This is a genomic window from Streptomyces dysideae (genome assembly GCF_001514305.1).
Taxonomy (GTDB): Bacteria; Actinomycetota; Actinomycetes; order Streptomycetales; family Streptomycetaceae; genus Streptomyces; species Streptomyces dysideae.
On record NZ_KQ949076.1, the window covers coordinates 219,678 to 415,632 of the forward strand.

The 195,955-nt window shown below is 70.3% G+C and carries 165 protein-coding genes, 2 tRNA genes and 9 pseudogenes; 68 read left to right on the plus strand and 108 right to left on the minus strand.

Annotation, left to right across the window (positions count from 1 at the left end):
- Nucleotides 1–92: 92 nt before the first annotated feature.
- Nucleotides 93–1,373 (minus strand): RNA polymerase sigma factor, encoded by a 1,281-nt coding sequence (locus tag AQJ91_RS04300; RefSeq protein ID WP_067016498.1) that lies wholly within the window; start codon nt 1,371–1,373, stop codon nt 93–95.
- A 138-nt stretch (nt 1,374–1,511) separates the two neighbouring features.
- On the opposite strand from AQJ91_RS04300, the gene AQJ91_RS04305 reads away from it, so the two are divergent.
- On the plus strand, nt 1,512–1,718 hold the full coding sequence (locus AQJ91_RS04305; RefSeq protein WP_159054480.1) for a hypothetical protein: 207 nt from the start codon (nt 1,512–1,514) through the stop codon (nt 1,716–1,718).
- 6 nt (nt 1,719–1,724) lie between these two features.
- Here the strand turns inward: AQJ91_RS04305 and dnaG are convergent, their stop codons facing one another.
- The 4 genes from dnaG to AQJ91_RS04325 all read right to left on the minus strand — a co-directional run bounded on the left by dnaG (nt 1,725) and on the right by AQJ91_RS04325 (nt 7,434).
- Nucleotides 1,725–3,629, minus strand: coding sequence for a DNA primase (gene dnaG / locus AQJ91_RS04310; RefSeq protein WP_067016502.1), 1,905 nt, complete (start codon nt 3,627–3,629; stop codon nt 1,725–1,727).
- A gap of 148 nt (nt 3,630–3,777) precedes the next feature.
- Nucleotides 3,778–5,043: an NAD(P)/FAD-dependent oxidoreductase gene (locus AQJ91_RS04315; protein WP_067016504.1), complete on the minus strand. Its 1,266-nt coding sequence runs from the start codon at nt 5,041–5,043 to the stop codon at nt 3,778–3,780.
- Between the two features lie 135 nt (nt 5,044–5,178).
- A complete protein-coding gene (locus tag AQJ91_RS04320; protein ID WP_067016506.1) occupies nt 5,179–6,453 on the minus strand; it encodes a deoxyguanosinetriphosphate triphosphohydrolase in 1,275 nt (424 codons plus the stop codon).
- 174 nt (nt 6,454–6,627) lie between these two features.
- Nucleotides 6,628–7,434 (minus strand): sirohydrochlorin chelatase, encoded by an 807-nt coding sequence (locus tag AQJ91_RS04325; protein WP_067016508.1) that lies wholly within the window; start codon nt 7,432–7,434, stop codon nt 6,628–6,630.
- A gap of 315 nt (nt 7,435–7,749) precedes the next feature.
- On the opposite strand from AQJ91_RS04325, the gene AQJ91_RS04330 reads away from it, so the two are divergent.
- Nucleotides 7,750–8,436 carry a SanA/YdcF family protein gene (locus AQJ91_RS04330; protein WP_067016510.1) on the plus strand — a complete coding sequence of 229 codons (687 nt, stop codon included), beginning with the start codon at nt 7,750–7,752 and terminating at the stop codon, nt 8,434–8,436.
- Here AQJ91_RS04330 and AQJ91_RS04335 read toward each other — a convergent pair.
- The 3 genes from AQJ91_RS04335 to AQJ91_RS04345 are packed head-to-tail and all read right to left on the minus strand — an operon-like array spanning nt 8,423 to nt 12,000.
- Entirely contained in the window at nt 8,423–9,190 is a 768-nt protein-coding gene (locus AQJ91_RS04335; protein ID WP_067016511.1) for an enoyl-CoA hydratase-related protein, read from the minus strand. The genes AQJ91_RS04330 and AQJ91_RS04335 overlap by 14 nt on opposite strands.
- A gap of 21 nt (nt 9,191–9,211) precedes the next feature.
- Nucleotides 9,212–10,459, minus strand: coding sequence for a ferredoxin reductase domain-containing protein (locus AQJ91_RS04340; RefSeq protein ID WP_067016513.1), 1,248 nt, complete (start codon nt 10,457–10,459; stop codon nt 9,212–9,214).
- Nucleotides 10,456–12,000, minus strand: a complete 1,545-nt coding sequence (locus AQJ91_RS04345) for an amino acid adenylation domain-containing protein (protein ID WP_067016515.1) — start codon at nt 11,998–12,000, stop codon at nt 10,456–10,458. Before AQJ91_RS04345 ends, AQJ91_RS04340 begins: the two co-directional genes overlap by 4 nt.
- 417 nt (nt 12,001–12,417) lie before the next feature.
- On the opposite strand from AQJ91_RS04345, the gene AQJ91_RS04350 reads away from it, so the two are divergent.
- On the plus strand, nt 12,418–14,583 hold the full coding sequence (locus AQJ91_RS04350) for a molybdopterin oxidoreductase family protein (RefSeq protein ID WP_067016517.1): 2,166 nt from the start codon (nt 12,418–12,420) through the stop codon (nt 14,581–14,583).
- 155 nt (nt 14,584–14,738) lie between these two features.
- On the opposite strand, the gene AQJ91_RS04355 is transcribed toward AQJ91_RS04350, so the two are convergent.
- Nucleotides 14,739–15,158 (minus strand): gamma-glutamylcyclotransferase family protein, encoded by a 420-nt coding sequence (locus AQJ91_RS04355; RefSeq protein ID WP_067016519.1) that lies wholly within the window; start codon nt 15,156–15,158, stop codon nt 14,739–14,741.
- A gap of 207 nt (nt 15,159–15,365) precedes the next feature.
- Here AQJ91_RS04355 and AQJ91_RS04360 point away from each other — a divergent pair, with 207 nt between their 5' ends.
- Together AQJ91_RS04360 and AQJ91_RS57285 are read left to right on the plus strand one after the other, a co-directional pair.
- On the plus strand, nt 15,366–17,009 hold the full coding sequence (locus tag AQJ91_RS04360; protein WP_067016521.1) for a M4 family metallopeptidase: 1,644 nt from the start codon (nt 15,366–15,368) through the stop codon (nt 17,007–17,009).
- A gap of 100 nt (nt 17,010–17,109) precedes the next feature.
- Nucleotides 17,110–17,232 (plus strand): hypothetical protein, encoded by a 123-nt coding sequence (locus AQJ91_RS57285; protein ID WP_267891158.1) that lies wholly within the window; start codon nt 17,110–17,112, stop codon nt 17,230–17,232.
- Nucleotides 17,233–17,257: 25 nt separating this feature from the next.
- Here the strand turns inward: AQJ91_RS57285 and AQJ91_RS04365 are convergent, their stop codons facing one another.
- From AQJ91_RS04365 to AQJ91_RS57700, 3 genes and pseudogenes are all read right to left on the minus strand, one after another.
- Complete coding sequence (locus AQJ91_RS04365; RefSeq protein ID WP_067016523.1) at nt 17,258–17,500, minus strand: hypothetical protein; 243 nt, start codon at nt 17,498–17,500, stop codon at nt 17,258–17,260.
- Entirely contained in the window at nt 17,497–17,745 is a 249-nt protein-coding gene (locus AQJ91_RS04370) for a hypothetical protein (protein ID WP_067017200.1), read from the minus strand. The genes AQJ91_RS04365 and AQJ91_RS04370 overlap by 4 nt, the downstream gene beginning before the upstream one ends.
- Before the next feature lie 165 nt (nt 17,746–17,910).
- Nucleotides 17,911–18,096, minus strand: a pseudogene (locus AQJ91_RS57700) (ATP-binding protein); the annotation flags it as partial.
- Between the two features lie 300 nt (nt 18,097–18,396).
- Here AQJ91_RS57700 and AQJ91_RS04375 point away from each other — a divergent pair.
- Together AQJ91_RS04375 and AQJ91_RS04380 are read left to right on the plus strand one after the other, a co-directional pair.
- Nucleotides 18,397–19,284: a helix-turn-helix domain-containing protein gene (locus AQJ91_RS04375; protein WP_067016525.1), complete on the plus strand. Its 888-nt coding sequence runs from the start codon at nt 18,397–18,399 to the stop codon at nt 19,282–19,284.
- 3 nt (nt 19,285–19,287) lie between these two features.
- Complete coding sequence (locus AQJ91_RS04380) at nt 19,288–19,473, plus strand: DUF397 domain-containing protein (RefSeq protein ID WP_067016527.1); 186 nt, start codon at nt 19,288–19,290, stop codon at nt 19,471–19,473.
- A 296-nt stretch (nt 19,474–19,769) separates the two neighbouring features.
- Here the strand turns inward: AQJ91_RS04380 and AQJ91_RS04385 are convergent, their stop codons facing one another.
- Nucleotides 19,770–20,360, minus strand: a complete 591-nt coding sequence (locus AQJ91_RS04385; RefSeq protein WP_067016529.1) for an NADPH-dependent FMN reductase — start codon at nt 20,358–20,360, stop codon at nt 19,770–19,772.
- A gap of 280 nt (nt 20,361–20,640) precedes the next feature.
- Here AQJ91_RS04385 and AQJ91_RS04390 point away from each other — a divergent pair, with 280 nt between their 5' ends.
- Nucleotides 20,641–21,162 carry a hypothetical protein gene (locus AQJ91_RS04390; RefSeq protein WP_067016531.1) on the plus strand — a complete coding sequence of 174 codons (522 nt, stop codon included), beginning with the start codon at nt 20,641–20,643 and terminating at the stop codon, nt 21,160–21,162.
- 108 nt (nt 21,163–21,270) lie between these two features.
- The gene (locus AQJ91_RS04395) at nt 21,271–21,912 is read left to right on the plus strand and encodes a class F sortase (protein ID WP_067016533.1); all 642 of its coding nucleotides are present in this window, start codon (nt 21,271–21,273) and stop codon (nt 21,910–21,912) included.
- Nucleotides 21,913–21,928: 16 nt separating this feature from the next.
- On the opposite strand, the gene cpt is transcribed toward AQJ91_RS04395, so the two are convergent.
- Both cpt and AQJ91_RS04405 read right to left on the minus strand, forming a co-directional pair.
- Nucleotides 21,929–22,450 (minus strand): chloramphenicol phosphotransferase CPT, encoded by a 522-nt coding sequence (gene cpt / locus AQJ91_RS04400; RefSeq protein ID WP_199847842.1) that lies wholly within the window; start codon nt 22,448–22,450, stop codon nt 21,929–21,931.
- Nucleotides 22,451–22,493: 43 nt separating this feature from the next.
- Nucleotides 22,494–23,276: a sulfite exporter TauE/SafE family protein gene (locus tag AQJ91_RS04405; protein WP_067016535.1), complete on the minus strand. Its 783-nt coding sequence runs from the start codon at nt 23,274–23,276 to the stop codon at nt 22,494–22,496.
- Between the two features lie 278 nt (nt 23,277–23,554).
- On the opposite strand from AQJ91_RS04405, the gene AQJ91_RS04410 reads away from it, so the two are divergent.
- The 7 genes and pseudogenes from AQJ91_RS04410 to AQJ91_RS55150 form a co-directional block, all read left to right on the plus strand.
- A complete protein-coding gene (locus tag AQJ91_RS04410; protein WP_067016537.1) occupies nt 23,555–24,781 on the plus strand; it encodes an NAD(P)/FAD-dependent oxidoreductase in 1,227 nt (408 codons plus the stop codon).
- Nucleotides 24,781–27,387, plus strand: a complete 2,607-nt coding sequence (nirB, locus tag AQJ91_RS04415; protein ID WP_067016540.1) for a nitrite reductase large subunit NirB — start codon at nt 24,781–24,783, stop codon at nt 27,385–27,387. Before AQJ91_RS04410 ends, nirB begins: the two co-directional genes overlap by 1 nt.
- Nucleotides 27,384–27,734: a nitrite reductase small subunit NirD gene (nirD, locus tag AQJ91_RS04420; protein ID WP_067016542.1), complete on the plus strand. Its 351-nt coding sequence runs from the start codon at nt 27,384–27,386 to the stop codon at nt 27,732–27,734. Before nirB ends, nirD begins: the two co-directional genes overlap by 4 nt.
- A 271-nt stretch (nt 27,735–28,005) precedes the next feature.
- Nucleotides 28,006–28,440, plus strand: a complete 435-nt coding sequence (locus AQJ91_RS04425; protein ID WP_067016544.1) for a hypothetical protein — start codon at nt 28,006–28,008, stop codon at nt 28,438–28,440.
- A 10-nt stretch (nt 28,441–28,450) separates the two neighbouring features.
- A complete protein-coding gene (locus AQJ91_RS04430) occupies nt 28,451–29,035 on the plus strand; it encodes a TetR/AcrR family transcriptional regulator (RefSeq protein ID WP_067016546.1) in 585 nt (194 codons plus the stop codon).
- Nucleotides 29,036–29,105: 70 nt separating this feature from the next.
- Nucleotides 29,106–29,873, plus strand: a complete 768-nt coding sequence (locus AQJ91_RS04435) for an SDR family NAD(P)-dependent oxidoreductase (RefSeq protein ID WP_067016548.1) — start codon at nt 29,106–29,108, stop codon at nt 29,871–29,873.
- 276 nt (nt 29,874–30,149) lie between these two features.
- A pseudogene (locus tag AQJ91_RS55150) lies at nt 30,150–30,329 on the plus strand (Tn3 family transposase); the annotation flags it as partial.
- Nucleotides 30,330–30,363: 34 nt separating this feature from the next.
- On the opposite strand, the gene AQJ91_RS04440 reads toward AQJ91_RS55150, so the two are convergent.
- Together AQJ91_RS04440 and AQJ91_RS04445 are read right to left on the minus strand one after the other, a co-directional pair.
- Complete coding sequence (locus tag AQJ91_RS04440) at nt 30,364–31,701, minus strand: MFS transporter (RefSeq protein WP_067016550.1); 1,338 nt, start codon at nt 31,699–31,701, stop codon at nt 30,364–30,366.
- Nucleotides 31,698–32,363 (minus strand): ArsR/SmtB family transcription factor, encoded by a 666-nt coding sequence (locus AQJ91_RS04445; RefSeq protein WP_067016552.1) that lies wholly within the window; start codon nt 32,361–32,363, stop codon nt 31,698–31,700. The genes AQJ91_RS04440 and AQJ91_RS04445 overlap by 4 nt, the downstream gene beginning before the upstream one ends.
- Before the next feature lie 157 nt (nt 32,364–32,520).
- On the opposite strand from AQJ91_RS04445, the pseudogene AQJ91_RS55155 reads away from it, so the two are divergent.
- Together AQJ91_RS55155 and AQJ91_RS55160 are read left to right on the plus strand one after the other, a co-directional pair.
- Nucleotides 32,521–32,906: pseudogene (locus tag AQJ91_RS55155) on the plus strand (recombinase family protein); the annotation flags it as partial.
- Between the two features lie 81 nt (nt 32,907–32,987).
- Nucleotides 32,988–33,185 carry a helix-turn-helix domain-containing protein gene (locus AQJ91_RS55160; protein ID WP_234381830.1) on the plus strand — a complete coding sequence of 66 codons (198 nt, stop codon included), beginning with the start codon at nt 32,988–32,990 and terminating at the stop codon, nt 33,183–33,185.
- A 41-nt stretch (nt 33,186–33,226) separates the two neighbouring features.
- Here AQJ91_RS55160 and AQJ91_RS51815 read toward each other — a convergent pair whose 3' ends face one another.
- Nucleotides 33,227–33,799, minus strand: coding sequence for a hypothetical protein (locus tag AQJ91_RS51815; RefSeq protein ID WP_067016554.1), 573 nt, complete (start codon nt 33,797–33,799; stop codon nt 33,227–33,229).
- A 190-nt stretch (nt 33,800–33,989) separates the two neighbouring features.
- Here AQJ91_RS51815 and AQJ91_RS04460 point away from each other — a divergent pair, with 190 nt between their 5' ends.
- From AQJ91_RS04460 to AQJ91_RS53355, 4 genes are all read left to right on the plus strand, one after another.
- Nucleotides 33,990–35,147: an alkaline phosphatase PhoX gene (locus AQJ91_RS04460; protein ID WP_067016556.1), complete on the plus strand. Its 1,158-nt coding sequence runs from the start codon at nt 33,990–33,992 to the stop codon at nt 35,145–35,147.
- A 226-nt stretch (nt 35,148–35,373) separates the two neighbouring features.
- Nucleotides 35,374–36,693 carry a S8 family peptidase gene (locus AQJ91_RS04465; protein ID WP_234381800.1) on the plus strand — a complete coding sequence of 440 codons (1,320 nt, stop codon included), beginning with the start codon at nt 35,374–35,376 and terminating at the stop codon, nt 36,691–36,693.
- Nucleotides 36,690–36,938, plus strand: coding sequence for a hypothetical protein (locus AQJ91_RS04470; protein ID WP_067016558.1), 249 nt, complete (start codon nt 36,690–36,692; stop codon nt 36,936–36,938). The genes AQJ91_RS04465 and AQJ91_RS04470 overlap by 4 nt, the downstream gene beginning before the upstream one ends.
- 55 nt (nt 36,939–36,993) lie before the next feature.
- On the plus strand, nt 36,994–37,383 hold the full coding sequence (locus tag AQJ91_RS53355; RefSeq protein ID WP_159054481.1) for a hypothetical protein: 390 nt from the start codon (nt 36,994–36,996) through the stop codon (nt 37,381–37,383).
- 245 nt (nt 37,384–37,628) lie between these two features.
- Here the strand turns inward: AQJ91_RS53355 and ppdK are convergent, their stop codons facing one another.
- Nucleotides 37,629–40,415, minus strand: coding sequence for a pyruvate, phosphate dikinase (gene ppdK / locus AQJ91_RS04475; protein ID WP_407696822.1), 2,787 nt, complete (start codon nt 40,413–40,415; stop codon nt 37,629–37,631).
- Between the two features lie 351 nt (nt 40,416–40,766).
- Nucleotides 40,767–41,999: an ROK family protein gene (locus AQJ91_RS04480; RefSeq protein WP_067016563.1), complete on the minus strand. Its 1,233-nt coding sequence runs from the start codon at nt 41,997–41,999 to the stop codon at nt 40,767–40,769.
- A 284-nt stretch (nt 42,000–42,283) separates the two neighbouring features.
- Between AQJ91_RS04480 and AQJ91_RS04485 the strand changes: the two genes are divergently transcribed.
- The 3 genes from AQJ91_RS04485 to AQJ91_RS04495 all read left to right on the plus strand — a co-directional run bounded on the left by AQJ91_RS04485 (nt 42,284) and on the right by AQJ91_RS04495 (nt 47,631).
- Complete coding sequence (locus tag AQJ91_RS04485; protein ID WP_067016565.1) at nt 42,284–43,711, plus strand: MGH1-like glycoside hydrolase domain-containing protein; 1,428 nt, start codon at nt 42,284–42,286, stop codon at nt 43,709–43,711.
- Complete coding sequence (locus AQJ91_RS04490; RefSeq protein WP_067016567.1) at nt 43,708–45,645, plus strand: amylo-alpha-1,6-glucosidase; 1,938 nt, start codon at nt 43,708–43,710, stop codon at nt 45,643–45,645. Before AQJ91_RS04485 ends, AQJ91_RS04490 begins: the two co-directional genes overlap by 4 nt.
- A gap of 165 nt (nt 45,646–45,810) precedes the next feature.
- Nucleotides 45,811–47,631 carry an alkaline phosphatase family protein gene (locus AQJ91_RS04495; protein WP_067017206.1) on the plus strand — a complete coding sequence of 607 codons (1,821 nt, stop codon included), beginning with the start codon at nt 45,811–45,813 and terminating at the stop codon, nt 47,629–47,631.
- A gap of 37 nt (nt 47,632–47,668) precedes the next feature.
- Here AQJ91_RS04495 and dusB read toward each other — a convergent pair whose 3' ends face one another.
- On the minus strand, nt 47,669–48,838 hold the full coding sequence (gene dusB / locus AQJ91_RS04500) for a tRNA dihydrouridine synthase DusB (protein WP_067016569.1): 1,170 nt from the start codon (nt 48,836–48,838) through the stop codon (nt 47,669–47,671).
- A gap of 105 nt (nt 48,839–48,943) precedes the next feature.
- Between dusB and AQJ91_RS04505 the strand changes: the two genes are divergently transcribed.
- Nucleotides 48,944–50,389 carry an MFS transporter gene (locus AQJ91_RS04505; protein WP_067016570.1) on the plus strand — a complete coding sequence of 482 codons (1,446 nt, stop codon included), beginning with the start codon at nt 48,944–48,946 and terminating at the stop codon, nt 50,387–50,389.
- A gap of 82 nt (nt 50,390–50,471) precedes the next feature.
- Here AQJ91_RS04505 and AQJ91_RS04510 read toward each other — a convergent pair whose 3' ends face one another.
- Nucleotides 50,472–51,362 (minus strand): helix-turn-helix transcriptional regulator, encoded by an 891-nt coding sequence (locus AQJ91_RS04510; RefSeq protein WP_067016572.1) that lies wholly within the window; start codon nt 51,360–51,362, stop codon nt 50,472–50,474.
- Nucleotides 51,363–51,463: 101 nt separating this feature from the next.
- On the opposite strand from AQJ91_RS04510, the gene AQJ91_RS04515 reads away from it, so the two are divergent.
- The 3 genes from AQJ91_RS04515 (at nt 51,464) to AQJ91_RS04525 (ending at nt 53,605) form a co-directional block, all read left to right on the plus strand.
- A complete protein-coding gene (locus AQJ91_RS04515; protein WP_067016574.1) occupies nt 51,464–52,894 on the plus strand; it encodes an MFS transporter in 1,431 nt (476 codons plus the stop codon).
- A 113-nt stretch (nt 52,895–53,007) separates the two neighbouring features.
- Entirely contained in the window at nt 53,008–53,214 is a 207-nt protein-coding gene (locus AQJ91_RS04520) for a hypothetical protein (protein WP_067016576.1), read from the plus strand.
- A gap of 70 nt (nt 53,215–53,284) precedes the next feature.
- Nucleotides 53,285–53,605: a hypothetical protein gene (locus tag AQJ91_RS04525; protein ID WP_234381802.1), complete on the plus strand. Its 321-nt coding sequence runs from the start codon at nt 53,285–53,287 to the stop codon at nt 53,603–53,605.
- 12 nt (nt 53,606–53,617) lie between these two features.
- Here the strand turns inward: AQJ91_RS04525 and AQJ91_RS04530 are convergent, their stop codons facing one another.
- From AQJ91_RS04530 to AQJ91_RS04540, 3 genes are all read right to left on the minus strand, one after another.
- Nucleotides 53,618–54,208 carry a TetR/AcrR family transcriptional regulator gene (locus AQJ91_RS04530; RefSeq protein ID WP_067016579.1) on the minus strand — a complete coding sequence of 197 codons (591 nt, stop codon included), beginning with the start codon at nt 54,206–54,208 and terminating at the stop codon, nt 53,618–53,620.
- Nucleotides 54,209–54,234: 26 nt separating this feature from the next.
- Complete coding sequence (locus AQJ91_RS04535) at nt 54,235–55,251, minus strand: aldo/keto reductase (RefSeq protein ID WP_067016581.1); 1,017 nt, start codon at nt 55,249–55,251, stop codon at nt 54,235–54,237.
- Between the two features lie 69 nt (nt 55,252–55,320).
- On the minus strand, nt 55,321–55,932 hold the full coding sequence (locus AQJ91_RS04540) for a LysE family translocator (RefSeq protein WP_067016584.1): 612 nt from the start codon (nt 55,930–55,932) through the stop codon (nt 55,321–55,323).
- A gap of 356 nt (nt 55,933–56,288) precedes the next feature.
- On the opposite strand from AQJ91_RS04540, the gene AQJ91_RS04545 reads away from it, so the two are divergent.
- From AQJ91_RS04545 to AQJ91_RS57705, 3 genes are read left to right on the plus strand one after another with little or no spacing between them, the layout of a single operon-like run.
- Complete coding sequence (locus tag AQJ91_RS04545; RefSeq protein WP_067016586.1) at nt 56,289–56,843, plus strand: hypothetical protein; 555 nt, start codon at nt 56,289–56,291, stop codon at nt 56,841–56,843.
- Between the two features lie 43 nt (nt 56,844–56,886).
- Nucleotides 56,887–57,465 carry a GNAT family N-acetyltransferase gene (locus tag AQJ91_RS04550; RefSeq protein WP_067016588.1) on the plus strand — a complete coding sequence of 193 codons (579 nt, stop codon included), beginning with the start codon at nt 56,887–56,889 and terminating at the stop codon, nt 57,463–57,465.
- Entirely contained in the window at nt 57,462–58,193 is a 732-nt protein-coding gene (locus AQJ91_RS57705) for an ATP-binding cassette domain-containing protein (RefSeq protein WP_067016591.1), read from the plus strand. Before AQJ91_RS04550 ends, AQJ91_RS57705 begins: the two co-directional genes overlap by 4 nt.
- 228 nt (nt 58,194–58,421) lie before the next feature.
- Here AQJ91_RS57705 and AQJ91_RS04560 read toward each other — a convergent pair whose 3' ends face one another.
- Nucleotides 58,422–59,804, minus strand: a complete 1,383-nt coding sequence (locus tag AQJ91_RS04560; protein WP_067016593.1) for a glycine--tRNA ligase — start codon at nt 59,802–59,804, stop codon at nt 58,422–58,424.
- Between the two features lie 150 nt (nt 59,805–59,954).
- Between AQJ91_RS04560 and AQJ91_RS04565 the strand changes: the two genes are divergently transcribed.
- Genes AQJ91_RS04565 through AQJ91_RS04580 form a run of 4 tightly spaced genes read left to right on the plus strand, consistent with a single transcriptional unit; the run spans nt 59,955 to nt 63,071 of the window.
- On the plus strand, nt 59,955–60,914 hold the full coding sequence (locus AQJ91_RS04565; RefSeq protein WP_067016595.1) for a metal ABC transporter substrate-binding protein: 960 nt from the start codon (nt 59,955–59,957) through the stop codon (nt 60,912–60,914).
- Between the two features lie 17 nt (nt 60,915–60,931).
- Nucleotides 60,932–61,699, plus strand: coding sequence for a metal ABC transporter ATP-binding protein (locus AQJ91_RS04570; protein WP_067016597.1), 768 nt, complete (start codon nt 60,932–60,934; stop codon nt 61,697–61,699).
- Entirely contained in the window at nt 61,699–62,601 is a 903-nt protein-coding gene (locus AQJ91_RS04575; RefSeq protein WP_067016599.1) for a metal ABC transporter permease, read from the plus strand. The genes AQJ91_RS04570 and AQJ91_RS04575 overlap by 1 nt, the downstream gene beginning before the upstream one ends.
- 59 nt (nt 62,602–62,660) lie before the next feature.
- Nucleotides 62,661–63,071, plus strand: coding sequence for a Fur family transcriptional regulator (locus AQJ91_RS04580; protein WP_067016601.1), 411 nt, complete (start codon nt 62,661–62,663; stop codon nt 63,069–63,071).
- Nucleotides 63,072–63,200: 129 nt separating this feature from the next.
- Here the strand turns inward: AQJ91_RS04580 and AQJ91_RS04585 are convergent, their stop codons facing one another.
- The 7 genes from AQJ91_RS04585 to AQJ91_RS48745 all read right to left on the minus strand — a co-directional run bounded on the left by AQJ91_RS04585 (nt 63,201) and on the right by AQJ91_RS48745 (nt 66,721).
- Nucleotides 63,201–63,740 (minus strand): hypothetical protein, encoded by a 540-nt coding sequence (locus tag AQJ91_RS04585; protein ID WP_067016603.1) that lies wholly within the window; start codon nt 63,738–63,740, stop codon nt 63,201–63,203.
- A gap of 70 nt (nt 63,741–63,810) precedes the next feature.
- Nucleotides 63,811–64,644, minus strand: coding sequence for an isoprenyl transferase (locus tag AQJ91_RS04590; RefSeq protein ID WP_067016605.1), 834 nt, complete (start codon nt 64,642–64,644; stop codon nt 63,811–63,813).
- A gap of 49 nt (nt 64,645–64,693) precedes the next feature.
- The gene (recO, locus tag AQJ91_RS04595; protein ID WP_067016607.1) at nt 64,694–65,446 is read right to left on the minus strand and encodes a DNA repair protein RecO; all 753 of its coding nucleotides are present in this window, start codon (nt 65,444–65,446) and stop codon (nt 64,694–64,696) included.
- Nucleotides 65,443–65,574, minus strand: coding sequence for a recombination protein O N-terminal domain-containing protein (locus tag AQJ91_RS55165; RefSeq protein WP_234381803.1), 132 nt, complete (start codon nt 65,572–65,574; stop codon nt 65,443–65,445). Before AQJ91_RS55165 ends, recO begins: the two co-directional genes overlap by 4 nt.
- A 30-nt stretch (nt 65,575–65,604) precedes the next feature.
- Nucleotides 65,605–66,267, minus strand: a complete 663-nt coding sequence (locus tag AQJ91_RS04600) for a DUF1266 domain-containing protein (protein ID WP_067016610.1) — start codon at nt 66,265–66,267, stop codon at nt 65,605–65,607.
- Nucleotides 66,268–66,302: 35 nt separating this feature from the next.
- Complete coding sequence (locus AQJ91_RS55170) at nt 66,303–66,518, minus strand: hypothetical protein (RefSeq protein ID WP_079084669.1); 216 nt, start codon at nt 66,516–66,518, stop codon at nt 66,303–66,305.
- Nucleotides 66,515–66,721, minus strand: coding sequence for a hypothetical protein (locus AQJ91_RS48745; protein ID WP_079084711.1), 207 nt, complete (start codon nt 66,719–66,721; stop codon nt 66,515–66,517). Before AQJ91_RS48745 ends, AQJ91_RS55170 begins: the two co-directional genes overlap by 4 nt.
- Nucleotides 66,722–66,836: 115 nt before the next feature.
- Between AQJ91_RS48745 and AQJ91_RS04605 the strand changes: the two genes are divergently transcribed.
- Together AQJ91_RS04605 and AQJ91_RS04610 are read left to right on the plus strand one after the other, a co-directional pair.
- On the plus strand, nt 66,837–67,670 hold the full coding sequence (locus AQJ91_RS04605; RefSeq protein ID WP_067016613.1) for a helix-turn-helix domain-containing protein: 834 nt from the start codon (nt 66,837–66,839) through the stop codon (nt 67,668–67,670).
- Nucleotides 67,652–67,861, plus strand: a complete 210-nt coding sequence (locus tag AQJ91_RS04610; RefSeq protein WP_067016616.1) for a DUF397 domain-containing protein — start codon at nt 67,652–67,654, stop codon at nt 67,859–67,861. Before AQJ91_RS04605 ends, AQJ91_RS04610 begins: the two co-directional genes overlap by 19 nt.
- A 479-nt stretch (nt 67,862–68,340) precedes the next feature.
- Here the strand turns inward: AQJ91_RS04610 and AQJ91_RS04615 are convergent, their stop codons facing one another.
- Complete coding sequence (locus AQJ91_RS04615) at nt 68,341–68,526, minus strand: DUF1737 domain-containing protein (RefSeq protein WP_067016618.1); 186 nt, start codon at nt 68,524–68,526, stop codon at nt 68,341–68,343.
- A 698-nt stretch (nt 68,527–69,224) separates the two neighbouring features.
- Here AQJ91_RS04615 and AQJ91_RS58100 point away from each other — a divergent pair.
- Nucleotides 69,225–69,422 (plus strand): annotated as a pseudogene (locus AQJ91_RS58100) (M15 family metallopeptidase); the annotation flags it as partial.
- Between the two features lie 42 nt (nt 69,423–69,464).
- Here the strand turns inward: AQJ91_RS58100 and AQJ91_RS04620 are convergent.
- From AQJ91_RS04620 to AQJ91_RS04650, 7 genes are all read right to left on the minus strand, one after another.
- Complete coding sequence (locus tag AQJ91_RS04620; RefSeq protein ID WP_067016620.1) at nt 69,465–72,074, minus strand: type 1 periplasmic-binding domain-containing protein; 2,610 nt, start codon at nt 72,072–72,074, stop codon at nt 69,465–69,467.
- A gap of 111 nt (nt 72,075–72,185) precedes the next feature.
- On the minus strand, nt 72,186–73,172 hold the full coding sequence (locus tag AQJ91_RS04625) for a hypothetical protein (protein ID WP_234381805.1): 987 nt from the start codon (nt 73,170–73,172) through the stop codon (nt 72,186–72,188).
- An 86-nt stretch (nt 73,173–73,258) separates the two neighbouring features.
- Nucleotides 73,259–74,230, minus strand: a complete 972-nt coding sequence (locus AQJ91_RS04630; protein WP_067016624.1) for an SCO2521 family protein — start codon at nt 74,228–74,230, stop codon at nt 73,259–73,261.
- Between the two features lies 1 nt (nt 74,231).
- Nucleotides 74,232–75,215 (minus strand): SCO2522 family protein, encoded by a 984-nt coding sequence (locus tag AQJ91_RS04635; protein ID WP_067016626.1) that lies wholly within the window; start codon nt 75,213–75,215, stop codon nt 74,232–74,234.
- Nucleotides 75,212–76,129 carry an SCO2523 family variant P-loop protein gene (locus AQJ91_RS04640; RefSeq protein WP_067016627.1) on the minus strand — a complete coding sequence of 306 codons (918 nt, stop codon included), beginning with the start codon at nt 76,127–76,129 and terminating at the stop codon, nt 75,212–75,214. Before AQJ91_RS04640 ends, AQJ91_RS04635 begins: the two co-directional genes overlap by 4 nt.
- Before the next feature lie 4 nt (nt 76,130–76,133).
- Nucleotides 76,134–77,984 (minus strand): SCO2524 family protein, encoded by a 1,851-nt coding sequence (locus tag AQJ91_RS04645; protein WP_067016629.1) that lies wholly within the window; start codon nt 77,982–77,984, stop codon nt 76,134–76,136.
- Between the two features lie 115 nt (nt 77,985–78,099).
- Complete coding sequence (locus AQJ91_RS04650; protein ID WP_067016631.1) at nt 78,100–78,912, minus strand: SCO2525 family SAM-dependent methyltransferase; 813 nt, start codon at nt 78,910–78,912, stop codon at nt 78,100–78,102.
- Between the two features lie 262 nt (nt 78,913–79,174).
- On the opposite strand from AQJ91_RS04650, the gene AQJ91_RS04655 reads away from it, so the two are divergent.
- Nucleotides 79,175–79,693, plus strand: a complete 519-nt coding sequence (locus AQJ91_RS04655) for a GNAT family N-acetyltransferase (RefSeq protein WP_067016633.1) — start codon at nt 79,175–79,177, stop codon at nt 79,691–79,693.
- Between the two features lie 104 nt (nt 79,694–79,797).
- Nucleotides 79,798–81,279, plus strand: coding sequence for an alpha/beta hydrolase (locus tag AQJ91_RS04660; protein WP_067016635.1), 1,482 nt, complete (start codon nt 79,798–79,800; stop codon nt 81,277–81,279).
- Here the strand turns inward: AQJ91_RS04660 and AQJ91_RS55180 are convergent.
- Nucleotides 81,267–81,386 (minus strand): annotated as a pseudogene (locus AQJ91_RS55180) (abortive phage infection protein); the annotation flags it as partial. The gene AQJ91_RS04660 and the pseudogene AQJ91_RS55180 overlap by 13 nt on opposite strands.
- A gap of 253 nt (nt 81,387–81,639) precedes the next feature.
- Between AQJ91_RS55180 and bla the strand changes: the two are divergent.
- The gene (gene bla, locus AQJ91_RS04665; RefSeq protein ID WP_067016637.1) at nt 81,640–82,527 is read left to right on the plus strand and encodes a class A beta-lactamase; all 888 of its coding nucleotides are present in this window, start codon (nt 81,640–81,642) and stop codon (nt 82,525–82,527) included.
- On the opposite strand, the gene AQJ91_RS04670 is transcribed toward bla, so the two are convergent.
- On the minus strand, nt 82,520–82,960 hold the full coding sequence (locus AQJ91_RS04670; RefSeq protein ID WP_067016639.1) for a protein-tyrosine phosphatase family protein: 441 nt from the start codon (nt 82,958–82,960) through the stop codon (nt 82,520–82,522). The genes bla and AQJ91_RS04670 overlap by 8 nt on opposite strands.
- Nucleotides 82,961–83,041: 81 nt before the next feature.
- On the opposite strand from AQJ91_RS04670, the gene AQJ91_RS04675 reads away from it, so the two are divergent.
- Both AQJ91_RS04675 and AQJ91_RS04680 read left to right on the plus strand, forming a co-directional pair.
- Entirely contained in the window at nt 83,042–83,593 is a 552-nt protein-coding gene (locus AQJ91_RS04675) for a SigE family RNA polymerase sigma factor (RefSeq protein ID WP_067016641.1), read from the plus strand.
- Nucleotides 83,590–84,516 (plus strand): hypothetical protein, encoded by a 927-nt coding sequence (locus tag AQJ91_RS04680; RefSeq protein WP_067016643.1) that lies wholly within the window; start codon nt 83,590–83,592, stop codon nt 84,514–84,516. Before AQJ91_RS04675 ends, AQJ91_RS04680 begins: the two co-directional genes overlap by 4 nt.
- A gap of 61 nt (nt 84,517–84,577) precedes the next feature.
- Here AQJ91_RS04680 and AQJ91_RS04685 read toward each other — a convergent pair whose 3' ends face one another.
- Nucleotides 84,578–85,291, minus strand: coding sequence for a FadR/GntR family transcriptional regulator (locus AQJ91_RS04685; RefSeq protein WP_067016645.1), 714 nt, complete (start codon nt 85,289–85,291; stop codon nt 84,578–84,580).
- Between the two features lie 238 nt (nt 85,292–85,529).
- On the opposite strand from AQJ91_RS04685, the gene AQJ91_RS04690 reads away from it, so the two are divergent.
- The 5 genes from AQJ91_RS04690 to AQJ91_RS04710 are packed head-to-tail and all read left to right on the plus strand — an operon-like array spanning nt 85,530 to nt 92,054.
- Nucleotides 85,530–87,161, plus strand: coding sequence for an ABC transporter substrate-binding protein (locus AQJ91_RS04690; protein ID WP_067016647.1), 1,632 nt, complete (start codon nt 85,530–85,532; stop codon nt 87,159–87,161).
- A gap of 9 nt (nt 87,162–87,170) precedes the next feature.
- Complete coding sequence (locus AQJ91_RS04695) at nt 87,171–88,133, plus strand: ABC transporter permease (RefSeq protein WP_067016649.1); 963 nt, start codon at nt 87,171–87,173, stop codon at nt 88,131–88,133.
- Complete coding sequence (locus AQJ91_RS04700) at nt 88,130–90,100, plus strand: dipeptide/oligopeptide/nickel ABC transporter permease/ATP-binding protein (protein ID WP_067016651.1); 1,971 nt, start codon at nt 88,130–88,132, stop codon at nt 90,098–90,100. Before AQJ91_RS04695 ends, AQJ91_RS04700 begins: the two co-directional genes overlap by 4 nt.
- Entirely contained in the window at nt 90,097–91,122 is a 1,026-nt protein-coding gene (locus tag AQJ91_RS04705) for an oligopeptide/dipeptide ABC transporter ATP-binding protein (protein ID WP_067016653.1), read from the plus strand. The genes AQJ91_RS04700 and AQJ91_RS04705 overlap by 4 nt, the downstream gene beginning before the upstream one ends.
- Complete coding sequence (locus AQJ91_RS04710; RefSeq protein WP_067016655.1) at nt 91,119–92,054, plus strand: dihydrodipicolinate synthase family protein; 936 nt, start codon at nt 91,119–91,121, stop codon at nt 92,052–92,054. The genes AQJ91_RS04705 and AQJ91_RS04710 overlap by 4 nt, the downstream gene beginning before the upstream one ends.
- 53 nt (nt 92,055–92,107) lie before the next feature.
- On the opposite strand, the gene AQJ91_RS04715 is transcribed toward AQJ91_RS04710, so the two are convergent.
- From AQJ91_RS04715 to leuA, 5 genes are all read right to left on the minus strand, one after another.
- Nucleotides 92,108–92,770 (minus strand): response regulator, encoded by a 663-nt coding sequence (locus AQJ91_RS04715; protein WP_067016656.1) that lies wholly within the window; start codon nt 92,768–92,770, stop codon nt 92,108–92,110.
- A complete protein-coding gene (locus tag AQJ91_RS04720; RefSeq protein WP_079084712.1) occupies nt 92,767–93,993 on the minus strand; it encodes a sensor histidine kinase in 1,227 nt (408 codons plus the stop codon). Before AQJ91_RS04720 ends, AQJ91_RS04715 begins: the two co-directional genes overlap by 4 nt.
- A 68-nt stretch (nt 93,994–94,061) precedes the next feature.
- Complete coding sequence (locus AQJ91_RS04725; RefSeq protein ID WP_079084670.1) at nt 94,062–96,134, minus strand: MMPL family transporter; 2,073 nt, start codon at nt 96,132–96,134, stop codon at nt 94,062–94,064.
- Nucleotides 96,135–96,297: 163 nt separating this feature from the next.
- Nucleotides 96,298–96,993 carry a tellurite resistance TerB family protein gene (locus AQJ91_RS04730; RefSeq protein WP_067016659.1) on the minus strand — a complete coding sequence of 232 codons (696 nt, stop codon included), beginning with the start codon at nt 96,991–96,993 and terminating at the stop codon, nt 96,298–96,300.
- Nucleotides 96,994–97,177: 184 nt separating this feature from the next.
- On the minus strand, nt 97,178–98,899 hold the full coding sequence (leuA, locus tag AQJ91_RS04735; protein WP_067016661.1) for a 2-isopropylmalate synthase: 1,722 nt from the start codon (nt 98,897–98,899) through the stop codon (nt 97,178–97,180).
- Between the two features lie 318 nt (nt 98,900–99,217).
- On the opposite strand from leuA, the gene AQJ91_RS04740 reads away from it, so the two are divergent.
- From AQJ91_RS04740 to AQJ91_RS04755, 4 genes are all read left to right on the plus strand, one after another.
- Entirely contained in the window at nt 99,218–100,288 is a 1,071-nt protein-coding gene (locus tag AQJ91_RS04740) for a M4 family metallopeptidase (protein WP_067016663.1), read from the plus strand.
- 21 nt (nt 100,289–100,309) lie between these two features.
- Nucleotides 100,310–100,576 carry a protealysin inhibitor emfourin gene (locus tag AQJ91_RS04745; protein WP_067016665.1) on the plus strand — a complete coding sequence of 89 codons (267 nt, stop codon included), beginning with the start codon at nt 100,310–100,312 and terminating at the stop codon, nt 100,574–100,576.
- 69 nt (nt 100,577–100,645) lie between these two features.
- On the plus strand, nt 100,646–101,962 hold the full coding sequence (locus AQJ91_RS04750) for a GH1 family beta-glucosidase (protein ID WP_079084671.1): 1,317 nt from the start codon (nt 100,646–100,648) through the stop codon (nt 101,960–101,962).
- Nucleotides 101,959–103,221, plus strand: a complete 1,263-nt coding sequence (locus AQJ91_RS04755; RefSeq protein WP_067016670.1) for an MFS transporter — start codon at nt 101,959–101,961, stop codon at nt 103,219–103,221. Before AQJ91_RS04750 ends, AQJ91_RS04755 begins: the two co-directional genes overlap by 4 nt.
- A gap of 282 nt (nt 103,222–103,503) precedes the next feature.
- Here AQJ91_RS04755 and era read toward each other — a convergent pair whose 3' ends face one another.
- Complete coding sequence (era, locus tag AQJ91_RS04760) at nt 103,504–104,463, minus strand: GTPase Era (protein WP_199847845.1); 960 nt, start codon at nt 104,461–104,463, stop codon at nt 103,504–103,506.
- A gap of 216 nt (nt 104,464–104,679) precedes the next feature.
- Between era and AQJ91_RS04765 the strand changes: the two are divergent.
- Nucleotides 104,680–105,761 (plus strand): annotated as a pseudogene (locus AQJ91_RS04765) (ammonium transporter); the annotation flags it as partial.
- Nucleotides 105,758–106,096, plus strand: coding sequence for a P-II family nitrogen regulator (locus AQJ91_RS04770; protein ID WP_067016672.1), 339 nt, complete (start codon nt 105,758–105,760; stop codon nt 106,094–106,096). The pseudogene AQJ91_RS04765 and the gene AQJ91_RS04770, both read left to right, overlap by 4 nt.
- Before the next feature lie 39 nt (nt 106,097–106,135).
- Here the strand turns inward: AQJ91_RS04770 and AQJ91_RS04775 are convergent, their stop codons facing one another.
- The 8 genes from AQJ91_RS04775 to AQJ91_RS04810 form a co-directional block, all read right to left on the minus strand.
- Nucleotides 106,136–106,612, minus strand: a complete 477-nt coding sequence (locus AQJ91_RS04775; RefSeq protein WP_067016674.1) for a hypothetical protein — start codon at nt 106,610–106,612, stop codon at nt 106,136–106,138.
- 291 nt (nt 106,613–106,903) lie between these two features.
- The gene (locus AQJ91_RS04780; protein ID WP_067017209.1) at nt 106,904–107,257 is read right to left on the minus strand and encodes a cytidine deaminase; all 354 of its coding nucleotides are present in this window, start codon (nt 107,255–107,257) and stop codon (nt 106,904–106,906) included.
- Between the two features lie 22 nt (nt 107,258–107,279).
- On the minus strand, nt 107,280–107,639 hold the full coding sequence (locus AQJ91_RS04785) for an MmcQ/YjbR family DNA-binding protein (RefSeq protein WP_067016676.1): 360 nt from the start codon (nt 107,637–107,639) through the stop codon (nt 107,280–107,282).
- Nucleotides 107,636–108,946, minus strand: a complete 1,311-nt coding sequence (locus AQJ91_RS04790; protein ID WP_067016678.1) for a hemolysin family protein — start codon at nt 108,944–108,946, stop codon at nt 107,636–107,638. The genes AQJ91_RS04785 and AQJ91_RS04790 overlap by 4 nt, the downstream gene beginning before the upstream one ends.
- The gene (ybeY, locus tag AQJ91_RS04795; RefSeq protein WP_067016680.1) at nt 108,943–109,440 is read right to left on the minus strand and encodes an rRNA maturation RNase YbeY; all 498 of its coding nucleotides are present in this window, start codon (nt 109,438–109,440) and stop codon (nt 108,943–108,945) included. The genes AQJ91_RS04790 and ybeY overlap by 4 nt, the downstream gene beginning before the upstream one ends.
- 29 nt (nt 109,441–109,469) lie before the next feature.
- A complete protein-coding gene (locus tag AQJ91_RS04800) occupies nt 109,470–110,543 on the minus strand; it encodes a PhoH family protein (protein WP_067016682.1) in 1,074 nt (357 codons plus the stop codon).
- Between the two features lie 169 nt (nt 110,544–110,712).
- Nucleotides 110,713–111,852, minus strand: a complete 1,140-nt coding sequence (locus AQJ91_RS04805; RefSeq protein ID WP_067017210.1) for a carbohydrate kinase family protein — start codon at nt 111,850–111,852, stop codon at nt 110,713–110,715.
- Between the two features lie 120 nt (nt 111,853–111,972).
- On the minus strand, nt 111,973–113,262 hold the full coding sequence (locus AQJ91_RS04810; protein ID WP_067016684.1) for a glucarate dehydratase family protein: 1,290 nt from the start codon (nt 113,260–113,262) through the stop codon (nt 111,973–111,975).
- Between the two features lie 105 nt (nt 113,263–113,367).
- Between AQJ91_RS04810 and AQJ91_RS04815 the strand changes: the two genes are divergently transcribed.
- Nucleotides 113,368–114,150, plus strand: a complete 783-nt coding sequence (locus AQJ91_RS04815) for an IclR family transcriptional regulator (RefSeq protein WP_067016686.1) — start codon at nt 113,368–113,370, stop codon at nt 114,148–114,150.
- Between the two features lie 480 nt (nt 114,151–114,630).
- Here the strand turns inward: AQJ91_RS04815 and AQJ91_RS04820 are convergent, their stop codons facing one another.
- The 5 genes from AQJ91_RS04820 to AQJ91_RS04840 form a co-directional block, all read right to left on the minus strand.
- Nucleotides 114,631–115,623, minus strand: coding sequence for an adenosine deaminase (locus AQJ91_RS04820; RefSeq protein ID WP_067016688.1), 993 nt, complete (start codon nt 115,621–115,623; stop codon nt 114,631–114,633).
- A gap of 20 nt (nt 115,624–115,643) precedes the next feature.
- Nucleotides 115,644–116,552, minus strand: a complete 909-nt coding sequence (locus AQJ91_RS04825; RefSeq protein ID WP_067016690.1) for a ribonuclease Z — start codon at nt 116,550–116,552, stop codon at nt 115,644–115,646.
- Nucleotides 116,553–116,573: 21 nt separating this feature from the next.
- On the minus strand, nt 116,574–116,927 hold the full coding sequence (locus tag AQJ91_RS04830; protein WP_067016692.1) for a histidine triad nucleotide-binding protein: 354 nt from the start codon (nt 116,925–116,927) through the stop codon (nt 116,574–116,576).
- 279 nt (nt 116,928–117,206) lie between these two features.
- The gene (locus AQJ91_RS04835) at nt 117,207–120,419 is read right to left on the minus strand and encodes a S41 family peptidase (RefSeq protein WP_079084673.1); all 3,213 of its coding nucleotides are present in this window, start codon (nt 120,417–120,419) and stop codon (nt 117,207–117,209) included.
- A gap of 45 nt (nt 120,420–120,464) precedes the next feature.
- A complete protein-coding gene (locus tag AQJ91_RS04840; protein ID WP_067016696.1) occupies nt 120,465–121,022 on the minus strand; it encodes a hypothetical protein in 558 nt (185 codons plus the stop codon).
- 313 nt (nt 121,023–121,335) lie between these two features.
- On the opposite strand from AQJ91_RS04840, the gene AQJ91_RS04845 reads away from it, so the two are divergent.
- Nucleotides 121,336–121,686, plus strand: a complete 351-nt coding sequence (locus AQJ91_RS04845; protein WP_107122342.1) for a hypothetical protein — start codon at nt 121,336–121,338, stop codon at nt 121,684–121,686.
- A 308-nt stretch (nt 121,687–121,994) separates the two neighbouring features.
- Here AQJ91_RS04845 and AQJ91_RS04850 read toward each other — a convergent pair whose 3' ends face one another.
- The 4 genes from AQJ91_RS04850 to hrcA form a co-directional block, all read right to left on the minus strand.
- Nucleotides 121,995–122,744: a 16S rRNA (uracil(1498)-N(3))-methyltransferase gene (locus AQJ91_RS04850; protein WP_067016698.1), complete on the minus strand. Its 750-nt coding sequence runs from the start codon at nt 122,742–122,744 to the stop codon at nt 121,995–121,997.
- Entirely contained in the window at nt 122,741–123,826 is a 1,086-nt protein-coding gene (locus AQJ91_RS04855) for a nitronate monooxygenase (protein WP_067016700.1), read from the minus strand. The genes AQJ91_RS04850 and AQJ91_RS04855 overlap by 4 nt, the downstream gene beginning before the upstream one ends.
- 213 nt (nt 123,827–124,039) lie before the next feature.
- On the minus strand, nt 124,040–125,176 hold the full coding sequence (dnaJ, locus tag AQJ91_RS04860) for a molecular chaperone DnaJ (RefSeq protein WP_067016702.1): 1,137 nt from the start codon (nt 125,174–125,176) through the stop codon (nt 124,040–124,042).
- Nucleotides 125,177–126,193 carry a heat-inducible transcriptional repressor HrcA gene (hrcA, locus tag AQJ91_RS04865; RefSeq protein ID WP_067016705.1) on the minus strand — a complete coding sequence of 339 codons (1,017 nt, stop codon included), beginning with the start codon at nt 126,191–126,193 and terminating at the stop codon, nt 125,177–125,179. It lies immediately after the preceding gene.
- A 158-nt stretch (nt 126,194–126,351) separates the two neighbouring features.
- Between hrcA and AQJ91_RS04870 the strand changes: the two genes are divergently transcribed.
- Nucleotides 126,352–127,077 carry an MBL fold metallo-hydrolase gene (locus AQJ91_RS04870; RefSeq protein ID WP_067016707.1) on the plus strand — a complete coding sequence of 242 codons (726 nt, stop codon included), beginning with the start codon at nt 126,352–126,354 and terminating at the stop codon, nt 127,075–127,077.
- A 31-nt stretch (nt 127,078–127,108) separates the two neighbouring features.
- The gene (locus AQJ91_RS04875) at nt 127,109–127,924 is read left to right on the plus strand and encodes a DUF3097 domain-containing protein (RefSeq protein WP_067016709.1); all 816 of its coding nucleotides are present in this window, start codon (nt 127,109–127,111) and stop codon (nt 127,922–127,924) included.
- Here AQJ91_RS04875 and AQJ91_RS04880 read toward each other — a convergent pair.
- The 3 genes from AQJ91_RS04880 to AQJ91_RS04890 form a co-directional block, all read right to left on the minus strand.
- Nucleotides 127,902–128,480: a Uma2 family endonuclease gene (locus AQJ91_RS04880; protein ID WP_079084675.1), complete on the minus strand. Its 579-nt coding sequence runs from the start codon at nt 128,478–128,480 to the stop codon at nt 127,902–127,904. The genes AQJ91_RS04875 and AQJ91_RS04880 overlap by 23 nt on opposite strands.
- Nucleotides 128,481–128,580: 100 nt before the next feature.
- The gene (hemW, locus tag AQJ91_RS04885) at nt 128,581–129,813 is read right to left on the minus strand and encodes a radical SAM family heme chaperone HemW (protein ID WP_067017212.1); all 1,233 of its coding nucleotides are present in this window, start codon (nt 129,811–129,813) and stop codon (nt 128,581–128,583) included.
- 115 nt (nt 129,814–129,928) lie between these two features.
- On the minus strand, nt 129,929–131,896 hold the full coding sequence (locus AQJ91_RS04890) for an ATP-binding SpoIIE family protein phosphatase (protein WP_199847847.1): 1,968 nt from the start codon (nt 131,894–131,896) through the stop codon (nt 129,929–129,931).
- 102 nt (nt 131,897–131,998) lie between these two features.
- Between AQJ91_RS04890 and AQJ91_RS04900 the strand changes: the two are divergent.
- Nucleotides 131,999–133,309 (plus strand): annotated as a pseudogene (locus AQJ91_RS04900) (HAMP domain-containing protein); the annotation flags it as partial.
- Nucleotides 133,310–133,702: 393 nt separating this feature from the next.
- Here AQJ91_RS04900 and tnpA read toward each other — a convergent pair.
- Nucleotides 133,703–134,100 (minus strand): annotated as a pseudogene (gene tnpA / locus AQJ91_RS48775) (IS200/IS605 family transposase).
- A gap of 129 nt (nt 134,101–134,229) precedes the next feature.
- On the opposite strand from tnpA, the pseudogene AQJ91_RS48780 reads away from it, so the two are divergent.
- Nucleotides 134,230–134,532 (plus strand): annotated as a pseudogene (locus AQJ91_RS48780) (zinc ribbon domain-containing protein); the annotation flags it as partial.
- 373 nt (nt 134,533–134,905) lie between these two features.
- Here the strand turns inward: AQJ91_RS48780 and AQJ91_RS04905 are convergent.
- Entirely contained in the window at nt 134,906–136,780 is a 1,875-nt protein-coding gene (locus AQJ91_RS04905; RefSeq protein WP_067016719.1) for an AMP-dependent synthetase/ligase, read from the minus strand.
- Nucleotides 136,781–137,017: 237 nt separating this feature from the next.
- Nucleotides 137,018–138,886: a translation elongation factor 4 gene (gene lepA, locus AQJ91_RS04910; protein WP_067016721.1), complete on the minus strand. Its 1,869-nt coding sequence runs from the start codon at nt 138,884–138,886 to the stop codon at nt 137,018–137,020.
- A gap of 263 nt (nt 138,887–139,149) precedes the next feature.
- On the opposite strand from lepA, the gene rpsT reads away from it, so the two are divergent.
- Nucleotides 139,150–139,416, plus strand: a complete 267-nt coding sequence (rpsT, locus tag AQJ91_RS04915) for a 30S ribosomal protein S20 (protein ID WP_015660447.1) — start codon at nt 139,150–139,152, stop codon at nt 139,414–139,416.
- 206 nt (nt 139,417–139,622) lie between these two features.
- Here rpsT and AQJ91_RS04920 read toward each other — a convergent pair whose 3' ends face one another.
- The 9 genes from AQJ91_RS04920 to leuS all read right to left on the minus strand — a co-directional run bounded on the left by AQJ91_RS04920 (nt 139,623) and on the right by leuS (nt 150,949).
- On the minus strand, nt 139,623–140,018 hold the full coding sequence (locus AQJ91_RS04920; RefSeq protein ID WP_067016723.1) for a nuclear transport factor 2 family protein: 396 nt from the start codon (nt 140,016–140,018) through the stop codon (nt 139,623–139,625).
- Nucleotides 140,019–140,251: 233 nt separating this feature from the next.
- Nucleotides 140,252–141,241, minus strand: coding sequence for a DNA polymerase III subunit delta (holA, locus tag AQJ91_RS04925; protein ID WP_199847848.1), 990 nt, complete (start codon nt 141,239–141,241; stop codon nt 140,252–140,254).
- Nucleotides 141,242–141,318: 77 nt separating this feature from the next.
- Nucleotides 141,319–141,564 carry a hypothetical protein gene (locus AQJ91_RS04930; RefSeq protein WP_067016727.1) on the minus strand — a complete coding sequence of 82 codons (246 nt, stop codon included), beginning with the start codon at nt 141,562–141,564 and terminating at the stop codon, nt 141,319–141,321.
- Between the two features lie 62 nt (nt 141,565–141,626).
- Nucleotides 141,627–142,466 carry an arylamine N-acetyltransferase family protein gene (locus AQJ91_RS04935; protein ID WP_067016730.1) on the minus strand — a complete coding sequence of 280 codons (840 nt, stop codon included), beginning with the start codon at nt 142,464–142,466 and terminating at the stop codon, nt 141,627–141,629.
- Nucleotides 142,467–142,470: 4 nt separating this feature from the next.
- Nucleotides 142,471–145,077 (minus strand): ComEC/Rec2 family competence protein, encoded by a 2,607-nt coding sequence (locus AQJ91_RS04940; protein WP_067016732.1) that lies wholly within the window; start codon nt 145,075–145,077, stop codon nt 142,471–142,473.
- Nucleotides 145,074–146,093, minus strand: coding sequence for a ComEA family DNA-binding protein (locus tag AQJ91_RS04945; protein ID WP_107122344.1), 1,020 nt, complete (start codon nt 146,091–146,093; stop codon nt 145,074–145,076). Before AQJ91_RS04945 ends, AQJ91_RS04940 begins: the two co-directional genes overlap by 4 nt.
- Nucleotides 146,094–146,212: 119 nt before the next feature.
- On the minus strand, nt 146,213–147,058 hold the full coding sequence (locus AQJ91_RS04950; protein ID WP_067016736.1) for a DegV family protein: 846 nt from the start codon (nt 147,056–147,058) through the stop codon (nt 146,213–146,215).
- Between the two features lie 93 nt (nt 147,059–147,151).
- Nucleotides 147,152–147,916, minus strand: coding sequence for a hypothetical protein (locus AQJ91_RS04955; RefSeq protein WP_079084676.1), 765 nt, complete (start codon nt 147,914–147,916; stop codon nt 147,152–147,154).
- Between the two features lie 141 nt (nt 147,917–148,057).
- Nucleotides 148,058–150,949, minus strand: coding sequence for a leucine--tRNA ligase (gene leuS, locus AQJ91_RS04960; protein ID WP_067016738.1), 2,892 nt, complete (start codon nt 150,947–150,949; stop codon nt 148,058–148,060).
- Nucleotides 150,950–151,517: 568 nt separating this feature from the next.
- Here leuS and AQJ91_RS04965 point away from each other — a divergent pair.
- Nucleotides 151,518–152,726 (plus strand): ferric reductase-like transmembrane domain-containing protein, encoded by a 1,209-nt coding sequence (locus AQJ91_RS04965; protein WP_067017214.1) that lies wholly within the window; start codon nt 151,518–151,520, stop codon nt 152,724–152,726.
- Nucleotides 152,723–154,336: an NADH-quinone oxidoreductase subunit NuoF family protein gene (locus tag AQJ91_RS04970; RefSeq protein WP_067016739.1), complete on the plus strand. Its 1,614-nt coding sequence runs from the start codon at nt 152,723–152,725 to the stop codon at nt 154,334–154,336. The genes AQJ91_RS04965 and AQJ91_RS04970 overlap by 4 nt, the downstream gene beginning before the upstream one ends.
- Nucleotides 154,337–154,441: 105 nt before the next feature.
- On the opposite strand, the gene AQJ91_RS04975 is transcribed toward AQJ91_RS04970, so the two are convergent.
- From AQJ91_RS04975 to AQJ91_RS05010, 9 genes are all read right to left on the minus strand, one after another.
- Nucleotides 154,442–154,514: transfer RNA gene (locus tag AQJ91_RS04975), tRNA-Ala, on the minus strand.
- Between the two features lie 118 nt (nt 154,515–154,632).
- Entirely contained in the window at nt 154,633–154,866 is a 234-nt protein-coding gene (locus AQJ91_RS04980) for a hypothetical protein (RefSeq protein WP_003976229.1), read from the minus strand.
- A 388-nt stretch (nt 154,867–155,254) separates the two neighbouring features.
- Nucleotides 155,255–155,327: transfer RNA gene (locus AQJ91_RS04985), tRNA-Ala, on the minus strand.
- 118 nt (nt 155,328–155,445) lie between these two features.
- A complete protein-coding gene (locus AQJ91_RS04990) occupies nt 155,446–156,114 on the minus strand; it encodes a histidine phosphatase family protein (protein ID WP_067017215.1) in 669 nt (222 codons plus the stop codon).
- On the minus strand, nt 156,111–156,557 hold the full coding sequence (gene rsfS / locus AQJ91_RS04995; protein ID WP_067016741.1) for a ribosome silencing factor: 447 nt from the start codon (nt 156,555–156,557) through the stop codon (nt 156,111–156,113). The genes AQJ91_RS04990 and rsfS overlap by 4 nt, the downstream gene beginning before the upstream one ends.
- Before the next feature lie 98 nt (nt 156,558–156,655).
- On the minus strand, nt 156,656–158,419 hold the full coding sequence (locus tag AQJ91_RS05000) for an LCP family protein (RefSeq protein WP_067016743.1): 1,764 nt from the start codon (nt 158,417–158,419) through the stop codon (nt 156,656–156,658).
- Nucleotides 158,420–158,435: 16 nt separating this feature from the next.
- Nucleotides 158,436–159,131, minus strand: coding sequence for a nicotinate-nucleotide adenylyltransferase (nadD, locus tag AQJ91_RS05005; RefSeq protein WP_067016746.1), 696 nt, complete (start codon nt 159,129–159,131; stop codon nt 158,436–158,438).
- A gap of 82 nt (nt 159,132–159,213) precedes the next feature.
- Nucleotides 159,214–159,378 (minus strand): hypothetical protein, encoded by a 165-nt coding sequence (locus tag AQJ91_RS54315; RefSeq protein ID WP_199847849.1) that lies wholly within the window; start codon nt 159,376–159,378, stop codon nt 159,214–159,216.
- Nucleotides 159,379–159,529: 151 nt separating this feature from the next.
- Nucleotides 159,530–161,365 carry a hypothetical protein gene (locus tag AQJ91_RS05010; protein ID WP_067016748.1) on the minus strand — a complete coding sequence of 612 codons (1,836 nt, stop codon included), beginning with the start codon at nt 161,363–161,365 and terminating at the stop codon, nt 159,530–159,532.
- A gap of 378 nt (nt 161,366–161,743) precedes the next feature.
- On the opposite strand from AQJ91_RS05010, the gene AQJ91_RS05015 reads away from it, so the two are divergent.
- A complete protein-coding gene (locus AQJ91_RS05015; protein WP_079084678.1) occupies nt 161,744–162,886 on the plus strand; it encodes a M48 family metallopeptidase in 1,143 nt (380 codons plus the stop codon).
- A gap of 33 nt (nt 162,887–162,919) precedes the next feature.
- Here AQJ91_RS05015 and AQJ91_RS05020 read toward each other — a convergent pair whose 3' ends face one another.
- The 5 genes from AQJ91_RS05020 to proB all read right to left on the minus strand — a co-directional run bounded on the left by AQJ91_RS05020 (nt 162,920) and on the right by proB (nt 167,905).
- Nucleotides 162,920–163,990, minus strand: coding sequence for an SCO2583 family membrane protein (locus tag AQJ91_RS05020; protein ID WP_067016752.1), 1,071 nt, complete (start codon nt 163,988–163,990; stop codon nt 162,920–162,922).
- 111 nt (nt 163,991–164,101) lie between these two features.
- Complete coding sequence (locus AQJ91_RS05025; protein ID WP_067016753.1) at nt 164,102–164,680, minus strand: SCO2584 family spore wall biosynthesis protein; 579 nt, start codon at nt 164,678–164,680, stop codon at nt 164,102–164,104.
- 52 nt (nt 164,681–164,732) lie between these two features.
- A complete protein-coding gene (locus AQJ91_RS05030; protein WP_067016755.1) occupies nt 164,733–166,019 on the minus strand; it encodes a glutamate-5-semialdehyde dehydrogenase in 1,287 nt (428 codons plus the stop codon).
- Between the two features lie 72 nt (nt 166,020–166,091).
- Entirely contained in the window at nt 166,092–166,559 is a 468-nt protein-coding gene (locus AQJ91_RS05035) for a hypothetical protein (RefSeq protein WP_067016757.1), read from the minus strand.
- A gap of 218 nt (nt 166,560–166,777) precedes the next feature.
- On the minus strand, nt 166,778–167,905 hold the full coding sequence (proB, locus tag AQJ91_RS05040) for a glutamate 5-kinase (protein ID WP_079084680.1): 1,128 nt from the start codon (nt 167,903–167,905) through the stop codon (nt 166,778–166,780).
- Between the two features lie 183 nt (nt 167,906–168,088).
- Here proB and AQJ91_RS05045 point away from each other — a divergent pair, with 183 nt between their 5' ends.
- Nucleotides 168,089–169,492 (plus strand): polysaccharide pyruvyl transferase family protein, encoded by a 1,404-nt coding sequence (locus tag AQJ91_RS05045; RefSeq protein ID WP_067016761.1) that lies wholly within the window; start codon nt 168,089–168,091, stop codon nt 169,490–169,492.
- A 137-nt stretch (nt 169,493–169,629) separates the two neighbouring features.
- Nucleotides 169,630–171,723, plus strand: a complete 2,094-nt coding sequence (locus AQJ91_RS05050; RefSeq protein ID WP_067016763.1) for a hypothetical protein — start codon at nt 169,630–169,632, stop codon at nt 171,721–171,723.
- Here AQJ91_RS05050 and AQJ91_RS05055 read toward each other — a convergent pair.
- Together AQJ91_RS05055 and AQJ91_RS05060 are read right to left on the minus strand one after the other, a co-directional pair.
- On the minus strand, nt 171,701–171,889 hold the full coding sequence (locus AQJ91_RS05055) for a hypothetical protein (RefSeq protein WP_067016766.1): 189 nt from the start codon (nt 171,887–171,889) through the stop codon (nt 171,701–171,703). The two genes, AQJ91_RS05050 and AQJ91_RS05055, sit on opposite strands and share 23 nt — an antisense overlap.
- A gap of 116 nt (nt 171,890–172,005) precedes the next feature.
- Nucleotides 172,006–178,485 carry an RHS repeat domain-containing protein gene (locus AQJ91_RS05060; protein WP_079084681.1) on the minus strand — a complete coding sequence of 2,160 codons (6,480 nt, stop codon included), beginning with the start codon at nt 178,483–178,485 and terminating at the stop codon, nt 172,006–172,008.
- 224 nt (nt 178,486–178,709) lie between these two features.
- Between AQJ91_RS05060 and AQJ91_RS05065 the strand changes: the two genes are divergently transcribed.
- Nucleotides 178,710–179,969: a phospholipase D-like domain-containing protein gene (locus AQJ91_RS05065; protein WP_067016771.1), complete on the plus strand. Its 1,260-nt coding sequence runs from the start codon at nt 178,710–178,712 to the stop codon at nt 179,967–179,969.
- A gap of 53 nt (nt 179,970–180,022) precedes the next feature.
- Here AQJ91_RS05065 and AQJ91_RS05070 read toward each other — a convergent pair whose 3' ends face one another.
- The 10 genes from AQJ91_RS05070 to AQJ91_RS05115 all read right to left on the minus strand — a co-directional run.
- Nucleotides 180,023–181,231 carry a glycosyltransferase family 2 protein gene (locus AQJ91_RS05070; protein ID WP_067016773.1) on the minus strand — a complete coding sequence of 403 codons (1,209 nt, stop codon included), beginning with the start codon at nt 181,229–181,231 and terminating at the stop codon, nt 180,023–180,025.
- A 410-nt stretch (nt 181,232–181,641) separates the two neighbouring features.
- Nucleotides 181,642–183,768 carry a hypothetical protein gene (locus AQJ91_RS05075; RefSeq protein WP_067016775.1) on the minus strand — a complete coding sequence of 709 codons (2,127 nt, stop codon included), beginning with the start codon at nt 183,766–183,768 and terminating at the stop codon, nt 181,642–181,644.
- Nucleotides 183,769–183,914: 146 nt separating this feature from the next.
- Entirely contained in the window at nt 183,915–185,414 is a 1,500-nt protein-coding gene (locus AQJ91_RS05080; RefSeq protein ID WP_067016777.1) for a bifunctional cytidylyltransferase/SDR family oxidoreductase, read from the minus strand.
- A gap of 184 nt (nt 185,415–185,598) precedes the next feature.
- Complete coding sequence (locus AQJ91_RS05085; RefSeq protein ID WP_067016779.1) at nt 185,599–186,789, minus strand: hypothetical protein; 1,191 nt, start codon at nt 186,787–186,789, stop codon at nt 185,599–185,601.
- 82 nt (nt 186,790–186,871) lie between these two features.
- The gene (locus AQJ91_RS05090; RefSeq protein WP_067016781.1) at nt 186,872–188,410 is read right to left on the minus strand and encodes an alkaline phosphatase D family protein; all 1,539 of its coding nucleotides are present in this window, start codon (nt 188,408–188,410) and stop codon (nt 186,872–186,874) included.
- Between the two features lie 218 nt (nt 188,411–188,628).
- Complete coding sequence (locus AQJ91_RS05095) at nt 188,629–190,110, minus strand: FG-GAP-like repeat-containing protein (RefSeq protein ID WP_234381806.1); 1,482 nt, start codon at nt 190,108–190,110, stop codon at nt 188,629–188,631.
- 169 nt (nt 190,111–190,279) lie between these two features.
- Nucleotides 190,280–191,716, minus strand: coding sequence for a GTPase ObgE (obgE, locus tag AQJ91_RS05100; RefSeq protein WP_067016786.1), 1,437 nt, complete (start codon nt 191,714–191,716; stop codon nt 190,280–190,282).
- 104 nt (nt 191,717–191,820) lie between these two features.
- Nucleotides 191,821–192,075: a 50S ribosomal protein L27 gene (gene rpmA / locus AQJ91_RS05105; protein WP_067016788.1), complete on the minus strand. Its 255-nt coding sequence runs from the start codon at nt 192,073–192,075 to the stop codon at nt 191,821–191,823.
- Between the two features lie 14 nt (nt 192,076–192,089).
- Nucleotides 192,090–192,410 (minus strand): 50S ribosomal protein L21, encoded by a 321-nt coding sequence (gene rplU / locus AQJ91_RS05110; RefSeq protein WP_007449531.1) that lies wholly within the window; start codon nt 192,408–192,410, stop codon nt 192,090–192,092.
- 235 nt (nt 192,411–192,645) lie between these two features.
- Nucleotides 192,646–195,955: Rne/Rng family ribonuclease (locus AQJ91_RS05115; protein WP_067016790.1), on the minus strand; the 3,310-nt coding region annotated here is incomplete at its 5' end.

Below are 195,955 nucleotides of genomic sequence, written 5' to 3' on the forward strand. Positions count from 1 at the left end.
TACGCACCGGACGCCGCTCCTTGACGGGCGAACGTTGCCTGCCGGGGCACCAGCCGCTGGGGGGCCGCTCGTTTCAGGTGAGCGGCCCTTTCTCAGTCGAGGTAACCCCTCAGCTGGTCCGCGAAGGCGTGGTCCCTCAGCTTGTTCAACGTCTTCGACTCGATCTGGCGGATCCGTTCCCTCGTCACGCCGAAGATGCGGCCTATCTCCTCCAGCGTGCGCGGGCGGCCGTCCGCCAGGCCGTACCTCAGCTGTACGACCTTCCGCTCCCGCTCCCCCAGCGTCGACAGCACCGCCTCCAGATGCTCCCTGAGCAGCAGGAACGCCGCCGATTCCACAGGGCTCGCGGCGTCGCCGTCCTCTATGAGGTCACCCAGGGCCACGTCGTCCTCCTCGCCCACGGGGGCGTGCAGGGAGACGGGTTCCTGGGCCAGGCGCAGGACCTCGCTGACGCGCTCGGGCAGGAGGTCGAGGTGGGCGGCCACCTCCTCCGGCGTCGGTTCGTAGCCGCGCTCCTGGAGCATGCGGCGCTGGACGCGGACGACCCGGTTGATCAACTCGACGACGTGGACCGGCACTCGGATGGTGCGCGCCTGGTCGGCGAGGGCGCGGGACATGGCCTGGCGGATCCACCAGGTGGCGTACGTCGAGAACTTGTAGCCCCGGGCGTAGTCGAATTTCTCAACCGCCCTGATCAGGCCCAGGTTTCCCTCCTGGACGAGGTCGAGCATGGTCAGGCCGCGGCCCACGTACCTCTTCGCCACGGACACGACGAGCCGCAGGTTCGCCTCGATCAGGCGGCGCTTGGCCATCCGGCCCATGACGACCAGCCGGTCCAGGTCGAGCGCCAACTGGCTGTCCAGGTCGGGAGTGTTGCTGAGCTTCTCCTCGGCGAACAGGCCGGCCTCGACGCGGCGGGCGAGCTCGACCTCCTCGGCCGCCGTGAGGAGGGGGATGCGGCCGATCTCCCGCAGGTACTGGCGGAACAGATCGGACGAGGGGCCGCTGGTGTCGGGGCGGCTGCGGGCCGGTGGCACGGGCTCGGGGGCCTCCACGGCCTCGAGCGCCTCGGCGGGCGGGTCTTCGGGCTCCGCCTCGGGGTGGTGCGCGACGCGGCTCTGCGGTGGCACCGCGCCCAGGACGTCGGTCTCGGCCTCAGGCTCCGCGCCGTCCGTACTCTTGTCGGTCTGGGTGAGGGTCTGGGTCTGCACGGGGGCGACCTCCAGGGTGATCGCTGCTGAGGTGTGCGGCAGCGCTGCTTGGGGGGCGGAGTCGGCGGCCTTGCCGCTGTCCGTCCCGTACGCGATGAGCGGAACCGCGGGGGTGTGGGACCCGTGGGGGACGGATCGGCCGCGCTCCGAGGACTCAGGCACCGGAACCCAGTGTGGAGTACGACACATCGCCGCCACGAGGGGCGTGCGGTGACTTTTTGAGTCCGGTGCGTGACCGCATGGTTACCCTCGCGGGAAACCCGGATGCCCGGACCCGATCTGATCTGGCACGATCCGCGGGTGTCCGCTTCCTTGTACGAAACCCATGCGACGGTCCGCTGTGACGGTGACCGCGAGTCGGATCGGCTGCGCCGGTGGGCGGTGGCCGCCGGTCTCAAGCTGACGCACATCGTGCTGGCCCGCGGCAGGATGCGCGAGCAGCCCCGACGAGCGGGAGTACGCGGAGCGGCTGGTGCGGGGGTGACGCCGACGTTCGAGGGGCGCTGAGACGCCCTACAGCGCCGCCGCGCCGTGCTCCCGCAGGGCCTGGTCGTACTGCTGGAGGACCCACAGCTCGTTCTGTACGGCGGCCAGCTGGGCCGGGTCGCCATGGCTGCCGAGGCGGGCCAGCTGGCTCTGGACGTCCCGCACCCGGCGTTCGACGGCGCGGCGGCGGACGGTGACCAGCTGGGCGCCGGCGTACACCTCGTCCACCGTCTTGCGCATGATCGCCTCGACCGCCAGTTCCGTGACCATCGCGCGGACCGCGTTGTCGGGGGCCGCCTCGCGGACGCGGACCAGGTACTCCTGGGAGTCCTGCATGCCGTACTCCGCGCCGCCCGCGTCCAGGATGGTCTGGCGTACGGCGGCGTAGGGTTCGGCGGTGAACTCGTCGATGCCGTACGCGTCGAAGGCCGGGGAGACCAGCTCCGGGCGCTGGAGGGCGAGTTTGAGGAGCTCGCGCTCGGTGGCGTAGACGGGGTTGCGGAGGTTGAGGGCCGGGCCGGCGGCCATCGGGCGGGGGGCCGCGTCGTACTGCTGGGGGCCGCTGTTGCGAGTCGGGGCCGGGCCCTTTCCGCCGCGGTCCCTCGCCCAACGTGCCAGCTGGGCCACCCGCTTGACCACGAACTGGGTGTCGAGGATGCCGAGCATGCCCGCGAGCTGGACGGCGACCTCGTGCTGGGCGCCGCTGTTCTTGATGCGGGCGACGATGGGGGCGGCCTCGTCGAGGGCGGCGGCGCGGCCCGCCGGGGTGTCGAGGTCGTAGCGGACGACGATCTGGCGGAGCGCGAACTCGAAGAGCGGTGTGCGGGGTTCGACCAGGTCGGCGACCGCCTCGTCGCCCTTCGCGAGGCGCAGTTCGCACGGGTCCATGTTGTCCGGCGCGATCGCGATGTACGTCTCGGCGGCGAACTTCTGGTCGTCCTCGAAGGCGCGCAGGGCCGCCTTCTGGCCGGCCGCGTCGCCGTCGAAGGTGAAGATCACACGGGCCGAGCCGTTGTCCATCAGCAGCCGGCGGAGGATCTTGATGTGGTCGCCGCCGAAGGCCGTGCCGCAGGTCGCGATGGCCGTGGTGACGCCGGCGAGGTGGCAGGCCATGACGTCCGTGTAGCCCTCGACGACGACCGCGCGGCTGGACTTGGCGATGTCCTTCTTGGCGAGGTCGATGCCGTAGAGGACCTGGGACTTGCGGTAGATCGGCGTGTCGGGGGTGTTGAGGTACTTGGGGCCGTTGTCGGCCTCGTAGAGCTTGCGCGCGCCGAAGCCGACGACCTCGCCGCCGATGTCCCGGATCGGCCACATCAGGCGGCCCCGGAAGCGGTCGATGGGGCCGCGGCGGCCCTCCTGCGACAGGCCGGAGAGGGTCAGTTCCTTGTCGGTGAAGCCCTTGCCGCGGAGGTAGCGGGTGAGGTGGTCCCAGCCCTGGGGGCTGTAGCCGACGCCGAAGTGGACCGCGGCGGCCTGGTCGAAGCCGCGCTCGGCGAGGAAGATCCGGCCGGTGTCCGCCTCGGGGCTGGTGGCGAGCTGTTCGGCGTACCACTCGGCGGCGATCTTGTGGGCCTCGACCAGGCGGATGCGTTCGCCGCGCTGGTGGGCGGGGTTGTAGCCGCCCTCCTCGTAGCGCAGCGTGATGCCGGCCTGGGCGGCGAGGCGCTCGACCGCCTCGGAGAAGGAGAGGTGGTCGACCTTCATCACGAACGTGATGGTGTCGCCGCCCTCCTGGCAGCCGAAGCAGTGGAAGAACCCCTTGCTCGGGCTGACCTGGAAGGATGGTGACTTCTCGTCGTGGAAGGGGCACAGGCCCTTGAGGTTGCCGCCGCCCGCGTTGCGCAGCTGGAGGTACTCGGACACCACGGCGTCGATCGGGACCGCGTCCCGTACCGCCTTCACGTCCTCGTCGTTGATCCGTCCTGCCACGCGGTGATTCTACGGGGGCGGACTGACATAACTGGGGCGAGCTGCACGCCCCAGGGGCGCGGGACTGTATCGATATGCGGCTCCGCCGCGTGGGCGCGACCAGCCACGCACAGCCCGCACCCGCGAGACGACAGACCCCGGCAGGTGGTCAGGCGCCCAGGCTGTCCAACGGCACATGGGGGTCCGCCAGCGCCTCCGTATCCACCCGCACCCCACTCCGAATCAGCTGCTGGATGGGCTCTGTGACGTCCCACACATTCACGTTCATCCCGGCCAGCACCCGGTTCTCCTTCAGCCAGAACGCGACGAACTCCCGCTTCCCCGCGTCTCCCCGGATCACCACTTCGTCGTACGTCCCCGGCGGCGCCCACCCGCTGTACTCCATCCCCAGGTCGTACTGGTCGGAGAAGAAATAGGGCACACGGTCGTAGACGAGGTCCCGGCCGAGCATCGCGCGGGCCGCCGCCGGTCCGCCGTTGAGGGCGTTGGCCCAGTGTTCGACCCGCAGCCGGGTGCCGAAGAGGCCGTGCGGGAAGGACGCGACGTCGCCGGCGGCGTAGATGTCGGGGTCCGAGGTGCGCAGCTGTTCGTCGACCACCACGCCGGCGCCGCCCGCCCGGTCGGCGATCTCCAGGCCGGCCGCCTCCGCCAGCGCCGTCCGGGGCGCGGCCCCGATCGCCGCGAGGACGTCGTGGGCGGGATGTTCCTCGCCGTCGTCGGTGCGGGCGGCCAGCACCATGCCGTCCTGGCCGACGATCTCGGTGAGCCGTACGCCGAAGTGGAAGCGGACGCCGTGCCCGCGGTGCAGCTCGGCGAAGACATTGCCCAGCTCGGGGCCCAGGACGCCGTGCAGCGGGGTCGGCTCGGGCTCGACGACGGTGACCTCGGCGCCGTACTCGCGGGCCGCGGCCGCGACCTCCAGGCCGATCCAGCCGGCGCCGGCGATCACGATGTGGCCGTTGTCCCGGCCCAGCGCGGCGAGGACGCCCTTGAGGCGCTCGGCGTGTGCGAGGCGGCGCAGGTGGTGGACGCCGGCCAGGTCCGTGCCGGGGATGTCCAGGCGGCGCGGCTCGGCTCCGGTGGCCAGCAGCAGCTTGTCGTAGTGGACGACCGTGCCGTCCTCACCGAAGCGGACCGTCTTCGCCGTGCGGTCGATCGCGTCGACGGTCTGGCCGAGGTGCAGCTCGATGTCGTTGCGGGCGTACCAGGCGGGCTCGTGCACGAAGACGCTGTCGCGTTCCTCCTTGCCGAGCAGATAGCCCTTGGACAGGGGCGGGCGCTCGTACGGGTGGTCGCGCTCGTCGCAGATCAGTATCACCCGGCCCGTGAAGCCCTCCGCTCGGAGTGTCTCGGCCGCCTTCGCGCCGGCGAGTCCGCCTCCGACGATGACGAATGTCTGATCCGCGTCGACCACTTGATGCCTCCTCGTAAGGGTGCCGCCACATGCGAGCGTCCCGCACGCAGCGTGATGGGGGAAGAGGGAGTGGCCCGATCAGGCCACGGAGTGTCACATTCGGGTTCGTTTTACGTCACCCGCGCCCCTTCGGTCTCACGGGGTCTCCCTCAGCCGTGCGTGCAGTGAGCGTGCCGAGGCGTCCGTCAGGGACGCGATCTGGTCGACGAGCACGCGCTTGCGGGCGCGGTCGTCGGCGGCGCGGTCGAACAGGGCGCGGAACTGGGGGTCCAGGCCGTCGGGGGCGCGGGCGGTGAGGGCCTCGGCCAGTTCGGCGACGACGATCCGCTGGTCGGCGCGGAGCCGCTCCTGCTCGGCGCGCTGCATGACGTACCGGTCGGCGACGGCCTTGAGGACCGCGCACTCCAGACGGGTCTCGTGCGGTACGACCAGTTCGGCGCCGTACCTCGTCAGCCGGCCGGTGCCGTACGCCGCGCGCGTGGCGCCCTCGGCGGCGAGGCAGAAGCGGCCGATGAGCTGGCTGGTGGCGTCCTTAAGGCGGGCCTGGGCGACGGCCGTGCCGTCGTAGCCGTGCGGCCACCATTCCTGGGCGAGGAGCCGGTCGAGGGCGGCGGACAGTTCCGCCGGGTCGGTGTCCTCGGGCACGTAGCGGCCCAGGGCGGCCGCGAAGACCGACTGGCGTTCCGGTTCCGCGTGCAGGCAGTTGGGGTCGATGTGGCCGGCGTGCAGGCCGTCCTCGACGTCGTGCACGGAGTACGCCACGTCGTCGGACCAGTCCATGACCTGGGCCTCGAAGGTGGTGCGGGCGCCGGGGGCTTCCTTGCGGACCCAGTCGAAGACGGGGCGGTCGTCCTCGTAGACGCCGAACTTCGGGGACTTCGGGTCTGTGGGGTGGGCGCCTCGTGGCCACGGGTACTTGGTGGCGGCGTCCAGGGTGGCGCGGGTGAGGTTGAGGCCCACGGAGCGCTCCGGGGTGAACCGTTTGGGTTCGATGCGGGTGAGGAGCCTGAGGGACTGGGCGTTGCCCTCGAAGCCTCCGCAGTCCTCGGCGAATTCGTTGAGGGCCTGTTCGCCGTTGTGGCCGAAGGGGGGGTGGCCGAGGTCGTGGGAGAGGCAGGCCGCTTCTACCAGGTCGGGGTCGCAGCCGAGGGCTGCGCCCAGCTCTCGGCCTACCTGGGCGCACTCCAGGGAGTGGGTGAGGCGGGTGCGGGGGCTGGCGTCCCAGGCGGTGGCGCTGCGTTCGCCGGGTGTGACGACCTGGGTTTTGCCGGCGAGTCTTCTCAGGGCGGAGGAGTGGAGTACGCGGGCTCGGTCGCGTTGGAAGGCTGTGCGGCCTGGGCGTTTGTCCGGTTCGGGGGCCCATCGGTCTACTGATGCCGTGTCGTATGGGTGCGGTGCGTTGCCTTCCATGTCTCGACAGTAAGCGGCGGCAGTGACAATTGGGGGGCTGTGTTGCGCCTACTCGTCTGCCGGGTTCTGATCACGTGCGAGTGCGGGTTGTCCGTGGCTGGTCGCGCCCACGCGGCGGAGCCGCATATCGATTTAGCCCCGCGCCCCTCAGGTCAGAGCCCTCGCCCTGCGTTTTCAAGCCGAGGCCAGTTCCGGTGTTGTCGTGGCCGGGGTTGCTATCGCCTGGTCGTAACGGTGCAGGACCAGCCTTGCCATCGCCGCGTGCGTGCCCAGGGGGGCCGAGGCGATCCACGGGGCCGCCTCCGCGGATTCCGTTGCGAAGCGGCCGGGGGCCGTGAAGTAGGACGCCACCGCGATCCTGTGGCGGCCTCGGGCGGTCAGGGCGTGGATTGCGGACGGGACTGTGGGGGCGGCCGTGGTGGCGTAGGCGGGGACTACGGGGACGCCGAGGCGTTCCGCCAGGAGCTGGGCCGTGCGGCCCGTGTCCACCTTCGACGCGGGGTCTCGGGAGCCGGCCGCGGCGAGGACTACCGCGCTCACGCGGCGGGTGGCCTCGTCCATGCGGGTGCGCCAGCCGGCCTCGACCAGGCGGGCGTACAGGGTCTCCACGAGGAGGGGGTGCGGGCCCAGCGGGGCGGCCACGCGTGCGCGTACCTGGGTCTTGGCGGCCATCTCGGGGATGTCGCGCTTGACGTGGTAGCCGCGGCTGAGGAGGAGCGGGACCAGGACGGCCTCGCCGGTGCCCAGGGAGGCGAGGGTGTCGGGCAGCAGGGGCTCGTTGAGCTCGATGTGGCCCAGGTGGACGGGGAGGCCGGGGCGCAGTTCGCGGACCCGGTCGAGGAGCGTGCGTACGGTGCTCAGGGCACGCGGGTCGCGGCTTCCGTGGGCCACGACGACGAGCGCGGGCGGTTCGGGGCGGCGCCGGCCGTCGAGCGAAACGAAGCTGAGCTGGCTGGCGAGCTGGCTGCTGATCCGGTTCATGATGTGCGCCGTACTGTCGAGGTGGGCCCCCGGGAGCGGCTGCGCGCCGGGTCGGGGCGTGGTCTCTTCGCGAGGAGCTTCCGACTTACTCGTCGCCGTCATGAAGTGATGGTGGCGGGGGGAGGTTGCCACCCCGTTGCATGAGAATGACGGGGGTTTTCCGGGGGTTCACGGTGGGGTGCACGGGGTGTGTGAGGTGGCGTGACCTGCGGTTTCGTGGGCGTAGTGAAGCTGGTCACGTGGCCGGCGGCGAACCGCGCGGCTTTACGGCACGTCTCTGACTGTCGAGAGAGCCGACCCGGGAGGGACCGCCCCATGCGCCTACCCAAGCTGCGCAGACCGCGCCTGCCACGCACGCGTGCCGGACAGCGGCGGCTGGTGCAGGCCGTGATGGCGGGGTGTGTGCTGGCGCTGCTGCCGGCCACCTGGATGTACGTCGTGCCGGGTGACCGGCTGCGTACGGTGGACGATGTGCCCCGGACCGAGGTCGCGGTCGTCTTCGGTGCGGGTCTGTGGGCCGGGGAGCCGTCGCCGTATCTGGCCCATCGTCTGGACGCGGCGGCGAAGCTGTATCGCACGGGCAGGATCGAGGTCGTCCTGGTCACCGGCGACAACAGCCGCGAGGACTACGACGAGCCGGACGCGATGCGGGCCTATCTCACCCGGCAGGGCGTCCCGGACGCCCGCATCGTCAGTGACTACGCCGGTTTCGACACCTGGGACTCCTGTGTCCGTGCCAAGAAGATCTTCGGCGTCGACGAGGCGGTGCTGATCAGTCAGGGCTTCCACATCCGGCGGGCGGTCGCGCTGTGCCAGGAGGCGGGGGTGGCGTCGTACGGCGTCGGCGTCGACGCGAGGCACGACGCCACCTGGTACTACGGCGGCACCCGGGAGATCCTCGCGGCGGGCAAGGCGGCCCTGGACGCCGTCTTCGAGCCGGACCCCCGGTTCCTCGGACGGCAGGAACCGGGGGTCCGGGAGGCGCTGGCTAGCGGCCGGTGAAGCGCGGGGCGCGTTTCTCCAGGAACGCGCTCATGCCCTCCTTCTGGTCCTCCGTGGCGAACAGGGCGTGGAAGACCCGGCGTTCGAAGAGGATGCCGTCGCGCAGGCCGGTCTCCAGGGCCCGGTTCACGCACTCACGGGCGGCGGTGACCGCTGCCCGGCCGTACGAGGCGATGGTGGCGGCCGCTTCGAGGGCCTGGGGCAGCACTTGGTCGTCCGGGACGACTCGGGAGACAAGACCGCAGCTTCCGGCCTCCCGTGCGTCCATCGTGCGGCCGGTGAGGACCAGGTCCATCGCCTTCGCCTTGCCGACCAGCCGGGTCAGGCGCTGGGTGCCGCCGATCCCCGGGATCACGCCGAGCTTGATCTCCGGCTGGCCGAAGACCGCCGACTCGCCCGCGATGACGAGGTCGCACATCATGGCGAGTTCGCAGCCGCCGCCCAGCGCGTAGCCGTTGACGGCGGCGATCTTCGGCGTCCGGAGGCCGGCGAACTCCTCCCAGGCGGCGAAGTAGTCCTCGGCCGCCATGTCCGCCGCCGTCCGCCCCGCCATCTCCTTGATGTCGGCGCCCGCCGCGAACACCTTCTCCGACCCGGTGACGACGAAGCAGCCGACCTCGGGGTCCGCGTCCAACGGGAGCAGGGCGGCGAGGAGTTCGGCGAGCAGGTCGCCGCTGAGGGCGTTGCGGACGTGGGGGCGGTGCAGGCGTACCGTCACCACGCGGTCGTGGCGTTCGAGCTTCAGGTTGTTCATCTCACCCTCCAGAGCGCAGAGTTACGAGTCCCAGATCGCGCCGTACGCCGGAATCCCGCGCCGTTCCAGGCCGTGCACGACCTGCCAGGTCAGCTTCTTGTTGGAGATGCAGATGACCGCCTCGGCGCCGAAGTCCCGGTACGCCTCGTACGCCAGCCGCACCATGTCGGGTTTGCCGTGCCGGGAGGTGTCCCAGACGAGGGCGTGCGGCTGGACGGCGAGGATCTCGTCGACGAGTCCGTCGCCGTAGGTCGTCCGGGGGTCGCGGGTCGCCCAGACCAGCCGGGAGGGCACCTCGGCGGCGAGCAGATGGGGCAGACAGGGGCCGATGCCGCTGCCGGTCGCGACGTACACCACCTTCTTGAACAGGGTCTCGATGTTGGCGACGCCGGCCGTGGTGATGCCCTTGACCCACACCTTCGACGGCATGTCGTCGATGAACGACCCCGTCCAGTCCCCGGCGCGGGAGATCGTGAGCCGGAAGCCGGACTCGCCGGGGGACGGCACGTTGGCGAACGAGTGCCACTCCTTCAGCGGGCTGCGGCTGATCGCGGTCGAGGAGCCGGCGAAGGGGGTCTCGCCGTAGTTGAAGCGGGCCAGCACGACGTGCGGGGAGGGGCGTTCGACACGGACGTCCACCTTGCGCAGTCGCAGCCAGGGCAGGGCGACGCTGAAGGTGACGACCGCCAGTACGGACACCTCCGCGGCCCCGGGGGTGGAGAGGAGCGTGTGCGTCCAGAACAGGGCGAGGGCCGTCCAGCCGCCGATGCGGTGGATCTTCTCGAAGTGGTCGTGGTGACGGGAGCGGAAGGGGGGAAGGGCCGTGGTGATGATGACGGCGAGGAGGGCGATCAGGGTCCAACCGACGGCCATGAGCGGCCTGTTGGTCGTCCTGACCGTCAACGCCAGGAACCAGCCCGCCCCGGCCAGCGCCCCGCCCACGTGCAGCCCGCCGAAGTGGTACACCTTCCCCAGCGTCCAGCGGATCCGCAGCGGCCAGCGGGTCGACGGCCGAGTGGCCAGCCGGAAGAGGAAGTTGATGACGTACTGCTGGCGGGCGACGACGGCCAGGGCGAGGTTGGCGAGTGCCGCGTGGCCCAGGGTGGGCGTGGTCAGGGGCCAAGCGGCGTACAGGAACACCAGGTTGGCCAGCAGCACCAGCGCCGCCAGCCGGTTGTAGTGCATCAGACGCGGGTGTTTGAGCAGGCGGCGGGGGCCGGAGAGGAGCGGAGGAAGCTCGACGGCCTCCCGGTCGAGTGACGTGGTCATCGGGCCACCGCCTGAAGAGCCACCCGCTCCTCGGCCACCCGCTCCTCGACCATCCGCAGCAACGCCTGTTTGTCGATCTTGCCGCGGTCGGTCTCGGGGAGGAACGCGAGCGGGACGACCTCCGAGGGCACGCAGTAGTACGGCAGGGCGTCGGCGACGGCGTCGCGGGCGGTGTCCGGGTCGACGTCGGCCGGGCAGACGAAGGAGACGAGGGTGCGGGCGTCCCGTCTGAGGGTGACCGCGCGCCGGCAGCCGTCCACCGACTCCAGCACCGAGGACACGGAGTCGAGTTCGACGCGGAAGCCGCGCACCTTGACCTGGTCGTCGGTGCGGCCGAGGTGTTCGAGCTCGCCGCCGGGGGTCCAGCGGCCGAGGTCGCGGGTGCGGAACATGCGGTGGCCGGCGCCGAGGAAGGGATCGGGGGCGTAACGCTCGGCGTTGAGTTCGGCGTTGCCCAGGTATCCGGCCGAGACGCAGTCGCCGCCCGCCCACATCTCGCCGGCCTCGCCGATGGGGAGGGGACGGAGGTCGGCGTCGAGGACGTAGACGGTGTTGTTGGGGGTCGGGCGGCCGATGGTGAGGAGCGGGTCGGTGGGGCGGTGGCGGCGCATCGTGTTGACGATCGTCGTCTCGGTGGGCCCGCAGCAGTTGTGGAAGGCGGCGTGCCGTGCCCACAGGTCGGCGAGCGGGCGCGGGCAGGGCTCGCCGGCGACGGCGACCGTGTGGACGCGCGGACACAGCGCCGGGTCGATGCCGGACAGGACCGTCGGGGTCGCGATGATCACGTCCGCCGTGCGGGCCGCCGCGGCGATGTCCTTGCCGCGGATGACGAGGGTGCCGCCGTGGGTGAGGCAGCCGAGGATCTCCCAGGCGGCCATGTCGAAGGCGATGTTGAGGAGCTGGGCCACCCGGTCGCCGGGGCGGATGCCGAGGCCGCCGGGTTCGGTGAGGAGGATGTTGGCGACGTTGCGGTGGGTGACCTCGACGCCGTTGGGCCGGCCGGTGGTGCCGGAGGTGAACAGGACGTAGCAGCCGTCGTCCGGGGTGATCACCGGGTTCGGTGCCGGGGCGTACGGCAGCGGCTCGTCGAGGGTGATCAGGGTGTGGCCGTCGGGCAGCGGCACGCGGTGGGCGTGTTCGGCGACGGTGAGGACGACGCGGGTGCGGGCGGTGCGGACGACGTGGCCGAGCTGGGCCGGGGGTGCCAGGCCTACGTCCTGGGGGACGTAGGCGGCGCCCGCCTTCAGGATGCCGAGCAGGCCGACGAGCATCGGCAGGGAGCGGCGGACGAAGAGTCCGACGTGGTCACCGGGGCGTACGCCCTCGCGGGCCAGGCGGGCGGCGAGGGCGTCGGAGTGGCGGTCGAGGTCGCCGTAGGTGAGGTGCGTGCCCTGGTGTTCGGCGGCGACGGTGTGCGGGGCGGCCGCGGCCTGGCGGGCGACGGCGCGGTGGACGAGCGGGTCCGGGACGGGGACGGTGGGGCCGCGTCCGTAGGCCCAGAAGAGGTGCTGGTCGCGGGGGGTCAAGTGGCGCAGGGGCATGTTCGGGAGACCTCCTGGCGGGCTGTTTCGAATGACGGATTGCCACACGCGGCGGAGCCACGGATGGCTGCAGCCGGGATGAGCGGCGGGCATGCCCGGTATGTCGAACGCCGTGCGGAGTCATGCAGCGTCGTGCGGCGCCAACGCCATGTCCGAGGCGCGCGCCGTGCTTGACGTGCGCACGACTGTAGCCCCGGCTTTTCAACTCTCAACAAGGCGTGACCGGCCAACTACAGAACGAAATGAGCCACATGTGGCGTCTTTCACCACAGCGGCAACTTCCGCACCACCCGCGGCAACACAGATCGGGGCGCCTGCGCGCCTCACGGCGGCCGGGCGGCGACGGGGAGGTCACCGTCCCGGCCGCGTAACAGTGAGCCGTCCCGCGTGTAACACGCCGGAAGCACGCTGACTGGTATGCCGAACTCCGCGACGCCCACGCACTGCCCGTACTGCGCTCTGCAGTGCGGGATGAATCTGACGCCGGCCCCGGACGGGACCGTCGAGGTGACGGAGCGCACGGACTTCCCGGTGAACCGGGGCGCGCTGTGCGGCAAGGGCCGTACCGCACCCGCGGTGCTCTCGTCCCAGGTACGCCTGACCTCCCCGTTGGTGCGCTCCGGGGGCACGCTGGTGCCCGCCACCTGGGACGAGGCACTGGACCGTATCGCCGAGGGCCTCGGCCGCACGCGCAGGGAACATGGTCCGGACGCGTGCGGGGTCTTCGGCGGCGGCGGTCTGACGAACGAGAAGGCGTACACGCTCGGCAAGTTCGCGCGCGTGGTGCTGGGCACCTCACAGATCGACTACAACGGCCGCTTCTGCATGTCGTCGGCCGCGGCGGCCGGCATCAAGGCGTTCGGTCTCGACCGGGGGCTGCCCTTCCCGCTGGAGGACATCCCGAAGACGGGCTGCGTGATCCTGGTCGGGTCGAACCTCGCGGAGACCATGCCGCCGTCGCTCCGCTTCTTCCACGAGCTGCGGGAGAACGGCGGCAAGCTGATCGTCATCGACCCACGCCGCACGAAGACCGCCGAGCAGGCAGACCTGCACCTGGCCCCCCGCCCGGGCACCGACCTCGCGCTGGCCCTCGGTCTGCTGCACGTGGTCGTCGCCGAGGGGCGGGTCGACGAGGAGTACGTCGCCGAGCGCACGGCCGGCTGGGAGGACGCGCGGGCCGCGGCGATGGCGCACTGGCCGGAGTACGTGGAGCGGATCACCGGCGTGTCCGTGCCCCAACTCCGCGAGACGGTACGGATGTTCTGCGAGCCGGAGCACGCGATGGTGCTGACCGCACGCGGGCCCGAGCAGCAGTCCAAGGGCACGGACACGGTGGGCGCGTGGATCAACCTGTGCCTGGCGACGGGACGGGCGGGCCGGCCACTGAGCGGCTACGGCTGCCTCACCGGCCAGGGGAACGGGCAGGGCGGACGCGAACACGGCCAGAAGGCCGACCAGTTGCCCGGCTACCGCAAGCTGGACGACCCGGCGGCGCGGCGGCATGTGGCCGAGGTGTGGGGCGTGGACCCCGACTCGCTCCCCGGACCGGGACGGAGTGCGTACGAGCTGCTGGACGCGCTGGGCACGGACATCCGCTCGCTCCTGCTGATGGCGTCGAACCCGGTGGTGTCGGCGCCGCGTGCCGCACACATCGAGGAACGCATCAAGTCGCTCGACTTCCTTGCCGTTTGTGACGTGGTCCTGTCGGAGACGGCAGAGCTCGCGGATGTCGTACTCCCGGTGACGCAGTGGGCGGAGGAGACGGGGACGACGACCAGCCTGGAGGGCCGGGTGCTGCTGCGGCAGCGTGCGATCACCCCGCCGGAGGGCGTCCGCAGCGACCTGGAGGTCATGCACGAGCTGGCCGCGCGCCTGGGTGTGGAGAAGGGCTTCCCGACCGACGCCGAGGAGGTCTTCGAGGAGCTGCGCCGCGCGAGTGCGGGCGGGCCGGCGGACTACTCCGGGATCACGTACCGCAGGCTGGTGGCGGAGAACGGCGTGTTCTGGCCGTGTCCGGCGCCGGCCGCCGACGGCGAGGGTGAGGGCGAGTCCGAGGACGCCTCGCTGGATGTGGTGACCGGGGACGACTCGGTGCAGGACGACACCGTCGCCGGGCCCCACCCCGGCACCCCTCGCCTCTTCCTCGACCGGTTCGCCACGCCGGACGGCCGGGCCCGGTTCATCGCCGTGTCCCATCGGGCGGCGGCGGAGGAACCGGACGACGAGTACCCGGTACTGCTGACGACCGGCCGGGTCGTGTCCCAGTACCAGTCCGGCGCCCAGACCCGCCGCGTGGCCGAGCTGAACGCCGCCGCGCCTGGCCCGTTCGTCGAGCTGCACCCGCGACTGGCGGCACGGCTCGGAGCGGCGGAGGGTGACCCGGTGGCGGTGGTGTCCCGCCGAGGGCGTGCCGTGGCACCGGCCCGCATCACGACGGGCATCCGCCCCGACACGGTCTTCATGCCCTTCCACTGGCCGGGCGAGGGCCGCGCGAACACGCTGACCAACCCGGCGCTGGATCCTACGTCGCGGATGCCGGAGTTCAAGGTGTGTGCGGTGCGGGTGGAGGCGGTTGAGGGGTAGGCGCAGGCAGGGGCACAGGCAGAGGGGGGCGCAGGCAGAGAGGGCGGCGCAGGGGTCGGCTGGGGCTGTGATTGGCGGCTTTGTTACACCCCAGCCCCATCCTCCGACTCCGTGACCTGGCCCTTTACTTTCGCCCGGTGGAACACATCCGCCCATCACCCCCTGGCTGCCCAGTCGCCGCTCTCGATCAGCTTGCCGTGGGTGCGGAGGTGGGCGGCTACGGCGAGGGCGGAGACATACACCCAGGCGCGTACGGCGGTGCCGTCGGTGGCGCGGGTCACCTCGCGGGCGACGCGTTCGTAGAGGTTGTGGGGGTCGCCGGGGGCGTATTCCTCGAGCCGGTCGAGGGCGGCGAGCAGCTCGCCGTACCGCTCGGGGCGGGCGGTGACGAGGTCGCCGTGAACGGTGCCGTCGCCGGCCGGGGTCTCCACCGCGTACGGGTAGCCGGGGCCGTCGTAGAGCAACGCGCCGCTCAGCCGCGCCGGTTCCTCCGCCTGCGTACGGCCCCGCAGGAAGTGGTCGTGGTTGGGCTCGCCGGGGCGGAGGGTGCCGTAGACGAAGAAGGGCAGTCTCACTCGGCCGACTCCTCAGCGGCTTGAACAGGGCGGGCGGCCCGTGCGACCTGGCGCGCGGAGCCGACGGTACCGCGCACACAAGGATCACCGCCTTCGCAGAAACGGTTCCGCCCCCTCACACACCCCCACACGCCCTCTATGGACATGACATGTCCGGACGGCTTAGAACTCAGGGACCTCCCCCAACACCCCTCCCTGAGGAGTCCTATGAGTCGGATTCGGCACGTCCGAGCTTCCCGTCTCGCGACCGCCGGTGTCGCCGCCACCGCCGTCACCCTGCTGGCCGCCGCCCTCTCCCCCGGCGCCGGTGCGGACGACGGACCGACCGTGGCCGACGCGGTCGAGAACGCCGCGTCGGTGCTGGTGGCGCGGGCCGCGAGTCTCGGGCTGACCGCCGCGCAGGGCACCGCCGTCCGGGACGTCGTCGTGGACGCGGACGGCTCGCAGCATGTGCGGTACGACCGGACGTACCGTCAGCTCCCGGTTCTTGGCGGCGACTTCGTCGTGCACATGGCCGAGGACGGCACGTACCGGAGTGCCTCCCGCGCGACCAAGAGCTCCATATCGCTGGCCGGCGTGACGCCCAGGCTGTCCGCCCCCAAGGCCGCCGACCTCGCCGCCAACGCCCTGCGCGCCGCCAACCTCGGTGAGACCCTGAAGCGGCTCACCGCCGAGCCCGAGCTGGTCGTCGACGCCCTGCACGGCGCCCCGAGGCTGGCCTGGCGTACCAACGCCGTCGCCCAGGACTCCCTCGGAAACCCGGTCGCCCGGACCGTGCTCACGGACGCCCGCACCGGCACCCAGATCGACGCCTGGGACAGCATCGAGACGGCGTCGGGCGACGGGAAGTCGCTGTACGGCGGCACGGTGCCGCTGGAGACGACGGCGTCGGGATCGGCGTATCAGCTGAAGGACCCGACACGCGGGAACACGTACACGGGCGACGCCGAGAACAAGACCGACCTGTGCATCCTCGGCATCTGTCTGGACCGCGCCCCGTCGACCCAGTTCACCGACACCGACAACCACTGGGGCACCGGCACGACGACCGACCGTGCGACGGCGGCCGTGGACGCGCAGTACGGCACCGACGTGACGTGGGACTACTTCAAGAACGTCCACGGACGCAACGGCATCGCGGGCGACGGCAAGGGCTCCTACAACCGCGTGCACTACGGCACCGACTACAACAACGCCTTCTGGGACGACACTTGCTTCTGCATGACGTACGGCGACGGTGACGGGACGCAGCTCGGCCCGCTGGTGTCGCTGGACGTGGCGGGCCACGAGATGTCCCACGGCGTGACGTCCAAGACGGCCGCCCTCACCTACTCCGGCGAGTCCGGCGGCCTGAACGAGGCCACGTCCGACGTCTTCGGCACGCTGGTGGAGTTCTACGCCGGCAACTCGTCCGACGCCGGTGACTATCTCATCGGCGAGAAGATCGTCCGCTCCGGCTTCGGCCGGGACGCCCTGCGCTACATGGACAAGCCGTCGAAGGACGGCAACTCGGTGGACTGCTGGAGCGCGACGACGGGGACGCTGGACGTCCACTACTCGTCCGGCGTCGCCAACCACTTCGCGTACCTGCTGGCGGAGGGCAGCGGCTCGAGGACGGTGAACGGCGTCAGCTACAACTCGCCGACCTGCGACGGCTCTTCGGTGACCGGCATCGGCCGGGACAAGGTCGGCAAGATCTGGTACCGGGCCCTGACGGTCTACATGACGTCCTCGACGAACTACGCGGGCGCGCGTACGGCGACCTTGAACGCCGCGAAGGATCTGTACGGGGCCGGGAGCGCGGAGTACGGCGCGGTGGCGGCGGCGTGGAGTGCGGTGAACGTGGGCTGAAACAGGGGCCGGCCCGCGGTCGGAAAAGCGGTGGCAGCGGTCTCGTACGCCTGGATACGCTCCGCTGCCGCCCGCTACCCGATGGACCCGATGGAGCCCCATGCCGCCCGCCGCCAAGATGCACGCCGACGAGCTCGACATCGACGCCGCGCTGGTCGCCCGGCTCGTCGGCGAGCAGTTCCCGCGGTGGGCGGAGTGGAGTACAGGGGTGGCGGCGGGGTGACCCGTCTTTCGCAGGCGCAGGCTGCTCACAGTCCGGGGACGAGCCTGACCACGGTGACGGTCAGCACGGATCCCGAGACGTGATACTGCGCGATGGCCCCGAGCACCGTGGCCTCGCGCCGGTCGCGCTCTCCTCTGACGGCGGTCGAGCCGTGTCCGTACGGATCGCGTCCAATGGTCCGCTCCATGGCTTCCCTGAACGCCTCGCCGTTCCGCATCTTGGCCAAGGTGTCGTCGGCGGGCGGTGCGTAGCTGATGCGGTGGCTCAAGCGACGCCCCGCCTCTCGGCCTCGTCGGCAGCGAGGCGCTCCAGCAGCTTCTCGGCCTCCGGGTCGGGCACGGCCTCCAGCATCCAGTGCCGCATGACGGCGTGGATCTCGTGCACCCCGGCCTCGCTGATGGCCTGGTCGAACTCGTCACGCCGTTCCTCCGGGAGCGCCGCGCGGATGTCGGGGATGCTGTTGGGGACCTCGACCTCGACGCCGCCGACGAAGGTCTTCAACGGTTCGGCCACGGTCATCCTCCTTGGTGGCGGGGCTTCGATGACGTCACGGTAGTCGGCGGGTGCGGCCTGCCGTACGGCATCCAGCTCGCACCACACGGACTTGCCGACGGCCAGCTCGCTCACTCCCCATCGGTCGGCGACCTCACGCACGATGAGCAGGCCGCGCCCGAACATGTCGTCCGGTGTCGCGATGCGCGGGCTCGGCAGTAACTCGCCTTTCGGGTCGGAGACGGAGATGCGCACGGCGTCCTCGGTGAGGGTGAGTTCGACGCGGAAGAGGCGGTCGCGCAGGCTGCCGTGCAGTACGGCGTTGCCGCCCAGCTCCGAGACCAACAGGGCGGCGTCGGCGGCGAGTTCGGGGTGGACCCAGTCAGTGAGGAGTCGGTGGGCTCGGCGACGGGCGAGAGTGACGCTCTTGGGGAACGGGGTGTAGTCGAGCGGTCGTACTGGAGGGGAACCTCAGTCATATCGCTCACTTCCGGGCAGGGGCGAGCTGCGCCGTGTCCCAACCGGCGCCGCTCTGCGATCGGTTCACAACGCAAGGTAGTGGCCGTCCTGCGATCAATTCAACCTCTTCCCGGTAGATATCCACCGATCGTGTTTGCCAGCCCTGCCCTGCGCACAGCAGACTGGCCGCGACAGCACCGAAGGAGCGGCTAGGTGACAGCGAGTCAGGCACGGCAGGGCAACAGCACAACCAGCGTCCTGGGGCGCAGGCTCGGGGCCGAACTTCTCAGGCTGCGCACCTCGGCCGGCTTCACACAGCCGCAGGCCGCGAACGCCCTCTCCGCCTCAACGGCCAAGGTCGCCAAGATGGAGGGCGGATGGGTGCCCGTGCGCGACCCGGACATCCGGGCCCTGTGCGATCTCTATGGCATCCATGACCCCGCCGTCGTGAACAACCTCCTGGAACTGGCCGGCGTCGACCGTGAGCGCCGTAAGGCCAAGGGCTGGTGGGACGACTTCAACATCCCCGGTGTCATGCAGGAGTACGTCGCGCTGGAAAGCGCGGCGACAGGCATCAAGATCTGGCAGCCGGCATTCATTCCAGGGCTGCTTCAAACACCGGAGTACGTACGGACGTTGAGAGAGAGTCCGGCAACCGACGTAACCAAGGGCCCGGAGACGGACGAGGAGTTCATCGCCGCAAGACTCGCTCGCCGACGGCGTCTTTCCGACGCCCCACCGCTCTCACTGCGGGTGGTGATCTACGAGGCGGTTCTCCGCAACTTCCCCGGCGGTGCGGCGACAGCCGGAGGTCAGCTCGAAGAGCTCATGAAGATGGCCGACCTGCCCAACATCGACCTGCGGATTCTCCCGTTCGGCGCTGGTACGCACCCCGGCCTGAACGGCTCGTTCAACATCATCTCGTTCGCGGCCCCGGGCGCGATGGACGTCGTATACGTGGAGGCTCCCTTCGTCGAACGCTGGGTGGAGGGCGGCGAGGCTGCTGCGGCCTACAATGAGCTGTTCGAGCGGATCTCCGAGCTCACCCTTGATGAGCGGGAGTCGATGTCGTTCCTCGACAAGCTGCGCAAGGAACTGTGAGCCGTGCCTGAATTCAAGTACCGCAAGTCCAGTTACAGCAACGAAAAGGCCGAGTGCGTGGAGGTCGCCACCAACACCCCCACCACCATCGCCATACGCGACTCCAAGCACCCCACCGGCCCCTCCCTCCACCTCCACCCCACTACCTGGACCGTCTTCCAAACGGCCCTATTCAAAGGGCAGTTGTAGACCCCCGCCGCACAGACTCCACCCACGTGCCGTCCGCCAGGCCGCCAGGACACGGCGCTTGATCTCGGCGCACTGAGGGCTGGTGACGAGCGAGCGGGGCAGTGATCAGCGGTACAAGCCTGTCCGTCGGAATGTGCTCGACGTCGGCAAGCCGCAGCCTTTCCCCCATGCCAGCCTTCCTTCGGCACGCTCTGATCTCCGATACGGCTACGGCATTCGCCGCCCTGCCGGTCAATGCAGCGAAGCCGCAAAGAGGTCCCGCTCGACGCCGAATTGTCATATCTGCCACCGAAATGTCAACCCTCGTACGGCTGCCTCTCCTTCGCCTCCCGCAACGCCCGCCCCCACCACACCAGTTGGTCGATCATCGTCTTCGCCGCCGCGTCCGGCCCCGACGGGTCCTTCAGGCGGCCGGCGTCGTCGAAGCAGGCGTGTGCGCCGTGGAAGGAGACGGTGTCGCGGACGGTGACGGCGTGGAGTTCGGCGAAGACCTGGCGGAGGTGTTCCGAGGCGCGCAGGCCGCCGGAGACGCCGCCGTACGAGACGAGGGCGACCGGCTTGGCCTGCCATTCGGTGAAGTGCCAGTCGATGAGGTTCTTCAGGCCGGCGGGGAAGGAGTGGTTGTACTCGGGAGTGAGGACCACGAACGCGTCCGCGTCCGCGATCTTCGGGGTGACGGCGGACAGTTCGGCCCGCACCTCCGGGGTGGGGGCGAGGGACGTCGGCAGGTCGATCCCGGCCACGTCCACGACCTCGACGGTCAGGTCCTCCCGGTGCCGGATCCGGTCGAGGAGCCAGTCCGCGACCACCGGCCCGAAGCGGCCGTGGCGATTGCTGCCGATGACGAGGGTGACCTTCAGGGACTCGAGAGCGGTGTTCGTCTTCATGCGGGACAGCCTGATACCTCAATCATTGTTGAGGTCAAGCGGGACGGTCCCGAGCGTCGCGTCACCCGTTCACACTCCCGCCGTACGCCCTTCGGGTTCCCTTCCGCGACACGCCCGTACTACGCCACTGACCTGCCGAAAACCGTCTCCGTCCAGCTGCGCCGCGCCCCTGCCTGACACCCGTTCACCACATTTCTGACACGCCCTCAGGAAGCGCGTTCGGCCCGCTGCCACTTACCTCGGAAGGGCAGGGGACACCGAACAGCTCGAAGGAGCACCGATGCGCCGTACCGCCCGGCTGCTGACCGGCACCGCGCTCGCCGTCGCCACCGCGGGTGCGGTCGCCGTGCCCGCGTACGGCGGTGACGACGGCGGGCTCGCGGTGTTCCCGGCCTCGGTCGTGCCGGGCGGGCAGGTCACGGTGAACACGGTTGCCTGCGCGGACGGCGATACGGCGGCGGGCGATGCCAGCGCGGTGGGCGCCGGTTCCTTCACGGTAGCGCCGAGTACCCAGGGGCATGACGCGACCGGGCGGTTCAGGGTGCCACCGAGCGCGCATCCGGGGACGTACGAGATCGTCGCGACCTGCACCGAGGGCGGCCGGCGGGTCAACGGCGACCTGGTGGTCACGCTGACGTCCCAGCGCGGACAGGTGCATCCGAGAGGAAGTGTGAAGACGGGGGTCGGCGGCGCGCTTGGCCCCGACCCCGTGCAGACCGCGGCCGGCGTGGCGGCTCTCGCCGTCGCCGCCGCGGGCGGTACCTGGCTCCTGCACCGCCGGGCGAGAGGCGACGGGATCTGACGGACACCCTCCGCTGTCCGCCGGTACCGCATGTCCCCTTCCCCCTCCGGGTCCGATGCCCCTCGCGGCCCGGAGGGGGAACAGGGCCGACGCCCCCAGGGAGCTCGTGTGCGCAGTTACAGCACCCCCGGAAACGCCGTCATAGCGGCCGTCACCGTCGTGGCCCTCTGCTCCGGCGCGTGGCTGCTGCGCAACGGCGGCGAGACGCACGCACCGCCACAGCCGTCCCCCGCCCAGGCCCGCACCACCGGGCCTGCCGGTGAGCGGCCCGCCGCGCCCGCGCTGCCGCCCTCGCCGCCCGACCGCATCCGCATCCCGTCGATCCGCGTGAACGCCCCTCTGTCGGGCCTCGGCCTGACCCGCACCGGCAGCCTCGACGTGCCGCCCGCCGCACGGCCGAACCTCGCCGGCTGGTACGAGGCCGGCACCACCCCCGGCGAACGGGGCACCGCGATCGTCGCCGGCCATGTCGACAACGCCGACGGCCCCGCCGTCTTCTACCGCCTCGGCGCCCTGAAGAAGGGCGCCGCCATCGAGGTGGACCGCCAGGACGGCGGCACCGCCCGCTTCTCGGTCGACGCCGTCGAGGTGTACGACGCGAAGGACTTCCCCGACGAGAAGGTGTACGGCGCGGCACGGCGGCCCGAGCTGCGGGTGATCACCTGCGGCGGGGGGTATTCACGGGCGACCGGCTATCAGGGCAACGTCGTCGTCTTCGCGCACCTCACCGGCACCGGCACCGGCCGCTGAGCCGTGCGGCTCCTCGTCACCCCACGCGCTCCGCGATGGTCCGCGCACACATGAGCGCCTCCGCATGTGTGGTGTCCACCTCCACGTCGTAGACCACGCCCCGGTGCACCAGCTCCGCCTGCTTCTCGGCCATCCCCCGCACCCGGTCGCCGCGGGCGATCTCCCGGCCCGCGGCCACCTCGGCCTCGCAGCGGACGCCGGCCCAGAGCACGTCCAGTCCGGCGAGGACCTTGCGCCACCGTTCCTGGGTGGCCGCTCCACCGAGGAAGACGTCGTCGATGATCACCCGGGCGCCGGCGTGGGCCATCGCGGCGATTCCCGTCGCCCACGCCGCTTCCAGGGTCATGAAGTCCGCGCCGACGTTCACCGCGCCGTCCGGGGTGATCTCGATCCCGGTCCCCGCACCGGGCATCGCCTCGAGCAGTGAGTCGACCCCGAAGGCCAGCCAGGGCTCCGGCAGCACCTCCTGCAGACATCGCACGATCCCGGACTTGCCGGAGCTGGAGCCGCCGTTCAGCACGATCACCTGAGTCGTCACACGGGTCACGGTAGGGGGCCGTGCGACGGCTCCCCACTCGTTTTCACGCGAGCCACTGCTCGTACGCCAGGTTCGCCACCAGTGCGAACACCACCGTCAGCAGCACGATCCGGACGAAGCCGCTGCCCTTCTTCAGTGCCGTGTGGGCGCCGATCGTGCCGCCCGCGAGGTTGAACACGGCCATCAGGGCGGCCAACTGCCACAGGACCGTGCCCTGCCAGGCGAAGGTGGCGAGGGCGCCCGCGTTGGTACAGCAGTTGACGATCTTGGCGGTGGCGGAGGCGGTGACCAGGTCGAGGTGGAGGACGGCGGTCAGGGCGAGGACCAGGAAGGTGCCGGTGCCGGGGCCGATGAGGCCGTCGTAGAAGCCGATACCGAGGCCCGCGAGGCCGATCGCGGCGAGGGTCCGGCGGCGGGAGGCGGGGCCGGTCGCGGGAGCCGTGCCGAAGGCGGGGCGCAGGATCACGAAGGCGGCGACGGCCAGCAGGACCACCATGATCACGGGCTTCAGTACGTCCGTGCTCATACCGGCCGCGAAGAAGGCGCCCGCGGAGGAGCCGGCCAGCGCCGCGAGACCGATGCGTACGGCCAGACGGACGTCGACGGGCGCCTTACGGGCGTACGTCACCGCGGCGCCCGAGGTGCCGACGATCGCGACCGCCTTGTTGGTGCCGAGGGCGTACGCGGCCGGGGTGCTGGAGGGGAGGCCGAGCAGGAGGGCCGGGAGGAGCAGGAGGCCTCCGCCGCCGACCACGGCGTCGATCCAGCCGGCCGCGAAAGCCGCGAGGCACAGGACGACGACGGTGGTCAGCGATATATCGGGCATGATCGGGACCCTATGGAGGGGATAGGTGTCCTGTCCATCGAGATAGCGGGCTGTGGAGGTGTCCGCCCCCATCCCACGCGGTCGTAGACGATGGTGGCTGCACGGAAACCCGGGGTTCGGACGGCCTCACCCCCATCCCGCCGCATCCACCTCACACCCCGCCCCCACCTGGCCCTCCGAACCCTCACACCCCCGCCCGGCCCCCGCTGAGGGCAGCGTTCCCCGCGGGAAACAGACGTGATGCGGCCGGGTAACACCGGCACCGCACGCTCCTAGACATGACCTCGAATACGCGTGTGGTGGTGATCGGCGCCGGCCTCGCGGGCGTACGGCTCGCCCGGCGGCTCGGTGAGCTCGGTACGTCCGTGACGCTCATCGGCGAAGAGGAGCACCGCCCGTACAACAGGGTGCTCCTCGCCGAGGTGCTGGCCGGACGCTACAGCCCCGACGTGATCGCCCTCCCGGCGCCCGCGGAGCTGACACGCGCCCGGGTCACCGGCATCGACCGCGACGAGCGGACCGTCGAGTGCGCGGACGGATCGAAGATCACATACGACACGCTGGTCCTGGCCACCGGCTCCAACCCCGTGCTCCCGCCCCTGCGCGGACTGTTCAGCCCCGACCACGTGCTGCCCGAGGGCGTGCACGCGTTCCGGACGATGGACGACTGCCTGGGGCTGTCCAAGGCCGTGCGGCCGGGGATGCGGGCGGTCGTGATCGGTGGCGGGCTCCTCGGGGTCTCCGCGGCCCGGGCGCTCGCGATGCGCGGCGCGCAGGTCGTTCTCGCCCAGCAGTCCGAGCGGCTGATGGAGCGTCAGCTCGATCCGGCGGCCTCCAAGCTCGTGCTCCGGCACCTCAGGGAGCTCGGCGTCGAGGTCCACACCGAGTGCCGGGTGCGCGACGTGCGCTGCGTCAACGGCGCGGTCCGCTCGGTGGAGATGTCCGACGGATACGCCCTCGACGCCGACCTCGTGGTCCTGGCCTGCGGGGTCCACCCTCGTGTGGGCCTCGCGCAGATCGCGGGACTGGACGTCCGCAAGGGGATCGTCGTCGACGACGAACTGCGTACGTCCGACCCGCACATCCGGGCCGTCGGCGACTGCGCGCAGCACGACGGCACGGTGTACGGGCTCGCCGAACCGGCGCTCGAACAGGCCGACGCGCTGGCCGAGTTGCTGGCCGGTGACGCCAACGCCCGCTACACCGGCACCCGTTCGCTGACCCGGCTCACGCTCACCGGTCAGGGCGACCCTCTCGGAAGTTTCGACCTCGCCGCGTTCGGCGAGACGGAGGCCCGCCCCGGCGACGACGTCGTGCAGCTCGCCGACGCCACCCGCGGCACCTACCGCAAGGTCGTCGTCCGCGACGACCGCCTGGTCGGCGGGGTCCTCGTCGGCGAACTCGGCACTGTCGGCGCGCTGGCCCGTGCCTGGGAGGGAGCAGAGCCGCTCCCCTCCGACGGCGGCCCGTTGCTCCACCTGCTCACCAACGATGGAGGCTCCTGATGACCGCCACCGGGGCGAACCCCACGATCGTGCTCGTCGGCCATGGCATGGTCGGCCAGCGCTTCCTCGAAGCGCTCGCCGAGCGCGGCCTGACCGCCACGCACCGCGTGGTCGTGCTGTGCGAGGAGCCGCGTCCTGCGTACGACCGCGTCGCCCTCACCTCGTACTTCTCGGGCAAGACGCCCGAGGACCTCTCGATGACCGACATGGAGTTCATCAAGGACCACGGCATCGAGCTGTACGTCGGCGACCCGGCGGAGACGATCGACCGCGAGGCGAAGAAGGTGACCGCCCGGTCCGGTCTCGTCGTCGACTACGACGTTCTCGTGCTCGCCACCGGGTCCTACCCGTTCGTGCCGCCCGTCCCGAACAAGGACGCCGAGGGCTGCTTCGTCTACCGCACGATCGAGGACCTCCTCGCCATCGAGGAGTACGCGAAGGCGAAGGCGACGACCGGTGCCGTGGTCGGCGGCGGTCTGCTCGGGCTCGAGGCCGCGGGTGCGCTCAAGGGACTCGGACTCACCTCCCACATCGTGGAGTTCGCGCCGCGTCTGATGCCGGTGCAGGTCGACGAGGGCGGCGGCGCCGCGCTGCTGCGCACCATCGAGGACATGGGCCTGTCCGTCCACACGGGCGTGGGCACGCAGGAGATCATCACCGACGAGTCCGGCGCCGTCACCGGCATGAAGCTGTCCGACGGTTCCGAACTCGCCACCGACATGGTGGTGTTCAGCGCCGGTGTCCGCCCCCGCGACCAGCTGGCCCGCGACTGCGGCCTCACGGTCGGCGAGCGCGGCGGCATCAGCGTCGACGAGCAGTGCCGCACGGTGAGCGACCCGCACGTGTTCGCGATCGGCGAGTGCGCGCTGGCCGCCGACGGCCGGGTGTACGGCCTGGTCGCCCCCGGTTACGAGCAGGCCCAGACGGCCGCCGCGACCATCGCCGCCGACGAGGCCGCCTTCACCGGCGCCGACCTCTCCACCAAGCTCAAGCTGCTCGGCGTGGACGTCGCGTCCTTCGGCGACGCGCACGGCACCACCGACGACTGCCTCGACGTCGTCTACTCCGACTCCCGCGCCGGCCTGTACAAGAAGCTGGTCATCGGCCGCGACGGCACGCTGCTCGGCGGCATCCTGGTCGGCGACGCGGAGGCGTACGGCACGCTGCGCGCCTTCACCGGCTCGGTTCCGCCGGTCGCGCCGGAGGCCCTCGTCCTGCCCGCCGGTGCCGGGGCGCCGACACAGCTCGGCCCGTCCGCGCTGCCGGACGACGCGATCGTCTGCTCCTGCCACAACGTGTCCAAGGGCACGATCCGCGGCGCGGTCACCGACCACCAGTGCACGACCGTGCCCGAGGTGAAGAAGTGCACCAAGGCCGGTACGGGCTGCGGCAGTTGCGTCAAGGTGCTCGGCCAGCTGGTCACCGCCGAGCTGGAGGCCGGCGGCGTCGAGGTCGACAAGGGCCTGTGCGGCTGCTTCTCCCAGACCCGCGAGGAGCTCTACGAGATCGTCCTCGCCCTGCGCATCAACACCTACCAGGACCTCCTGGACCGCTACGGCCGTGACGGCGCCCGGGGCGGCGACGGCTGCGAGATCTGCAAGCCGACGGTCGGCTCGATCATCGCGTCCCTCGCCCCGACGATCGGCGCGAGCGGCTACGTCCTGGAGGGCGAGCAGGCGGCCCTGCAGGACAGCAACGACCACTTCCTCGCCAACCTCCAGAAGAACGGCTCGTACTCGGTCGTCCCGCGCATCCCCGGCGGTGAGATCACCCCCGAGGGCCTGATCGTGATCGGCGAGATCGCCCGCGACTTCGGCCTCTACACGAAGATCACCGGTGGCCAGCGAATCGACATGTTCGGCGCGCGGGTCGAGCAACTGCCCCTGATCTGGGCCCGGTTGGTGGACGCCGGCTTCGAGTCGGGCCACGCGTACGGCAAGGCGCTGCGTACGGTGAAGTCCTGCGTCGGCCAGACCTGGTGCCGCTATGGCGTCCAGGACTCGGTCCGGATGGCGATCGACCTGGAGCTGCGCTACCGGGGCCTGCGCTCCCCGCACAAGCTGAAGTCGGCGGTCTCCGGCTGCCAGCGCGAGTGCGCGGAGGCCCAGTCGAAGGACTTCGGCGTGATCGCCACCGCCAACGGCTGGAACCTGTACGTCGGCGGCAACGGCGGCGCCACCCCGCGCCACGCGGACCTGCTCGGCAAGGACCTCTCCGACGCCGAACTGATCCGTCTGATCGACCGCTTCCTGATGTTCTACATCCGTACGGCGGACCGTCTGGAGCGCACGAGCGTCTGGCTGGACCGGATCCCGGGCGGCCTGGACCACGTACGCGACGTGGTCGTGGAGGACTCCCTCGGCATCTGCGAGGAGCTGGAGTCCCTGATGGCCGCGCACGTCTCCAACTACCGCGACGAGTGGGCGGAGACCATCAACGACCCGGAGAAGCTCTCCCGTTTCGTCTCCTTCGTGAACGCGCCCGACACCCCCGACCCGGTCGTCGGCTTCATCCCCGAGCGCGACCAGATCAAGCCCGACCTGCCGCTGCTGTCCATCGGCATGCGCCCCGCTGAAGACGTCCTGGAAGGAAGCGCCCAGCGATGACCCTGGCACCCGAGACGACCGATCTGAAGGTCCAACTGCAGCTGGCGGACGGCTGGTTCACGGTCTGCGACCTGAACGCCCTGCTGCCGGGCCGCGGCGTGGCCGCGCTGCTCCCGGACGGCCGCCAGGTGGCCTTGTTCCGCGACCGCGCCGGCACCCTGTACGCCATCGACAACCGCGACCCGTTCTGCGGCGCGGCGGTCCTCTCCCGCGGCCTGACGGGCTCCCACCAGGGCCGCCCGTTCGTGGCCTCGCCGCTGCTGAAGCAGCGCTTCGACCTCCAGTCCGGGCAGTGCCTGGACGACGAGTCGGTGCGGGTCGCCACGTACGAGGTGCGCGCGGCCTGACCCTACGGCGGCGGGTCGGTTGGGACCACGCCGCCTACTCCCACGGGGTGGGAACGGCTACGTCCGTCGCCCACCCCGTCGTGCGTACAGGCCTGCGAACAGCGGCGGCGACCTGCGGCACGCCCGCCCGGTCCGACCACGCCGCAGGTGACGGGCTCCCTGTGCGCCCTCCCCGGCCCGCGCGCGCCCGCAACCGCCGTGTGCGGCCCCGTGTCCCTCAGGGCATCGGCCGCCCAGGCCAGGTCGTGGCCGACGGACATCGGGGGACACCATGAACGGCATCTCGCGCATCCCATCCCGCGCCACCGCTCTCGGCCTCGCGGCCCAGTTCACCGCGGCAACGGTCGCCACGACGACGGCATGCGGCGCGGACGGCAGGACGACCACCACGAAGAAGCCAGCGAGGGCGGCCACCGCCTCGGCCTCCCCGGCTTCGGGCCAGGCACTGGAGGGTGTGGAGGGCAAGGCGTACGGCTACAGCCCGTACGCGTGGACCACACGCCGGCCGAGCTCGATCGGCGTCTACGGAATCGACCTGCACGACCAGAGCTCCACCGTCGGCGGCACGGTGAAGATGGTCCTCTACCGGGACGGGGGCGTACCCGGCCCTCGACGTGACCACCAACACCTGGTCCAACAAGGTCCGTGTGTCGACCGGCTGCTCCCGCCGAGAATTGCCTTGACTGATCGTTCCAGAAATACCTAGGCTGCGTCACGTGGCCAGGACCAAGGAGTTCGATCCGGACGCCGCGCTGCAGTCGGCCCTGGAGCTGTTCTGGCAGCGCGGCTACGAGGCGACGTCGATGTCCGACCTCGTCGAGCACCTCGGCATCGGACGCGCCAGCATCTACGCGACCTTCGGCAACAAGCGCGAGTTGTATCTGAAGGCGCTGGAGCGCTACCAGCAGGGGCGGCTGCCAGAGATGCTGCGGAAGCTGTCCCAGCCAGGGCCCGCCCTGCCCGCCGTACGCGCGCTGGTCCGGAGTTACGCGACCGAAGCGGCCGCCGAGGAACTGCGCCGGAGCGGCTGTTTTGTCACCAACACGGCGGCCGAACTCGCTCCGCACGACCCGGCCGCCGCGCGGAGCGTCGAGCGCAACTGGGACCAGTTGGAGATCGTGCTGCACTCGGCACTGGTCCGCGCCCGAGCCCAGGGCGAACTGCCGGCCGGCCACGATCCGCTCACCCTCGCCCGCATGCTGCTGGTACTGCTGCAGGGCCTCAGAGTCGTCGGCAAGGCGTCGTCGGACCCGTCGCGGGTCCGGGACGCGGCGGAACAGGCGCTGGCGCTGCTCGACTGAACCGAAGGACGGGCGGCGCCTTTTTACTTGCCGCCATACTGAACCGATCGGTCAAGAATAAGAGGAGATCATGACCAGGACTCGCTTCATCGACAGGACCGCTCTCGTCACCGGCGCGGGCTCGGGGATAGGCCGTGCGATCGCTTTGGCGTTCGCCGCGGAAGGGGCTCAGGTCGTCGTGGCCGGGCGGCGGCAGGAACCGCTCGACGAGACGGTGGCCCTGATCGAGCAGGCGGGTGGTAAGGCCCTCGCCGTCACCGCCGACGTTTCTCGTGCCACCGACGTCCAGGCCGTCGTCGAGGCCACCGTGGAGCACTTCGGCTCGCTCGACGTGGCGGTGAACAACGCGGGCGTCTTCCGCGGCGGCAGCCCCCTGGCCGAGCTGTCCGAGGAGGACTGGCGCACCCAGCTCGACACCAACGTCACCGGCGTGTTCCTCGCTCTCCAGGCCGAGATCCGGCGGATGCGTACCCAGCCGGCCGGCGGCGCGATCGTGAACGTCGCCTCCACCTTCGGCGTGCACACCCGCCACCCCGGAGCCGCCGCGTACGCCGCCTCCAAGGCCGCCGTGTCCGTGCTCACCAGGGGTGCCGCCCTCGACCACATCCGCGACGGCGTCCGTATCAACGCGGTCAGCCCCGGTGCCGTCGACACCCCCATGTCGCTGCACCCCGGCGAGACGGAGGCCGACCGCGCCGAGCGCGCGCGGGCCACACTCCCTCTCGGCCGTATCTCGGCCACGGAGGAGGTGGCCGCCGCCGTCCTCTACCTGGCCTCGGACGCCGCCGCCTCGGTGGTGGGCACCGACCTGGTGGTGGACAGCGGGGCCACGGCCTGAGCGGTCACGCCTTCAGCTGGTCGTATGTCACCCGCTCAGCTGCTCGGGCGCAAACCTCTGGGCCCGCAGGTCTTCGTCGACGAGCTGCGCGAGCAGATGACCACCGAACTGACACTGCCGAACGACCGGCTGCCCAAGATGGACTGGCTGGACATCGCCGAGCGGAAGTCCGGGGCGATCCGGCTGACCCCGGCCGAGGCCCAGCCCGAGCCGCGCAACCTGCGCAGGATCAAGGGCGAGGTACAGGCGCCGGTGGGCATCGTGCCGCTCATTGACATGCTCAAGGAAGCCGTGCTGCGCACGGGCTGCCTGGACGCGGTCACCTCGGTCTCCGGCGGCGGCTCCCTCTCGGCGGAGGTCCTGACCGAGCGCCTGCTCCTGGCGATCTACGCCTATGGCACCAACACCGGGATCAAGGCCGTCGCCTCCGGCGACCACGGCCACACCGAGGACGAACTGAGCGTGATGGTCCACCTCCCTCCCGTAAACGTCATGTCGCTGCATTCGCACTGCCTTGTGAGGCGTCTTCCTTGGAATGCGGCTTCGGGACGCCGCGCCCACGCGTACGGTCCATCTCGCGCCATTCCGGCCGCAGTCCAGCCAGATTCGTGGTGAGGAAGTACGCGGCGCCACAGGCGAGCAGCACCGGCACGAGTCCGACAGCGGTCACCGCCGCCCCGGCGAGCAGCCCGCCGAGAGGGATGCCGGCCCAGGCCAGCGAGTCACCGAGGGCGTTGCCCCGGCCCAGCATCCGGCGCGGCACCCGCTCGACGAGGACGGCCCCCAGCACTGGGTTGACGAAGCCGGCACCGAACCCACTGACCGCGAAGACGGCCAGTACCACCCCCAACGGGGCATCGAAGGCGAGGATCAGGAACCTCGGTGCCCCGGCCAGCAGGAACCCGGTGAGAACCACCACCCGCCGCCGCAGCCGGTGCGCGACCACTGCGGCGATCAGGCTCCCGCCGACCGCCGCGGCCCCCATCACGCTGCCCATCAGGCCGATCGCGGTCGGCCCGTTGCCGGACTCCCTGGCCCAGACGGGTACGAGCACCGAGGTGAACGCCGCGTCCAGCAGGTTGGTGATGCCGACCATGACGATGACGGTGAGCAGCAGCGGCTCGCCGCGCAGGAAGGTGAAGCCTTCGCCGAACCGCCGCCAGTAACCCGGTTCCGTTCCCCCGGCCTGCGAGAGGGCTTCCTCGACCGCGTGCCCCATACCGCGAGGCAGGGCGAGTTTGATGATCACCGATCCGAGGGCGAAGCAGCCCGCGTTTACGGCGAGCCCGGTCAGGGGACCGAGCAGCGCCACCAGGGATCCGCCGGCCGCCAGGCCGACCGTGGAGGCGAGCCGCTCGGTCACACCGGCCAGACCGGTGGCCCGCTCCAGCGGCACCCGGCCGCGCTCGGCCGCTTCCGGGATCATCACTTCCTTGGCCAAATCGCCGGGTCCCCGGGCCGCGCCGATCAGAACGACCAGAACCAGCAGAAGGGGAAAGGAGAGCAGGTCCAGGGCGTGGAGCAGGGGAACCGCCGCGGCGGCGGTCGCGCTGGCCAGATCGGTGGTCCAGGAAACGGCCCGCGGGCCGATCCAGTCCACCAGCGGTCCGGTGAACGCCTTGACCACCACATAGGGAGTCATCTCACAGAAGGCGACCAGTCCGGTCTGGGTGGCGCTACCGGTTGTGACGAGGACGAACCAGGGCAGTGCCACAACGGAGATCCGCGTGCCGGTCAGCGACACGGCCATGGCCGCCAGCACCCCACCCAGCGGCCGTAAGGACCTCTTGCCGGGTATGCCGTCGGCCTCCGAGGCGTCGTCGGTCATGACGTCGGGCCTCCTTCCGCTTCCTGAGGGCCGGAAGGGAGCGACGACGCGGCAGGCGCATCCAGTTCGGGCAGGATCTGCGTGATCACGGCGACCCGTTCGGCTCCCTCGGGGGCACTTGCCGCCGTCTCCGGCGTGTCTCGCCGGTAGCGCGCGATGACTTCCGTCAACTCCCGGTACAGGGCGGCGGCTTCCTCGGGCGTGAGCCGCAGGGCCCAGTCGCTCATGTCGAAGGTGTTCCGCCATGCGCGGGGCATCGTCTGAAGCCCGTTCAGGGTCTGCTGTGTGCGCAGGGTGTAGATGGCGGCGACGGACTGCTGGTAGGCCAGTGCGGCCTCGGGCTCCCGTTCGGCCAGCTCCGGATCGTTGAACCAGGTAGTCCGGTGCACCGAACGCCACCAGCGCTCTCGCGCGTTGCCGCGTTCGGTGTCCTCCTCGACGAAACCGGCCGCGTCGAGCTGCCGGAGGTGGTAGCTGGCCGTACCAGAATTCACGCCCAGCCGCTCCGCGAGGCGGGTGGCCGTCGACGGGCCGTACTTCCGCAGCAGCCCGACCAACTGCACGCGCACCGGATGCGCCAGGGCACGCAGCCCCTTGGCATCCAGGACAACCGAGTCCTCTTCAACGTTCGGGCCATCCGGCCTCTCCACTGCATCAGCCATGCGGCACACGGTAGTCCGCAAAGAGTTCTTCGCAAAGAGACCTTCGCGAAGAACTCTTTGCGGTTCAGGTCGCTTGCGAGGTGCCGCTGCTCATTTACCGACCGATTCCTGGGCAAGATCGGGAAGCCGAGGTTCACGACTGGATCAGCGCTGGATCATGTACGTGAAACGGCGTCAGAAAGTCGGCGTGCGGACCGGCGATCTTGTGGGATACACGCGTGTGTCCACAAAGGGGCAGTTGCTCGACCGGCAGATCCACGCACTCACCGAAGCGGGATGCATCCGGATCTTCGCCGACAAGAAGTCAGGCAAGGACGCCGAACGGGGGGAACTGTGGGCCGCGCTCGACTACTTCCGGCCCGGGGACAACCTCGTCGTCCGGTCGCTCGACCGGCTCGGTCACTCCATCCAGGACCTCATCGCGATCGTCTCCGGCCTACGCAAGCGCGGCGTCGGCTTCACCTCGCTGCATGAGGCGCTCGACACCACCACCCCTGCGGGCGCCTGGTCTTCCACGTCTTCGCCGCCCTGGCCGAGTTCATCCGTGAACTCATCGTGCAGGGCACCAACGAGGGCCTGGATGCCGCCCGCGCCCGTGGGGCCCGCCTCGGACGCCCGCCGGCCATGACCGACGAACAGATCCGCCACGACCGCGACCTGCTCACCCGTCCGGAGAACACTGTCGCCTCGATCGCCAAGTTTCTCGGGGTGTCCCGCAACACGATCTACAAGTACGTGCCCGAGCTCAAGGGTGGCCGCCGCGCGCTCGCTGCCGCAACGGCCACGCCTGAGCTGCCCCGACCTGCACAGTCGACGGAGTAAGACCGCCGTTCGCGGCTGGTGACACGGTTCTTACCGGCGCGTCAGAGACGCAGGGAGGCACCTGCGCTGCCGGCTTGATGGGCCTGGGCGGCAGCGGCGTCCGCCCGGCTGAGTTCCCCGTAGGCGAGGGTGAGACACGCAGTGATGGCCAGCATCGCACCCGGGATCGTGAACATCGCGCGTTGGTCGCTCCTGACGATCGTCTCGTACTGGCTGCACGAGATCTCGATCCTCTTCCAGGGACGCTCGGAGCGGTCTTCCGCGTAGTACAGGCCGTTCCGGATCTGAGGCTCTGCCAGGTCAGCCGGACTGCCCATCACCGTTCCTCCCAGTACGGCGCCTGCGACGCCCAGTACCGCGAGCCCCGCCTGCACCCTGCCGGGAAGACACCGGACCGCGAGCCACATCGTGGACTTGTCCGCCTTGGCCAGGGCGCCTTGGACCAGGCCGACAATCATGAGGGGGACGGCGACCAGCAGGCCCAGCACCATCACGCCCGCCGCGGCGTCCTTCGACATCGACGCACCCGGCACGAACGTGAGCGCGGCGAGCGTCAGCAGGACGGTACTCGTCCCGGCCCCGATCCCCGCCCGCACCTTGTAGTTCCGCCTCATGCCGAGGAGCGTCGCACATCTCCCACTCCGGGTCATTGCCGTATCCCGGCAATGACCGGCGCCGGTCGCCGCCGTACGTCAACGAGTCACGGCTTGTCCATGCCCCGTCAACCACGTCCCCCTAGGGTCCGACACGCACAACCCCGCCTCCGACCCCGGCGGCGGGGCGGTCACGGCACCTGGAGCAGAAGTGGAACGTCGTACCTTCCTCCGTGCGACCGCCATCGGCGGCACCTCGGCCGTCCTCGGCGGAACCCTGTGGCGCGGCGCCGCGTACGCCGCCCCCGCCCAGCCCGGCACGGGCCCGTACGGGGCCCTCGGCTCGCCGGACGCCAACGGCATCAGACTCCCCAGCGGTTTCACCAGCCGGGTGATAGCCCGCTCCGGGCAGACAGTCACCGGCACGTCATACACCTGGCACAACGCACCCGACGGCGGCGCCTGTTACGCGGACGGCAGCGGCTGGATCTACGTCTCCAACTCGGAGATCAACCCCTCGGGCGGCGCGAGCGCGGTGAAGTTCTCGTCAACCGGCGCGATCACCTCGGCGTACCGCATCCTGTCCGGCACCCGGCAGAACTGCGCGGGCGGGAGGACCCCGTGGAACACCTGGCTGTCCTGCGAGGAGGTGGACCGCGGCTACGTCTACGAGACGGACCCGTGGGGCACGAACGCGGCGACGCGGCGCGCGGCGATGGGCCGCTTCAAGCACGAGGCCGCGGCGGCCGACCCCGTCCGCGAGGTCATCTACATGACGGAGGACGTGTCGGACGGCTGCTTCTACCGTTTCCGGCCGACGACCTGGGGCGACCTGTCGTCCGGCACCCTGGAGGTCCTGGTCGCCGGCACCGGCACCAGCGGCCCGGTGACCTGGGCGACGGTCCCCGACCCGACCGGCGCCACCGCCACCCGCAACCAGGTCTCCGGCGCCAAGCGCTTCACCGGCGGCGAGGGCTGCTACTACGCCGACGACACCTGCTGGTTCACGACGAAGGGCGACAACCGCGTCTGGCAGTACAACGCGGCGGCCCAGACCGTCGAACTCGCCTACGACGACTCCCTGGTGACGTCCGGCACCGCCCCGCTCACCGGCGTCGACAACGTCACGGGCTCGTCCTCCGGCGACCTGTTCGTCGCTGAGGACGGCGGCAACATGGAGATCTGCGTGATCACCCCGGACGACGTGGTGGCCCCGTTCCTGCGCATCGACGGCCAGTCCGGCTCGGAGATCACCGGGCCCGCCTTCTCCCCCGACGGGACGCGGCTGTACTTCTCCAGCCAGCGCGGCACCAGCGGGAGTTCGTCGGGCGGGATCACGTACGAGGTGAAGGGGCCGTTCCGCCCGTAACCCCTGATGGCGGCACTGTGTTGCGGGCCTCCGGACCCAGTGCAACGGTGTTCGAGGGGGCAACGCCGACGGCCTGGCAAGGGACCGCCTTGCAGGTCACGGCACCACGCGTCGATACACGACCGCACGGGCCCACCATCCCTGGCGCCTCCCCCTTCGTGAATCGACGCGCGTCCACGAAGGGGGGACGCACACAGAAAGCGGGAATTCAATGGCGAACGGACCCATGGACAGGCGCGCCTTCGGCGAGCAGCCCGATCGGCCCACTGGCCCCCTCACCGGCCAGCACTCGGAGTACACCGGTCGGTACGTGGTCCTGCTCGACCCGAGTAACCAGGAAAGCGGACTGAACGCACTGCGTTCCAACGCCGACATCGCGTCCGTCGAACGTGTCCGAGGATCAGAGACCGCGAACGTCGCCGAACTCCTCGAGCGCCCCGATGTCTCGGTGCTCTTCGAAGACCTCGCCGCCGTCGTCGTCGAGGTGCGGCCCGAGCAGCGTCACGCGCTGGTGACCTCGGCCGAGGCGGAGTCCTCGATCATCGCCGCCGAGCCGGAGCGCATGGTCTACGCCATGCCGATCACCGCCCCGCACCAGGCGCCGACCGAGTTCTTCCCGGCCTTCCGCAGCGACGAGGAAGTGGTCAGCCGCCACACCGAGGCCGAGATCGCCACCGGCCATGGCCCGGCCTGGCACGAGAAGGACTGGACCTGGGGCCTCCAGGCGATCCGGGCCAACCTGTCCCACCTGACCGGAAAGGGTGTGAAGATCGCCGTCCTCGACACCGGCGTGGACGCCGACCACCCGGACCTGGCCGGGCGCATCCCGGCGACGGTCTCCTTCGTGCCCAACGAGACCGCCGACGACGGCAACGGCCACGGCACGCACTGCATCGGCACCGCCGCCGGTTCGGCCCACCCCCGGCAGGGCCCCCGCTACGGCGTGGCGCCCGACGCGCAGATCCTCGCGGCCAAAGTGCTCAACAACGCGGGCAGCGGCAGCGACGGCCAGATCCTGGCGGCCATGGCCTGGGCCGTCTCCCAGGGCGCGAAGGTGATCTCCATGTCGCTCGGTGCCCGGGTCCGGCCGGGTGAGCTCTTCCCGCAGACGTACGAGATCCTGGCCCAGCGCGTGCTCAGGCACGGGACGGTGATCGTCGCCGCCGCGGGCAACGACAGTATGCGGCCGGGCTCCATCGTGCCCGTCAGCCGGCCTGCCAACTGCCCCTCCATCCTCGCGGTGGCCGCGCTCGACAAGGCGCTCAACCCGTCGTTCTTCTCCAACGGCGGCATCAACGACCAGGGCGGCGAGATCAACATCGCCGCGCCCGGCAGAGACGTGCACTCGGCCGCCCCTGACGGCGGGTACCGGGTTCTGAGCGGCACCAGCATGGCCACCCCGCACGCAGCGGGTGTCATCGCACTGCTCGCCCAGGCGAACCCCAACGCTTCCGCGGCCGAGCTCATGGCCAGTCTGAAGGCCAGCGCGTTCCCGATGGTGCAGCCCGTCAGGGACGTCGGCACGGGCCTGCTCCAGGCCCCGTGAGCGAGTCGTCCCAGTCCGAGCCGGTCGGGGTCGTCCTCGCGGTCGACCCCGACCGGTTCGCGGACGTGGTCGAGGCGTTGCGGCGGGCCGGGCTGACGGTCACGGGCGAGCAGCCGGTCCTGGGCACGCTCTCCGGCACCGTCCCGGAGGACCGGCTGCCGGCCCTGGAGGCGGTCGACGGCGTCGAAGCCGTGGACCGGGAGCGCACCATCCAACTCCCCCCGCCCGACTCCCCGATCCAGTGATCCCGTGAACGCCGGCCGGGCTACTCCCGCCAGCCCGCGGTGACCCGAAGTCACCATGCACCAGCACATCGCGCGGGCCTGCCGCCCCGGGGGCCGGCAGGTCCGCCGGCGTCGCGTGGATCCGGCGCAGCACCTCCCCGCGGGAACGGAGCACGTCCTCCGCGCGCCCGGCGTCGATGAGTTCCTGGCCGTGCACCCCGGGGACGAAGCCGAGCGTCAGGGTGCCTTCGCCGGCCCGGAGCAGTGGGGGCACGGGCACCTGCCCGCCACCCCGCAGCCCCCGCAACAAGGTCCGCTCGCGCGCGAGTCGGTCGGCGGCGTCGGGACCGTCGTACGTCTTTGCCGGAAGCGTGGGCGCGACCCCGTACGACACGCACGAGAGGACGGCACCCCGCACAAGGTGCCGCCCTCTCTTCGTGAGCCGGAACTGCCGCCGCGGTCGTGAGGGTCGGGTGACTCGACGGCAGTCCCGGGGTTCAGTGGCCGTAGGGCCTGGTGCCCCGGCAGGCAACGTTCGCCCGTCAAGGAGCGGCGTCCGGTGCGTGCTCTCGGCGTGCCGGGTAACAAGCCCTCGTACTGGACGTACTTGGGTTTGTGCCCGGTGCGGCGAGTGGGGGCACCTCCCACGCCCTTGGGCAGTGGGGGAGCGTACCGGGCGTCGCGACGGGGCGAATGTCGCCTGTTGGGGCACTAGCGGTGGTCGCTGCCCACCGACTGCGAGGCCGCACGCCCCGCCTCCAACCGCGCCACCGGGATCCGGAACGGCGAGCAGGAGACGTAGTCCAGACCCACCTCGTGGAAGAAGTGGACCGACTCCGGGTCACCGCCGTGCTCACCGCAGACGCCGAGCTTCAGGTCGGGGCGGGTGGCGCGGCCGGCCTCCGCGGCCAGCTTCACCAGCGAACCCACGCCGTCCTTGTCGATCGTCTCGAACGGGCTGACGCCGAAGATGCCCTTCTCCAGGTACGCCGTGAAGAAGCTCGCCTCCACGTCGTCCCGGCTGAAGCCCCACACCGTCTGGGTCAGGTCGTTCGTGCCGAAGCTGAAGAACTCCGCCGCCTCCGCGATCTGGCCCGCCGTCAGCGCGGCCCGCGGCAACTCGATCATCGTGCCGATCGCCAGCTTCAGTTCCGTACCCGTCGCCGCCTGGACCTCCGCGATGACCTGGTCGGCCTCCTCGCGGACGATCTCCAGCTCCTGGACCGTGCCCACCAGCGGGATCATGATCTCCGCTCGCGGGTCGCCCTTCGCCGACTTCCGCTCGGCCGCCGCCTCCGCGATCGCCCGTACCTGCATCGTGAACAGGCCCGGGATGACCAGGCCCAGGCGCACCCCGCGCAGGCCCAGCATCGGGTTCTGCTCGTGCAGCCGGTGCACCGCCTGGAGCAGGCGCAGCTCGTTCTCGTGCGGCTCCTGGCGGGACTCGGCCAGCGCCACGCGCACCGACAGCTCGGTGATGTCCGGCAGGAACTCGTGCAGCGGCGGGTCGAGGAGGCGGATGGTGACGGGCAGACCGTCCATCGCCGAGAAGAGCTCCACGAAGTCCTGCTTCTGGAGCGGGAGAAGCTCCTTCAGCGACTCCTCGCGCTCGGCCTCCGTGTCCGCCAGGATCAGGCGTTCCACCAGCTCACGGCGGTCGCCGAGGAACATGTGCTCCGTACGGCACAGGCCGATGCCCTGGGCGCCGAAGCGGCGGGCGCGCAGCGCGTCCTCGGCGTTGTCCGCGTTGGCGCGCACCCGCAGGCGGCGCTTGCGGTCGGCGAAGGCCATGATCCGGTGCACGGCCTCGACCAGTTCGTCGGCGTCGTGGGCGCCCGCGTGCATCCGGCCCTCGAAGTACTCCACGACGGGAGACGGGACGACCGGCACCTCGCCCAGGTACACCTTGCCGGACGACCCGTCGATGGAGATCAGGTCGCCCTCCTCCACCACATGCCCGCCCAGGACCGTCATCCGGCGCCGCTTGGTGTCGACCTCGAGCTCCTCGGCACCGCACACACAGGTCTTGCCCATGCCACGCGCCACCACGGCGGCGTGCGAGGTCTTGCCGCCGCGGCTGGTCAGGATGCCCTCCGCCGCGATCATGCCGTCGAGGTCGTCGGGGTTGGTCTCCCGGCGGACCAGGATGACCTTCTCGCCGGAACGCGACCACTTCACCGCGGTGTACGAGTCGAAGACCGCCTTGCCGACCGCCGCACCCGGCGACGCCGCGATGCCCCGGCCGACCTGCTCGACCTTCGCCTCGTCGTCGAAGCGCGGGAACATCAGCTGCGCGAGCTGGGCGCCGCTGACGCGCTGCAGCGCCTCGGCCTCGTCGATCAGGCCCTGGTCCACCAGCTGGGTGGCGATGCGGAAGGCCGCGCCCGCCGTGCGCTTGCCGACGCGGGTCTGGAGCATCCACAGCTGGCCGCGCTCGATGGTGAACTCGATGTCGCAGAGATCCTTGTAGTGGTTCTCCAGGGTCTCCATGATCTGCATCAGCTGGTCGTACGACTTCTTGTCGATCTTCTCCAGCTCCGCGAGCGGGACGGTGTTGCGGATGCCCGCGACCACGTCCTCGCCCTGGGCGTTCTGCAGGTAGTCGCCGTACACGCCCTGGTGGCCGGAGGCGGGGTCCCTCGTGAACGCCACACCCGTACCCGAGTCGGGGCCCAGGTTGCCGAACACCATCGAGCAGACGTTGACGGCCGTGCCCAGGTCGTGCGGGATGCGCTCCTGGCGGCGGTACAGCTTGGCGCGGTCGGTGTTCCAGGAGTCGAAGACCGCGTGGATGGCGAGGTCCATCTGCTCGCGCGGGTCCTGCGGGAAGTCCCGGCCTGCCTGGGTCTTGACGATCTTCTTGAACTTGGTGACGAGCTTCTTGAGGTCGGCCGCCTCCAGCTCGGTGTCGACCGTGACCTTCTTGGTCACCTTGGCCTGCTCCAGCGCCTCCTCGAAGAGGTCGCCGTCGACGCCGAGGACGGTCTTGCCGAACATCTGGATGAGGCGCCGGTAGGAGTCCCAGGCGAACCGGTCGTCGCCGGCCTGCTTGGCGAGGCCCTGCACGGACTTGTCGGAGAGGCCGATGTTCAGGACGGTGTCCATCATGCCGGGCATGGAGAACTTCGCGCCGGAGCGGACGGAGACGAGCAGCGGGTCGTCGGCCTGGCCGAGCTTCTTGCCCATGCGCTGCTCCAGCGCGTCGAGGTGCGCAGTCACCTCGTCACGCAGTGCCGCCGGCTCGTCGCCGCTGTCGAGGTAGACCTTGCAGGCCTCGGTGGTGATCGTGAAGCCCGGAGGAACCGGAAGGCCCAGGTTGGTCATCTCGGCGAGGTTCGCGCCCTTGCCGCCGAGGAGGTCCTTGAGGTCCTTGTTGCCCTCGGTGAAGTCGTAAACGAACTTTGTTTCTTCCGACACGGGTCCCAACTCCTCGAGGACGCGGTGGCTGCCCTGACGGCGAGGAACATACCCAGATCGAAGGCGTCTGGGTACGTCCACTTGTGCGTCATACGCCTGTAACCACTCGTCCGCCAGCGGATCAAAAGTCAAAGCTTGGCAAGCAGAGACCGGTGCATGTTTTCACTTCTTGAACGCATCACCGTCCACGGAAGCCAGGTGTCGCTCAGATGAGCAGCTATCAGCACGTATGATTTCGATCGATGAACGATCAAGGGGTGGCACTCAGTGCCACCCCTCCACGAAGTGCAGTCGCCCAAGATCCGCTCATCTGAGCGCACCCCTTATCAGGGGTGGCGAGAATCACGCTTCCACAGGCGCCGGGATTTCACCATGCGGACGGATGTCCGGACGGAAACAAAGACGTCATACGCGCCATACGCGCCATACGCGTCATACGCCGAGCGCCCGCAGCCGCTCCTCCACCCGCTCCGGCGCGTACAGATACTCGACGACCATCGCCCCGGCCCCCACCAGCCCGGCCCGCTCCCCGAGCCGCGAGGTCACCACGTCCAGATGAGCGGTCGAGCGCGGCAGCGCCCGCTGGTAGAGCAGCTCCCGTACGCCGGTGAGGAAGGGAGTTCCGGCCAGATCCCCGGCGATCATCAGCACACCCGGATTGAGCAGCGTCACGACCGTCGCGAGGACGTCCCCGACCTGCCGCCCGGCCTCCCGCGCCAGCGCGGCCGCCCCCGGATGCCCGGACGCCAGCAGGTCCCGCACATCTGAGCCGGACGCCGCCGGTACGCCCGTCTCCGCCAGCCGCCGGGCCACGGCGCCACCGCTCGCGACGGCGGCCAGACAACCGTAGGACCCGCACCGGCACAGCGCGTCGGCGCCCACCCGGATGTGCCCGATGTCGCCCGCGCCCCCGTCGACGCCCCGGAAGACCGAGCCGTCGACCACAACTCCGGCACCGATACCGGTGGACACCTTGACCAGCACGAACGCCGAGCAGTCGGGATACGCCGTGCGCTGTTCGCCGTACGCCATGAGGTTGGCGTCGTTGTCGACCAGGACCGGCACCTGGGCGGCCCCCGTGTGCTCGGTGAAGGCCCGGGCCAGGCGCCCCCGTATGTCGTAGCCGTCCCAGTCCGGCATGATCGGCGGCTGCACCACCCGGCCGGTCTCGCTGTCCACCGGCCCGGGCACGGCGATCCCGATGCCGCAGACCTCGTCGGCCCGGTGCCCCGCCTTCTCCAGCAGCTCGCCGAACCAGCGTCCCAGCTCACCGAGCACCGCATCCGGCCCGTCCTCGATGACCAGCGTGCCGCTGTGCTCGGCGAGGATCTCGCCGGTCAGGGACAGGACGGCGGCGCGGGCATGGCGGGTGTCGAGGTCGGCGGCGAGGACGACGGCATGGGCGTCGTCGAACTCCAGGGTGATGGAGGGGCGGCCGCCCAGCGGGGAGTCCACGGGACCGCCGGCGCCCTCGCGCAGCCAGCCCGCGCGGAAGAGGCGGTCCAGGCGCTGGCCGACGGTGGCGCGGGAGAGGCCGGTGGCCTGCTGGAGGGCACCACGGGTCGTCGCGTGTCCACTGCGCACCAGTTCGAGCAGCTCCCCGGCGCTGGCCTGACTGCTTCCTCTGGTGGTCCTGCCCGTCCTACTGCCCGGCCGTCCGGTCATGCGCACCCCCTTGTGTTTCTCAACCTTGCATTACATATTGAGTTTTGCGTGTTAAATAGACGTAACCCTACGGTAGCCAGTGCCGAACCGATCGGCCCGTCGTCTTCGGGGAGCCCTGAGTGGATCGCAGCGCCCAACTCACCGCCCGTCACTGGGAAGTCGTGGACCCCACACGCACCACGACCTCACCTCCCTTTTCCGGCCATGGTGAGGTAACGGGCCCCGGGGCCGTTGCATACGATCCGGCTGCGGCATCGCATTCACTGCACGTCAGGGCAGCCCAGGTGCTGGAGGGCAACTGGACGGGCACGTCGACGGTGCCCTCGCGTGGCCTGTATCCGCACCAGTGGTCGTGGGACTCGGCCTTCATCGCCATCGGGCTGCGCCATCTGTCGCCGTTGCGGGCGCAGACGGAGCTGGAGACGCTGCTCGGCGCCCAGTGGGGCGACGGGCGGATCCCGCACATCGTCTTCAACCCCTCCGTTCCGCTCGACGCGTACTTCCCGAGCCCCGACTTCTGGCGCTCCTCGACCGCGGGGCGCGCTGCGGGCGCCCCGCGCACCGTACAGACCTCGGGGATCGTGCAGCCACCGGTGCACGCGCTGGCCGCGTGGTTGGTGCACTGCGCGGACCCGGGACTGTCCCGGGCGCGCGGCTTCCTGACCCGGGTCTACCCGCGGTTGGCCGCCTGGCACCGCTATCTGCTGCACCGCCGCGACCTGGGCGGCGGCGGCCTGGCGTCGGTCGTGCACCCCTGGGAGCAGGGCATGGACAACAGCCCCTGCTGGGACGCCCCGCTCGCACGCATCACCCCGGCCCCGGCCCGCTCGTTCCGACGTGCCGACCTGGACCACGGGGCGGCGGAGGACCGGCCGACGGACCTGGACTACGGGCGGTACGTACGGCTGGCGGCGGACTACCGGGACGGCGACTACAGGGACGGGCTGGGCGGGGGTAAAGGAGCCGGGCTGGGCGGGGGTAAAGGAGCCGGGCTGGGCGGGGGTAAAGGAGCCGGGCTGGGCGGGGGAAATGGGGCCGGGGCGAGTGAGTTCGCGGTCGAGGACCCGGCCTTCAACGCCCTGCTCATCGCGTCGGAGCACGCGCTGGCGCGGATCGCGCAGGAGCTGGGGGCGCCCGGCACGGCTCGGCACGCGCGCGCGGAGCGTCTGACGGTGGCGCTGATCGAGCGCCTCTGGGACCCGGCGGAGGGCATGTTCTTCTGCCGGGACGTGGTCTCGGGGGACCTCATCCCCGAGCGCAGCGTCTCCGGCCTGATCCCGCTGCTACTGCCGACACTGCCCCGCGACCTCGCGTCGACGGTCGTACGGACGGCGTGCTCGGAGCACTTCGGTCTCGGCGACACCACCCGCCTCGTGCCCAGCTTCGACCTGCTCGGCGAGGCCTTCGACCCGCACCGCTACTGGCGGGGGCCGGCCTGGTTCAACACCAGTTGGCTGGTGGAGCGCGGACTGCGCACGCACGGCGAACAGGCCCGGGCCGACACGCTGCGGGACGCGGTGCTGGACATCGCCGACACCTCCGGGTTCGCGGAGTACGTCGACCCGTACACGGGCGAGGCCTGCGGGGCCACCGGCTTCAGCTGGACGGCGGCGCTCACGCTCGACCTGCTGCACAGCGACACGACGGTCAGCGACACAACGGTCATGGAAGTCACAACAGTCACGGCAAGCAAGGGAGGGGACCGGGGATGACGGACCGGCATCATCTGCTCGTGCACGGGGGGACGTTCGCCGCCGTGGGCGACGGCGGGGACATCAGCGGCGTCCGGGGCGGTACCTCCCCGGACGGGTTATTCGTACGGGACGCCCGGCATCTGAGCCGCTGGCAGCTGACCGTCGACGGCGCCGTGCCGGAGGCACTCGCGCCGGTCGCCGACGGTGACACCGCGCGCTGTGTACTCGTCCCGCGCGGAGGCCGCACGGAACCCCCCGCCTACACACTCTTCCGTGAACAGGCGGTCGGGGACGGCTCGTTCATCGAGTCCCTGCGGGTGACCAGCAACCGCCCGGTGCCGACGACAGTCCGCCTCGCGGTCACCGCCGACGCCGACTTCACGGACCAGTTCGAACTCCGCTCCGACTACCGCACCTACGCCAAGACCGGCGCCACCCGCTTCCGCCAAGTCCTCGACCATGGCGTGGAGTTCACGTACCAGCGCGGCGAGTGGCGGTCCTGTACGACGGTGACGGCCGAGCCCGCCCCCGACGGCGTCGAGGAGACCGGCACCGGCGCCCGCCGCATGGTGTGGACCCTGGACCTGGAACCGCACGGCACCGCGGAGCTGACGCTGCGCGTGATGGCCCGCCCGCACGGTGACAAACGGGCCCTCCGAGTCCCCCGCTCCCCCGCCGCCGTCAACGCCCAACTCCTCGCGATGGAGGGCGAGTTCGTGGAGGGCGTGGCCTTCCCGACCGGCTGGCCGGAACTGGCGGCGGCCTGCGCGCGCGGCCTGGCCGACCTGGCCTCGCTCCAGGTCCCGGCGAGGGGCTTGGACGGCGAGGAGGTGCGCGTACCGGCGGCGGGAGCCCCGTGGTTCCTGACCCTGCTGGGCCGCGACGCCCTCCTCACGTCATTGTTCGCCCTCCCCTACCGCCCCCAGCTGGCCGCCGCCACACTCCCCGCGCTCGCCGCGACGCAGGCGACGGAGACTGGCCCGGAGTCGGTCGCCCAGCCCGGCAAGATCGTGCACGAGGTGCGGCACGGCGAGCTGGCTCACTTCGGGCAGGTGCCGTACGGCCGCTACTACGGCTCGGTGGACGCGACGCCGCTGTTCCTGGTCCTCCTCGGTGCGTACGTCGAACACACGGGTGACACGGACCTGGCCCGCCGTCTGGAGCCCAACGCCCGTGCCGCGATCGGCTGGATGCTGGACCACGGCGGACTCACGTCCCGCGGCTACCTGGTCTACCGCGCCGACCAGGGCGGCCTGGCCAACCAGAACTGGAAGGACTCCCCCGGCGCCATCTGCTCGGCCGACGGCACCCGCCCCAACGGTCCGGTGATGGCGGCGGGGGCCCAGGGCTACGCGTACGACGCCCTGCGCCGCACGGCGTGGGTGGCGCGCACGGCCTGGAACGACGAGACCTACGCGGCCCTCCTGGAACAGGCGGCGGGCGACCTGCGCGACCGTTTCCAGCGGGACTTCTGGATGCCGGAGCACACCTTCCCCGCCCTCGCCCTCGACGGGGACGGCCGCCAGGTGGACGCGCTGGCCTCGGACGCCGGGCATCTGCTGTGGTCCGGGCTGCTGGACAAGGAGTACGGCGAGCTGGTCGGCCGGCGGCTGACGGAACCGGACTTCTTCTCGGGCTGGGGCGTACGGACGCTGGCCTCCGGCCAACCGGCCTACCACCCCCTCTCCTACCACCGCGGTTCGGTCTGGCCGCACGACAACGCCCTGATCACCCTGGGCCTGGCCCGCTACGGCCTGCACGACGAGGCCCGCACGGTCGCCCACGCGCTGGTCGACGCGGCGACGGCGACGGGCCACCGCTTGCCGGAGGTCCTGGCCGGGTACGGCCGCGACACCCACGCGGAGCCGGTGCCGTACCCGCACGCGTGCGTACGGGAATCCCGGTCGGCGGCTGCGCCGTTGGCGCTGCTCACGGCGGTGGGTGGGGCCTAGGGGGTGTTGGCCTGGCGTTTGTGTGGTGTTTGCCGAGCGCTGGGGCGGAGTGGCTGAACAAGGTCCGGAGGCTGGCCGTACGGGATGACGGCGGGCCTCCAGCCTCCCCAGCATGGCCCGCCACACCACTCCGCCAGGGGCTTCGCACGGAAGGACCTTCGGGTGCTGCCTGTCTTCACGCGCACACGTCAACTGCCCGGTACGAAAGACGAGCCGACGGCACCCACGAACGACGAACCCGCAGCCGCCGACGGCGAGGACGCCCCACAGGAGCCCCAGGGGCCACCGGCACCCGACGACGAAAGCAGCACCGGTGGTGCGGGTGGGAACAACCCGGCCGAAGGCGAAGCCGAGGCATGGAGGCGACACCTCCGCTGGACGGTCACCGCCCTGGCCGCCGTACTCGTATACGTCTGCCTCCAGATGCCGAACACCCTGGGCAACCTCAGGCTCCGGGAGTTCGTACGCCTCCCCGCGGAGGCCATCATCGGAGCGGCCGTTCTCCTCATCCTCCCGCGCCGCCCCCGCCTGATCGTGGCGGCGTTCTCGGGCGCGGCCCTGGGCGCCCTGACCGTCGTGAACGTCCTGGACCTCGGCTACAACGAGTACCTGGGCCGGCACTTCAACATCGTCCTGGACTGGGGCCTGCTGGACGACGCCCACTCCTACCTGGAGGACTCGCTGGGCGGCGGGACCACGCTCCTCCTCACCATCGGCGTCGTAGTCCTCGTGGTCCTCCTGATCGTGCTGGTCGCGCTGGCCATGGTCCTGCTGTCGAATCTCCTCGCCCGGTACAAACCCCGCGCCTCCAAGGGCGCGTTGGTCGCCGGCACCGTCTGGATCACCTGCTCGGCGTTCGGTCTGGAGGTCGCCGGGGTGCCGATCGCCGCGGACCACACCGCCGGCGTCCTCAAGGTGCAGGCGCACAGGGTGAAGGACACGCTGCGGGACGAGGCGGCGTTCGCGAAGGAGGCGAGGGCCGACAGCTTCGGCGCCACCCCGCCCGACCAACTACTCCCCGACCTGCGCGGCAAGGACGTCATCTTCACGTTCATCGAGAGCTACGGCCGCAGCGCGCTCACGGACCCGGTGATCGCACCCGGCGTGGAAAAGACCCTCGACACCAGCACCAAGGCCCTCACGGACGCCGGTTTCCACGCCAAGAGCGGCTGGCTGACGTCGGCGACATTCGGCGGCAGCAGCTGGCTCGGCCACTCGACCACCATGTCGGGCCTGTGGATCGACAACCAGCAGCGCTACCGCACGGTGATGTCCAGCGACCACCTCAGCCTGACGAAGGCGTTCCAGAAGACCGGCGCGTGGGACACGGTCGGGGTGATGCCGGGCGTGCAGAAGGGCTGGCCGGAGCAGGAGTTCTACGGCCTCGACAAGGTCTACAACGCCTTCCAACTCGGCTACCAGGGCCCGAAGTTCAGCTGGTCCACGATGCCCGACCAGTACGCCCTGGAGGCCTTCCAGCGCCAGGTCCACGGCAAGAAGCGCGACAAGCCCCTGATGTCGGAGATCATCCTGACCTCCAGCCACCAGCCCTGGGCGCCGCTCCCGAAGATGGTCGACTGGGACGACCTGGGCGACGGCTCGCTCTTCGGCCCGATCCAGAAGGCGGCCACCAAGCCGGCGGACATCATCGCCGACTCGACCCGCTCCAAGCAGGAGTACGGCAGGTCGGTCGAGTACTCGGTCACCAGCCTCACCCAGTGGCTGGAGCGCTACGGCACCGACGACACGGTCCTCGTCTTCCTCGGCGACCACCAGCCGATAGCCCGCGTCAGCGGCACGGACGCGAGCCGCGACGTCCCGATCTCGATCGTCGCGAAGGACCCGAAGGTCTTGGGCAAGACCACCAGTTGGAACTGGACGGACGGCCTACAACCCGCCCCCAACGCCCCCGTCTGGAAGATGAGCGCATTCCGCGACCGCTTCCTGACGGCATACGGCTCGACCCCGCATCCGTCGAAGGAGTAACCGGGCTCTGGGGCGGAGCCCTCAGCCGAGGCCCGCCTCAGCCGCCGGACGTGTCCAGCTCCGCGTCCTCGCCGACCCCCGCACAGTCGTACGGGTCCTTCAGCCAACCGTCCGGCAACACCACCCGGTTGTTCCCGGACGTACGCCCACGAGGCCCGTCCGCACCAACCGGCCAGGCCTGGTCGAGGTCCAACTCGTCCAAACCCGCCCGGAGTTCCTCAAGCGACGACGTGATCGCGAGCCGCTTACGCATCTCCGACCCGACCGCGAAACCCTTGAGGTACCAGGCGACATGCTTACGGAAGTCGATGACGCCACGCGCCTCGTCACCGATCCACTCCCCGAGAAGGGTGGCGTGCCGGACCATGATGTCGGCGACCTCGCGGAGCGTCGGCTTCAGGATGTCTTCCTCACGGCCCTCAAAGGCCGCCACCAGATCCGCGAACAGCCACGGCCGCCCCAGACAGCCACGCCCGACCACGACCCCGTCGCACCCGGTCTCCCGCACCATCCGCAACGCGTCCTGCGCCGACCAGATGTCACCGTTGCCAAGCACCGGAATCTCCGGGACGTGCTCCCTCAACCGCGCGATCGCGTCCCAGTCGGCCGTGCCGCCGTAGTGCTGGGCAGCCGTACGACCGTGCAGCGCGATGGCCGTGACGCCCTCCTCGACGGCGATCCGCCCGGCGTCGAGGAAGGTGATGTGGTCGTCGTCGATGCCCTTGCGCATCTTCATGGTCACGGGAAGCTCCCCGGCCCCACTCACCGCCTCCCGCAGAATCGCCCGCAGCAGATTCCGCTTGTACGGCAGCGCCGACCCGCCACCCTTCCGCGTCACCTTCGGCACCGGACACCCGAAGTTCAGGTCGATGTGATCGGCGAGGCCCTCCTCCGCGATCATGCGGACGGCCTTGCCGACGGTGGCCGGGTCGACGCCGTACAGCTGGATCGAACGCGGCTTCTCGGTCGCGTCGAAGTGGATCAGCTGCATGGTCTTCTCGTTGCGCTCGACCAGCGCCCGCGTCGTGATCATCTCGCTGACGAACAGCCCCTTGCCGCCACTGGCTCCATCCTTTGATTCGCCTCCGGCGAAGTGCCGGCACAGCGTGCGGAAGGGCGCGTTGGTGATCCCGGCCATGGGGGCCAGGACGACGGGCGGCTGGACGGTGTGCGGCCCGATCTGGAGGGGCGAAGCGGTCGTGGGCATCCACCCATTGTCGCGCACGGCGGCGAGTGCCCAGAATCCCGTCGCCGGGATCTTGGGGCAGTCATTAGTTAGACGCACTATCGAAATCGGCGTACGCTGGCCCGCATGCCCGAGCTCACCCCTCGCCGACGCCTGCTCGTGCTCTCGATCTGCTGCATGAGCCTGCTGATCGTGAGCCTCGACAACACCGTCCTGAACGTCGCCCTGCCCTCCATGCAGCGCGACCTCGACGCCGGCACCTCGGGCCTCCAGTGGACGATCGACGCGTACACGCTGGTGCTCGCCTCGCTGCTGATGCTGGCCGGCTCCACGGCTGACCGGATCGGCCGCAAGCGCGTCTTCATCGCGGGCCTGGTCGTCTTCACGATCGGCTCGGCCCTGTGCTCCGTCGCGCCGAACCTCGACGCGCTCGTCGCCTTCCGCATGGTGCAGGCGGTCGGCGGTTCGATGCTGAACCCGGTCGCGATGTCGATCATCACCAACACCTTCACCGACCCGCGCGAACGCGCCCGCGCGATCGGCGTGTGGGGTGCGGTGGTCGGCATCTCCATGGCGGCCGGCCCTCTGGTGGGCGGGCTGCTCGTCGACTCGGTCGGCTGGCGCGCGATCTTCTGGATCAACCTCCCGGTGGGGCTCACGGCGCTGCTGCTGACCCTGCGCCACGTCCCCGAGTCCCGCGCCCCCAAGGCCCGCCGCGCCGACCCCGTCGGGCAGATCCTCGTCATCGCGCTGTTCGGCTCCCTGACGTACGCGATCATCGAGGCACCGAACGCGGGGGTTGCCACGGTGGTTCCCTTCGCGGTCATCGCCTTCGGCGCGCTGGCGGGCCTCCTCTGCTACGAGCCTCGCCGTACCGAACCCCTCATCGACCTGCGCTTCTTCCGTTCCGCGCCGTTCAGTGGGGCCACGGTGATCGCGGTCAGCGGGTTCGCGGCGCTGGGTGGGTTCCTGTTCCTGTCGACGCTGTATCTGCAGAACGTCCGGGGCCTTGACGCGCTGCACGCCGGGCTGTGGATGCTGCCGATGGCCGCGCCTACGTTCCTGTGCGCGCCGTTGTCCGGGCGGCTGGTGGGGAGTCGGGGGCCGCGGGTCCCGTTGCTGATCGCCGGTAGTGCGATGACGGTGAGCGCGGGGTTGTTCGCCGCGTTCGAGGCCGAGACGTCGAACGTCACGTTGTTCCTCGGGTACACGCTCTTCGGTATCGGATTCGGGTTCGTGAACGCGCCCATCACGAATACGGCGGTTTCTGGTATGCCGCGGGCTCAGGCCGGGGTTGCGGCGGCTGTGGCTTCCACCAGTCGGCAGTTGGGGCAGACGCTGGGCGTGGCCGTGGTCGGTGCGGTGTTGGCTTCCGGGGTGGGGGCGTCGTCGTACAAGGAGGCGTTCGTGTCTGCCGCGCGGCCGGGGTGGTGGATCCTCACGGGGTGTGGGGTGGCGGTGCTTGTCGTGGGCGCGGTGACGAGCGGGGCTTGGGCTCGAAGGTCTGCTGAGCGGACTGCTGAGCGGCTGGAGTCGGTTGAGGTTCGCGAAGCCGCCGGGGTCAGCGCGTAGTTCGGCAGCTGCGGGTTGTGGGGGCTGATCGCGCCCACGCGGCGGAGCCACACATGTGCACAGCCCCGCGCCCCTGGGTTGGTCACCTCGCCTGCGCTATTTCGTTCAGCTTCTCCAGTCGTAGCCTCGACTCCTCGTCCGCGGGTACGTACGTGATCATGCGCGGCCCCACCTCCGGGCTCAGCCACAAGTCCGTATGGTCCAGCACGATCCGCCCCACATGTCGGTTGAGGAACTCCTTCCTCTTCGTGCGGTGGGCCACCACCTCATGCCGGTCCCAGGCCTCGCAGAACTCCTGGGACTCCGTACGCAGCCGCTTCAGCAGCATCTTCCAGGCGGGCTCTCCCAGGTGGCCGGCCATCGCGGCGCGGAAGCGGGCGGCCATGAGGCGTTGGGTCTCCTCCAAGTGCACGATCGACGCGCGCCAGTCGTCGTGCGTGTAGGAGAGGACCAGGCAGTTACGGTCCTCCGGCGGCACCGCGTCGAGGTCGCAGAGCAGGAGTCCGTACGTGCGGTTGTAGGCGAGGATGTCGTACCGGCTGTCCTGCAGGCAGGCCGGATACGGCTCCAGTTGTTCCAGTACGGACCGCATCGCCGGGTTGACCGACGGGCAGCTGGTCGCGGGGGTCGGGTCCACCGCGCCCGCCAGTTGGAAGAGGTGGGCGCGTTCGCCGGCGTCGAGGAGCAGGGTGCGGGCGAGGGCGTCCAGGACCTGGACGGAGACCTGGATGTCGCGGGCCTGCTCCAGCCACGTGTACCAGGTGACGCCGACCGCCGAGAGGTGGGCGACCTCCTCGCGGCGCAGGCCGGGGGTGCGGCGTCGGCGGCCGCGGGGCAGGCCGACCTGTTCCGGGGTGATGTGCTCGCGGCGGTGGCGCAGGAAGGCGGCGAGTTCGTGCCGCCGGACCGCCGCCACGGCCGTCCCGCGCGGGGGCACCGTCTCCTGTGCCGTCTCCTGGGCCATGGTCGTCATGCCTCCAGCCTGCCGCCGCCCGGACCCTGTTTCCAGGTAGTGCTTGTACCAGGATAAGAAGACTCTGGTACCAGTCTGGGAGCAGGCGCAGGCTCGTCTCTGTGAGCGAAACCATCCCCTCCTCAGTCAAGGCCCGGACCGCTGCCGCGTCACCCTCGCTGGGCGGCCTCGGACTGTTCACGGTGCTGCTGGCCGCGGCACTCCCACTCATCGACTTCTTCATCGTCAACGTCGCCCTGCCCACCATCGGCCAGGACCTCGCGGCGAGCGAGTCGGTCCTCGAACTCGTCGTCGCCGGTTACGGGTTGGCGTACGCCGTGCTGCTCGTCCTCGGGGGCCGGCTCGGCGACCTGTTCGGCCGGCGTCGGCTCTTCCTCGGCGGCATGGCGGCCTTCGGGCTGACCTCGCTGGCGTGCGGGCTGGCGCCGAGCGCCTGGACGCTGGTGGCGGCGCGGGTCGCGCAGGGCGCGGCGTCGGCGGCGATGCTGCCGCAGGTGCTGGCCACGATCCAGGCGGCGACCAGCGGGCCGCGGCGTGCGAAGGCCATGGGGCTGTACGGCGCCACCGCCGGGCTGTCGATGGTGGCGGGCCAGATCCTGGGCGGCGTACTGGTCGCCGCCGATGTCGCCGGCACCGGCTGGCGTTCGGTGTTCCTCGTGAACGTCCCTGTCGTCCTCGTCGGCCTGCTCCTCGCCGCCCGCGCCGTACCCGAGACCCGCTCGCAGAGCCCGGAGCCGGTCGACGGCCCCGGCACGGTACTACTCGGGTTGTCGCTGCTCACGCTCCTCGCGCCGCTCACCGAGGGGCGGGCGGCGGGGTGGCCGCTGTGGACGTGGCTGTCGCTGGCGGCGTTCCCGTTCGTGGCGGGGGCGTTCTACGCGGTGGAGCGCCGGGCGGACCGTCAGGGCCGTACGCCACTCGTACCGCCCAGCCTCTTCGCGCTCACGTCTCTGCGGCGCGGGCTGGTCATGATCGTGCCGTTCTCGATCGGCTTCAGCGGGTTCATGTTCGTGATCGCGGTGGCGTTGCAGGAGGGCGCGGGGCTCGGGCCGGTTCCGGCAGGGCTGGCGCTGGCACCGATGGCGGTCGTCTTCTTCTTCGTCTCGCTCGCTGGGCCGCGGCTGGTCGCCCGGTACGGCACGCGCGTCGTGACGGCCGGGGCGCTGATCCAGGGCGTGGGCGTGGCTCTGATCGCCCTCGCCGCGTGGCGCGTCTGGCCCGACCTCGGGCTCGTCGCGCTGCTCCCCGGGGCGGCGATCGCGGGTGGGGGCCAGGCGCTCCAGCTCCCGGTGATCTTCCGGATCGTTCTCGCCGAGGTACCGGCCGCGCGGGCGGGCGTGGGCAGCGGCGTGATGACCACCACACAACAGTCGTCCCTGGCGCTCGGTGTGGCCACTCTGGGCACCCTCTTCCTCTCCCTCACCACCTCGACGGGGATGCGGAACGCCCTGATCACGACGCTCGCCGTCCAACTCGTCGGCGTGGTCCTGACCGGTCTCCTGAGCCTGCGCCTGCCCCGGACCATCGGTTGAGCCCAGGCCACAGGTTGGACAACTCGCCGGGCCGGACTCCCTGTTGATGTTGGTCTTGCTGCACACTCCTTGCTGCGCGGGCAGACTCGATGTCCTCGGACGCTGGAGGCGTCATGCTGGAGATCAACACGAGCAAGGTGAGCCGCTGGGACCAGCACGGGCGGGAACACGTCGTCCACGTGCAGCGCACGGGCGTACAGCGCACGATCAGATGCGACACCTGCGGCTGGCGCAAGGGCGCGCAGTTCCTGCCGTGGCTGAAGGCGGAGGAACATCTGGCGGAGGCCCACCAGGCGACGGTGGACCCGACGGGTGCGTGACGGGCCCTGCCGCGCAGGTCAGGTGGGGGGGTTACGCTCCTCTGACTCCGACCTGGCAGAGGGGGTGACCGTGGAGGACTGGCCCGAGGGTCGCGCCGCCGATCCGGCCGCGGCGCGGGAGCGCTACACGTCCGACCTGCGCGCGTCACGCCGTGCGGTGCGGGTGGTCTGCGGCGCCGACACCGGCGACGCGCACACCGGCCTGGCGGTCGTGGTCGTCGCCCTTGTGGTCGTGTGGTCCTTCGAGGGCCCCGGCACCGGGGGCCCGGTGACCGGCGTCTTCGCCGCGCTGTACCTGCTGCTGGTCGGGGTCGGACGCCTGCGCGGCCACCGGCGTATGAACGCGTGGCGCTGGGCATATCTGGTGGGCTTCGGGTCCTGGGGCAGATGATCTGACGGCCTCCTAGGCCCGCAACCCCCGCACCACCAGATCCACCACCGCCGTGAACTCCCCCTCCACGCCGGGCTGTTCCCACTCCCGCGCGTAACCGGGGTCATGGAAGCGCCCCGTGGCCTGGAAGACGGCGCGCGCGGTCGCCGCGGGGTCGGCGGACGTGAAGGTGCCCGACTCCACCCCCGCCCGCACGATCTCCGTCAATTGGCCAGTCAGGTCATCGACGTGCTCGGCGACCGCCTCGCCGTTCTCCGCGGTCAGGACCATGTACGTGGCGAACAGTTCGGGGTCCCCCCCCGCCTTGCGGCGCTTGGCCTCGAAGAGGGCCGCGAGCCAGTCGCGCAGCCGGGACTCGGGGTCGCGGTCCGTCGCGGCGACGATGTCCGACAGCGCGTCCGACGTGCGGTCCAGCCACCGCTTGGTGACGGCCTCGCGCAGCGCAGCCTTCGTACGGAAGTGCCGGTAGACGCTCCCGTGGCTGACGCCGAGCGCACGGGCCACGTCCACCACGGTGGCCTTGGCCGGGCCGTGGCGGCGCAGCACCTCCTCGGTCGCTTCGAGGATGCGCTCGGCGGTCAGGATTTCGCTGGTCGCTGCCATGGAGGAGACCGTACCTGGCGGGCCGGTCAGCGCTCGCTGTCGAGGTGTGCCATCTGGGCTTCCGGGTAGCGCTCGCCCGCGGCCGCGTCGGCAGGCACCGCATCCTCGATGGCGGCCAGGTCGGCGGTGTCGAGGGTCACGTCGAGCGCGCCCAGCGCCTCGCCGAGGCGGTCCCGGCGGCGGGCGCCGACGAGCGGCACGATGTCCGTGTTGTGTCGCGGACCCTGCGACAGCACCCAGGCGATGGCGATCTGCGCGACGCTGACGCCCTTCTGTTCGGCGATCTTCCGCAGCGCCTCGACGAGGTCGAGGTTGTGCTGGAGGTTCTCGCCCTGGAAGCGCGGCGAGAAGGCGCGGAAGTCGTTGGCGCCGAGCTGCCGGTCCCGGCTGAAGTGGCCGGAGATCAGACCGCGGGAGAGGACGCCGTACGCCGTGATGGCGATGCCCAGCTCACGGGTGGTCGGCAGGATGGTCTCCTCGATGCCGCGCGAGATCAGCGAGTACTCGATCTGCAAGTCGGCGATGGGAGCGGTGGCGGCGGCCCGCCGGACGGTCTCGGCGCCGACCTCGCTGAGGCCGATGTGTCGGACGTACCCCTTCTCGACGAGCTCGGCGATCGCGCCGACGGTCTCCTCGATCGGTACGTCCGGGTCGACCCGGGCGATCCGGTACACGTCGATGTGGTCCACGCCGAGGCGCTGGAGCGAGTACGCGGCGAAGTTCTTCACGGCGCCCGGGCGTCCGTCGTACCCCGCCCACTCGCCGTCGGGCCCCCGCAGCGCCCCGAACTTCACGCTCACCAGCGCCTGTTCACGCCGGGCCGCGGGGGCCGACCGCAGCGCCTCGCCGATCAGTATCTCGTTGTGGCCCATGCCGTAGAAGTCACCGGTGTCCAGCAGTGTCACGCCCGCTTCCAGTGCGGCGTGGACGGTCGCGATGGACTCGGCCCGGTCGGTCTCGCCGTACAGCGCGGACATGCCCATGCAGCCGAGGCCGAGGGCGGAGACCTGGGGGCCGGTGGTTCCGAGGTTTCGTGTCTTCATGGCTCCACCGTGGCATGACAGCTGACAGATTTCAATATCTGTCAGCTGTCATTCGCCATCTGCCAGTCGTCACCTCTCGGCCGTCGCCAGCTTCGCTCCCAGCACCACGAACGACCCCGCGAAGCTCCGCCGCAGCCACGCCATCACCCGTGGCCGCGAGATCACGTGACTGCGCACCGAGGCCGCGAGTACCCCGTACGCGGCGAACACCACGAAGGTCGCCAGCATGAAGACCCCGCTCAGCACCAGCATCCGCACCAGCGCGTCCGGCTCGCCCGGACTCACGAACTGCGGCAGGAACGCGAAGAAGAAGATCGTCAGCTTCGGGTTGAGGATGTTGATCAGCACGCCCCGCACGATCACGCGGCCGACAGAGGCCGGCGCGCTGTCCCGCTCGACGGTGATCGTCTCCTTGTCCCGCACCGTCGCCCACGCCATGTAGAGGAGATAGGCGACACCGGCGTACTTGAGGACCTGGAAGGCGGCGGCACTGGCGTTCAGCAGCGCGGCCACGCCGGTGACGGTGGCCAACACGTGCGGCACGATCCCGAGCGTGCAGGCGAAGGCCGCGACCACGCTCGCGCGGCGGCCGCGGGACAGTCCGGCCGCCAGGGTGTAGACGACGCCGGTGCCGGGCGTCGCGACCACCACGAGGGTGGTGAGGAGGAAGGCGATGCTCATGCCCGTCACCCTTGTGCCGCCGCGTCCCCGGATACAGGGCCAATCGGCGGCCGGGATGCCGGACCAATCGGCTCCGCTGGACGCCCTTCCCCACCCCTCGGACACGGTCCCGTGCCCCTCGGCGTGTAGCCGGTTGACGCTGGGCGCCCCTATAACCTTTCAGGTTTTCGCCGGCGTGCTATCAGCAGACGCTGAGCGAGCCGTCACCGAGAGGGGTGACGCAGACGACGAGGCAGAAGGCCGACCGCGGCGTCTCGTCGTCCCATCGGCCCTGGACAAAGGCAGCCCGGCTGAGTGCCGCTGCCTGCGTTCGCAGCCGTGCCGGAACCCGCTTCGACGTCGGAAGGACCGCACCCATGATCGCGCTTATGGACCCTGAGGTGGGCACCGAGGCCCCCACCCTTGCTCTGGGCACACCCGCCCTCTCCCCCGCCACCGCGAAGGGCGGCCCGGGCATCGATAGCCGCAGGCCCGTGCACCGCCCCGTCACCTTGAAGGGCAGCCCCGGCATGGGTACCCGCAGGTCTGTCCGCTACCCCGCCACCGCGAAGGGCGGCCCGAGCGTCGGTACCCGCAGGTCTGTCCGCTACCCCGCCACCGCGAAGAGCGGACCGAGCGTCGATAGCCTTAGGCCCATGCGTCGCCCCGCCACGTTGAAGACCGGACCGAGCGTCGGCGGCCGCAGGCCCGTGCACCGCCCCGTCACCTTGAAGAGCGGCTCGGGCGTCGGTGGCCGCACCCGCAGGGCTGTCCGCCACCCCGCCACGCTGAAGACCGGCGGAGGTGGCATCGGCACCCGCAGGTCTGTCCGCTACCCGGTCATATCGATGGCGGGCATCAGTATCAAGGGGGGCGTCGGCGTTGGTGAGCGGTCCCGCAGGACCATTCCTGTCGGTCCGAACTGGCTCTAGCAGACGTCGGCTTCGGCTGGTGGCAGAGGACGGGAGGGAACGGATGGGGCGCCCGCCGATCACGGTGGAGCGGTGGGAGGGGCTGGAGTGCGCCGTGCAGCTCGACGTCGTGCTGCCGATGTACAAGGAGATCTGGGCCGAGCCGCCGTACTGCGAAGGCACGAAGGAGATCGCCGAGTTCCTGGACCGCTTTGCGCAGGAGGTCTTTCTTCCCCGCGCCCGCCTCGTCATCGCCCGCTGCGGCGACCTGCCCGTCGGCTACGCCTTCGGCTACCCCCTGCCGCCGGACACCGGCTGGTGGAAGGCGATGGACGAGGAGACGACCGCTCAGTTCGCGGCCGAGACCGGCGCGCGCACGCTGGGCATCGTCGAACTCGCGGTACGCACCGGATGGCGGCGGCAGGGAGTGGCCGCCCAGATGCACGCCCACCTCCTGGAGGGCCTGGGCGTCGAGCGCGTCACGCTGGCGATGCGACCCGACCCGGAAGCCGCACCGGCACACGCCGCCTACGCCGCGTGGGGCTACCGCCAGATCGGCCACTGGCAGCCGGCACACGATGAGCCCGTCTCCCACATCATGCTGCTGAACCTGCCCATGCCCGTGCACGGGGCCGGCCAGTGACCGGCAACGCGATCGGGAACGCGATCGGGATCCGGGAGCTGACCCGACGCTATCCGCGCAAGGGCCGGCCGGACCTGTGTGCGCTGGACCGGGTGTGCCTGGCCGTCGGGCCGGGCGAGGTGCACGGGCTGCTCGGCCCGAACGGCGCGGGCAAGACGACCTTGTGCCGCATTCTGGACTTCTGGCCCGGCCCGGTACAGGCCATCGCACAGACGATCCCGGCGACCCACGGGCTGTCCGCTCTGCTCCTGCTGGAAGCGGACGCGGGGCTCGGCCCGACGGCGTACGCGGCCGGACGTGCCGTGCTGGCCGGGGTGTGCTGGCTTGGGGTCACCCAGGCGCAGGCCGCGGACCTTCCCACGGTCACAGAGAAGACCGTGCAGGTCGCTGGCGCAAGCACCACGGGCTGCTCATACGCCAGCGGCTCGGTCACCACCACGCTCGTGTCCGCGGTGCTGCCGGTCGGGGAGAACGGGGTCGGGGTCGGCGTGGGCAGCTACCGGTGGTCGCTGAAGGTCATCGATGAATGCGCCGAGACCGGTCAGGCCAACCTGCGTGCCCGGTACAGCGCCTACGTCCCTGGCGCGGGCACCTACACCAGCGGCTGGTTCACCGTCGCCTCCTCCGGCACGCTGAACATCAGCACCGGCACAGCCCTGGGAGTGGAGTTCGCCGTCTGCGACTACACCCTCGCCGAAGGCAATCAGAACTGCGGCGCCGTCAACTGACCGTTCCTCGACGCTCTTCGCGCCGCCAACCCTCCGCCGGAGCGCCGCGTGCACGTCCTGGTGTGGAACGAAGTGCAGGACGGACCGGGAGTACGGCCACTGTTCGAGACGTCTGCGAGGAGACCGCCTTGCGTCCGGCTTCCTAACGAGGCAGAACTCGCGGGACTTCAGACACAACGGTGCCGGGCCCCAAGCGAACAGGGACCCGGCACCAAAGCGACTGGGACGTCAGCAGCCGATCAGGCGGCTCGCCAGGTAGCCCTCGATCTGGTCCAGCGACACCCGCTCCTGCTTCATCGAGTCCCGCTCGCGCACCGTCACGGCGTTGTCGTCCAGCGTGTCGAAGTCGACCGTCACACAGAACGGCGTACCGATCTCGTCCTGGCGGCGGTAGCGGCGGCCGATGGCGCCCGCGTCGTCGAACTCGATGTTCCAGTGCTGGCGCAGCGCCTGGGCGAGGCCCTTGGCCTTCGGGGACAGCTCGGGGTTGCGGGACAGGGGCAGGACCGCGACCTTCACCGGGGACAGGCGCGGGTCGAGGCGCAGCACCGTGCGCTTCTCCAGCTTGCCCTTGGCGTTGGGGGCCTCGTCCTCGACGTAGGCGTCGAGCAGGAACGCGAGCATCGCGCGGCCGACACCGGCGGCCGGCTCGATGACGTACGGCGTCCAGCGCTCGCCGGCCTCCTGGTCGAAGTAGGAGAGGTCCTGGCCGGAGGCCTTGCTGTGCGCGCCGAGGTCGTAGTCGGTGCGGTTGGCGACACCCTCCAGCTCGCCCCACTCGTTGCCGCCGAACTGGAAGCGGTACTCGATGTCGGCGGTGCGCTTGGAGTAGTGGGAGAGCTTCTCGGCCGGGTGGTCGTACCAGCGCATGTTCTCCTCACGCAGGCCGAGGCCGGTGTACCAGTTCCAGCGCTGCTCCATCCAGTACTCCTGCCACTTCTCGTCCTCGCCCGGCTTGACGAAGAACTCCATCTCCATCTGCTCGAACTCGCGGGTGCGGAAGATGAAGTTGCCGGGCGTGATCTCGTTGCGGAAGGACTTGCCCATCTGCGCGATGCCGAACGGCGGCTTGCGGCGCGAAGTGGTCTGCACCTGGGCGAAGTTGGTGAAGATGCCCTGCGCGGTCTCGGGGCGGAGGTAGGCGATGGAGCCGGAGTCCTGCGTCGGGCCGAGGTGCGTCGACAGCAGACCCGAGAACTGCTTGGGCTCGGTGAACTGGCCCTTGTTGCCGCAGTTGGGGCAGTTCACGTCCGCGAGGCCGTTCTCCGGCATGCGGTTGTGCTTGGCCTCGTAGGCCTCTTCGAGGTGGTCGGCGCGGAACCGCTTGTGGCAGGAGGTGCACTCGGTCAGCGGGTCCGTGAAGGTGGCGACGTGACCGGAGGCCACCCACACCTCGGGGGCCAGGATCACGGACGAGTCGATGCCGACCACGTCCTCGCGCGACGTCACCATGTAGCGCCACCACTGGCGCTTCAGGTTCTCCTTGAGCTCGACACCCAGCGGCCCGTAGTCCCAGGCGGCGCGCTGGCCGCCGTAGATCTCACTACAGGGGAATACGAAGCCACGGCGCTTGCTCAGGCTGACGATGGTGTCGATCTTGTCGGCGGCCACGGTGCTCTCTTCATTACGACGACGGGCGACGAAGCGAGACGCTTCAGAGCGAATGCTTCAGGGTACCGGCGGGGCCTCCCCCTCAACCAAATCGGTCCGTTACCAAGGCCTTGTTGACAACGGTTTCCATATTTGTTGAAAATGGCTTTCATGAACGTACGACGACAGCACATATCCAAGATCGCCATCGCGGCGGCCACCGCTCTCGGTCTCGGTGCCCTCTCCGCCTGCTCCTCCGACAGCGCGGCCGCAGGCAACTCGGACAAGTTCGACGTCGTCGCGTCGTTCTACCCGATGGCCTTCCTCGCCGAGCAGATCGGCGCTGACCATGTGAAGGTCACCAGCCTCACCAAGCCCGGCCAGGAGCCGCACGACCTGGAGATCAGCGCCAAGCAGACCGCGCAGCTCCAGGAGTCCGACGCGGTGCTCTACCTCAAGTCCCTCCAGCCGGCCGTCGACGAGGCGGTCACGCAGTCCGGCGTCAAGACCAAGATCGACGCGGCCACCCTCACCAAGCTCGAGGACCACGGCGACGTCGACGAGCACGGGCACGAGGGCGAGGAGGCGAACTCCGAGGAGGAGGAGCACGCCCTGGACCCGCACATCTGGCTCGACCCGGTGAAGTACGCCGAGGTCGCCAAGGGCGTCGGAGCGGCCTTCGAGAAGGCGGACCCGGACAACGCGGCCGACTACAAGAAGAACACGGACGCGCTGGTCAAGAAGCTCGACGACCTCAACACCCAGTTCACGGACGGCCTGAAGAACACCAAGTCCAGGGTCTTCTTCACCAACCACGCCGCCTTCGGCTACCTCGCCGAGCGCTACGGCCTGACCCAGGAGGCCATCTCCGGCCTCGACCCGGAGAGCGAGCCCAGCCCGGCCCGGATCAAGGAGCTCCAGGAGGAGGCCAAGGCCGACGGCGTCACCACGGTCTTCTATGAAACTCTTGTCTCCGACAAGACCGCGAAGACCCTCGCCAGTGACGCGGGCCTCAAGACGGACGTCCTCGACCCGCTCGAGGGCATCACCGAGAAGTCCAAGGGCGACAACTACTTGCAGGTCATGGAGTCCAACCTCAAGGCGCTGCAGAGCGCCCTGGGAACCAAGTGATCGTTACGGAGGACGTCATGGGCGAGCCCGTCATATCGCTGCGCGGCGTACGCGCCGAGCTGGGCTCGCGCCCCGTCCTGCGCGGCATCGACCTCACCGTGCGCCACGGTGAGGTCGTCGCGCTGCTCGGCGCGAACGGCTCCGGCAAGTCGACGGCCGTGCGCAGCGTCATCGGCCAGGTCCCGGTGAGCGACGGCGAGGTCGAGTTGTTCGGCACCCCGCGGGCCCGGTTCCGCGACTGGGCGCGGGTGGGCTACGTCCCGCAGCGCACCACGGCCGCGGGCGGTGTGCCGGCGACGGTGACCGAGATCGTGTCCTCCGGGCGCCTGTCCCGTGCCCGCTTCGGCATGCTCCGCAAGGCGGACCACGCGGCCGTACGCCGGGCCCTGGAGCTCGTCGGCATGACGGACCGCGCGAAGGACTCCGTCAACGCGCTGTCCGGCGGCCAGCACCAACGCGTCCTGATCGCCCGCGCGCTCGCCTCCGAACCCGAGCTGCTGATCATGGACGAGCCGATGGCGGGCGTCGACCTGGCCAGCCAGGAGGTGCTGGCCGAGACGCTCCGCGAGCAGGTCGCGGCCGGTACGACGGTCCTGCTCGTCCTGCACGAACTGGGCCCCCTGGAGCCGCTGATCAACCGGGCCGTCGTGCTGCGCGACGGCTGCGTGACGCACGACGGTCCGCCGCCCAAGGCCCTCGGCCAGCACGCGCTGCCCGGCCACGACCACGTACACCCGCACGCACCGGCGGGCGCCGAACCGATCCGCACGGGACTGCTGAGCTGATGGAATTCCTCGACTACGCCTTCATGCAGCGGGCCCTGCTCGCTGCCGTCCTGGTCGGCATCACCGCCCCCGCCGTCGGCATCTACCTCGTCCAGCGCCGCCAGGCCCTGATGGGCGACGGCATCGGCCATGTGGCGATGACGGGCGTCGGCCTCGGCTTCCTGCTGTCCTGGTCGCCGGTGTGGATGGCGACGCTCGTGTCGGTCCTCGGCGCCGTGCTCATGGAACTGATCCGCTGGTTCGGCCGCACCCGCGGCGACATCGCCCTCGCGATGCTCTTCTACGGCGGTATGGCCGGCGGCGTGATGTTCATCAACCTCGCGCCGACGGGCTCGAACGCCAACCTGACGTCGTACCTGTTCGGGTCGCTGTCGACGGTGAGCGAGTCGGACGTCACGGCGATCATCATCCTCGCGACCTTCGTGGTGCTGGTCACCCTCGGTCTGCGCCGCCAGCTGTTCGCGGTCAGCCAGGACGAGGAGTTCGCCCGGGTCACCGGCCTGCCGGTGCGCGCGCTGAACCTGCTGACGGCGATCACGGCCGCGGTGACGGTGACGGTCGCGATGCGCGTGGTCGGCCTGCTCCTGGTCTCGGCGCTCATGGTCGTACCCGTGGCGGCGGCGCAGCAGATGACCCGCAGCTTCGCGGCCACGTTCGCGATCGCGGTGGCCATCGGCGTCTCGGTGACGATCGGCGGTACGGTCACCTCGTACTACCAGGACGTGCCGCCCGGCGCGACGATCGTGCTGCTGACCATCGCGGCGTTCATCGTGCTGACGGCGCTGGCGACCCCGCTGGCCCGCCGCCGCGCGCGGGCACTGGCCGCGGCGCAGCCCGCCGGGGACCCCGCGGAATGCACGATTCCGGCCACCCGGGAGGGCGGCGGCAAGGTCGCCGTCTGACCGCGCACAGGCAGGGCTGGCACAATGGCCCGGCAAGTGCAGACGTGAGGAGGCAACCGGTGACGACCGCTGGACCGCCCGTCAAGGGCCGCGCGACCCGGCAGCGGGCCGCCGTGGCGGCGGCCCTGGACGAGGTCGACGAGTTCCGCAGTGCGCAGGAACTGCACGACATGCTGAAGCACAAGGGCGACTCGGTCGGGCTGACCACGGTGTACCGCACCCTGCAGTCCCTCGCCGACGCCGGCGAGGTCGACGTGCTGCGCACCTCCGACGGCGAGTCCGTCTACCGCCGCTGCTCGACCGGCGAACACCACCACCACCTCGTCTGCCGCGTCTGCGGCAAGGCCGTCGAGGTCGAGGGCCCGGCGGTGGAGAAGTGGGCGGAGGCCATCGCGGCGGAACACGGGTACGTGAACGTGGCACACACGGTGGAGATCTTCGGCACGTGCGCGGAGTGCGCGGCGCGTTGAGCCGGATTCCGTGCGGGTGAGTGGGGGTTCGCGTCCCTGGGGGCTGCCGCCCCCAGCCCCCCCCGCTTCGGCCCTGAACGGGCCTCGTCCTTCAAACGCCGGACGGGCTGAGTAAGTCAGCCCGGGCGGTCACACGTGGTGCAGGTGGCGGTCGAGCATCGTGCGCAGCCGGTCGAGGTCGGCCGGTTGGGCCGCCCCGCGCTTGACGAGCACCATCGCGCACCGTCCTCCCCGGTCGGGGCTGCGCAGGACGAAGACGCGGTCGGACTCGGCGTAGCTGCCGAAGTTCCCCCAGGTCTGGTGCACATCGGCGTGAGCGCCCGTGGCCCGTATTCCCTCGGCGTTCACCGTCACGCGGACCAGGCCCTGGTGCTGCTGCGCCTTCAGTGTCGTGCGGGCGGTGAAGTGCGGCGCGAAGTACAGGAGCACCGCGCACCCCACGAACATCAGCCCCGGCAGGAGAAAGTTCTCAGGGTGGCTCACATCCAGGACCAGGAGACCCAGGCCCAGAAGTCCGAAGACGGCGAGAAAGGCCGGTCGGTAGACAAGAGCGGCCACCCCTCGCGTGCGTACGAGGGTCCTGAGGCCTTCCACCAGGTCGGCGTGCTGGTGCTCGTACTCCAGCACGACCTGGTCCTCCCGCGGCTCAGCGGTCTGCTCCTCGATCACGGCCCCTCCTCGGTCCTTCGGTGACGAGCCGTGATCGTAGCCGCAGGGATCCGACAAGCGACCCGTGGGCCTACTCCTGCCTGCCCTCCATGGCCAGCAGCTCCTCGTTCGGGATCGCCCCGCCGAAGCGCCGGTCGCGCGACGCGAACTCCACGCAGGCGCGCCACAGGTCACGGCGGTCGAAGTCCGGCCACAGGACGTCCTGGAAGACCATCTCGGCGTAGGCGCTCTGCCAGAGAAGGTAGTTGGACGTGCGCTGCTCGCCGCTCGGGCGAAGGAACAGGTCGACGTCCGGCATGTCGGGGTAGTAGAGGTACTTCGCGAACGTCTTCTCGTTCACCTTCGACGGGTCGAGCCGGCCCGCCCGCACGTCCTCCGCCAGCGCCTGCGCCGCGTCGGCGATCTCCGCGCGGCCGCCGTAGTTCATGCAGAAGTAGAGCGTGAGGCGGTCGTTGTCCTTCGTCTGCTCCTGGGCGACCTGGAGCTCCTTCGCCACCGACTTCCACAGCTTGGGCATCCGGCCCACCCAGCGCACCCGGATCCCCAGCTCGTCCAACTGGTCACGGGTCTTGCGGATGAAGTCGCGGTTGAAGTTCATGAGGAAGCGCACCTCGTCGGGCGACCGCTTCCAGTTCTCCGTGGAGAAGGCGTACAGGGAGATCGCGCCGACCCCGATCTCGACCCCGCCCTGGAGCACGTCCAGCACGCACTCGGCGCCCACCTTGTGCCCCTCCGTGCGCGGCAGCCCCCGCTCCTTGGCCCAGCGGCCGTTCCCGTCCATGACGATCGCCACATGCTTGGGGACCAGTTCCCCGGGGAGCTTCGGTGCGCGGGCCCCGGACGGGTGCGGCTCCGGCGCCTTGTACTCCCGGCGCTGCCGCCCCAGAATCCCGCGTACGACCATGTGCTTCTCGTCTCCCTTGCTGTCCGCGCGAGCTTTCTACGCTTGCTGTCTACGCTTGCTTTTCCACGTACCGAAGTGAGCGCAGCCCGCGCTCCAGATGCCAGTGCAGGTAGGCGGACACCAGCCCGCTCCCCTCCCGGACGTACCGTGCCTCGCACGCGTCCGCGGTCTCCCAGTCTCCCGTAAGCAGCGCACCGAGCAGCTCCAGGGTCTGCGGCGAGGGTACGACGCTGCCGGCCACCCGGCAGTCGACGCAGACGGAGCCGCCGGAGGCCACCGAGAAGAACCGGTTCGGCCCCGGCATCCCGCACCTCGCGCAGTCGCTGAAGGTGGGCGCGTAGCCGTTGACGGCGAGGGAGCGCAGCAGGAAGGCGTCGAGGACGAGGTGCGGCGCGTGCTCCCCGTTGGCGAGGGTGCGCAGGGCGCCCACGAGCAGCAGGTACTGCTGCACGGCCGGCTCGCCCTCATGATCCGTGAACCGCTCCGCCGTCTCCAGCATGGCCGTCCCGGCGGTATACCGCGAGTAATCGGTCACGATCCCACTGCCGTACGGCGCGATGGTCTCGCTCTGCGTGCACAGCGGCAGCCCGCGCCCGATCAGCTCGCTCCCCCGCGCGAAGAACTGCACGTCGACGTGGGAGAAGGGTTCGAGGCGCGCCCCGAACTTGGACTTGGTGCGCCGTACACCGCGGGCGACGGCCCGTACCCGGCCGTGACCGCGCGTGAGCAGCGTGATGATCCGGTCCGCCTCACCGAGTTTCTGGGTCCGCAAGACGATGCCGTCGTCCCGGAAGAGACTCATCGCGCACCACCGCGGGTTTCCTGCCGGGGGTACGGGGGTCGCCCCCCGGGAGAGCACAGCATGATCCGGTCCGCCTCACCCAGCTTCTGGGTGCGCAGCACGATGCCGTCGTCGCGGAACAGACTCATGGACCCATTCTCCCGTACGCGCGCACGGGCTCAGCGCGCCCGGTCGGGAACGCGTATGGCGTCCCAGGGCGCGAGGTTCCACGGGCTGGATCGATTCGCCGGGTCGAGCAGCGACCGCAGATGCGCGTCGGCGAGGGCCTGCGGGGCGGGAAACCCGCCGTCCGGGCTGCCCTGGCTGCCCTGGCTCCCTTGGGTGGCCTGGGTCGCCCGGAGATCCCCCCGCCACACCTTCCGCCCCAGCAGATAGTGATCGGCGTACTCCCGCCAGGACCCGTACGTCCCCGCCACCGCCGGCACGATGTTCTTCAGCGCCGTCCATGCCTCCGCCTCGCTGAGCAGCCCGCACGCGAAACCCCGACGGGAGATGTCGACGTACAGCGCGGCGTCCCAGGCGAGCGGCGAGACGCCGGTGAGCCGGTACGCCCGCGCCCGGTAGCCACTGCGGGACAGCTCGTCGAGACGGCCGACCAGGGCGTCGCGCGAGGCGATGTCCCACTGGTCGGCCAGCCAGCGCCGGGCTGCCTCGTCGTCGATCCGCGTGAACGGGTACAGGGTCGTCCGCGAGGCGCTCCGGTCCCGGCTCACCGGGGCGCTCAGCGACACCATCCACAGCTGGTGCGCCGTGAGCGGGACCGGGTACCGGCGGGCGGCCCGCGGCCGTCTCCATCTCCCTGCGCTGCTCCACAAACCCATGCGCCCGCACCCTACTCAGGGCCGACGTCAGGTGGTCAAGGGACCTCTCCCCGGCTGCGTGCGTTGGCGTACGCCGTCGCCGCGCTCAGCCGCTCGGTCTGGGTGGCCCTGCGTACGGCACCCGGTTCGGCGTCCCATTCCTTCCCCCCTCCGTACGGTCTGAGCTGAACGTACGGTCCCTCATGCCCCATCACGATGCCCATCCTTCCGTTACAGGTGTCCACGACGTACGACCCGATGGGCGGCTTCACCGCAGCACCGCCGTGAGGTGCCGCACGACTTCCACGGAACACCGGCCCAATTCGACGAGCGGGCAAGGGGCTTCCCGCGCGAGACTCGCCGGGTCCAGCCGGAGTGTCGGGAGCTTAATTCCGGCCTGCACCAGTGCAGCCCGCAATTCCTTCACTGCTTCCTCCGCTTCTTCGACGCAGAGCGCCGAGTGCTGTGCCTTCACCACGATCCCCTCCTATTTGGGTTTCACTCTTCACATCTCCATGGTGACTTGTTGCGCCTAGACTCGGCAGGAGTCTGTGCTCTACAAGTGTGGGGCAGCGCAAAGGAGTTGATCCATGGCCAATGGTTCACGGCAGGCGGCGTGGGAGTTCTTCGGGGCTGAGCTGAAGCGGTGGCGGGAGGAGGCGGGGCTCACTCAGGTGCAACTGGGGGACCGTGTCTTCGTTTCCGGTGGGCATATCGGCCAATTCGAACAGACCATTCGGAAACCTCAGTTGGATGTGGCGCAGCGGATTGACGAGGTGCTACAAACCGCTGGTTTTTTCGAACGGCTTTGGCGAAAGCTCATCAAGGAGCAGCCGTATACGGAGTACTTCGCGCACGCGGTGGAGCTGGAGCGGTTGGCGACGGAGATCCTGCAGTTCGCGCCGACGGTGGTCCCGGGGCTTCTCCAGACGCCGCAATACGCTCGGGCGGTGTTCCTGGCGAGCAATCCGCTCGCCACCGACGAGTACATCGAGGAACTGGTCAGGGGACGCATCTATCGGGCGCGGATCCTCAAGGACGCTACACGGCCCGTGTATTGGGCGGTCCTCCACGAGACGGCCCTGCGCATCCCGGTCGGCGATGCGGGGGTCATGACGCGCCAACTGGATCACATCGCGGCTCTGATGCGGGAGCGCAAGGTGCTGGTGCAGGTGCTTCCGTTCGCGGCTGGGGCTCACCCGGAGATGGGCAAGATGATGATGCTCATGAAGTTCGAGGACGCTCCGCCAACCGTCTATACAGAAGGGATGCGTTCGGGGAGTCTGCTGGACGAACCGACGGTGGTGAGGCGGATCCAGGAGTCATACGATCTCATCAGGGCCGCCGCGTTGTCGCCGGAGGCGTCCCTGGCCCTGCTCGAGTCGGCAGCAGAGGACTACAGACGATGCGCGAGTACGACCTGAGCAACGCCCGCTGGCGCAAGAGCAGCCACAGCGGCGGCGACGGCGGGGAAGAGTGCATCGAGGTCGCCGACGGAGTCCCCGGCGTCATACCCGTCCGCGACAGCAAGCTCGCCGCCGACAGCCCTGTCCTCATCTTCCCGGCCTCGGCCTGGACCGCCTTCGTCACCTTCACCCACACCTCGGCCACCTGAACGGAGTTCATCCGTACCGTCGGGGCCGCCCGCTTCTTCGCCAGTGTCGTGCTTCCACGGCCCGAGTAAAGGGCGCTGCGCGTCGCCTTCGGCGATGGCCCTGCGGGCCACCCTTGACTCGGGCCGCTCCAGCACGGGTGAGAAGCGAGCGAGCGGCCCGGAAAGGCGGGTGACCGAGGCAAGTCGACCCCATCGGTTGGTCATGAGGTGCCCGGCGGAGGGGGCGCGGTCTCGCCTCGCCGGCACGTCGGGTGGGCTTGGCGGCGAAGAGTCGGTGGGTGGGGCGCGATAGCCCCGCACGGGCACACCGGGTGAGCTGGCGGCTCGCGGCGGGCGAGTGGGGCGTGTCGCCTACCCGCGTGCGCGGGAGACGCCAGACAGGGCAGGATGGCAACAAGGTAAGCCTCACAACTCACCCAACCCGTAAGGCCCTTCTCACGTCACGGGCCGATCACGACCACCGTTGCTCCCAAGACGGGCTATGGCAGTGCTGGCCAGACCAACGCCTGGGCGATGATGACGTTCTCACCGTTGAAGGTGATGGCGGGGCCTTCGTGCAGTTCGTAGCCAAGGCCGATCGCTTCGCTCACACGCTGGCAGAACGCGGGCTCGTCCGGGCCGGTCAAGACTCGGTAGATGGGCAATCCGTCTGGTGGTGTGCTCATGAGGAAAAGGATCTCAGGCTCCCCGCCAACCGAGCCGCCGGGCCAGCATGTCGCGCTCGGCGGTTCGTCGACCGGAGGCCGACTGAGGGGTGGGCTGGGCGGCGAGAGCGACCACTGCCCGCCCCAACCACCTCACCCATCCCACCTCAGAAGCAATTGGAGGATTTGGGTCACCACAGGGCCCTCCGACCAGGGCCTTTCCAGACCCGGCATGACACAAATCCTCCAATTACGTCGCGACTGGACTGCTCGCGCCCGCTCACGAACGCAGCCGGTCACCAAAACAGCGCCGGTCGCACCCGGCGTACCCCGATCACCACGCGCCCTCCACTCCCACTCACCACAAGCCGCCAAGCCGACCCGGCGTGCGCGGATCGGCCGACGCGCCTACCCACGAGCCGTCAGCCGCTGAGCCATCCCGGCGCACCCCCACCCCACCACCGGCCGCAAGCCGCCAAGCCCGCCCGGCGTGCAGGCGAGACGCGACCGCGCACCGCCAACCCCGGCCCACCCCACACCCAACAGCAGCCGCCAACTTGCCTCGGCCACCCGCTCTCCCCGGCCGCCCGCTCGCTTCTCACCCGCGCTGGAGCGGCCTGAGTCAAGGGGGGTCTTCGAATTTAAGCGGTGCGCGGGAAGCGCTGGCGCGGAGCGGTGACTCGCGAGGATGTGACACCCGGCGCTGAAGTGTCACGTCCTTGCTGGCGAAGGCCACAGCGGCAGGCACCTGCAAAGAGCCGCACCGCCTAACTTCGAAGACCCGTCAAGGGTGGCCCGCAGGGCCGTCGGCGCAGCCGACGCGAAGCGACGCGGCCCGCACCAACCGTCGCACCCTCGCCGCCGCGCTCGGCACGGCGGGCCTCGTCAACTACCCGACGGAGTGGTGGCACTGGTCGTACGGCGACCGCTGCGGGGCGCTGAAGCGTAGGAGCGGCGCGTCAGTTCTGGTTGGGGCCCGAGCAGGACGTGGACGGTTTGCTGTCCGGCCAGGCCAGGGCATCGAAGTGAACGCTCTTGGCCGCGGGGTCGAGGGAGACGATGGCAACCGCCTTGTTGTAGGGGTTGCTGTTGTTGTCGAGACAGACCACGCCGGTGGCGCCCGCGACAGCGCGGTCTCCGTAGATCAGAGGCCACTGCTTGGCGACGTCCTGAGGGCTGGGGCTCCCACCGACGTCGGACCGGTAGGCCCGCTTGATCGCGGACATGGCGAGGTACACCGAGTCGTGGGCGGTCATGGCCCGGGAGTCCGGCCAGTCGACACCGCCGCCCATGCGCGTGGCGAGTTCGTCGTTGAGGCCCTCCAGGACGGCCATCTCCTTCCCGGACGGCGCGTAGTACTTCTGCGCGGCGCCGGTCAGGCCGCCCTCCTTCCACTCCTCGGGGTGTCCCGCGGCCGAGTACTGCACCGTGATCCTGCGGTTCCTCGCGGCGTCGGTGCGGCCGAGTTCCTCCCAGTCCGCGTCGCTGAGCTGCGAGGAGACCGTCGAGGCACCGGACCCGGTGATGACCTTGTAGTTGCGGGAGCCGCAGGGGTTCACCGCCAACTGGTGCAGGAAGCTGCGCAGATGGAGGGGCCTGCCCGCGAAGTAGATGTTGGTCGCCCCCTGGTCGCACAGGAGGTCCACCATGTCCCGGAAGTCGTTGGCGACGTCCCCCAGTTCGTTCTGTCCCGGCGAGGTGAACTCCCGGTCCTTGGTCGCCGACGGCACGGCTTTCCGGAACGCGTCGGCGAGCGACTTGTTGTACTGGTCGCCGGGCCGGGTGTCCACCACAAGGACGGAGTCGTCCTTCGGTGTCCTGCTGTTGTGATTGATCAGCGCATTCGCCTGTTCCGAGTTGGTGGGGACGATGCGCGCCATGCCGGGATAGCGCTGCCGGCCGTCTTCGAAGCGCGTGTTTCCCATGTCGTCGGCGGTGAGGGGCCCACCGACCACGGGGACCTGCGCCTTGGTGAGTGCGGACAAAGCGAGGAAGGTGTCATCGACGCTGAGATTGAAGCCGGTGACGGCACGCAGCTTCTCCTTTGGGTCCTTCATCATGTCGATGAGCCGGTTCGTCACCTCCTCCCAGTGCTCGTACTCCCGGCCGGGGTTGGCCAGCACGAGCCGGATGCTCGGCCGCTGCTCGCGATGTCTCTCGTCGTGGTTGGCCTCCCACTGCGCGAGATAGGCCCCCTTGACCTCGTTCAGCACCTGCTCGGTCTCGGCCGGGTCGGCCGGCGTCATCGGCACCATGAACGCCACGGTCACGTACTTCCCCGACTGCTCCGCGGCCTCGTTCTCGTCCTTGATCTGCCGGGCGACCTTGGTGAGTTCGGGCAGGAACTCACCGCCCGAGCCGCCGTCGGTGACGCCGACGCACTGGCCGTCACGCAGGACGAGGTCCGGGTCCAGGGTCACGCCCTGACCGCAGGCCAGGCTGTCTCTTATGCCGGGAACGAACAACACGAGAGCGAACGTCATCAACCCGGCCAGCGCTACGGAGAGCACGCTGGTGACCGGTCCTCCGGGAACGAAGCGCAGCACGGGCGGCGTCGTACCGACCGCCGGCGGCGGATCGGGCAGCCGGAAGGCCCTGTTGCCCGTCAGCACCTCCGCGAGCACGCCGTCCCGGATCACGACCTTCTCGGCTATCCCCTCACCGGTGTGGGCCACCACCACGGGCCCGCTCCTGCGGGGTACCGCCTTGCCGCCGGCCTGATCGCCGCGCAGGTGCCGCAGCAGGTCACCGCCGGGCGTGCCCGGTTCCGCGTGCGGGATGAGCAGCAGCGGCATCCGCGACCGGTTCCACCGGCGTCCCTGGTGGTAGTAGGCGTCGATGTCCGCGAGGAACGCGTCGGTCAGCCACTGGTTCCACACGTCCTCGGTGTCGTTGCGCACCTGGCACAGGGCGAAGTACATCGCCTGCGGCGTGGGGGTTCGGGTCTTCTCCTGGAACCATTGGCGCGCGGGCCTGTGCACCCAGACATACCGGACCACCCACTCGAAGAGCGGTACGAGGGTCAGGGCGGCGAGGAAGGCCCCGGTGCCGTACAGGGTGGCCGCCGCGTGCAGTTTCTTCGCGACGGCCTGTCCCCTCAGCCGGTTCAACTCGACGAGCAGACCGCCCCGTTCGGCGTACGCGGCCTGCTCGCAGCGCTCCTGGAGCTGCTGGACCTCCTCCGCGCCGACGCCACCGGGCTGCCGCCACATCCGGTACGCCTGCTGCGTCATCCGGAACCGGCGGAACCGCAGGGGCCTCCGGCGTTTGCACATGCCGGGGAAGCTGTACCAGCGGGCCACGTCGTCCAGCAGTTCGGCCACGGAGGCGGCCCCGCGCACGTCGTCCGCGAGGGCGCCGGGATTGTTGACGGGCAGTTTGGTCTGGTACGCGGTGAAGCGTTTCATCAGGTCCTCGGCGTCCGCGGTGGCGCCGCCCCGCAGTTCCACCACCACGGGCACGGGCCGCTGCCCCCGCGCGCTGCGCCGACCCCACCACGTCCCGGCTCCGACCAGTTCGGCGACCGACTCCGCAAGGACGCCGGCCTCCCCCGACCATCTGGGCGCCATATCGCTCCTGCTCCCCGAGAGAATGCGCTTACCTCAATTGTTCGGGGAACCTACAGTTCCGTGCCCGACAGAAGTCGCCAATTCACGGAATGCACATATCGAGCGCCCGGTTCAGCCCGCCGCCGTCGCCTCCCACAGCACGGTGAAGCGGTTGATGCGTTCCTGGACGTGCTCGCGGGTCATCTTCAGCGTGGTCTTGGCGGGGACGACCCGGACGTCCGGCTCGGTCTCGTAGCACAGCTCGCCGTCGAAGATGATGAAGTCGTTCAGCGGGGTCACCTGGGCGTTGGGCTGCAGCTCCGACTGGACCGCTATACGCGCGTCGATACCGAACGTGCGCTGCCTCTCGCAGAGCAGTTCCAGGCTCGGGGTGACCTCGTCGAGGGTCTCCACGAGGAACAGGCGGCGGATCTCCACGCCCCGGTTCTTGATCGCGTCGGCCTGGACGGCGAGGTAGCGCTTGGCGGGCTCGCTGGTCCAGAAGTCGCGGTCGATGGTGGTGCTGGTGGCGTAGAGCGTGCGCTTGGCGCAGGTGGTGAGGTCCATCAGCCACTCGTGGTTCTCGCCGGCGCAGTCCGCGCTGCCGTTGCTGAGGCTCTCCATCAGCTGGGCGAGACGGGCCAGTTCCTCCTGCGCGAAGGTCTTCACGATGGCCGAGCCGTGCTCGCCGACCTGGGTGTACTTCTGGGCCAGCCGGGTCACCCCGTCGGAGCGGAGCACCGAACGGTCCACCTTGCTGAACAGCTCGGTCGCGGCGTTGATCTTGGCGAAGCTCTCGTCGACGGCCTGCCGCATCTCCAGGTGGTGGGTGGTGAGGCTGTCCCGCATCTCGCGGATGCGCCGCTTCTGGCCCGCCTCCATGTCCTCCAGCCGCTCACTGAACTCGATGAGGTACTGCACGATCAGTGCCGCGCAGCCGAGGACGATGGAGACGGTCCACTGCCACAGGTCGTTGTCGTCCTCGTTCAGGACGCTGGTCAGCAGGAGGCTGCCGCCCGCGACCAACGCCGAGACCAGTGTCTTGCGGAACAGTTTCGATATGCGCAGCTGTCCGTTCGGGCGCGGCTGCGGCGGTGCCGGTGCCGGTACGGTCCGCACGTCCCCTGTTGTGCCTGTTGTGCCTGTTGTCGCTCCGCTCATTTCGGTTTGTTCCCCCGTCGGGTATGTGGTGGTGCTGTCGCTCCTCAGCGTGTGCTGAGTGCCTGGTGCAGCAGCGGTATGGCCTGGACGGCCAGTTGGTCGCGGATACGCTGGACCAGGTTCCGCCACTGGCGCGTGAACCCCGGTTCCCGTTCCAGTACGTCCCACAGATGACCCAGCGTGCGGTCCACGTGTGCGCGCGGCATCCACAGATGCAGCAGGTGATCGACGGCCGGACGCAGTGCAAGTACGGCCGACGGGCCGTCGGCCGCGCCGAGCCGACTGTTGTCCAGCATGTGCACAACGGTCGTCAAAAGCCAGTCGTGCAGTGCCAGGTCCTCACACAGTCCCGCGACGGCCGCGGTCGGAGTATCCTCCGGCACCTTCAACTCCACGGTCCGCAGTCCGTCCTCGGCCAGCGTGAACCGTTCCAGGGAGGGCGCCTCGCCCGGCGGGACCCGTCGCGCCGCCCAACGCAGGTGTGTGCGGCGGGACTTGAAGGGCGCCTTGTGGTCGAGGAGGGGGTGGCGCAGGAGTTGCGCGAGCAGCCCCTCGGCGATCATCCCGAGGTCCAGTTCGCCGCGTCCGCCGCCACGCAACGCGCCTTCCGCCGCCGCCTGTTCGGGGAGCTTGCCGAACGACTCGACCAGGCCCGGCCGGACCAGGTAGTCGCCCCAGGGGCGGCGCAGGTCGGGTCCGGCGGCGGGGGCGCTGAAGTGGGCGGTGGCCTGGAGGACGCGGCCCTCGGTGAGTGCGGCGCGGGCGGCGACCGTGCCGACGGCGCGGACCTTGGCGCCGTTGGAGGTGGGCAGGCGGCAGTCGATGCCGGTGAGGACCTCGGGGGAAAGGGCGTAGAGATTGGGGCGTTCGGAGACCCGGACCTGTTCGTCGGCGCGCAGCCGCAGGAGTTGGGCGGCGGCCCGGCCGTCCAGGGGCTGGAAGGACGGCAGCAGACAGGTGCGCACCTCACCGCAGGCGAGGACGGGACGCGCCGACTGTCCGGAGGCCGTCGTCATCTCAAGTCCCCTCGGTCGTCAAGGAGTTGGTGGGCTCCTCGTAGAAGACGTAGGTGGCGCGCTGGGCGACCGCGGCCGGGACCTCGGCGCCTTCGCGGGCGGAGCGTTCGGCGACCTGCTTGAGGGCTCCGGAGTCGACGTCCACCTGGTCGAGGATGAGGCGGACGGCGTCCTCGACGGCGAGGAAGCGGTTCGGCATGAGGGTGCAGGTGCGGTAGGCGCTGAAGGGGGTTGCTGCGGGGTTGAGCTGGAGCAGGGGTGGCAGGCGGTCCCAGTCGGGCGGGAAGCCGGCGCCGTCCCAGGGGCGTGGGGTGAGCACGGGTTCGCCGAGGTGGCGTAGGAGGCCGAGGCGGGCCAGTTGCCATACGGCGGCCAGGAAGGGGCAGGACCACAGGCGCCGGCCGTCCTTCTCGGACCACAGCTCGGCGTCCATGAACACGGAGTGGTTGCGGGCCGCCGTCTCCTGGGGCGGCACCCAGGCCTTGGCGTCGGACAGGGCGCTCCGGGTGGCGGGCGTACGCTGCCCGTTGGCGAGCCAGCCGGTCTGGCTGACGGGCGGGCGGGAGCCGTAGCTGCCGGGCGGCGGCGACTCGACGAGACGGTGCATGACGGACTCGGCGAGCTCGATCCGGTCGGCGACCGCGCAGCCGGACTCGCGGGCCAGGTAGTCGATGACCAGGCCGGCCTTCTCGGCCTCCGCGAGGACGACGGGCACGAGTTCGGCGGGGGTGGAGAAGCGGGTGAAGTAGTCGTCGATGAGGAAACAGGTACTGATGCGGGGGCGTTTGCCGCCGGTGCGGCGGGCGGCGGAGGCGCGGGCGGCGTCCACCCAGATCCGTACCTCGGCGAAGTGTTCGCGCAGCCGTCCGGGGCCCGCCTCGAAGTCCTCCATGTAGAGGTGGCCCAGCTCCAGGGAGAGGTGGGACAGCGGCACGGACTGGGTGCGGGGCTCGGCGGTGGTCTCCCGGAACACGGTGTCTCTCACGCCTGCTCCCAGTACTTGTCGTCGGTGAGCCGGCCCGCGAGGTCGCTCAGCGCCCGCCAGGTCTCCATGGTGGCGATCTGGCTGTCGAGGACGTCCTCGTCGGTGATGAGCTGCTCGCGCCACTGCAGGACGGGTTCGAGGGGGACGGAGCCGAGGACCTGGCTGTAGCCGATGCCGAGGGTGGAGGCGAGCTGCTTGAGGTCCCGGTCGCAGGCCCGCATCCACGCCGACTGGGTGGCCGACACCTGTGACCACAGCGCCGATTCGGGGTCGGGTACGGCGGCCCGTACGAAGCGGATGGCGCCGCGCAGTGTGTCCTCGTCGTGGCCGCGGGCGACGCCGCCGGCGACGATGCCGCGCTTGCCGTAGACCAGTCCGGCGGCGGCCGCCACATGCTGGCGGGTCCAGCGGTGGAAGACCAGCCAGCGGGCGTCGACGCCGCTCAGCTCGCGCTGCGAGGTGGCCTCCAGGACCATGTCGACGGCGTAGCTGCGGCCGGCGCTGAGGTCGACGACGATCACGTCGAACTCGCTGTTGAGCCGCAGCAGCAGGTCCACGCAGCGGTGCAGGTTGTCGTCGGTGGTGGCGAACTCGCCGCCGCTGAGGTCGCCCGGCATCAGCACCAGCCGGCCGGATCCGGACGGCCGGTTGCGCAGCACGTGGTGCTCGGTGTCCGCCCAGACGTCGACCCGGACGGGTTCGCTGACCTCGCCGATAAGGTAGGCGTGCAGACCGCGGTCCTCGGCGGCCTGGCGGGCGTCGGGCACGTCGAAGACGGCGGTCGCGGTGGGTGAGCCGAAGTCGAAGTCCAGATAGCAGACGTCGTCCCCGGCCAGCGCCCGGTGGTAGGCCAGGTTGGCGCTGGTCACGGAGCGGCCCGTGCCTCCCTTGTCGGAGGCGGCGAAGATCAGCACCGTGTCACACTCCCCGGTCCGCGGCGTCGCGGGCCCGGGCGAGCGCGTCGAGCTGTCCCAGCACGTCGAGTGTCAACGCGTAGGCCGTACCCGGCTGTTCGTCCACGAGGCTGCGGGCGCGGCGCAACTTGACCTCGATGTTCCTGAGCTGCATGCCGTGCCGGCCGTCGTCCGTGGGCGCGGGTTCCATCTGTTCGTTGCCCAGGAGGTGGGCGGACTCACTGAGCAACGCGGTGGCCAGTTCGGAGAGTTCGAGGCTGCGGATCGGTGGCTGCCGGTACATCTGGTGGGCCTGCACCATCACCTCGGTGACCCGCTCGGTGATGCTCCAGGACACCGGCACCCGGCGCTTGCGGATGTCCGCCTCGGGGTAGACGGCGTGGACGTTGTCCCACAGGCCGACACCCTCGCCGTCCCGGATGCGGCGCCGCCACATGTGGTCGAAGATGTCCTCGGCGAGTCTGAGCAGCCGGTCGTGCGAGGCGAGGTTGCGGGACAGGGTGCACAGCTGGACGGTCCGCTTCAGCAACTGCGCCGAGAAGTCGGTCATGGACCACGTCAGGGGCGGGCCGATCCGCTCGCTGCCCTGCAACGGCAGGGCGACGCCCATGTTGTGCAGTTCGTGGACCACGGGGTCGTCGCGCGTCATCCGGCTGGTGATGCGGCCGCGTTCGGCGAGGCGTTCCATGACGCCGACGGTGCGGGTCAGGTCGTCGTCCGTGGCTCGGCGCCGCATCAGGTCGTGGACGAGGATGGCGGCGACGGACAGGGAGAAGTACTCGGACTCCAGTTTCTGTCCCGTCGTACGCCAGGGGATGTCCTCCAGGGGCCAGCGGTCGCTGTCGAAGCGGGCGATGCCGGACCAGTACTGCTGGGTCAGCTCCCAGCGCAGTCGGAGCGCCTCGGCGAGCTTCTGCTGTTCGGTGTTGAGCAGGCCGAGGGTGAGGGTGCGGTCGGAGAACAGGTCCTGGATGCCGTCGAGGGCGACCACGGTGAAGTACAGGTACGGCACCGCGTTGGCGACGCCTTCGGGCTGCGGTCCGACGGGTTCGCTGGTCTCGACCTCGGGCGCGTCCTTCACGAGGCTCCATGCCCAGCCGCACTCGAAGAGTTGGTTCTCGTCCTTGAGCCCTTCCTCGACGTCGATACCGAGGACCAGGCTCTCGATGATCGCGGCGCGCAGCGGACGGAAGCGGTTCTGGAACTTGGCCAGCACCTGTCGCTGCGAGGCCCGTCCCTGGCCGAGGAGTTCGGTGAGGGTGCGGCCCTGGGAGGAGTCGGTGTCGAAGACGTTGACGGTGAAGGAGCGCAGCAGGCTCACCATGGCGGCGGTGAGCCGGTTGCTGGTGGCGGCGCGCAGTTCGGCGATCGTCTCCTGGATGTCGCCGCGCCGGGTCTTGGACTCGTAGACCTTGAGAAAGCCGAGCGTGGCCAGGCAGAGGGTGACCGACATCGAGTACGAGTCGACCACACCTAACTGGCGCTGCTCCTCGGTGACGGCCGTGTCCGGGTCACGGGACCCGAAGTAGTAACCGCCCGCGAAGGAGGGTCCCTTGTCGGCGCCTGTGTGCGTACGCATGAACTCGGCGGCGGCCTGGACGAGGTTGGCCGGGAGCTCCAGTCGTCCGCCGGCCTTCCTCATCGCCTGCTGGACGTCGTCCTGGGTGGTGTCCGGGTCGTCCAGCCGGAACGCCTGGATCTCCGTGGCCGGATACAGCAGGCAGAGCAGCCGCTCCGCGTCGGCGACGCTGCTCTCGCCGCCCCAGGTGCCCCAGTCCCACTCTCCCGTGTCGAAGGACTGGCGGGCGATCGCCTGCCAGATGTCCAACAGATGTTGGCGTGGCTTGATCTGCATCCCATGCCCCTCACACAGGCCGCACTGCCGTCACTTGGGGAATCCCCCTGTTCTGTTGTGAAGCTGTTCTGTTGTGAAGCTGTTCTGTTGTGCAGATTTCCGGTTCCGGGAAGTTTCACAGACCACTCGGACGGCCCGGAATCCCCGGATCCGAATTACGGCGGCCGTAGGCGAGGATCATTCCCGAATACCCGTCGCGCACCGCCGCCGAGGATTTCAGCCGTTCCACCTTGAGGTCACTCGCGAACGGCTCGAGACTCGCGTACACGTCGGAATCTCCCACATCGCAGGCGGGGAAGAAACGCCCGCCCACCTCATACCCCTGGGAATGTTCCATGAAGGCGGCGGCGAAGGCGGCGTCGGGGGCGAGGGCGCGCATGAAGCACTCGACGCCCCGGGTGAACTCCTGGTGGGAGGAGGTCATCGACTCGGCGACGAAGAACATGGTCCCCACGGACCAGCGTCCCTCGTGCCGCGCCAGGTCGAAGATGTTGCCCTGCTCGACCCGGACGACTTTGGCGAACCGCTCGCGCGGGGCCATGCCGAGCCGGCTGTACCCCTCGTTCTCGCACAGCTCGTCCCAGAACGGGTCCCAGTTCTTCCCGTAGGCGCCGACCTGGCCGCGCAGGTACTCCACGTTGCTCGAGGACCGCTCGAAGAGCGTGATCTCGTCGCACCACGGCAGCATGGCGAGCGCGGGATAGAGATTGGCACCGGCACCCACGTCGATGCCCGGCACCGGTCCGGGGGGCTGCTCGCGGGAGGGCTCACTGAAATGATCGCCGAAATGATCCCGTACGATGTGCAGAATCTCCGCATCCTCCGCCTGCAGAGCACTGTAATTGTGATCAACGTAGGCGATCGGATCGAATGCGGACCATGGCACATCCGCATTGAGCTGGGCGTCCCCCGGCGATCTGAAGGTCATTCATCAACGGTACCAACGCCAGGGGCACGGTGGATCCCCCTTGCGCTGATGTGACAGAACAATTACGGCCACGGGGCGCACGGGGGGCGCATCGCGGCGAATGATTCCCGCGACCTGTTCCGGCCTTGAACGGCCGGATTGTCCCGCTCAAGATGGTCGGAACTCTGCCGAACACACCCGAAAGGCAGACAGCACGCGTCTCGCCCGTACCACCCGTACGAGTGGCAACGCACACTTGACTCCATCCCGCAGGGGGCGCCGCATGACGGCTTGTCCGGAGGAACGTTTCAGTGGCCGCACCGGCCAGGCGTACTACGCCGACCGTGCCGACCGGCCGTTGACGATGAGAGCCGCCGAGGAATCCGACCTGCCGGAACTGGTCCGGGTCGACCGCGAGGTCTTCCCCGAGGAGCCCTACCCCTACTTCGTCCTGCGCCAGTTCTTCGACCTCCACGCGGACCGCCTCCTGGTCCTGGACGACGGAGACACCCTGCACGGCTACGTCCTTTTCGTGACCACCTCGGACCACTACACCAGCTGGGTGATGAGCCTCGCGGTCTCCCCCGACCAGCGCGGCCGGGGCCTGGGCCGCCGCCTGATGCTGGAGGTGCTGCGGCGGCTGCGCGCGGAGGGGGTGCGGGAAGTGCGCCTGACGGTGGAACCGACGAACGCCGCGGCGATCATGCTGTACCGGTCGCTGGGCTTTTCGTCGGAGGACCAGGTGCGGAAGGACTACTTCGGGGAGGGGGAGGATCGGCTGGTTATGACGCTTGCGTTGTGAGAAGGATCAGGGGACCCCGAGGCATGGTGCTGGGGTAAACCCCCGGGAATTTAGGGCTGTTACCCGGATGTGACGCTCCGTGAGGTTCCGGCAGGCTGCTGCGCATGAAGCAGATCACGAAAAGCGCCGCCCTGATCGCCGCCGCCTCCGGAGTCGTCTTCGGGCTCGTCACGCCGCTCACCGCGTCCGCCGCCGACGCTCCCAAGTCGCTGAAATGGACCAAGTGCGAGGGCAGCGGGCTCGATCCCCGGCAGCGGTGCGCGACCGTCTCCGTACCGATGGACCACGCCGATCCGGGCGGCCGGAAGATCGACATCGCCATCTCCCGCGTGCCCAGCGAGAAGCCGTCCGCCCGCCGCGGCGCCCTGCTGATGATCCCCGGCGGGCCCGGCGGCGACAGCCTCAGCCACCCGTCCGTCGAAGGGGAGAAGCTGCCCCAGGAGGTGCGGGACGCCTACGACCTGATCGGGTTCGCCCCGCGCGGGATGGCGCCGTCCACCTCCGTCAGCTGCGATCTCGAGCCCGGCGACCTGGCCCGGACGAAGCTGCTCCCCTATCCCGCCGCGGACGGCTCAGTCGCCGGGAACATGGCCACCGCCCAGCGCGTGTCGGACACCTGCGCCCGCAACGGCGACGAGCTGATGCGCCACATCAACAGCGCCAACAACGCCCGCGACCTGGACCGCATCCGCGCGGCACTCGGCGAGCACAAGGTGTCCGCATGGGGCACCTCGTACGGCACCTATGTGGGCGCCATCTACGCCCAGCTGTTCCCGCACCGCACCGACCGCTGGGTGCTGGACAGCAATGACAACCCCGACCCGGTCAAGGTGGAGCGCGCCTGGCTCGCCGCGTTCGAGGTGGGCGTCGAGGACAACTTCCCGGAGTTCGCCAAGTGGGCCTCCGCGCCCGGCAACCCGGACCGGATCGCCGGCACGGCCGCCGAGGTGCGCCCCCTCTTCCTCCGTCTCGCCGCCCGCCTCGACCGCGAGCCGATCCCCTGGCCGGGCGCCAACCCGCCGGAGCTGAACGGCAACGAGCTGCGCCAGGTCATGCTGGACACCCTCTACGACCCCCGCAAGTACCCGACCCTCGCCAAGCTGATCCTGGCCGCACGGAAGGGCACCGTGCCGCCCGCTCCCCCGGCCCCGCCGAAGGCGGTTCTGCAGAACGTCACCGCGATCAGCGCCGCCACCATCTGCAACGACGCCGCCTGGCCGAAGTCGGCCGCCGCCTACCAGAAGGACGTCGACGAGAGCCGGGCGAAGTACCCGCTGACGGCCGGCATGCCGAGGAACGCGATGGTGTGCGCCGCCTGGCCGTGGACGCCGAAGGAGCCGCCGGTGCGGATCACCGACCGCGGCCCGTCCAACGTCCTGCTCATACAGAACGAACGCGACGTGGCCACCCCGCTGAGCGGCGCCCTGAAGCTGCGCGAGGCGCTCGGCCGGCGTGCCGTCATGGTCACCGTGAACTCCACGGGCCACGGCGCCTACCTGGACAACGGCAACGCCTGCGGCGACGCCACCGTCTCCCGCTTCCTGGCCACCGGACAGCGCCCCGCCCGGGACACCTACTGCGACTGACCGGTCCGGCACGCCCTGGCGTACCTCCGCGCCAGGGCGTGGAAGGCCTCCTTCGGCTCCCAGTGCCAGTCGGAACGCGGGTCGTCGGGGCGGTCCTTGATCGCCTTGGTCGGCGCTCATCCGGGCGGCCCCCGCCACCCGACGACCGCCGTCTCCGGCCAGGAACAGCGCCCGGTTGATGCCCTTGGTTGTCTCCATCCGGCCACTGTGGCGAGCGCGGGCCCGTACCGCCGTCCGCCGATGGTCTACGGCACCGCAACCAAGGAATGACGCAGGACGTCGATCACTGAAGAGATCGTCAACGGCCCACGAGCGAAGGAGAGCAAGATCTTAGGCTCCGCCAGGACCGCAAAGTCCTCCATGAACCGACGCGCGTTCCTCGCGACCGGCACCGCCGCCACCGCGGCCACGCTGCTCGCGACCACCCCCGCACACGCCACCACCAGCGACGGTGACCGCGGGGCCGCCGCCCGCCTGCGCGAGCTGGAGGCACAACACAGCGCCCGCCTGGGCGTGTTCGCGTACAACGCCGCCACGCGGCGGACCGTCCGGCACCGCGCCGACGAGCTCTTCCCGATGTGCTCGGTGTTCAAGACGCTGGCATCCGCGGTCGTCCTGCGCGACCTGGACCGGCACGGCGAGTTCCTGTCCCACCGCATCCACTACACGGAGGCCGACCTTCCGGAGAACGGCTCCGACCAGACCCGGAAGCACCTGGCCGACGGCATGACCGTCGCCGAGCTCTGCGAGGTCGCCATCACCTACAGCGACAACGGCGCCGCCAACCTCCTGCTGCGCGAACTCGGCGGCCCCACCGCCATCACCCGCTTCGCCCGCTCCCTCGGCGACCCGGTGACCCGTCTGGACCGCTGGGAGACGGAGCTCAACTCGGCCGAACCGTGGCGGATCACGGACACGACGAGCCCGTACGCGATCGCCCGCACCTACGGCCGTCTGGTCCTCGGCGACGCCCTGCCCCGCCACGACCGCGACCTGCTCACCCACTGGCTGCTGAACAACACGACCAGCGGCAGACGCTTCCGCGCGGGCCTGCCCACGTCCTGGACGCTCGCGGACAAGACGGGCTCGGGTTCCTACGGCACCGCCAACGACGTCGGCGTCACCTGGACCGACACCGGCACCCCGCTCGTTCTCGCCGTGCTGTCCACCAGGCCCGACCAGGACGCGGCCTGGGACGACGCCCTGGTCGCGGAGACGGCCGCGGTGCTCGCGGACGCCCTCAGCTGAACCGGCGTACGTACCGCCGCTGCCACGGCGTCTCCACCGCGTGCCGGTCGTAGTGGCGGCGGACGTAGGCCACGGCCTCCTCGGGCGGTACACCGTCCAGCACCGCCAGACAGGCCAGCGCCGTCCCCGTACGGCCCCGCCCGCCACCGCACGCGACCTCGACCCGCTCGACAGCGGCCCGCTCCCAGGTCTCCGCGAGCACCGCCCGGGCGGCCGCGCGGTCGGCCGGGAGGCGGAAGTCGGGCCAGCGGATCCAGCGGGACTCCCAGGGGACCTCGGGGGGCTTACTGCCGAGGAGGTAGAGGCCGTACGACGGAGATGTCGCGCCCGGTTGCAGGGGGCGTCGCAGGCCACGCCCCCGTACCAGTCGCCCCGAGGGCAGCCGGAGTACCCCGGCGGCCCGCTCGTCCCAGTGCCCCTCGCTACGCTCCACGAGCCCATTCGAACCTGGCCCCGCGTCCTGGGCAACCGATTCCGCCTCGGTGGTGGTCTGGAGGGCGAGGGAGGGTGCTTGATGCAGGCCGAACAAGAGGCCCAGTTCCAGGAATTCGTCAGGGCGCGGTGGTCCCACCTCGTGCGGACCGCCTATCTGCTCACCGGCGACGCGCACCACGCCGAGGACCTGGCGCAGACGGCGCTGGCGAAGGCGTACCGGTCCTGGCGGCGGGTGTCGCGGGCCGACAGTCCGGAGGCGTACGTCCGTCGGATGCTCGTCAGCTGCAACAGCGACCGGTTCCGCAAGCGGCGCGTCACGGAGTCACTGACCGCGGCGCCGCCGGAGCGGGCGGGGCGCGACGAGGCGTACTCGGGGGTGGAGGAGCGCGGCGCCCTGCTCGGCGCGCTGGCCCAGCTGCCGCCCGGACAGCGGGCGGTGGTCGTCATGCGCTACTGGGAGGACCTGTCCGAGGTGGAGGTCGCCGAGATGCTCGGCTGCTCCACCGGCACGGTCAAGAGCCAGGCGTCCAAGGGGCTGGCGAAGTTGCGTACATATCCGGGGCTGACGCAGGTCATGGGCGGACCTGAGCACAGCCGGGCGGCGGCGTCCGGGCAGGGAGGTACCAGGTGAACGACGAGCAGCGGCAAGAGGGCGGCACCGAGCGGGACTTCGAGGAGCGGCTGCGTGACCTGCTCTCCGAGGACGCGTACACGTTCAGCCCGCCGCCGGTGCCGTATCCGGCGATCCGCCGCCGGGGTGTGGTGGAGCGGCGGCGCCGGGTGGCCGCGGCCGGTGCGGTGCTGGTGACGCTGGCGGCGATGCCGGTCGGGGCGTACGCGCTGGGCGGGGGCGGTAAGGCCGGGAGCACGGCGACGACACCCACGCCGACGGTCAGCGCCCCGCAGTCCCCGACGCCGTCCCCGACCCCTTCGGGTCCCGCGCGGCCGGCCACCGACGGCCAGCTCCTCGACGGGATCACCTTCGCGCAGGCCGCGGACGGGCTGGAGAAGTGCCTGGAGTACGACCGGTCGGGCCCCAAGGGCTACGGCCGCCCCGACGCGGGGACGGCCGCCGACTTCCGGATCATCCTGGCGATGAACAGCACCGGCGACTCGAACGCGCCCGGCGACGGCATGTTCGTGGTCGCGGTGAAGGACGGGCCCGAGCTGTTCCGGGTGATCTGCCGGATCGCGGACGGCGAGGCCCAGGGCATCAACTCCGGTGGCGGCGACGCCGGTCCGCCCGATGTCGGCCCGGTCTTCGCCGACATCAACGGCGGCAAGCTCTACCAGCAGTCGTTCCTCGACCGGGGCAACTGGAAGCTGCCGTTCCGCTGGGGGGTCATCGGCTCGGTCGAGCCGTCGGTCGCCAAGGTGACCGTCTCCTACGGCGACTCCAGCAGTGAAGCCGCCCTGGACCACGGCTGGTTCGTGGCGTCCGGCGTGCTGAACCAACAGGTCACGCTGGCGCCGCGCATCAAGGGCTATGACGCCGACGGCAAGCTGGTCTACGACTCGGACGACGACAAGTACTACGAGAAGACCCTTCCGTAACAGCACTCCCGGCCGGGCGGGGGCGCCGCACAGGGGACGGCACCCCCGCCCGTAGCACCCCTCACCCCACCCCGCGGGACTCCTGCGCCGCGCGCGCCTCGATGCCGCGGAAGTGGACGGCCATCGCGCGCTGCGCGCCCTCGACGTCGCGGGCGCGCAGTGCGGTGACGATGTCGCGGTGGCGGCGGACGGTGACCTCGGGTGCCGGGTCGTCGGTCCAGCCGCGGGCGCCGGAGACGCGCCGGAAGACCGTCCAGAAGGCGCCGAGCAGCTGCGGGACGAGGGCGTTGCCGAGCGAGGCGTAGAGCAGCTCGTGGAACTCCCGGTCGAGTTCCGGGAAGGGCCGCCCGCCCTCGCCCACCGCCTCCATGCGGACGACCACCGCCTCCAGCCGGTCCAGCTCCGCCTCGGTGAGCGTCGCCGCGACCCGGCGGATCAGGCCCTCCTCCAGGACCTCGCGGATCTGCAGTATCTCGGCCAGCGCGCCGGTGTCGTCGTGCAGCTGGACCAGCGTCCGGAAGGTCAGCCCGTCGACGAGCGGGGTCAGTGAGGCCTGGCCGACATAGGTGCCGTAGCCGTGCCGGATCTCCACGATGTCGAGGGCCTGGAGCGCCTTGAGGGCCTCGCGGACGGAGTTGCGGCTGACGCCGAGGTCCTCCATGAGCTCCGCCTCGGTGGGCAGGGGCGCACCCGTCTGGAGCCTGCGGTCGAGGATCAGCTGCATGACCTCGCGCTGGATCCGACTGTTCCTGGGCTCCCCGGACATGCGCCGCATCGTACGCGCACCGGAGGTCCCACATCCCACGTCTGCCCCGATGCGGGTCCGATACGGGTCCGATACGGGTCCGATACGGGGTCAACTCGCGCCATTTCACAGCGCCATTGGTCCGACCTGTGGCAGATGCGTCATTCGTGTGAGATCCCTTGACCGCCCCCACGGCCCCTCCTATGGTCGCGCTGACCGTCAGGACGTAGGACGTCGTATCTCCTCACCACCCATCGCTGGAGGAACCGTGCGCGACGTGACCCACGACGTGCCGGCGCTGCACCGCCGGTCGTTCCTGAAGTACACCGGCGCGCTGAGCGCGGCCGCCGCCGTCTCCGCGTCGCTGTCGGCCTGTTCGTCCGGGCCGGAGTCCACCAATGACACCGGCGGCGGGGGCGGCGGCACCGACCGGACGCTGACCGCGGTGATCGGCTACGGCAACGACGGCAGCTGGGATCCCACCCAGACCGCGTCCGCGTTCGCCATGGCCGGCAACCACCACATCTACGAGGGCCTGCTGGACACCGACCCGATCTCCCGCGAGCCGTACGCGGCGCTCGCCACCCAGGTGCCGGCGGACCCGAACAGCACGTCGTGGAGGTTCACGCTACGGGCGGGCGCGAAGTTCCACGACGGCAAGCCGGTCGCCGCGGACGACGTGGTCTTCGTCTTCGACCGGATCCTGGACCCGAAGACCCAGACCCTCGCCAAGGGCTTCTTCGCGAGCTGGCTGAAGGAGGTCCGGAAGATCGACGCTCAGAACGTCGAGCTGGTCCTCAAGTTCCCTTTCCCCGACGGCATTTCACGCCTCACCCTCGCCAAGATCATGCCGAGGCACGTCTTCTCCCAGCCCGGCGCCTGGGACGACGCGATCAAGGGCAAGGCGATCGGCTCGGGGCCGTACCGGCAGACCGCGCACCACCCCAAGTCGAACACCACCTTCGAGGCGTTCACCGACTACAACGGCCCGCGCAAGCCCGCCTTCAGGAAGATGAACTGGCTGACGATCGTGGACGCCGCCCCACGCGTCGCCCGGATCTCCGGCGCGAGCGCGGGCGCGCAGATCTCCGACAACATCCCGTACGCCAACATCACCCAGCTCGAGAAGAGCGGGCTGACGGTCGCGGGCGGGGCCGGGATGAACAACCTCTTCCTGATGTTCAACACCAGGCACAAGCCCTTCGACGACGTGCGCGTCCGGCAGGCGCTGCACTACGCCATCGACACCGAGAAGATGGTGCAGGTGGCGCTGAAGGGCCACGGCAAGCCGTCGTCGTCCTTCCTCAACGAGAGCAACCCCGGCTACCGCCGCGCGAAGACGGTCTACGACTACGACCCGGACAGGGCGAAGGCGCTGCTGAAGGAGGCCGGAGTCACCGGCCTGAAGGTCAACATCCTCGCGGTGAACGTCAGTTGGATCGTCGACTGTCTGCCGACCATCAAGTCGTCCTGGGACGCGATCGGCGTACAGACGACGCTCGAGCCGCAGGAGACGACGGCCGTCTTCACCAAGATGGACCAGAAGCAGGACTACCAGGTCGTCGCCGCCGCCTCGAACCCCAACCAGTTCGGCCTCGACGCCGACCTGATCATGCACTACAACTACGGCCCCACCAACCTCTGGATGCAGTACACCCGCTGGGCCGACAACTCCGTGGCCGAACAACTCTTCAAGGACATGGACCAGGCGACGCGCGAACCGGACCCGGACCGGAAGAAGACGATGGTCCAGGACTACATCGACGTCGTCGCCGAACAGGCCGTGCTCTACCCGGTCGTCCACAACGAGCTGATCACGGCCTGGAACCCGAAGCTGCTCGCCGGGATAAGGGCACAGCCGTATCCCGGGATCAACCTGCTCCAAGCCAAGTGGTCGTAGGAGACGGGCGTGATCGCCGTAGCCAGGATCCTGGCCCGCCGCGTCGCGCTGCTCGTGCCGCTGATGCTCGGCATCGTGCTGTTCGTGTTCCTGGTGATGCGGTTCTCGGACGTCGACCCGGCGTCCGCGTTCTTCCAGGGCGCCAACCCGACGCCCCAGCAGCTGCACGACTTCCGCGAACAGAACGGCCTCCTCGACCCCCTCCCCGTCCGCTACGTCGACTTCGTCGCCGACCTGCTGCACGGCGACCTGGGCACCAGCGCCCTGACCCGGGCGCCGGTCCTCGACCAGGTCACCACCGCACTGCCGCTCACCCTCCAGCTCACCTTCCTGGGCCTCGGCATCGCGGTGGTCCTGTCGCTGCTGGGCGGCGTCACGGCGGCGATCCACCGCGACCGCCTCCCCGACCAGATCATCCGCGTCGTCTCACTGACCGGCGTGGCGACCCCCGGCTTCTGGCTGGCGCTGCTGATGATCCAGTACCTGGCGGTGGACCTCGGCTGGTTCCCGACCGGCGGCTACATCAACCCGGCGGACTCCTTCACGGGCTGGCTGAAGACGATGACGCTCCCCGCCTTCGCCCTCTCCCTGCCGGTCGCGGCACAGCTGACGCGGATCGTCCGGACGGCGGTGGTGGAGGAGCTGGACAAGGACTACGTCCGGACGGCGATCGGCAGCGGCCTGCCGCCCCGGGTGGTCGTGGGCCGCAACGTCCTCCGGAACGCCCTCATCAATCCCCTGACCGTGCTGGGCCTGCGCGTCGGGTATCTCCTCGGTGGCGCGGTGGTCATCGAGACGATCTTCTCCCTCCCCGGCATGGGGAAGCTGATGATCGACGCGGTGAAGAACGGCGACCCGGCCGTCGTCCAGGGCGTAGTCCTCACGACGGCGACGGGCTTCGTCGTCGTCAACCTCGTCATCGACGTCCTCTATCTGCTGGTCAACCCGCGACTGAGGGATGCGGCCACATGATCCTCACCCCCAAGCACCTCACCGAGGCACTCTCCCGCCCCGGCATCCGCCTGCGCGGCTGGCGCCGGCTGCCGCCCCTGTCGAAGATCGCCGTCTGCTTCCTGACCGTCGTGTTCCTGATGGCCCTGTTCGCCCCCCTCCTCGCCCCGGACGACCCACTCGACCAGCAGCCACCGGTCGACGGCACGGGCCGCCCCTCCGCCGAACACTGGATGGGCCAGGACAGCCTCGGCCGGGACATCCTCAGCAGACTGATGTACGGCGCGCGGTGGTCGCTGGCGATCGGACTGGGGGCGACGGCTCTCGCCCTCGTCGTCGGAGCCCTGCTCGGCGCTGTCGCGGCGACCTCCCGCAAGGCCGTCGACGAGACGCTGATGCGCTGCCTGGACGTGGTGATGGCGTTCCCGGGCATCGCGCTGGCCGCCGTACTGGTAGCCGTGTTCGGCGGCGGGATCACGGTGCTGATCTGCGCGATCGCGTTCCTGTTCACGCCGCCGGTGGCGCGGGTGGTCCGGGCGAACGTCCTGGACCAGTACGGCGAGGACTACGTCACGGCGGAACGGGTCGTCGGGGCCCGCACCCCGCACATCGTCATCAAGCACGTGGCCATCAACTGCGCGGCGCCCGTCCTGGTGTTCTGCACGGTGCAGGTGGCGGAGGCGATCGTCTTCGAGGCGTCGCTGTCCTTCATCGGCGCGGGGGTACGGCCCCCCGACCCGTCCTGGGGCAGTGTCATCGCGGACGGCAAGAACATGGTGCTGACGGGCGGCTGGTGGGCGACCGTCTTCCCCGGCCTGCTGATGCTGGTCACGGTCCTCTCCCTGAACATCCTCTCCGAGGGCGTCTCGGACGCGTGGGCGGCACCGTCGGCACGCGAGGTGGACGTACGGGAGGACGACGACCGCCTGGAGGCACCGGAGCCCGGCAGCGGACAGGTGCTGCGCCTGCCCGAACTGGCTGAGGCGGCGGCACGACTGCGGTCGCGGGCAAGACCGCTGCCGGAAGGCCAACCGGTCCTGGCGGTGGAGAACCTGGCCATCGGCTTCGAGGCCCGGCACAGCGGGGTCGACATCGTGGACGGGATCAGCTTCGAGGTACGGCCGGGCGAAGTAGTGGGCCTGGTGGGGGAATCGGGCTGCGGCAAGTCGCTGACGGCGTTGGCGGTGATGGGCCTGGAACCGAAGGGCGCCCGAATCCGCGGCCAAGTCCGCTTCAACCAACGTGACTTGCTGGCCGAGCCGATGCGCGTTAGGCGTCGGCTGCTCGGCCACGAGATGGCGATGATCTACCAGGACGCGCTGTCGTCCCTGAACCCGGCGATGACGATCCGGGCGCAGCTGAAGCAGGTGATACGCCGAGGAGGCCGCCGTACGGCTGTCGAACTGCTGACGATGGTCGGCCTCGCCCCCGACCGCACCCTGCGCAGCTACCCGCACGAACTCTCCGGCGGCCAGCGCCAACGCGTCCTGATCGCCATGGCCCTGTCCCGCGACCCGAAGCTGATCGTCGCCGACGAGCCGACGACCGCGCTGGACGTGACCGTGCAGGCGCAGATCATAGAGCTGCTGCTCAGGCTGCGGGCGGAGCTGGGCTTCGCGCTGATCCTCGTCTCGCACGACCTGGCACTGGTCGCGGACGTCACCGACCGGGTGGTGGTGATGTACGGCGGCCAGATCGTCGAGACGGGGGTGACCGCCGACCTGGTGGAGGCGCCGGCCCACCACTACACGCGGGGTCTGCTGGGCAGCGTGCTCTCGCTGGAGTCGGCGGAGGAACGGATGACGCAGATCAAGGGCGTCGTCCCGTCCCCCGCGGACTTCCCGGCGGGCTGCCGTTTCGCGGACCGCTGCCCGCCGGCGAGCGAGGTGTGCCGGACGACGGCCCCCGACCTGCTCGGCACCCGCACCCACACGGCCGCATGCCACCACCCGGCGGTCCACCTGGTCACGACGGAGGTCGCCCGGTGAGCGCACTGGTGGAACTGTCGGACGCGCACGTCGTCCACAAGGCCCGCACTGGCGGCCTGTTCATCCGGGACAAGGTCTACGCCCTGACCGGCGCCGACCTCACCATCGCCCCCGGCGAGACGGTCGGCGTGGTCGGCGAGTCGGGCTGCGGGAAGTCGACGCTGGCGAAGGTGCTGGTGGGTGTGCAGCGGCCGACTTCCGGGATGGTGGCCTTCGGGGGCCGGGACCTGTGGGCGATGCGACCGGCGGAGCGGCGGGCGGCGGTGGGCGGCAGCACGGGGATGATCTTCCAGGACCCGTCGACGGCACTGAACCGACGGCTGACGGTACGCCAGATACTGCGCGACCCGTTGGATGTGCACGACCGAGGCACGAGGTCACAACGGGAGGCTCGGGTAAGGGAGTTGACGTCGCTGGTGGGTCTGCCGCGCGCCCTCACGGACGCGCTGCCGGGCCAGCTGTCGGGCGGCCAGCGCCAACGAGTGGCCATCGCGAGGGCCTTGGCACTCGACCCCCGCCTGGTGGTGGCGGACGAGCCGACGAGCGCGCTGGACGTGTCGGTGCGCGCACAGATCCTCAACCTCCTCCTGGACCTGAAGGAACGGCTCGGGCTGGCGCTGGTGTTCGTGTCGCACGACATCCAGACGGTACGGCGGATGAGTGACCGGGTGATCACGATGTACCTGGGCCGGATCGTCGAGGAGTCCCCCGCCGCCGAGGTCACGGACCGCTCCCGGCACCCGTACACCCGGGCCCTGTTCTCCGCGACACCCGGTCTGCTGGACCCGATCGACCCGATCCCGCTGATCGGCCCGGTGCCGTCGGCGACGCGGCCGCCGAGCGGGTGCCCGTTCCGGACGAGGTGCTGGAAGGCGGACCAGGTCTGCGCGTCGTCGATGCCGGACTTCACGTCGGCTTCCGCCTCGCGGCACCGCTTCCGGTGTCACCATCCGGTGGAGGAGGAACAGTCCACCCGGGACCTCGTACGACAGAGCAGCAGCCACACCAGGGAGCCTTCATGACCTTGCCCGCCCCGCTGACCGGTGTCATCCCGCCCGTCTGCACGCCCCTGACACCGGAACGCGAGGTGGACGTCCCCTCGCTGCTCAGGCTCGTCGACCATCTGGTGGCGGGCGGGGTGCACGGGCTGTTCGTGCTGGGCACGTCGTCGGAGGCGGCGTATCTGACGGACCGGCAGCGGAGGGTGGTGGTGGAGTCGGTGACGGGGCATGTCGCCGGTCAGCTGCCCGTGCTGGCGGGGGTGATCGACATGACCACGCCGAGGGTGCTGGAGCATGTGGCGGCGGTGACATCGGCTGGGGCTGACGGGGTGGTGGCGACGGCACCCTTCTACACGAGCACGCATCCGTCCGAGATCGCCCGTCACTACCGTCTGATCGCGGGGGCGAGCCCGGTCCCGGTGGTGGCGTACGACCTGCCGGCGTCGGTGCACACGAAGCTCCCGGCGGACCTGGTCCTGGATCTGGCTGCCTCGGGCACCCTGGCCGGCCTGAAGGACTCCAGCGGCGACCTTGCCTCCTTCCGCGGGGTCGTCATGGGCGCCCGCGCCCGGTCCGACATCGCCGGGTTCAGCGTCCTGACCGGGTCCGAGGTGGTCACCGACGCGTCGCTGGCGTTGGGGGCGGATGGGGCGGTGCCCGGGTTGGCGAACGTCGATCCGGAGGGTTACGTCCGGCTGGACGCCCTGTGCCGGGCCGGGGACTGGGAGCGGGCGCGAGCCGAACAGGAGCGGCTGTGCAGCCTGTTCGGCATGGTGACGGTCGGCGACCCCACGCGGATGGGCGGCAGCTCGTCGGCGCTGGGCGCGTTCAAGGCGGCACTGCGTCTGCGGGGCGTCATCGACTGTCCGGTGACGGCGGAACCCCAGGTGCCGCTGTCGCCGGAGGAGGTGGAGCGGGTGGGGAAGTACTTGGCTGCGGCGGGGTTGCTGTAGTTGGGTTTCGCCCCCGCCGCCCCTACCCGTCCCAGGAGACAACGACCTGTCCGTCACATCGTCCCCGGTGTCACCATCCCCGACTCGTACGCCACGATGACCAACTGCGCCCGGTCCCGCACCCCCAGCTTCCCCATGATCCGGCTGACGTGCGTCTTCGCGGTGAGCGGGCTGAGCCCCAACGCCTCCGCGATCTCGGTGTTGTTGAGCCCACGCGCGACGAGCGCGAGCACCTGACTCTCCCGCTCCGACAGGCAGTCCGGGCCGCCGGCCGCCGGTATCGAGGGTGCGCGCAGAAACCGCGCGATCAGCCGTGCCGTCGGCCCCGGCGACAGCAGCGCGTCCCCCGCCGCCACCGTACGGATCGCGTCGAGGAGTTCGGCCGGCCGGGTGTCCTTCACCAGGAAGCCGGACGCGCCGGCACGCAGCGCCTCCACGATGTTCTCGTCCGTGTCGTACGTCGTGAGGACCAGCACCTTCACCCCGGCCAGGGCCTCGTCCGCCGCGATCAACCGGGTCGCCTCGATGCCGTCCAGGTCGGGCATGCGGATGTCCATCACCACGAGGTCGGCCCGTACGCTCCGGGCCAGCTCCACCGCCTCCCGGCCGGTCGCCGCCTCTCCCACGACCTCCATGTCCCGCGCCGACTCGACGAGCATCGCGAACGCGGCCCGTACGAGGGTCTGGTCGTCGGCGAGCAGTACGCGGATGGTCATCCGGCTCCTTGCGAACTCGAAACGGCAATCGGCAGTACGGCGGCCACTTCGAAGCCGCCCTCCGCCCGCGGTCCGGCGTCGAGTGTGCCACCCACGCTCCGCGCCCGCTCCCGCATCCCGACCAGCCCGAACCCGGACACGCCCCCGGTCTCCGGTCCCATGCCGTCGTCGGTCACCGACAGACGCAGGGCGCCGTCCTCCTCGTACAGGTCGACCCGTACATCCGGTTCGGGCCCGGCGTGCCGGACCACGTTCGTCAGCGCCTCCTGCACGATCCGGTACGCCGCCGCCCCCACGGCGGGCGGCGCCTCCCGTACCCGTACCGACTGCTCGACCCGCACCCCCGCCAGCCGCGCCGCCTCCACCAGGTCGGGCACCCCGTCCAGGCCGGGCAACGGCCCGCGCGCCTCCTCCCCCACGGCGCCCTGCTCGCGCAGCACCTCCAGCGTCGTCCGCAGTTCACCGCGCGCCGTACGGCAGGTCCCCGCGATGTCGTCCAGTGCCTTCGCCACTGTCTGCCGGTCGAGGCGTTCGGGGTCGGCGGCCAGTACGTGCGCGGCCACCGACGTCTGCACCCCGATCAGCGTGATGCTGTGCGCCAGCAGGTCGTGCAGGTCGCGGGCGATGCGCAGCCGCTCCTCGGCGACGCGGCGGCGGGCCTCCTCCTCGCGGGTGCGTTCGGCACGTTCGGCGCGTTCGACGAGGGAGGTGACGTACTGGCGGTAGTAGCGGATGTCGACGCCGCTGAAGAGCACGGCGAGGATCCAGCCGGAGATCCGCACCAGTTCGAGGGCCTGCTTGGTGTCGACGGTGAGCATGACGCTCACGGAGATGCCGAGTACGGTGGCGCCCACCAGGATCGTGCGCAGGGGGCGGCCGGTGACGGCGACCGTGTACAGCGCGACGAACGCCGCCGGGGTCGGGGCGTTGTGGTTGTTGTCGAGGGCGTGGTACGGCACGATCAGCGCCACCACGGCCGCGAGGACGAGCATCGGGTGGCGTCGCCGCCACACCAGCGGCACATGGGCGGCGATCAGCAGCGTCCACCCGAGCGCGTCCGGACGGTCTCCCCCACCGGTGAACAGCCCGATGCACACGGCACCGATGACGAGGACCAGGGCGAGCAGCGCGTCGTTGCGGGTGCCGTGCGGGGCGTTCCGGGGGTCGCGGTTGATCGCCGCGATGACCCGGTCGCGGAAGCGGGGGCGCGTGGTCTCCTGCACCGGCTCATCCTCCGCCACCCGGGCGCCCCTCCGGGAGGGGAGGGACGCCCTGACCGTGCGCGGGTTGCTCACACCGGCTCCGGCTGGCGTTCCCGCCGCTCCGGCTCCGGCGTACGCGACAGCCTGCCCGGCCACCACACCGTCCGCCGCAGCAGCACGCTCGCCGTGGTCACCAGGTACGTCCGGACGAGGAACGTGTCCAGCAGCACTCCGACCGCGATCACGAACCCGAGCTCGACCAGCCCCACCAGCGGCAGCGTCGTCAGCACCGCGAAGGTCGCGGCGAGGACGATGCCCGCGGAGGCGATGACGCCGCCCGTGGTACGCAGTGCCGTGAGCGCGGCCGCTTCCGGTTCGGCGCCGTTGAGGGACTCCTCACGCATCCGGTGCATCAGGAAGATGCCGTAGTCCACACCGAGGGCGACCAGGAAGACGAAGGACAGCAGCCCGAGCCCGGGGTCCGTGCCCTCGAAGCCCAGCACCGGGCCGAACACCAGCCCGCCGATCCCGAGCGCCGCGCCCCACACCGCGACCACCGCCACCAGCAGCATCAACGGTGCGACGAGGCTGCGCAGCAGTCCCACGAGGATGACGAACACGGCGGCCAGCACCAGCGGCACGATCACCACGCGGTCCCGGGACTCGCTGTCGGCGAGGTCGATCTGCTGGGCGCTGGGCCCGCCGACGTAGGTGCCGTCGAGTCCGTCGCGCAGGGCCTCGATGGTCCGCGTCTCGCCGGGCGTCTGGGGGGCGGCGGTCGCGAAGACGGAGATCTCCGTCCAGCCCCCGCCGCTGCGTCCGGCGGCCACCTCGGCGACCCCGTCCGTCGTCCGTGCCGTCTCCGCCACGGCGCCGGCCGTGTCCGTCGGGGCGATCACGGTGATCGGCTGGCTGCTGCGTTCGGGATACTCGCGGGCCAGCGTCTGCATCGCGGTGATCGACTCGGGTTGGTCGGTGAAGGAGTCCTCCTGGTCGAGGCCGCCGGGCAGGTTGAGCGTGCCGAGCGCGAGGGCGCCCAGCAGGACCGCGCCGCCCGCGAGGACGGCGGCGGGCCGGCGGGTCGCCGAGGACCCCATGGCGGCGAACAGCGACCGGCGGGCCTTGGGCGTGCTGCCGAAGGCGGGGATCACCGGCCAGAACACGCGCCGCCCGAGCAGCACCAGCACAGCCGGCAGCAGCGTCGTCATGGCGACCAGCGCGGCCAGCACGCCCACCATCCCCACCGGGCCCATGCCGCTGCTGCTGTTGAGGTCGGCGGCGAGCAGGCACAGCAGCCCGGCCGCGACCGTGCCGGAGGAGGCGAGGATCGCCGGTCCGCAGCCGCGCAGGGCGGTGCGCATGGCGTCGTACGGCCGTTCGTGGCACCGTAGCTCCTCGCGGTAGCGGGAGATGAGCAGCAGCGCGTAATCGGTGCCCGCGCCGAGGACGAGGATCGTCATCACGCCGCCGCTCTGGCCGGTGATGGTGACGTCGAAGAGTTCGTGCAGCCCGTATGCGGCGGCCATGGCCATGCCGGCGGCGACGCCCGCGACGGCGAGCGGCACCAGCCACAGGAACGGGCTGCGGTAGATGAGGATCAGCAGCACGGTGACGACGCCGAGTGTGGCGTACAGCAGGGTGCCGTCGATCGTCTCGAACACCTTGCCCATGTCGGTGTTGAGCGCGCCGGGCCCGCCGACCTCGACGCTCAGCCCGCCGCTGCCCTCGGTGATCTCCCGCACTCCGTCGACGAAGGCGTTCCGGGCCTCCTCGTCCTGGCCGGGTGAGGTGCTGGACACCGGGTACATCAGGGTGGTGCCGTCCTCGGACGGGATGCCCTTGGGCGTACCGGACAGCTCGTACGCGGTGCCGACCTCGGCGACCTGCTCCACCGCCGTCTGCCGGTCTCCGGCGGTCAGCCCGCCGTCCCGGTGGTACACGAGCACCAGGTCGGTCGACTCACCGCCGGGCAGCTCGTCCTGGATCCTGGCCACCTGGGTGGAGTCCGCGCTGTCGGGCAGATAGTCGACCGCGCGGTTCTGCTGCACGTCGCCGAACTTCCCGGCCAGCGGCCCGACCAGCACGAGCGCGGCCAGCCACAGGCCGACCACCATCCAGGGCACGGCGCGTCGTCGCCGTGCGGTTGTCCTTGTGCCGCCCATGGTGACGGGTCTCCCTCCGGTCGGGGCTGTCTGGATCGGTCTCCAGACTCCCGTCCTGAAGGCATCGAATCGTCGGGCGTGAGGTCGAGCCGGACGTTACTGCGGAGGGCGGCCCACGGGCTGGATTACTCCCCGGGGAGTACGAGTGGTCCTACGACGGCGCCTACGACGGTGTACGCGCCGCCACCAGCAACCGCGTCACGTCTTCCCCGCAGATGGTGAGCGCCGCGCCCACGGTCGTGAGGACCTCCCGCTCGGCCGGTGTGTACGGCCCGTCGGCCAGGGCGATGCGTGCGCCCTGGAGCAGGATCGATTCGCGGCCGGCGGGGGCGAGGTGCGGGGCCAGCGGGTCCAGGGCCTCGTGCAGCTCTATGGCGAGTCCGGCGCCGCAGGGCTCGCCGAAGACCCGGCCGGTGTCCGCGGCGAGCGCCTCGACCAGGGCGTCGAGCTGCTCCTCCGTGCAGTCGTCGAAGCCGGCCGCGCGGACCGCGCCCGCCGCCGTCTCCAGGGCCGGGCGGGCGCAGGGGCTGCCGGCGGCGAGGACCGCCAGGGCGACGGTGTGGACGGCGTCGCGGAGCATCGCCGAGAAGCGAGTGGTGGTGGGATGGTCGAGGACGTCGGTGCCGAAGTGGCGGCTGCACGCGGCGCACTCCACGACCGGGCCGGCCTCACCGCGCGGCAGCACGGGCACACCGAGGCAGGTGAAGCGGCGGCGGCCGGTCAGCCGCTGGTAGTTGCGGTCGCCTCCGCAGCCGGGGCAGAAGAACTCGCCGTCGCCGACCGGCGTCCACGCGATGCGCGTGCCGAGGAGGCGGGCACGCCTGTCGGCACGGCCGTTTCGTCCCCGTCCTGGCAGCACGTCGCACCTCCGTAACCACGCGGCAACATCGCCGCGCTTGCGTGATGTTAGCCACATTGTCGAGGTGGAGTCAGCACCCCGGAAGGGACCTTCCCGTGACCTCCACAGCTATTGGCTGGTATACGACGGAGCCCCGCCCACCCGGAAAAGGTGGACGGGGCTCTTAAACCGCCGGTCAGGCTGGTCAGCGAGCCGCCCGGTTGACGGCCGAGACGACCGCCTTCAGGGAGGCCCGGGTCGTGTTCGCGTCGATTCCGATGCCCCACAGGACCTTGTCGTCGATCGCGCATTCGATGTAGGAGGCGGCCTGCGCGGAGGCGCCCTCGCTCATCGTGTGCTCCTGGTAGTCCAGCAGCCGTACGTCGATCCCGATGGACTGCAGGGCGTCGAAGAAGGCCGAGATCGGACCATTGCCGGAGCCGGTCAGGACGGTGTCCGTGCCGTCGACCGAGGCCTCGACCTGGAGGGTGTCGACGCCGTCCGTGTCGGTGGTCGACTGGTTGTTCTTGACCTGGATGCGGCCCCACGGGTTGTCGGAGTTGGGCAGGTACTCGTCCCGGAAGGTCGCCCAGATGTCCTTCGGTGTGACCTCGCCGCCCTCGGCGTCCGTCTTCGCCTGGATGATCTTCGAGAACTCGATCTGCATCCGGCGCGGCAGGTCCAGCTTGTGGTCGTTCTTCAGGACGTACGCGATCCCGCCCTTGCCGGACTGCGAGTTGACCCGGATGACCGCCTCGTAGGAGCGGCCGACGTCCTTCGGGTCGATGGGCAGGTAGGGCACGGCCCACTCGATGTCGTCGACGGTGACGCCCTTGGCCTTGGCGTCGGCCTCCATGGTGTCGAAGCCCTTCTTGATGGCGTCCTGGTGGGAGCCGGAGAAGGACGTGTAGACCAGGTCGCCCACGTACGGGTGGCGCGGGTGGACCTCCATCTGGTTGCAGTACTCCCACGTACGACGGATCTCGTCGATGTCGGAGAAGTCGATCTGCGGGTCGACGCCCTGCGAGAACAGGTTCATGCCCAGGGTGACCAGGTCGACGTTGCCGGTGCGCTCGCCCTGCCCGAACAGACAGCCCTCGACGCGGTCGGCACCGGCCATCAGCGCCAGCTCGGCGGCGGCGACGGCCGTACCGCGGTCGTTGTGCGGGTGGACGGAGATGCAGACGTGCTCGCGGCGGGACAGGTTGCGGCCCATCCACTCGAAGCGGTCGGCGTGCGTGGACGGCGTCGAACGCTCCACGGTGGCGGGCAGGTTGAGGATGATCTCGCGGCCCGGTCCGGGCTGCCAGACGTCCATGACCGCCTCGCAGACCTCCAGCGCGAAGTCCAGTTCGGTGTCGGTGAAGATCTCGGGGCTGTACTGGTAGCCGAACTCCGTCTCGGGGCCCAGCAGCTTCTCGGCGTACTCCATGACCAGCCGCGTGCCGTCGACGGCGATCTGCTTGATCTGGTCCTTGGAGCCGCGGAAGACGACCCGGCGGAAGACCGGGGCGGTGGCGTTGTACAGGTGGACGGTGGCGCGCTTGGCGCCCTTCAGGGACTCCACCGTCCGCTCGATCAGGTCCTCGCGGGCCTGCGTCAGCACGGAGATCGTGACGTCGTCCGGGATCGCGCCGGGCTCCTCGACGATGGAGCGCACGAAGTCGAAGTCGGTCTGGCCGGAGGCCGGGAAGCCGACCTCGATCTCCTTGTAGCCCATCTTGACCAGCAGATCGAACATCGCGCGCTTACGGGCGGGCGACATGGGGTCGATCAGGGCCTGGTTGCCGTCGCGCAGGTCGGTGGAGAGCCAGCGGGGGGCGGTGGTGATCCGCTTGCCCGGCCAGGTGCGGTCCGGGATGTCGACCTGCTCGTAGCGGCCGTACTTGTGGATCGGCATGGAACTGGGCTGCTGGCGGTTCGCCATGATGCGGGGCTCCTCAGGATGTCCGGAAGGACGGCCGACGACGCAACGCCAAGCTCCGCGGGGAGGGGGTCGGCCTCGACTACAGGCCCTCGCCGCGGCAGCTAAGGAGGAGCAGCCCGAAACGCATGATGCACCGCATGCTAGTCGAGCTCCTCCGGATGCGGGGGGCCGTATCAGTATGCGGGACCGGCGGGATGAACGGGACAAAAAGTGCGCCATACCACTTCGTCACGGAGCGTGCGCTTCCTTGTCCCCACATTTCACCAATCATGGTGGCGGGTAGTGACAGCGCCATAACTCAGTGCAAGGGTGCCGGGCATGACGACCAACGGGGGCTTCGAGCCCGTCTTCTGCACCGTCGTACCGCCACACGTCCTCGACAAACTGGCCCGGAACGACGACCCCGCACTCTCCGGACCCGCCCGCCGCACCCTGATGCGCGACAGCGAACTGCGCGGCAAGCGCCGCGTCACCACCGAGTTCGCCCTCGCGGCGGCGCCGACGGCGAAGGCACCGTCGGACCAGCCGCTGCGCACCGTCTACGACGCCGAGCACCGCACCGCCCTGCCCGGCACCAAGGTGCGCGGCGAGGGCGAGGACCCGGGCCAGGACGCCACGGTCAACCGCGCCTTCTCCGGCCTCGGCGCCACCTTCGAGCTCTTCCTCAAGGCCTACGGCCGCCACTCCATCGACGGCGACGGCCTGCCCCTGGACGCCACCGTCCACTACGACGAGAACTACAACAACGCCTTCTGGAACGGCGAGCAGATGGTGTTCGGCGACGGTGACGGCGAGATCTTCCTCGACTTCACCATCCCGATCGACGTCATCGGCCACGAGCTCGCCCACGGCGTCACCCAGTACACGGCGAACCTCACCTACTACGGCCAGCCGGGCGCCCTCAACGAGTCGATGTCCGACGTCTTCGGCGCGCTCATCAAGCAGTACACGCTCGGCCAGACCGCCGCCGAGGCCGACTGGCTGATCGGCGCGGGCCTGCTCGCCCCCAGCGTCACCGGCAAGGCCCTGCGCTCCATGAAGGAACCGGGCAGCGCCTACGACGACGACGTCCTCGGCAAGGACCCGCAGCCCGCGACCATGGACGACTACGTCCGCACCGGCCGCGACAACGGCGGCGTCCACATCAACTCCGGCATCCCCAACCACGCGTTCTACCTCGCGGCCACCCAGCTCGGCGGCCACGCCTGGGAGAAGGCGGGCCAGATCTGGTACGACGTCCTGACCGGCGGCGAGCTCACGGACCGGGCCTTCTTCACCGACTTCGCCAAGCTGACCGTCAAGGCCGCGCGCGAGCGCTACGGCGACGGCGGCGAGGAGCTGCAGGCCGTGGAGAAGGCCTGGGAGCAGGTCGGGGTGCGGATTCTCTGACTCCGTACTAGACAGGAACCCATGCGTATTCAGGTGAGGCGCACGGGCGGATTCGCGGGCATCGACCGTCATGCCGAGGTCGACACATCGGGCCGGCCCGATGCCCAGGAGTGGCAGTCCCTGGCCGAACGCGCGTTCGCGTCCGGTCGGGGCACGCCCCCGGTCGGGGTTCCGGACGGCTTCAGCTACCAGATCACGGTGGACGGGAAGACGGTGTACTGCGCGGACCCCCGGCTCACGGAGGAGCAGCGGAAGCTGATCTCCAGGGTGCTGAAGGAAGGAGCGTGACCGGCGGATCAGGCCGGGTGTAACTGGTTGTTCACGCCTGCCCGTTGACTTCCGTTACCGCTGGTACGGATGATCCCGCGCATGGCGACGAACCCGATACCTCAGTTCCCGGCCGGCTTCCTGTGGGGCGTGTCCACCTCGGCCCATCAGATCGAAGGGGCCGTGGACGAACGCGAGCCCTCCGTCTGGGACGCCTTCACAGCCGAGCCGGGCCGGGTGAAGGACGGCTCCACGGCCGCGGTGGCCTGCGACCACTACCACCGCTACCCCGAGGACGTCGCCCTCCTGTCCGGCCTGGGCGTGACCGCGTACCGCTTCTCGGTCTCCTGGCCGAGGGTGCGTGCGGAAGGCGGCCTGGACTTCTACGACCGTCTGGTGGACGAGCTGTGCGCGGCGGGCATACGCCCGGTCCCCACCCTCTTCCACTGGGACCTGCCGCTGGACCTCGACTGGCTGGACCGCGACACGGCATCACGCTTCGCGGAGTACGCGTCGACGGTGGCCGAGCGCCTCGGCGACCGAGTGAAGAAGTGGATCACCCTCAACGAGCCCGCCGAACACACCCTGTTCGGCCATGCCCTGGGCGCGCACGCACCCGGGAAACAGCTGATGTTCGACGCGCTGCCGGTCGCCCACCACCAGCTCCTGGCCCACGGCCTGGCCGTACGGGCCCTGCGCGCGGCCGGCGCGACGGACATCGGCATCGCCAACTCACACGGCCCGACCTGGCCGGCCTCCCAGGAACCGGCGGACCTGGAGGCGGCGGGCTTCTACGACGTCCTGCTGAACCGCCTGTTCGCGGACCCGCTGCTGCTGGGCGAATACCCGGAGGGCATAGGCGAGTTGATGCCAGGCGATGTCGACTCCGACCTGAAGATCATCGCGGAACCCCTGGACTGGTACGGCATCAACTACTACGCGCCGACCCGCGTGGGCGCCCCCGAGGGCGCGGACATCGAGTTCGGCGGACTGACGATCCCCGCCGAACTCCCCTTCTCCGTAAGGCAGATCGAGGGCGTCCCGGTGACGGACTTCGGCTGGCCGGTGGTCCCCGAGGGCCTGACGGAACTGCTCACCACCTTCCGCGACCGCTACGGCGACCGCCTCCCGCCGGTCGTCATCACCGAGAACGGCTGCTCGTACGAGGGGATCGACGACCAGGACCGGATCGCCTACCTGGACGGCCACATCCGCGCCCTGCACCGGGCGGTGGAGGCGGGCGTGGACGTACGCGGCTACTTCGTCTGGTCGCTGCTCGACAACTTCGAGTGGGCGGAGGGGTACGCACGCCGGTTCGGCCTGGTGCACGTGGACTTCGAGACGCTGGAGAGGACTCCGAAGGCGTCGTACGGCTGGCTGCGGGACGTGCTCCGGGCCCAGGGATGACGGATGACGACAACGTCACCGTCGTTTCGGCTCTCGCTGAGCCCGTCGAACGGGTAGGCCGAGGCTGGACGGCGTCCCTCTCCCTCGCCAACGGGGCGATCTGGGTGGGCTGGTACGGCCCCCTGCAGATCCTGCTCGCCTCACAGGCCGAGAACTTCGCGCCCGGCACCGGCATGTCCAAGGAGACGCTGCTGGCGTGGGTGACCGGGGTGGGCGCCGTGGTGTCGCTGGTCGCGAACCCGGTGTTCGGCGCGCTGTCGGACCGTACGACAGCGCGCCGGGGCCGCCGGACGCCGTGGATCGTGGCCGGGGCGGCGGGCGGTGCGCTGTCGTTGCTGCTGCTCGGAGGCGCGGGCGGGCTGTGGACGATGGTGCTGGGCTGGTGCCTGGTCCAGCTGACGCTGAACGCGGCGTTCGCGGCGGTCACGGCGGCGGTGCCGGATCAGGTGCCGCGGCTCCAACGGGGTTCCGTGGGCGGCTGGTTGGGGGCGGCGCAGATCCTCGGGGTGGTCGGCGGGACGGGGCTCGCGACGGTGGCGGGCGGGGTGGGTGCCGGGTATGCGGCGTGCGCGGTGTTCACGGTGGTCGGGGTGCTGCCGTACGCCCTGCGCCACACGGACCTTCGTCTGGCACCGGCGGACCGCCCGGCGTGGTCCTGGCGGGGCTTCGCGGCCGGCTTCTGGCTGAGCCCGCGCCGGTATCCCGACCTGGGCTGGGCCTGGCTGACCCGCTTCCTGATCAACCTCAGCAACGCGCTGGTGCTGCTGTATCTCCTCTACTACCTCCGGGACCGCCTCCACTACGCCGATCCCGACGAGGGCGTGCTGATCCTGACGGCGGTGAACGGGGTGACGCTGCTGGCGACCGTCGTGGTCGCCGGCGTCTGGTCGGACCGGGTGGGCCGCCGCAAGCCGTTCGTGATCTGGTCGGGCGTGCTGATGGCGGGGGCGACGGGGGCGTTGGCCGTCTGGCAGACATGGCCCGGGGCGGTCGTCGCGGCGGCGGTGCTGGGCGTGGGGTTCGGGGTCTTCACGTCCGTCGACTTCGCACTGATGACGGACGTACTGCCGAAGGCACTGGACCGGGGGAAGGACCTGGGCGTCATCAACGTGGCGAACGCCTTGCCACAGGTGGCTGCGCCTGCTCTGGCCGCGCCGGTGGTGACGTATCTCGGCGGGTACCGGGTGCTGTATGTGGTGGCGGCGGTGATCGGGTTGGTGGGGGCGGGGTTGGTGGGGCGGATTCGGGGGGTTGACTGAGGGCTTTGCGCCCCCGCCGCCCCTACCCGTCCCATCCCCAGGGGCGCTGCCCCTTCGACCCCACTGGGGCTGCCGCCCCAGACCCCGCTCCGGCCCTGAAGGGGCCTTGTCCTCGAACGCCGGACGGGCTGAGAGATGCAGGGCGGCGGTGAGAGGGGCGAGGCCCCGTCCGAGTCGTCCACCCCTCTCCCGACAGTAAACGGGTGGTGGGTGGGCATAGGCCGGGGGTCCAGGGGCGGAGCCCCGGAGTGGGGGCAAAAGGGCGGAGCCCCTGGCCGCGGCTCAGAAGCCCAGCTTGCGCAGCTGCCTGGGGTCCCGCTGCCAGTCCTTCGCCACCTTCACATGCAGGTCCAGGAACACCGGCGTACCGAGCAACGCCTCGATCTGCTTACGCGACTTGATCCCGACCTCCTTCAACCGCTTGCCCTTGGGCCCGATGATGATGCCCTTCTGACTGGGCCGCTCGATGTAGACGAACGCGTGGATGTCGAGGAGCGGCTTGTCGGCGGGCCGGTCTTCGCGGGGCAGCATCTCCTCCACCACGACCGCGATGGAGTGCGGCAGCTCGTCGCGCACACCCTCGAGCGCGGCCTCCCGGATCAATTCCGCGATCATGACCTGCTCGGGCTCGTCGGTGAGGTCACCCTCCGGGTAGAGCGCCGGCCCCGCCGGCAGCAGCGGGACGAGAAGGTCGGCCAGCAGGTCGACCTGCTTGTCACCGACCGCCGAGACGGGCACGATCTCCGCCCACTCGAACCCCAGCTCCTTGCCGAGCTGATCGATCGCGATGAGCTGCTCGGCAAGCGTCTTACCGTCGACGAGGTCGGTCTTCGTGACGATCGCGATCTTCGGCGTCTTCTTGATGGACGCCAGTTCCTTCGCGATGAACCGGTCACCGGGACCGAGCTTCTCGTTCGCGGGCAGACAGAAGCCGATCACATCGACCTCGGCCCACGTCGTACGCACGACGTCGTTCAGGCGCTGCCCCAGCAGCGTGCGCGGCTTGTGCAGCCCAGGGGTGTCGACAAGGATCAGCTGCGCGTCCGGCCGGTGCACGATCCCCCGCACCGTGTGCCGGGTCGTCTGCGGCTGGTTCGCGGTGATCGCCACCTTCTGGCCGACCAGAGCGTTCGTAAGGGTGGACTTGCCCGCGTTGGGACGGCCCACGAAGCAGGCGAAGCCCGCGCGGTGGGTGGCCGCCGACGGCTCGGATGACTGGCTGCGAACGCTCATGGCGCCCATTCTCCCTGATCCACAGAGCCCCGCCGCACATCCGTCCATCCGTCCATCCGTCCATCCGTGACCACCCTGGCCACCCTGGCCACCGTGCCCATGTCGTCGCCGAAGGCGAGGGAGTAGCCGGCGGCCGGCGTTCTACGGCGGCATGGTCCGCACGAAGAGCGTCCTCAATGCTGATGCCACACCACGGTGACCAGGGCGATCGACAGGAAGCTCATCACCGGCCTCATCGGCGGCCTCGAACACGCCGGCATGAGCGGCCTCGGCCCGGAAAGCGTCCAGGGCACGGTCCCCACCCTGCGCTTCGCGACCTTCCAGCTCACCTTCGCGATCATCACGGCCGCGCTGATCAGCGGCGTGATCGCCGACCGGGCGAAGTTCGGGGCCTGGCTGGTCTTCGTCCCCGTATGGGCACTCCTCGTATACGCTCCCGTCGCCCACTGGACCTGGGGCCCCGGCGGCTGGATCCTCACCCACCTCGGCGCCCTCGACTTCGCCGGCGGCCTCCCCGTCGAGATCACCTCCGCGCCTCCGGTCCCGCCCTCGCCCTGGTCCTCGGCCCGCAGCTGGGGTTCAGGAAGGACGCGATGCGCCCGCACAACCTCCCCATGGTGATGCTCGGCGCCGGCCTGCTCTGGTTCGGCTGGTTCGGCTTCAACGCGGGCTCGGCCCTCGGCGCCCACGGCCTGGCCGCGGCGGCCTTCCTCAACACCCTGGCCGCAGGCTGCACGGGCCTCCTGGGCCGACTCTTCGTGGAGCAGAGCCGCGCCGGCCACCCCACCGCCCTCGGCGTCGCGTCCGGGGCGGTCGCGGGCCTGGTAGCCATCACCCCGTCCTGCGGCTCGGTCTCCCTGCTCGGCGCCCTGATCGTCGGCCTCACCACCGGTGCCGTCTGCTCGTACGCCGTCGGCTGGAAGTTCAACTACGACGACCCCCTGGACGTCGTCTGCGTTCACCTGGTCGGCGGCATCATCCTGCTGATCGGCGTCTTCGCGGTCGAGCCGATGACCGGCGGCACCGAGGGCCTCCTCCACGGCGGCGGCCTCGCCCAGCTCGGCAAGCAGCTGGTGGCGGTCGTGGCCGTGGCGGCGTACGCCTTCACCGTCACGTACGGCATCGGCAAGCTGATCGACAAGGCGATGGGCTTCCGCGCGGCCGAGGAGCAGGAGCACACCGGCCTGGACCTTACGGTGCACGCCGAGACCGCATACGATCACGGCGTCCTGGGCCACGGCGCCCCGGTCACCGCGTCCGTCGTCCCCTCCGCCCAGACAGAACAGAAGGTCAAAAGCCAGGCATGAAGCTCATCACCGCGATCGTCAAGCCGTACCGCCTCGACGAGGTCAAGACGGCACTCCAGGAGATCGGCGTCCACGGCCTGACCGTGACCGAGGCCAGCGGCTACGGCCGGCAGCGCGGCCACACCGAGGTGTACCGCGGCGCCGAGTACCAGGTCGACCTCGTCCCCAAGGTCCGGATCGAGGTCGTCGTCGAGGACGCCGACTCGGACGACGTCATCGACGCGATCGTGAAGGCCGCGCACACCGGCAAGATCGGCGACGGCAAGGTGTGGGCGCTGCCGGTCGACACGGTCGTACGGGTACGGACGGGCGAGCGCGGCCCCGACGCGCTGTAGGCGACACCGGGACCGCGCCCCTCACAGCCCTGGTGGGGCTCAGTCGAACACGAACGGGCCCGGCGACTGCGGCTCGGTCGCCGTGCACGTGATGGTGATGCCGAACACGGTCATCTGCAGCGAGCCCCCGAATGCCTCCAGGCTGTCCCCGGAGGCGACGGTCCCGGCGAGCGGACCGACGGTCACGGCGTCACCGGCGGCCATCGCCGGGTTCTCCGTGCCGGTGAAGGCGGTGGTGCCGCCGCCCGCCTTCACCAGGGTGAGCGTCGACGAGATCGAGTCCTCCGACAGCGCGATCGGCGCGGTGATCGCGGAGGAGTTGACGGTGATCGTGGCGGCGGTGCCGTTCTGCGTCGCGGTGAGCGTGGCCTCACCGCCGCCGAAGCTGCCGCAGTCGGCGTTGATCGTCGCGGCGCCCGGGGCGACGGCGAAAGCGGCCGGCGCGAACGCCAGCCCGGCGACCGCGAGGGCCCCCACCGCCAGTGCCGCACCTGTACTTGTGCGTGTGCCTCTCATCGGATCCGGTTCCCTTCCCATGTGGGGGAATTGCCATGCGGGGATGGACGGGAGATGCATCGACGGACCGCCGGGCGAGCGTGGTGCGGGACGCTGCCGTGGGGAGTGCGTGGGGGGTGAATCTGACGACCCGTCGGAACTACCGGTTCCATTGATACGCGAGGGACGGAGGACGGCAAGGGTGTTTTCCGGCCGCGTCTTGCCAACCAAGTCGGCCCACCCCTCTCCCGACAGTAAACGGGCGGCGGGTGGGCACAGGCCGGGGGTCTGGGGGCGGAGCCCAGGGAGACCTCAGCCAGCGGCAACAGTCAGCCGCACGACACCGTCAACCCCGGCCACCAGCACCGACGCCCCCACCCCACCCAGATCCCGCACGGCAGCCAAGTCCTCGCCAGAAACCGCGTCCGCCTCGGTAACCACCGCCGCCGCCTCCAACGACTTCGCCCCGGAAGCCACCGCCATGGCCACCGCGGTCCGCAGCGCACTCAGCTTCAGAGAGTCCAGATCCACGGTCCCGGCAACATACGTACGCCCGGTCTCGTCCCGTACGGCCGCCCCCTCGGGCACACCGTTGCGGGCCCGCGCGGAACGGGCCAGGGTGACGATCTTGCGGTCCTCGGGGTCAATCGCGCTGCTGTCGCTCATGACCTGAGGATACGTAGCGGCCTCAGGGACGGTCGAGGCGGAGCCGGTCCGCACGCGGCAGGCCGGCGACGACCAGGTCGTAGGAGTCCTCGACCAGCTCCCGGACCAGACCGTCCGGGAGTTCGCCGTCGACGGTGACCGTGTTCCAGTGACGCTTGTTCATGTGCCAGCCGGGGACGATCAGGCCCGGGTGCTCGCCGCGCAGCCGGATCGCGTCCTCCGGGCCGCACTTCAGGTTGACCGTGAGGGGCCGCGCGTCCAGGTTCGTCAGGGCGAACAGCTTGCCCTGGACCTTGAAGACGGAGGTCTCCGGGTTGAACGGGAAGTCCTCCACCACCGCGTTGAAGGACAGACAGAACGCGCGCAGATCCTGCGGGGTCACTCCGCCTTCGCCTCCTCCTCGGCCACCGGATCCACCGGGCCCAACGGCTCCACCAGTACGGTCACGATCTTGTTCCGGCGCCCGGCCGCCGCCTCCGCCGTCAGCCGCAGCTCCCGCCCGTCCGGGAGGCCGACCATGGACGACGCCCCGGCGATGGGAACCCGCCCCAGCGCCTTGGCCAGCAGCCCGCCCACGGTCTCCACGTCCTCGTCGTCGTACTCGTCGAGGCCGTACAGCTCACCGAGGTCGGTGATGTCGAGGCGGGCGGTGACGCGGTAGCGGTCGTCGCCCAGTTCCTCCACGGGCGGCAGTTCGCGGTCGTACTCGTCGGTGATCTCGCCGACGATCTCCTCGAGGATGTCCTCGATGGTGACGATGCCCGCGGTGCCGCCGTACTCGTCGATGACGACGGCGACGTGGTTGCGCTCCTGCTGCATCTCGCGCAGTAGATCGCCGGCGTTCTTGGTGTCCGGGACGAAGGCGGCGGGCCGCATGGCCGTGGACACCAGTTCGCTCTCCGCGTCCCGGCTGATGTGCGTCTTGCGGACCAGGTCCTTCAGATACACGATCCCGACGATGTCGTCCTCGCTCTCCCCGGTGACCGGGATGCGGGAGAACCCGGAGCGCAGGGCGAGGGTGAGCGCCTGGCGGATCGTCTTGTAGCGCTCGATGACGACCAGGTCGGTCCGCGGGACCATGACCTCCCGGACGAGCGTGTCGCCCAGCTCGAAGACCGAGTGCACCATGCGGCGCTCCTCGTCCTCGATGAGCGACTCCTTCTCGGCTAGGTCGACCAGCGCGCGCAGCTCCGCCTCGGAGGCGAACGGGCCCCGGCGGAAGCCCTTGCCGGGGGTCAGCGCGTTGCCGATGAGGATCAGCAGGGGTGGGATCGGGCCCATGATCCTGGCCAGCGGTACCAGCACGTACGCCGCTGCCGTGGCCGTGTTCAGCGGGTGCTGGCGGCCGATGGTGCGCGGGGAGACCCCGACGGCGACGTACGACACGAGGACCATGACGGCGATCGCCACCAGCAGCGCCTCGGCGGTGCCGTCGAACTCCTGCAGGCAGGCGTACGTGACCAGCGAGGCGGCGGCCATCTCGCAGACGACGCGGACCAGCAGCGCCACGTTCAGATAGCGCGTCGGATCGGCGGCGACCTGCGCGAGCTTGGCACTGCCGCGCCGCCCGGAACGTACGGCTTCCTCGGCGCGGAAGCTGGAGACGCGCGCCAGGCCCGCCTCCGCGCAGGCGGCGAGCCAGGCGACGACGACCAGGGCGATCGCGCCGGAGACGAGGGGGAGGCTCATGACACGGTCGGGGCCGGGGACGGGCCGGTCAGGCCCTTCTCCGCGCGCCAGCCGTCCACGATGGCGGCCTGCAGACCGAACATCTCGGCCTTCTCGTCGGGCTCCTCGTGGTCGTACCCGAGCAGGTGCAGCACGCCATGGACGGTGAGCAGCTGGAGCTCCTCGTCCATGGAGTGCTGCGTGGGCGCCTCGGTGCCCTGCTTGGCGGCGACCTCGGGGCAGAGCACGATGTCACCGAGGAGGCCCTGCGGGGGCTCGTCGTCGCCCTTCGACGGCGGACGGAGCTCGTCCATCGGGAAGGACATGACGTCCGTGGGCCCCGGCAGGTCCATCCACTGGATGTGCAGCTGCTCCATGGCGTCGGCGTCCACGACGATCACCGAGAGCTCGGAGAGCGGGTGGATGCGCATCCGCGCGAGTGCGTAGCGGGCGATGTCGAGGATCGCCTGCTCGTCGACCTCGGTTCCGGATTCGTTGTTGACGTCGATCGACATGGTTGTGCTGGGTCTCCCGCTTTAAATTGTTACAGCCCCTTGTGCCCGGCGCCCTTGCCCCGGCCGCCCTTGTGGGTGCCGTTCTCGGTGCCGTGCTGGCTGTCGTACACCTCGTACGCGTCGACGATACGGCCGACGAGCTTGTGCCGTACGACATCGTGGGACGACAGCCGGGAGAAGTGGACGTCGTCGAGGCCCTCGAGGATCTCCTGCACCTGCCGCAGACCGGACTTGGTGCCGTTCGGCAGGTCGACCTGCGTCACGTCACCGGTGATCACGATCTTCGAGTCGAAGCCGAGACGGGTGAGGAACATCTTCATCTGCTCGGGGCTGGTGTTCTGGGCCTCGTCCAGGATGATAAAAGCATCATTCAAGGTCCGTCCTCGCATGTATGCGAGGGGTGCGACCTCGATCGTCCCGGCCGCCATCAGCCTCGGGATCGAGTCCGGGTCGAGCATGTCGTGCAGCGCGTCGTACAGCGGGCGCAGGTAGGGGTCGATCTTCTCGTAGAGCGTGCCGGGCAGGAAGCCCAGCCGCTCTCCCGCCTCCACCGCGGGCCGGGTCAGGATGATGCGGTTGACCTGCTTGGACTGCAGGGCCTGCACCGCCTTCGCCATGGCGAGATAGGTCTTGCCGGTACCGGCGGGGCCGATACCGAAGACGATCGTGTGCTTGTCGATCGCGTCGACGTACCGCTTCTGGTTGAGGGTCTTGGGGCGGATCGTGCGGCCGCGCGAGGAGAGGATGTTCTGGGTGAGGACCTCGGCAGGGGTTTCCTGGCCGTCGCCCTCGCCGTTCTCACTCGCTCTGAGCATGGCGATCGAGCGTTCCACTGCGTCCTCCGTCATCGGCTGTCCGGTGCGGAGCACCAGCATCATCTCGTCGAACAGGCGCTGGATGAGGCCGACTTCGGCGGCATCGCCGACCGCGCTGACCTCATTGCCCCGGACATGGATGTCGGCCGCCGGGAAGGCCTTCTCGATCACGCGCAGCAGGGAGTCGCCGGACCCCAGCACGGTCACCATCGGGTGCTGGGCGGGGACGGTGAACTGTGCTCTCGCCTGCCCCTGCGCGGGTGTGTGAGCTGTGGGTGTCTGAGTCATGGGCCGGCTCGTAGCCTTGCTCGTCCTCCTCGATACGACGCGCCCGCCACATGGGCGGCCTGGCGATTTCCAGGGTACGCCGGGGGACTGACAACGCCGTAGGCCTTTTCGGCACGCCTTCCCGGGCACGCCCTGGCGGACACTCCCTGTCAGGCGACCGCCGGACCTGTCAGGCCGACCGCCGGAACCCGATCGTCGGCACCGCCCGCAGCCGCGGCCACTGTCCCGCCTGCTCCTCGGGCACCAGGCCCGCCAGGAACGCGTACCGCCGCAGCGCGGCCTGGTCCTGCCGCTGCAGTGACTGCACCTTGCGCCACCACGCCCCGATCTCGGACCAGCCGGGCGCCGACAGGGAGCCGCCGAACTCCTGGACGGAGAGGGCGGCGGTCAGGCCCGCGAAGGCGAGACGGTCGGCGAGGGGCCAGTCGGCCAGGGTGCCGGTGACGAAACCGGCCACGAAGACGTCCCCGGCGCCGGTCGGGTCGAGGGCCTCGACCTCGATCGCGGGCACCTCGGCCGTCTCGCCGGTCCGCCGGTCCACGGCGTACGCACCCTCCGCACCGAGGGTGACCACGGCGAGCGGTACGTGGTCGGTGAGGGCGTGGGCGGCGGCGCGGGGGCAGTCGGAGCCGGTGTAGCGCATCGCCTCCTCGGCGTTCGGCAGGAAGGCCTCGCAGTACTCCAGGTCGGCCAGGCCCGCCAGGTCCCAGGCGCCGGTGTCGTCCCAGCCGACGTCGCCGAAGATGCGGGCGCCCTTGCTCGCGGCCTGGGCGATCCAGGGGGCGCGCTTTCCGGGGGTGAGGGAGGCGATGGCGGCACGCGCGCGGGGCGGGCAGTCGGGGGCCGGCTCCTCCGGGGGCGGCTCGTGGCCGTGGGAGACCATCGTGCGCTCGCCCTCGTACGCCATGGAGACGGTGACCGGGGAGTGCCAGCCGGGGACCGTGCGGGACGGGGTGAGGTCGATGCCCTCGCCCTGTTCCAGGGTGTCCCAGCAGTAGTCGCCGTAGTGGTCGTCGCCGAAGGCCGCGGCGAGGGACGTCCTGAGGCCGAGGCGGGCCAGCGCGGTCGCCATGTTCGCGGCGCCACCGGGGCTCGCCCCCATGCCGCGGGCCCAGGACTCGGTCCCGCGCACCGGGGCGGAGTCGAGCCCGGTGAAGATGATGTCGAGGAAGACGGTGCCCGTGAGGTAGACGTCCCAGGGCGGTTCTCCGGGCGCGCGCAGGGCGGCCAGGGGGTCGACCTGGGCCCGGCCGTGCGGTACCCCTGCGACGGACGACGGTCTCTTTCCGGTGGACGCGGTGGACGCGATGGACGCGGTCACGATGGCGCTCCCTGACGTGGTGCGGATTGGGCCAGTCTGCACCACACCACTGACAACGGGCGCTGATCGCGTCGCAGCCGCCCGTCAAGGCGCCGTTGCCCAAGGCGCCTACCAGCGAGGCACCGTCGGTGTGACCCAGTCCGGTTCGGCGACGCGCATGGCCGCCGCGTCGTCCCGCTCGCGCAGCGAACCGTCGTCGTCCAGCCAGCGCCGGTGGAGGAACCGCAGCCGGTCCCGGTCGAGTTCGACGCCCAGGCCGGGCGCGTCCGGGACGGTGACCTTGCCGCCGTCGAACGTCAGCCGCTTCGTCAGCACGTCCTCCGACTGCCACGGGTAGTGCGAGTCGCAGGCGTGGTGGAGGTTGGGGACAGTGGCCGCCACGTGGGTCATGGCGGCCAGTGAGATCCCCAGGTGGGTGTTGGAGTGCATGGACACCCCGACGCCGAACGTCCGGCAGATCGCGGCGAGCTGCTGGGTGTTGCGCAGCCCTCCCCAGTAGTGGTGGTCGGAGAGGACGACCTGGACGGCGTCGCGCGTGAACGCCTCCTCGATCTCGGCGAAGGTCGTCACACACATGTTGGTGGCGAGCGGCACGTCGGTGCCGGCGGCGACCTCGGCCATGGCGGGCGTACCGAGCGCCGGGTCCTCCAGGTACTCGAGAACGTCCCCGAGTTCGTTGGCGACCTTCAGCGAAGTGGCCACGCTCCAGGCCCCGTTGGGGTCCAGTCGCAGTGGATGCCCGGGGAAGGCCGCCGCCAGTGCCCGTACGGCCGCGATCTCCTCGTCCGGCGGGAAGACGCCACCCTTGAGCTTGAAGGAGGTGAAGCCGTACCGCTCGGTGAACTTCCGGGCCTGCTCGACGATCCCGGCCGGGTCGACGGCGGCACCCCAGTCGTCCTTCTCGGCCGCCAGGCCCTCGGGATGGTCGGCCCACTTGTAGAAGAGGTACGCGCTGTACTCCACGGCGTCCCGCAGCTTGCCGCCGAGCAGCGCGTGCACGGGCAGGCCGAGCGCCTTGCCGAGGGCGTCGAGGCAGGCGACCTCGAACCCGGAGACGACGGACAGCCGCAGCTTGTCGGCGGTCTGGACACCGCGCAGCCCGCCGACGTCGACCTGCCCGGAGACCCGGGAGTCGTCGACGGCCACCTCGTCCGCGAGACTGAACAGCCCGTTCAGGTCGCTGACCTGACGTCCCTTCAGCCGCTCCGAGAAGGGCCGGGCCAGCTCCAGGTACTTGGTGTCGCCGTACGTCTCCCCGACGCCGGTGATCCCGTCCGCCGTGACGACCTCCACGATCAGGCGGGGGGTGTACGGCTGGTGCACGCCCTGGGTGTTCAGCAGCGGCGGGTCGGCGACGAGGATCGGGGTCAGCTGTATGTCAGCGATGGTGAGGTTCACAGGGCGGCCATCTCCACATGCAGACGTCATCCATGTATGAGGATGAAGGTTAGATACGCGAACCACCACCGTCAATGGCCCGTCACCCGCGCTTACGATCGGCACATGTCAGAGACAGGGGGCGTCCGCGAGGTGAAGTCCGCGGCCCGCACGGTCGAGTTGTTGGAGCTCCTCGCCGCGCGCGGCGACCGCCCGGCACGCCTTCAGGAGCTGGCCGACGAGCTGGACGTGCCGCGCAGCTCCATGTACGCGCTGCTCCAGACCCTGATCTCACGTGGCTGGGTCCGCACCGATGTCACCGGCTCCCTCTACGGCATCGGCATCCACGCCCTGCTCACCGGCACCAGCTACCTCGACTCCGACCCTCGCGTCCGGGTCGTACGCCCGTATCTCGACGAGGCGTCGGAGGCGCTGGGCGAGACGATCCACCTGGGCCGGCTGGACGGCCGGGACGTGGCGTATCTGGCGACGCGCGAGTCGCACGAGTACCTGCGCACGATCAGCCGGGTGGGCCGGCGCCTCCCCGCCCACGTCGGCGCCCTGGGCAAGGCACTCCTGGCCGAACACCCGGACGCCGACCTGCCCGAGGGCCCGTACGAGGCCCTCACCCCCAACTCCCACACCACCCGGGAGTCCCTGGCGGCAGACCTGGCGGAGATCCGGGCACGCGGCTACTCGATCGACCACGAGGAGGGCGTCCCCGGCATCATCGGCTTCGGCTTCGCGCTCCGCTACGACGATCCCGCACAGGACGCGATCAGCTGCTCGGTACCGGTGACCCGACTGACGCCGGCACACGAGGAGCGGATCGTGGCGGTGATGCGGGAGATCAGGACGAAGATCGAGACGACGGCACCTGCGGCGGGCGGGGCCGTGAGCTGGCGTTAGCGTCCGCGACGGACCTGCCTGGCCGGCCTGAGGCGGGCCACCGCCGAGGCTGGGCGGTGCTCGTCGGCTCAGCGTGGTCGCTCGGCGCGGCGCTCAGCCCGGCGGCCGGCCCGGCGGCCGCGTGGCGCTCAGCCCGGCGGCCGGCCCGGCGGCCGCGTGGCACTCCGCCCGGCGGCCGGGCGCTCCGCCCGGCGCTCCGCCCGGCGGTCGGCCCCGGCCCGGCGGTCGGCCCGGCGGTCGGCCCGGCGGTCGGCCCGGCGGTCGGCCCGGCGGTCGGCCCGGCGGTCGGCCCGGCGGTCGGCCCGGCGGTCGGCCCGGCGGTCGGCCCGGCGGTCGGCCCGGCGGTCGGCCCGGCGGTCGGCCCGGCGGTCGGCCCGGCGGTCGGCGCACGATACCGGTCGTGGCGATCCCGGTGGACGCGGACGCCCCCGCCGTGCCCGCCCGGCGGGCCTACGAGGCGGCGGGAGCCGCAGCGGGCGGTCAGCCGAACTCGTACGCCTCCACCTCGGCGAGATACCGCGCCCGCCGCTCCTCGTCGTGCTCCAGGAAGGACGCGAGGAACGAGTTGCAGGCCAGCTCACGCAACCGGTCCTCGCTCAGCCCCAGGGTCTGCCCTACGGCGTCGAAGTTGTCGCCGGCGTAGCCGCCGAAGTAGGCGGGGTCGTCGGAGTTGACCGTGCAGAGCAGCCCGGCGTCGAGCATGGCGGGCAGCGGGTGGTCGGCGAGGACGTCGACGGTACGCAGCCGGACGTTGGACAGCGGGCACAGGGTCAGCGGGATGCGCTCACGGACCAGACGGGCCACCAGCTCCTCGTCCTCCATGCAGCGCAGCCCGTGGTCGATACGCTCGACGCCGAGGACGTCCAGGGCCTCGGTGATGTACGCGGGCGGCCCCTCCTCACCGGCGTGCGCGACCCGGCGCAGACCGAGGGCGGCGGCGGCCTCGTACACCTCGCGGAACTTCACCGGCGGATGTCCGACCTCGGCCGAGTCGAGCCCGATGCCGACGATGCGGTCCAGGTAGGGCTTGGCGGCCTCCAGGGTCGCCATGGCCGAGTCGGCGGACTCGTCGCGCAGGAAGCAGAGGATGAGCTGGGTGCTGACCCCGTGGTTGTCCTCACTGCTCCCCAGCGCGCGCCACAGCCCCTCCACGACCGTGCCCATGCCGACGCCGCGCGCGAGGTGCGCCTGCGGGTCGAAGAAGATCTCCGCGTGCCGTACGCCCTGGGCGGCGGCGCGGGCGAGGTAGGCGTTCGCGAGGTCCTCGAAGTCCCGCTCGGTGCGCAGGACGGCCATGAGCTCGTAGTACAGGTTCAGGAAGGACTGCAGGTCCTCGAACCGGTACGCCTTGCGGAGCGCCTCGGTGTCGGCGTACGGCAGCTCGACGCCGTTGCGGGTGGCGAGCTCGAAGGCGAGTTCCGGCTCCAGGGTGCCTTCGATGTGGAGGTGCAGTTCTGCTTTGGGGAGGGACATCGCAGCATGGTACGAGGGTTCTACCGCCGTTTCGGAACCGGTACCCGCAGCAGATCGTGCGCCACCGTCAGCTCGCCCTCGAACCCGGCGGCCCGTGCCTGCCGCTCGAACTCGTCGGGTTCGGAGTAGCGCTGGCTGAAGTGGGTGAGCACGAGATGCCGTACGCCGGCGTCGCGCGCGACGGTGGCGGCCTGCCCGGCGGTGAGGTGCCCGTGCTCGACGGCGAGCTCGATGTCCGCGTCGAGGAAGGTCGACTCGATGACGAGCATGTCGCAGCCGTCGGCGAGGGCGTGCACGCCGTCGCAGAGCCGGGTGTCCATGACGAACGCGAACCGCTGGCCCCTGCGGGTCTCGCTGACGTCGTCGAGGGACACGCCGTCGAGAACGCCCTCGCGCTGGATCCGCCCGATGTCCGGGCCCTTGATGCCGTGGGCGGCGAGCCGTTCGGGCAGCATGCGGCGCCCGTCGGGCTCGACGAGCCGGTAGCCGTACGACTCGACGGGGTGGGACAGCTTGCGGGCCTCCAGCGTGTAGCTGCCGGTGACGGCGAGGACGCCGCCGTCTCCGGCGACCGGCGCCTGGGTGAGTTCGACGGTCTCGCGGTAGGCGGTGGCGTACCGGAGGCGGTCGAAGAAGCGCTGGCCGGAACGCGGGTAGTGGGCGGAGATCTCGTGCGGCACCTTGTCGAGGTTGATGCGCTGGATGACTCCCGCGAGGCCCAGCGAGTGGTCTCCGTGGAAATGCGTGACGCAGATCCGGTCGAGGTCGTGCGCGGCGGCGCCTGCGCGCACCATCTGCCGCTGCGTGCCCTCACCGGGGTCGAAGAGGATGCCCTCCCCGTCCCACCTGAGCAGGTAGCCGTTGTGGTTGCGGTGCCGGGTGGGGACCTGGCTGGCGGTGCCGAGGACCACCAATTCACGTACGGACACGGAGACTTACGTCCTTCGGAGTTACCCCGGGGGCCACTGCATGCCGCGGCCGCCGAGGACATGGGCGTGGGCGTGGAAGACGGTCTGGCCGGCGCCGGGCCCCGTGTTGAAGACGATCCGATAGCTCTCGAGCTTGTCCTCGTCGGCGACCGCCTCGGTCTCGCGCAGGATGTCCGCGGTGAGGGCGGGGTCGGCGGTGGCGAGTTCGGCGACGGTCGGGTAGTGCGCCTTGGGGATCACCAGGACGTGGGTCGGTGCCTGGGGGTTGATGTCCCGGAACGCGATGGTCGTCTCGGTCTCCCGCACGATCGTCGCCGGGACGTGCCCCGCGACGATCCTGCAGAACAGACAGTCGTCCTGCGGCTCCCCTGCCATGCGTGTGCCTCCTCACGCCGGATGATCCGTACGAGGGCATGCTAGTGCCCCAACAGGCGACATTCGCCCCGTCGCGACGCCCGGCACGCTCCCCCACTCGCCGCACCGGGCACAAACCCAAGTACGTCCAGTACGAGGGCTTGTACCCGGCACGCCGAGAGCACGCACCGGACGCCGCTCCTTGACGGGCGAACGTTGCCTGCCGGGGCACCAGCTATGCGGCCCTGGTCCGGGGGCGGAGCCCCCAGGGACGCGCACCCCCACGCACCCGCGCAGGACTCACAGCTCCGGCAACCCCGGCGCCACCTTCGCCCCCCGCTCCTCCAACCCCGCCAGCGCGATCCGGATCGCCTCGTCCAGCTGCGCGTCCCGCCCCGCCGCATAGTCCTGCGGCCGCTGCAGCACCTCCACATCCGGATCCACGCCGTGGTTCTCCACACCCCAGTCGTAACCCTCGAGCCAGATCGCGTACTTGGGCTGAGTGATCCGCGTGCCGTCGACCAGCCGGTACCGGTTGTCGATACCGATCACGCCACCCCACGTCCGCGTACCGACCACCGGCCCGATCCCCAGCGCCTTGATCGCCGCGTTGACGATGTCCCCGTCGGACCCGGAGAACTCGTTCGCGACGGCGACGACAGGCCCCCGAGGCGCGGCCTCCGGATAGCTGAACGGCCGCATGCCGCGCGGCACGCACCACCCGACGATCCGCCGGGCCAGCTTCTCGATGACGAGCTGGGAGGTGTGCCCGCCACGGTTCTCACGGACGTCGACGACCAGCCCGTCCCGCGCCACCTCCACCCGTAGGTCACGGTGGATCTGCGCCCACCCGGGCGCCTGCATGTCCGGCACATGCAGATAACCCAGCCGGCCACCGGACTGCGCATGGACGTACGCCCGCCGGTCGGCCACCCACGCGTGGTACCGCAACGGCTCCTCGTCCGCGATCGGCACCACGACCGCGTGCCGCAACTCCCCTCCCCCGGACGGCGAGATCGTCAGCTCCGTCGCCTTCCCCGCCGTGCCGACCAGCAGCGGCCCGGGCCCGGTCACCGAGTCCACCGGCACCCCGCCCACCGCGACGATCGCGTCCCCGGCCCGCACCGCGACCCCGGGCGCCGCCAGCGGAGCCCGGGCGTTCGGGTCGGACGTCTCCGACGGCAGGATCCGGTCGATGCGCCAACTGCCGTCCGTATGGCGGGAGATGTCGGCGCCCATCAGTCCCTGCCGGGCACCGCTGCCGTATCCCCCGCGGGGCGCGACGTACGCGTGCGAGGTGCCCAGCTCGCCCTGCACCTCGTACAGCAGGTCCACCAGGTCGTCGTGGGTGGCGATCCGGTCCAGCAGCGGCCGGTAGCGGTCGAGTACGCCGTCCCAGTCGACGCCGTTCATGTCCGGCCGCCAGTACTGGTCCCGCATGATGCGGCCGGTCTCCTCGTACATCTGCCGCCACTCGGCCGCCGGATCGACGGTCTGCCGTACGCGTCCCAGATCCACGGTGATGTTCGAGTCACTGTCGTCGTCGCTCGACGCGCGCCGGTCGCTCGGTACGACCTTCAGCTTGCTGTCGGTCCACAGCAGCACCCGCTTGCCGTCGCCGCTGACCTCGAAGTGGTCGGCGTCGGCTGCGAGATGCTCGACGCGCTGCTGGACGAGGTCGTAGCGCTCCAGCTCGGTCTTCGGGTCGGGGTCGTCCGGCGTGGCCCGGGAGGCACCGAGCGCCCCCCGCACAGGGTGGCGTAGCCACAGCACGCCGTCCTTCGCGGCCCGCAGGTTGCTGTACCGCGCCGCCTCCACCGGGAACGGCACGATCCGGTCGGCGAGCCCTTCGAGGTCTATGCGGGTCGTCGGGGTGCCCTCGCTGTCGGGGGTCTCGTCCTTGTCCGGCGCGTCGAAGGGGCGGCCGTGCCGCTGCGGTCCGAAGGGGGACGGGGTGGTGGCCGCGAGGGTGATCAGGTGCGGGCGGGAGCCCTCCACGAACGCCAGGTCGAAGGCGTGCTCGTCGTAGACCGGGTCGAAGGCACGCGTGGACAGGAACGCCAGGTGTTTGCCGTCCTGGGTGAAGGCGGGCGCGTAGTCCTGGAAGCGCAGCGGTGTCGCCTCGGTGACCGACAGGTCGGTGGTGTTGGCGAGCTTCAGCTGGCTCAGGGGTTCGGGGCCGGGGTGCGACCAGGCGAGCCAGGCCGAGTCGGGCGAGAAGACCAGGCCGGACACGTCGCCGTCCTCGCTGCGGTCGAGTTCGCGCACCTCGCCGGTCTCGCGCTCGACGAGCAGCACCCGCCCGTCGTGCGCGGCGACCGCGGCCCGGCTGCCGTCCGGCGCCATGGCGAGGTCGAGGACCCGGCCCAGCTGCCCGGCGGCCAGCCGGCGCGGGGTGGCGCCCGGGGCCAGTCCGGTGGTGGGCGCGAACTCCAGGGCGTCGTCACCCTCGGCGTCCGTCACCCACACCACCCAGTCCTCGCCCTCGGCGCGGAAGGTACGCGGCCGCCGGGCCCGTACGCCGGGTTCGGCGGCGAGCGCGCGGGTGGGGCCGGCGCGGTGGGTGACCCAGTGGACGGCGCCTCGGACGGAGACCGCGCTGCCGCGCGCGGTGTGGTCGGGGGACGCCGACCCGAACCAGCGGCCGGCGTTCACCGGGAACGGCTGCCGGTCGGTGCGCTGCCCGCCGAGCCGGATGTCGAGGCGGCGCGGCTCGGCCCCGTCGAGGTCGTCCAGCAGCCACAGTTCACCGGCGGAGACGTAGACGACCCGGCTGCCGTCGCTGGAGGCGTGCCGGGCGTAATACCCGTCGACGGGACTGTGCCGCCGTAGATCCGACCCGTCGGCGAGCGAGGAGTAGACGGCGCCGACGCCCTCGTGGTCGGAGAGGAACGCGATCCTCGCCCCGACCCACATGGGGTACTCGATGTTGCCGTCCAGCTCCTCATGCAGCCGTACGAAATCACCCTCGCCGGCCGGGTCGATCCACAGCTTCCCCGCCGTACCGCCCCGGTAGCGCTTCCACCGCGCCGCCTCCATGCTCATCGGCGCGGACAGCAGCACGGTGTGCGGGCCGTGGACGACGTCGCCTACGGGGCCGTACGGCAGGGTCGTGGCCGGGCCGCCGTCGAGTGGGACGGCGTGTGCCCAGGTGCGGCGCAGGGTGGCCTGGCCGTGGCTGGTGATCGCGAGGACCTGGCCCTCGGGGGTCCAGCCGCGTACCCGGGTCTGCCAACTGCCCCAGTGCGTCAGGCGCTTGGCGGGACCGCCGTCGACCGGCGCGATGTGCACCTCGGGGGCGCCGTCGCGGGTGGAGGTCCAGGCGACCGTCGTGCCGTCGGGTGCGATGCGGGGCAGGGTGACCGGCACGTTGTCGGCGCTGACCCGCCAGGCCCGTCCGCCGTCGAGTGGGGCGATCCACACATCGTCCTCGGCGGTGAAGGCGACCATCCCGCCGTGCAGATGCGGATACCGGACATACGAGGGAAACGGCGTCGTCGCAGGCTGTGTCACCCGATCACCCTACGCAGGGCGACCGTCCGTGGACAGGCGTTTGGATCACTTCCCCTCGGGCCAGCACTGCGGTTCCTCCTTGCAGTACACGGTCCTGGTGACGGTGACCGTGACGGTCGGGCCGGGTTGCTGACCGCCGTTACTGGCCGGCGGGTTGACCGGCGACGGGGTGCCGTCGCAGTCGCCGAGCCCCTCCACGTGGAACCACTCCTTGCCGTCGATCCTGGCGGTGAGGTCCCCGCGCACGCACTTGCCGTTCACGGCACGCGTGATCCTTCCGGTGACGGTGATGTCCTTGCCGTCGGTGGTCTCGCCCTCGCAGTCGACGTCGGCGACGCTGTTCTCGGTCGCCGAGGGTGTCGCGCGATTGCCGTAGGAGGCGGTGCAGGTCAGCCACTGCACGTCGGCCTTCTGCCGCTCCAGTTCCTTCGTCACGGCCTGGTCGGTCGTGAACGCCACCGACGCCGTGCTCAGACTGCCCGGCTCACAGGCGACGGCACCGCCGACGGCGGCCACCACGAGCCCGGCCGCACCCGCCACCCGCACTCCGCGCGGGCGAATCCAGTGATCCCGGCGACCCCAAAAGCGCATCAATGCCCCCATGGAGGGCACCCTGCCACTGTCCTCGCCGCCGCGGTAGAGGGCATACGGCCACTCGTTACTCTCACACGTCACCCTCGGGTGTCACCCAACAGCCCCTTCTCGGATGCCCGTTGACGACCTCGCGGATCCCTGCCGTGGTGCCCGCGCGGCGCACCTCGGACGACGCCGTTCAGGACGCCGTGGCCGACCCCGCCGCGGGACCGCCCGCGCCGCCAAGATCCAGGAGTCCTTCGCGGTCCGCCGCGAGAACGTCCGGCTGATCCCGGCGAAAAACCCGGGGACGAAGGGGTGTCCGGCTGCCTAGGGTGCCCGCATGGGTAACGACCGCAGGCTGCGCAGGCTCGTCGTGGACGAGCGGACCACATACAGGTGGAGCGTCCGGCACAAGCGCCAGGACGATGACGTGCCCCGCGACGTGCTGAACCTGTATCTCGACGGTGTGCGCACCCGGATCGTCTTCCGGCAGGGCGAGCGCGGCGCCGTCTCCGGCGGCTACTCGTACATCGGCTGCGTGTCGACCGGCCCCGGCAAGCTGCTCAACCTGCGCGAGCCCGGTGTGGTACGCGGTCTCCTCGACGAGGCGACGGCCCGCGGACTCCTGCCGGGGACCGCGGAGCTGGACGGCTGGGATTTGTTCGACGCCGTCCTCGACCGCGCGGGTTAGGGCCTGTCCGGCGGATCAGGTCGCAGGAACGTGGCGGCGACCGACGACAACGCGGCAGATGGGCGTGCCAGACCCCGCGTCTGCGGCATGATCCGCCGGACAGGCACTAGGGGGTGTTTCGAATGTCCTGTGCGGTGCCCGCGGTGTCCGGTGCGTGCTCTCGGCGTGCCGGACGAAAGCCCTCGTACTGGACGTACTTGGGCTTTTGGCCGGTGCGGCGAGTGGGGGCACCTCCCACGCCCTTAAGGCAGTGGGGGAGCGTGCCGGGCGCCGTGGGCGCTGTGCGGGACTTTCGAAACACCCCCTAGTCAGGACCACCGTCCGGTGCGGCCCAGGAGCAGTGCCGTCGCGGCCGTTCCGGCGGTGGAGGTGCGCAGGACCGTGCGGCCGAGGCGATACGCCTTCGCGCCGGCCTCCTCGAAGGCCGCCAACTCCTCTGGGGACACGCCCCCTTCAGGGCCGACGACCAGGACGATCTCGCCCTCGGTGGGGAGTTCGGCGGTGGCCAGCGGCTCGCTGCCGTAGTCGCGGTCCTCGTGCAGTACGGCGGCGAAGTCGGCCTTGGCGAGAAGTGCCGCGACCTGCTTGGTGGTCGCCGCGTCGGCGACCTCGGGGAAGCGGACCCGGCGGGACTGCTTGCCGGCCTCGCGGGCGGTGGCCCGCCATTTGGCGAGCGCCTTCAGGCCCCGGTCGCCCTTCCACTGGGTGATGCAGCGGGCCGCGGCCCACGGCACGATCGCGTCGACGCCGGTCTCGGTCATCGTCTCGACGGCCAGTTCACCGCGGTCGCCCTTGGGGAGGGCCTGGACGACGGTGATGCGAGGGGACTCCGCCGGTTCCTCGCGCACCTCGTGCAGCCGCACGACCAGCCGGTCCTTGCCCTCCGTGTCGGCCACCTCGCCCTCGGCCCAGCGGCCGGCACCGTCCGTGAGGACGACGCTCTCCCCGACCCGCAGCCGCTTGACGGAGACCGCGTGCCGCCCTTCGGGACCGTCGAGGACGAACCGGCCGCCCGCCCCCGCCGCGAAGTCCTCGACCACGAACACCGGTGCCGTCATCGGCCCGCACCGCCCTTGGGAAACGCCGACAACGCCGTCGTCGCCGCGTCGAGTTCGGCGGCCAGCACCTCCACCAGCTGCCCGGCGGCCAGTTCGCGCGCCATCCGGTGGCCCTGTCCCGACCACAGCGCCATGCCCTGCGCGTCACCGGACGCGGCGGCCTTCTTGCGCAGGGGCGAGGTGAGGTGGTGGACCTCGGGGTAGGCGGCGGGCGCGTAGGGGCCGTGCTCGCGCAGGAAGCGGTTGACCAGGCCACGGGCCGGGCGGCCGGAGAACGCGCGGGTCAACTCCGTGCGCACGAACAGGGGGTTGGTCAGCGCCTGCTTGTGCAGGGCGTTGGCGCCGGACTCGGACGTGGCGAGGAAGGCGGTGCCCAGCTGGGCCGCGCAGGCGCCCGCGGCGATCACGGCGGCGATCTGGCTGCCGCGCATGATGCCGCCGGCGGCGACGATCGGGATGCTCACGGTCTCCCGGACCTGGGCGACCAGCGACAGCAGCCCGATGCCGGTGCCGTCGGTCTCCGGGTTGTCCCGGTGGGTGCCCTGGTGGCCGCCGGCTTCCACGCCCTGCGCGATCACCGCGTCGGCGCCGGCCCGCTGCACGGCGAGGGCCTCGTCGGCGGTGGTCGCCGTGACCAGGGTGAAGGTTCCGGCACGGCGGAGGGAGTCCAGGACGTCCGGGTTCGGCACGCCGAAGTGGAAGGAGACCACCGGTACCGGGTTGTCGAGCAGAACGGCGAGCTTGGCGTCGTAGCCGTCGTCCCGGCCGCTGTCCGGGTCGCCGAGCTCGGTCTCGTACCAGGCGGCCTCGCCGGCCAGCTGATGGGCGTAGACATCGACCGCTGCCGCGTCGGCGTACTCCGGCTGCGGCATGAACAGGTTCACGCCGAAGGGACGGCTGGTGAGTCCCCGCAGCTGCTTGATCTCCTGGTACATGCCGTCGGCTGTCTTGTACCCGGCGGCGAGGAATCCGAGCCCCCCGGCCTCGGACACGGCGGCGGCGAGCTGCGGCACGGAGACGCCGCCCGCCATGGGAGCCTGCACGATCGGATGGGGGAAGAGATCGGTCAGCGCGGAGGACATGACGGCATGTTGTCACGTCCTCCGAACAAGTCCGAATCCGGCCTTCCGGCAGGCATACGCCACCAGCGGCGCCGAATTTCAGCGACCGCCAACGCCCGATATCAGCGACCGTTGAAGGCGTCCTTCAGCCGCGAGAAAAGCCCCTGCTGCCCGAGCTGGCCGTACCCACCCGGGGACCGACCCCCGGACCCCCAGCAGTCACCACAGCGCGCATCAACGCCCATTGAAAGCATCCTTCAGCCGCGAGAAAAGCCCCTGCTGCCCGGGCTGAAACTGACCCTGAGGCCTTTCCTCACCCCGCAGCTTGGCCAGCTCGCGCAGCAACCTCTCCTGCTCCGGGTCCAGCTTCGTCGGGGTCTGCACCTCGACGTGGACGATGAGGTCGCCTCGTCCGCCGCCCCGCAGATGCGTGACGCCACGGCCGTGCAGCGGGATCGACTGACCGGACTGGGTGCCCGGGCGGATGTCGACCTCCTCCAGGCCGTCGAGGGTCTCCAACGGGACCTTGGTGCCGAGGGACGCCGCCGTCATCGGGATCGTGACCGTGCAGTGCAGGTCGTCGCCGCGCCGCTGGAACATCGCGTGCGGCAGCTCGTGGATCTCGACGTACAGGTCACCGGCCGGACCGCCACCGGGCCCGACCTCGCCCTCGCCGGCGAGCTGGATGCGGGTGCCGTTGTCGACACCAGCGGGGATCTTGACGGTGAGGGTACGGCGGGACCGGACCCGTCCGTCGCCCGCGCACTCGGGGCACGGCGTCGGGACCACGGTTCCGAAGCCCTGACACTGCGGACAGGGCCGGGACGTCATGACCTGCCCCAGGAAGGACCGCGTCACCTGCGACACCTCACCGCGACCGCGGCACATGTCACACGTCTGAGCGGAGGTCCCCGGAGCCGCGCCCTCACCGTTGCAGGTGTTGCAGACGACGGCCGTGTCGACCTGGATGTCCTTCGTCGTGCCGAAGGCCGCCTCGTCGAGCTCGATCTCCAGCCGGATCATCGCGTCCTGGCCCCGGCGGGTGCGCGAGCGCGGCCCGCGCTGCGACGCCGTACCGAAGAACGCGTCCATGATGTCCGAGAAGTTCCCGAAGCCGCCCGCGCCGAAGCCGCCCGCGCCCGCGCCGCCCGCCTGCGAGAGGGGGTCGCCGCCGAGGTCGTAGACCTGCTTCTTCTGCGGGTCCGACAGCACCTCGTAAGCGGCGTTGATCTCCTTGAACCGCTCCTGGGTCTTCGGATCCGGGTTGACGTCCGGGTGCAGCTCGCGTGCGAGCCGCCGGAAGGCCTTCTTGATCTCTTCCTGCGACGCGTCGCGGCGCACGCCGAGAACGGCGTAATAGTCGGTGGCCACTTACGACTCCGCCAGGATCTGTCCGACGTACCGTGCCACTGCGCGTACCGCTCCCATCGTTCCCGGGTAATCCATGCGGGTCGGTCCGACCACGCCGAGCTTGGCGACTGCCTCGCCGCCCGAACCGTAGCCGACCGACACCACGGAAGTGGAGTTGAGTCCCTCATAGGCGTTCTCGTGCCCGATGCGCACGGTCATGCCCGAATCCCCCGCCTCGCCAAGGAGCTTGAGGAGCACGACCTGCTCCTCGAGGGCCTCCAGGACGGGCCGGATGGTGAGGGGGAAGTCATGTCCGAAGCGGGTCAGATTGGCGGTGCCGCCGATCATCAGCCGCTCCTCGTTCTCCTCGACGAGTGTCTCCAGCAGGGTGGAGAGCACGGCCGCGACGGTGCCGCGGTCCTCGAGGTCGAAGGCTTCGTGGAGGTCCTCGACGAGCCTCGGCACATCGGTGAAGCGCCGGCCCGTGATCCGGCTGTTGAGCCGGGCCCGCAGATCGGCGAGAGACGTTTCGCCGAACGGCGCCGGACAGTCGATCATCCGCTGCTCGACCCGCCCGGTGTCCGTGATCAGTACGAGCATCACGCGCGCCGGCGCGAGTGACAGCAGCTCGACATGCCGGACGGTGGACCGGGTGAGCGACGGATACTGCACGACGGCGACCTGCCGCGTGAGCTGGGCAAGCAGCCGAACCGTCCGCGCCACCACGTCGTCGAGATCGACGGCGCCTTCGAGGAAGTTCTGGATGGCACGCCGCTCCGGCGCGGTCATCGGCTTGACGCCGGCCAGCTTGTCCACGAACAGCCGGTAGCCCTTGTCGGTGGGGATGCGACCTGCGCTGGTGTGCGGCTGGGCGATGAACCCCTCGTCCTCCAGGGCGGCCATGTCGTTGCGGACCGTGGCCGGGGAGACGCCGAGGTTGTGCCGCTCGGTGAGGGCCTTCGACCCCACCGGCTCCTCGGTGCCGACATAGTCCTGGACGATGGCGCGCAGGACCTGGAGCCGTCGCTCACTCAGCATCGCGCTCACCTCCAGTAGTCGTCCCCTTGCGCTTGCCTGGCACTCAACGCTTCCGAGTGCCAGCCGTCCCCGGCCCAGTGTACGGCGGTGGGGTACGCCCCGGGCAAGGCAGCCTGCGATGCCGTGCCCGAAGACGGTGTCTTGGCTAGCGTCGCGGTATGACGGTGACTTGGGAAGAGCTGGGGTGGGAGCGGGTCGCGGCCGGGGTCGGGCGGTGCCGGCTGCCGGTGTGGGACTGCACGGCCGGGCTGATCGTCGGGGACGGCACGGCTCTGGTGATCGACGCGGGGTCGAGCCTCGGGGAGGGCGCTCGGTTGCGTACGCGGGCGCAGGAACTCACGGGTCACCGTGTGACTCATCTCGCGCTGACGCATCCGCACTTCGACCATGTTTTCGGGGCGGCGGCGTTCGCGGGGGCGGAGGTGTACGGCCCGGTCGGCATGGACACGGTGTTCGCGTACGAGCGGGACGCGCTGCGCGCGGACGCGGTACGGAACGGGCTGGACCCGGCCGCGGCGGACGAGGCGGTGGACGCCCTGGTCCTCCCCCGCCACCAGGTGAGCGGCGAGTGGACCCTCGACCTGGGCGGCGGCTGCCAGGTCCTCCTGGCGAACGTGGGCCCCGGCCACACCGCCCACGACCTGGCGGTCCTGGTGCCGGGCTCGCCCGAGGTGGTCTTCTGCGGCGACCTGGTGGAGGAGTCCGGCGAACCCCAGGCCGGCCCCGACGCCGTACCGTCCCACTGGCCGGCGGCCCTGGACCGCCTCCTCGACCTGGGCGGCGAGGACGCGCTGTACGTGCCTGGTCACGGAGCGGTGGTGGACGCGGCGTTCGTACGGCGTCAACGGGACGCCCTGGCAACCCGTTTCGGCGTGTCGCTCTGATGACCTCCGGGCTTCTCCTATCGTCATCCGAATGCGCCAGTACTCTCCGGACCTGACCCCGCCGTGGAAGAAGCCCAAGCCCGTCCCCGAGGTCCCGGCGGAGCCCGGTCTGGTGGTCGAGGAGCCGGGCACCGGGTTCTGCGGCGCGGTGATCCGCTGCGAGGCGGGCACGGTGACGCTGGAGGACCGTTTCGGCAAGCACCGGGTGTTCCCGCTGGAGCCGCGGGGCTTCCTGCTGGAGGGCAGGGTGGTGACGCTGGTCCGCCCCGCGTCGGGCGCCCCCGTACGCCCCACCCGCACCGCATCGGGCTCGGTGGCCGTCCCGACGGCACGCGCGCGCGTGGCCCGCGCCGGCCGCATCTATGTCGAGGGCCGCCATGACGCCGAGCTGGTCGAGAAGGTGTGGGGCGACGATCTGCGCGTCGAGGGCGTGGTCGTGGAGTACCTGGAGGGCGTCGACGACCTCCCGTCGATCGTGGCCGAATTCGCCCCCGGCCCCGACGCCCGTCTGGGCATCCTGGTGGACCACCTGGTACCGGGCACGAAGGAGTGGCGGATCGCCCAGTCGGTGACCAGCGAGCACGCCCTGGTCGTGGGCCACCCGTACATCGACGTCTGGGAGGCGGTGAAACCGTCGTCCCTGGGCATCCCGGGCTGGCCACGGGTCCCGCACGGCCAGGACTGGAAGACGGGGGTGTGCCGGGCGCTGGGGTGGCCGTCGGAGAACACCGGGGCGGTGTGGCAGGCGATTCTGAAGCGAGTGGGGTCTTACAAGGACCTGGAGCCGGAGTTGCTGGGGAGGGTTGAGGAGCTGATCGACTTCGTTACGGAAGTCGGTGACGCCTGACCCCGGTGAGGATCCCGAATTCGCTCGTGTCCAGTTCAATGCCGAGCAAGTCGAGCAGGACGGGGTCACCGAACTTCGTGATCCATTGCCCACGGTAGTCGGCCTGGTCTCCTTCACCGATGGGGTCGGTGAGTAGAACGCTGTGCGCCACGATCGGGTCGATGATCAGGTAGGCAGGGATTTTGCCTGCCGCGTAGATGGAACGCTTGATCCCGTAGTCCCGGTCGACGCTCGTCTTCGAGACCACCTCGACCACCAAAGTGACCAACTGGGACGGCACCAGATGGCCTGAGTCTGGAGCCACTCCCCGTTCCAGCACCACCAGGTCCGGAATGGGCTCGCTGGCCTCGTCAATGATGTCCACGTCCGTCGTCTGGAGCCGTTCCCAGCGCTTGCGCGGGATTTGGTCCTGAACGTCCACCACGATCCGGTTATGCACCAGATCGGGAGTGGCCATCATCACGATTTCCCCCCGGAGAAGCTCAACCTTGATGCCCTCGGGAGGCTCAAGCTCCTCGAAGTACTTGGTCATCCCACGCTCGTCCACAGCGGTCATCTCCGTGGCCCTCCACATCCGCCGCGTACTTTTGTCGGCAGCCTACGAACCAGGTTAGGGACCGAACCGGCGTTCCGCACCGATTCACTCGCCCGAGTGATCAGTCCACCAAATCCCTGACCACCGCATCCGCCAGCAACCGCCCTCGCAAGGTCAGCACCGCACGCTCCTCCCCATACGGCCCCTCCTGCAGCAGCCCCTCCCCCAGCGCCCTGCGCGCAGCCGCAAGCCCCTCAGCCCGCAGCAGATCAAGCGGCACCCCCTCCCGGAGCCGCAGCTCCAGCAGGATCCGTTCCACCCGGCGGTCCTCCTCCGTCAGGAGCTCCCGCCCGGCCCCCGGCGACCGCCCGCCCGCCAGCGCCGCCGCGTACGCCCCCGGATGCTTCACGTTCCACCATCGCACCCCGCCCACATGACTGTGCGCACCGGGCCCCGCACCCCACCAGTCGGCGCCCCGCCAGTACAGCTCGTTGTGGAGGCAGCGCCCGGCCTCCGAGGTCGCCCAGTTCGAGACCTCGTACCAGTCGAAGCCCGCCGCCGAGAGCAGCTCCTCCGCGATCAGGTACCGGTCGGCGTGCACGTCGTCGTCCGTCATCGGGACCTCTCCCCGCCGGATGCGCCGCGCCAGCTGCGTACCCTCCTCGACGATCAGCGCATACGCCGAGATGTGGTCGGGGCCGGCGCCCAGAGCCGCCCGCAGCGACTCCCGCCAGTCGTCGTCCGACTCCCCCGGCGTGCCATAGATCAGGTCGAGGTTCACGTGCTCGAACCCCGCCGCCCGCGCCTCCGCCACGCACTCCTCCGGCCGCCCCGGCGTGTGTGTACGGTCCAGCACGCGCAGCACATGCCGCTTCGCGCTCTGCATGCCGAAGGAGATCCGGTTGAAGCCGCCCTGCCGGAGGGTCGCCAGGTACGCCGGGTTCACCGACTCCGGGTTCGCCTCCGTCGTGATCTCCGCGTCCGGCGCCAGCCCGAACTCGTCGCGGACCGCACCGAGCATCCGTACGAGATCACCCGCCGCCAGCAGCGTCGGCGTACCGCCGCCCACGAACACCGTGCGGACGGGACGCGGGTCGTCGCCGAGCACCTTCCGCGCCAGGCGGATCTCGTCGATCACCGTGTCCGCGTAGTTGTCACGGGAGGCGAGGACACCGCCGGTGCCGCGCAGCTCGGTCGCCGTGTAGGTGTTGAAGTCGCAGTAGCCGCAGCGGGTCGCGCAGTACGGGACGTGCAGATAGAACCCGAGGGGTCGGCCGGCGGCCCCGGCGAGCGCGGGCGCGGGCAGTGCGCCGTCGTCGGGGACGGGCTCGCCGTCGGGGAGTGCGGAAGGCATGTGGTCCATTGTCCCGTACGTCCGTACGCATACCGGCCACGGACGGCCGGGCGTCGAAGCAGTGCGCGGCCGTGCCCCCGCCACTGCCGCCCCACCGCCCCCACCACCCCCTCCGCTACTCCGCCTGAAGCACCAGCAGCGCCAGATCGTCCTCGGGCGGCCTCTCGCCGAACTCGTGCACCAGCCGCCGGATCCGCTCCGCGATCAGGTCCGCGCTCAGCCCCGCGCACCCGGAGAGCGCGGCGGCGAGCCCGTCGCCGTCGTCGAACTGGCGGGAGCCGCAGCGCCGCTCGGTCACCCCGTCGGTCACGCACAGCAGGCTGTCGCCGGGCCGCAGCTCGAAGGTCTCGCTGGTGTACGTGGCGTCCTCGATGACGCCGAGCAGGGTCTGCGGCCGGGCCGGGGTGTGCACCTCGCCGCCCGCCCCGAGGAGCAGCGGCAGCGGGTGCCCGGCGGACGCCACGGTGCAGCGGACGCCGCCGTCGAAGGGGGTCAGCTCGCCGTAGAGGAGGGACAGGAAGCGGGTCTGCGGGCCGTCGCCGGGGCCGACCGGGCCGACCAGGGCGCGGGCGGCGGCGTCGGCGGCTTCCGTGGCGTCGTCGAGGAGCAGTTGGTTGAGGCGGTCGAGGACGTCGGCGGCGCGGTAGCCCTCGCGGGCGAGGAGACGCAGCCAGGGCCGGGCGATGCCGATCACGACGGCGGCCTCGGGGCCCTTGCCCTGGACGTCGCCGACGGCGAAGCACCAGCGGCCGTCGCCGGCCGGGAAGAGGTCGTAGAAGTCGCCGCTGGGGCCGCCCTTGTCGCACGGCTCGTAGACGAGGGCGCTGCGCACCCCGGGGATCTCGGCGACGGCGCCGGGCAGCAGGCCGCGCTGGAGGACGGCGCTGATGGTGGCCTGACGGGCGTACTGGCGGGCGGCGCCGATGGCGAGGGCGACCCGGCGGCCGAGGTCCTCGACGAGGCCGGTGACCTCGTCGGGGAAGCACAGCAGCCCGGCCCGCCCGATGACCAGCGTGCCCAGCGGTCTGCCGCCCGCGATCAGCCGGTACGCCAGCGCCGTGCCGAGCTCCTCTTCGGGCCACGGGTGGGCGACGGGGGTGGGCCGGGGCGGGCCGACGGGACGCGGCGGTTCCTTCTCCAGGGTGCGGCGCAGTTCCTCGATACGGGTCTCGCAGCTGTGCCAGACGCGGGCGAGGCGCGGCGCGGTCCCGCCGGCACCGTCGGAGGTCCAGCCACCGCGGCCGGTGACCTCGTCCTCCAGCCACACCGCGCACCAGTCGGCGAGGCGCGGCACGATCAGCTGGCCGACGAGGGCGGCGACCAGGTTCTCGTCGAGCTGGCCGGCGAGCAGGTCGGAGGCCTCGGCGAGGAAGGACAGGGCGCCGCGGTTGAGCCAGTCGCGGTCGCGGTCGGACCGTCGCGGCTCGGGGGCGAGTATCCCGGCGTCGCGCAGGCCCCGCTCCAGGGCGCGCTCTCCCGCGTACGCCTCCGTTTCGTCGCCGTCGGCTTCCGTGTCCTCGGCGGGCAGCCGCGCCCACACGGTCTTGGCGCCTCTGCGGTAGGTGACGCCCCAGGACTCGGCGAGCCGGGCGACCAGACGCAGGCCGCGCCCGTATTCCGGTGTCTCGTAGGCCGGTTCGGCCTCGCCGTCGCGCGGGGCCCGGGAGGGGTGGTGGTCGAGGACCTCGACGACCAGAGCGCCGGAATCCTCCAGATGGCAGGTGAGTTCGACGTCGGTGCCCGCGTGGACGACGGCGTTGGTGACGAGCTCGCTGACGACGACCAGCGCGTCCTCTTCGAGGCGGTCGGTGAGGTGTTCGGTGCCGGGGAGGTGTGACTCGGTCCACCGGGCGAGGGCGGCGCGCACCTGGGCGCGCGCGGCGCGGGGGTCCTGGGGGCTGCCGGGGAGGGCGGTATGCGCTTGCGCCCGCAAGGGTGCGTCGTGTCCGCGTGGCCCTGTGCGCGGGCGCGCAAGGCGGCCCCCGGGCTCCGCTTCCGCCCCCGTGCGCGGGCGTGCGCTGTCACGCGCAGGCGCCTCAGAGGCACGGGAAGCGGACTCCCGTCGCGTCGGAATGGCCCCCATGTCCAGCTCCCCGAGCAGTTCGGACGAATACACCTCAGTCGATGCGGACAGAGTGACAGACTGGCCACGCCCATAAGCACCGAGTTACCGAAGTGGGCCGCCATGAGTGAGAACAGTGCTACACGAGTGCTCGAAGACGGACAGAAACCGGAGCAAATCCGAGCATCGGAGCTGCGCCCTCTGCTCGCCGCGATGACGGCGGCCCGGGACGGTGACTTCCGGAAGATCCCCGGAGACGGGCCACGGCTTGGTGGGCGAGCTGACCGCCGTCTTCAACCAGATCCTGGACCGGAGCCTGCATTTCAACACCGAAGTGCAGCGGGTCAAGCGGGAGTTGGTGCGGCACGGCCGGCTCGACGAGCGGCTCTCGGCGAGCCCCGGGCAGGGCCACTGGACGTCCCGGGTCACCGATGTGAACCAGCTGCTCGACGCCCTGGTGGCCCCGGCGGCGAACGCGACGCGGGTGCTGGACGCGGTGGCCGGCGGCGATCTGACCCAGCGGGTCGATCTGCACGACGGCACCCGACAGTTACGCGGTGACCTGCGGCGCCTGGGCCGGACCGTGAACAAGATGGTCGACCAGCTCTCCCTGTTCACCGGCGAGGTCACCCGGGTCGCCCGCGAGGTCGGCACCGAGGGGCGGCTCGGCGGCCGGGCCAAGGTGCGGTTCTGTCGGGCAGTTGGCGGGATGTGACGGAGGCGGTCAACACCATGGCGTCCCGGCTGACCGCCCAGGTGCGGGACATCGCCGTGGTGACCACGTCGGTGGCCCGCGGCGACCTGACCCGCACGGTCACCGTCGAGGCGACCGGTGAGCTGCTCGAGCTGAAGCTGACGGTCAACACGATGGTGGACCAGCTCTCCGCCTTCGCGGACGAGGTCACGCGCGTGGCCCGCGAGGTCGGTACCGAGGGCCAGTTGGGTGGACGCGCCCAGGTGCGGGGCGTGTCCGGCGTCTGGAAGGACCTCACCGACAACGTCAACTACATGGCCGACAACCTGTCTTCACAGGTCAGGAACATCGCCCAGGTCACCACCGCCGTCGCCCACGGCGACCTCTCCAAGAAGATCGACGTGGACGCGCGCGGCGAGATCCTGGAGCTGAAGACCGCCATCAACACCATGGTCGACACGCTCTCCTCCTTCTCCTCCGAGGTGACCCGCGTCGCCCGCGAGGTCGGCTCCGAGGGCCAACTGGGCGGCCAGGCCCGGGTGGAGGGCGTGTACGGCACCTGGAAGCGGCTGACGACGAACGTGAACGCACTCGCGCTGAACCTGACCACCCAGGTCCGCGCGATCGCCGAGGTCGCCTCCGCGGTGGCCCAGGGCGACATGTCCCGCTCGATCACGGTCGAGGCGCGCGGCGAGGTCGCCGAGCTGAAGGACAACATCAACCTGCTGGTGGCCAACCTGCGCGAGACGACCCGCGCGAAGGACTGGCTGGAGTCCACCCTGGCCCGCCTCGCCGCGCTGATGCAGGGCCACCGCGACCTGATGGAGGTCGCCGACCTGATCCTGCGCGAGCTGACGCCGCTGGTGAACGCCCAGTACGGCGCGTTCTTCCTGGCCGACCCCGACGAGGACGGCGCCTCGCTCCGCACCACCGCTCCGGCGAAAGGGCTCGCGTTCATCGCCGGCTACCGGGATTCGTTCGCAGTGCATCGGGCTTCAGCCCGGTGGTGAAGCGAATCTTGTCGTGGCGACGCGGAGCGTCGCGGATTCCTGGTCGGCGGAGCCGGACGTCGCGTGTTCATCACCCGTGGCGCGGAGCGCCGCGATGGCCTTCCCGGCGGAGCGGGGTGATGCTCACACAGGCCGGTTCTGTTGCTCGATGTACTGCTTGACCACGGAGAGCGGGGCGCCGCCGACGGTTCCGGCGAAGTAGGACCCGGACCAGAGCTTGTTGGCCCGCCAGTAGTGCCGTACCAGGTCGGGGAACTCTCCCCCAGCCTTCGGCCGGGAGGTGCCCCCAGGCGCAGGCGACGGGAGGAGACACCCTTGAGGGAGTTGACCAGATTGGTGACGGCGACCTTGGGCGGGAAGTTCACCAGGAGGTGGACGTGGTTGTTCTCGCCGTTGAACTCCACCAGCTCGCACTCGAAGTCCCCGCACACCGACCGCATGATCTCCTCCATGCGCGTCAGATGAGCATCCGTGAACACCTTGTGCCGGAACCTGGTGACGAAGACCAAATGCACATGCATCACGAAAGCGGGTCTTCGAACTTGATGGGGGTGCGGCGATGACGGGCGGGCTCACCGGTCACGCTGTGTGAGGCAGTTGGGGTGAGGTTGCCCCGGACGCAAGAAGCCCGCGGGCCTTCGTGATCATGGCTGGAGTACAAGGCGGTCAGGTACGGGCGCACCCTGGTGAAGATCGGCAGGTTCGAGCCGACCTCCCAGACCTGTTCGGCCTGCGGCGTCAAGGACGGCCCCAAACCTCTCCACATCAGGGAGTGGACCTGCCCCGCGTGCGGCACGGTCCATGACCGGGACCACAATGCCGCGAAGAACGTGAAAACGGCCGCCGGACTGGCGGTCGCAGCCTGTGGAGCGCAGGTAGGACCAGGACTCGTCCTGGCACAGCGCGGCGAAGCAGGAAGCCACGGATTCTCCCCCCGACCCCGTGCCGCGTAGCGGCGCAGCAACGGACGAGAAGGCCAGAATCCTCGGGCTTCAGCCCGAGGAGCAAGTCAAGGGCCAAGGTCAACGTGTTCCTTGACCTGCACCGCAAGAGCCAGCAGTTGGAGCGCCTACTCGCCCAGGAACACGCAGACAACGAAGAGTTGAGCGCCCGCCTGGCGGCTTTGGAGGCCGACCTGGCGGAGGAGAACCCCCCGGGCCTGCCGACGCTGCGCACACAAGTGAGAGAGATACGCCAACTGATAAACAGGGGCCGAGGAATCCAACCCCAGAGGCGCGGGACTGCATCAACTTGCGGCTCCGCCGCGTGGGCGCGACAAGCCACAACGAACCCGCAGCCGCCAAGCAGTCCCCGCCACCCCTCCCCCTAGGCTTCGCGTGCCCCGGCGTACATCTCATCAATCAGATGCTTGTACTCCCGCTCAACAACAGGCCGCTTCAGCTTCAGACTCGGCGTGATCTCCCCATGCTCAACATCGAGGTCCCGAGGCAGCAACCGGAACTTCTTGATGGTCTGCCACCGCTGAAGCCCCTCATTGAGCTGCTTCACATACGCCTCGACCATCGCCACCGTCTCCGGCGCGGCGACAACCTCCGCGTACGGCTTCCCCCCGAGCCCGTTCTCCTCGGCCCAGCCGAGAATCGACACCTCGTCGAGCGCGATCAGCGCCGTGCAGAAGTTCCGGTCGGCCCCGTGCACCAGGATGTTGGACACGTACGGGCACACCGCCTTGAACTGCCCCTCGACCTCGGCAGGCGCGATGTACTTGCCGCCCGACGTCTTGATGAGGTCCTTCTTCCGGTCGGTGATCCGCAGATACCCGTCGGGCGACAGTTCCCCGATGTCCCCGGTGTGGAACCACCCGTCGGCCTCCAGCACCTCGGCCGTCTTCTCGGGCAGCCCGTGGTAGCCCTCCATGATCCCGGGCCCGCGCAGCAGGATCTCGCCGTCGTCGGCGATGCGCACCTCCGTACCGGGCAGCGGCTTGCCGACCGTGCCGGTGCGGTAGGCCTCACCCGGGTTCACGAACGACGCGGCCGAGGACTCCGTGAGCCCGTACCCCTCGAGGATGTGAATCCCGGCGCCGGAGAAGAAGTACCCGATCTCCGGAGACAGCGCGGCCGACCCGGACACGCACGCCCGCAGGTTGCCGCCGAACGCCTCCCGGATCTTGGCGTACACCAGCGCGTCCGCGACCTTGTGCTTGGCGCTCAGCGCGAAGGGCGCCGACGCCGTGCCGGTGCGCCGGAAGTTGTCCTGGGCGGCCTTGGCGTACTCGCGGGCGACCTCGGCGGCCCACTGGAAGATCTTGTACTTGGCGCCGCCGCCCGCCCGGGCCTTGGCGGCGACCCCGTTGTAGACCTTCTCGAAGATGCGCGGCACGGCGGCCATGTAGGTCGGCTGTACGACCGGCAGGTTCTCGATGATCTTGTCGACGCGGCCGTCGACGGCGGTGACGTGCCCGACCTCGATCTGCCCGGAGGTCAGCACCTTGCCGAAGACGTGCGCGAGCGGCAGCCACAGGTACTGCACGTCGTCGGCGCCGACCAGCCCGGTCGCGGCGATCGCCTTCGCCATGTACGACCAGTTGTCGTGCGGGAGGCGCACACCCTTGGGGCGGCCGGTGGTGCCGGAGGTGTAGATCAGCGTCGCGAGCTGGTCCTTGGTGATCGCGCCGACCCGCTCCCTGACCAGGTCGGGGTCCTTCTCCAGGCGGGCGGCGCCGCGGGCCTCCAGCTCGGTGAGGGTGAGCACCGAGTCGCTGCTCTCGACGCCGGCCGGGTCGATGACCACGACATGGGTGAGCGCGGGCAGCTCACCGAGCTTCTCCTGCGCCTTGGCGAGCTGGACCGCGTCCTCGGCGATCAGCACCCGGCTCTCGGAGTCGGCGAGGATGAACGCCGACTCGTCGGCGTTGGTCTGCGGATAGACGGTCGTGGTCGCGGCCCCGGCGCACATGATGCCGAGGTCGGCGAGGATCCACTCGAGCCGGGTCGAGGACGCGAGGGCCACCCGCTGCTCGGGCTGCACGCCCAGCTCGATGAGGCCGGCCGCGATGGCGTAGACCCGCTCGGCGGTCTGCGCCCAGTTCAGCGACTTCCAGTCGTCCGGACCCTGCCCGGAGGCGGGCGGAACGGGATAGCGGTACGCCTCGGCGTCCGGTGTGGCCGCCACGCGCTCCAGGAAGAGGGCCGCCACGGTCGGCGGGCGGTTCTCGATCAAAGTCTGTGTGTCGCTCACGACATCCTCCGGGGCCCGCGACAGTGCGGCTGGCTCAGGTTTGCGGCTGTTGTTTAACTCGCGAGTAACTATCGAGCAGAGATCAGAGTAGAGCGCGACCGGCCAGTGCGTAAGGGGCGGCGGACTGTCACTTCCTCCAGAGTGAGACCGTACGCACAAACAGGGGCCCGCCGCACTTTCGCACGGCGGGCCCCTGTTCTACCCGCTTTGGGAACGCACCCCCCCTGTTACCTGCGGTTACTTCTTGCCCTTGCCCGATCCCGCACTGTCATCGCTGCTCAGGACGGCGATGAAGGCCTCCTGCGGAACCTCCACGGAACCCACCATCTTCATCCGCTTCTTGCCTTCCTTCTGCTTCTCCAGCAGCTTGCGCTTACGGGAGATGTCGCCGCCGTAGCACTTGGCGAGGACGTCCTTGCGGATGGCGCGGATGGTCTCGCGGGCGATGACCCGGGAGCCGATGGCGGCCTGGATGGGCACCTCGAAGGCCTGCCGCGGGATGAGCTCGCGCAGCTTGGCGACGAGCCGCACACCGTAGGCGTACGCGGCGTCCTTGTGCGTGATCGCCGAGAAGGCGTCCACCTTGTCGCCGTGCAGCAGGATGTCGACCTTGACCAGGCTGGAGGTCTGCTCGCCGGTGGGCTCGTAGTCCAGCGAGGCGTAGCCGCGGGTCTTGGACTTCAGCTGGTCGAAGAAGTCGAAGACGATCTCCGCGAGCGGCAGGGTGTAACGGATCTCGACCCGGTCCTCGGAGAGGTAGTCCATGCCGAGCAGGACACCGCGCCGGGTCTGGCACAGCTCCATGATCGACCCGATGAACTCGGAGGGCGCGAGGATCGTGGCGCGTACGACCGGCTCGTACACCTCGCTGATCTTGCCCTCGGGGAACTCGCTCGGGTTGGTGACCGTGTGCTCGGTGCCGTCCTCCATCAGGACGCGGTAGACCACGTTCGGCGCGGTGGCGATGAGGTCGAGCCCGAACTCGCGCTCGAGCCGCTCGCGGATCACGTCGAGGTGCAGCAGTCCGAGGAAGCCGACGCGGAAACCGAAGCCGAGCGCGGCGGAGGTCTCCGGCTCGTAGACGAGCGCGGCGTCGTTGAGCTGGAGCTTGTCGAGGGCGTCGCGCAGCTCCGGGTAGTCGGATCCGTCCAGCGGATACAGACCCGAGAAGACCATCGGCTTGGGGTCCTTGTAACCGCCGAGCGCCTCGGTGGCCCCCTTGGCCTGGCTGGTGATGGTGTCACCGACCTTGGACTGGCGGACGTCCTTCACACCGGTGATGAGGTAGCCCACCTCACCGACGCCGAGCCCGTCGGCGGGCAGCATCTCCGGCGAGTTGGTGCCGATCTCCAGCAGCTCGTGCGTGGCGCCGGTGGACATCATCCGGATGCGCTCGCGCCGGCTGAGCTGGCCGTCGATGACACGGACGTACGTCACGACGCCGCGATACGAGTCGTAGACCGAGTCGAAGATCATCGCGCGGGCGGGGGCGTCGGCGACACCGACCGGCGCCGGAACCTCCCGGACGACCTTGTCGAGCAGCGCGTCGACACCGACACCGGTCTTGGCGGAGACCTTGAGAACGTCGTCGGGGTCGCAACCGATGAGGTTGGCGAGCTCCTCGGAGAACTTCTCCGGCTGGGCGGCCGGCAGGTCGATCTTGTTCAGTACGGGGATGATCTTGAGGTCGTTCTCCATCGCCAGGTAGAGGTTGGCGAGGGTCTGGGCCTCGATGCCCTGAGCGGCGTCGACGAGGAGCACGGTCCCCTCGCAGGCGGCGAGCGACCGCGAGACCTCGTAGGTGAAGTCGACGTGACCCGGGGTGTCGATCATGTTGAGGATGTGCGTGCTGCCGGGATCGTGGGTCGGAGCCCACGGCAGACGCACAGCCTGGGACTTGATCGTGATACCGCGCTCACGCTCGATGTCCATCCGGTCGAGGTACTGAGCACGCATCTGCCGCTGCTCGACCACACCGGTCAGTTGGAGCATCCGGTCGGCGAGTGTGGACTTGCCGTGGTCGATGTGCGCGATGATGCAGAAATTGCGGATCAGAGCCGGGTCGGTACGGCTCGGCTCGGGCACATGGTTAGGGGTCGCGGGCACGCAGGGTCCTGATTCTTGAGGTATCCGCAGGGTCAGCGGCTCGGGTCGGATCGATACGTAGGTTCCATGGTCCCACGGGCGGCGACCTGGAACCGGTCTGGGCCGTGACGGAGGGGCCCTGGAGACCGGTTTGGGGTGGCTGACCGGCCGCTGGTACCCTGGGTGGCTGTGTCTCATGCCCTCTCAGCGCGAGGCACACCTCAAGAAATCACCTGGTGCGGGACCTTCGCGGCCCCGTGCCTGAACCTGTAAAGGCTCAATTCGTGGCGAACATCAAGTCCCAGATCAAGCGGATCAAGACCAACGAGAAGGCCCGGCTGCGCAACAAGGCCGTCAAGTCCTCCCTGAAGACCGCGATCCGCAAGGCCCGTGAGGCCGCTGCCGCGGGTGACGTCGAGAAGGCCACCGAGTACCAGCGCGCTGCCGCGCGTCAGCTCGACAAGGCCGTCTCGAAGGGCGTCATCCACAAGAACCAGGCCGCCAACAAGAAGTCGGCGCTGGCGTCGAAGGTCGCGTCCCTCAAGGGCTGAACTCCTTCTTTGATCTGACCGCCGGACGGACCAGAGCGGGCCCTCTCTCATCCGCTCCCGCCCGGCACCCCCGGAGCCACGCGCGGCCTGCGTTCGCCACGCGGGCGTGGCCCCAGCAGCTTGATCCGAAGGCCCCGGCACCCCACCCTTCCCCAGGGCGGAAGCCGGGGCCTTCGGCATGACCAGGTGCCCGGAGTGTGCGATCCCTACGACCAGAATTCGTCGGCCGCTTCGATGTCGTCGACACACTCGTCGAGATCCGTGGCCTTGTCCCCGACGATCCGAAAGACGATGCATGCGTTCTGGTCGATGCGCTTGCCTTGGCGCTCGGCGCTGAAGTGGTGCAGAGCCACAGCGTGTCCTCGCCCGTCGACGAGAATGTTCCGCAGCTCGACGCGCAACGTCCCGCCCGTCTCCTCGAAGAGCCGGCCGTACATCTCGATGACCGCGTCCTGCCCCTTGTAGTCGCCCGAGAGCAGGCCACTGCCGGGCACGTGGTGTGTGACGTCCCCGGCCAACAAGGTCCGCAAGGTGTCCATGTCACCGCGGTTGAAGGCTTCGTATCCCTTGCGGACGAGCTCTGCGTGCGGGTGTTCAGCCATGACGATCGCCGCCTCTCCGTCATGTAGGCGATTACGGCTGATACACCTGATTCTCCTCTTCGCTGGAGGCACGGCTAGTGGATCAAGGGAGGGGGAGCACCAGGGCTTTCAAGCCCAGCCTCTTTCCCGACAGTGAACGGGTGGCGGGTGGGCACAGGCCGGGAGTCCAGGGGGCGGAGCCCCTGGGGGATGGGACGGGTAGGTGCGGCGGGGGGCGAACCCAGCCCGCCCCCTTACCCCCGCCCCCGCGACCGAGCCGCCCGAGCGATCGCCACCACAGCCTTCTCCAGGGCGTACTCGGGATCATCCCCCCCACCCTTCACCCCCGCATCCGCCTCAGCCACCGCCCGCAGCGCATCCGCAACCCCATCCGGCGTCCACCCCCGCATCTGCTGCCGCACCCGATCGATCTTCCACGGCGGCATCCCCAGCTCACGCGCCAGATCAGCCGGCCGCCCCCCACGAGCCGAAGACAGCTTCCCGATCGCCCGCACACCCTGCGCCAACGCACTGGTGATCATCACCGGCGCCACCCCGGTCGCCAGCGACCACCGCAACGCCTCCAACGCCTCCGCGGCCCGTCCCTCAACCGCCCGGTCGGCAACCGTGAAGCTCGAAGCCTCGGCGCGCCCGGTGTAGTACCGCCCGACGACGGCCTCGTCGATGGTCCCCTCGACATCGGCCACGAGCTGGGACACGGCGGACGCCAGTTCCCGCAGATCGCTCCCGATCGAGTCGACGAGCGCCTGACACGCCTCGGGCGTCGCGGACCGCCCCACGGCCCGGAACTCCCCCCGCACAAACGCCAGCCGATCCGCCGGCTTCGTCATCTTCGGGCACGCCACCTCCCGCGCTCCCGCCTTGCGCGCGGCATCGAGCAGCCCCTTGCCCTTGGCGCCGCCCGCGTGCAGCAGCACCAGGGTGATCTCCTCGGCCGGCGCCCCCAGATACGCCCTCACGTCCTTGATCGTGTCCGCCGAGAGATCCTGCGCATTGCGCACGACGACGACCTTCCGCTCCGCGAACAGCGACGGACTGGTCAGCTCGGCGAGCGTGCCGGGCTGCAACTGGTCCGGCGTCAGGTCCCGCACATCCGTGTCGGCGTCCGAGGCCCGCGCGGCGGCCACCACCTCCTGCACGGCACGGTCGAGCAGCAGCTCCTCCTGCCCCACGGCAAGCGTCAGCGGGGCAAGCAGGTCGTCATTCGCAGTCTTCCTGGCCATCGCGACAAGCATCCCACGGCCCACTGACAACGCCCGCCGTGCACCTCAACGCACCCCCTGCACGTGAGCTCACCGCCCTACGGCTCCTCCCGCCACCCGTCCCACTCCCCCACGAACTCGTCCAGCACCCCGGCATCGAGCCGGCCCTTCTCGTCCCGCAGCACCACCAGCCACTGCGCGTCCTCGGCATCATCCTCACCGGCCAGCGCATCCCGCACGAGCTGCGGCTCCTCGTCGATCGCGAACCGCTCCCGGAGCGCCTCGGCCACCTCCTCCGCTGCATCACGGTCGGGCAGCACCAGCACATGTCTCACATCACTCACGCCGCCATTTTCCGCTACCCCGGACCAGCCCCCGGCGGACCACCGTTCACGCTCATTCACTTTCATTCACCGCGGTCGGCACTCCGCACCACCGGCACCCGCTCCAGCTCGATCCCGAACCGCTCCCGATACACCCCGAGCACCTCCTCGTCCGTCCCCAGCTCCCACTCCTCCCGTGTCCCGTCAGCGGCCGTCACCTTGAGGTCACGCCCGCTCAACGTGACCCTCCCGCCTTCCTCCGTCACCCGCGAACACACCAACGACCGCGTGAAGTGCGAGGCCGGCGAGGTGCTGTGCCACCACGCCCCGGCCACGAAGTCGCCGAGCACCCGCGCCCGCCGCTCCAGTCGGTACTGCGGCTCACCGTCCCGGATCACATCCAGGTCCGCCGCCCCCACCGCGTCGTACCCGCCTCGCACCCCGGCAGCGTCCGGCCCCGCCTCGACAACCCGGAACACACCCCCGGGATCCACCTGCTCGCCCCGCGCCTCGAACGCCAGCGGGTAGTGACTGTGCGCCCCGAACCCGACGTCGGCCAGCCACTCGCCCCCGTCCACCGTCCGCACCCGCAGCGCGAGATGGTCGTACGGGATCCCGAGCAGCCCCCCGTCGCCGTACACCCGCGCCGCCAGCAGTGTGACGTCGAAGCCCAGCGCGGTGAGCAACGCCGCGAACGCGCCGTTCAGTTCGTAGCAGAACCCGCCCCGCCGTGCTCCCACCACCTTGTCCAGCAGCCGCTTCTCCTCCAGCACGATCTCCTCGCCCAGGTGGATCGACAGGTTCTCGAAGGGCACGGTCTGCAGATGGTGCAGCTGCAGTTCGCGCAGGACGTCGACGGTCGGCCACGCCGGGTGCTCGACCCCCAGGCGGCGCAGATAGGCATCAACCTCAGCGGAATCCATGCCCTCAGTCTCCCGCCACCCGCAGCCGACTGCCCGCACCCACGACCGCCAGCGCCCCGTCCCGGTCCGTCCGCAGCACCACCGCGCCCTGCGCCCGCAGCGCCGCGACCGTACTGGGAGCGGGATGTCCATACGAGTTGTCCTCCCCGCAGGAAATGAGCGCCAGCCGCGGAGCCGCCCGGCGTATGAGGTCCGGGTCCTGGTACGCCGAGCCGTGGTGGGCGACCTTGAGCACATCCACTCCGCCCAGCAGCGCCCCCGCCGGCGATCTCAACAGCGCCCGCTGGGCCGGGGGCTCGAGGTCCCCGAGCAGCAGGAGCCGCAGCCCGGCCGACCGGACGAGCAGGGTGACGCTGGCGTCGTTCGGCTCTTCCGGTTCCGGTGCCGGACCGAGACGGCCCGGCATCGGAGGCGGTGGCGGCCACACCACCTGCCAGGACAGCGCCCCGGTGCGCCGCTCCTCCCCGGCTACGGCACGCGTCGCCGGCACACCCCGGGCGGCCGCCTCCCTCCGTACGAACTCCACCTGGTCCACGGGCTCCTCGAACCCGGTCGTCTCGATCGCGCCCACCTCCCGCCCGCGCAGCACACCGGGCAGGCCCGCGACATGGTCGGCGTGGAAGTGAGTGAGCACGACCAGCGGGATCCTGGTGATGCCGAGCGTGCGCAGACAGCGGTCGACGAGCCTCGGGTCGGGTCCGGCGTCCACGACCACGCCCGTGCCGTCGCCCGCCGCGAGCACCGTCGCGTCGCCCTGCCCCACGTCGCACATCACGAACCGCCAGCCGGGCGGCGGCCACCCCGTGATCACCCTGGTCAGCGGCGGCGGCTGCACCACGGCCAGCGCCACCAGCACCGCGCAGACGGCACACCACCAGGGGTGCCGCAGCAGTCGCCGGCCCACCAGCAGCACGACCACCGTGACGACAGCCAGCAGCGCCGCTCCGGTCCAGCTGCCCGGCCAGTCCACTCCCCCGCCGGGCAGCGCCGCCCCGGTGCGGGCGACGTCCGCGATCCATCCCGCAGGCCAACTCGCGCCCCACGCCAGCGCCTTGGCCACCGGCATCGCCACCGGCGCGGTCGCCAGCGCCGCGAAGCCCAGCACCGTGGCCGGCGCGATCGCGAACTCCGCGAACAGATTGCACGGCACCGCCACCAGGCTCACCCGCGCCGACAGCACCGCGACGACCGGCGCGCACAGGGCCTGCGCCGCCGCCGCGGCCGCCAGCGCCTCCGCCAACCGCGGCGGCACCCGGCGCCGCCGCAACGCCGCACTCCAGCGGGGTGCGATGGTGAGCAGCGCGCCGGTGGCCAGGACGGAGAGCAGAAAGCCGTAACTGCGGGCCAGCCACGGGTCGTACAGCACCAGCAGCAGGACGGCCGTCGCCAGTGCCGGGATCAGTGACCTGCGGCGTCCGGTCGCGAGGGCGAGCAGCACGACGGCCCCGCAGGCCGCGGCCCGCAGCACACTCGGATCCGGTCGGCACACGACGACGAATGCGAGCGTCAGCACCCCGCCGAGCAGCGCGGTCGTCCGCAGGGAGAGACCGAGGCGGGGCGCGAGGCCACGGCGCTCGACCAGCTGGGCGCGGCCCGGCGGACCGATGAGGAGGGCGAGGATGATGGTGAGGTTGCTGCCGGAGACGGCCAGCGTGTGCGCGAGGTCGGTCTCCTTGAACGCCTCGTCCAGCTCCGGGGTGATCCGCGAGGTGTCGCCCACGACCAGCCCGGGCAGCAGCGCCCGCGCGTCCGCCGGCAACCCGTCGGTGGCCTCCCGCAGCCCCGCACGCAACCGTCCCGCGAACCGCTGCGCCCCCGTCGGCTCCCCCACCACCTCAGGCGCCGCCCGGTCCCGTACCCGCAGCACGGCCGTGATCCGATCACCGTCCCCCATCGCGGGCGCCAGCCGCGCGGACACCCGTAACCGCGTGGAGGGCAACAACCCGAGCCAGGGCGAACGCCCCCGCTCCTCACCGGCGCCCCGCGCCCCCACATCGACGATCACCAGCACCGGCGCCCGCGTCACCACGGCCGGCCGACCGGCCCCTTCCACCCGTCGCACGTCGGCATTGATCAGCACGGAGGTCGGCGCCACACGGTCCCCTCTGACCCGGGGCCGGGTGAGCCGGGGATCGGAGGTGACCTCGACCTCGGCAGTCACGGTGGCGTACTCCCGCGCCAGCCCGGGCACCGGCCCACGCCGCAGATCGGCCCCGTGCAGCCCGGCGGAGGCAGCGGCCGCGGCGACACAGAGCAGGACGGCGGCGACCGAGACCCGCGGCCAGGTGAGGCGCACGGCGACGGGACCGGGCACGGGGCCGCCGACCCGCCCGCCGCCACCAGCCGCCCCGTGTCGCCGCCGCATCAGCAACAGCACACCCGCCAGGACCAGGCACACGACCGTGACACCGGCGACCCGGTCCGGCGGGGCGTCCAGCGTCAGCGCCGCCGTCGCCCAGGCGGCGAGCGCGGGTGGGACGAGTCGGAGATCCGTGGGTCCTTCCTGCCGGGGATGGGCGGCGCCGAGCCGGGTCCCGGACGCGGCGTGCACGGCAGGGCGCACATGGTCGGCGGTCACGTCCTCGGGCGGGGTTACGGCGCCGCGCCTCATGGCCGTACGAGATTTCGCAGATCGGCGAAGCGGCGGTCGCCGATGCCATTGACTTCGCGCAGCTCGTCCACCGAACGGAAACCGCCGTGCTGTGTGCGGTAGTCGATGATGTGCTGCGCCAGCACCGGGCCGACGCCGGGCAGCGTGTCGAGCTGATCCACCGTGGCCGTGTTGAGCGAGACCGGCGCCGCGGGTGCCGCGCCCGCCACCGCGCCGGCCGAGCCGGGAACAGCGGCAGCGGCCGGACCGCCGACGATCACCTGCTCCCCGTCCACCAGGAACCGTGCCCGGTTGAGCGCCTCGGTGTTCGTGCCGGGCCGCACCCCACCAGCCGCGCGCAGGGCGTCGGCGACCCGCGAACCGGCCGGCAGACGATGGATGCCCGGATCGCGCACCTTGCCGCTGACGTCCACCACGATCTCCGCCCCGGCCGTACCCGCGGCCGCGGCATGGGGGACACCCGCCGCAGAGGCCCCCGGATCAACCGCCTGCTTCTCCTCGCCCCCTCCCAACGGAGCCGCGGCCCGCACCACCTCGGGCGCTGTCACGGGCTGAACACGGCCGGCCCAGAAGTGCTGCACGGCGAACCCGGCGGCGACGACGAGCACCACGGTGAGTGCGACCACACTTCGCCGCTCCAGCCCGCACCGCGCCTGCAGCCACACCGGCATCCGCTCCCGCAGAGCCATCCCGGCCCGTACCCGCCAGTCCCCCGCGGCAGCACGCCCCTCGGCACGGACGTCAGGCGCATCAAGATCTACGTCGGATTCCCTGTCGTCAGCATGCGGGGCATACCCATCCCCACCCGGCGGAGCATTCCCCGACTCCCGCCATTCCCCGGCGCGTTCGGCGAAAAGCACCTCCGCACGTCGGCGGAGCTCCTCGGCCGACGCATACCGCTGCCGGCTCCGGCTCCGGTCGTGCGGGCGACGATGACGGATACGGCCGTCGGAGCGGGGGCCACGGCCGGGGCCACTGGTAGCGGTCGCTGTGCGTGTGCGTGATCGAAGTGCCATGCGACGAGGATCGGGCACCTCGGCACGTTCGCGATGATCTTGCTCAAATCCCGTGGATCACTGCCCAGTTGTGGATAACTCCACCACTCACACGAGTGAATCGCCCGAGCCCGCCGTCGTCATCGCGGCGACACCACAACCCCCAACAACCCCGGCCCGGTATGCGCCCCGATCACCGCCCCGACCTCGCTCACATGAAGGTCGGCCAGCCCGGGCACCCGCGCCCGCAGCCGGTCCGCCAGCGCCGACGCCCGGTCGGGGGCGGCGAGATGGTGCACCGCGATGTCGACCTGCGCGCCGCCCGCCCGGTCGGCCACGATCTCCTCGAGGCGGGCGATCGCCTTGGACGCCGTCCGTACCTTCTCGAGGAGTTCGATCCGGCCGCCCTCCAGCTTGAGCAACGGCTTCACCGCGAGCGCGGAGCCCAGCAGGGCCTGCGCGGCGCCGATACGGCCGCCGCGGCGCAGATAGTCGAGGGTGTCGACGTAGAAGTAGGCGGACGTCCCGGCGGCCCGTTTCTCCGCGGCCGTCACCGCCTCGTCGACCGTGCCGCCCGTCTCCGCCGCCTCCGCCGCGGCGAGCGCACAGAATCCGAGCGCCATCGCGACCATCCCGGTGTCCACCACCCGCACCGGCACCGGCGCCTCGCGCGCCGCGAGGACCGCCGCGTCGTAGGTACCGGACAGTTCGGCGGACAGATGCAGGGAGACGATGCCGGTGGCGCCGGACTCGGCGACCGCGCGGTAGGTCTCCGCGAAGAGTTGGGGGCTGGGGCGGGACGTCGTGACGGGGCGTCGTTTCTGGAGTGCCTGGGCCAGGGAGCGGGTCGAGATCTCGGTGCCCTCTTCCAGCACCTGGTCACCGAGGACCACGGTCAGGGGCACCGATGTGATGCCGTGGCGCTCCATCGTCCGCGGCGGCAGGTAGGCCGTTGAATCGGTGACGATCGCGACATGGCGGGACATGAGCTGGAGGTTACCTGGCGTAGCGCCCGGACGGCAGCCCGGCCCCTGTCACCTGGGCGGCCGTGGCCGGATCAAAGCGTGCTCAGGGCGTGCTCAAGTCGTGCTCTCGGGGCGGGTCTTCTTCTGCCACGGATAGGTGGGCCGCGGGCCCGGCGGGTTGATGGCGGGCGGCGCCGGCTCGTCGGCCGTGTGCGCCCGGGGCGTCTCCGGCCAGGTCTGCTCGGTGCTGGCGTGCTCGGCGGCCGGGGCCTCGGGCCACGGGGGCGGAGTCGGCGTGGGCGTGGGCGTGGGCTCCGCGGTCTGCGCGGACTCCGCCGTCTGCCAGTGCCGCAGCGCGCCCGCCTCCATGTCGATCTGCGTGCTCAGCGAGTCCAGGTCGTCGTCCGCGAAGCGGCGGGCCCGGTCGCGGGCCGCCCAGCGCAGGGAGTCCGCCGACTGGGCGATGCGCTCGGTGCGCTCGCGCAGCCCGGGCAGCCGCTCGGCGAGGGTCGCCCGGTCCGGCTCGGACTCCAGGCGCCTGAGCTCGCCGTCCAGTTCGTGTCCGTGCGCGCTGAGCCGCTCGAAGAGGCCGAGGGACTCCTTGAGGGACTCGTCCTCGGCCACGCCCGCGTGCAGCGCGTCCTGGGTGGCCCGCATCGAGGTGCGCAGCTTCAGCCGCAGCTGGGCGATCTCGCCCGCGGGGCCGAGCTGGGCGAAGGACTTCGCCCTGAGGGTGTGGTCCTCGACCGTGCGGCGGGCCTGCGTGATCGTTCTGTCCACGCCGCGCTTGGCCGCGCCGACCACCTTCACGGTGGCGTACGCACCGAGCGCCAGGAAGAGGACAAAGAGCAGGGCGACTACCGCGAACAGTGCTTCCACAAGCTCCTCCTCCGACCGGCCACGGCCCGCTCCGCGCCCCTCTTCAACCGTAAACGCTACGGGCAGGCCCGGGGTTCCAGCAGAACCCCGAACCTGCCCGTAGGGGACTACCCCGAGGCATCCGCGCCCCGGGACCGGCGACTAGGCCGGAACGATGTTCACCAGCTTCGGCGCCCGCACGATCACCTTGCGGATCCCCGCTCCGTCCAGCGCCGCGACGACCTTCTCGTCGGCCAGCGCGACCTTCTCCAGCTCGTCCTCGGAGATGGCCGGCGAGACCTCCAGGCGGGCTTTGACCTTGCCCTTGATCTGCACGACGCAGGTCACGGTCTCGTCCACGACGTACGCCGGGTCGGCGACCGGGAAGTCCCGGTGGACAACCGAGTCGGTGTGGCCCAGCCTGCGCCACAGCTCCTCGGCGATGTGCGGGGCCAGCGGGGCGACCATCAGCACCAGCGACTCGGCGACCGGGCGCGGCACGGCGCCGCCCGTCTTGGTCAGGTGGTTGTTCAGCTCGGTGACCTTGGCGATGGCGGTGTTGAACCGCATGCCCTCCAGGTCCCCGCGCACGCCGTCGATCGCCTTGTGCAGGGCGCGCAGGGTGTCCTCGTCGATGTCGGCGTCCTCGACGACGGTGACCTCGCCGGTCGTCTCGTCGACGACGTTGCGCCACAGCCGCTGCAGCAGCCGGAACTGGCCGACCACCGCGCGCGTGTCCCACGGCCGGGACACGTCCAGCGGGCCCATGGCCATCTCGTACAGGCGCAGCGTGTCGGCCCCGTACTCGGCGCTGATCTCGTCCGGAGTGACCGCGTTCTTCAGGGACTTGCCCATCTTGCCCAGCAGCCGGGAGACCTTCTCGCCCTGGTAGTAGTACGCGCCGTCGCGCTCCTCCACCTCGGCGGCCGGCACCGCGATGCCACGGCTGTCGCGGTAGACGTAGGCCTGGATCATGCCCTGGTTGAACAGCTTGTGGAACGGCTCCACGGAGGAGACGTGCCCCAGGTCGAACAGGACCTTGGACCAGAAGCGCGCGTACAGCAGGTGCAGTACGGCGTGCTCGGCGCCGCCGACGTACAGGTCGACACCGCCGTGCGGCTGGCCCTCGCGCGGGCCCATCCAGTACTGCTCGATCTCGGGGGCGACCAGCTTCTCGCTGTTGTGCGGGTCCAGGTAGCGCAGCTCGTACCAGCAGGAACCGGCCCAGTTGGGCATGGTGTTGGTCTCGCGGCGGTACTTCTGCGGACCGCGGCCGTCGCCCAGGTCCAGCGTGACACTGACCCAGTCCTCGTTGCGGGACAGCGGCGTCTCGGGCTGGGTGTCGGCGTCGTCCGGGTCGAAGGTGCGCGGCGAGTAGTCCTCGACCTCGGGCAGCTCCAGCGGCAGCATCGACTCGGGCAGGGAGTGGGCGATGCCGTCCTCGTCGTAGACGATCGGGAAGGGCTCGCCCCAGTAGCGCTGGCGGCTGAACAGCCAGTCGCGCAGCCGGAAGTTGACGGTGCCCTCGCCGATGCCCTCGCGCTGCAGCCAGTCGGTGATGCGCGCCTTGGCGTCGGCGACGCCCAGGCCGTCCAGCGAGATGTCGTCGTTCGAGGAGTTGATGATCTTCGCGTCGTACGACGCGAAGGCGTCCTCCCACGTGGCCGTGTCGGTGCCGCGGCCGTCGGTCGGCTCGACGATGCAGTGGATCGGCAGTTCGAAGGCGCGCGCGAACTCGAAGTCGCGCTGGTCGCCCGCCGGGACGGCCATGATCGCGCCGGTGCCGTAGCCCATCAGGACGTAGTCGGCGATGAAGACGGGGATCTGGTCGCCGTTGACGGGGTTGGTGGCGTACGCGCCGATGAAGACGCCGGTCTTGTCCTTGGCCTCGGCCTGCCGCTCGACGTCGGACTTGGAGGCGGCCTGCGCGCGGTACGCGGCGACGGCCTCGGCCGGGGACGCGTGACCGCCGGTCCAGACGTCGTGGGTGCCCTCGGGCCAGGCGCCCGGGGTGAACTTGTCGACCAGCGGGTGCTCGGGGGCCAGCACCATGTAGGTCGCGCCGAACAGGGTGTCTGGGCGCGTCGTGAAGACGGTGATGCGCTCGCCGTCGATCGGGAAGTCGACGCGGGCGCCCTCGGAGCGGCCGATCCAGTTGCGCTGCTGCAGCTTGATGGCCTCGGGCCAGTCCAGCTCGTCCAGGTCGTCCAGCAGCCGGTCGGCGTAGGCGGTGATGCGCATGTTCCACTGGCGCAGCTTGGCCTTGAAGACCGGGTAGTTGCCGCGCTCGGATCGGCCGTCGGCGGTGACCTCTTCGTTGGCCAGCACGGTGCCCAGGCCGGGGCACCAGTTGACGGGCGCGTCGGAGGCGTACGCCAGACGGAAGTCGCCCAGGACGTCGGCGCGCTCGGCGGCGGTCAGCTCGTGCCACGCGCGCGTGTGGCCCGGTACGGCGCGCTCACCGGTCTCGAAGCGGGCGATCAGCTCGGAGATCGGGCGGGCCTTGCCGGCCTCGTCGTCGTACCAGGAGTTGAAGATCTGCAGGAAGATCCACTGGGTCCACTTGTAGTAGTCCGGGTCGATCGTGGCGAACGACCGGCGCTTGTCGTGACCCAGGCCCAGTCGGCGCAGCTGGGCCGTCATGTTCTCGATGTTGGCCTCGGTGGACACGCGCGGGTGCGTGCCGGTCTGCACGGCGTACTGTTCGGCGGGCAGGCCGAAGGCGTCGAAGCCCAGGGTGTGCAGGACGTTGTGGCCGGTCATCCGCTGGAAGCGGGCGAAGACGTCGGTGGCGATGTAGCCCAGGGGGTGGCCGACGTGCAGGCCCGCACCGGAGGGGTACGGGAACATGTCCATGATGAACTTCTTGGGCTTGGCGACCAGCGCGGGGTCGCCGGCCAGGTCACCGCTGGGGTTCGGTGCCGCGTAGGTGCCGTCGGCGTCCCAGAAGTCCTGCCAGCGTGCCTCGATCTCGGCCGCCATGGCGGCCGTGTAGCGGTGCGGCGCGGCATCCACCGACATGCCAGTGGTGGCAGCGGGGTTCGTCTCGCTCATGATCCTCAAAGCTCCATCGATCGTCATCTGCCAGCAGAAATGAAAAATCCCCTCGCACAGGAGGGGACGCCGCGCCGATTCCGACCAGCCGATTCAGTGGCTGACGGGACTGATCAGCGCGGCTCGCTAAGCAGAAGGCGTACGGCACGCATGGCGTTAGGGTACCGCAGCCGTTGAGCACGCCGCGACGCGCTTACGTATGCCTTATTGGCACCGGGTGCCGCACCCGCGGTCCCCGGGAGCTCGCCCGTCACACCTGACAGAAGCTGAACCAAGGTCAAAAGTTACTTCGCGTAACAGCCACTAAGGGACATCGCAGCAACCGCATTGTCCGTTGATAACAACGCAATAACTCAAACCTCGTACCCACCGGTATGGCGCCGCTTAGAGTGCGGCAGCGGGACCGCTTTCCCGAACCGTTCGGAGTTGCCCCCATGAACCCTCGTCCGCACAGCAGTTCGCCTCCCTGGCCCGATCCCCCGGCCTCCGGGACGACGAACGCTGACACTTTGCCGTCCATACCCTTCATCGTGATGTCGGGAGGCGTGTCGTGACGACGGACAGCACGATGGACGACTCGTTCCTGGAGTTCCTCAACTTCGGCGCCGGCGTCCTGTCACTCGTCAGCCTCACCTGCTCGGTGATCTGGGGACTCGTCGCCCAGGACCGGATGATCCTCAACATCCGCCAGCGGATCTCCGCGCAGGCCGTGCACCGGGTCACCGCCGTCGCCTCCATCGCGTTCCTGATCGTGCACATCGTGACCAAGCTGGCGCTGGACCACACCAGCTGGATCGCCGCGGTGATCCCGTTCGGCCTGCTCTTCACCGGCGGCGACCAGTTCACGGGCACCGCCTTCCTCATCGGCCTCGGTACCCTGGCCGCGATGCTCATGATCTTCGTCGGCGTCACCGGCGCGCTGCGCAACAGGTTCGCCTCCCCGGCGCCGGTCGCGGCCCGCTGGCGCGCGATGCACATGCTGGCCTACCCGGCGTGGTGCGCGGCGCTGATCCACGGCCTGTTCGCGGGCCGCCCTGCGAAGACGTTCTTCATGGTGTCGTACGAGCTGTGCGTGGTCGGGGTCGCCGCGGCCCTCGCCCTGCGCGCCGCACCGCGCCCCTTCAAACGCAGGGTCGCCGACCGGCTCGCCGCGATCATCGGCGCCGACGAGCAGGCGGGCCGCGAGGAGCTGGACGCCGGCCGCGCCAAGGCCGCCGCCGGGTCCGCGCTGCCGGGCTACGAGAGCCGGCGTCCGGCGAGGCCGTCGCGCGAGGAGTCGACCGGAAGCCTGCCCGGCATGCCGGCGCCCCCGGCCGCGGAGCCCGCGAACGGTTTCGCGGCCGCCTACCGGGCCGTCTCCCCCCCGCGCGTGCCACAGCAGCCGTCGTTCGCGCCCGACCAGACCGCGCGCATGGACCTGCCCCTGGACATGCAGCCCACGGAGGCGATCCCACGCGTCGACGGCCCCGGCAGCACCTCGGGCAGCTGGCCGATCCCGTCCCCGCCGCCGGTCGGCGAGGCGCCCCCGTCGGCCTACGACCCGCTCCAGGACACCGGATACAACATCCCGGCCTATGGCAATCCGGGCGCCGCGGGGTACGGCGGGAGTGATGTGTACGACACCGGTGAGTCGAACCCCCTCTACGGCACGTACAACCCCAACGACACGTACAACAGCGGTCCCGCCACTGAACCATCACCCGGTGATGCGTACGACTTCGACGCACCACCGGGTTCGGGCGAACCTTGGAACACGCCTTCCGGAGGCTATAGGTGAACGAGGCCCTGCCCGACGTACCCGAAGTCCGCGTGGTCGGCCTTCCCCAGCTCACGTCAGGCTTCGACCTTGTCGAAAGACTCGATCTGCCCATGCATCTGAAGGTGCACGGGCCGCTCGAACCGATGGGCGGCGAACAGCTCGCGAAGCTCGCCGAGAACATCAACCTGAAGGGCCGCGGCGGCGCGGGCTTCCCCTTCCACAAGAAGCTGCGCTCGGTCGCCGAGTCGGCGATCCGCCGCGGCGTACGGCCGGTCGTCGTCGTCAACGGCAGCGAGGACGAACCGGCCTGCCGCAAGGACACGGTGCTCATCAATCGTGCCCCGCATCTCATCCTGGACGGCGCCCTGCTGGCCGCCGAAGCTCTGGGTGCCCGCACGCTCGTGGTGGGGGTCACCCGTGAGTCGACGCAGCGCTCCATGGAGGCCGCGCTCGCCGAACGCGGCCTCAGCAACGGCCGCCGGTCGGCGCTACGCGCGCGCGTGCAGCGCAATCCCGTCCGTATGGTCACCGGAGCGGCCGCGTCGCTGATCCGCTCCATCGACGGCGGCCCGGCGATCCCGCCCGGCCGCAAGGTCAGCGCCTCGCAGAACGGCGTCGGCGGCGCACCCACCCTGCTGTCGAACGCCGAGACCTTCGCCCAACTGGCGATCGCCGCCCGCATCGGCCCGGAGCGCTACGGCAACACCGGCCTCTACGACGAGCCCGGCACCGTCATGCTCACGGTCTCCGGCGCGGTCGCCCGCCCGATGGTGATCGAGGTCCCCACGGGCGTGCCGCTGCGCTACGTCCTCCAGCTGGCCGGCGCCCCGCCCGTCCCGCAGGGCGTGCTGACCGGCGGCTACCACGGCAAGTGGATCGACGCGGCGACGGTCAACGAGGCGATCGTCTCGCGCAACTCGCTGGACGCGGTGGGCGGTGCGCTCGGCGCGGGCGCGATCCTGCCGATCACCCAGGAGACCTGCCCGCTGGGCGAGTCGCTGCGGGTGGCCCAGTGGCTGGCCGAGGAGAGCGCGGGACAGTGCGGTCCCTGCTACCTCGGTCTGCCGGCCGCAGCGCGCGGCCTGGAGGACATCCTCAACGGCGGCGGACCGGCCGCCCTGGAGGCGGTCAAGCAGGTCGCCAAGAACGTGAAACGGCGCGGCGCCTGCTCGCATCCGGACGGCTCCGCGATGTTCCTGGAGTCGACCATCAAGGCGTTCACCGACGACCTGGCCGCGCACGTCCTCGGCAACGGCTGCGGACGGCCCGTGGAGGGCGTTCTGCCGCTCTTCGAGGGCGGCAGGGCCCCTACGGGCATCCCCGGCGGCGCGGAGTCCGAGGAGAACGGTCCCAGCCGCCAGAAGATCTACGTCGACTGGACGCTGTGCCGGGGCCACGGCCTGTGCGCGGACATCCTCCCGGAGGTCTTCGAACTCGGCGCCGACGGCTTCCCGACCATGGCCCAGGCGCAGGTACCGCGCTATGCCGAGGCGAAGGCTCTACGCGCGGTGCGCCGCTGCCCGGCCCTCGCCCTGCGCATCGAGGAGGACACCCGCTCCCAGGCGCCGACCCGCAACAACCTGCCGGTCCTCTCCCAGGGCCGCGGCCGCCGCGCCCTGGGCCGCTGAGCACACCCCACGAAGGGGTCGCCCGGATCCGGGCGACCCCCGCACCTCAACAGCCTCTGAAAACGGGAAGATCCCCCGGATCGCATGATCCGGGGGATCTGACTGTGGAGCTAAGGAGAATTGAACTCCTGACCTCCTGCATGCCATGCAGGCGCTCTACCAACTGAGCTATAGCCCCTTGTGGTGTTCCGTTCGGTTTCCCTCGCGGCGACGCCAACATTACACGGTGGACCCGGTGCACCACCAAATCGTTTCCGCTCCGCCCGGATACAACCCACGATGTCCACTTTCAACCGTTAGGCGGTGACGAACGAGTAGAAGCGTTTGAGCGTGCAGTGTTCCTCGAGCAGCCGGCCGTAGATCGGCTCGCCCTCGAGTTCGCGGTACGTCTCGATCGGGTCGCCTTTTATGATCAGCGCCCGCGCGCATTCCTCGCACCAGTACTGGTAGTCGGGGTTCACCGGTTCCATGTCACGGACGATCGGCGTTCCGCTGCCGCACCAGTCGCACTTTCGCCTGTGTGCACCCATCGATCAGCTCCAGCTGTGGCCGCAGGCCGTGCACACGTAGGAAATTCCACCGTTGTCGCCGAGGACCTGGGCGACGCTGACGGAACCGCAGGAAGGGCAGCTGAGGCGGGTGACCGTATCCCGTGTCAACGCTGCTTCGAAGAGGTGACCGACCTCTCCGAGGATGCTCGCAGGCATCGCTACTCCCTCCCGTCGGGTCGCGCCCCCTTCCGGCCGTTTGATTCTGCCACGGCCGGGCCAATACGGTCAGCGACGCCTCAGTACCAGTCCGGACACGGCCGCCTCCCCAGAGGTATACGCCCCGCAGGCCCCAAGTGACTCAAGCCGGATGAGTGGAAACGAAAGATCCCGCCCCCCTGGGGACGGGATCTTGATCGATCGAGATCTGTGGAGCTAAGGAGAATTGAACTCCTGACCTCCTGCATGCCATGCAGGCGCTCTACCAACTGAGCTATAGCCCCTCGCGCCACGCGGCGGAGCCGCATGGTGTTTCGCCCCGCTCAGCGGGGCGAACAAGAAGAACTTTAGCCTGCGACCTGCCGGAAAGTGAAATCCGGGTCGGGCCGCACGGACGGGACGTCAGTCGTCGTCGCCGAGCACCGGCTCCGGCAGCGTGCCGGCGTTGTGCTCCAGCAGGCGCCAGCCGCGGGCGCCTTCGCCGAGGACGGACCAGCAGCAGTTGGAGAGGCCGCCGAGGCTCTCCCAGTGCTGGGCCTCCAGGCCGAGGAGACGGCCGATCGTGGTGCGGATCGTGCCGCCGTGACTGACCACGACGAGGGTGCCCTCGTCGGGCAGCTTCTCGGCGTGCCGGAGGACGACGGGGGCGGCGCGCTCGGCCACCTCGGTCTCCAGTTCGCCGCCGCCGCGGCGGACCGGCTCGCCGCGCTTCCACGCGGCGTACTCGTCGCCGTGCCGGGCGATGATCTCGTCGTGCGTCAGCCCCTGCCAGACGCCCGCGTAGGTCTCGCGCAGTCCCTCGTCGTGGGTCACCTGCAGGCCGGTGAGCTGGGCGAGCTCGGCGGCCGTGTCGGCGGCGCGCTGGAGGTCGGAGGCGACGATCGCGTCGGGCCGAAGGGAGACGAGCAGCCGGGCGGCGCGGCGGGCCTGGGAGACGCCGGCCTCGGTGAGGGCGACGTCCGTGGTGCCCTGGAAGCGGCGCTCCACGTTCCAGGAGGTCTGCCCGTGCCGCCACAGGATGACGCGGCGCCCCCGGGGCTTGGCGGCGGTCACCTCACCGGTGCTGCTCATCGCCACTCACCGCCCAGGTCCGCCGCCTCCTCCGCGGCCCGCAGCTTGGCGTGCTCCGCGGCCTTGCCGCGGGTTGCCTTGGCGTCGGCGGGCAGCTCGAGCTCGGGGCAGTCCTTCCACAGCCGCTCCAGGGCGTAGAAGACGCGTTCCTCGCTGTGCTGGACGTGGACGACGATGTCGACGTAGTCGAGCAGGACCCAGCGGGCCTCGCGGTCGCCCTCGCGGCGCACCGGCTTGGCGCCGAGCTCCTGCTGCAGCCGCTCCTCGATCTCGTCGACGATCGACTTGACCTGACGGTCGTTGGGCGCGGAGGCCAGCAGGAAGGCGTCCGTGATCGACAGCACGTCGCTGACGTCGTAGGCGATGATGTCGTGCGCGAGCTTGTCGGCGGCCGCCTGCGCGGCGGAGTGGATGAGCTCGAGAGAGCGGTCAGTGGCGGTCACTACACGGCTTTCGGTCGGCGGTCACTTGACACCAAGGGTCTCACGGCCCGACGAGGGCACCCCACGTGCTGGACGGCGCACGGGGGTGCCGCCTCCGGCTAGGACGCGGAGGGCGCGGAGGGCTCATAGTTCCGGCCGAGGATCACGGAGACGTCCGCGTTGCCGGAGACCTTGCCCTTGGTGACGGAGCCGGTGGGCAGGCCCAGGGTCTTGGCGACCTCGGTGGCGTTCTCCTTGTCGGCGGCGTCGGCGTATACGACCTTGGAGGTGGCCGAGGCCCCGGACGCCGTACCGCCCTCCAGGAAGGTGAAGCCGCCGTTGAGGAGGATCACGCGGGCCTTCTCGGTGTTGTCCTTGACGCCGCTGGCGTTCTGAACGGAGACGCGGACGGCGGCGTCCTTGTCGGGGCTCTTCGCGGTGCCGCCGAGGACGTCCTTGACCACGCTGTCACTGGCCTCGGCGGTCAGTGTGCCGTCGGTCTGGACGGGCAGCAGGGCCGTCTTGTAGTCGCCGCCCTTGGCGAGGTCGGCGAGCTTGGCGAGGAAGGTGCCGAGGTCGTTGTCGGTCAGTGAGGGGTCGAGGATCTGCTGCAGCGTCTGCACGGTGACGGTCGCGCCCTGGGCGTCGGAGGACAGCTTGCGCAGCACGCCCTGCATGACCTGCCCGAACCGCTGCAGCTGGGCGTTCTGGGCCTCGCCGGAGGCACGGTAGGTGGCGTAGGCGACGGCGGTCTTGCCGCTGAGCGTCTGGGCCTCGCCCTTGCGTACGAGGGGCGCGGCGCCCTTGGACTCGGCGGCCGGGTCGGGCACGTCGGCGTTGGTGTCGACGTCGATGTTGCCGACGAGGTCGACGAGGTTCTGCAGGTAGGGGGTGTCCAGGCGCCAGGTGCCCTGGATGTCGGTGCCGAGGACCGTGTCGAGCGCGTCGCGGGTGCCGGAGGAGCCGTCGTCCTCGACCGACTTGGCGAGGGTGGTCGTGGAGCCGTCGTCGGCCGTCAGGGCGAGCGAGTTGGGCAGCAGGACGGTGGTGCCCTGCTTGGTGGTGGTGTTCTCGACGAGCAGGGCGGTGGAGGTGGCGCCGGTCTTGGTGTTGTGCAGGTGGACGACGACCACGTCGCGGTTCTGGGCGCCCACGGCGGTCGCGGTGCCCGCCTTCTCGTCGGACGACGACAGGCCGGGCAGCTTCCCGGCGTACCAGAGGCAGCCCACGCCGCCGACCGCGGTCAGCGCCAGGACCACGACCAGGGCGATGAGCCGGCTGCGGGCGCGGCGCTTGGCCTCCTCGCGGCGCTCGGTGCGGTTCTCGGTGAAGTTCAGCCAGTCGATGACGTCCTCGGAGTCACCGTCGGGATCCTCGACGAAGGCGAACTGCTCGGTGCGGTAGTCCCGATCGGGCCGGTCCTGGGGCTCCGGTTCCCCGGCCGGGCCGGCCTGCTGCGGGATGTGGACGGTCTGCTCGGCGGCGCGGGGCCGGACACGGGGCTGTTGGCCGCCGACCGCGGTCTGCCCGTAGGGGTCGTAAGGGGCCGCGGGTCCGCCGGTGCGGTGCGTGCCGGTGCCGGTCGCGTACGGGTCGTAGGAGGGGGAGGGCGGCTGCTGACCGGTGTCGTAGGGAGGGACGGGCTCCTGGCGGCCGGTGTGACCGGTGTTGTACGGGTCGTACTGCGGGGCCGGCTGCTGCTGGCCGGTCGCGTACGGGTCGTAGCCGTATCCCTGCTGTGCGTAGGGGTCGTAGGGCTGCTGCTGGGGGGGCCGCTGCTGCGCGACCTGCCGGTACACGGGCCGGCCGTACTCGTCGTAGCCGACGAGCTCGTACGGGTCGTCGTGATGGCCGTCGTACCCCGCGTCGTATCGGTCGTTCACCGGTGCCCCTCTCGGCTCACTCGCCGCGGTACAGCTCGCGCTTGTCGATGTAGCGCACGACTCCGTCCGGCACCAGATACCAGACGGGGTCGCCCTTGGCGACTCTCGCACGGCAGTCTGTGGAGGAAATGGCCAGAGCGGGAACCTCGACGAGCGAGACGCCGCCCTCCGGGAGCCCGGGGTCCGTCAGATGGTGTCCGGGACGGGTGACCCCGATGAAGTGCGCGAGGGAGAACAGTTCCTCCGAGTCCCGCCAGGTGAGGATCTGGCCGAGGGCATCGGCGCCGGTGATGAAGAAGAGGTCCGTGTCCGGATTGAGCGCGCGCAGGTCGCGCAGGGTGTCCACGGTGTAGGTCGGGCCGCCGCGGTCGATGTCGATGCGGCTGACCGAGAACTGCGGGTTCTCGGCGGTCGCGATGACCGTCATCAGATAGCGGTCCTCGGCCGGGGAGACCTTGCGGTGGGTCTTCTGCCACGGCTGGCCGGTGGGCACGAAGACCACCTCGTCGAGGTGGAACTGCGCGGCGACCTCGCTGGCCGCGACGAGGTGCCCGTGGTGGATCGGATCGAACGTTCCGCCCATGACGCCGAGCCGGCGCTTGCCGGGGTTCGACGAGCCGTTGCCCGGGGCTATCGCCGTGCGGGGTTCCGTGCCGTGGCTCGGGCCGGGCGCCTCATTCGCCGGACCGGTAGGCATGTCCTGCTCTCCCATGCGTGCAGACCCTACCGGCCCGGCCCGTGGGCTCCGGCCCCCAGACCCCCGGGGGACGCCCCGGGGCGGGCCCGTGCCGGGTTCAGCGGTCGCGGTTGAAGCGGGTGGTGACCCACAGCAGGAGCATCAGGATGACGAAGGCGGCGCCGCCGGTCAGCAGCGGGCTGAGGCTCTCGTGGTTGCCGCCGTGCTCCTCGCCCTCGGCGGCGAGGGTGACCAACTGGGCAGCGGTGCTGTGGAAGCTCATCTTCGGCAGGACCTATCCGGTGTGGGCGGGATAAAGATGTCGGCCCATGGTAAGCGGGCGGCTCGGCGCCGATCACGCCGACTCCGCCGTCGAGGGAACTCGGAGGCTGGTTCAGGAACTCGGAGGAGTCGTCCTTCTGCTTGTACCGTTCCTAAGTTGGTTGGCCAAGGTTGGCCGTATCGGGCATTCCGAACAGTGTGAGCTGGTCGTGGATGCTGGGCCCCCGAACGGTGGTGGGGCCTGGGGGCGGGTGCTTTCCGGGTGGGCGCGCTCGCGTCTGACGCACCACGTGGGTGCTGCGTGAGGTCCGGCCCGGAGCTGCCTGCTCCGTACGGTCCGGGATGTGGTGACTCGGCGCTTCGGGGGCGGTGGTCCCGGTGCGATCCTCTGGTCGCACGGCTCCTGCCTCGGTCCGCCGTGAGGCGGTGGTGGCGGGGGTTTGGCGGGGTCCGTCATTCCTGCGCCGGGCCGTACAGCCCAGACCGCGTCTGCCGACGACCACCGCAGCGGCATGATGCCCCGTGATGGTGGTCGAAACGGAAGAAGTCTGCTGTTCTTTGAGGGAGTTCAGCCAGTGCTGGGCGCCCCACCTGCTCGAATACGCCGGATCGACCGCGATGACGGACAGTCCGGCGTGGTGGGCCATCCTGGAAAGCCGGTCGCGCAACTTCGCCGTCGGGATCCCCGCCACGGTGCGGCGGAAGGCTTTCCCGCGCCGGCCCCGGCCCAGTTTCTCCCGCCCGGTGGCGCGGGCGTCGGCGAAGTCAAGGTTCTCGATCACCAGGGCCGCGCAGCCCTGCCTCTGGGCGAGGTGGAGCAGGTGTGAGATCGCCTCGCGCAGCCGGGCGTCCCGGGTGGTGGCGGGCAGCCCGGCCAGCTCCAACGGGATCGTGTGGGGTGTGCTGACGGGGTTGCCGCACGAGTCCAGGATCCAGGCGGCCAGGTGATCGGCGTTCACGTCCACCGCGAGCACCGGGTGCTGCCGCAGGGCCTGAAGGGTGGGGACGGGAACTGTCTGGCCCTTGGCCGCGGTGGACCAGGAGGCGTCCAGGTACCAGCGCCCGCGCTCGGGGTCATAGGTGATGTCGTAGCGCACCGAGGCACCTGAGGCGATCCGGTCCGCCCACTGCCCGCCCCGGTGGGGGAAGAGGGCCGTCGCGTCCAGGACGTACCGTCCGCGCGGCGCGTTTACGTGCGCCTCGCGCAGGGGTTCGGGCAGCACCAGGGCTATCCGACCGCAGGTGGGGTCGATGCTGATGGTGTAGTTCCCGAACGGCGCCCCTGCCTCTCCGTCGGCGGTGAGAAACATCCGACGCGCCGACCACACCTCCCCCCAACCCTCCATCTGCGCCCGCCAGTCAGCCTCGCTCAGCGGCTTGGGGGCGGTGGCGCTGTCGTAGAGATGGTGGCGGGAATTGAGCAGGCGGCGTCCGCCCCGGGTGATGCGCACCCGGCCACTCTCGCGCTCCCGCAAGGCCCGGCGCAGCTCGCCCTCAAGGATCTGCAACCGTTGCTGCTTGGCCCGCCGCTCGGCGTCATCCGCATACCCGCGTACCAGCCGTCGCCCCTGGCGCACCCGGGCGCCCGGCGCGACAGCCAGCCGGGAGGCGATCGTGGAGATGGCCTGGCGCAGAGATCCGATATGGGCGTTCAACGCCCGTCGGTCCAGCTGGTACTGATCCTCCGAAGTACGGGTGATGGCTCCGGCCCAGCGGGAGGAGGACTGGGCGGTCAACGCCTTCTTCCGCTGGGCCCGCCGGTTGCGGGCGGCGGGCACGTTCCCCATCTGCACCCGCGCCGCCAAGTCCGCACCGGCCAGCGCCCCCAGATGGGTCCCCACCGCGCGCAGCACCGCTACGTCGGCGGGCGAAACGTGCAGGCGAGTCCGGATCCGGCACCCCGAGGGCGGGGCGACGACGAACGGAGCGGACACCGCACGCAACGGGCGCAACTCCCGCCCCTTGCCGCCCAGCATCCGCTTCACCATCGCCCTACACCCCCCACCTCACCTGTGATGATCTCTACGGGCCGAAGCTAGCTCCCGCCCCACACCCCCGGAAAGCACATGACAGCGACTGACGAACAATTGATCCACACCGTGAGGAAATGACCGCAAATGATCGCAACCACGCGGTCAGCACACAGCCCAGCACCATCACGATCAGTATGACCCGGAGCAGATTTCCCGGTCCTTGTCGCTCGGCCGCGCTCGCGGCTTCGGTGAGCCAGGCGGCAGCGGGGTTGTGCTCCATGGCGTGGGATTCCTTCGCTGTACTGCCCGTCCACGGTATCTCCGCCTAGGCTGGGCTCTGCTTCGGGGGCGCAAAGGGCCGCACAAGAGTCCGCAAAGGGCCACAACACGCACATGGGGGAAGACATGTCCGACGACGGCCACGAGCACAACGGGCACGAGAACGTGCCGAGCAGGCAGCGCAGGCGCTTCCCGGGGATCTCCTCGCGTGCGTACGAGCACCCGGCCGACCGGTCCGCGCTGGTGGCGCTGCGCAAGCTGAGCGGTTTCGACACGGTGTTCAAGGCGCTGAGCGGTCTGCTGCCCGAGCGGAGCCTCAGGCTGCTTTTCCTGTCCGACTCGGTCCGGGTGTCGGACCAGCAGTTCGCGCACCTCAACGACATGCTGCGGGACGCCTGCCACATCCTGGACCTGGAGAAGGTCCCGCCGATGTACGTCAACCAGGATCCGCAGCCGAACGCTATGTGCATCGGTCTGGACGAGCCGATCATCGTGGTCACCACGGGCCTGGTCGAGCTGCTCGACGAGGAGGAGATGCGGGCGGTCGTCGGACACGAGGTGGGGCACGCGCTGTCCGGCCACTCCGTCTACCGTACGATCCTGCTCTTCCTGACCAGCCTCGCCCTCCGGGTCGCCTGGATCCCGCTGGGCAACATCGCGATCATGGCGATCGTGACGGCGCTGCGGGAGTGGTTCCGCAAGTCGGAGCTGTCCGCGGACCGGGCGGGGCTGCTGGTCGGGCAGGACCTGACGGCGTCCATGCGGGGCCTGATGAAGATCGCGGGCGGCAACCATCTGCACGAGATGAACGTGGACGCGTTCCTGCAGCAGGCCGAGGAGTACGAGGCGGGCGGCGACCTGCGCGACTCGGTGCTGAAGATTCTGAACGTCCTGCCCCGTTCCCACCCCTTCACCACGGTCCGCGCGGCCGAGCTGAAGAAGTGGGCCGAGTCCCGTGACTTCCAGCGGATCATGGACGGTCACTACCCGCGGCGCACCGAGGATAAGGACACGTCGGTCACGGACTCGTTCCGCGAGTCGGCGTCGCACTACGCCACCCACGTGAAGGGCTCCAAGGACCCCCTGATGAAGCTGGTCAGCGACATCGCGGGCGGCGCGGGTGACCTGGGCGGCCGGGTACGACGAGGCTTCGGCGGCTTCACAGGCACCGCGACCTCCACACCGAAGCCCCAACCGCCGACCCCCGACCCGGACGACCCGGACGACACGGACGACCACCACCGGGACGACACCTGACGAAGGGCGACCTCGGTCGCCTCCTCCCGCCGCTCACACCCTCGGCTCTGCACTCGTCGACAGTGAGCCGCACAGGGCCGTTGCGCTGCCCGTGGCGTACGGGTCGGTGCCTGCTGGGACGCCGGTTTTCGCGGTCTGGCCGGACAGCAGGGGGCGTAGGCGGTTGGTCGCGTCGTCGGTGCAGGAGAGAGGGCCTGCCTGGACGTACGAGACGATCAGCTGGGCCTGGCGGAGGCGGAGGTCGTCTCGGTCGAAGCGGAAGTGGAGTTCGCGGCGGACCGTGAAGAGGGACGCCTCGGCCTTGGCGTCGGAGCCGGCCGGGCGCAGCGCGTACACGAACGTGTGGTCGGCGGTGACCTCGAGGGTGGAGGAGTCGGTCTCGGCGGCCTGCAGGGTGCCCTGGACACGGATCTTCCGGTCGGCCAGTTCGACGCTGTCCGGGTCGAAGCGGACCAGCCAGCCGGTCGGCGCGTGGCGGCCGTCGGCGGTGGGATGGGCGAAGCTCTCGTCGAACTGGTCGAGCTGGTCGGGGTCGAGAAGGACACGCACGGGGCGGACCTGGCCGCCGACGACCACCTCGGGGTAGAGCGAGGAGCGGACGATGTAGTCCTTGGCGGTGGTCAGGGCGGTCACGACCTGGCCGTCCGAGAAGTGCGCGGTGCGTCGGGAGGCGGGCAGCGGGATACCCTCCGCGCCTACGCGGAACTGGGCGGCGGGGCTGTTCTTGTACAGCTGGTCGGTGTCTGTCGTGCCGGGCACCTCGTCCTGGGGGGCGAGCGGGATGACCGTCATCCGCAAGGGCTCGACGGGCTGCCGGGCGGCCGGGGACTGGTAGGGGTTCCGTACGCCCATGTAGATCGCCGTACCGAAGGCCAGGGAGATCAGCAGGACGAGAACCAGTGCCTGCCGGGACAGGCCCCGGCGCAGGGGTGGGCGGCGGCGTACGGCGGGGGCGTGGTCGGCGATGCGCTCCTGTGCGGAGAACTCCTGGAGGCGGGCAGCGCGGACGAACGACTCGTCGAAGACGACGGATCGGTACTCGTCCTCGCCACCTCCGGGGCCGCCCTCGGGTGTGCCCTCAGGTGGGTCTCCAGGCCCTCCCATATCTTCAGAGTAGGTCTCCGGAAGCTTCGGTAAACGCCGTGGTACACGACAAGTTCTGACAGGTTCTCACCAAGACCGTCCGTGGCCTGCCAGGACCGTGCGGGGCGCCGTTCAGGGTGTGCGCGGGACCGCCGAGACGGCCGGCTGGGAATAGTCGGCGGAAGCGGAGGGGGCCGCGCCGTTGCCCTGTTCGACGCCGGTGGAGGCGGACGGCAGCGGGACCTGGTCGCGGTTGTTCGAGGACGCGCCCCGGTAGACCGCCGTGAAGGCCAGCGCGACCATGCCGACCCCCATCACGAGGGCGAGCATCCAGGCGACGGGCCGGTGCCAGCGGACCCGCTTGCCGTACGTCCCCGGCGCGCCGTAACGGCCGTCGACGATGTCGGTGTCGTCCAGGTCGTCGAGGTCCGGGTCATGGCCGAAACCGCCATGGTCGTCGGGGCCGTAGCCGTCCTCGTAGCGCTCGCCCCGGCCGTGGGCCCGGTGGGCTTCCGCCTCGGAGGCCTCGGCTCTCGCCTGGGCGGCGGCAAGGAGGCGATCGACGGCGGTCGGCTCGTGCACCGCGGCCGCCCGCACGAAGGCCTCGTCGAAGACCACGGAGGCGAACTCTTCGTCCGACACCCCGCGGTCGTGGTCGTCGTCGGGCTCCCAGCCGTCAGGGGACGGCGTGCCCCCCACGTCCTCCGGCACGGATCCAGAGTAGTCCTGGGGGGTCAATTTGGGCAGACGGTACGGAAATTCATCACCGCCGAATATGCCCGTCCCCCGTGACGATGTACTTCGTGCTGGTCAGCTCCGGCAGGCCCATCGGCCCCCGGGCGTGCAGCTTCTGGGTCGAGATGCCGATCTCCGCGCCGAAGCCGAACTGGCCGCCGTCCGTGAAGCGGGTGGAGGCGTTCACCGCGACCGTGGTGGAGTCGACCAGTTGGGTGAAACGGCGGGCGGCCTGCTGGGAGTTGGTGACGATGGCCTCGGTGTGGCCGGACGTCCACAGGCGGATGTGTTCGACGGCCTTCTCCAGCGAGTCCACCACGGCGGCGGCGATGTCGTAGGACAGGTACTCCGCCTCCCAGTCCTCCGCCGTCGCCTCCACGACGGTCGCCGTGGAGTCCTTGGCGTACGCCATCACCCGCTCGTCGGCGTGCACGGTCACCCCGGCGGCCGCGAGGGCGTCCAGGGCGCGCGGCAGGAACTCGGGAGCGGTGTCCTGGTGGACGAGGAGGGTCTCGGCGGCGTTGCAGACGCTGACGCGCTGGGCCTTGGAGTTGATCAGGATGTCGATGGCCATGTCGATGTCGGCGTGGGCGTCGACGTAGACGTGGCAGTTGCCGGTGCCGGTCTCGATGACCGGGACCGTGGACTCGGAGACGACCGTCTGGATCAGCGAGGCGCCGCCGCGCGGGATCAGTACGTCGACCAGGCCGCGGGCCCGCATCAGCTCGCGGACGCTCTCGCGGCTCTCGCCGGGCACCAGCTGGACGGCGTCGGCGGGCAGGCCGGCCCCGCCGACCGCGTCGCGGATCACGCGGACGAGGGCGCTGTTCGAGGCATACGCCGAGCCCGAGCCGCGGAGCAGGACCGCGTTGCCGGACTTCAGGCAGAGCGCGGCGGCGTCCACGGTGACGTTCGGGCGGGCCTCGTAGATGATGCCGACCACGCCGAGCGGGACGCGGACCTGGCGCAGGTCGATGCCGTTCGGGAGGGTCGAGCCGCGGACGACCTCGCCGACCGGGTCGGGCAGGGCGACGACGTCCCGGACGTCGGATGCGATGGCCCTTACACGCTCCGGCGTGAGGGTCAGCCGGTCGATGATCGACTCGCTGGTGCCGGCCTCGCGGGCCTTGGCGATGTCCTTGGCGTTGGCCTCGACGATCTCGCTCGTACGGACCTCCAGGGCGTCCGCGATGGCGAGCAGCGCGTCGTCCTTCTCGGCCCGCGGGAGCGGGGCGAGGTCGGCTGCGGCGGCCTTGGCACGGTAGGCGGCCTGGGTGACCGGGGACATGGAGTCGTACGGCGAAAGCGTGGTCATGAGGGAAGGGTAGTGCGCTTCCGAGGCCCGTCCATCGCTCGTTCCAAACCCCGAGACAAGCCCACAGGGCACTCAAAAGGGATGGACACCCACCGGAGTCGCCGGGGGCGGGCCGTATCCCTCCGCGATGCGCTGGTGGTAGGTCTCGCGGTCGATGACCTCCAGGCCGACGATCTCCCAGGGCGGCAGCCCGGAGGTCCGGCGGTGCTCGCCCCACAGGCGCAGGGCGACGGCGGCCGCGTCGTGCAGGTCGCGGGCCTCTTCCCAGTAGCGGATCTCGGCGTGGTCGCAGGCGTAGCGGCTGGTCAGCAGGAAGGGGTGGTCGTGGGCGAGCTGTTCCAGGGCGCGCCGCACCTCCTTCAGCGGGGCCTCGGCGCCGGAGACGGTAAGGGTGACGTGCCACAGGCGGGGCAGGTCCTCGGGCTGCTCGCCCTCGTACCGGTCGCCGGCCGAGACGCTGGTCAGGGCACGCTCCTCGCCGGGCCGACGGGAGGATCCCGCGCCCGCACCACCGCGGGACGCTGCCGCCCCAGGGCGCACTCGTCTCACGACGGCCTCCTTCACGCAACGGTCGAGCAGTGCTCGGCGGAAAGTGTCCCTGAGACAAAGTTGAACAGGCCGCAAGGGCTCATGGGGCGATTTTGCGGAACGTCCACCTCAGGACGACGCCGCGGACGGGGCGTTCGCCCCGTTTTCGGGTACGGCAGGGGCTCGTGTACACAGAAACTGCACACGAGCCCGTGGCGTGGCCGGCCTGTTCAGGGGTGCAGGATCACCAGATCGTCCCGGTGGACGACCTCGCGCTCGTACTCCGCGCCCAGCTCCCGCGCCAGTTCGCGGGTCGAGCGGCCGAGCAGCTGAGGGATCTCCTTGGCGTCGAAGTTGACGAGCCCGCGGGCGACCGCGCGGCCGGTGCCGTCGCGGAGCTCGACGGGGTCGCCCGCGCTGAACTCGCCCTCGACGGCGGCGATTCCGGCGGGCAGCAGCGACATGCGGCGCTCGACGACCGCGCGGACCGCACCGTCGTCCAGGGTCAGCGACCCCTGCGGGGTGGACGCGTGCTGCAGCCACAGCAGCCGGTCGGCGGAGCGCTTGCCGGTGGCGTGGAAGTAGGTGCCGGTGTCGCCGCCGTGCAGAGCGTCGGCCGCGTGGATCGCGCTGGTCAGCACCACGGGGATGCCGGCGGCGGCGGCGATCCGGGCCGCCTCGACCTTGGTGACCATGCCGCCGGTGCCGACGCCGGCCTTGCCCGCGCTGCCGATCTCGACGTGCGCGAGGTCCTCGAGCCCCCTTACCTCCACTATCCGCGAAGTGCCGGGCCTGCTGGGGTCGCCGTCGTACACGCCGTCGATGTCGGACAGCAGCACCAGCAGGTCGGCGCGGACGAGGTGGGCGACGAGGGCGGCGAGCCGGTCGTTGTCGCCGAAGCGGATCTCGTCCGTGGCGACGGTGTCGTTCTCGTTGACGACCGGGAGGGCGCCCATGGCGAGGAGCTTGTCGAGGGTGCGGGAGGCGTTGCGGTGGTGGGCGCGGCGGCTCATGTCGTCGGAGGTGAGCAGGACCTGGCCGACGCGGACGCCGTAGCGGGCGAAGGAGGCGGTGTAGCGGGCGACGAGCAGGCCCTGGCCGACGCTGGCGGCGGCCTGCTGGCGGGCGAGGTCCTTGGGGCGGCGGCGCAGGCCCAGCGGGGCGAGGCCGGCCGCGATGGCACCGGAGGAGACGAGGACGATCTCCTTCTCGCCCCCGCTGCGGCTCTTGGCGAGGACGTCGACGAGGGCGTCGACGCGGTCGGCGTCCAGGCCGCCCGACGCGGTGGTGAGCGACGAGGAACCCACCTTGACGACGATCCTGCGGGCCTCGGTCACGCCCTGCCTTGCGCCTGCCACTTGCTTTCCGTCCCCTCGCACGTCGACTGCCAGGCAATCTACGCGAAGCGGGATCGGCGCCGCGCACCGGTCCAGCCTCCGGACAGGCGGAGCGTGACCATTTGCTCACGTTTTGCATACGGCAAAAAGGTTGCACTGGTTGCCTCTAGAAATTAAAGACCAGGCAAACCTAATGTGCCGTTTGTGCCATCGAACGTTCACCGCGCGAAGCGGATCCTCCTGAGGTCGGGGAAGAGCCCCTACGATGTCGTCCCCGTGGAGGAAGCCCTCCACCGTGACGTCATCGCCACCAACTCCGGCAACCTGATCTTCAGTGACGCCGCCCACAAGATCCTCGAGACCCCGGACACCAAGGTCGTCTCGAACGGTATCCGGACCAATCTGGGCGCGGCGGAGCGGATCAACGAGAAGTACGACGCGTTCGTCGTGCCGCTCGCCAACGCCTTCCGGCCGTCGTTCGAACCGCAGTTGAAGCGGCTGACGCGGCTCATCAAGCAGCTCAGGATCCCCGTGGTCGTGCTGGGTGTCGGCGCGCAGGCCGGGCTGGACTACGATCCGGCGCGGTTGAAGCCGATGGAGCCGGCCGTGCGGGACTTCGTCTCGGCGGTGCTCGACCGCAGCGCCTCGATCGGGGTGCGGGGCGAGTTCACCGAGAAGTACCTCAGGGACCTGGGGTACCAGGACGTCGAGCTGATCGGCTGCCCCTCGATGTTCCTGTACGGCAAGGAACTCCCCGTGGCGAAGCGGGCGCCGGCCCTGACGGCCGAGTCCCGGATCGCGGTCAACGGCTCGCACAACGCGGTCCAGAAGCAGGGCCTGGCCCAGGTCATCGACCGCGCCCACGCGCGCTATCCGTACCTGCGTTACATCGGCCAGAACCTCAGCGACGCACGGCAGTTGCACTGGCGGGACCTGTCGGACCCGAACGGCCTGGTGACGGAGATGCCGACGCACCCCGGCCATCCGATGTACCGGGAGGACAAGGTCCGCGTCTACGTCGACCCGGTCACCTGGATCGACGATCTGCGGGAGTTCGACTTCTCGTTCGGTTCCCGTATCCACGGCAACATCGCGGCGCTGCTGGCGGGCACACCTGCGACCGTGCTGTGCGGAGACTCGCGGACGCTGGAGCTGTGCCGCTACTTCGACATCCCGCACCGCCGGATCGACAAGCTGCCGGAGGACCTGGACCCGGCCTCGCTGTACGAGGAGGCCGACTTCGGGGCGCTGACCGGCGGCCACCAGGAGCGGTTCGAGCGATTCACGGCGTTCCTGGACCGCAACGGGCTGGAGAACACGTTCACGCACGGCGACAGCGGCGCCGCCTTCGACCAGCGCATGCGGTCGCTGGCCTTCCCGGCGGGCATCCGCCCGTGGAACGAGGCCGACGTCGACTCGCTCACCACCCGGTTCGGCTGGCTGCAGAGCCGTATCACCGAACTGTCCACGGACAACGACCGGTTGAAGCGGGAACTGGCCCGCGCCGGCAAGGCGGACGCGGTGGCCACGACGCCGTCCGTCTACCGGCGGGCCCGGCGCGCGGTGGGGCGGCCGATCCGGAAGGCGTTGCAGTCGGGACGGCAGTAGACCGGAGGTCACTCCCAGGGCCGGGCGGCGACAACACCCGCGGTCAGTGCGCCCCACCACGGACACGCGCGTGTCGTCCGGAGGTGGGCGCGCGTTAACCCGGGCGCACGCCCTGCGCCGACCTTGGAGTGACCGCAATGCCCCTACCCCTCTCCCGCCGCCGGATCACGATCCGAGTCCCCCTCCGCCAGATCCCCCGGATCCCGGCGAGAGCGCTCGTCGCCGCCCTCCTGGCCGTCGCCTTCGTCGCCCAGGCCGCGGCGGCCCTCCGTCCGCACATCCCGCTACTGCTCGCCGCGACCACCGCGTCCCTCGCCGCCGAGGGGGTCCTGTACCGCTGGCAGCGCGGCATGCTGTCGGTGTTCGCCAAGTCGCACGCGGACATCACCGTGCGGCATGTGCTGCGTGACCTGCTGCTGGTGGTGGCGCTGCTGCGGCTCGGCGAGCAGGACCGGGAGACGGCGTACGCCCCGCTCGTCGCCGCGCTGCTCGTGTTCTACGCGCTGCACTGCGCGATCCAGGCCGTCTCCGTCCTGGTCCGCCGCACCCGCACCCTGCCGGTGGTGACCCGCAACATCGACGCCTCCACGCTGCGTCTCTCCCCGGCCCCGCCCGTGCTGCTGCGCCGCCCCGGCGACCGGCTGCCGGCCTTCGGCCTGCCCGCCACGGCCGGACTGCTGGCCACGGCGGCCACCGACGACCCGCGATGCGCGGCCCTCGGCCTCGCGCTGTCCCTGGGGCTCGCGCTGCTGGGCCTGTACGACCTCCTGGTACGGCTGCTGCCGAGCCGTCGTCCGGCGGGCGAGCGGGAGGTGCTGGCGTGGCTGGACGCGTGGCTGGCGGAGTACCGGCCGACGGTCGGGCTGTACTTCTCCGGCACCAAGGACTCGGTGTACCAGGCGAACATGTGGCTGGAGCCCATCGCCGCGCTCGACGGGCGGCCGCTGATCGTGCTGCGCGAGCGGTTCATGGTGCCGAAGATCGCGGCGACGGACATCCCGGTGCTGTGTCTGCCGAAGGTCTCCACCCTGATGCGTCTCGAGCAGTCCACGCTCCAGGTCCTCATCCACCCGTCGAACTCCGGCAAGACGTCCCAGGTGCTGCGCATCCCCACGATCAGGCACACCTTCGTCAACCACGGCGAGAGCGACAAGCTGTCGTCCTGCAACCCGTACGCGAAGGCCTACGACGAGGTGTGGGTGGCCGGTGCGGCGGCGCGCGAGCGGTATGCGCTGGCCGAGGTGGGCGTCGAGGACAAGGACGTGGTGGAGGTCGGGCGTCCGCAGCTGGAGGCCGTACGGCCGTACGCGGGCCCGCCGACGGGTGCGTACACCACAGTCCTCTACGCCCCGACCTGGGAGGGCTGGGACGGCAACCCCGGGAACACGTCGGTGATCGAAGCAGGCGCGAACCTCGTACGGGCGCTGCTCGCGGATCCGGGCGTACGGGTGCTGTACAAGCCGCATCCGCTGACGGGGTCGGTGGATGCGCGGGCGGGCGAGGCGGATCTGCGGATCCGGGAGTTGATCCGTGCGGCGAACCGGGAGCGGACCGGCCCCCGCCCCCCGGCCGGCGACGAACTCGCCAATCGCACAAAGGAGTTGGACCGCCTCACCACGACCGCCATGCGTGCGAGCGCCGACCAGGTCGAGCGGATGCTGCTCCAGTCGGCGCCGGAACCGGGCCGCGCGGAAGCGGTGGCCCGCGCGACGGCCGCCTGGGAGGAGGCGTACTGGGCATCGCTGCCGGAGTGGGAGCACCAGGTCGTCACGGACGCCCGGCCCGCCCTGTATGACTGCTTCAACCGGGCCGACCTGCTGATCAGTGACGTGTCCAGCGTGATCAGTGACTTCCTGGCCAGCGAGAAGCCGTACGCGGTGGCCAACACCAGCGGACTGGCCGAGGACGTGTTCCGCAAGGCCTTCCCGACCGTGCGCGCGGGGACCGTGCTGACGCCGGACGCGGCCGGGGTGCCGGAGCTGCTGGACGCGGTGCGGCACCCCGAGAAGGACGAACTGGTTCAGGCTCGGGCGGAGTTGAAGCGACACCTGCTGGGGCCGGACGAGCCGACGTCGCAGGTGCGCTTCAACGAGGCCGTACAGACGCTGTGTTCGGCGGCCCGGGAACACCAGGTGCGGATGGCGGAGCGGCTGGCGGTGGAGATCCCCGGACAGCGTCAGGACGACGACGCCGAGACGGCATCCCGCCTCACCGGCCGGTCCTCCGGTTGATCACGAGCACGAGCGCGGGAATCAGCACCAGCAGGACCAGGACGTGCAGTCTCTCCGGGAGCAGGAAGAGCGCGACCACGGTGAGCACGAAAGCGATGGACACGACCGCGATCAGAAAGCCCGCGCCGCCTTTGAACAGCTTTCTGATGACCTCGAGGAACGTCACATCTCACTCCCACGCACGGAGCAGGCAACTACGCACCACTCATAGGTAAGTCAAGCTACCACGCCTGCACAGCGGGGCGGAGTGTCGTTGATTCGCACCCCGCCCCGCTGCGGAAATCAGGGGAATTTCGTGCCGAATCCCATGTGATTCCTCACTATTTGGACGTGGTCTCCCTGATTCCAGAACCGCCCGCCGTTACGTATCGCGTTGTAGGGGATATCACCGACCCTCAGATACTTGCTGGTGGAACCCAGCATCAAGGCGCCCTTGCCGACGAATCCTCCTCCCACAGCCCCGACCGTGAAGCCGTACACGCCCTCGGTGACGGCTCCTTCCACGGTGTGTTCACCCTCACTGACGCCGTACGCGGCCACGTTTCCGGCCGCGCCTATGGCACCCGCGATCAGGATGCCGCCTGCCCCCGCGCAGACTCCGGCCGTCGCTGCGATACATGCTCCTGCCGCGACTGCGGCCGTGACGTAGATCGCCCCCTTCGCCAGCGTCCGCCAGTCCTTCCACCAGGGCTTGTCCTCGCCGCCCTTCGCCTGGTCCATACAGGCACCGGCGGGCTTTCCCTCCGCCAGGCATGAGTGGAAGGAGACGATCTGTTTGCCGTCGTCCTCACTCGCGTTGCTGATCCAGGAATGGACCTCGTACGGCGTCATGTACTGGCTTCCGCGATATCCGAGGTCCTTGGCAAGCCAGTTGTACACCTCCTTGGTAACCGCCTTCTTGTGCGGAGCGCCGGTGACGATCGACCCGTCGCCGACCGCGGTCCCCTTGGTGTAATCGACAGTCCCGGTTTTCGGGTCGTAGCCGACGGAGTCCTGGACTTCCTTCGGGCAGTCCCTCAGGGAGTAGAGACACGGATCGCCGTTGTGCGGCTCGAAACCGCTCGGGTCGCTGTAGGCCACCGGGTTGTTGACCGAATAGCTGTAGGCATTGAGCTGCTGCGGCGAGTACGGCTTGGCGATCTCGTCGGCGCTGAGGAATCGGGCCAGACTCGGGTCGTACATCCGGGCGCCGAGCATCGAAAGACCGGTGGAGTCGTCCTCGGGCTGTCCGAGATAGCCCCGGTCGATGGTGGACGGCAGGTTCTCCGTGGTTCCGCGCTGCTTGCCGAACGGCGTGTAGCGACGTCGCGTGACCACGCCTCCGACCGCGGTGACCATGAGCTGTGTCGAGGCCTGGCTGTCGCCGAGGAGCCAGGTCAGTGCGCCGTCGGAACTGCTGTCGGCGGTGCGGACCGCGAGGCTGGTGCCCTCGGCGCTGTAGTAGCGGCTGGCTCGGGCGGCGGCGGTGCCCGCCTTGCGGAGTTCGTGTCCGTCGAGGTAGAGCACCGTCTCGTCGGGTGCGCTGCGCAGCATCGCGTTGCCCGCGCTGTCGTAGACGTACGACGTGGTGTCGCTGCCCGTCTTCACCGAAGTGACGCGGTGCAGCGCCGACCAGGCCAGCGTCGAGGAGACGCCGCCCACCGTCCGCGAGGTCAGCTGGCCCGCGTCGTCGTAACCGTAGGAGTCGGTGCTCGACCCTGTGACCACGCTGGTGGCCGCGTGCGGGCGGGCCGTGTCCGGGGTGTACGTGGACTCGTCGGCGCTGTAGCCCGGGTAGTGGTAGTCGTGCGTGACCGCGGCGGCCGACGCGGAGGCCTTCTCGGTCAGTGCCTGCAGGTTGCCCATCTTGTCGTAGGCGTACTGCTGCTGGTACGGGTCCGGACCGGCGAAGTCCGAGGCCGGAGTGGTGCCGCAGCTGGTGGCCGCCTGGGTCCAGGCGCCGGTGAGCCTCCTCAGGTCGTCATAGGTGAAGCACTGCTGCTGCCCGGTGACGTTCTCACGCAGTGCGGTGATGTCTCCATTGTTGTTGCGGGTGTAGGTGTCGTCCTGCACCTTCGTGGTCGTGCCGCCGGTCAGCGTGCTGGCGGTGACGTTCTTCAGCCAGCCCGTCCCGTTGGCGTCGTCGTAGGTGAAGGTCCGGCTCATGCTGGTGTCGGTGCCGGAGCCGCCGAGCGAGCGGGAGATGATCCGGCCGTAGTCGTCGTAGCCGACGCCGTTGAGGTAGGTGCTGAGGCCGCTGGACACCTTGGTGAGGCGTCCCTGGCCGGAGTAGGCCGTGGTCACGGTCTCGGCGGGCAGCCCTCCCATGGCCGGGTAGGTCACCGAGGTCACGTGGTCTGCCAGGTCGTACCCGTAGCCGAACGTGTAGGTGCCGCTCAGTCCTGCGCCCACACCGGCGCCGGGGACGGTCACCGTCTTGCCGGTGACCCGGCCTCGCTTGTCGTACCCGACGATCTTGGAAACGTACGCGTTGCCGGCCGTGTCGTACGAGGTGGTCGACGTGGCCAGTCCCTTGGCACCAGTGACCGCTGTGCCGTTGTCGTTGTCGTAGGCGGTCCGGGTCAGCACGGTGGATCCCTGCGACACGGTCGTGGGCCGCTGCAACGCGTCGTAGCCGTAGGTCAGTACGGTGTTGTTGCCGTCGATGGACGTGACCATGCTGCCGTTCGCGTCGTAGGTGACGCTCGACTTCCCGGTGTCCGGGTCCGTGGTGGTGAGCCGGTCACCCGCGAAGTTGTAGGTGTGGTGGGTGGTGTTGCCGTTGGCGTCGTGGACGTACTTCAGCTTCCCGCTGCGGGTGTACTCGTACGTCGTCGCGTTCGACTGTGCTCCCACATGCTCGACGACCTTGACCGTCTGTCCGTAGACGTCGGTGTAGGCCTCGGTGGGCTGACCGATCGCCGGGGTCACCGTGGTCAGGTCCGCACCGTTGTAGCTGGTGGAGACCTTGCCCACGGCCTGCGCGGTGCCGTTGGCCAGGTACTGGCTGAGTGTGGTACGGCCCGCCCAGTCCACCTGGAAGTCCGTGTACGACGGAAGGGCGGAGACGAGCGGGTTGACCACCTTGGAGCCCGCGGTGGCGGAGTTGTAGAACGGCTGAGAGGTGCCTGCCACGTTCCCGGAGGAGTCGTAGCGCGTGACGGCGACGGTCATGCCGGTGCCGGACGGCGCCGGGATCTGCTTCTCCAGGGCGCGGCCCAGACCGTCGGCATAGGCGTGCGAAACCGCGTACGTGGTGCCGCTCAGCAGTTCCTTCGTGGTGTCCTTGAGGGGGGCACCCGTCGCCTGATAGGGCACCGCCGCCGATGCGTTCTGCATGGGCAGGGTGTAGTCGAAGGTCATGGACGCCGTGCCGGACGGGTAGTTGGCGGACTCGGTCGGCTTGAAGACCTTGGAGATCCGGCCCACGGCGTCGTAGACGACCTGGGTCGTGTTGCCGTTGGCCTCCACCGACTTCCAGGGCTGGCCCCAGAAGCGGGAGTAGTACTCGGTCGAGGTCAACGCCGTGCCCGGCCCCGTGCCGTCCGGATCCGAGGTCGTCGTGACCACTCCGCTGACCGGCCACGAGGTGGCCGGGTTGTAGGCCGTCGTGGTCGCGTTGTTCTTGCCGTCGTACGTCTTGAGGTATCGCCCGGCGCCGTCGAAGTCGGCCCGTGTCACACGGGCGTTGGCCACATTGGCGTCCGTGTACACCCGTACCTCGGTCGCGTTCCCGTCCACCAAAGCGGTGTTGTTGTCGTCCCAGGTGGTCGCGCCGTCGTAGTAGGTGGCCGTGCGCCGGTCCAGGTGGGCGAACGGCGTGCCCGCCGTCTTGTCGTTCTGCACCGTCGTACAGCCGGCGTTGTAGTGCCGGTCGTCGTCCTTGTACACCATCCAGCGGATCGTGCCGGTGGCATCGTTGGGCATGTCCGACGTGTTGTAGGCGCGGCCGTACTCGGTGCAGTGGTTGTCCGAGACGCTGCTCTCGCCCCAGTCGTCGACCCGCATCGGCAGGCCGAAGGTGGTGGAGGCCGGCTCGTTGTCGTCGTACTCGGTCTCGATGATGTGCTCGCGCCACGTGGACAGGTCCGCGTCGGTGGAGTCGTACGCCTTCTCCAGCGTGCGGGTCTTCTTCTCGCGGACGAAGCGGGCGTCCGGGAGGCCGGTGTACTGGGCGGTGTTGTGCACCCAGTACTCGTGCCACTCGCGCTTCTGCGACTTCCCGTCGCTGTCACGCGTCGAGGTCTCCAGCGTCTGGCCGGACAGCCAGGCGTAGTCCGTCCACTCGGTGCCCTGGGAGTCGGTGACCTTCACCGAACGGGTCTGGGACGCGTCGGTCTTGGAGGTGCGGTCGCCGTCCAGGCCTCGGTAGAGCCAGTGGTACGTGGAGTGCTGGTTGGAGTTGGCGCCGGTGGTGACGAGTACCTTGCCGTAGCCGCGCCACACCGACCAGGTCTCGTCCTCGTCCTTCACCAGCGGGTTCGCGGTGAACGTCCAGCCGGGCGCGCCGTCGTACTCGTACGTGGTGGTCATGGCCGGATCGCCCTCGTCGTACGTGCCCGGGTCGACCCTCACCTGTTTGACGACGAACTTCTTGAACCAGCCGGTGCGTGGTTCGGTCTCCCCCTCGGGGGTCCACTTCTGCCAGAAGCACTCGAAGTTGTTGCTGGACTGGGAGGGCAGGTTGTTCGCGTCGCACTGGCGGTCGATCGCGCCGCCGTCGTCCGTGGAGTGTCCGTACGTCACGTCGACCGTGGTGCCCGTGTCGGTGACCACCTGCTCGACCCGGCGGAAGTTGAGCGCGCCGGTGCCTACCAGGTTGTCCTGCCAGGCGCCGTCGAAGTTGATGGCGGGCAGGGTGATGTCGTCACCGGAGTAGCCGCGGCGCTGTATGTAGTCGAGCCAGAGCTGGCCCCCGACCTCGCCCTCGGGGTTCATCATCGCGTACCGCATCTGGTACTGCATGACGGTGTCCCACTCGGACGCGTTGTTGTCCCGGACCTGGGTGACGATGTCCCACAGCAGGTCGCGCTGGAAGAACGTCGGGTAGTACGTGTTGCCGGCGCAGGCGTAGTCGTCCGCGGAGCCGTCGCAGATCAGGTCCGTCGGGACGTCGGGGTAGGAGTCCGGGGAGGAGTCGATCGTGGGGCAGCTCGCCGCGGTGTTGTCCAGCGGGTTCGGCTCCTGCGTCCGCTCCTTGCAGCGGTTGAGGTGCTGGAAGACGACCCGGGCGGGCAACTGGGCGCCGGAGATCTGCGAGGACCAGCCATACTCGATGCGCTTGAGGTAGGAAGCCGCGTCGTACCTGCGGGCCTTGTCGGCGGCGGCGACCGAGCGGTAGTAGTTGGTCTCCTTGTCGTAGAAGTAGGAGGTCTCGACCTCGTTGGGGTCCACGACCCGGTCGAGGTTCCACTTCCAGGCCTGGTTGCAGTACGTCGGCTGACCACCGTCGTAGCAGGGCTCGCCCGCGTCGTCACCGATCACCGGGACGGTGAGCACCGAGCGGGTGGCCAGGCTGGTGTCGCGCTCGGAGCGGCCCCATCCGAAGTAGTAGCGCGTACCGTCCTGCTTGGTGATGACCCAGAACTCGTTGTTGTTGTCGGGGTTGTTGGGGTTGCCGTTGAGCTTCTGGATCTTCCATCCTTTGTCGTCCTTCATGTGGAAGGAACCGGTGCCGGTGTTGTCCTGGATCAGCTCGGAGCTCTCGCCGCCGAGGGTGATCTGGTAGACGGCGCCGTTGGGATCGTTCGTGGAGTTGGGCGAGTCCCAGCACAGGTCGCCCCACTGCTGGCCCTGGGCGGGACCGTGGCCGTCTTCGATGCAGTTCTTGTACTTGCGCTCGATGTGGCCGACGTTGAGGTCCCAGCCCATGCCGACCCAGGAGGCCTGGTTGTTGGAGGCCGAGGTACGGCCGTCGATGGACTGGGAGTTGTAGGTCAGGGCCACTTCCGGGGCGGTGCCGACCGGTGGCTTCGGAACCTCGATCGGCACGCTGTAGGTGAAGGCACCCGAGCCGAGCGAGACGTTCCACTTGCCGGACTGGTTGGTAGGGGTGGCCCGGTAGTCGCCCTTGTCCGAGGAGGAGCCACTGGTCAGCGCGTAGGTGACCGCTTCGGCGGCGAGCAGCGAGTTCGCCGCGTCCGGTGCCGCCTCGACCGTGGCGGTGAGGGTCTGCTTCTCGGTGTCGTTGCGGGCGGCCACCACGGTGCCCTGACGACAGGACGGCTCGTCCGGCATGGTGGCGGCGCAGGCGGGCAGCCGCGTCAGCTGGAGCCGGTCGGCGAAGCTGCCGCCGTAGGCATGGGCGAAGCCCGCATAGTCGATGCGAACCTCGACCGGTCCGGCGGTGGCGGAACCATCGGCGCGGTGTACGCGCAGGCCGAGCCCGACGCCGCCGAACGGCTGCACCTTCTCGCGGTCCAGTACCTCGACGGAGACCCGGCCGGGACCGCCCACGACCAGGGAGCGGGCCGGGTCCTTCGCGGCCCGCACGGCGACGGCCGCGGACTCGGCGCCTGAAGGCTTCGCCTTCCTGGGCGCGGAATCCGCGGCCGGTACGTCCACGGTGGCCCTTCCGGCCTTCGGCCAGACCACCTTCGGAGTCTTCGTCACTCCCTCTTCGACCCGCTGCGGCACGGCTTCGCCGAGCGGTCTGGCCGGTACCTCCGGCCGCTTGCCCGACGGCAGCGCGAGCGCCGTCGACGCGAAGGACACCACGGCCAGCAGCGCGGCCAGCAGCGCCTTCACAAGGATCAGAGACAGTCTTCGGCGACCGGGCTTCATGTCCCACCCCGTTAGATGATCATGCCAGAGGAACGGACCAATGACATCCGAACCCCACCTGGGTGGCGGGAGTCTAACCACGGGTGAAGCGCACGGACTAGATCAACAAAGGGGACATAAAGGGGTCATCAACGGTCACTTCTGTTCACTCGTCCGTTTCTCTGGCAACATCCGCTCGTCAGGCATCAGTTCGATCTCCGACAACGGGGGGCTCGATGCATCTCATGTCCCGTCACAGATCCGGCCGTCTCGCCGCCGTCCTCGTCTCGCTCTCGCTCGCGGCAGGACTCCAACTGGGCCTCGCGAGCGACGCTTCCGCCACCGTCACCTCCGGCCCGGTCTTCAACAACCCGACCGGCACCGTGGCCGAACAGCAGGCGATACGCTCTCAACTGCTCGACTACATAGGTCAGTCGCCGGCCGACTCCTCCATCAAGGCCTCCGTCTACCACCTCTGGGACGCGGAGCTGGCCCAGGCCCTGGCGGACGCGCACGCCCGCGGCGTCGACGTCCAGATGATGCTGGACGAGAGCAGCGTCAGCAGCAATCCCAGCAATCCGTCGTACGGCATCCTGAGCAACGCGCTCGGCACCACCACCACCCAGAGCTCGTTCGTCGGCCTCTGCCCGGTCAAGAAGTCCTGCCTGGGCGATCCGTCCCTGGGCAACTCCATCAACCACAACAAGTTCTGGCTGTTCTCACAGCTCGACGGCGCGTACAACGTGGTGGTGCAGACGTCGTCGAACATGACGCCGTCCAGCTACAGCCGGTTCTGGAACGACGCGTACGTGGTCGCCAACAACTCGGCCGTCTACACCGCGTACCGTAACTACTTCGGCAAACTGGTCGGTCAGGACTGGGAGAACTGGGCCTACAGCTACACCACCAGCAGCCCGTACAAGGTGTACTTCTACCCGCGTCCCGCGACCGACCCGTCACCGGGCGACACCATCACCGGCGTCCTCGACAACGTCACCTGCACGTACACCGAGAACGGCACCAGCAAGAGCACCAAGGTGCGGGTCGGAATGTTCAAGCTCACCCGGCTGGCAGTGGCCAGGAAACTCGTCGAACTCAAGCAGAACGGCTGCTCGGTCGACATCGTCTACTCGGTCACCGACAGCGGCTCCTCCAGTGGAACCTGGGAAACCCTGCACGCCTCCGGCGGCCCCACCCTGCGCTGCTACAACTGGGACGACGACAACGACTCTACGACCGCCTCGCGCATCATCCACTCCAAGTACCTGCTGATCGAGGGCAAGTACAACGGAACCACCGGCCAGAAGGTCCTGTGGACCGGCAGCCACAACTACTCCGGCCCGGCCCTGACCAAGAACGACGAAGCGCTGATGAAGGTCGACAGCAACACCGCCCACGACGCCTACGTCGCCAACTTCACCACGGTGAAGGCGGCGGCGGTCCCCGGGACCGCCGACAACACCAACGCCTGCAAGGGCGTCACGGGCACGACCGGGGGCGGCTGACACGGCGCCCGGCTCCAGGTCTGCCGGGGCGGGCCGTGCCCCGGGGGCCTGATTCAGGCCGCCGCCCGGACCTCGCGGGATGCCAGCACCCGCCGCATCTTCCGCACCGCCCGCCGCAGGAACGAGTCGGCGCCGCCCTCCCGGTACCCCGGAAAGGCGCGGGCCTCGCGCGGTGCGGCGAGGTAGACCTCGTCGGGTAACCCCGCCGCCGCGTCCCGGAAGTGCGGGTAGGCGAGATAGAGCCGGCGGCCCTTCTTCTCCAGGAGGGCCGCCGGCTGCTTCTTCGCCTTGACGAACTCCACTACGGGCAGCAGGAGTTCGGGGCGCTGTAAGGCCACCAGCTGGAGACGCAGCCGCTCGTGGACCTTGAGGCGGCGGGCGACACCCCGCGTCCAGTAGGCGTCGGTGAGCGGCTCGGCCAGCTCGAACTTGCGCCGCCTGACCTCCTCGCCGTCCTTGAGGTACTTGGGCCCGAACTGCGGCAGCAGCGTGATGAGAAAGGGGCGGACCATGAGCGTGTCCCGCCGCTCCCCCGCGGGCACGTGCTCGGCGATCAGGTTCATCAGGGCGCGTGCGGAGTCGAAGCGCAGGGCGTAACCGCCGCTCTTCGTCACGTGCTTGCCGTCGTCGCGGCCGACCAGGTAGTAGCAGGTGTAGTCGGCGATCACGGAGACGCCGTCGGCCCGCAGATACGCCTCCATCGTGAACAGCGCGTCCTCGCCGGTCCACAACGACTCGTCGAACCGCATGCCGTGACGGTCCAGCAGCTCACGGCGGAACAGCTTCTGCGCGCTCAGCGTGAACTTGATGTTCGACGAGAAGACGTCGGTACGGTCCACCGTCTTGCCCCACATCGACTTCGGCGCCGTGCGGTTGACGCCCTCGATCCGGCCCAGCACGACGTCGGTGCCGTTGCGTTCGGCCATCGCAACCATGCGTTCCAGGGCCTCGGGGCCCAGCCGGTCGTCGGCGTCCAGGAAGAACACGTACCGCCCGGCCGCCTTGCTGAGGCCGACGTTGCGCGGGCCGCTGGGCCCGCCGGAGTTCTCCTGCCGGATCACGGCCACCGGCATGGGAGCGCGGGCCGCGAACTCCTCCAGGAACGCTCCCGTGCCGTCCGTGGACCCGTCGTCCACCGCGATGACCTCGATGCGCGTCGGATCGATGGTCTGTGCCTCGACGGATGCCAGGCACTCGATCAGATACGGCATCGCTTCGTACGCCCCGATGATCACAGTCACATCAGGCTGCGTGGCGGTCACGTTTCCCCCTTGTCGACGGGATATTTCCCCCGTATCGCCTCATTCGCTACCTAGTAGACGGACGACCCGAGCAACCGGTTGCCTCGAACCCGTGAATAAGTGATCCAGATCACACAGCGAACGGACATGAGCCAACATCAGGCGGGCACGGTAAGACGGGTCTTCGAAGTTAAGCGGTGCGCGAGAAGCGCTGGCGCGGAGCGGTGACTCGCGAGGATGTGACAACCGGCGCTGAAGTGTCACATCCTCGCTGGCGAAGGCCACAGAGGCAGGCACCGGCAAAGAGCCGCACCGCCTAACTTCGAAGACCCGGTAAGACGCTCCCCAAAACGCGGTGCGGCCCCCGGAGATCGCTCCCCGGGGGCCGCACCAATGAACTTGACGAGCGGTCAGCACGCCCTAGAACACCCTCACGCCGTCACGTCGTCCGAATCCTCGGCCGCCGTCACCCGCTGCCCGGGCACGACCGCCAGCTCGACCTCCTCGGCCTCCTCGGCCCCCTCGACCTCGTCGACGGCTCCGGCCGCCGCCGGTGACTCCTGGCCGGCGTTGCGCGTCTCGGCCTTGAGCGCGAGGCCGGCCACCGCGGTGTTGAACTGGACGAGGGACGTCGGCTCATCGGGACCCAGCAGGTACCGCTTGAGCTCCTTGCGGTCCCCCGCCAGCGGGTCCGCCGACGGGTCCCGTACGGCGTCCAGCAGGCCGCCCAGCTCGGCCGCGCCGTTGGACAGGATCACGGCGGCGCGCACCGCGGTGTTCTGCCGCTTGAACTCCTCGACGCCCAGCTCGGCCGAGTCCGTCACCGCGTACGGCTTGCCGCTGGCGATGAAGTCGGAGACCACGCTGGAGATGTCGGAGACCATCGCGTCGGAGACGTTGAAGCAGTCGTACAGGCGCGGCTCGGCGCCGGTGATGACGCGGTGCTCCCAGGTGGGGAAGGAGCGCCAGTAAGCGTCGTTCCACTCGTTGCGAAGCCGGCCGATCTCCTCGTGCTTGGCGACGTCGACCAGACCGTCGCGGGTGGCCTCGGCCTCGTCACCCTTGTCGCCCGCCTTGCCGGACAGCTCGGCCAGGCGGGCCTCGATACGGGTCAGTTCGGCCTTGGCCTGCGCCTGGGCGGCGGCGTCGGGCTTGAAACGTGCGTCGGTGACACGCTCGGCGGCGGCCTGCTCGACCAGGGCGACGATCCGGCGGTGTGCGGCGCCGGCCTCCTTGCTGACGGTGCCGGTGAAGGGGTGCGGCTTGTACAGGACGCGGACCGGCGGGTCGGCCTGCACCAGCTGCCGCACGATGTTCTCGCCGGCGAGGACGATCGAGGTGTTGCCGGGGTTGCCGTCCCAGCCCTCCCAGGTCGGCGCGTAGAGCACGGTGGGGCTGTGTCCATCTGCGGCTCCGCCGCGGGGCCCCTCCGGCACGCCCTGCCAGGTCTGGATCGGCGCCAGCTGCGGGCGGCCGACCTCCACGATGTCGTCGTCGCGGACGCCGACGTCGGCGATGGCGTACCGGTCGCGGCCCGCGCGTCCGGCGGTCCACACCTCGTCGTAGACCTTGCTGAACGGGTTGACGCTGGCCAGCTTGTCGCTGTCGCCGTGGCCGATGAAGACGTGCTTCATGGTCGGGACGCGCAGCAGGTGGATGTTCTTGCCGACGTTCGCGGCGTACAGCGCGACACGCACCGTGGACAGGTCCATGTTCATCAGGTGCACCCCTCCGGGCACGCAGATGACGGGGACCGTGGTGGGCGCCATGTTGTTCAGGATGGCGCGCTCACGCAGGATGATCAGCGGCTTGGAGTCCAGCTGCTCCATGGTCTCCAGCCACATGTTGACCTGGTACGCGGAGTCCTTGGAGCCGGAGAAGTACAGCACCGTCTCGGGCCGGTACCCGGCCAGCCAGTCGTCCACGGCGGCCAGCACGGTCTCCGCGTTCGGCGGGGTCTTGCGGCCCCGGACGTACGGCATGAGTGCGAGGACGTACAGGCTGCTCAGGGCGATGGTGACGCCGATCCCGACGAACCCGGCGACGGCGGACTCGGTGGCCGCGGAGACCAGGATGCCGACGACGGCCGCGAGGTCGAGGTGGAGCATCTTCTCGGCGGAGCGGCTGAGCAGCCCGCGCGCCGGGGCGTCCGGGATGCGGATGCGCGAGGCCAGGTCGACGTTGCGGGTGGCGACCGGCATCCGGCGGCGGTTGCGGATCAGGGTGACCAGCGCGCCGTGCGGGGCCTGGAGGCCGTAGAAGGCGATGAAGCAGGCGATCGCCCCGTAGTAGATCAGGTCGTCCGCGAGGGCGAGGCGGGCCAGCAGCAGGATGAGGAGCAGCTGCCGGATCAGGAAGCGGATCGACAGACCGGCCCGCACCTTGCTCAGGCGGTTGACGAGATAGCTGCTTCTGCGGTGCAGATAGTGGTCCGCCAGGTACGTCACGGCGGCCGCGGCCGCGAAGGCGGTGACGCTCGGGACGAGCGCGGCCAGCATGAGCGCCGGGTAGCCCAGCAGCATGAGGGCCGCCGCGGCCAGCTCGGCCGCGCTGCCCACCCGGGCGACGCGAATAGCGGTGGATATCACGGAGAAACCTGCTCTGGGGAGGGGCCGGTCTGAGGAGCGAAGACTCAGGCCCCTGTGAATTCTTCGTGAATGAAGAATCGCAGAGGCCTGAATTCCGTAAGGCTATTAACTGTTGATTATGCCACGCCGTCCTGGCGGTCCAGGACACTGGCCAGTGCCGCCTCGAAACCGGACGCCTGGCCCGCGGAGGCCGTCGGGTCCTGCTGGCGCACGTCGATGACATGGCCGGTCAGCTCGGACAGCAGCACGTCCAGCGAGGTGCGGGCGACCGCCTCCGAGGACAGCAGCGTGCCCGAGGGCTCCTGGCCGAAGGCCTTGGTGCGCATCGGGGTGGCGGTGCGCTCCGGGTTGATGCAGTTGACGCGGATGCCCTCACCGGCCCACTCGTCGGACAGGGCCTGGGTGAGGTTCACCATGGCGGCCTTGGTCGAGGAGTACAGGCTGTACTCGGCGCGGCCGCGGGTGTAGCTGCTGGAGGTGTACAGCAGCAACTGGCCCTTGGTCTCGGCGAGGTACTTGTACGAGGAGCGCGCGATCTGCACCGGGGCGAGGTAGTTGACCTTCAGCGCCTCCTCGATGGTGGCGTTGTCGGTCTCGGCGAGCTTGCCGATGCGCAGCACACCGGCGGTGTTGACGACGTAGTCGATGCGGCCGGTCTCGGCGTACGCCTTGGACAGCGCGTCGTCGACCTCCTCCGGGTTCTCGACGTGCGTGCCGGTGGTGGAGCGGCCCAGCGCGTACACCGTGGCGCCGTAGGACCCGGCGAGTTCGGCGATGTCCTTGCCGATGCCGTACGAGCCGCCGAAGACGACGATGGTCTTGCCGGTCAGCAGCTCGCGGTAGGCCTCCTCGGAGACCTGCTCGGGCGCGGCGGTGGAGGCCAGCTGGAACAGCTTGTCGGCGATGAAGACGTCGACGGGCTGGGTGACCTTCATGTTGTACTCGTCGCCCGCGACGACGTGGATCGGCACGTCCGGCAGGTACTTGAGCACGACCGAGCAGTCGTCCGTCGCCTGGAAGTTGGGGTCACCGGCCGCGACCTCGTAGGCGCGGCGGATCGTGGACAGCTTGAAGGCCTGCGGGGTCTGGCCGCGGCGCAGCCTGGAGCGGTCCGGGATCTCGGTGATGAACTCGCCGTCGCCGCCGTGCGTGCGGGTCACGATGATGGTGTCCGCGGACGGGATGGCGACGTCGACGGCCTGGTAGCGCTCCAGCGCGGTCACGCAGTCGTCGATGACGCGCTGTGACAGCAGGGGGCGTACGGCGTCGTGGAACAGGACCTTGCGGTCCTCGCCCTCTGCCAGGCCCTCACCGAGGGCGGCGATGGCGCGCTCGGTGGTTTCGTTGCGGGTGGCGCCGCCCTCGATGATCTTCGTGACCTTCTGGAAACCGGCCTTGGCGACGATCTTCTCGATGTCCGGAACGTAGCCCGGCGCCATCAGGACGATGACGTCGTCGATCGAGTCGGCGTTCTCGAAGGTGGTCAGGGTGTGCTCGATGACTGCCTTGCCGGCGATCTTCAGCAGCTGCTTGGGGATCGAGAGACCCACGCGCTGGCCGGTGCCACCGGCCAGGATCACTGCGGTGGTACGGGGCTTGGCTATGTGCTGGGACACAGGTGACCTACCTTGGGGCGACAGGGAACTTGGAAATGGTCCCACTTGTGGTTACCGCAGTGCAAGGTGAGCGCCGCCCACCGCATATGTGCGCGCAACCTGTCATTCACCTTGCACTCCTGGTGATTGACGGAGAGCCTCCGTACACACTCGTGGAATTGCTGTGAGTAACTGCACAGCTCTCTCAGCGCCGCCGCAGCCTCTTCAGACAACGGTGGCACAGCACCTTCACCAGTTCCTTGGACGATGTCTGGTGCACCGTACGCGTCTTGGCCGACGCGGTGTGCCGGATCGGCGCGGCGGCGGCCGCGGCGAGCGCCCCGTACAATGCGTGAGCGGCCACCTCGGGGGCGATGACCGGCTTCGCGGCCGTCCGCTCCGGCGGCTTCGGTACGGCGGACAGCAGCGTGGGATCGCCGAGGACCCGGACGCCCATCGTCCCGATCCGGCCGGCCATCTCGGCGCCGATCTCGGCGGCGGCCTCGACGGCCCACTGTGGGGTGGAAATCTTCACGTCGTCGGGACCGGGGGTGCACGCGTTCTTCATATGCATCACGGCGCCGTATCGGACGAGCTGCGAATAAAGCTCTTCCGGGAGTTCGCTGGCGCGGAATTCCTTATTAAGATTCCGCAGCATTTCGGTCTCGGCCAGAGTAAGGGATCGATTCGCCGTGTCCGGAACGGGCTGCAGGAGATCTGCGGGCAGTCCGAGAAGCGCCTCGAAGGTGCGCATCAGGCCGCCCTTGTCGCGGTCGTCGACCACCACGACGGTGACCCGCTCCGGTCCGGCCACCCGGGCCCATCGCTCCACCAGCCGGTCGTGCCGGTGCCGACGCCAGAAGCTGGGGTTGGGCTTCTCGTACGGCGGCTTCTTGAGCATGTGCCGCAGCCAGTCCTCGTAGCCCATGCGCAGGCCGTTCTGCACGTACTGCTGCCACTGCGAGGGCATGATCCGCGCGAGCGGGCGCAGGGTGACCAGGACGTGCACGCGGTCGCCGCCGAGCTGCTCGACGATCCGCCCGATGGTCTCGTCGTCGGGGGCGTCGGCGAAGAACTCGCTGCTGATCACCGAGGTGCGCCCGCCGGTGGCGTGCACCTGGTCGAGCAGCCGCTCCCAGTGCCGCTCGGTCGGCTCCGTGTTGCCCATCATGCCGGGGCGGGCGCAGGCGGCCAGCACCGCTTCCATGGGGTGGCGGGTGGTGGCCGGGAAGTCCACGCCGTGCCGGGCCATCTCCTCCTTGGCGGCGAACAGCGCGCCCTGGATGGAGGTGGTCCCGGTCTTGTGCGGGCCGATGTGCAGCAGCCGGGTCCCGGCGGGCAGCGGAGTGAGCGCTCCCGTCACCGGAACCTCATCTCTCGTACAGTCCGTCTCCATGGTCAAGGGACGGTAATAGACGTTCCTGAGACTGGGCTGAGAGAGGCCCGGGACGGTGATGAGTCCCAGGCCCCGGCAGGTGTCACACGAGTTCCACGCCCGGCCTGCCCGCCTCCACCCGCAACCGGGCCAGCGTGCTCGGCGTCGACGTCTGCTGCCGCACCGTGTCGACGATCCTGACCTGCGCGTCGATGCCGTCGCGGTCGATGTCGAAGAGATGGTAGCCGCGGTGGGCGTCGATCAGCTTCCAGTGCGGGTTGTCCGGGATGCGCGGGTCCCACTCGGCGTGGAAGGCGGCCTGGTCCTGGTCGCCGTTGGCGGCGATGGACGTGCCGACGAACTCGGCGCCGACGACCGCGGAGTCGGGGTCGGCGAAGTCGTCCTTGAGGTCGCTGATCATCGTCAGATGGCGGTCGCCGGTGAACACGACCGGGTTGCGGACATGCTTCAACTCGTCCATGAGGGCGTTGCGTTCGGCCTGGTAGCCGTCCCAGGCGTCGTAGAACCAGAGCTTGCCGGGGCCGACCTGGAGATCGGTCTCGGCCATCATGATCTGCGAGCCGACCAGGTTCCAGCGGGCCGGCGAGTCGTGCAGCCCGTCGACCAGCCACTGACGCTGCTCGGCGCCGAGCATGGTGCGCGCGGGGTCGTTGGCGCCCTCGGGGGTGGTCGCCTGGTCGGTGCGGAACTGCCGGGTGTCCAGCACGCTGAGCCGGGCCAGCCGGCCGAACTCCAGGCGGCGGTACATCTGGATGTGCGGGCCGTTCGGGATCGCGCTCGCCCGGACCGGCATGTGCTCGTAGTACGCCTGGTAGGCCGCGGTGAGCCGGGCCACGAAGGCGTCGTGCGGCTGCTTGCCGGGGTCCTGGGGGATGTCGCCGGCGAAGTCGTTGTCAACCTCGTGGTCGTCGAAGGTGACCACGAAGGGCGCGTTCGCGTGCATCGCCGCGAGGTCCGGGTCGGTGCGGTACTGGGCGTGGCGGTTGCGGTACTGGACCAGGCTGTACGGCTCCCCGGTGCCCTCGTGGCGGCGCAGGGCGGTCGCCGAGGGCGAGGACTCGTAGATGTAGTCGCCGACGAACAGCACGAAGTCGGGGTCCTGGGCCAGCATGTCGGCGTACGGCGTGAAGTAGCCGTGCTGCCAGTTCTGGCAGGACGCCAGCGCCATCCGCAGCCGGCCGCCCTGGGGCGCGGTGCGGGTGCGGCCGGTGCGGGAGATCTGGCCGGCGGTGCGGAAGCGGTACCAGTACGTACGGCCCGGGCGCAGGCCGCGTACGTCGACGTGCACACTGTGGCCGAGCTCGGGCCGGGCCTGGGCCGTGCCGCGGCGCACGGGCTTTCTGAACCGCTCGTCCTCCGCGAGCTCCCACTGCACCGGCACCACGCCGTCCGGCATGCCGCCGCCGTTGAGGGGGTCCGGGGCGAGCCGGGTCCACAGCACGACGCCGTCGGGCAGCGGGTCGCCGGAGGCGACGCCGAGGCTGAACACGCCGTCGGGCAGCGTCACCTCGGCCGCCCGGGCGGTACTCGGCAGCCACAGCTGGGCGGAGGCCGCGGCACCGAGCACGGCGGCACCGGCGGTCAGAAAACGACGGCGGTCGGGCGAAACTGCTCCGGTCATCGGCGAACTCCCCTGTCTCGCTGGCCTCTTGGACACACGACGGACACAGAAAGCTCACGCTCCGGGGCGGTCCGTCCGCTGAACGGCGCCCTTCACGTGCATGACAAATGGGCAGACAAAGGGAGACCCGTTGCGGCTCGGGAACAACACGACGAACGTGATCTTGCCGTAACAGGTCTCACAGGGCGGTCAAATGACGGCGCCTCAGTAGTTGTGTCTCAGTAGTTGAACCCCGACCCGAGCTTGGCGTTGGCGGCGACGGTGCCGAGGGTGCCCGCACCGAAGGTGAAGGAGCCCGTCGGGGTGATCCCGGACGACGTGGACCTGAACACCCACACCGATCCGGCCTTCGCGTTCTCCCCCGGTGCGCCCACGGCGAGTTCGGCCCGGCCGTCGCGGTCGGCGTCCACCAGGCGGGTGGCGGCGCCGAAGCCGTCGAACGTCTCCGCCGTGCCCGGCACCCCGGTGGTGTCCTGGCTGTACCCCTTGGCGCCGGTGCCGGTCAGGCCGGTCGCGCTGCCGCGCAGCACGATCACGCTGCCGGCGTCGGTCTTGCCGTCGAAGTCCTCCCCGGGCACGCCCGCGGAGACGTCGTCGTAGCCGTCGCCGTTGACGTCGGCGACCGAGACGTCGGCGCCGAAGTCGTCGCCCAGTTCGGCGACGCCCGGGACTCCGGAGCTGCCCTGGTTGACGTACGTCGGCTTCGTGCCGTCGGGCCCGTTCGCAGTGCCTGGCACGACGGCGACGCGGCCGCCCTTGGCGAGCGGGGTGTCGAGGTCGCTGTCCATGCCGTCGAAGCGGCCCACGACGATGTCGTCGTAGCCGTCGCCGTTCACGTCACCGAGGTCGACGGACTCGCCGCCCTGCAGCGCATAGCCGTTGGAGCCGAGGACAACCTTCCGCTCGCCGAGCCCGGCCGCGCCACCCAGCCAGTACACGACCCGGCGGGCGTCGTACTCGTCGCCGTCGTGCGCGGTCCCGACGACATCGGCGTAGCCGTCGCCGTTCACATCACCGGAGGCCAGGTCCATGAAGCGGGGGTCGGACTCGTAGTCCGGGATGACCTGCTCCCCGCCGTTCGTGGCCCCGTCCCGGCCGAAGGGGCCCTTGACGACGCGCAGGTTGATGCTGCCCTGGATGGCGGCCAGGTCCGTCGCCCCGTCGCCGTCGACATCGCCGACCGTGAGCTGCCCGTCCGAGCCGAGCTGGTGGTACGACGCCTTGCCGGTGGCCAGCGAGGACCCGCCCGACAGCCCTTTCGGCCCTCCCCAGACGACTTGCACGTAACCGGAGTTGACGCCGCCGGAGAGCGTGTCCTCGCCGCTCACGCCGACGACGAGGTCCGCGTACCCGTCCCCGTCCATGTCGCCGGTGGCCAGCGCGCTGCCGAACAGGTCGTCCGTCTCGACGCTGCCCGGGATGCCGGCGGTGTTCTGGTTGAACACCTGTCTGGACGTGGTGTTCAGCCCGCTCGCCGACCCGTACAGCACGGCGACGTACCCGGCCTTCGTCTCCCCACCGACGGTCGCCTCGGGCGCCGCGACGGCGAGGTCGGAGTAGCCGTCGCCGTTGAAGTCGTCCTTCAGCTCGGCGGTGGCCGCCTGGGCATCGGCCATCGGCACCGCCGTGACACTCGCGCCGAGCAGGGCGATCGCGACCACGACGGTACGCCGCATTCTGTGCGCAGCAGGCAGGGGCACGTCGACTCCGTCTGTCGGAGGGGCGGTTGACGGCGGAGAGGTCCAGGAGAAATTCCAAGATCCTCATCCGCACTGCCCAGTACGACTCACCGAGACGACGGTTGGTTGCCCTGCCGTACGCCGCGGCTTTCCCTGCCGTCAAAGCGATGAACGCACGCCAGGCTCAGGCCTAGAACGGCTCGAAGTCGTCGAACTCCTGCGTCGCCTCGTCCCGCTCGGCCTGCCGTTCCCGTCGGCGCTGCGCGGCGGGCCGCGGTGCCTCGAACCGGTGGTCCTCGCCGCGTCGCCCGAGCATCTCGGCCCCGGCCATCGCGGTCGGCTCCCAGTCGAAGACGACGGCGTTGTCCTCGGGTCCGATGGCGACGCCGTCGCCGGACCGGGCACCGGTCTTCATCAACTCGTCTTCCACACCGAGGCGGTTGAGGCGGTCCGCGAGATAGCCGACGGCCTCGTCGTTGCTGAAGTCGGTCTGCCGCACCCAGCGCTCCGGCTTCTCGCCGCGCACCCGGTACAGCCCGTCCTCCTCGCGCGTCACGGTGAAGCCCGCGTCGTCGACGGCCTTCGGCCGGATGACGATCCGCGTGGCCTCTTCCTTCGGCTTCGCGGCCCGCGACTTCCCGACCAGGTCGGCCAGCGCGAACGACAGCTCCTTGAGCCCCATGTGCGCCACGGCGGACACCTCGAAGACCCGGTATCCGCGCGCCTCCAGGTCCGGCCGCACCATTTCGGCGAGGTCCTTGCCGTCCGGTACGTCGATCTTGTTGAGGACGACGATCCGCGGCCGGTTGTCCAGCCCGCCGTACTCCCGCAGCTCCGCCTCGATGATGTCCAGGTCGGAGACGGGGTCACGGTCGGACTCCAGCGTCGCCGTGTCCAGCACGTGCACGAGCACACTGCACCGCTCCACGTGCCGCAGGAACTCCAGCCCCAGCCCCTTGCCCTGGCTGGCGCCCGGAATCAGCCCCGGCACATCGGCGATGGTGTACACGGTGTCGCCCGCGGTCACCACGCCGAGGTTCGGCACGAGGGTCGTGAAGGGGTAGTCGGCGATCTTCGGCTTGGCGGCCGACAGTACGGAGATCAGCGAGGACTTGCCCGCGCTCGGGTACCCCACGAGCGCCACGTCGGCGACGGTCTTCAGCTCCAGGACGATGTCCTGCAGATCCCCGGGCTCACCGAGCAGTGCGAAGCCGGGAGCCTTGCGGCGGGCGGAGGCGAGGGCCGCGTTGCCGAGCCCGCCCCGGCCGCCCTGCGCGGCGACGAACGACGTGCCGTGTCCGACCAGGTCCGCGAGGACGTTGCCGACCTTGTCGAGGACCACCGTGCCGTCCGGCACCGGCAGGACCAGGTCCTGGCCGTCCTTGCCGGAGCGGTTGCCACCCTCGCCGGGCTTGCCGTTGGTGGCCTTGCGGTGCGGGGAGTGGTGGTAGTCGAGCAGCGTGGTGACGGACTGGTCGACGGTCAGGATGACGTCGCCGCCCCGTCCGCCGTTGCCGCCGTCGGGTCCGCCCAGCGGCTTGAACTTCTCACGGTGGACGGAGGCACAGCCGTGGCCTCCGTTACCCGCGGCGACATGCAGCTCGACGCGGTCCACGAAGGTGGTCATGGGATGTGCCTCCAGTTACGTACGGGGTTGTCTGTGATCCAACACGCGAAAGGCGGACCCGCTTCCCGTGAGGGAAGTGAGGTCCGCCTCGCGAAAGTTTCCGATCAGGCGACCGGAACGATGTTCACGACCTTGCGGCCACGGCTGGTGCCGAACTCCACCGCACCGGCCTGCAGCGCGAACAGCGTGTCGTCGCCGCCACGGCCGACGCCCGCACCGGGGTGGAAGTGGGTACCGCGCTGGCGGACCAGGATCTCGCCCGCGTTGACGACCTGACCGCCGTAGCGCTTCACGCCGAGGCGCTGAGCGTTGGAGTCACGACCGTTACGGGTGGACGATGCGCCCTTCTTGTGTGCCATCTCTCCTCAGTCCCTTACTTCGCAGCCGCGGGGATCTCAGTGACCTTGATCGCCGTGTACTGCTGGCGGTGGCCCTGACGACGGCGGTAGCCGGTCTTGTTCTTGTAGCGCAGAATGTCGATCTTCTGGCCCTTGTGGTGGTCCACGACCTCGGCCTGGACCTTGATGCCGGCCAGCACCCACGGGTCGCTGGTCACAGCGTCGCCGTCGACAACGAGCAGGGTCGAGAGCTCGACCGTGTCGCCAACCTGGGCAGTGGAAATCTTGTCAACCTCAACGATGTCGCCGACAGCAACCTTGTGCTGGCGACCACCGCTGCGCACGATGGCGTACACGCGGATCTCACTCTCTCGCTCGAGAAACGGCACCCCCGAAGTCCAGCCACCCGGCACGCGGGCGGCCTCTCCGGAACACCCAGTGCTCTGGAGGAAGAGGTTTACGGGGATGTGGCGTGTCAGTGGACACGCCGACGGTCAAGGTTACGGGGCTGCGGCCGAAAGGGTCAAACCAGGCCGGGCCCCACGGGTGTGCGGCCGATCACGTGGACCCGGCCGCACCCCCGCGTACTGCTCAGCCCTCGTCGGTGGAGGCTGACACCGACGACAGCGTCTGCTGCGCCGCCGCGGTCTTCTTCGACGACGCCTTGGCAGGCGCAGTGGCCGTCTTGGCGGCGGTCTTCTTGGCGGCGGTCTTCTTGGCGGCCGCCTTCTTCGCCGTCGCCTTCTTCGCAACCGTCTTCTTGGCCGCGGTCTTCTTGGTGGCGGCCTTCTTCGCCGTCGCCTTCTTGGCCGTCTTACGGGCCGTCTTCCTGGCCGGAGCGGCCTCCTCGGCGGCCTCCTGCTCGGCCGGCGCCTCCTCCGCCGCAGCCGACGGGACGACCACGACGGCCGCGTCCTCGGACGCGGTCGGCGCGGTGGCCTTGCGCACCGCACGACGCCGCGGACGGGCCGGGGCGGCGCTCTCGGCGACCGGCTCGGCGACCGGCTCGGCCGGAGCCTCCTCGGCCTTCGGCTCGGGCGCGGCGGGCGGGGCCTCGCTGACAGTCACCACGGCGGCCTCGGCCCCTGCCGGGGATCCGGCGGGCGCGGTCGCCTTGCGGGTCGCACGGCGGCGCGTACGGCCCTTCGGCGCGGCCTCCTCGGCGGTGGGAGCCTCGACGACCGCGTCCTCGACGGCGGCCGGCTCGGCCTTCGCCTCGGCGGCGGACTCCGGCTGCACCGGGCGCGCGATCTCCTCCGCGACCGTCACGTCCTGAGCCGTCGGCACCTCGGCCTTCGCCTCTTCGCGCTTGGGCGCACCGGCCGGAGCCGACGCCCTCCGGCCGGCCCGGCGCCGCGAACGGCCCCGTCCCACAGCGGCCTCGGCCTCGGCGACGCTGCTGTACAGCTCCTCGTCCGGGGCGAAGGCGGGCTCGGTCAGCGCGACCGGCTCGGCGACCTCGGCGGCGACCTCGGCCTCGGTCTCCGCCTCCTGCTCGACGATCTCGACCGCGGCCTCGTGGACGTGCTCGGCACCGGCACGCGCGCGCTTCTTGCGCTTGCCGCCGCCACCGACGGCGGTCGGCTGCTCCATGTGCACGATGACACCGCGCCCGTTGCAGTGGACGCAGGTCTCGGAGAAGGACTCCAGCAGCCCCTGGCCGACCCGCTTGCGCGTCATCTGGACCAGGCCGAGCGAGGTCACCTCGGCGACCTGGTGCTTCGTACGGTCGCGGCCCAGGCACTCCAGCAGGCGCCGCAGCACCAGGTCCCGGTTGGACTCCAGGACCATGTCGATGAAGTCGATGACGATGATGCCGCCGAGGTCGCGCAACCGGAGCTGGCGCACGATCTCCTCGGCCGCCTCCAGGTTGTTCCTGGTGACCGTCTCCTCGAGGTTGCCGCCCTGACCGGTGAACTTGCCGGTGTTGACGTCGACGACGACCATCGCCTCGGTCCGGTCGATCACCAGCGAGCCGCCGCTGGGCAGCCAGACCTTGCGGTCCAGCGCCTTGGCGAGCTGCTCGTCGATCCGGTACGTGGCGAAGACGTCGACCTCGGAGGTCCACTTCTGCAGCCGCTCGGCGAGGTCGGGCGCGACGTGCGCGACGTAGCCGTAGATGGTCTCCCACGCGTCGTCACCGCTGACGATGACCTTGGAGAAGTCCTCGTTGAAGATGTCGCGGACGACCCGGACGGTCATGTCCGGCTCGCCGTACAGCAGCGACGGCGCGTTCGAGCCGCCGCCGTTCTTCGACTTCTTCTGGATGTCCTCCCACTGCGCCTGCAACCGTTCGACATCGCGGCGCAGCTCGTCCTCGCTGGCGCCCTCGGCGGCGGTGCGCACGATGACGCCCGCGTCCTCGGGGACGATCTTCTTGAGGATGGTCTTCAGCCGGGCCCGCTCGGTGTCGGGCAGCTTGCGGCTGATGCCGGTCATGGAGCCCTCGGGGACGTACACGAGGTAGCGGCCCGGCAGGGACACCTGGCTGGTCAGTCGCGCGCCCTTGTGCCCGATCGGGTCCTTGGTGACCTGGACGAGCACGGACTGGCCGGACTTGAGGGCGGACTCGATGCGGCGCGGCCCGTTGGCCATGCCGAGCGCCTCGAAGTTGACCTCACCGGCGTACAGGACGGCGTTGCGGCCCTTGCCGATGTCGATGAAGGCGGCCTCCATCGACGGCAGCACGTTCTGGACCTTGCCCAGGTAGACGTTGCCGACGTACGAGGTCGACTGCTCCTTGTTGACGTAGTGCTCGACGAGCACGCCGTCCTCGAGGACGCCGATCTGCGTACGGTCGCCGTACTGGCGGACGACCATCACACGCTCGACGGCCTCACGGCGGGCCAGGAACTCGGCCTCGGTGATGATCGGCACGCGTCGGCGGCCCTGCTCACGGCCCTCGCGGCGGCGCTGCTTCTTGGCCTCCAGGCGGGTCGAGCCCTTAATGGACTGGACCTCGTCGGACGGCTCGGCGGCCTTGCGGGGCTCGCGGACCTTGACGACGGTGCGCTCGGGGTCGGTCTCGGCGGGCTCGGCGTCCACGGAGGTGTCACCGGCGCGACGACGACGGCGCCGGCGGCGCCGGCTGCTGGTGGAGCCGTCGCCGGACTCCTCGCGCTCGTCGGCGTCCTCGACGTCCTCCTCGACCTGCTCGGCGGTGTCCTCGGCGTCCTGCACGGCCTGCTCGGCGGCGGTCCCCTCCAGCTCGCCGCCCTCGGCGTCCGCGGACTCGCCCCGGCGGCGACGACGGCCACCGCGACGGCGGCGGCGGCGCGACCCGGTCTCCTCGGCGTCCTCGCCCTCGGCGGAGTCCTCTGCCTCCTCGGCCTCCTCCGGTTCCTCCTCCTCGACGACGGTCTCGACGGCCTTGGCCTCGGGCTCCTCCTCGAAGGCGGCACCCCGACGTCGGCGGCGGCGCCGGGCACCAGCCTGCTCCTCCGGGATCGCCTCGGCCTCGGCCTCGGGCTCGGGCTGCGGCTCGGCGGCGGCTTCGGCGGCGGCCCGCTCCGGGGTCTGGAACGTCGGCTCGGTGAACACGGGCGCCTGGAAGACGGCGACGGAAGGGCGCGCCGGCCGACGCGGGCCCTCGGGCTCCTCGGCCTCGGCGGCCGACGCCTCGGCGGGCGCGGGCGCGGAGAACCCGGTGGCGGCCCGACGGACGGCCCGACGCCGCGCACGACGCGGGGCGGCCTCCTCGGTCACCTCGTCTGCGGGGACCTCAGCGGAGGTCTCTCCGGCGGTCTCGACCGGCTCGTTCTCCTCAGCGGCGCTCACCGATGCCTCCACGCTCTCGGGCGCCCCGGCGGGCGCGGACACTCGGCGCGTGGCACGCCGACGCGCACGACGCGGGGCGGCCTCCTCGGCCACCTCGTCGGACGGGGCCTGCTCCACCTCGGCG

What these genes read in the sequence shown, in the direction of transcription:
- obgE (WP_067016786.1), bottom strand. Translation starts at nt 191,716, where the DNA reads ATGACCACCTTCGTGGACCGCGTCGAGCTGCATGTCGCCGCGGGTAAC.
- AQJ91_RS04780 (WP_067017209.1), bottom strand. Translation starts at nt 107,257, where the DNA reads ATGAGCGACAGCAGCGCGATTGACCCCGAGGACCGCAAGATCGTCACC.
- AQJ91_RS55160 (WP_234381830.1), top strand. Translation starts at nt 32,988, where the DNA reads ATGACCGACGAACAGATCCGCCACGACCGCGACCTGCTCACCCGTCCG.
- AQJ91_RS04870 (WP_067016707.1), top strand. Translation starts at nt 126,352, where the DNA reads ATGACGGTGACTTGGGAAGAGCTGGGGTGGGAGCGGGTCGCGGCCGGG.
- AQJ91_RS04520 (WP_067016576.1), top strand. Translation starts at nt 53,008, where the DNA reads ATGCTGGAGATCAACACGAGCAAGGTGAGCCGCTGGGACCAGCACGGG.
- AQJ91_RS04325 (WP_067016508.1), bottom strand. Translation starts at nt 7,434, where the DNA reads ATGAACCGGATCAGCAGCCAGCTCGCCAGCCAGCTCAGCTTCGTTTCG.
- AQJ91_RS05020 (WP_067016752.1), bottom strand. Translation starts at nt 163,990, where the DNA reads ATGGGAGGGCCTGGAGACCCACCTGAGGGCACACCCGAGGGCGGCCCC.
- AQJ91_RS04535 (WP_067016581.1), bottom strand. Translation starts at nt 55,251, where the DNA reads ATGAAGACACGAAACCTCGGAACCACCGGCCCCCAGGTCTCCGCCCTC.
- hemW (WP_067017212.1), bottom strand. Translation starts at nt 129,813, where the DNA reads ATGCCTTCCGCACTCCCCGACGGCGAGCCCGTCCCCGACGACGGCGCA.
- AQJ91_RS04940 (WP_067016732.1), bottom strand. Translation starts at nt 145,077, where the DNA reads ATGAGGCGCGGCGCCGTAACCCCGCCCGAGGACGTGACCGCCGACCAT.
- nadD (WP_067016746.1), bottom strand. Translation starts at nt 159,131, where the DNA reads ATGGGAGAGCAGGACATGCCTACCGGTCCGGCGAATGAGGCGCCCGGC.
- AQJ91_RS05010 (WP_067016748.1), bottom strand. Translation starts at nt 161,365, where the DNA reads ATGGTGAAGCGGATGCTGGGCGGCAAGGGGCGGGAGTTGCGCCCGTTG.
- AQJ91_RS04935 (WP_067016730.1), bottom strand. Translation starts at nt 142,466, where the DNA reads ATGGATTCCGCTGAGGTTGATGCCTATCTGCGCCGCCTGGGGGTCGAG.
- AQJ91_RS51815 (WP_067016554.1), bottom strand. Translation starts at nt 33,799, where the DNA reads ATGAGGCGGAACTACAAGGTGCGGGCGGGGATCGGGGCCGGGACGAGT.
- hrcA (WP_067016705.1), bottom strand. Translation starts at nt 126,193, where the DNA reads ATGCTGAGTGAGCGACGGCTCCAGGTCCTGCGCGCCATCGTCCAGGAC.
- AQJ91_RS05065 (WP_067016771.1), top strand. Translation starts at nt 178,710, where the DNA reads ATGTCCCGTCACAGATCCGGCCGTCTCGCCGCCGTCCTCGTCTCGCTC.
- AQJ91_RS04740 (WP_067016663.1), top strand. Translation starts at nt 99,218, where the DNA reads ATGACGACCAACGGGGGCTTCGAGCCCGTCTTCTGCACCGTCGTACCG.
- AQJ91_RS04710 (WP_067016655.1), top strand. Translation starts at nt 91,119, where the DNA reads ATGACCTTGCCCGCCCCGCTGACCGGTGTCATCCCGCCCGTCTGCACG.
- AQJ91_RS04675 (WP_067016641.1), top strand. Translation starts at nt 83,042, where the DNA reads ATGCAGGCCGAACAAGAGGCCCAGTTCCAGGAATTCGTCAGGGCGCGG.
- AQJ91_RS04620 (WP_067016620.1), bottom strand. Translation starts at nt 72,074, where the DNA reads ATGGCGCCCAGATGGTCGGGGGAGGCCGGCGTCCTTGCGGAGTCGGTC.
- AQJ91_RS54315 (WP_199847849.1), bottom strand. Translation starts at nt 159,378, where the DNA reads ATGAGCTTCCACAGCACCGCTGCCCAGTTGGTCACCCTCGCCGCCGAG.
- AQJ91_RS04715 (WP_067016656.1), bottom strand. Translation starts at nt 92,770, where the DNA reads ATGACCATCCGCGTACTGCTCGCCGACGACCAGACCCTCGTACGGGCC.
- AQJ91_RS04890 (WP_199847847.1), bottom strand. Translation starts at nt 131,896, where the DNA reads ATGGGGGCCATTCCGACGCGACGGGAGTCCGCTTCCCGTGCCTCTGAG.
- leuA (WP_067016661.1), bottom strand. Translation starts at nt 98,899, where the DNA reads ATGGCGAACCGCCAGCAGCCCAGTTCCATGCCGATCCACAAGTACGGC.
- AQJ91_RS04540 (WP_067016584.1), bottom strand. Translation starts at nt 55,932, where the DNA reads ATGAGCATCGCCTTCCTCCTCACCACCCTCGTGGTGGTCGCGACGCCC.
- AQJ91_RS04950 (WP_067016736.1), bottom strand. Translation starts at nt 147,058, where the DNA reads ATGTCCCGCCATGTCGCGATCGTCACCGATTCAACGGCCTACCTGCCG.
- AQJ91_RS04320 (WP_067016506.1), bottom strand. Translation starts at nt 6,453, where the DNA reads ATGGAAGGCAACGCACCGCACCCATACGACACGGCATCAGTAGACCGA.
- AQJ91_RS04410 (WP_067016537.1), top strand. Translation starts at nt 23,555, where the DNA reads ATGACCTCGAATACGCGTGTGGTGGTGATCGGCGCCGGCCTCGCGGGC.
- AQJ91_RS04505 (WP_067016570.1), top strand. Translation starts at nt 48,944, where the DNA reads ATGCCCGAGCTCACCCCTCGCCGACGCCTGCTCGTGCTCTCGATCTGC.
- AQJ91_RS04360 (WP_067016521.1), top strand. Translation starts at nt 15,366, where the DNA reads ATGAGTCGGATTCGGCACGTCCGAGCTTCCCGTCTCGCGACCGCCGGT.
- AQJ91_RS04920 (WP_067016723.1), bottom strand. Translation starts at nt 140,018, where the DNA reads ATGGCTGAACACCCGCACGCAGAGCTCGTCCGCAAGGGATACGAAGCC.
- AQJ91_RS04830 (WP_067016692.1), bottom strand. Translation starts at nt 116,927, where the DNA reads ATGGCAGGGGAGCCGCAGGACGACTGTCTGTTCTGCAGGATCGTCGCG.
- AQJ91_RS04630 (WP_067016624.1), bottom strand. Translation starts at nt 74,230, where the DNA reads ATGACGACGGCCTCCGGACAGTCGGCGCGTCCCGTCCTCGCCTGCGGT.
- AQJ91_RS04390 (WP_067016531.1), top strand. Translation starts at nt 20,641, where the DNA reads ATGCGCCGTACCGCCCGGCTGCTGACCGGCACCGCGCTCGCCGTCGCC.
- AQJ91_RS05050 (WP_067016763.1), top strand. Translation starts at nt 169,630, where the DNA reads ATGCCCCTACCCCTCTCCCGCCGCCGGATCACGATCCGAGTCCCCCTC.
- AQJ91_RS04510 (WP_067016572.1), bottom strand. Translation starts at nt 51,362, where the DNA reads ATGACGACCATGGCCCAGGAGACGGCACAGGAGACGGTGCCCCCGCGC.
- AQJ91_RS04745 (WP_067016665.1), top strand. Translation starts at nt 100,310, where the DNA reads ATGCGTATTCAGGTGAGGCGCACGGGCGGATTCGCGGGCATCGACCGT.
- AQJ91_RS04570 (WP_067016597.1), top strand. Translation starts at nt 60,932, where the DNA reads ATGGGCGAGCCCGTCATATCGCTGCGCGGCGTACGCGCCGAGCTGGGC.
- AQJ91_RS04545 (WP_067016586.1), top strand. Translation starts at nt 56,289, where the DNA reads ATGATCGCGCTTATGGACCCTGAGGTGGGCACCGAGGCCCCCACCCTT.
- AQJ91_RS04445 (WP_067016552.1), bottom strand. Translation starts at nt 32,363, where the DNA reads ATGGCTGATGCAGTGGAGAGGCCGGATGGCCCGAACGTTGAAGAGGAC.
- AQJ91_RS04790 (WP_067016678.1), bottom strand. Translation starts at nt 108,946, where the DNA reads ATGAGCCTCCCCCTCGTCTCCGGCGCGATCGCCCTGGTCGTCGTCGCC.
- AQJ91_RS04350 (WP_067016517.1), top strand. Translation starts at nt 12,418, where the DNA reads ATGCCGAACTCCGCGACGCCCACGCACTGCCCGTACTGCGCTCTGCAG.
- AQJ91_RS57285 (WP_267891158.1), top strand. Translation starts at nt 17,110, where the DNA reads ATGCCGCCCGCCGCCAAGATGCACGCCGACGAGCTCGACATCGACGCC.
- AQJ91_RS04685 (WP_067016645.1), bottom strand. Translation starts at nt 85,291, where the DNA reads ATGCGGCGCATGTCCGGGGAGCCCAGGAACAGTCGGATCCAGCGCGAG.
- AQJ91_RS04660 (WP_067016635.1), top strand. Translation starts at nt 79,798, where the DNA reads ATGAAGCAGATCACGAAAAGCGCCGCCCTGATCGCCGCCGCCTCCGGA.
- AQJ91_RS04335 (WP_067016511.1), bottom strand. Translation starts at nt 9,190, where the DNA reads ATGAACAACCTGAAGCTCGAACGCCACGACCGCGTGGTGACGGTACGC.
- AQJ91_RS04590 (WP_067016605.1), bottom strand. Translation starts at nt 64,644, where the DNA reads ATGGTCGTACGCGGGATTCTGGGGCGGCAGCGCCGGGAGTACAAGGCG.
- AQJ91_RS04425 (WP_067016544.1), top strand. Translation starts at nt 28,006, where the DNA reads ATGAACGGCATCTCGCGCATCCCATCCCGCGCCACCGCTCTCGGCCTC.
- AQJ91_RS04550 (WP_067016588.1), top strand. Translation starts at nt 56,887, where the DNA reads ATGGGGCGCCCGCCGATCACGGTGGAGCGGTGGGAGGGGCTGGAGTGC.
- AQJ91_RS04610 (WP_067016616.1), top strand. Translation starts at nt 67,652, where the DNA reads ATGCGCGAGTACGACCTGAGCAACGCCCGCTGGCGCAAGAGCAGCCAC.
- ybeY (WP_067016680.1), bottom strand. Translation starts at nt 109,440, where the DNA reads ATGTCGATCGACGTCAACAACGAATCCGGAACCGAGGTCGACGAGCAG.
- AQJ91_RS04330 (WP_067016510.1), top strand. Translation starts at nt 7,750, where the DNA reads ATGCGCCTACCCAAGCTGCGCAGACCGCGCCTGCCACGCACGCGTGCC.
- AQJ91_RS04755 (WP_067016670.1), top strand. Translation starts at nt 101,959, where the DNA reads ATGACGGATGACGACAACGTCACCGTCGTTTCGGCTCTCGCTGAGCCC.
- AQJ91_RS04855 (WP_067016700.1), bottom strand. Translation starts at nt 123,826, where the DNA reads ATGTCCTCCGCGCTGACCGATCTCTTCCCCCATCCGATCGTGCAGGCT.
- AQJ91_RS04440 (WP_067016550.1), bottom strand. Translation starts at nt 31,701, where the DNA reads ATGACCGACGACGCCTCGGAGGCCGACGGCATACCCGGCAAGAGGTCC.
- AQJ91_RS04575 (WP_067016599.1), top strand. Translation starts at nt 61,699, where the DNA reads ATGGAATTCCTCGACTACGCCTTCATGCAGCGGGCCCTGCTCGCTGCC.
- AQJ91_RS53355 (WP_159054481.1), top strand. Translation starts at nt 36,994, where the DNA reads ATGCACCAGCACATCGCGCGGGCCTGCCGCCCCGGGGGCCGGCAGGTC.
- holA (WP_199847848.1), bottom strand. Translation starts at nt 141,241, where the DNA reads ATGGCCAGGAAGACTGCGAATGACGACCTGCTTGCCCCGCTGACGCTT.
- AQJ91_RS04750 (WP_079084671.1), top strand. Translation starts at nt 100,646, where the DNA reads ATGATCCCGCGCATGGCGACGAACCCGATACCTCAGTTCCCGGCCGGC.
- nirB (WP_067016540.1), top strand. Translation starts at nt 24,781, where the DNA reads ATGACCGCCACCGGGGCGAACCCCACGATCGTGCTCGTCGGCCATGGC.
- AQJ91_RS04820 (WP_067016688.1), bottom strand. Translation starts at nt 115,623, where the DNA reads ATGTCCCTCCCCAAAGCAGAACTGCACCTCCACATCGAAGGCACCCTG.
- AQJ91_RS04815 (WP_067016686.1), top strand. Translation starts at nt 113,368, where the DNA reads ATGTCAGAGACAGGGGGCGTCCGCGAGGTGAAGTCCGCGGCCCGCACG.
- AQJ91_RS04725 (WP_079084670.1), bottom strand. Translation starts at nt 96,134, where the DNA reads ATGGGCGGCACAAGGACAACCGCACGGCGACGACGCGCCGTGCCCTGG.
- AQJ91_RS04650 (WP_067016631.1), bottom strand. Translation starts at nt 78,912, where the DNA reads ATGACCTTCAGATCGCCGGGGGACGCCCAGCTCAATGCGGATGTGCCA.
- AQJ91_RS04605 (WP_067016613.1), top strand. Translation starts at nt 66,837, where the DNA reads ATGGCCAATGGTTCACGGCAGGCGGCGTGGGAGTTCTTCGGGGCTGAG.
- era (WP_199847845.1), bottom strand. Translation starts at nt 104,463, where the DNA reads ATGGGCGCCATGAGCGTTCGCAGCCAGTCATCCGAGCCGTCGGCGGCC.
- recO (WP_067016607.1), bottom strand. Translation starts at nt 65,446, where the DNA reads ATGAGTCTCTTCCGGGACGACGGCATCGTCTTGCGGACCCAGAAACTC.
- AQJ91_RS04345 (WP_067016515.1), bottom strand. Translation starts at nt 12,000, where the DNA reads ATGCCCCTGCGCCACTTGACCCCCCGCGACCAGCACCTCTTCTGGGCC.
- AQJ91_RS04645 (WP_067016629.1), bottom strand. Translation starts at nt 77,984, where the DNA reads ATGCAGATCAAGCCACGCCAACATCTGTTGGACATCTGGCAGGCGATC.
- nirD (WP_067016542.1), top strand. Translation starts at nt 27,384, where the DNA reads ATGACCCTGGCACCCGAGACGACCGATCTGAAGGTCCAACTGCAGCTG.
- AQJ91_RS04340 (WP_067016513.1), bottom strand. Translation starts at nt 10,459, where the DNA reads ATGACCACGTCACTCGACCGGGAGGCCGTCGAGCTTCCTCCGCTCCTC.
- AQJ91_RS05015 (WP_079084678.1), top strand. Translation starts at nt 161,744, where the DNA reads ATGGGGGAAGACATGTCCGACGACGGCCACGAGCACAACGGGCACGAG.
- AQJ91_RS04875 (WP_067016709.1), top strand. Translation starts at nt 127,109, where the DNA reads ATGCGCCAGTACTCTCCGGACCTGACCCCGCCGTGGAAGAAGCCCAAG.
- AQJ91_RS04530 (WP_067016579.1), bottom strand. Translation starts at nt 54,208, where the DNA reads ATGGCAGCGACCAGCGAAATCCTGACCGCCGAGCGCATCCTCGAAGCG.
- AQJ91_RS04990 (WP_067017215.1), bottom strand. Translation starts at nt 156,114, where the DNA reads ATGAGCAGCACCGGTGAGGTGACCGCCGCCAAGCCCCGGGGGCGCCGC.
- AQJ91_RS04385 (WP_067016529.1), bottom strand. Translation starts at nt 20,360, where the DNA reads ATGAAGACGAACACCGCTCTCGAGTCCCTGAAGGTCACCCTCGTCATC.
- AQJ91_RS04405 (WP_067016535.1), bottom strand. Translation starts at nt 23,276, where the DNA reads ATGCCCGATATATCGCTGACCACCGTCGTCGTCCTGTGCCTCGCGGCT.
- dusB (WP_067016569.1), bottom strand. Translation starts at nt 48,838, where the DNA reads ATGCCCACGACCGCTTCGCCCCTCCAGATCGGGCCGCACACCGTCCAG.
- AQJ91_RS04480 (WP_067016563.1), bottom strand. Translation starts at nt 41,999, where the DNA reads ATGACCGGACGGCCGGGCAGTAGGACGGGCAGGACCACCAGAGGAAGC.
- bla (WP_067016637.1), top strand. Translation starts at nt 81,640, where the DNA reads ATGAACCGACGCGCGTTCCTCGCGACCGGCACCGCCGCCACCGCGGCC.
- AQJ91_RS04435 (WP_067016548.1), top strand. Translation starts at nt 29,106, where the DNA reads ATGACCAGGACTCGCTTCATCGACAGGACCGCTCTCGTCACCGGCGCG.
- AQJ91_RS04490 (WP_067016567.1), top strand. Translation starts at nt 43,708, where the DNA reads ATGACGGACCGGCATCATCTGCTCGTGCACGGGGGGACGTTCGCCGCC.
- AQJ91_RS05090 (WP_067016781.1), bottom strand. Translation starts at nt 188,410, where the DNA reads ATGACCGGAGCAGTTTCGCCCGACCGCCGTCGTTTTCTGACCGCCGGT.
- AQJ91_RS04770 (WP_067016672.1), top strand. Translation starts at nt 105,758, where the DNA reads ATGAAGCTCATCACCGCGATCGTCAAGCCGTACCGCCTCGACGAGGTC.
- leuS (WP_067016738.1), bottom strand. Translation starts at nt 150,949, where the DNA reads ATGAGCGAGACGAACCCCGCTGCCACCACTGGCATGTCGGTGGATGCC.
- AQJ91_RS04850 (WP_067016698.1), bottom strand. Translation starts at nt 122,744, where the DNA reads ATGACGGCACCGGTGTTCGTGGTCGAGGACTTCGCGGCGGGGGCGGGC.
- AQJ91_RS04465 (WP_234381800.1), top strand. Translation starts at nt 35,374, where the DNA reads ATGGACAGGCGCGCCTTCGGCGAGCAGCCCGATCGGCCCACTGGCCCC.
- AQJ91_RS04565 (WP_067016595.1), top strand. Translation starts at nt 59,955, where the DNA reads ATGAACGTACGACGACAGCACATATCCAAGATCGCCATCGCGGCGGCC.
- AQJ91_RS04880 (WP_079084675.1), bottom strand. Translation starts at nt 128,480, where the DNA reads ATGACCGCTGTGGACGAGCGTGGGATGACCAAGTACTTCGAGGAGCTT.
- AQJ91_RS04775 (WP_067016674.1), bottom strand. Translation starts at nt 106,612, where the DNA reads ATGAGAGGCACACGCACAAGTACAGGTGCGGCACTGGCGGTGGGGGCC.
- AQJ91_RS04600 (WP_067016610.1), bottom strand. Translation starts at nt 66,267, where the DNA reads ATGGGTTTGTGGAGCAGCGCAGGGAGATGGAGACGGCCGCGGGCCGCC.
- AQJ91_RS04700 (WP_067016651.1), top strand. Translation starts at nt 88,130, where the DNA reads ATGATCCTCACCCCCAAGCACCTCACCGAGGCACTCTCCCGCCCCGGC.
- AQJ91_RS04615 (WP_067016618.1), bottom strand. Translation starts at nt 68,526, where the DNA reads ATGAGCACACCACCAGACGGATTGCCCATCTACCGAGTCTTGACCGGC.
- AQJ91_RS04980 (WP_003976229.1), bottom strand. Translation starts at nt 154,866, where the DNA reads ATGGGTGCACACAGGCGAAAGTGCGACTGGTGCGGCAGCGGAACGCCG.
- AQJ91_RS04840 (WP_067016696.1), bottom strand. Translation starts at nt 121,022, where the DNA reads ATGGGGGCATTGATGCGCTTTTGGGGTCGCCGGGATCACTGGATTCGC.
- AQJ91_RS04800 (WP_067016682.1), bottom strand. Translation starts at nt 110,543, where the DNA reads ATGACTCAGACACCCACAGCTCACACACCCGCGCAGGGGCAGGCGAGA.
- AQJ91_RS05060 (WP_079084681.1), bottom strand. Translation starts at nt 178,485, where the DNA reads ATGAAGCCCGGTCGCCGAAGACTGTCTCTGATCCTTGTGAAGGCGCTG.
- AQJ91_RS04845 (WP_107122342.1), top strand. Translation starts at nt 121,336, where the DNA reads ATGGGTAACGACCGCAGGCTGCGCAGGCTCGTCGTGGACGAGCGGACC.
- AQJ91_RS05030 (WP_067016755.1), bottom strand. Translation starts at nt 166,019, where the DNA reads ATGACCACGCTTTCGCCGTACGACTCCATGTCCCCGGTCACCCAGGCC.
- AQJ91_RS55165 (WP_234381803.1), bottom strand. Translation starts at nt 65,574, where the DNA reads ATGAGTCTGTTCCGCGACGACGGCATCGTGCTGCGCACCCAGAAGCTG.
- rpmA (WP_067016788.1), bottom strand. Translation starts at nt 192,075, where the DNA reads ATGGCACACAAGAAGGGCGCATCGTCCACCCGTAACGGTCGTGACTCC.
- AQJ91_RS05085 (WP_067016779.1), bottom strand. Translation starts at nt 186,789, where the DNA reads ATGGAGACGGACTGTACGAGAGATGAGGTTCCGGTGACGGGAGCGCTC.
- AQJ91_RS04655 (WP_067016633.1), top strand. Translation starts at nt 79,175, where the DNA reads ATGACGGCTTGTCCGGAGGAACGTTTCAGTGGCCGCACCGGCCAGGCG.
- AQJ91_RS04965 (WP_067017214.1), top strand. Translation starts at nt 151,518, where the DNA reads ATGGACGACTCGTTCCTGGAGTTCCTCAACTTCGGCGCCGGCGTCCTG.
- AQJ91_RS04945 (WP_107122344.1), bottom strand. Translation starts at nt 146,093, where the DNA reads ATGGCACTTCGATCACGCACACGCACAGCGACCGCTACCAGTGGCCCC.